Annotated in this window: 203 protein-coding genes, 2 tRNA genes and 2 pseudogenes (2 of these 207 running past the window's edge); 69 read left to right on the plus strand and 138 right to left on the minus strand. The window is 52.2% G+C overall.

Features of this window, described 5'->3' with window-relative positions:
• The 6 genes from cheA to GZ59_RS14055 form a co-directional block, all read right to left on the minus strand.
• A protein-coding gene (gene cheA, locus GZ59_RS14030) for a chemotaxis protein CheA (RefSeq protein WP_173361604.1) crosses the window boundary here: on the minus strand, positions 1-1873 show its 5' portion. The gene continues 116 nt to the left of window position 1, outside the view; 1873 of the gene's 1989 nt are visible here — the first part of the coding sequence; its start codon is at positions 1871-1873; its stop codon lies beyond the left edge, outside the window.
• Positions 1874-1912: 39 nt separating this feature from the next.
• Positions 1913-2968, minus strand: a complete 1056-nt coding sequence (motB, locus tag GZ59_RS14035) for a flagellar motor protein MotB (RefSeq protein ID WP_011093267.1) — start codon at positions 2966-2968, stop codon at positions 1913-1915.
• Positions 2965-3852 (minus strand): flagellar motor stator protein MotA, encoded by an 888-nt coding sequence (motA, locus tag GZ59_RS14040; protein ID WP_011093266.1) that lies wholly within the window; start codon positions 3850-3852, stop codon positions 2965-2967. Before motA ends, motB begins: the two co-directional genes overlap by 4 nt.
• 134 nt (positions 3853-3986) lie before the next feature.
• Positions 3987-4565 (minus strand): flagellar transcriptional regulator FlhC, encoded by a 579-nt coding sequence (gene flhC / locus GZ59_RS14045; protein WP_011093265.1) that lies wholly within the window; start codon positions 4563-4565, stop codon positions 3987-3989.
• A 3-nt stretch (positions 4566-4568) separates the two neighbouring features.
• Positions 4569-4919: a flagellar transcriptional regulator FlhD gene (gene flhD / locus GZ59_RS14050; RefSeq protein ID WP_039292575.1), complete on the minus strand. Its 351-nt coding sequence runs from the start codon at positions 4917-4919 to the stop codon at positions 4569-4571.
• Positions 4920-5748: 829 nt separating this feature from the next.
• Entirely contained in the window at positions 5749-6717 is a 969-nt protein-coding gene (locus tag GZ59_RS14055) for a DMT family transporter (protein WP_181023436.1), read from the minus strand.
• Positions 6718-6997: 280 nt separating this feature from the next.
• Here GZ59_RS14055 and GZ59_RS14060 point away from each other — a divergent pair, with 280 nt between their 5' ends.
• Complete coding sequence (locus GZ59_RS14060) at positions 6998-8719, plus strand: methyl-accepting chemotaxis protein (protein ID WP_011093262.1); 1722 nt, start codon at positions 6998-7000, stop codon at positions 8717-8719.
• A 68-nt stretch (positions 8720-8787) separates the two neighbouring features.
• Here the strand turns inward: GZ59_RS14060 and dsrB are convergent, their stop codons facing one another.
• Positions 8788-8991, minus strand: coding sequence for a protein DsrB (gene dsrB / locus GZ59_RS14065; protein ID WP_011093261.1), 204 nt, complete (start codon positions 8989-8991; stop codon positions 8788-8790).
• A gap of 209 nt (positions 8992-9200) precedes the next feature.
• Here dsrB and GZ59_RS14070 point away from each other — a divergent pair, with 209 nt between their 5' ends.
• From GZ59_RS14070 to GZ59_RS14085, 3 genes are all read left to right on the plus strand, one after another.
• Entirely contained in the window at positions 9201-10613 is a 1413-nt protein-coding gene (locus GZ59_RS14070; protein WP_039292578.1) for a diguanylate cyclase, read from the plus strand.
• Between the two features lie 556 nt (positions 10614-11169).
• Positions 11170-11967, plus strand: a complete 798-nt coding sequence (gene mtfA / locus GZ59_RS14080; protein ID WP_011093259.1) for a DgsA anti-repressor MtfA — start codon at positions 11170-11172, stop codon at positions 11965-11967.
• 110 nt (positions 11968-12077) lie between these two features.
• Positions 12078-12153, plus strand: a tRNA-Asn gene (locus tag GZ59_RS14085).
• A 511-nt stretch (positions 12154-12664) separates the two neighbouring features.
• Here GZ59_RS14085 and GZ59_RS14090 read toward each other — a convergent pair.
• Positions 12665-13558, minus strand: coding sequence for a LysR family transcriptional regulator (locus GZ59_RS14090; protein WP_011094453.1), 894 nt, complete (start codon positions 13556-13558; stop codon positions 12665-12667).
• Between the two features lie 155 nt (positions 13559-13713).
• Between GZ59_RS14090 and GZ59_RS14095 the strand changes: the two genes are divergently transcribed.
• The 4 genes from GZ59_RS14095 to GZ59_RS23575 all read left to right on the plus strand — a co-directional run bounded on the left by GZ59_RS14095 (position 13714) and on the right by GZ59_RS23575 (position 17043).
• A complete protein-coding gene (locus GZ59_RS14095) occupies positions 13714-14865 on the plus strand; it encodes an NADH-dependent flavin oxidoreductase (RefSeq protein ID WP_011094454.1) in 1152 nt (383 codons plus the stop codon).
• 199 nt (positions 14866-15064) lie between these two features.
• A complete protein-coding gene (locus GZ59_RS14100; RefSeq protein WP_011094455.1) occupies positions 15065-15718 on the plus strand; it encodes a hypothetical protein in 654 nt (217 codons plus the stop codon).
• Between the two features lie 393 nt (positions 15719-16111).
• Positions 16112-16870, plus strand: coding sequence for an SDR family NAD(P)-dependent oxidoreductase (locus tag GZ59_RS14105; RefSeq protein WP_039292581.1), 759 nt, complete (start codon positions 16112-16114; stop codon positions 16868-16870).
• A 47-nt stretch (positions 16871-16917) separates the two neighbouring features.
• Positions 16918-17043, plus strand: coding sequence for a glutathione S-transferase N-terminal domain-containing protein (locus tag GZ59_RS23575; RefSeq protein ID WP_011094457.1), 126 nt, complete (start codon positions 16918-16920; stop codon positions 17041-17043).
• A 51-nt stretch (positions 17044-17094) separates the two neighbouring features.
• Here the strand turns inward: GZ59_RS23575 and GZ59_RS14110 are convergent, their stop codons facing one another.
• From GZ59_RS14110 to GZ59_RS14130, 5 genes are all read right to left on the minus strand, one after another.
• On the minus strand, positions 17095-18318 hold the full coding sequence (locus tag GZ59_RS14110; RefSeq protein ID WP_051623301.1) for a multidrug effflux MFS transporter: 1224 nt from the start codon (positions 18316-18318) through the stop codon (positions 17095-17097).
• A gap of 124 nt (positions 18319-18442) precedes the next feature.
• Positions 18443-19732, minus strand: coding sequence for a beta-ketoacyl-ACP synthase II (fabF, locus tag GZ59_RS14115; protein ID WP_039292584.1), 1290 nt, complete (start codon positions 19730-19732; stop codon positions 18443-18445).
• A 76-nt stretch (positions 19733-19808) separates the two neighbouring features.
• Positions 19809-22898, minus strand: a complete 3090-nt coding sequence (locus GZ59_RS14120; protein ID WP_039292588.1) for an efflux RND transporter permease subunit — start codon at positions 22896-22898, stop codon at positions 19809-19811.
• Complete coding sequence (locus GZ59_RS14125; protein WP_039292591.1) at positions 22895-24004, minus strand: efflux RND transporter periplasmic adaptor subunit; 1110 nt, start codon at positions 24002-24004, stop codon at positions 22895-22897. Before GZ59_RS14125 ends, GZ59_RS14120 begins: the two co-directional genes overlap by 4 nt.
• Positions 24005-24080: 76 nt before the next feature.
• Positions 24081-24695 carry a TetR/AcrR family transcriptional regulator gene (locus GZ59_RS14130; RefSeq protein WP_039292594.1) on the minus strand — a complete coding sequence of 205 codons (615 nt, stop codon included), beginning with the start codon at positions 24693-24695 and terminating at the stop codon, positions 24081-24083.
• 86 nt (positions 24696-24781) lie between these two features.
• Between GZ59_RS14130 and GZ59_RS14135 the strand changes: the two genes are divergently transcribed.
• On the plus strand, positions 24782-26254 hold the full coding sequence (locus tag GZ59_RS14135) for an efflux transporter outer membrane subunit (protein ID WP_039292598.1): 1473 nt from the start codon (positions 24782-24784) through the stop codon (positions 26252-26254).
• Between the two features lie 78 nt (positions 26255-26332).
• Positions 26333-27118 (plus strand): SDR family NAD(P)-dependent oxidoreductase, encoded by a 786-nt coding sequence (locus tag GZ59_RS14140; protein WP_039292602.1) that lies wholly within the window; start codon positions 26333-26335, stop codon positions 27116-27118.
• Positions 27119-27227: 109 nt separating this feature from the next.
• Here GZ59_RS14140 and GZ59_RS14145 read toward each other — a convergent pair whose 3' ends face one another.
• The gene (locus GZ59_RS14145) at positions 27228-27608 is read right to left on the minus strand and encodes a winged helix-turn-helix transcriptional regulator (RefSeq protein WP_011094465.1); all 381 of its coding nucleotides are present in this window, start codon (positions 27606-27608) and stop codon (positions 27228-27230) included.
• A gap of 111 nt (positions 27609-27719) precedes the next feature.
• Here GZ59_RS14145 and GZ59_RS14150 point away from each other — a divergent pair, with 111 nt between their 5' ends.
• On the plus strand, positions 27720-28460 hold the full coding sequence (locus GZ59_RS14150; RefSeq protein ID WP_039292606.1) for an NADPH-dependent F420 reductase: 741 nt from the start codon (positions 27720-27722) through the stop codon (positions 28458-28460).
• 18 nt (positions 28461-28478) lie between these two features.
• On the opposite strand, the gene GZ59_RS14155 is transcribed toward GZ59_RS14150, so the two are convergent.
• From GZ59_RS14155 to nifL, 4 genes are all read right to left on the minus strand, one after another.
• Positions 28479-28994 (minus strand): nitrogen fixation protein NifQ, encoded by a 516-nt coding sequence (locus tag GZ59_RS14155; protein WP_039292611.1) that lies wholly within the window; start codon positions 28992-28994, stop codon positions 28479-28481.
• Positions 28994-30400, minus strand: a complete 1407-nt coding sequence (gene nifB / locus GZ59_RS14160) for a nitrogenase cofactor biosynthesis protein NifB (protein WP_039292614.1) — start codon at positions 30398-30400, stop codon at positions 28994-28996. The genes GZ59_RS14155 and nifB overlap by 1 nt, the downstream gene beginning before the upstream one ends.
• Positions 30401-30577: 177 nt before the next feature.
• Complete coding sequence (nifA, locus tag GZ59_RS14165; RefSeq protein WP_039292617.1) at positions 30578-32152, minus strand: nif-specific transcriptional activator NifA; 1575 nt, start codon at positions 32150-32152, stop codon at positions 30578-30580.
• Entirely contained in the window at positions 32149-33636 is a 1488-nt protein-coding gene (nifL, locus tag GZ59_RS14170) for a nitrogen fixation negative regulator NifL (RefSeq protein ID WP_039292620.1), read from the minus strand. The genes nifA and nifL overlap by 4 nt, the downstream gene beginning before the upstream one ends.
• Positions 33637-34019: 383 nt before the next feature.
• Here nifL and GZ59_RS14175 point away from each other — a divergent pair, with 383 nt between their 5' ends.
• Complete coding sequence (locus tag GZ59_RS14175) at positions 34020-34550, plus strand: flavodoxin (protein WP_039292623.1); 531 nt, start codon at positions 34020-34022, stop codon at positions 34548-34550.
• A gap of 50 nt (positions 34551-34600) precedes the next feature.
• Here the strand turns inward: GZ59_RS14175 and nifM are convergent, their stop codons facing one another.
• The 10 genes from nifM to GZ59_RS14225 all read right to left on the minus strand — a co-directional run bounded on the left by nifM (position 34601) and on the right by GZ59_RS14225 (position 43678).
• Positions 34601-35398: a nitrogen fixation protein NifM gene (gene nifM / locus GZ59_RS14180; RefSeq protein ID WP_039292626.1), complete on the minus strand. Its 798-nt coding sequence runs from the start codon at positions 35396-35398 to the stop codon at positions 34601-34603.
• Positions 35398-35841, minus strand: a complete 444-nt coding sequence (locus tag GZ59_RS14185) for a nitrogen fixation protein NifZ (RefSeq protein ID WP_039292630.1) — start codon at positions 35839-35841, stop codon at positions 35398-35400. Before GZ59_RS14185 ends, nifM begins: the two co-directional genes overlap by 1 nt.
• Positions 35838-36095 carry a nitrogenase-stabilizing/protective protein NifW gene (locus tag GZ59_RS14190; protein WP_011094474.1) on the minus strand — a complete coding sequence of 86 codons (258 nt, stop codon included), beginning with the start codon at positions 36093-36095 and terminating at the stop codon, positions 35838-35840. The genes GZ59_RS14185 and GZ59_RS14190 overlap by 4 nt, the downstream gene beginning before the upstream one ends.
• A complete protein-coding gene (gene nifV / locus GZ59_RS14195; RefSeq protein ID WP_011094475.1) occupies positions 36064-37239 on the minus strand; it encodes a homocitrate synthase in 1176 nt (391 codons plus the stop codon). The genes GZ59_RS14190 and nifV overlap by 32 nt, the downstream gene beginning before the upstream one ends.
• A gap of 13 nt (positions 37240-37252) precedes the next feature.
• On the minus strand, positions 37253-38461 hold the full coding sequence (nifS, locus tag GZ59_RS14200) for a cysteine desulfurase NifS (RefSeq protein ID WP_039292633.1): 1209 nt from the start codon (positions 38459-38461) through the stop codon (positions 37253-37255).
• Between the two features lie 30 nt (positions 38462-38491).
• A complete protein-coding gene (nifU, locus tag GZ59_RS14205) occupies positions 38492-39331 on the minus strand; it encodes a Fe-S cluster assembly protein NifU (protein ID WP_039292635.1) in 840 nt (279 codons plus the stop codon).
• A gap of 226 nt (positions 39332-39557) precedes the next feature.
• Positions 39558-40025: a NifB/NifX family molybdenum-iron cluster-binding protein gene (locus GZ59_RS14210; RefSeq protein WP_039292637.1), complete on the minus strand. Its 468-nt coding sequence runs from the start codon at positions 40023-40025 to the stop codon at positions 39558-39560.
• On the minus strand, positions 40012-41397 hold the full coding sequence (gene nifN / locus GZ59_RS14215) for a nitrogenase iron-molybdenum cofactor biosynthesis protein NifN (protein WP_039292640.1): 1386 nt from the start codon (positions 41395-41397) through the stop codon (positions 40012-40014). Before nifN ends, GZ59_RS14210 begins: the two co-directional genes overlap by 14 nt.
• A 9-nt stretch (positions 41398-41406) precedes the next feature.
• Positions 41407-42780 carry a nitrogenase iron-molybdenum cofactor biosynthesis protein NifE gene (gene nifE / locus GZ59_RS14220; protein WP_039292641.1) on the minus strand — a complete coding sequence of 458 codons (1374 nt, stop codon included), beginning with the start codon at positions 42778-42780 and terminating at the stop codon, positions 41407-41409.
• Positions 42781-43069: 289 nt separating this feature from the next.
• The gene (locus GZ59_RS14225; RefSeq protein WP_051623303.1) at positions 43070-43678 is read right to left on the minus strand and encodes a TetR/AcrR family transcriptional regulator; all 609 of its coding nucleotides are present in this window, start codon (positions 43676-43678) and stop codon (positions 43070-43072) included.
• Between the two features lie 159 nt (positions 43679-43837).
• Between GZ59_RS14225 and GZ59_RS14230 the strand changes: the two genes are divergently transcribed.
• The gene (locus GZ59_RS14230; RefSeq protein ID WP_039295116.1) at positions 43838-45028 is read left to right on the plus strand and encodes an MFS transporter; all 1191 of its coding nucleotides are present in this window, start codon (positions 43838-43840) and stop codon (positions 45026-45028) included.
• Between the two features lie 302 nt (positions 45029-45330).
• Here the strand turns inward: GZ59_RS14230 and GZ59_RS14235 are convergent, their stop codons facing one another.
• From GZ59_RS14235 to nifH, 5 genes are all read right to left on the minus strand, one after another.
• Positions 45331-45993: a NifB/NifX family molybdenum-iron cluster-binding protein gene (locus GZ59_RS14235; RefSeq protein WP_039292647.1), complete on the minus strand. Its 663-nt coding sequence runs from the start codon at positions 45991-45993 to the stop codon at positions 45331-45333.
• 13 nt (positions 45994-46006) lie between these two features.
• Positions 46007-46225: a putative nitrogen fixation protein NifT gene (gene nifT, locus GZ59_RS14240; RefSeq protein WP_039292650.1), complete on the minus strand. Its 219-nt coding sequence runs from the start codon at positions 46223-46225 to the stop codon at positions 46007-46009.
• A 72-nt stretch (positions 46226-46297) separates the two neighbouring features.
• Entirely contained in the window at positions 46298-47866 is a 1569-nt protein-coding gene (nifK, locus tag GZ59_RS14245; protein WP_039292652.1) for a nitrogenase molybdenum-iron protein subunit beta, read from the minus strand.
• Positions 47867-47924: 58 nt separating this feature from the next.
• Positions 47925-49373, minus strand: coding sequence for a nitrogenase molybdenum-iron protein alpha chain (gene nifD, locus GZ59_RS14250; protein WP_039292655.1), 1449 nt, complete (start codon positions 49371-49373; stop codon positions 47925-47927).
• Positions 49374-49432: 59 nt separating this feature from the next.
• Complete coding sequence (gene nifH, locus GZ59_RS14255; RefSeq protein ID WP_011094487.1) at positions 49433-50314, minus strand: nitrogenase iron protein; 882 nt, start codon at positions 50312-50314, stop codon at positions 49433-49435.
• Between the two features lie 489 nt (positions 50315-50803).
• Here nifH and nifJ point away from each other — a divergent pair, with 489 nt between their 5' ends.
• Together nifJ and GZ59_RS14265 are read left to right on the plus strand one after the other, a co-directional pair.
• The gene (gene nifJ / locus GZ59_RS14260; protein ID WP_039292659.1) at positions 50804-54316 is read left to right on the plus strand and encodes a pyruvate:ferredoxin (flavodoxin) oxidoreductase; all 3513 of its coding nucleotides are present in this window, start codon (positions 50804-50806) and stop codon (positions 54314-54316) included.
• A gap of 170 nt (positions 54317-54486) precedes the next feature.
• Positions 54487-55986: a SulP family inorganic anion transporter gene (locus GZ59_RS14265; protein ID WP_039292661.1), complete on the plus strand. Its 1500-nt coding sequence runs from the start codon at positions 54487-54489 to the stop codon at positions 55984-55986.
• Here the strand turns inward: GZ59_RS14265 and GZ59_RS14270 are convergent.
• Genes GZ59_RS14270 through GZ59_RS14295 form a run of 6 tightly spaced genes read right to left on the minus strand, consistent with a single transcriptional unit; the run spans position 55972 to position 62585 of the window.
• The gene (locus GZ59_RS14270; RefSeq protein WP_051623305.1) at positions 55972-56922 is read right to left on the minus strand and encodes an ABC transporter ATP-binding protein; all 951 of its coding nucleotides are present in this window, start codon (positions 56920-56922) and stop codon (positions 55972-55974) included. The two genes, GZ59_RS14265 and GZ59_RS14270, sit on opposite strands and share 15 nt — an antisense overlap.
• A complete protein-coding gene (locus GZ59_RS14275; RefSeq protein ID WP_011094491.1) occupies positions 56919-57914 on the minus strand; it encodes an ABC transporter ATP-binding protein in 996 nt (331 codons plus the stop codon). The genes GZ59_RS14270 and GZ59_RS14275 overlap by 4 nt, the downstream gene beginning before the upstream one ends.
• 2 nt (positions 57915-57916) lie before the next feature.
• Positions 57917-58780, minus strand: coding sequence for an ABC transporter permease (locus GZ59_RS14280; protein ID WP_011094492.1), 864 nt, complete (start codon positions 58778-58780; stop codon positions 57917-57919).
• Between the two features lies 1 nt (position 58781).
• Complete coding sequence (locus GZ59_RS14285) at positions 58782-59738, minus strand: ABC transporter permease (protein ID WP_011094493.1); 957 nt, start codon at positions 59736-59738, stop codon at positions 58782-58784.
• Positions 59739-59750: 12 nt separating this feature from the next.
• Positions 59751-61316 (minus strand): ABC transporter substrate-binding protein, encoded by a 1566-nt coding sequence (locus tag GZ59_RS14290; protein ID WP_011094494.1) that lies wholly within the window; start codon positions 61314-61316, stop codon positions 59751-59753.
• A gap of 51 nt (positions 61317-61367) precedes the next feature.
• Positions 61368-62585 (minus strand): M20 family metallopeptidase, encoded by a 1218-nt coding sequence (locus GZ59_RS14295; protein WP_039292665.1) that lies wholly within the window; start codon positions 62583-62585, stop codon positions 61368-61370.
• 570 nt (positions 62586-63155) lie between these two features.
• Between GZ59_RS14295 and GZ59_RS14300 the strand changes: the two genes are divergently transcribed.
• Positions 63156-64337 (plus strand): mandelate racemase/muconate lactonizing enzyme family protein, encoded by a 1182-nt coding sequence (locus GZ59_RS14300; protein WP_039292668.1) that lies wholly within the window; start codon positions 63156-63158, stop codon positions 64335-64337.
• A 58-nt stretch (positions 64338-64395) separates the two neighbouring features.
• Here GZ59_RS14300 and GZ59_RS14305 read toward each other — a convergent pair whose 3' ends face one another.
• Genes GZ59_RS14305 through GZ59_RS14315 form a run of 3 tightly spaced genes read right to left on the minus strand, consistent with a single transcriptional unit; the run spans position 64396 to position 69403 of the window.
• Positions 64396-67479, minus strand: a complete 3084-nt coding sequence (locus tag GZ59_RS14305) for an efflux RND transporter permease subunit (protein WP_039292671.1) — start codon at positions 67477-67479, stop codon at positions 64396-64398.
• Positions 67479-68561 carry an efflux RND transporter periplasmic adaptor subunit gene (locus GZ59_RS14310; protein ID WP_039292673.1) on the minus strand — a complete coding sequence of 361 codons (1083 nt, stop codon included), beginning with the start codon at positions 68559-68561 and terminating at the stop codon, positions 67479-67481. Before GZ59_RS14310 ends, GZ59_RS14305 begins: the two co-directional genes overlap by 1 nt.
• A gap of 26 nt (positions 68562-68587) precedes the next feature.
• Positions 68588-69403 carry a MipA/OmpV family protein gene (locus GZ59_RS14315; protein WP_039292675.1) on the minus strand — a complete coding sequence of 272 codons (816 nt, stop codon included), beginning with the start codon at positions 69401-69403 and terminating at the stop codon, positions 68588-68590.
• A gap of 153 nt (positions 69404-69556) precedes the next feature.
• Between GZ59_RS14315 and GZ59_RS14320 the strand changes: the two genes are divergently transcribed.
• The 3 genes from GZ59_RS14320 to GZ59_RS14330 all read left to right on the plus strand — a co-directional run bounded on the left by GZ59_RS14320 (position 69557) and on the right by GZ59_RS14330 (position 72617).
• Positions 69557-70246, plus strand: coding sequence for a response regulator (locus GZ59_RS14320; protein WP_039292677.1), 690 nt, complete (start codon positions 69557-69559; stop codon positions 70244-70246).
• 5 nt (positions 70247-70251) lie between these two features.
• A complete protein-coding gene (locus tag GZ59_RS14325) occupies positions 70252-71466 on the plus strand; it encodes a sensor histidine kinase (protein ID WP_039292679.1) in 1215 nt (404 codons plus the stop codon).
• Between the two features lie 317 nt (positions 71467-71783).
• Positions 71784-72617 carry a transporter substrate-binding domain-containing protein gene (locus GZ59_RS14330; RefSeq protein ID WP_039292681.1) on the plus strand — a complete coding sequence of 278 codons (834 nt, stop codon included), beginning with the start codon at positions 71784-71786 and terminating at the stop codon, positions 72615-72617.
• A 35-nt stretch (positions 72618-72652) separates the two neighbouring features.
• Here the strand turns inward: GZ59_RS14330 and GZ59_RS14335 are convergent, their stop codons facing one another.
• Complete coding sequence (locus GZ59_RS14335) at positions 72653-74062, minus strand: MmgE/PrpD family protein (protein WP_039292683.1); 1410 nt, start codon at positions 74060-74062, stop codon at positions 72653-72655.
• Between the two features lie 352 nt (positions 74063-74414).
• Between GZ59_RS14335 and GZ59_RS14340 the strand changes: the two genes are divergently transcribed.
• From GZ59_RS14340 to GZ59_RS14355, 4 genes are read left to right on the plus strand one after another with little or no spacing between them, the layout of a single operon-like run.
• Positions 74415-75092: an amino acid ABC transporter permease gene (locus GZ59_RS14340; protein ID WP_011094499.1), complete on the plus strand. Its 678-nt coding sequence runs from the start codon at positions 74415-74417 to the stop codon at positions 75090-75092.
• A gap of 8 nt (positions 75093-75100) precedes the next feature.
• Complete coding sequence (locus tag GZ59_RS14345; RefSeq protein ID WP_011094500.1) at positions 75101-75766, plus strand: amino acid ABC transporter permease; 666 nt, start codon at positions 75101-75103, stop codon at positions 75764-75766.
• A 23-nt stretch (positions 75767-75789) separates the two neighbouring features.
• Entirely contained in the window at positions 75790-76620 is an 831-nt protein-coding gene (locus GZ59_RS14350; RefSeq protein ID WP_011094501.1) for an amino acid ABC transporter ATP-binding protein, read from the plus strand.
• A gap of 28 nt (positions 76621-76648) precedes the next feature.
• A complete protein-coding gene (locus GZ59_RS14355) occupies positions 76649-77566 on the plus strand; it encodes an aminotransferase class IV (protein WP_011094502.1) in 918 nt (305 codons plus the stop codon).
• Between the two features lie 71 nt (positions 77567-77637).
• On the opposite strand, the gene GZ59_RS14360 is transcribed toward GZ59_RS14355, so the two are convergent.
• Positions 77638-78894: an alpha/beta fold hydrolase gene (locus GZ59_RS14360; protein ID WP_039292687.1), complete on the minus strand. Its 1257-nt coding sequence runs from the start codon at positions 78892-78894 to the stop codon at positions 77638-77640.
• 136 nt (positions 78895-79030) lie between these two features.
• Here GZ59_RS14360 and GZ59_RS14365 point away from each other — a divergent pair, with 136 nt between their 5' ends.
• Positions 79031-79906: a LysR family transcriptional regulator gene (locus GZ59_RS14365; protein WP_051623315.1), complete on the plus strand. Its 876-nt coding sequence runs from the start codon at positions 79031-79033 to the stop codon at positions 79904-79906.
• A 227-nt stretch (positions 79907-80133) separates the two neighbouring features.
• The gene (locus tag GZ59_RS14370; RefSeq protein ID WP_039292693.1) at positions 80134-80583 is read left to right on the plus strand and encodes an NUDIX hydrolase; all 450 of its coding nucleotides are present in this window, start codon (positions 80134-80136) and stop codon (positions 80581-80583) included.
• A 129-nt stretch (positions 80584-80712) separates the two neighbouring features.
• On the opposite strand, the gene GZ59_RS14375 is transcribed toward GZ59_RS14370, so the two are convergent.
• Together GZ59_RS14375 and GZ59_RS14380 are read right to left on the minus strand one after the other, a co-directional pair.
• Entirely contained in the window at positions 80713-81363 is a 651-nt protein-coding gene (locus GZ59_RS14375) for a DUF2268 domain-containing putative Zn-dependent protease (RefSeq protein WP_039292696.1), read from the minus strand.
• Positions 81364-81480: 117 nt separating this feature from the next.
• Positions 81481-82389, minus strand: coding sequence for a LysR substrate-binding domain-containing protein (locus GZ59_RS14380; RefSeq protein ID WP_039292699.1), 909 nt, complete (start codon positions 82387-82389; stop codon positions 81481-81483).
• 165 nt (positions 82390-82554) lie between these two features.
• On the opposite strand from GZ59_RS14380, the gene GZ59_RS14385 reads away from it, so the two are divergent.
• The 5 genes and pseudogenes from GZ59_RS14385 to GZ59_RS14410 all read left to right on the plus strand — a co-directional run bounded on the left by GZ59_RS14385 (position 82555) and on the right by GZ59_RS14410 (position 87270).
• Entirely contained in the window at positions 82555-83088 is a 534-nt protein-coding gene (locus GZ59_RS14385; protein ID WP_039292701.1) for a hypothetical protein, read from the plus strand.
• Between the two features lie 4 nt (positions 83089-83092).
• Positions 83093-83419 carry a tautomerase family protein gene (locus tag GZ59_RS14390; RefSeq protein WP_039292704.1) on the plus strand — a complete coding sequence of 109 codons (327 nt, stop codon included), beginning with the start codon at positions 83093-83095 and terminating at the stop codon, positions 83417-83419.
• A 13-nt stretch (positions 83420-83432) separates the two neighbouring features.
• Positions 83433-84272 carry an MBL fold metallo-hydrolase gene (locus GZ59_RS14395; protein ID WP_039292706.1) on the plus strand — a complete coding sequence of 280 codons (840 nt, stop codon included), beginning with the start codon at positions 83433-83435 and terminating at the stop codon, positions 84270-84272.
• 590 nt (positions 84273-84862) lie between these two features.
• Positions 84863-86917 (plus strand): toxin-antitoxin system YwqK family antitoxin, encoded by a 2055-nt coding sequence (locus GZ59_RS14405; RefSeq protein WP_039292711.1) that lies wholly within the window; start codon positions 84863-84865, stop codon positions 86915-86917.
• Positions 86918-86936: 19 nt separating this feature from the next.
• A pseudogene (locus tag GZ59_RS14410) lies at positions 86937-87270 on the plus strand (EmrE family multidrug efflux SMR transporter).
• Positions 87271-87468: 198 nt separating this feature from the next.
• Here GZ59_RS14410 and GZ59_RS14415 read toward each other — a convergent pair.
• Complete coding sequence (locus GZ59_RS14415) at positions 87469-88557, minus strand: NADH:flavin oxidoreductase/NADH oxidase (RefSeq protein WP_039292714.1); 1089 nt, start codon at positions 88555-88557, stop codon at positions 87469-87471.
• A gap of 87 nt (positions 88558-88644) precedes the next feature.
• On the opposite strand from GZ59_RS14415, the gene GZ59_RS14420 reads away from it, so the two are divergent.
• The 3 genes from GZ59_RS14420 (at position 88645) to GZ59_RS14430 (ending at position 90100) form a co-directional block, all read left to right on the plus strand.
• On the plus strand, positions 88645-88950 hold the full coding sequence (locus GZ59_RS14420) for an ArsR/SmtB family transcription factor (protein WP_039292717.1): 306 nt from the start codon (positions 88645-88647) through the stop codon (positions 88948-88950).
• Between the two features lie 79 nt (positions 88951-89029).
• Positions 89030-89551, plus strand: a complete 522-nt coding sequence (locus tag GZ59_RS14425) for a 1,2-dihydroxy-3-keto-5-methylthiopentene dioxygenase (protein ID WP_039292720.1) — start codon at positions 89030-89032, stop codon at positions 89549-89551.
• 84 nt (positions 89552-89635) lie between these two features.
• The gene (locus tag GZ59_RS14430) at positions 89636-90100 is read left to right on the plus strand and encodes a YehS family protein (RefSeq protein ID WP_039292723.1); all 465 of its coding nucleotides are present in this window, start codon (positions 89636-89638) and stop codon (positions 90098-90100) included.
• 88 nt (positions 90101-90188) lie between these two features.
• Here the strand turns inward: GZ59_RS14430 and GZ59_RS23290 are convergent, their stop codons facing one another.
• From GZ59_RS23290 to GZ59_RS14465, 8 genes are all read right to left on the minus strand, one after another.
• Positions 90189-90359 (minus strand): hypothetical protein, encoded by a 171-nt coding sequence (locus GZ59_RS23290; RefSeq protein ID WP_235213959.1) that lies wholly within the window; start codon positions 90357-90359, stop codon positions 90189-90191.
• 48 nt (positions 90360-90407) lie between these two features.
• Positions 90408-91241, minus strand: coding sequence for a uroporphyrinogen-III C-methyltransferase (cobA, locus tag GZ59_RS14435; RefSeq protein WP_039292728.1), 834 nt, complete (start codon positions 91239-91241; stop codon positions 90408-90410).
• A 25-nt stretch (positions 91242-91266) separates the two neighbouring features.
• On the minus strand, positions 91267-93975 hold the full coding sequence (locus tag GZ59_RS14440) for a nitrate reductase (RefSeq protein ID WP_039292731.1): 2709 nt from the start codon (positions 93973-93975) through the stop codon (positions 91267-91269).
• Entirely contained in the window at positions 93972-98159 is a 4188-nt protein-coding gene (nirB, locus tag GZ59_RS14445) for a nitrite reductase large subunit NirB (RefSeq protein WP_080708300.1), read from the minus strand. Before nirB ends, GZ59_RS14440 begins: the two co-directional genes overlap by 4 nt.
• A gap of 19 nt (positions 98160-98178) precedes the next feature.
• Complete coding sequence (locus GZ59_RS14450; RefSeq protein ID WP_011094523.1) at positions 98179-98973, minus strand: ABC transporter ATP-binding protein; 795 nt, start codon at positions 98971-98973, stop codon at positions 98179-98181.
• Positions 98974-98983: 10 nt separating this feature from the next.
• Positions 98984-99898, minus strand: coding sequence for a nitrate ABC transporter permease (gene ntrB, locus GZ59_RS14455; RefSeq protein WP_039292736.1), 915 nt, complete (start codon positions 99896-99898; stop codon positions 98984-98986).
• Positions 99899-99910: 12 nt separating this feature from the next.
• Positions 99911-101170 (minus strand): CmpA/NrtA family ABC transporter substrate-binding protein, encoded by a 1260-nt coding sequence (locus tag GZ59_RS14460; protein WP_039292738.1) that lies wholly within the window; start codon positions 101168-101170, stop codon positions 99911-99913.
• A 944-nt stretch (positions 101171-102114) separates the two neighbouring features.
• Positions 102115-103404 carry a nitrate regulatory protein gene (locus GZ59_RS14465; RefSeq protein WP_011094526.1) on the minus strand — a complete coding sequence of 430 codons (1290 nt, stop codon included), beginning with the start codon at positions 103402-103404 and terminating at the stop codon, positions 102115-102117.
• Positions 103405-103705: 301 nt separating this feature from the next.
• Here GZ59_RS14465 and GZ59_RS14470 point away from each other — a divergent pair, with 301 nt between their 5' ends.
• The 7 genes from GZ59_RS14470 to GZ59_RS14495 all read left to right on the plus strand — a co-directional run bounded on the left by GZ59_RS14470 (position 103706) and on the right by GZ59_RS14495 (position 110309).
• Positions 103706-105565, plus strand: coding sequence for a phage tail protein (locus GZ59_RS14470; protein WP_039292741.1), 1860 nt, complete (start codon positions 103706-103708; stop codon positions 105563-105565).
• Positions 105565-106107: a tail fiber assembly protein gene (locus GZ59_RS14475; protein ID WP_011094528.1), complete on the plus strand. Its 543-nt coding sequence runs from the start codon at positions 105565-105567 to the stop codon at positions 106105-106107. The genes GZ59_RS14470 and GZ59_RS14475 overlap by 1 nt, the downstream gene beginning before the upstream one ends.
• A 496-nt stretch (positions 106108-106603) precedes the next feature.
• Positions 106604-108181, plus strand: coding sequence for a cytochrome ubiquinol oxidase subunit I (gene cydA, locus GZ59_RS14480; RefSeq protein ID WP_039292744.1), 1578 nt, complete (start codon positions 106604-106606; stop codon positions 108179-108181).
• A gap of 14 nt (positions 108182-108195) precedes the next feature.
• Complete coding sequence (gene cydB / locus GZ59_RS14485) at positions 108196-109335, plus strand: cytochrome d ubiquinol oxidase subunit II (protein WP_039292747.1); 1140 nt, start codon at positions 108196-108198, stop codon at positions 109333-109335.
• A gap of 21 nt (positions 109336-109356) precedes the next feature.
• Complete coding sequence (cydX, locus tag GZ59_RS23035) at positions 109357-109461, plus strand: cytochrome bd-I oxidase subunit CydX (RefSeq protein ID WP_010278781.1); 105 nt, start codon at positions 109357-109359, stop codon at positions 109459-109461.
• A 152-nt stretch (positions 109462-109613) separates the two neighbouring features.
• Positions 109614-109979: a YidH family protein gene (locus GZ59_RS14490; protein ID WP_039295131.1), complete on the plus strand. Its 366-nt coding sequence runs from the start codon at positions 109614-109616 to the stop codon at positions 109977-109979.
• A 3-nt stretch (positions 109980-109982) separates the two neighbouring features.
• Positions 109983-110309 (plus strand): DUF202 domain-containing protein, encoded by a 327-nt coding sequence (locus GZ59_RS14495; RefSeq protein ID WP_039292751.1) that lies wholly within the window; start codon positions 109983-109985, stop codon positions 110307-110309.
• 53 nt (positions 110310-110362) lie between these two features.
• Here the strand turns inward: GZ59_RS14495 and fdhE are convergent, their stop codons facing one another.
• From fdhE to GZ59_RS14535, 8 genes are all read right to left on the minus strand, one after another.
• A complete protein-coding gene (gene fdhE, locus GZ59_RS14500) occupies positions 110363-111292 on the minus strand; it encodes a formate dehydrogenase accessory protein FdhE (protein WP_011094533.1) in 930 nt (309 codons plus the stop codon).
• Positions 111293-111564: 272 nt separating this feature from the next.
• The gene (locus GZ59_RS14505; protein ID WP_011094534.1) at positions 111565-113004 is read right to left on the minus strand and encodes an aminotransferase-like domain-containing protein; all 1440 of its coding nucleotides are present in this window, start codon (positions 113002-113004) and stop codon (positions 111565-111567) included.
• Positions 113005-113112: 108 nt separating this feature from the next.
• Positions 113113-113835 (minus strand): glutamine amidotransferase, encoded by a 723-nt coding sequence (locus GZ59_RS14510; protein ID WP_039292755.1) that lies wholly within the window; start codon positions 113833-113835, stop codon positions 113113-113115.
• Positions 113836-114073: 238 nt separating this feature from the next.
• On the minus strand, positions 114074-114550 hold the full coding sequence (locus GZ59_RS14515) for a YlaC family protein (protein WP_226302317.1): 477 nt from the start codon (positions 114548-114550) through the stop codon (positions 114074-114076).
• Positions 114551-114730: 180 nt separating this feature from the next.
• Positions 114731-115360 (minus strand): NAD(P)H-binding protein, encoded by a 630-nt coding sequence (locus GZ59_RS14520; protein WP_011094537.1) that lies wholly within the window; start codon positions 115358-115360, stop codon positions 114731-114733.
• A complete protein-coding gene (gene hutX / locus GZ59_RS14525; RefSeq protein ID WP_011094538.1) occupies positions 115357-115857 on the minus strand; it encodes a heme utilization cystosolic carrier protein HutX in 501 nt (166 codons plus the stop codon). Before hutX ends, GZ59_RS14520 begins: the two co-directional genes overlap by 4 nt.
• Before the next feature lie 14 nt (positions 115858-115871).
• A complete protein-coding gene (gene hutW / locus GZ59_RS14530; protein ID WP_011094539.1) occupies positions 115872-117185 on the minus strand; it encodes a heme anaerobic degradation radical SAM methyltransferase ChuW/HutW in 1314 nt (437 codons plus the stop codon).
• A 396-nt stretch (positions 117186-117581) separates the two neighbouring features.
• Entirely contained in the window at positions 117582-119174 is a 1593-nt protein-coding gene (locus tag GZ59_RS14535; RefSeq protein ID WP_011094540.1) for an ABC-F family ATPase, read from the minus strand.
• A gap of 117 nt (positions 119175-119291) precedes the next feature.
• Between GZ59_RS14535 and GZ59_RS14540 the strand changes: the two genes are divergently transcribed.
• The 4 genes and pseudogenes from GZ59_RS14540 (at position 119292) to treC (ending at position 124541) form a co-directional block, all read left to right on the plus strand.
• Positions 119292-120188: a PhzF family phenazine biosynthesis protein gene (locus GZ59_RS14540; RefSeq protein WP_039292766.1), complete on the plus strand. Its 897-nt coding sequence runs from the start codon at positions 119292-119294 to the stop codon at positions 120186-120188.
• Positions 120189-120201: 13 nt separating this feature from the next.
• Positions 120202-120790: pseudogene (locus GZ59_RS14545) on the plus strand (GNAT family N-acetyltransferase).
• A gap of 575 nt (positions 120791-121365) precedes the next feature.
• On the plus strand, positions 121366-122784 hold the full coding sequence (treB, locus tag GZ59_RS14550; RefSeq protein ID WP_039292769.1) for a PTS trehalose transporter subunit IIBC: 1419 nt from the start codon (positions 121366-121368) through the stop codon (positions 122782-122784).
• 65 nt (positions 122785-122849) lie between these two features.
• Positions 122850-124541: an alpha,alpha-phosphotrehalase gene (gene treC, locus GZ59_RS14555; protein ID WP_011094544.1), complete on the plus strand. Its 1692-nt coding sequence runs from the start codon at positions 122850-122852 to the stop codon at positions 124539-124541.
• Between the two features lie 157 nt (positions 124542-124698).
• On the opposite strand, the gene elaB is transcribed toward treC, so the two are convergent.
• The 15 genes from elaB to lrhA all read right to left on the minus strand — a co-directional run bounded on the left by elaB (position 124699) and on the right by lrhA (position 142014).
• Positions 124699-125010 carry a stress response protein ElaB gene (gene elaB, locus GZ59_RS14560; protein WP_011094545.1) on the minus strand — a complete coding sequence of 104 codons (312 nt, stop codon included), beginning with the start codon at positions 125008-125010 and terminating at the stop codon, positions 124699-124701.
• Positions 125011-125198: 188 nt separating this feature from the next.
• A complete protein-coding gene (gene nuoN / locus GZ59_RS14565; protein WP_039292772.1) occupies positions 125199-126656 on the minus strand; it encodes an NADH-quinone oxidoreductase subunit NuoN in 1458 nt (485 codons plus the stop codon).
• Between the two features lie 6 nt (positions 126657-126662).
• A complete protein-coding gene (gene nuoM / locus GZ59_RS14570; protein ID WP_011094547.1) occupies positions 126663-128198 on the minus strand; it encodes an NADH-quinone oxidoreductase subunit M in 1536 nt (511 codons plus the stop codon).
• Between the two features lie 100 nt (positions 128199-128298).
• Positions 128299-130149, minus strand: coding sequence for an NADH-quinone oxidoreductase subunit L (gene nuoL, locus GZ59_RS14575; RefSeq protein ID WP_011094548.1), 1851 nt, complete (start codon positions 130147-130149; stop codon positions 128299-128301).
• Positions 130146-130448 (minus strand): NADH-quinone oxidoreductase subunit NuoK, encoded by a 303-nt coding sequence (gene nuoK, locus GZ59_RS14580; RefSeq protein WP_005969835.1) that lies wholly within the window; start codon positions 130446-130448, stop codon positions 130146-130148. Before nuoK ends, nuoL begins: the two co-directional genes overlap by 4 nt.
• Entirely contained in the window at positions 130445-131008 is a 564-nt protein-coding gene (gene nuoJ, locus GZ59_RS14585; protein ID WP_011094549.1) for an NADH-quinone oxidoreductase subunit J, read from the minus strand. Before nuoJ ends, nuoK begins: the two co-directional genes overlap by 4 nt.
• Positions 131009-131017: 9 nt before the next feature.
• Entirely contained in the window at positions 131018-131560 is a 543-nt protein-coding gene (nuoI, locus tag GZ59_RS14590) for an NADH-quinone oxidoreductase subunit NuoI (RefSeq protein ID WP_005969838.1), read from the minus strand.
• A 17-nt stretch (positions 131561-131577) separates the two neighbouring features.
• On the minus strand, positions 131578-132552 hold the full coding sequence (gene nuoH, locus GZ59_RS14595) for an NADH-quinone oxidoreductase subunit NuoH (protein WP_011094550.1): 975 nt from the start codon (positions 132550-132552) through the stop codon (positions 131578-131580).
• Positions 132549-135275: an NADH-quinone oxidoreductase subunit NuoG gene (gene nuoG, locus GZ59_RS14600; protein ID WP_039292775.1), complete on the minus strand. Its 2727-nt coding sequence runs from the start codon at positions 135273-135275 to the stop codon at positions 132549-132551. Before nuoG ends, nuoH begins: the two co-directional genes overlap by 4 nt.
• A 187-nt stretch (positions 135276-135462) precedes the next feature.
• Positions 135463-136812 (minus strand): NADH-quinone oxidoreductase subunit NuoF, encoded by a 1350-nt coding sequence (nuoF, locus tag GZ59_RS14605; protein ID WP_011094552.1) that lies wholly within the window; start codon positions 136810-136812, stop codon positions 135463-135465.
• Positions 136809-137354, minus strand: a complete 546-nt coding sequence (gene nuoE / locus GZ59_RS14610; RefSeq protein ID WP_039292778.1) for an NADH-quinone oxidoreductase subunit NuoE — start codon at positions 137352-137354, stop codon at positions 136809-136811. Before nuoE ends, nuoF begins: the two co-directional genes overlap by 4 nt.
• Positions 137355-137356: 2 nt before the next feature.
• Positions 137357-139156, minus strand: coding sequence for an NADH-quinone oxidoreductase subunit C/D (gene nuoC, locus GZ59_RS14615; protein WP_011094554.1), 1800 nt, complete (start codon positions 139154-139156; stop codon positions 137357-137359).
• Positions 139157-139254: 98 nt separating this feature from the next.
• Positions 139255-139929: a NuoB/complex I 20 kDa subunit family protein gene (locus tag GZ59_RS14620; RefSeq protein ID WP_005969846.1), complete on the minus strand. Its 675-nt coding sequence runs from the start codon at positions 139927-139929 to the stop codon at positions 139255-139257.
• Positions 139930-139946: 17 nt separating this feature from the next.
• Positions 139947-140387 carry an NADH-quinone oxidoreductase subunit A gene (locus tag GZ59_RS14625; RefSeq protein WP_011094555.1) on the minus strand — a complete coding sequence of 147 codons (441 nt, stop codon included), beginning with the start codon at positions 140385-140387 and terminating at the stop codon, positions 139947-139949.
• Positions 140388-141063: 676 nt separating this feature from the next.
• A complete protein-coding gene (gene lrhA, locus GZ59_RS14630) occupies positions 141064-142014 on the minus strand; it encodes a transcriptional regulator LrhA (RefSeq protein ID WP_011094557.1) in 951 nt (316 codons plus the stop codon).
• A 502-nt stretch (positions 142015-142516) separates the two neighbouring features.
• Here lrhA and GZ59_RS14635 point away from each other — a divergent pair.
• A complete protein-coding gene (locus GZ59_RS14635) occupies positions 142517-143731 on the plus strand; it encodes a pyridoxal phosphate-dependent aminotransferase (RefSeq protein ID WP_011094558.1) in 1215 nt (404 codons plus the stop codon).
• 142 nt (positions 143732-143873) lie between these two features.
• Positions 143874-144473, plus strand: a complete 600-nt coding sequence (yfbR, locus tag GZ59_RS14640; protein WP_039292783.1) for a 5'-deoxynucleotidase — start codon at positions 143874-143876, stop codon at positions 144471-144473.
• 29 nt (positions 144474-144502) lie between these two features.
• On the opposite strand, the gene GZ59_RS14645 is transcribed toward yfbR, so the two are convergent.
• The 4 genes from GZ59_RS14645 to yfbV form a co-directional block, all read right to left on the minus strand.
• The gene (locus GZ59_RS14645) at positions 144503-146335 is read right to left on the minus strand and encodes an SLC13 family permease (protein WP_039292786.1); all 1833 of its coding nucleotides are present in this window, start codon (positions 146333-146335) and stop codon (positions 144503-144505) included.
• Positions 146336-146513: 178 nt separating this feature from the next.
• The gene (locus tag GZ59_RS14650) at positions 146514-147170 is read right to left on the minus strand and encodes a sugar phosphatase (protein ID WP_039292790.1); all 657 of its coding nucleotides are present in this window, start codon (positions 147168-147170) and stop codon (positions 146514-146516) included.
• Between the two features lie 20 nt (positions 147171-147190).
• Entirely contained in the window at positions 147191-147685 is a 495-nt protein-coding gene (locus GZ59_RS14655; RefSeq protein WP_005969861.1) for a YfbU family protein, read from the minus strand.
• Between the two features lie 165 nt (positions 147686-147850).
• Positions 147851-148306, minus strand: coding sequence for a terminus macrodomain insulation protein YfbV (gene yfbV / locus GZ59_RS14660; protein WP_011094563.1), 456 nt, complete (start codon positions 148304-148306; stop codon positions 147851-147853).
• A 429-nt stretch (positions 148307-148735) separates the two neighbouring features.
• On the opposite strand from yfbV, the gene ackA reads away from it, so the two are divergent.
• The 3 genes from ackA to GZ59_RS14675 all read left to right on the plus strand — a co-directional run bounded on the left by ackA (position 148736) and on the right by GZ59_RS14675 (position 153261).
• Positions 148736-149938: an acetate kinase gene (gene ackA / locus GZ59_RS14665; protein ID WP_011094564.1), complete on the plus strand. Its 1203-nt coding sequence runs from the start codon at positions 148736-148738 to the stop codon at positions 149936-149938.
• A gap of 78 nt (positions 149939-150016) precedes the next feature.
• A complete protein-coding gene (pta, locus tag GZ59_RS14670) occupies positions 150017-152155 on the plus strand; it encodes a phosphate acetyltransferase (RefSeq protein WP_039292793.1) in 2139 nt (712 codons plus the stop codon).
• A gap of 245 nt (positions 152156-152400) precedes the next feature.
• Complete coding sequence (locus GZ59_RS14675) at positions 152401-153261, plus strand: DUF817 domain-containing protein (protein WP_011094566.1); 861 nt, start codon at positions 152401-152403, stop codon at positions 153259-153261.
• Positions 153262-153341: 80 nt separating this feature from the next.
• Here GZ59_RS14675 and yfcD read toward each other — a convergent pair whose 3' ends face one another.
• On the minus strand, positions 153342-154022 hold the full coding sequence (yfcD, locus tag GZ59_RS14680) for an NUDIX hydrolase YfcD (RefSeq protein WP_080641339.1): 681 nt from the start codon (positions 154020-154022) through the stop codon (positions 153342-153344).
• Between the two features lie 123 nt (positions 154023-154145).
• Positions 154146-154697, minus strand: a complete 552-nt coding sequence (gene yfcE, locus GZ59_RS14685) for a phosphodiesterase (RefSeq protein WP_039292797.1) — start codon at positions 154695-154697, stop codon at positions 154146-154148.
• A 264-nt stretch (positions 154698-154961) separates the two neighbouring features.
• Here yfcE and yfcG point away from each other — a divergent pair, with 264 nt between their 5' ends.
• The 3 genes from yfcG (at position 154962) to GZ59_RS14700 (ending at position 157168) form a co-directional block, all read left to right on the plus strand.
• Positions 154962-155588 (plus strand): GSH-dependent disulfide bond oxidoreductase, encoded by a 627-nt coding sequence (gene yfcG, locus GZ59_RS14690; protein ID WP_039292800.1) that lies wholly within the window; start codon positions 154962-154964, stop codon positions 155586-155588.
• A gap of 157 nt (positions 155589-155745) precedes the next feature.
• Positions 155746-156117, plus strand: a complete 372-nt coding sequence (gene folX, locus GZ59_RS14695; RefSeq protein WP_039292803.1) for a dihydroneopterin triphosphate 2'-epimerase — start codon at positions 155746-155748, stop codon at positions 156115-156117.
• A gap of 145 nt (positions 156118-156262) precedes the next feature.
• The gene (locus GZ59_RS14700; protein ID WP_039292806.1) at positions 156263-157168 is read left to right on the plus strand and encodes a TIGR01777 family oxidoreductase; all 906 of its coding nucleotides are present in this window, start codon (positions 156263-156265) and stop codon (positions 157166-157168) included.
• Between the two features lie 168 nt (positions 157169-157336).
• Here GZ59_RS14700 and hisP read toward each other — a convergent pair whose 3' ends face one another.
• The 14 genes from hisP to pdxB form a co-directional block, all read right to left on the minus strand.
• Positions 157337-158110, minus strand: coding sequence for a histidine ABC transporter ATP-binding protein HisP (hisP, locus tag GZ59_RS14705; RefSeq protein WP_015840979.1), 774 nt, complete (start codon positions 158108-158110; stop codon positions 157337-157339).
• 16 nt (positions 158111-158126) lie between these two features.
• Entirely contained in the window at positions 158127-158843 is a 717-nt protein-coding gene (locus GZ59_RS14710; RefSeq protein WP_039292809.1) for an ABC transporter permease, read from the minus strand.
• Positions 158836-159525, minus strand: coding sequence for a histidine ABC transporter permease HisQ (locus GZ59_RS14715; RefSeq protein ID WP_011094574.1), 690 nt, complete (start codon positions 159523-159525; stop codon positions 158836-158838). Before GZ59_RS14715 ends, GZ59_RS14710 begins: the two co-directional genes overlap by 8 nt.
• Before the next feature lie 166 nt (positions 159526-159691).
• On the minus strand, positions 159692-160471 hold the full coding sequence (locus GZ59_RS14720) for a lysine/arginine/ornithine ABC transporter substrate-binding protein (protein ID WP_039292812.1): 780 nt from the start codon (positions 160469-160471) through the stop codon (positions 159692-159694).
• Positions 160472-160885: 414 nt separating this feature from the next.
• Positions 160886-161458 carry a UbiX family flavin prenyltransferase gene (locus GZ59_RS14725; RefSeq protein WP_011094576.1) on the minus strand — a complete coding sequence of 191 codons (573 nt, stop codon included), beginning with the start codon at positions 161456-161458 and terminating at the stop codon, positions 160886-160888.
• A 215-nt stretch (positions 161459-161673) separates the two neighbouring features.
• Positions 161674-163191: an amidophosphoribosyltransferase gene (gene purF, locus GZ59_RS14730; RefSeq protein ID WP_011094577.1), complete on the minus strand. Its 1518-nt coding sequence runs from the start codon at positions 163189-163191 to the stop codon at positions 161674-161676.
• A 21-nt stretch (positions 163192-163212) separates the two neighbouring features.
• Positions 163213-163713 carry a colicin V production protein gene (gene cvpA, locus GZ59_RS14735; protein ID WP_010298532.1) on the minus strand — a complete coding sequence of 167 codons (501 nt, stop codon included), beginning with the start codon at positions 163711-163713 and terminating at the stop codon, positions 163213-163215.
• Positions 163714-163890: 177 nt separating this feature from the next.
• Positions 163891-164631 carry a cell division protein DedD gene (gene dedD, locus GZ59_RS14740; protein WP_039292817.1) on the minus strand — a complete coding sequence of 247 codons (741 nt, stop codon included), beginning with the start codon at positions 164629-164631 and terminating at the stop codon, positions 163891-163893.
• The gene (gene folC / locus GZ59_RS14745) at positions 164621-165889 is read right to left on the minus strand and encodes a bifunctional tetrahydrofolate synthase/dihydrofolate synthase (RefSeq protein ID WP_039292820.1); all 1269 of its coding nucleotides are present in this window, start codon (positions 165887-165889) and stop codon (positions 164621-164623) included. Before folC ends, dedD begins: the two co-directional genes overlap by 11 nt.
• Positions 165890-165994: 105 nt before the next feature.
• Positions 165995-166912 carry an acetyl-CoA carboxylase, carboxyltransferase subunit beta gene (gene accD, locus GZ59_RS14750; RefSeq protein WP_011094580.1) on the minus strand — a complete coding sequence of 306 codons (918 nt, stop codon included), beginning with the start codon at positions 166910-166912 and terminating at the stop codon, positions 165995-165997.
• Between the two features lie 224 nt (positions 166913-167136).
• Positions 167137-167799, minus strand: a complete 663-nt coding sequence (locus tag GZ59_RS14760; RefSeq protein WP_039292826.1) for a DedA family protein — start codon at positions 167797-167799, stop codon at positions 167137-167139.
• Positions 167800-167993: 194 nt separating this feature from the next.
• Positions 167994-168845 (minus strand): tRNA pseudouridine(38-40) synthase TruA, encoded by an 852-nt coding sequence (gene truA / locus GZ59_RS14765; protein ID WP_181023437.1) that lies wholly within the window; start codon positions 168843-168845, stop codon positions 167994-167996.
• Entirely contained in the window at positions 168845-169855 is a 1011-nt protein-coding gene (locus tag GZ59_RS14770; RefSeq protein WP_039292829.1) for an aspartate-semialdehyde dehydrogenase, read from the minus strand. Before GZ59_RS14770 ends, truA begins: the two co-directional genes overlap by 1 nt.
• A gap of 115 nt (positions 169856-169970) precedes the next feature.
• Positions 169971-171107, minus strand: coding sequence for a 4-phosphoerythronate dehydrogenase PdxB (pdxB, locus tag GZ59_RS14775; protein WP_039292831.1), 1137 nt, complete (start codon positions 171105-171107; stop codon positions 169971-169973).
• A gap of 321 nt (positions 171108-171428) precedes the next feature.
• Here pdxB and GZ59_RS14780 point away from each other — a divergent pair, with 321 nt between their 5' ends.
• Positions 171429-172307, plus strand: coding sequence for a DMT family transporter (locus GZ59_RS14780; RefSeq protein WP_039292834.1), 879 nt, complete (start codon positions 171429-171431; stop codon positions 172305-172307).
• Positions 172308-172400: 93 nt separating this feature from the next.
• Positions 172401-173654, plus strand: coding sequence for a flagella biosynthesis regulator Flk (gene flk, locus GZ59_RS14785; protein WP_011094586.1), 1254 nt, complete (start codon positions 172401-172403; stop codon positions 173652-173654).
• Between the two features lie 126 nt (positions 173655-173780).
• On the opposite strand, the gene fabB is transcribed toward flk, so the two are convergent.
• The gene (gene fabB / locus GZ59_RS14790) at positions 173781-174998 is read right to left on the minus strand and encodes a beta-ketoacyl-ACP synthase I (protein ID WP_011094587.1); all 1218 of its coding nucleotides are present in this window, start codon (positions 174996-174998) and stop codon (positions 173781-173783) included.
• A 172-nt stretch (positions 174999-175170) separates the two neighbouring features.
• Here fabB and mnmC point away from each other — a divergent pair, with 172 nt between their 5' ends.
• A complete protein-coding gene (gene mnmC / locus GZ59_RS14795) occupies positions 175171-177198 on the plus strand; it encodes a bifunctional tRNA (5-methylaminomethyl-2-thiouridine)(34)-methyltransferase MnmC2/FAD-dependent 5-carboxymethylaminomethyl-2-thiouridine(34) oxidoreductase MnmC1 (RefSeq protein ID WP_039292837.1) in 2028 nt (675 codons plus the stop codon).
• Between the two features lie 66 nt (positions 177199-177264).
• On the opposite strand, the gene GZ59_RS14800 is transcribed toward mnmC, so the two are convergent.
• From GZ59_RS14800 to prmB, 6 genes are all read right to left on the minus strand, one after another.
• A complete protein-coding gene (locus GZ59_RS14800) occupies positions 177265-177549 on the minus strand; it encodes a YfcL family protein (RefSeq protein ID WP_011094589.1) in 285 nt (94 codons plus the stop codon).
• A 34-nt stretch (positions 177550-177583) separates the two neighbouring features.
• The gene (locus tag GZ59_RS14805) at positions 177584-178129 is read right to left on the minus strand and encodes an elongation factor P hydroxylase (protein ID WP_011094590.1); all 546 of its coding nucleotides are present in this window, start codon (positions 178127-178129) and stop codon (positions 177584-177586) included.
• A 28-nt stretch (positions 178130-178157) separates the two neighbouring features.
• The gene (locus tag GZ59_RS14810) at positions 178158-178958 is read right to left on the minus strand and encodes a sulfite exporter TauE/SafE family protein (protein ID WP_011094591.1); all 801 of its coding nucleotides are present in this window, start codon (positions 178956-178958) and stop codon (positions 178158-178160) included.
• Between the two features lie 9 nt (positions 178959-178967).
• Positions 178968-179813 carry a penicillin-insensitive murein endopeptidase gene (mepA, locus tag GZ59_RS14815; RefSeq protein ID WP_011094592.1) on the minus strand — a complete coding sequence of 282 codons (846 nt, stop codon included), beginning with the start codon at positions 179811-179813 and terminating at the stop codon, positions 178968-178970.
• Between the two features lie 5 nt (positions 179814-179818).
• Entirely contained in the window at positions 179819-180904 is a 1086-nt protein-coding gene (gene aroC / locus GZ59_RS14820) for a chorismate synthase (RefSeq protein WP_039292840.1), read from the minus strand.
• 87 nt (positions 180905-180991) lie between these two features.
• The gene (gene prmB, locus GZ59_RS14825) at positions 180992-181924 is read right to left on the minus strand and encodes a 50S ribosomal protein L3 N(5)-glutamine methyltransferase (RefSeq protein WP_039292843.1); all 933 of its coding nucleotides are present in this window, start codon (positions 181922-181924) and stop codon (positions 180992-180994) included.
• A 172-nt stretch (positions 181925-182096) separates the two neighbouring features.
• Here prmB and smrB point away from each other — a divergent pair, with 172 nt between their 5' ends.
• Positions 182097-182639, plus strand: coding sequence for an endonuclease SmrB (gene smrB / locus GZ59_RS14830; RefSeq protein WP_039292845.1), 543 nt, complete (start codon positions 182097-182099; stop codon positions 182637-182639).
• 84 nt (positions 182640-182723) lie between these two features.
• Here smrB and sixA read toward each other — a convergent pair whose 3' ends face one another.
• Positions 182724-183206, minus strand: coding sequence for a phosphohistidine phosphatase SixA (sixA, locus tag GZ59_RS14835; RefSeq protein WP_011094596.1), 483 nt, complete (start codon positions 183204-183206; stop codon positions 182724-182726).
• Between the two features lie 1219 nt (positions 183207-184425).
• On the opposite strand from sixA, the gene GZ59_RS14840 reads away from it, so the two are divergent.
• From GZ59_RS14840 to GZ59_RS14860, 5 genes are all read left to right on the plus strand, one after another.
• Positions 184426-184974 (plus strand): Csu type fimbrial protein, encoded by a 549-nt coding sequence (locus GZ59_RS14840; protein WP_011094597.1) that lies wholly within the window; start codon positions 184426-184428, stop codon positions 184972-184974.
• Between the two features lie 176 nt (positions 184975-185150).
• Positions 185151-185687 (plus strand): Csu type fimbrial protein, encoded by a 537-nt coding sequence (locus tag GZ59_RS14845; RefSeq protein ID WP_039292848.1) that lies wholly within the window; start codon positions 185151-185153, stop codon positions 185685-185687.
• Positions 185688-185722: 35 nt separating this feature from the next.
• Positions 185723-186496, plus strand: a complete 774-nt coding sequence (locus GZ59_RS14850; protein WP_039292849.1) for a fimbrial biogenesis chaperone — start codon at positions 185723-185725, stop codon at positions 186494-186496.
• Positions 186497-186554: 58 nt separating this feature from the next.
• Complete coding sequence (locus GZ59_RS14855) at positions 186555-188921, plus strand: fimbria/pilus outer membrane usher protein (RefSeq protein WP_039292852.1); 2367 nt, start codon at positions 186555-186557, stop codon at positions 188919-188921.
• Between the two features lie 4 nt (positions 188922-188925).
• Positions 188926-189936 carry a Csu type fimbrial protein gene (locus tag GZ59_RS14860; RefSeq protein ID WP_039292855.1) on the plus strand — a complete coding sequence of 337 codons (1011 nt, stop codon included), beginning with the start codon at positions 188926-188928 and terminating at the stop codon, positions 189934-189936.
• Here the strand turns inward: GZ59_RS14860 and fadJ are convergent.
• The 3 genes from fadJ to GZ59_RS14875 form a co-directional block, all read right to left on the minus strand.
• The gene (gene fadJ, locus GZ59_RS14865) at positions 189929-192124 is read right to left on the minus strand and encodes a fatty acid oxidation complex subunit alpha FadJ (protein WP_039292859.1); all 2196 of its coding nucleotides are present in this window, start codon (positions 192122-192124) and stop codon (positions 189929-189931) included. The two genes, GZ59_RS14860 and fadJ, sit on opposite strands and share 8 nt — an antisense overlap.
• Positions 192121-193434 (minus strand): acetyl-CoA C-acyltransferase FadI, encoded by a 1314-nt coding sequence (gene fadI / locus GZ59_RS14870; RefSeq protein WP_039292862.1) that lies wholly within the window; start codon positions 193432-193434, stop codon positions 192121-192123. Before fadI ends, fadJ begins: the two co-directional genes overlap by 4 nt.
• Positions 193435-193672: 238 nt before the next feature.
• Positions 193673-193969 carry a YfcZ/YiiS family protein gene (locus GZ59_RS14875; protein ID WP_011094604.1) on the minus strand — a complete coding sequence of 99 codons (297 nt, stop codon included), beginning with the start codon at positions 193967-193969 and terminating at the stop codon, positions 193673-193675.
• Between the two features lie 388 nt (positions 193970-194357).
• Here GZ59_RS14875 and fadL point away from each other — a divergent pair, with 388 nt between their 5' ends.
• Positions 194358-195638 (plus strand): long-chain fatty acid transporter FadL, encoded by a 1281-nt coding sequence (gene fadL, locus GZ59_RS14880; protein ID WP_039292865.1) that lies wholly within the window; start codon positions 194358-194360, stop codon positions 195636-195638.
• A 133-nt stretch (positions 195639-195771) separates the two neighbouring features.
• Here the strand turns inward: fadL and mqo are convergent, their stop codons facing one another.
• Positions 195772-197355: a malate dehydrogenase (quinone) gene (gene mqo / locus GZ59_RS14885; protein ID WP_011094606.1), complete on the minus strand. Its 1584-nt coding sequence runs from the start codon at positions 197353-197355 to the stop codon at positions 195772-195774.
• 362 nt (positions 197356-197717) lie between these two features.
• Positions 197718-198479 (minus strand): phospholipid-binding lipoprotein MlaA, encoded by a 762-nt coding sequence (mlaA, locus tag GZ59_RS14890; protein ID WP_011094607.1) that lies wholly within the window; start codon positions 198477-198479, stop codon positions 197718-197720.
• A 617-nt stretch (positions 198480-199096) separates the two neighbouring features.
• Between mlaA and GZ59_RS14895 the strand changes: the two genes are divergently transcribed.
• Positions 199097-200035 (plus strand): formate/nitrite transporter family protein, encoded by a 939-nt coding sequence (locus GZ59_RS14895; RefSeq protein ID WP_011094608.1) that lies wholly within the window; start codon positions 199097-199099, stop codon positions 200033-200035.
• Between the two features lie 76 nt (positions 200036-200111).
• Positions 200112-200186, plus strand: a tRNA-Arg gene (locus GZ59_RS14900).
• Positions 200187-200306: 120 nt separating this feature from the next.
• Here the strand turns inward: GZ59_RS14900 and GZ59_RS14905 are convergent.
• Positions 200307-200609 (minus strand): 7(1) septoil knot domain-containing protein, encoded by a 303-nt coding sequence (locus tag GZ59_RS14905; protein ID WP_011094609.1) that lies wholly within the window; start codon positions 200607-200609, stop codon positions 200307-200309.
• A gap of 112 nt (positions 200610-200721) precedes the next feature.
• Here GZ59_RS14905 and GZ59_RS14910 point away from each other — a divergent pair, with 112 nt between their 5' ends.
• A complete protein-coding gene (locus tag GZ59_RS14910; RefSeq protein ID WP_039292868.1) occupies positions 200722-201171 on the plus strand; it encodes a GNAT family N-acetyltransferase in 450 nt (149 codons plus the stop codon).
• 196 nt (positions 201172-201367) lie between these two features.
• On the opposite strand, the gene GZ59_RS14915 is transcribed toward GZ59_RS14910, so the two are convergent.
• From GZ59_RS14915 to GZ59_RS14925, 3 genes are all read right to left on the minus strand, one after another.
• Positions 201368-202159, minus strand: a complete 792-nt coding sequence (locus GZ59_RS14915) for an NPP1 family protein (protein WP_039292871.1) — start codon at positions 202157-202159, stop codon at positions 201368-201370.
• 220 nt (positions 202160-202379) lie between these two features.
• Positions 202380-203141: a hypothetical protein gene (locus GZ59_RS14920; protein ID WP_039292874.1), complete on the minus strand. Its 762-nt coding sequence runs from the start codon at positions 203139-203141 to the stop codon at positions 202380-202382.
• A gap of 128 nt (positions 203142-203269) precedes the next feature.
• Positions 203270-203536, minus strand: a complete 267-nt coding sequence (locus tag GZ59_RS14925; RefSeq protein ID WP_039292877.1) for a hypothetical protein — start codon at positions 203534-203536, stop codon at positions 203270-203272.
• 524 nt (positions 203537-204060) lie between these two features.
• Here GZ59_RS14925 and GZ59_RS14930 point away from each other — a divergent pair.
• Positions 204061-204600: a hypothetical protein gene (locus GZ59_RS14930; protein ID WP_011094614.1), complete on the plus strand. Its 540-nt coding sequence runs from the start codon at positions 204061-204063 to the stop codon at positions 204598-204600.
• Between the two features lie 104 nt (positions 204601-204704).
• Here the strand turns inward: GZ59_RS14930 and GZ59_RS14935 are convergent, their stop codons facing one another.
• The 6 genes from GZ59_RS14935 to GZ59_RS14960 form a co-directional block, all read right to left on the minus strand.
• Positions 204705-205277 (minus strand): alpha/beta hydrolase, encoded by a 573-nt coding sequence (locus GZ59_RS14935; protein ID WP_011094615.1) that lies wholly within the window; start codon positions 205275-205277, stop codon positions 204705-204707.
• Between the two features lie 69 nt (positions 205278-205346).
• Positions 205347-206729, minus strand: a complete 1383-nt coding sequence (gene dbpA, locus GZ59_RS14940; protein WP_011094616.1) for an ATP-dependent RNA helicase DbpA — start codon at positions 206727-206729, stop codon at positions 205347-205349.
• A gap of 120 nt (positions 206730-206849) precedes the next feature.
• Positions 206850-207584 carry a molybdate ABC transporter substrate-binding protein gene (locus GZ59_RS14945; RefSeq protein ID WP_011094617.1) on the minus strand — a complete coding sequence of 245 codons (735 nt, stop codon included), beginning with the start codon at positions 207582-207584 and terminating at the stop codon, positions 206850-206852.
• Positions 207581-208351 carry an ABC transporter ATP-binding protein gene (locus tag GZ59_RS14950; protein ID WP_011094618.1) on the minus strand — a complete coding sequence of 257 codons (771 nt, stop codon included), beginning with the start codon at positions 208349-208351 and terminating at the stop codon, positions 207581-207583. The genes GZ59_RS14945 and GZ59_RS14950 overlap by 4 nt, the downstream gene beginning before the upstream one ends.
• A 1-nt stretch (position 208352) precedes the next feature.
• Positions 208353-209372, minus strand: a complete 1020-nt coding sequence (locus GZ59_RS14955; protein ID WP_011094619.1) for a FecCD family ABC transporter permease — start codon at positions 209370-209372, stop codon at positions 208353-208355.
• Complete coding sequence (locus GZ59_RS14960) at positions 209369-210433, minus strand: ABC transporter substrate-binding protein (protein WP_039292885.1); 1065 nt, start codon at positions 210431-210433, stop codon at positions 209369-209371. The genes GZ59_RS14955 and GZ59_RS14960 overlap by 4 nt, the downstream gene beginning before the upstream one ends.
• Positions 210434-210783: 350 nt before the next feature.
• Here GZ59_RS14960 and GZ59_RS14965 point away from each other — a divergent pair, with 350 nt between their 5' ends.
• Complete coding sequence (locus GZ59_RS14965; protein WP_011094621.1) at positions 210784-211809, plus strand: LLM class flavin-dependent oxidoreductase; 1026 nt, start codon at positions 210784-210786, stop codon at positions 211807-211809.
• 389 nt (positions 211810-212198) lie between these two features.
• Entirely contained in the window at positions 212199-212273 is a 75-nt protein-coding gene (ypdK, locus tag GZ59_RS23585) for a membrane protein YpdK (protein ID WP_099606229.1), read from the plus strand.
• A gap of 144 nt (positions 212274-212417) precedes the next feature.
• Here ypdK and GZ59_RS14970 read toward each other — a convergent pair whose 3' ends face one another.
• The 15 genes from GZ59_RS14970 to GZ59_RS15040 form a co-directional block, all read right to left on the minus strand.
• A complete protein-coding gene (locus GZ59_RS14970) occupies positions 212418-213266 on the minus strand; it encodes a prepilin peptidase (protein ID WP_011094622.1) in 849 nt (282 codons plus the stop codon).
• Between the two features lie 123 nt (positions 213267-213389).
• Complete coding sequence (locus GZ59_RS14975) at positions 213390-214136, minus strand: type II secretion system protein N (protein WP_011094623.1); 747 nt, start codon at positions 214134-214136, stop codon at positions 213390-213392.
• Positions 214126-214620: a type II secretion system protein GspM gene (gene gspM, locus GZ59_RS14980; RefSeq protein ID WP_011094624.1), complete on the minus strand. Its 495-nt coding sequence runs from the start codon at positions 214618-214620 to the stop codon at positions 214126-214128. The genes GZ59_RS14975 and gspM overlap by 11 nt, the downstream gene beginning before the upstream one ends.
• The gene (gspL, locus tag GZ59_RS14985; RefSeq protein ID WP_011094625.1) at positions 214617-215894 is read right to left on the minus strand and encodes a type II secretion system protein GspL; all 1278 of its coding nucleotides are present in this window, start codon (positions 215892-215894) and stop codon (positions 214617-214619) included. Before gspL ends, gspM begins: the two co-directional genes overlap by 4 nt.
• Entirely contained in the window at positions 215891-216877 is a 987-nt protein-coding gene (gene gspK / locus GZ59_RS14990; RefSeq protein WP_011094626.1) for a type II secretion system minor pseudopilin GspK, read from the minus strand. The genes gspL and gspK overlap by 4 nt, the downstream gene beginning before the upstream one ends.
• A complete protein-coding gene (gene gspJ, locus GZ59_RS14995) occupies positions 216874-217473 on the minus strand; it encodes a type II secretion system minor pseudopilin GspJ (protein WP_071598495.1) in 600 nt (199 codons plus the stop codon). Before gspJ ends, gspK begins: the two co-directional genes overlap by 4 nt.
• 50 nt (positions 217474-217523) lie before the next feature.
• Complete coding sequence (gene gspI / locus GZ59_RS15000) at positions 217524-217889, minus strand: type II secretion system minor pseudopilin GspI (RefSeq protein WP_011094628.1); 366 nt, start codon at positions 217887-217889, stop codon at positions 217524-217526.
• Positions 217886-218452 carry a type II secretion system minor pseudopilin GspH gene (gene gspH / locus GZ59_RS15005; protein WP_011094629.1) on the minus strand — a complete coding sequence of 189 codons (567 nt, stop codon included), beginning with the start codon at positions 218450-218452 and terminating at the stop codon, positions 217886-217888. Before gspH ends, gspI begins: the two co-directional genes overlap by 4 nt.
• A 74-nt stretch (positions 218453-218526) precedes the next feature.
• Entirely contained in the window at positions 218527-218967 is a 441-nt protein-coding gene (gene gspG, locus GZ59_RS15010; protein WP_011094630.1) for a type II secretion system major pseudopilin GspG, read from the minus strand.
• A 67-nt stretch (positions 218968-219034) separates the two neighbouring features.
• The gene (gspF, locus tag GZ59_RS15015) at positions 219035-220261 is read right to left on the minus strand and encodes a type II secretion system inner membrane protein GspF (RefSeq protein WP_011094631.1); all 1227 of its coding nucleotides are present in this window, start codon (positions 220259-220261) and stop codon (positions 219035-219037) included.
• Position 220262: 1 nt separating this feature from the next.
• Positions 220263-221759, minus strand: coding sequence for a type II secretion system ATPase GspE (gene gspE, locus GZ59_RS15020; protein ID WP_011094632.1), 1497 nt, complete (start codon positions 221757-221759; stop codon positions 220263-220265).
• Complete coding sequence (gspD, locus tag GZ59_RS15025; RefSeq protein WP_011094633.1) at positions 221756-223708, minus strand: type II secretion system secretin GspD; 1953 nt, start codon at positions 223706-223708, stop codon at positions 221756-221758. The genes gspE and gspD overlap by 4 nt, the downstream gene beginning before the upstream one ends.
• An 88-nt stretch (positions 223709-223796) precedes the next feature.
• Complete coding sequence (gene gspC / locus GZ59_RS15030) at positions 223797-224660, minus strand: type II secretion system protein GspC (protein WP_039292891.1); 864 nt, start codon at positions 224658-224660, stop codon at positions 223797-223799.
• 50 nt (positions 224661-224710) lie between these two features.
• Positions 224711-226690, minus strand: a complete 1980-nt coding sequence (locus tag GZ59_RS15035) for a glycosyl hydrolase family 28 protein (protein ID WP_039292894.1) — start codon at positions 226688-226690, stop codon at positions 224711-224713.
• A gap of 155 nt (positions 226691-226845) precedes the next feature.
• Positions 226846-228414, minus strand: a complete 1569-nt coding sequence (locus tag GZ59_RS15040) for a pectate lyase family protein (protein WP_039292897.1) — start codon at positions 228412-228414, stop codon at positions 226846-226848.
• Positions 228415-229132: 718 nt separating this feature from the next.
• Between GZ59_RS15040 and gspB the strand changes: the two genes are divergently transcribed.
• Positions 229133-229708, plus strand: a complete 576-nt coding sequence (gspB, locus tag GZ59_RS15045; protein WP_039292899.1) for a type II secretion system assembly factor GspB — start codon at positions 229133-229135, stop codon at positions 229706-229708.
• Here the strand turns inward: gspB and gspS are convergent.
• Together gspS and alaC are read right to left on the minus strand one after the other, a co-directional pair.
• On the minus strand, positions 229705-230118 hold the full coding sequence (gspS, locus tag GZ59_RS15050) for a type II secretion system pilot lipoprotein GspS (protein ID WP_011094638.1): 414 nt from the start codon (positions 230116-230118) through the stop codon (positions 229705-229707). The genes gspB and gspS overlap by 4 nt on opposite strands.
• Positions 230119-230226: 108 nt before the next feature.
• Positions 230227-230686, minus strand: the 3' portion of a protein-coding gene (gene alaC, locus GZ59_RS15055) for an alanine transaminase (RefSeq protein WP_039292901.1). The gene runs 782 nt beyond the window's last position; the window shows 460 of its 1242 coding nt (coding positions 783-1242); its start codon lies off the right edge, out of view; it ends in the stop codon at positions 230227-230229.

Here is a 230686-nt window from a genome sequence, read left to right on the forward strand (position 1 = left end):
CCTTGCGATAATTACTTTCCAGGTTTTTGACGACGACCTGATGCTGCCCAATCAACTGATCGACCAACAAGGCATAACGTCTACCTGCACTTTGCAGAATAACGACAATACCCTGGGTAGCATCCGTTTTAGCGCCATCCACATCAAAGATATGGAACAATTCAACGAGAGGTAAATATTCACCACGAACCTGCAATACGCGCTCTCCGCCAGCTAACGGATACAGGTCTTCCGACTGCGGCTGCAAAGATTCCATCACGGCGTTAAGCGGTAGAATAAAGACTTCTTTGTTAACTTTAACGGACATGCCATCAAGAATGGCTAACGTTAATGGCAACAGAATTCTGATAGTCGTGCCTTTTCCAGCCTGGAAGTGAATTTCGACATGACCACCCATTTCCTGAATATTCCGCTTCACTACGTCCATGCCTACGCCACGGCCAGAAACATCCGTGACTTTCTCAGCTGTGGAGAAGCCTGGAGCAAAGATCAACATGCCCACGTCTTCATCAGACATCGAATCGCTCACTGCCAACCCTTGAGACAACGCTTTAGCCAGAATTCTCTCGCGGTTGAGCCCGGCCCCATCGTCGATAACTTCAATGCAGATGTTACCACCTTGATGTTCCGCAGAAAGCGTCAGGTTACCTACAGCAGCCTTACCGGCCGCAACGCGCTTATCTGGAGATTCGATACCGTGATCGAGGCTGTTACGCACTAAGTGTGTCAGAGGATCAATAATACGTTCGATCAAACTCTTATCTAATTCAGTCGAACTCCCCATCAGCGTTAGCTCGACCTGCTTATCCAATTTGGCAGCCAAGTCACGAACCAAACGAGGGAAGCGGCTGAATACATATTCCATCGGCATCATACGGATGGACATAACGGACTCTTGCAGATCGCGAGCGTTACGTTCCAACTGGCCCATACTGTTGAGTAGGTCACCATGCGCCACAGGATCGAGTTCACTTGAGCGCTGTGCCAACATTGATTGCGTAATGACTAACTCACCAACGAGGTTGATAAGCTGATCGACCTTCTCTACCGCTACGCGAATGCTGGTATCACCGGTTTTTGCTTTATTTTTTCCATTTTCCGGTGCAGATTGCGGTTTTGCAGCAACTGGCGCGGGCGGTGCCACTGGCACTACAGGCGTTTCAACCGCGGCCAATGCCTCCACGACTTCAGCGACAACAGGTTGACTGGCTACGGCAGGCTTAAAGCTTATTTGTTCAGGTTCGAGAACAAAACACAGCACAGCACTAATATCGTCTTCGCTTTCAGACGTGACCAATGTCACTTCTACGCTAGTGTCAGTCTGGTGAGGATCTTTAACGGTTCCCAGATTGCCGAGTTCTTCCAGCATCTGAGGTATTTCCTGAGATTTCAGACCGGTTAATGCGATACGCATTTCACCTTTACCTGCACCGTTAGATGCCTGACTAGCAGAATGCTGTGTGGTGTCATGCTGGGTTGCGTCATCATCAGCTTTAGATTCCAGAGCAAGCTGGCGCAGAGCCTGACAGATGTACTCAAAGCTTTCAGCATTGGGTTCCTGTGCGGTTTTATAAGCGTCCAACTGATCCTGCATAATGTCTTTTGTTTCCAGAAACAGATTGATGATATCAGTGCTAAGACGCATTTCGCCACGTCTTGCCCCATCGAGTAAATTTTCTAAAAGGTGCGTAGTTTCCTGCAATGCTTTAAAGCCGAATGTGCCAGCGCCTCCTTTTATGGAGTGAGCCGCACGGAAAATCGCATTCAATTGCTCGGTATCGGGCTCCGATGGATCCAACAATAATAAGTGTTGTTCCATATCTGCCAGTAATTCATCTGCTTCATCAAAGAATGTTTGATAGAAAGCACTCATGTCCATGCTCACGTGGTCACCTCTGCTGTGAATCGCGGCTTATTGAGAAGGCGTCGCCTGGCTATCGGGCGCAGCAGGCAACGCAGTCGTTGGCTGTTGGCGCTCTGGAGCAGGAACTCCATTAGTTGGTTGTGGCGATGATCCACCACTTCCACTCGTATTGTTGTTATCACTATTTTCGGCAGCCGGAGTGGTAGGTTTAGGCTTATCCAACCCTATATTTTGTAAATTTTCCGCCTTGTCTATATTTACAGCAGAGCTTTCTGCATTTTCTTCTTCAATGTCTTTTTGCGCTTGTCTGCTCAATACCAACAAACTGATGCGTCGGTTAATCGCATCATTTCCACTTGCCGCCTGTTTGAGGCTCATTGTCGCAGCCATACCAACAACGCGCAAAACTTTTCCATCAGACAAACCACCCCAAATAAGCTCTCGGCGTGATGCATTGGCACGATCTGCGGACAATTCCCAGTTACTATAACCACGTTCCCCTGTCGTATACTGAACATCATCAGTATGACCTGATATACTCAGCTTATTAGGGAAATCATTCATAATAGGGGCTATCGCACGCAGGATATCTCGCATATAAGGCTCAACCTGTGCGCTCCCAGTTTTAAACATTGGACGGTTTTGACTATCAATGATTTGGATGCGTAATCCTTCCTCAATCATTTCAATTAACAGATGTGGGCGGAGTGCACGTAATCGAGGATCAGCCTCAATTAACTGATCCAAGCGTTCACGCAGTCTATTGAGTCGAACCTCATCCAACTTCTTTTCCACGTTATCCGTTTTGATGGCCTTTCTCACTTCACCATCTTGCTGAGTGGGATCATTCCCCCCACCGGGTATTGGGCTAGAACTGTCGCTTGATTTAGAGCCTGAAGTTAACGCAACCTTTAGCGGAGTACGAAAATACTCTGCGATTTGCGCCAGTTGCATTGGCGTAGAAATTGCGATAAGCCACATTACCAGAAACAATGCCATCATTGCTGTCATAAAGTCAGCGTAGGCAATCTTCCAGGAGCCACCATGGTGGCCCCCATGTCCAGACTTACGCTTTTTGCGAATAATGGGATGCTGATGTTTCATGCGTTACTGTCCGACGCTTGCTGAGTCGGTGATTTCACTCGACGAATGTGCTCTTCTAATTCGGTAAAGGAAGGACGCTCCGTTGAGTAGAGCGTTTTACGTCCAAATTCAACGGCAATTTGCGGAGCATAGCCATTAAGGCTCGACAGTAAAGTGACTTTAATGCACTGCAATACTTTGATTTTTTCTGCATTTTTCTGACGCAACAGCGCTGCCAGTGGAGAGACAAAACCGTAAGCCAGTAGAATACCAAGGAAGGTTCCCACCATAGCGTGGGCGATCATCATCCCCAACTCAGCGGCAGGCCGGTCAACATAGGCCAATGAGTGAACAACGCCCATAACTGCGGCGACGATACCAAACGCAGGGAGACCGTCCCCCATCATCGTCAAACTGGACGCAGGCACTTCACTCTCGTGTTCAACCGTTTCGATCTCTTCATCCATCAGCGTTTCAATCTCAAATGCATTCATGTTACCGCTGACCATCAAACGCAAATAATCGGTGATAAACTCAACAATATTGTTGTCGGAAAGGATATTCGGATAGCTTGAGAAAATTTCACTTTCACGAGGATTATCAATATCAAACTCCAAGGAAAGCATGCCTTGCTGGCGGGATTTGGCCATCACACGAAAGAGCAAGGCCATGAGGTCCATATACAACGCTTTATTGTACTTGGAGCTTTTGATCAAAAGAGGTAACGCACGTATTGTTGCTTTTATCGCCTTTCCGTTGTTCCCAACGATGAAAGCGCCTATCGCTGCACCGCCGATAATAAGCAGCTCCGAAGGTTGATAAAGCGCCCCCAAGGCCCCACCGACCATGAGATAACCGCCGAGTATCGAGGCCACAATTACGATATAACCCAATATAACCAGCACAAGAAATCCTTATAATAAAAAAGGTGGGCGGGAAGCGAGATAAAACTGCGGAGCCGTAGCCAGGACGTTCTTGAGGAAGAAATCTATCACCGCCGTCACAACCAACAGTGATAGATTCACAAATCGCTACAGGCTCAGACTGCGTGTTTTACCTGTTCATCCAGCAGTTGAGGTATTATATCGGCAAGATTTTGCGAAAGTTTACGCCTTTTTACCGCTCGGGAAGGGGGTTGGCATAAACTACAAACAAAACTGTTTTTAGGTTGATGAGCGTGGGTAATGAACATCCCTTTACAGCAATTACATGACGATAGTTGCAGCATACCGCTGTCAACAAACCGGACTAGTGTCCAAGCCCGTGTCAATGCTAACAGTGGAGAATCGCTCTGCGGCGGACACTGTTCCAAGTAAAGTCGATAAGATTTAATAACTGCTTCAACGCCGCTGCACTGCCCATTTTTGATCAAAAAGCTGTAGGCGTTGTAGAACATTGATGAATGAATATTCTGTTCCCAGGTCATAAACCAATCCGTTGAAAAAGGTAACATTCCTTTTGGCGGCGGACTTCCTCTAAGTTCTTTGTACAGTTTAATCAAACGTCCGCGACTTAACTGAGTTTCACTTTCCAGCATCTGTAAACGAGCACCGAGCGAAATGAGCTCCATCGCCAATTGGATGTCTTTCGCTTCCTGAACAATACTTTTCTCCGCCATTACTTATGCCCTTTTCTTAGGCAGGTTTTCTTCTTTCGAAGCTAACTGTTGTAATAAGCTGCTCGACAACAAAATCCCCGTATGAATTTGCTGTAAATCATCCACACGTGATTCCTGGGTCAACACTTTGATTGTATTGTGATCGTTAAAGCGGAAATGGCATATCAGTTGGTTAGTTTCTGCCAATTTAACCATCTGCGGTAAAGTCAGTTGCATCAAGATATTTGCCATCTCGTCATTGATTCCCAGACGAAACATCGCAGAAGCTTTTTCATCATTTATTAAGCGTTGCGCCAGTAACAAATAAGACAGATTAATGTCATAAATGTGTTTGAGTAATTCAGAGGTACCCATATTTCCCATCCCGACAGGCTATGTTTAAAACATAAGTTAGGTGATAGACCATATCGCCCAGTTCGAAAATCACTCTCCATTGATGGCATAAAAAACTATCGGTGCCAGATACTGCGAGCTACTACTTTATCATTTATTATTCGGGCAATCGTTACTTGCCAACTTTACGCATCACGCTGAGAATCCGTCCATCCGTTGCTTTCTAGTCCTACCCTGAAGACCCTCTCCAGCTAAAGCATAGGATTAATCCTAAAACAGCGCAACTGTACCGCCTAATCCATAGCACATACAACGCGACTGAAGAATGATTTTGGTCATTATGTGACACGGATCACATAAATGAAAGCGTTATGAACCTAGCCCTGTCTGGTCAGATCACTTTTATGCTTATTTTTACGTCAGAAATGCGTACAAAGCGTTACAAAAAAGAGCATTCAAAATAATCAAAAAGAAACAATTTGGTTGCTATATAAATGATAGATATACAAAAAATCTGCAACACCCCAAACACATACCGTTATGTAAGTTTATACCTTTCACAAAAAACTTACACTTTTTACCCAAAAAACTCTTAATTGCATATTCTGAAGCAAAATTTATCTATCTCTTGCCAACCCGCAGTTGCAACAATAACAAAGTATATAGGCATAGCAGCGAAAGAGCAGAAAAACAATTAACTTATTGATATTAAAATAGATAACCTGCCCATGATAATGAATTGTAGTCGCTAGCAGTACGAAGCCATACGAAACAAACGTATGGCTTCAACGACCTCAGTGTCACGCTACAGGATGCGTCTGCAGCACTGGAGGGTGGATTGTCTATAGAGTCATTTTCCCGATCGTGTCTTCACGACCCGGTTAACCAGCCAAATGCCTGAGCATACCAGAATGAGTGCAAAGAAATATTTCCACTCCAAGATACTCTCATTAAGAAACAGCGCTGACAGCAGTGTGCCAGACACCGGGATGAGAAAATTGAATGGAGCAACCATACCGACTCGATTATATTTCAGCAATTGACTCCATAATGAAAAAGCGGCTGAAGACAGCAAAATAAGATAGCCTAGCATCAATACAGCCCTCCAATCAGGTATGATGAGTGACCCACCTGTACAATACCCCGATATTGTTAAAATGATCCCACCAATAGCGAGTTGATAACCGGTCATGACGGTTGGGTCCATCGTTTGTGATATCCGCTTACCATATATAGTCGATGCAGACAAAATAAATGAGGCAATAACGACGAACCCATCACCTAATAGTGTAAAACCAATATTCATTCCATTACTGTTTATATTAACTGCCATCACACCAGCGAAACCTAATATACAACCAATTATCTTATTGATATTTAATTTATCATTTTGGTATAAATAATGAGCAAGAAGGACGCTGAAAAACGTACTGGTTGCATTCATGATCGAACCTTTAACACCGGTGGTATAAGCCAAACCGATATAGAAAAAAACATACTGCAATGATGTCTGAAATGTTCCCAATATTGTCAGTTGGGCTAACTGCCCACGCTGGAAACGCCCGATAGACCGCCCGCTTAACACGGCTAGCGCCAGCAGCAGCAGTCCGGCAAACGCGAATCGATAACCCGCGAAGACGAGTTTTCCAGGAATATCATCATCCGCAATGTGAAACAGCTCATAGCCATTTTTAATGGCCGGATAAGCACTCCCCCACAGTAGACAGCATAATGTGGCGATAAAAAAAACAACTTTTTTATCAGAAAAAAAATGCGTGCACTTTTCCAAGAAAAATCCCTCCGAAGATAGAGCCGACATAATAGCGTTGAATCCCCGACAAATAAAGTTCGAGTGCCAGACCCTTTATTTTTTATTATCAATCTGTATGATTTCGCATCACGTAATTTTATTTTCTTTTTAAAGAGTTAAAAACGTGATCGGGATCGCATCGAATTTGGTTAAGGTTTCTCAATATATGCCGATTATCTTTTACATTGGTTGTTTAGCTAATAGATTGTCATTAATGTAGACACTAAAACCTAAACGCCAATGCCGCCGCTAGTGGCATGGTAAATCATAATTTCCTGAGAATGAGCGAATGGATATGAAAATAACTTCAAGGTCTGAGCAGCACGCCGAGGTTGGCATGCTGAGCAATTTACGGCTAGTTCCCTTATTCATCATTATTCTGGGTGGTATCATGCTGTTATTTGCAGCATCTATAGGCACATCCAGCTACTTTTTACAGAGCAGTAATCAGTCATTAGATGACGTCACACAAGAAATCGATACCCGGATGGGGATTTCAAACAGTTCCAACCACCTTCGCACCGCACGTTTATTGTTAATACAGGCAGCAGCAGCTGCACGTATTGGCGACTCTCAGGTCTTCAATGACAACCTGAAGCAAGCTGAGCAACGTCTGGATCAATCAAAAAAAGCTTTCCTTGTCTATGAAGAACGTCCAGTTAAAACACCTCAGGATATGGCGTTGGACGGCGATTTACGCAAATCCTATGATGCTTATGTTAATCAAGGTCTTATGCTGATGCTTACTGCAGCTAAGCAAGGACTGTTTGAAGAGGTCATTACCCTCGAATCTGAAGAAACCCGTATTTTAGATTTAGCCTATAACAAATTTTTGCTAGAGGCAGTCTCTTACCGCACGCAAAGAGCGAAAGAATTAAACGAAACGGCGCATAAAAATGCGTTACTCGGATATTCGTTAATGGGAGGCAGCTTTGCTCTGGCCACCATTTTAACGCTTCTGACATTCTTCCTTCTGAGAGGGACCCTCATCAAACCAATTAATCAGTTGGTTATGAGAATTCAGCGCATTGCGCAAGGAGATCTGACTCAAATGTCGGATCGTTATGGCAAGAATGAAATTGGTACACTCGCCAGCAATGTTCAGCAAATGCAATCTTCTCTGGTTACTACCGTTACTACCGTTCGGGAAAGCGCGGATTCTATTTATCAAGGTTCAACGGAAATCTCATCCGGTAACACAGACCTTTCTTCACGAACCGAACAGCAAGCCGCAGCGCTTGAACAAACAGCGGCAAGCATGGAGCAATTAACCGCAACCGTGAAGCAAAACTCAGAAAATGCGCACCACGCAAGCCAACTCGCGGCGAATGCTTCAGGAAAAGCCAAACAGGGTGGAGAAATCGTTGCAAACGTTGTCAATACGATGAACAGCATTTCGGGTAGCTCAAAGAAAATATCTGAGATTACCAGCGTCATTAACAGTATTGCTTTCCAAACTAATATTCTCGCGCTCAATGCCGCAGTTGAAGCAGCCAGAGCGGGAGAACAAGGTCGCGGTTTTGCCGTTGTCGCGAGCGAGGTTCGCAGTCTCGCACAGCGTAGTGCGCAGGCTGCAAAAGAGATCGAAACGCTGATTTCCGAATCAGTCAACCTGGTCAACAGTGGCTCTGTTCTGGTTGATAACGCTGGTCAAACAATGCGAGAGATTGTCGATGCCGTCACTAACGTCACTGACATCATGGGTGAAATAGCCTCTGCTTCTGACGAACAAAGCCGAGGCATTACTCAGGTCGGTCAGGCAATATCTGAAATGGACAGCGTGACACAGCAGAATGCTTCGCTCGTTCAGGAAGCCAGTGCCGCTGCGGCATCGCTGGAAGAGCAAGCGGCATTGCTTACCCGTGCAGTTGCGACATTTAAATTATCCAGCCATTTATCAAGTGGTCATTCAGCACCTGCCCGACCGAACGCGCTGGCTGCCAAGGGCCGTTCATCACTCGCCCTTCCCCGTCAGGCCAATACGGAAAACGGTAACTGGGAAACGTTCTAATACTGGATACCAACATCACTGCGAGCATTATTCACTCGGACAATGCTCGCATATTGATGTGTTCCTCTTCACTCTTTTTCCGATAGCGTTTTCAACTCAACAAACGTGCCATCCTTACTATCAACTTCATTGAAAAACCAGATGCCAGCCGGGTAATCTTCTAATGCGACTAAATACATTATTCCTTCCTGAAACGTTTCCACAGCCAGAATCGTCCCTTCTCTACGCGTCTTCCCATCGGTTTTAACAGTAACCAAATCATTAACTTTCATAAATTTATCTCAAAATAGCTTCTAACATCAAAAAAACAGCATTATCATTTACCGCTACGGCAATAAAAGTACCTGTATGAAATGATTAATTTTATTTATTTTTAACAACGCCATGTTGACCCTCTCTATCATTAAATATCGATTATTCAGGCAAAAATTGATCGTTTCTATCCTAGTACATCCGACATACCCGCAAAAGAGATTAAAAGTTGAACGAACTACTGAACGTTAATGAACAGAGAGATAACGGTGAGTCGGGCTACAATCAAGTTATAACATCCGAATGGACGCAATTGATAGCCACAACCTCACAACAATCTTTTAATCTACTGCGTACCCTCGCCGTTCAAAAAGCATCCGATTTTGCTGACGAGTTCTACATCTACATGCTCAAAGATCAAGAAGCTTCGCTTTTTCTTTCCAGTCAGCAGGTCCATGATCGACTCCATGGCTCTATGAGCAAATGGATAGCAGACATTTTAACGAATACCGGCGACAGTCTGGCAGACCTGATTAACCATCAAAAGAAAATTGGTCAGATTCATGCGCGTATTGGTATTCCCGTCGATCTGGTTGAACGCGGCGCTCGACGTCTCAAATGGCACCTTTATGAACACATCGCACAGGTGGCAGATGATAAAGCACTATGCTTTGATGCCATGCGTTTCGCTTCGATTTCCATGGATATCGCCATAGAGATAATGAGTAAAACGTATTCGCAATCGCACGATCTGGCAGCCAAAAATGAAGAATCCTATCGGCTATTTTCTATTCTGGAAAATGCCAGTATGGAGAGAGAACGGCAAAATGCATCGCTGCTAAATTGGGAAAATGCCTTTATTTTTAGCGTTGCTACCGGTACGCCACTTTCCAGCATCCAGGATTTAAGCGATTCGGATTTTGGCCTGTGGTTTAACCATAAGGGGAAATCCAGCTTCAGTAACATTCAGGGAATACGTACCATCGCGACAATCATGACTGAAACCGATGAGTACATCCGCAACTATAGTCACACAGCACTACTGACGCAGCAGGATTACGCACCGCTACTTAAAGCGGTCAGAAGTAAAATCTATAAAATAAATATGCTGTTGGGATCGCTATTTGACGAAGTTCAAAAACTGGAGAGTGGCAAAGATACATTGACCCTTCTGCTAAACCGCCGCTTCCTGCCAACGATTCTTCGACACGAAATATCGCTGACAATGCATTCAAATACGCCGCTCAGCATCGCTATGATTGATATTGACCACTTTAAATCCGTCAATGACACCTATGGTCATGCCGCTGGCGACAACATCCTGAAAAGGATTGCAGAAATTCTGTATGAGAGCACGCGAAACAGCGACTATGTGTTCCGTTATGGCGGGGAAGAATTCCTGATCGTACTCATTGAGACACCCAAAGTTGCCGCTCACACCATCATCGAACGGCTGAGAAAGAAAATCGAGAATCACTTTATCCATCTTCAAAACGGCGAAAGCGTCAAGATGACCATCAGCGCAGGCATCGCCGTGTATAGTGGCCATCCAGATTATGAGTGCCTGATAAAGGCTGCGGACGATGCACTCTATCAGGCCAAGGCCAACGGCAGAAACCGGATCGAATACGCGCCGGAATAGCTATTCCCTCTTATTGCAAACCTGCATTTCAACCCACATCGAAAAAAGAATAGTGCCCTATTCATCATCGCAGGTTTGCATCATGTCCATAACTAAACGGATAAATTCCCCTCATTGGACAAATTCACTTTTCTCACACAGATATCTCAACCCGCTAGCGAGAGCGATTTTCTTACGCCAGCAAGGACATAGAGATAATTTGTTTTGAGAGTGTGAGCTAGAGGAGGTAAAAGTGAATGCTCGGCAAAATACAACATGATAAAAATAGGTGAATTAGAAAAGAGCTATTTTCAACACGTGGCTTTCATGTGAAAATTTCATGTAGGAAAAAATCAAAAACAACCATTAACTTACTTATTTTATTACATAATTGGCGGAAAGAGTGGGATTTTAATCCCAGTGGAGTTACCCCCCCACTCCAGTTTTCGAGACTGGTTCGCTCAGCCGCTCCGGCATTTCTCCGTTTAAGCTGTTGCCATGATCCCCGTTTTTGCGGCATGTTAACAGAACCCAACCTCGCCTTTAAATTCAAGTGACGACTTAACGAGCAATAACAATGATTAAATGGCCGTGGAACAACTCTCAACCACAGGTGCAGACGCTTGAACATTGGCAAGCTGCAATTTCGATCCCGCTTCTCGCTCCCTTAAGCGACGAAGAACACCAGAAACTGGCCGCCCTTGCCGATCAGTTTCTGAAGCAAAAGCGCCTGATTCCGTTACAGGAACTGCTGTTGACAGATATCATGCAACGGCGCATCGCCTTGTTGTTTTCCCTACCAGTGTTGTCGCTGGGAATAGGTGCACTCGATGGCTTCCACGAGGTTCTGGTTTACCCCGGCCCGTTTATTGTCGAGGAAGAGTGGCAAGACGACATCGGACTCGTACATACAGGGAAAATGGTACAGTCCGGGCAAAGTTGGGATCAGGGACCGATTGTCCTCAATTGGCAGGAAGTGCAGGACTCCTTCGACCTCTCCGGTTTCAACCTCATCATTCATGAAGTTGCCCACAAGCTGGATATTCGCAGCAGCGGTGAAGCAACGGGCGTTCCCCTGATTCCACTGCGCGATATTGCTGTCTGGGAGCAGCATCTTCACAGCGCAATGGATGCCTTACAGGAAGAAATCGATCTAGTGGGAGAAGATGCCGCCAGCATGGATCCCTACGCCGTCCACGATCCAGCAGAGTGCTTTGCGGTGCTGTCGGAATATTTCTTCAGCGCCCCCGAACTTCTCGAAGAGCGCTTCCCCGACCTGTACCGCTGCTTTCAAAAATTCTATCGACAAGATCCACTCGCCCGACTAAAAAGCTGGCAAAACAACATCAACTACCGCGCACCATCCATTTATTAACTCATAAAAAAACAATAAATTGTACATAGCCTAAACAGTCAGACGAGAAAGCTGATTTTGCCGTTGACAGTACCGCAGGTGCCGGATATCATCCGCCCCGTTCACACGATTCCTCTGTAGTTCAGTCGGTAGAACGGCGGACTGTTAATCCGTATGTCACTGGTTCGAGTCCAGTCAGAGGAGCCAAATTCTTGTTTTCATGCCTCTTTACGAATCCCTATGTGATTCAGATTCAATAAGTTAGCGTGAAAAGTCTTCCCGATGCATTTTTAGTTTACCCTCCGTATCGGGAGAATTTGGTGGTCAGATTTGGGGTCAGGTTAGTTCGATAACGGAGTGCCCCCCAAATGCCCCTTAACGACCGGGAATTTTGACCCGCATTGAGGGCTACCAGCAAGGACGATAATTAACTCGCTTGGCAAGCATCACTCACCCTGCACCTGTTCATCCGTTCAAGCGAACTGTTCGGGATAGGGTTTGGTCGCCCAAGACTAAATCTACACTCTGATTCATTGACAGAAGCGAACGATTCATCCGCCCCTACGCATGAACCTTCCTGCTTTTGAGGAGTATCCGATCGAAAAAGGGATCATTGGAATATCCTGCAATTCGATTTTGATTTTGAGGTGGTGCTTGACACTGAAGGCGAACAGCTCGGGCCTATGGAGGAACCGTCCCATCACAGAACATCAAGCCGCTATGTTCGATACCGAAGGGTTTCGACAAGCAAAGAGAACGCGGAAGAGTGGTGCCTGCGGTTAGGGTAGTAGAGATGGTAGCCAGGCATGTCCGGTGTAAACTGACTGAGAACCTGAATAAGGCTTCCGTTGTCAACAAATCTCTGAATTTGGTCCAGATGGATACATGCCAAGCCATGCCCATCAAGTACCGCGTCGACCAGAAGGTCAACCGTATTCACGACCAGTTGTCCCTGGCCGCGAACTGTTATTTCTCGTCCGCCACTCATTAGGCGCCATCCAATTAACGTGCCGGATGTTGGCAGGCGGAAGTTGATGATGCTATGGTCGATCAGCTCTGCGGGCGTTGTCGGCGCAGGGCGCATTGCAAGATAGGCTGGGCTGGCAACGATAGCCATCGGGATGTCGGGACCAATCCGCATCGCAATCATATCCTTGTCGATCTCTCCGCCCAAGCGGATGCCAGCATCAAATTGATTGGCAACGACGTCTACCAGCGCATGATCAACGCTGACCTCAATATGGATATCAGGATTGTCTGCCAGCAACCGTTTCATGGCCGGCATGAGTATGGTTTTTGCCGCATGCTCCACCGTTGTGATCCGGAGCGTTCCAGAAGGCCGGTCGCGCAGTTCACCGAGGGAGCCGATCACCGTGTCGAGGTCATGCAGCATTGGTCCAAGCTTCGCAAGCAGGCGCTCTCCAGCCTCTGTAGGCGCGACACTGCGTGTCGTGCGCGCGAGCAACCGAAGACCCAAGCGTTCCTCGACACGGCGGACGATCTGACTAAGGGCTGACTGTGCCATCCCCAGACGGAGGGCAGCCTTCGTGAAGCTGCGTTCCTCAGCAACCACCACGAAGGCGGTCAGATCGGCAATCTCGTCGCGACGCAAGGCTTTCTCTCCTCACCATTAATCACTGAAATGATAAGGCTAAGTGTTTTTATACATCTAGTCCACCTAATCGATAACTCTTATCTTAGTCGGCGACACCGTGGCTCGGTCCTACCGGATCAAAATTGTGCCGCACCCATTCCAAGGAAAATTTCATGCCCCATTCAGACCTCCTTTTCGACCATTTTCGATTTGAAAATGGCATGACACTTCGAAATCGCGTGGTAATGACGCCGATGACAACCTGGTCCGCCAATCCAGACGGAACTATCTCCGACCAAGAGGCCGCTTACGTTCAGGCGCGCGCCAAGGATGTAGGCATGGTCATCACTGGGTGTACGCACGTCACACCGGAAGGGATCGGCTTCACGGACGAGTTCGCCGCCTATGACGATCGCTTCATCCCCAGTCTGCGCAAGCTGGCGCAAGCCGCAAAGAGTGGCGGCGCTTCTGCCATCCTGCAGATTTTTCATGCGGGTAGCAAGGCGGTGCCAGAACTCGTACCGAACGGTCGGGTCGTTGGACCCAGCACGATGGAAGTACCCGCCGGTCTGTTCAACAACGGTGGGAACACTGCCACTGCTCTGAGACACAGCGAGATTGAGAGCATCATCAAAGCATTCGGTGACGCGACGCGACGCGCGATCGAAGCTGGCTTCGACGGCGTTGAGTTGCATGGCGCACACGGGTTCCTCCTTCAGGACTTTTTCTCGCCATTGGCAAATAATCGCGATGACGAATGGGGCGGCTCTCTGGACAAAAGACTTCGCTTCCCGTTGTCTGTTGTGCAGACCGTCAGGCAGGTCATCAGTGCACACACTGATCGGCCCTTTCTCTTGGGATACCGGATCTCGCCTGAAGAACAGGCGGACGGCGGGTTGCGGATCGCTGATACGAAGATACTGCTCGACAGGCTGATCGATACGGGTGTTGATTATATCCATGCGTCTCTACACGACGTGCTCAATGGAAAGCCGATTGTGGATGACGGCGGCAAAACGACGGCACGATTGCTCATTGAGCATGTGGCCGACCGTGTTCCATTGATCGCGGCAGGCGGGTTCAAGACGCCGACGCAGGCACAAGCGGCATTAGACGCAGGTCTCTCATTAGCCGCGATCGGTCAGGCCCTGATCATGAATCCGAATTGGGTTGCGCTGGCCAAGGCAGGTCGCGAGGAGGAAATCGTGAACGTCCTCAACCCCGCATCAGTGCAGGATCTGAACATTCCGGAAAAGCTTTGGACTGTCATCCAGCAGGCAAAGGGCTGGTTCCCGTTGGTTGAGACCGAGCAGGCTGTCGAGTGACATTCTCCAACGGTCATGAAGGATATAACCATTACTGCTACCGGTGTTTAATTCACATTGAACAAGCAAATGAAAGACAAAGTCCAGGCAGGGTGAAATTTTTATTTCAGTGAGAATTAAAACCTGAACAATGTTGTCGCAGAGGGGTAATACGGGCAGTATGGATGCTACCTGACACAATAATAAATAAGGGACGTTAATGTTCCGAAAATCGACTCTGGTGACTTTACCTCTGCTGATAGCGTCGGTATTCCTGCTAACAGGGTGCCCACCACCACCGGATATAACGCAGTGGCAACGCCCTAATACGGATATCGGCGGCGTGCGCGTCGCGATGGGTAAATGCGGCGTGCAACTCCCCGGCCCTGACATCCCCAAAACGGATAATGAGTCAGTTCTGTATTACCAATGCATGGAGAGTATGGGGTTTACCCGTAAAGACGGATTCAAAATTTGCAGCCTTCGTGTCTACCATGACACCCCATCCTGCCTCCAGCAAGAGCAGGGGTATCCTTTGAGCCAGCGCCAGCTAGAGGCGCTGCCTTTTGTCGCAGACAGAGGGTTTATTCCGATTAAGCCGGATTCCGGCGTGAGCACGTTTTCGTTGATTAGCTGGCGTAAAGCGGGGGCCTCGCTGCATTTTTCTCATCAAGTTGAAAACGACAAACAAGCACTGGCGGTGATGTATCAATGCGGTTATCCGCAGCCTTTGGGTTCGGTGCCTTACGTGCCGACGCTGCGCAAAGCCGCTGATGTGCAGCGATGCATGCTGGATAAAGGCTTCGAGCCGAAGAATAAACTCAATCTAGTCTGCCGCAATTACCCGCAAGTCACGGGCTGCCCAAAAACATAACGCCCGACTGAACTTCCCCCGAAGCAACTGTATAGTCTGTTTGTAGTGGTCAACAAGGCACTCCACCTGATGGGCTATACACGAAAGATGAAATCTGCGGCCATGGATTCCACGCAATAGTATGCAGTGCTTTGATGCCGATCCCCTTTTGTTCGCTACCGTAGCTCAGAAGGTTGTCGTTAATCGCAACGCGCTTCGAGCCCTGTAGGATGAAAACGATACTGGCATAGCACGATTATAGCGATGCTCCAGCACTGCGTAAGATGACTGATACAATCAGGCAAGAAACTGAGCTTATCAGGCGTAGGTTACAAATCGTTCATTACCTATCATGGGTAGGTCAAGCACGCACCGCACCGAAACGTGCGTCTAATAACCTAAGAGAGACAGCCCATGACCCATAAGATTGCACTCATCACTGGCACCAGCCGTGGCCTCGGCCGCAACATGGCTCTTCACCTCGCCAAGCGCGGCGTCCACATCATCGGCACCTATCGCAGCGGCGCTGTAGAAGCTCAAGCGGTGAAACAGGAGATCGAAGCGTTGGGTGGTAAATCTACGATGCTGCCACTCGACATCACCGATACCGCCAGTTATCAGACTTTCTCAAACGCCGTGACTGAAACGTTGATGACCGATTTCGGACGCGAGCGCTTCGATTTTCTCATTAACAATGCCGGTAACGGCCTCTTTGCAAATTTCGTTGACGCGACTGAGGAGCAATTTTCTTCGCTGGTAGCCACGCATCTTCAGGGGCCGATTTTTCTGACTCAGAAACTGTTGCCGCTTGTTGAAGACGGCGGGCGTATCCTGAACGTGTCGTCTGGCTTCGTGCGTTTTACGTTGCCGGGGTACAGCATTTATGCGGCGGTGAAGGCCGCAGTAGAGGTGCTGACCCGTTATATGGCCGTCGAGCTGGGTTCACGTCAAATCCGGGTCAATGCCATTGCCCCAGGTGCCATCGCAACCGATTTTGGCGGTGGTGCAGTGCGCGACAATAAAGATGTCAACGCCTATGTGGCTCAGGGCATTGCTCTGGGGCGCGTCGGTCTGCCGGACGATGTAGGTAGTGCAGTAGCCGCCATCCTGTCCGATGACATGGCTTGGGCTAACGGCACGACCTTTGACATTTCGGGCGGGCAACTGCTGTAGTAACTGCACGTTATTCCGTCACTTCGCCACCTTATTAGGGGATTCATATGCTTAACGCTCAGTCGACGCTTATCAGCTATCCCCCGTTCGTTCAGCGAGCAGCGATTGTGCTGCTGGAAAAGAATGTGCCCTTTGAGGGGATCAAGGTAGTCACCGATGGTGAAACGAAGTAAAAACCCGCCATGAATACAATTGACCGCATCGTTCTCACAAAGACGACGCGGTTAATTTTTGCAACGTAGTAAGAACAGTAACAGTGCGATCAGACAGACCGTCGCCTGTATGCCTCCCAGTGCTGTGACTGCAGGGAATGTCAGCACAGAACCGAGCCAGGTTGTGATTGCAGCCGCTCCCATCGTAAGAAATCCAAGCAAAGCGGATGCCAGCCCGGCCTGTTTCCCAAAGGGACCCATTGTGATTGCCGTTCCCAATGGATTGGCTAACCCCATGCCCCAGAGGAACATAATCATAGACAGGGTATACCAACCCAGACCGGGATCTTCCGGCCCAATCAACAATAGGCTACCGCCGAGTAACGCGATGAAGATGCCTCCCGAGGTAATGACTTGCACGCCATAGCGGTGCGCCAGTCGCGGTGCAGCCATACCCGCGGCAAAAACGACAAATACAGTGGAGGCAAAGTACAGCCCGGCTTGTAATGATGACAACCCTATCCCACTCATCAAGATGGCAGGCGCGGCGCCGAATGACGCAAACAAACCGCTCATCAACAGGCTCATAGATAGTGCCGGAAGGATAAATTTTCTATCCACAGCCAGCTTGACGTACGCGACTATTACGCTCGGAATTGAATGTGGCGCACGCCGTTCGGCAGGGTGCGTTTCTCCCAATGTATTGACATAGAATACAGCGACAGCAAAAGCGGCAAGGCCCACAAGGATGAAAATCGCCCGCCACCCCAGCATGGTTGTCAGCACGCTGCCAACCAACGGTGAGAAGCCCGGGGCCGCCGCTGTGGCGATCATGGTCAAGGAGAGTGCACGCGCTAATGTTTCACCGTCAAACAAATCACGCGCAATGGCACGAGCCAAAACGGCAGCGGCACACACACCCAACGCTTGGATGACGCGTCCGGCAATGAGCGTTTCAAGTGAGTCGGCAAGCCCTCCCACTACCGTACCCACAATGAATATTGAGAGTCCCCCTAACACAAGTTTCTTGCGTCCATAGCGATCGGCCAACGGGCCGACCACCAACTGTCCCAGTGCGAAGGTGATAAAAAAGCTGGAAAGGGTAAGTCCAAGCTCGCGAGCCGATACCCCTAACTGCTCACCGATATCCGGGAATGCGGGAAGAATAATGTTAGTAGACAGTATGCTGATGGCCGAAAGCCCTGCCAGTAACGCGATAATTTTCCCTGTCAGCAGCTGCCCCCCTGACAAGTGGGCTTCAGGGGTGATTACAGTGGGAGAATGTTCTGGATTCATGATAAACGCTCATGAAAAGAAACTGACGATCTGAATAAGAAAGACATGTCATTTAGTGGCTTTTGAATCGCCACCACATCTTTTGCTGCATAAATAAAATCCGGGATTAGACGATGAAACCCACTCATGGCGTCGTCTCCCATCGGCGAAAAAGCACACTTGCATTAACGCCGCCGAAACCGAAACCGTTGGATAAGGCATACGTTATCGTAGCGTAACGTGCCTTTAACGCGACAAGATCCAGGCCGCGTCCTGCCTCGTCCGGGTAACGCAGGTTTAGCGTGGGCGGAATAACCTGGTCACGCAGGGCAAGCACAGTAAATATCGCTTCAATGCCACCTGCCGCGCCCAGCAGGTGGCCGGTAGCTGATTTGGTCGAACTGACTGCCACCCCTGACTCACTACCAAACACTGACCGAATCGCCGCCAGTTCTCCTCTGTCACCTACCTGAGTCGATGTCGCATGGGCATTGATGTGTTGTATCTCATCCGCATTGATCCCAGCCTGGCCTAAAGCCAATTCCATCGCCCGTCGGGCACCGCTACCGTCTTCTGGCCCAGCGGTCAGATGCCATGCATCGGCACTGGTGCCATATCCCACTAATTCTGCCAGTGGCGTAGCACCACGAGCCAATGCATGCTCAAGGGATTCAATCACTAATAATCCAGCACCTTCCGCCATAACAAACCCGTTTCGATCACGATCAAAAGGCCGCGATGCTTCTTCTGGCTTATCTGCAAACCCGGTAGAAAGCGCACGTGCAGCAGCAAAGCAGCCTAGCGTGACACGATCAATGGCGGCTTCTGTGCCACCACAAATGGCAATGTCCGCTTCTCCGTTTCTGATAAGGCGGGCCGCATCACCAATCGCCTGCACACCAGCCGCACATGCTGTAATGGGCGCGCCCAATGGCCCCCTGAAACCCTGCTGGATCGAGACTTGACCTGCTGCCATATTGGCGAGAAATGAGGGCGCGGTGAATGGTGACAACCGTCGGGGACCGCGCGTATCGGTAGTGCGAACTGCTTCAGCAATGGCACCAAATCCCCCCACTCCCGATGCGATAATTGTCGCCGTCCGCTGCCGCTCGTGTTCATTAGCTGGGTGCCAGCCTGCCTGCGTCACAGCCTCCTGAGCGGCGATAAGGGCAAATTCTATGAAGCGATCCATTTTCTTACGCTCTTTGGCCGGTATAAAACGCTCTGGTTCATAACCTGCTTCAGGGTCATCCGAAAGCTCAGGGACCTGCCCTGCTACGGAAATACCCGTGCCGTCGCTGATATCAGCAGGAAGTGTTCTTATGCCCGATCGCCCTTCCAGCAGCCTGCGCCAGACTATATCTGTACCGCACCCCAGAGGACTGATAATGCCGCAGCCGGTTACCACTATTCGCTTATGACTTGTTAGCGTCATCGTTAAATCCTCATCATTTCAGTCGATGTATTTAGGGCCGCCGAGTCGTAGTACGGCGACCACATCCGCGTCAGTGTCACGCAGTAGCCTGTTGTTCTACACGCTTCTGGTCATCGGGACGTATCTTGAACCAGATGGCATACATTGCAGGCAGGAATACCAACGTGATGATGGTGCCGCCAAACGTACCGCCAATCAGGGTATAAGCCAGCGTTCCCCAGAAGACAGAATGCGTCAGCGGGATAAACGCCAGTATGGCGGCCATCGCCGTGAGCAACACGGGCCGAGCTCGCTGCACTGTCGCTTCCACCACCGCGTGGAACGGCGCCAGCCCTTCCTGCTCGTTGTGATGGATCTGCCCTATCAGGATCAAGGTGTTACGCATTAGGATGCCCGACAGCGCAATCAGTCCCACAAGCGCATTGATACCAAACGGCTGGTTGAAGATCAGCAGCGTTGGCACCACCCCAATTAGCCCCAGTGGCGCGGTGAGGAAGACCATCACCATCGCCGACATCGAGCGTACCTGCAGGATGATTATCAACAGCGTCATGGCAATCATGATGGGGAACAGCGGAGCCATCGCCCCGGTGGCTTTTGCCGACTCTTCAATTGGCCCCGCCTGCTCAATACGATAGCCGGCCGGTAGTGTATCGATGACGGGCTGTAACTGTTTCAGGATCGCCGTCGAGACATCCGGCGGTTGCAGATTTTCAGCGATATCACCGCGCACGGTGAACGTCGGGGTACGATCGCGACGGCGCAGAATAGGGTCTTCCATCTGCACACCGACATCCCCTATCTGTGACAAAGGAATACGCTGACCGGCAGAACCCACCAGAGTAAAACCTGCTATTTTTTCAGGATCGAGTCGGATATTCCCCGCCGCGCGTGCCATAACTTGCACCGAACGGATATCTTCACGCACAGACGTGATCGGAACGCCCGAGAGCAGGAATTGAAGCTGCTGAGCAACGGCATTCGATGTCAATCCCACCGCCTGCAGGCGGTCCTGATTGAGCGTAAAATGCAGCGTTGGCACCTGCGGGCCCCAGTCGGTGTTGACGGTTCTCATCATCGGACTACCCAGCATCACCTTTTCTACCTTGCCTGCAATCTCGCGTAGCTGAGCGGGATCCGGCCCCATGACACGGTAGGCCACCGGATAAGGTGAATTCGGGCCAAACACCAGTTGCGTCACACGCACCAGCGCCTCGGGTGCCAGGCCCTCAGCAGCGACTTCACGAAGCCGGAACTTCAGCGCCTCACGCTCTTCTGGGTTATCCGTCAGCACAACAATTTTCGCAAAAGACGGATCGGGCAGCTCTGGTGCCATGGCCAGGAAGAAACGGGGTGAGCCCTGCCCGATATAGGACGTCACGATTTTTGCCTCTTTCTGATTCTTCAGCCAGGCTTCAACTTTTGCGGCGGCGGCGCTGGTCTGCTCAATCGACGTACCATACGGCATCTGGATTTCTACCAGCACCTCTGGGCGATCGGAGGTCGGGAAAAATTGTTTTTTCACCAGCCCCATGCCAAGAATAGCGACAGTGAAAACGGCAATAACGGTACCTGCCACTACCCATTTGTGCGCGATGACGTGCGTCAGCAATCGGCGAAAGCGGTTGTAATGTCGAGTGTCGTAGATGGCCGCGTGCCCACCCTCAACCGTTTTGATGTTCGGCAGCATTTTCACGCCCAGATAAGGCGTAAATACCACCGCGACCACCCACGAAGCAATCAGGGCAATCCCCACAATCCAGAACATGTTGCTGGTGTACTCACCGGCGGTGGATTGGGCGAAACCGTTAGGCATAAAACCGACGGCCGTCACCAGCGTGCCGGCCAGCATCGGTGCCGCCGTGTGACTCCAGGCATAGGCCGAGGCTTTAACTCGGTCATAGCCCTCTTCCATTTTCACCACCATCATTTCGATGGCGATGATGGCATCATCGACCAACAACCCCAGCGCCAGAATCAATGAACCCAGCGTAATACGGTCGAAGTTTTTGCCGGAAGCCTCCATCACCACGAAGACGATAGCCAGCGTCAACGGCACGGCAGCAGCGACAACCACTCCCACGCGCCAGCCCATACTGACAAAGCAGACCACCATCACGACGAGCAGCGCGACGAAAAATTTGATCATGAACTCGTCGACGGACGAACTGATATTCACGGACTGATCGGTAACTTTCGTGAACGTCATGCCGAGCGGCATGCCTTCATTGATTTTTGCCGTCTCGACATCCAGTGACTTACCCAAATCCAGACCGTTCCAGCCCTCACGCATAATGATACCCAGCAACAGTGCGGGTTCACTCTGGTTGCGGACCAGGAAGGTCGCCGGATCTTCGTAGCCACGTTCAACCGTCGCCACATCTGAGAGTTTCAGTGTCCTGCCCTGTACGACGATTGGCGTTTCGCGGATCTTTTCTAGTTTGTCGAAGGCGCCATCTAGGCGGATAAAGACCTGCGGCCCGTTGGTGTCAATCGAACCGGCAGGCGTCAATACGTTCTGGCTGTTGAGAACGGAAAAAATATCCTGCGGAGCAATGCCCAGCGTTGCCAGCCGGTCATGAGAGAACGAGACAAAGATGCGCTCAGCCTGCTCGCCGATAATATTGACTTTCTTCACTCCCGGCACATGAAGCAGACGCTGGCGCAACGATTCCGCATCACGGACCAGCAGCCGCTGTGGCTCCCCTTTCGCCTTCAACGCAAAGAGCGAAAAAGTAACATCGGAGAATTCGTCGTTAACCATCGGTCCGATCACGCCTGCCGGCAGATTCTTCGCTTCATCGCCGAGCTTCTTGCGCGCCTGATAAAATTCTTCCTGCACCTGTGAAGGCGGTGTACCGTCCTGCAATGACAGCATGGTAAAAGCCAGTCCAGGCCGCGTGTAAGTCTCACTACGGTCATACCACTTGAGCTCTTGCATACGCTTTTCAAGCGGTTCGGCTACCTGATCCTGCATTTCCTGCGCGGTAGCACCCGGCCAGGCAGAAACAATCGTCATCTGCTTGACCGTAAACGGTGGGTCTTCCGCTCGGCCCAGTTCGAAGAACGACAGAATGCCGGCCACGGTAATCAGGATGATAAGAAATAAGGTGATTGAGCGCTCGCGGACGGCGAGTGCCGAAAGATTGAATCGCCCCTCGCTCATGGTTGGCCCCCGGCGACACTGACATCACTTTGTGCAACCGTGCGGACGGCCTCACCGTCATGCAACAGATGTGCGCCTAAAGCCACAATCTGTTCACCGGGCTGTAGGCCGCTAGTCACTCTCGCCGTGTCATCCCCCAACCCAATCACCTGAACAGGATGCCACGACACTTTGGCAGGTTTGTCTGAAATACCCCAGACACCCGGCCCTTTCCCCGCATCATAAATCGCGGCGATAGGCACCTGAAGAACCTGCGCAGGTAACTTGCCTTCAGCAATATTGAGTGTGACGGTGGAGCCAAGCGGTGCGCTCGCCAACGCGCCCTCAAGGACATACCTCGCCTCGAAGGTGCGCGTCACAGGGTCTGCCGCATCGGAGAGGAGGCGCAGTTTCGCTGGAACTGACTGTTTATCGATACCGTACAGCGTGGCCTGAGCCTCGCTCCCAACAGCTGGACGTAGTGTCTCTGGCAATTGCACGATAGCCTCCCGCTGCCCCGCTCGCGCCAGTCGGACAACAGGCTGCCCTGCACTGACCACCTGCCCAGGTTCAGCCAGCGTGTCTACCACCACGCCGTCGGCATCGGCCAGCAGTACGGCATACCCCGTAGCATTACGCGCCACATCGGCCTGAGCCTGCGCGGCGCTCAGATCCGCTTTCGCCGTCTCAGCAGCAGCCTTTATCTGATCGTAGGCTGAAGCGGATATAGCACCTGCAGTGACCAGGCCACGATAACGAGCTTCGTCATCGATCGCCTGTTTGGCTCGGGCACGGGCCGCGGTAACAGCCTGCTGCTGGGCTTGTGCCTGCAAACTGAGATCGATGGGGTCCAAACGCATCAAAGGCTGACTGCGTTTCACGGTCTGCCCGGTATCCACCAGACGTTCAAGGATTTTGCCCTGCACTCTAAAGCCAAGGTCGCTTTGAACTCGGGCGACAACAACGCCAGTGAATGCACGGGAAGCATCAACGGCGCTCACCACGGTAGCCGCTCTCACCAGAGGAGGCAGATTGCGGGGATCGTCGACGTCAGAAGCGTCGCCACACGCCACCAGGGCGAGAGGCAACAGGCAAACAGCAATAGTGGCAGATTTGAGCCGAAGCATGGGTTCCCTTATCAAATTAGCAGGACAGTAACCGCATTCTCCAACCAGTGACCAAATTTGTCAATGGTCACAATCTTTAAGGTGCCAGACTCCGTAATATCAATGACGGTAGTAATACAGCAGCTGACGCTGACGTATCCAAATTGTATTGCAGTTGAACAGGACAAACATAAGGGCGCATGACCAGATAGATGGCTTGTGCCGCCTCATCCAGCGGCGTCTTGCGTTCGAATTCCCCGGACTGTCGTCCCTCAAGAAGAATTTGTTGAACAAGCTGGCGTAGATTTTCTTCATATCTCGCTGCTGAAGGCCACCGGTCGCGAGAGGATACAGCGGCGATGTCATACAGCTTGCGATCGTGAAAAAATAAGTCGCCGCCCGCGTCTATCAAGGCTTTGAACAGGCGTCTCAGTTTTTCTGAAGCCGTTGGCACATCCGCGATCGCTGAATTGACAATATCCATAATCATTGCCAATCGATTAGCGCAGATCATCTCACCGATCGCCTGCTTGGAATCAAAAAATTTGTAGATGTATGCCTTAGAAAACCCAATCGCCTTGGCTAGATCGGACACCGTTGTCTTCTCATAGCCAAAGTGTCCGAAGTGCTCAGTGGCAGCTTCCACAACCTGATCTCGGACGCTATGGTCCGACGGCCCACGTGGGGGATGTGTATTCGTATGTTTAGTCATTTTTCAAGCTTATCTCACCGAGCCCTGATTGACAACAAGTGACCAATTGATAATATAGTCACAATCGTTAAACTCAAGGAATTACTATGTTACCCCTCCGTACCCTTGCCTTGGTTGTGACTACTAGCGTAATGGCGGGTTGCGCGGTTGGACCGGATTATCATCGTCCGGACGCGCCACTCGCGGATCGTTATCAGGCGCAATCCGCTTCACAGCAATCCATCGCAAAACAAGGAAACGCAAACCAGACTGCCAACATAGCCGTCTGGTGGGAAAGCTTTAATGATCCCTTACTGAGTGAGTTAGTTTCAAGGGCTCTCGCACAGAATCTTGATTTAGCCCAAGCGTCCGCACGGATGACTCAGGCACGTGCTGGGCTTGGCGCGGCAACAGCGGCTCTGCTGCCATCAGGTAACGTCAGCGGACAGGCCACTCGCGCGTATCAGTCGGTTGAAACCGCACAAGGCCGGTTGCTCAACTCGGTTCCTGGCTACAATCGCTACGGCAATGCCTATGAAACCGACCTCAACGCAAGCTGGGAGATTGACGTTTTCGGTGGTCTGCGACGCGATCGTCAGGCGGCACTGGCTGACTATCAGGCTTCAGAGGCTGGCGTAACAGCCACGCGGCTGGCCGTCGCCGCGCAGACTGCCGATATTTATATCGCCCTGCGCGGGTTACAAACTCGTTTGGAGATAGCCAATCGGCAGGTTAATACACAGCAAGAATTGCTAGAAAAAGTGCAGCTACTCCACAGCAAAGGGCTCGCCGCAGAGTATCAAGTCCGCCAGACCGAAGGCTCACTTTCACAGGTTCAGGCAACCGTGCCCGTTCTCCAAACGGGTATCGATGCTGCGATGAACGCGTTGGACGTCATGCTCGGCACGCCTCCTGGAACCTATCGTAATCAGTTGGCTTCTTCGGGTCCTATTCCACAGCCCCCACAGCTCATATCAACAGGGACACCTGCCGATCTGCTGCGTCGTAGACCCGATATTATCGTAGCCGAACGCCATCTCGCGGCGTCCAACGCGCGCATCGGGGTCGCCATCAGCGAGTATTATCCTAAATTTTCACTCAACGCATTACTCGGTAGCGCAACATCGGTGTCGAGCGGCAACCTGTTCTCCAACGGTGCCAGCCAATCGGCGGGTGTATTGGGGCTGCGCTGGCGACTCTTCGATTTCGGCCGTATTAACGCTCAGATCGATCAGGCTAAGGGGCAGGAAGCCGAAGCATTGGCAGCTTACCGTCTGTCAGTATTAAGCGCGACCGAAGACGTTGAGAACGCACTCTCGGCGCTGCTCAATCGTGAGACGCAGACAACAACATTAACCGCAGGCGAAACGGCGTTGGCTAGCGCACGCCAATCATCTTTCATCGCTTACCAGAAAGGGACCGCCAGCCTGATTGACGTCCTGCATAACGATGAAACCCTGTTGCAGACTTCCGACGCCAGAGCGCAGGCCCAGACGGAATCTGCACGCGCAGCGGTCGCTACGTTTAGGGCGCTCGGCGGTGGCTGGCAGCCTCCAGAAACCGCTGCGAAGATGCTCTAATATATCCATGTACCGGTGCGCAAACATGCCATCGACTAACACCTGCACAGCTCACAATAAATAACCGGAGTGATTAACATGACAGCAAAAAACAATGCGTGGGTGCTCATCACAGGGGCTTCAGGCGGATTTGGCGAAGAGTTCGCGCGTCAATATGCCGCGCAGGGAAAATCACTCATTCTGGTGGCTCGGCGGCTCAATAAGCTTGAATTGCTGGCAGCAGAATTGCGGGAGCGTTTTAACATTGATGTGATGGTTGAACAGGCCGATCTTTCTGTGATGACCGCAATTAGCGATCTGCACAGTCGACTGCGGGAACAAAATATTGTGGTTGATATATTAATTAACAATGCTGGCCATGGTTTGCAGGGCAGCTTTTTGGATCAACCACTGGATGACGCGCTGGACATGATCAATCTGGATATCGCAAGTTTGACAGCAATGACTCGGCTCTTTGCAGAAGATATGCGCGTCAGGCGTAAAGGACATATTTTGATGGTCGCCAGCCTGTTGTCTTATCAGGGCGTAAAGAATTTTGCCGTTTACTCAGCAGCGAAAGCGTATGTGCTCCGGTTCTCCGATGCTCTGCATCGTGAGCTTAAAGACGACGGCATCATTGTCACCGCGCTTTGTCCGGGCATGTCTGACACCGGCTTTGCTACCGTCGCCAACCAGAAAATAACCCCTCTATTAAAAGGGGCAATGATGCAACCTAAACCGGTTGTACAAGCCGGCATCCGAGCGCTTCAGGCTGGGCGAATGAGCATTGTTCCGGGGATGGGAAATAAGGCAATTACATTTCTGACCTGGGCCACGCCACGCTGGTTACATCAGGCCATCATGGCCCGTGTAATGGGCGTATAAAACGCGGCCTGAACGCGTGTATGGAGCAAAGAAGAATGAAATCAAAAGGTCAAGATCGGGTATGGAAACCCGCATGTAAAGTCATCGTAAGGCAACATATCCTCATGAATTATCTTGCCTCAGATTTTATATCCCTAATACGGCGCCTTTCTTCAGCCCAGTCGATCAATGCTTCCATCGCGGGCCCCAAAGCAATGCCCATGTCGCTCAGCGTATATTCAACTCTGGGTGGCACTTGCGGATAAATTGTACGTATGACTATGCCATCGCTCTCCAGTTGCCGAAGCTGCTGAATCAGCATCTTCTGGTTAACCCCTTCAACCAAGCGCTCCAGGTCAGAAAAGCGTATCGGGCCCTTGGCCGCAAAGAGTTGACAGATGATGATGATTTTCCACTTTCCCTCCAGTACCCGAAGCGCCTCGGTGGTCGCCGCCGCCCATACCAACCGCTGCTGGGGGTCCTCACAATTCCAGACACGTTCTTTCTTCATACTTACCTTTTAGGGTGTTACCCACTTACTGGTGTGTTCTTGTTACATTAACCTGTACATCCTAATATAACCAGAACAACCAGCTTACCTTAATAACACGAGGCAAAAAACATGGAAATAGGCATTATCGGGACAGGCAACATTGGCGGAACCCTTGCCCGCAAGCTTATAGCCGCGGGCCATCAGGTACGCGTTGCGAATTCCAAAGGCATTCATGGCGTTCAGAGCTTCGCCGATGAAATCGGGGCTACGGCAGTGGACGTCTATGGTGCAGTTAAGGGAGCCGACGCTATCATTTTATCAATCCCACTACCGGCACTGGCATCGCTGCCAAACGGTTTTTTTGATGACCTTCCCGAAACGGTACCGCTAATCGATACCAGCAACTATTACCCAGGCTTACGCGATCCACTTATTCCCGAAATTGATGACGGTATGACTGAGAGCGTATGGGTGTCGCAACAACTCTCACATCCCGTGATCAAAGCCTTCAATAACATTCTCGCCTGGTCGCTTGCAGAGCTTGGGACGCCAAAAGGTTCGGCATCACGTTTGGCTATTTCCGTAGCGGGCGATAACGCCACGTTAAAACAAATTGTCATGAATTTGGTGGATGACACGGGCTTCGATGCTATCGATGCAGGCTCCCTGGAAGAATCATGGAGGCAGCAACCGTCAACACCAGCCTACTGCTGCGATTACGATGCGGAAACGATGAAGAAAGGCATGGCAGCAGCCGTGAGGGGTGAGGCGGCATCGAAGCGCGATCGCCTACCAGAGTTGTTTGGCAAATTGGGTGCAAATCCTACTCATGAAGATATCGTGGCGATGAATCGCTCGCTCAACCCCTAACGGCTGCTGCCAGCCCGTTCACACCTCGGGTGCAAAGCAGTGCGCCCACTCACAGCAGTCATCACAGCTTGGGGAACGGCAGATCAGTTCCCCCTCACTGTGCAGACAACGTTGGCGGTAAAAGAATTTCTTCCAACGCATGTTAGTGGCGTTCATCTCCACTAAAGAGGGAAAACAGTCTGTCATCAATTCGCGCAGTTCATTGCGTGAATCTAACCCTAAATCCTGCCACAGATGATTAAATCCTAACGAAGCGCTGGCAATAATGCGGTGCATCGGTGCCGCATCACGGGACATATGCTCGTACAGCCAGTCCGCCAGTTGTTCACGTTCCTCGGTGCGAGGCGACTGCAATTCGTTCAGCAGCGCATAGCGCTGCTCACGTTCAGGGCAATTTACCGACGGCACGGCGTCCATACGTTCAAGGAGACGCTGCCACTCCGACAACGACAACCCCATGTGTTGCGCAAAACAACCAGAACCTCTCTCATATTGCGCCCATAAGCGCCGTAGCCAGCATTGAGCGTGTAACATCACGCCGCTCCCTTATCCTTTTGCTCATTCAGCCGTTCTCCCTGTCGCTGTTGCCACCAGGCTGTCAGCACTTCAGTAACATTTTGCCAGGCGCCCTCAATGCAGGGTTGGATTCCCTGTTGTTCCAACTTATTCCATGGTTCAAAGCCAATACGGGCACAAAACACCGCATCAACATCCGCCAAAAGCGCCAGCAGTACGCCCAAGCGCTCAGTATTTTCCTCTGGCGGGCACGCCCCTTCTCCGTGGCAGTATTTAGGGGTAAAACGCTCGTTCACCAGTACCACACCAGCGGGTGACAGGCTGTAGATCTGGAAACGTTCGGCGTGGCCAAAGTGCAGGTCAATCACCTCGCCATGCGAGGACGCTACGGCGACCAGACAGGCTTCCGGCTCTTCAGATTCTCCCTGTGATGCGATGCTGGCGTGCAATTGAGCACGCTGATGGAGCAGGGGCAAATACGGCTGTGGTTTTTCTGGCAGTGCCGATAAAGGAAATTGCTGGCTGCGATCCTCACCCAACATGCCGATAGCATCCGCACGACATTGTTGGCAATGCGACATTTGCGGCATCACCTGACCGCACTCTGCCCGCACGCGCGTCATGCATTCGGCATCCGGTTCCCTTTGCCCTTCAAGGCCGAATACCGTGCCGTGTTCTGGTCGGGCGATCAGCGGCATAATATTGTGCAAAAAAGCGCCCCAGCTGTGTGCTTTTTCACTCACTGTCCGCATCGATGCCTCGTTAATGTCCGGGATCAACACGGAATTGATCTTGACCAGCACGCCATGTTCCGTCAGGCGGCGAATGCCCTCTTCTTGCTTCGCAAGCAGGATTCTGCCCGCCTCCAACCCGGTATAACGTTCTCCCTCCAGCCACAGCCAGGCATAAATACGAGCAGCTACCGCAGGGTCTAACGTATTCAGCGTCACCGTCACGTGATCCACACCGATATCCAGCAATGGCACCACGGCCTCAGGCAACATCAGTCCATTGGTGGAAAGACATAGCTTCACATCCGGCATTTGCTCACGCAGCAACCGTAATGTGCTAAAAGTCCGTTTCATATTTGCCAGCGGATCGCCCGGCCCAGCAATCCCCACGACGGAAAGTTGAGGAATAGCGGCAGCAACCTGCCGTGCTTGCGCCACGGCCTGTTCTGGCGTTAGCAACGTCGATACCACGCCGGGACGGGATTCATTGCTGCAATCATATTTACGGTTGCAGTAATTACATTGCACATTACATGCAGGCGCGACTGCGAGATGCATACGGGCAAAACGGTGATGACCGCTCACCGAATAGCAGGGATGGTGTGCAGCTTTGCTGGCCTGCAACGGGGTAATTCCATCAGCCAGCGTTGATCGGCAGCCTACCGTGCCGGATGCGGAGGAACAAGATGCCATAATAGTGCCTACGGTTGCGGAGTCATAGGCAGAGAGGTGCAAAGGCCGTACCGTTTAGCGCATCTATTAAAATCAATGTAAAACATGAAGATACAGAATTTCTACGCCATGGGATTTGTCAGGATTGCAGCAGTAGGCCGACAATGTGGCATATGCCACAATCCTGTCTCATCGGAATCACAGGCGATGCATATTGATATCCATTGTCTGAATGCGATAAGCCACCTGGCGCGGTGTCATACCTAACAAGCGCGCTGCTTTGGCCTGTACCCAACCGGTTTTCTCCAGTGCCGCAATCACCCGCTGCCGTTCATCAAGAGACGGATCGCACCAGCCTTCATCCGGCGCAGGTAAAATGTTGGTCGCTTTGGGCGCGACCTCACGATGGTTAAACATAATCACATCGCGATCAATCAATCCGCTTTCTGACATCACGGCGGAACGTTCCAGACAATTCTCCAACTCACGCACATTGCCCGGCCAGCTATAGCCCATGAGTAATCGGATGGCTCCATCGCTTATCCGCAAGGGGCGTCCCTGATGTTGGCCGATTTTCTGCACCAGAAAATCGGCCAGTTCGGCAATGTCCTCTTGCCGTTCACGCAGAGGAGGCAGCGCAAGCGGCATAACATTCAGACGATAATAGAGATCCTCACGGAAATGGCCGGCCCTCACCTCTTCTTCCAGATTACGGTTAGTCGCCGCAATGATACGGACATCCACCCGAATGGTTTCATCGCCGCCAACGCGTTCCATCTCCCCTTCTTGCAAAATCCTCAGTAACTTGGCCTGAAACGAGGCGCTGCTTTCACCGATCTCATCAAGAAATAACGTGCCACCATCGGCTAACTCGAAGCGTCCTTTACGTTGCCGCACGGCACCGGTAAAGGCCCCTTTCTCATGACCGAACAATTCGCTTTCTAACAGATTATCCGGCAGCGCAGCGCAGTTGAATTTGACGAATGGGGCGGCTGCGCGCGGTGAATGATAATGGATAGCATTGGCTACCAGCTCCTTACCGGTGCCGCTTTCCCCCTGAACCAGCACCGTGGTATCCCAGCGTGAAACCTGACGGATAATCTCCATGGTTTGCCGCATTGCCTGACTCTTTCCCACCATATTGTCGAAACGGTAGGAACGCGGCGGCGTGACGCAGGTTCTCGCGCGTACGGTGGTCACCGCCGATTCTGGCACTGACCTCGGGCGGGCGGGCTGCATCAGACGCACCGTTTGCGCCACCAGATTGGCCACGGTTTCCAGAAAGCGCGTACACGCGGGCAAGCGCTCTTCGTAGCGAGCCATCGGCTGTGCAGCCAGCACGCCAATTGGCTGAGATTCAATGCCAAACAGCGGCACCGCGATAAACGGCAGGTTGTAGTCGTACAGGCCCAGTTTATCGAGAAAGCGTTGATCGTCAGCCACCCGAGGCAGAACCAGCGGTTGATGCTGTGCTAATACCGTCCCTACCAATCCTTCACCGGGGCGGTAGCGAACATGAGTCCCGCTGGCGATCAGTTTTTCATCAGCTTCATGCAGTGCCTCCACCGCCATCACCCCATTCTGTTTGTCATACAGACAAACCATACCGTGTTGCATGAATGCATCATCGTGCAGCACGCGTAACACCGCCTGCAGTGCTTCGCGAACCTCTGTCGCTCGGCTCAATGCCGCGCTAATACGCTGTATGGCGGTAAACTGCTGAGAAAGATCGAACCGCCAAGTCAGGTTGCTTGTTTCAGGAGCCTGCGTCATTTTGCACCTCCAGCCAGAGAGGGTGAGAGAGGAAAGCGCAGGATAAGGCAGGTACCGCCTTGTGCATGCGCCGACAGATCAATGGCACCCTGATGATCGGCCACCAGCGTTTGAATCAGGCGAAGTTCCATCCCTTTGCCCGGCGAACTCAACGTTGCGGGGGCGGGGGCAAAACGGACCTGCGTCATCGGTACGTTGTCTTCCAGATAGAGCGACAGCCAACCGCGCTCTTCGCGAGCATAAATCTGGATTGATAGTTGAAAAGGTGCAATTTCTGCCGCCAGCGCCAGCGTGCGGTCCAGCCATAGACTAAGACACGCTAGCACCTGCGTTCGTTGGCCGAAAACAGTCAACTGCGGCGACTGCAATTCATATTGCAAGCGATCGTCACGATTCAGGCGCGACTGGTATAACGACGTCAGATCGTCCAGCAGGGATTTTATCGACCACTCATCCTCGGGTTCAAATGCCAGAGAAGGTCGGCACGCCTGTAACCGCGCCATGGCTTCTTCCCCCTCACGCCATGCCGATTCCAGAGCAACATTACTATGATCTTCACCGTTTAAACGCCGTGCAGCGGCCAGCATGTTGAGCGGACAGTTCAGCTGCACCATGGCAGCACCCAGCGATTCACGGATTGCCGCCAGCAGTATGCCATTAGCAATTTGCTGCTTCAGACGATCGAGTCGCCCTTGCTGTTGCTGCTGTTGTTGCTCCGTACAATCGGTAATCACAACGACGGTGCGCGGCAACGCACTGTCCGTGAAGTAACGGCTGGCTTCTTCATTGACGCCGGGTAATGCCCACATTCCCAGCATCAGCCAACGAACCGAGCCGCGAACCATCACGGGCAACGGTTTTTCCTCTCGCAACACGTTCTTATTTTTGCCATATTCCAGTACTGACAAAAGTTCCTTGCCACCGCAGTCAGCGCACAGCGTTTTATAGGCCAGGTTATCCATAATGACGCGGTCGTTATCATCAACCACCACCACCGCCGCAGGAATGTTATTCAGCACAGCGGTCATAAGCGTCATATGGTTACGCAACCTCTGTTCAAGAGCATAACTGGCGCTAATATCTTTATGCATCGCCAGATAATGTTCCAGTTCCCCCTGCGCATTAACGATCGGCGTGATATCAATATCAGCCAGATAGAGGGAGCCATCCCGTCGGCGATTAATCAACTGTCCTCGCCAGGCCACACCCTGTAATAAGGTCTGCCACATATCGCTGTAGACCTCTCCGGGCGTTTGCTGACTGGCGAGAATACGGTGATTTTGGCCGAGTAATTGAGACAGAGGAAAACCCGTCAGACGGCAAAATGCCGGATTGGTGTACACAATACGCGCCTGTGGATCGGTCACAGAGATCGCCACTGACGATTGCTCCACCACGGTAGAGAACAACGCCGGATGCTGGCGCGATAAATGACTGACAATCTCTCCCTGCGGAAGAGACTCCATTATCAGGTTTATGGTCATGGCCTACCCTTACAACATCAGATGCCGTCATGTCAGGTTCGCAACAATTTGTGCCACGAACCGACACCCTTCTCCGGTCGACTACCGGTACCAATAACCATGCAAACACTACGCCCTTTATTCATTAACCAGCCTAAACATTGATCGCGCACCCTGTTTTAACGTTAAACCACGTAAAATCCTTACTGCATCAGGTAAACACCTTATCTTCTGGCCTGGCCAGCCTCCTCAATAAGTGCATCAATAGTGCAGCCTTGCGCTAAAAACGTGCAAAATATCGCCAACACACTGAATGCCAAATTTGGCATGATATTCGCATCTCACTGTACAGATACCTGCTGCCTCCGGCGGCGATCCTTCTCAATATCAGTCAGGAGTGAACTATGGCGAACATTGGTATTTTCTTTGGCACCGATACGGGAAAAACCCGCAAGATCGCCAAAATGATCCATCAAAAATTGGGCGATACGGCGGATTCGCCGGTCAATATCAACCGCACGTCTCTGGACAGTTTTCTCTCTTATTCGGTTCTGTTGCTCGGCACGCCGACGCTGGGTGAAGGCCAGTTACCAGGGATGCATGCGGGATGTGAGAACGAGTCATGGCAAGAATTTATCGCTGAATTGCCTGATGAAGCGCTGGCTGACAAGACGGTCGCCTTGTTCGGATTAGGCGATCAGCAAGGCTATCCTGATAATTTTGTCAGCGGGATGAAAACCTTATATGACGTGGTTACCGCCTGCGGTGCCAAGGTCATCGGTGCCTGGCCGAATGCCGGTTATGATTTCAACACCTCCGCCGCCTTGGTGGACGACCAGTTTGTCGGATTGGTACTGGATCAGGATAACCAGTACGATCTCACGGATGAGCGCCTCGATAGCTGGTTGGAAACACTCAAGCCCGCTATCGGCTGATCCGCTAAAAGGTGGAGGCCTCAGGCACTCCACCTTTTTATTTCCACGTTCTACCCACGGCCCGGCACCAGTTGGGCTAACCATTGGCGTTGCTGTTCTTTCTGACGTTGCAGCAACAGGTGATCGTAGGCTTTTGCCAACGCGTCTTCCTGCGCCATCGGCGTTTCTGGGCGGATCGCTTCACATAACAGCAGGTGCCATCCTATATCGGTCTCGATGACGGCACTTAACTCCCCTTCGTGTAGCGTAAATAGCGACTGATCCAGTGACGTAAACAACAGCCCGCGACTCACCCATCCCAGCAATCCACCTTCCAACGCCGTCGGACACTGGGAATGACGTTCGGCCAACGTCGCAAACGCGGCGGTGTCCGATTGTAGCTGGCGCCGCAGCGCAAGAAGCTGCCTGCTGATGACTTCAGAATCGTCTTCCCCCGTGGTCAGCAGAAGATGCCGGGTCAAACGCTGTTCTGGGCGACAAAAACGAGCAGCATGACGCCGGTACCACTGTTCAACCTCTGCTGGGGTCGGCAACGGCACCGCCTCGGAAATACTCGCTAGCTGTCCCGCCATCAGCACATGGTGCTGGATCACCGCCGTACGATCGGCGGCAGAGAATCCAGACTGCCGTAAATCAGGTTCCAGTTCCTGTGTTACTGCCTGCACGAGGTCTGGCGTCACTGTCGATACGCTATTTTGTGCCGCTTCCACCACAGCTTGTTCCAGCAGCAACTGGCGAGCCAATTGCTGCTGGAGAAGCCGCTGGCGATCTACCGGCAATTGCGTCGGTGTGGTGTTCCACATTTTTTGCGTCAGGCGCCATTCACTAAAGCGCTGCCAAGCCAACATCAGCGATCCTCCTCCGCCAGTTCCAAAACACTGGCAGGGACCTGAAACCAGCGTTCTCCGAACATCACCGTATAGCAATCCCCCTGATCTCCTTGACCAGTAGCGAAAATTTGCCCGCGCTGACCAACGTCCACCACCTGTTCGCCGTTGATGGAAAGCGTTTGCCTGCAGTGAACGCCATCACCGTACTGAAAGATGCCCGCGTTCCACGGTATTTCCGCCGCGATCAGCTCCTGTTCGCGGCACCCCACAACGCGATCGCTATCAAGGAAATGCACCTGATAGATCAGTTGGTCCTGAAGAAAAACGCCCCATTCACGCACATATCCTACTGTGCCGCGCCGTACCAGCAGTTCACCTCGTTTCATGCCTGCCATGGTGCCGTCGTTACGCAACGAACGCACGACGCGCACCGCATCGCCAAATGCAAAGCGCGGTATCATGGTGTGATCTCCGGTTGGTAGCAGCGATAACTTTCTGCCAATAGCCGACGCGCCAACTGCCAGTCAGCATCTTGCACTGCCTCCAGCGCGTTACGCAGTGGCACCGCCGCACGCAAACGACGGTGAAAATCACTCAACACCGATAAACTACAAATTTGCAGGGCGTGGGGGTCGTATGGCACAGCAAAAAAATCAAAAAAGGCCTCGGCACTCTCCAGCTCATCAACGCCGGGTAACTGGTAGAACCATTCCATCGTTTGCCCTCCCCATCACCGCATCACTGCCACACAGTTCGCGATACATCTCCAGCAATTCATAATCCAGAGGATTACGCTTCCAGTTTTCCGCAAAAGCGCGGACGCTGCGCAACAGCGCTTCCGTCTCACTCGCCTGCGGCTGAAAACCTAAACGGGCGAAAATCCCCGCCACCGCTTGCCGTCCCGAATGCTTACCTAGAACCAAACAGAACTCACGCCCCATGAGCGCCGGGTCGATGCCCTGATAACTGCGGCTGTCGTTTAGCAAAGCTGCGACATGCACGCCGGATTCGTGAGTAAATACCTGCTCCCCCACCAGCGGCTGCTGCTTGTCGATGGTGCGCTGTGCCGCGCTTGCCACCAGTTGGCACAGCGCGGGCAAACGAGCGAAGTGGATGCCACTGTCACGATCGAGACAGCGTTCCAGCGCTAACGCCACGGTTTCCAATGCAGCATTACCTGCCCGTTCCCCCAGACCCAACACCGTGGTATTAACATGGGAAACGCCAGCCTCTATCGCTGCCAGCGTATTGGCCGTAGCCAGCCCAAGATCGTTATGCGCATGCATTTCAATCTCACCGCCCCAGTTTTGCCGCAAGGTACTGATACGGGCGAAGGTGGAGAACGGGTCAAGCACGCCCAGCGTATCCGCAAAGCGCAGCCGTTCAGCCCCTGCTGCATCGGCAGCAATCGCTATCTGACGCAAGGTGTCATCGCTAGCGCGCGATGCATCTTCACAGCCGACACACACACGTAACCCTTGCTGACGAGCCTGAGCAATCAGCGAGGAAAGCTGTGCCAATAAGACGTTAAGCGGCTGACGCAGCTTCTGTTCGCGCAATCGATCCGATGCAGGAACCGAGATATCCACCCAATTCATGCCCAGATCGGCACTTTGCCGGATTTCCAGCGCATTCATCCGGCACCAGGTCATCAGCACCGTGTCCGGCAGGCGGCGGCGAATAACCGCAATACGCGCCCGTTCATCGTCTCCCATCGCCGGGGTGCCCACTTCCAACGCGGTCACCCCAGCATCAACTAATGCCTCGGCAATCGCCAGTTTTTCGCTGGCGCGAAACGCTACGCCGGGGCTCTGCTCACCATCACGCAGCGTAGTGTCATTGATAATGATATCCGCCATGCCGTTCCCCTTATCAGCCATAGGTCGGCATAAACTCGCCGCCGGATACCGTCTGAGGCTTACCTTGCTGCCAATAAGGTGACAGGGTGCGCAGCCGTTCAATAATCGGCGGTAGTGCCGTAATCACCTGATCGATCTCTTTCTCGCGGGTGTAGCGCGATAGCGAAAAACGAATGCTGCCGTGAGCGGCCGTATAGGGAATATTCATGGCGCGCATCACGTGGGAGGGTTCGAGCGAGCCAGATGTGCAGGCGCTGCCGCTGGAGGCGGCAATACCGACATGATTGAGCAGCAGCAGAATGGCTTCTCCTTCAATAAACTCGAAGGCAATATTGAGCGTATTGGGCGTGCGCGGTTGCCCCTCGCCCATCACGATTACGCTGGGAATCACCTGCGCCAGCCCCTTTTGTAAACGGTCACGCAGGGGTTCCACCGCCGCACTCATCATCGGTAGATGCACGTCCGCCAATTCACAGGCACTGCCCATGCCGACAATACCCGCAATATTCTCAGTGCCGGCACGGCGTCCACGCTCTTGATGCCCCCCGCGCAGCAGCGGGCGAAACCGAGTAGAGCGGCGTAGGTAGAGGCATCCGACCCCTTTCGGGCCATGAATTTTGTGCGCAGAGCAAGACAACATGTCGATGTCACAGCTCGATAATACAATGGGGATTTTCCCGACCGCCTGTACCGCGTCACAGTGAAACAACGCCCCCTGTTCATGAGCCAGTGATGCCATTTCACGCACCGGAAACAACACGCCGGTTTCGTTATTCGCCCACATCATCGTCACCAGCGCGACACGGTCACTCAGCAGGGCGCGGTATTGCGCCATATCCAGTTCGCCCTGCGCAGAAACACCAACCTGATGAATGGTATAGCCTTGTCTGGCAAGGTGTTCACAGACTTCCAGCGTGGCGGGATGTTCCACCGCGCTAGTGATGATCTCACGCCGTTCCGGTGCCAACGCTACGGCAGAATGAATGGCGGTAGACGTCGCTTCAGTAGCACATGATGTGAAGATGATTTCGCTGTCATGGCGCGCACCAAGCAGGGTAGCAACCTGCTGGCGCGCTTTCTCCAGCGCCCCGCGACAGGGTGTGCCGAAATCGTGAATCGACGACGGATTACCGTAATAATCGGTCAGGAATGGCATCATGGCCTCCAGCACCATCGGATCGAGACGGGTGGTGGCATTGTTATCGAGATAAATGTTTTTCATGTGCGCTGCCTCACTGAACAGTCAATAAGCTCACGCGGCCTGTGCCGCAACCACTTCCATATAGCGCCCCGTGCGCTCAACCAGCTTTTGTTGCAGCCAAGCGAGCGTCATGTCGGTCATCATGCATCCCTGGCAACTGCCCGACAGGCTGACCGTCACCTGATGGTCGCTGACGTTGAGTAGCGCCATGTCACCGCCATCGGCCTGAATATACGGGCGCAGTTCCGCCACCACGTCAGCGACCAGCCGCCACGCGGAAGTCTCCGCCTCCGGCACCTTGACTTTTTCAGGCAGCGCTGCCTGTTCTTCGATAATTGCCGCTAATGCCAGTTCGATCTTTTCATGGCACGCCGTGCAACCTCCGCCCGCTTTGGTGTAGTTGATTACCTCTTCCAAGGTGGTCAAGCCATTGGCCACCACCGCACGACGAATCTGACCTTCATCCACAGCGAAGCATTTGCAAATCAGCGCCCCTTCCTCATGCTCATCCTCCAGCGTCTCACCACGGTAATTGGCGATAGCCGCACGTAGCGCTTCCTGCCCCATCACAGAACAGTGCATTTTTTCTGGCGGCAGCCCATCGAGATAATCTGCGATTTGCTGATTGGTGACCTGCTCCGCCTCATGCAGAGTGCGGCCAATAATCAACTCAGTCAGCGCCGAGGAGGAAGCAATCGCGCTCCCACAGCCGAAGGTTTGAAAACCGGCCTCCTGAATCGTTTCCGTGCCCGGATCCACACGCAGCATCAACCGTAAGGCATCGCCGCAACTGAGCGAACCGACATCACCCACGGCATTCGCCTGCTCTACCACGCGGGCGTTACGCGGGTTAAAAAAATGGTCTTTCACTTTCTCGGAATAGTTCCACATGCTCTCAGCTCCCTACGATGCAGATAAGCAGAACCCTAAGGCTCCGGCCCCCGCATAGGCGTTATGGACGGGTTAGCTCAAAACAAGCAAATGTGATGCCATTCACAAAAACACATTGCAATCAATGTGATGGGGGAATTCGCCATAAAAAAAACCGCGATGAATGTCGCGGTTTATGTCGGTTTTGTCGTACAGACGACATTGTGGCGGTTGATGCCGTAATGATTCAGGAGGCGTCATCTTCCTCACGCCATTCGGTTTCCACCATCAAGTGTTGGAAGCGATCCGGATCCCGTTGGCGACGTCGGGTAGCCTGTTCACTATCCACCCAACATTGTTGGATTTGCTGCAATAGCTGTGCAATGGAGGTCGCCTCTGGTACGCGGATGGCGCGAACGCCCACCTGCAACAATTGACGGAATACCGTCTCGCCAATCGCCACACAATAAAGGGTGACACACTCTTCCAATGCGCTGATACGGCTGGCGAGTTTGTCTTCGCCATGCCCGTATTCCACGTTAAAATCCACCACCTTCAGCAGCCTGACCTCATGTTGTTTGACGCCATAAACCACCAGGCGTGGCGTCGCGCCAAAATGCTGGTCCACATGGTGGTAATCTGAACTGGCGAAAGCGACTTGCATCGACCATACCGCCGAACTGATGGTGCTGAGATTGCGGTTAACATGCTGCATGTTCCACCCCCTGACGCCTCACTGCCGGAAATTGCTGACGCAGTGGCGAATGATAAGCGGGCACCGGATGATGTTCATTCAGCAACCGATTCGCCAATTCGAACAGCGTATCGCGCATGCCTGCATATCCTTGGCGCACACGACGAAATTCGCCAAGGCGGTCATATATGGGAAACCCGGCACGAATCAGCGGAATACCACATTGCTCAGCCAACCCTGCAGCATGAGAATTGGCGACCAGTAGATGCGCGGGGGTTTTAATCAGCAGATCCTGCATATCCTCAAGATCGCCGATCAGAACCTGCTCAACCGGCAGGTTCAGTAACCCGGGTTGGCTCACGGGCGCGACCACCGGTCCCGGCACCATGCCTTGGCTAAGGGCGAAGTCGCTCCAGGCAGCCAGCACATCACCCTCTGCAGCCAACGCGATGGCTTTATCCTGTAATGCCATATGACAATCGATCATCGCATCCTGCAACTGACCTCGCTGACGGTCAATCCAAGCAGGTACGTCACGCCCAGAGAGCTGTTGCAGGTGGTGGATAAAGGCATCCATGGTTGTAAGCGTCATCAGGTGCGGTAAATTTAATGCCACGCCACGACTACGCTGCGCCAGTAAGCCCGCCGCACGCTGGAGCGACACACCCAGAGTGATGGTGCTCAGGCTTTGCCCCATCTGCTCAATATTGCGTAACACCGCCCCGCCTTGGGTAACAGATTGATAATCGCCACTCGCGAGATGACCATCCAACGACTGTGACAGATCCGGTAGCAGTATCGGTTGCAGGCCAAACGCCTCGACATAGCTGCGGATAAGCTCCACATCCCCCGGCGTAAACACATGGCTGAGCAGCAAATTAACGCGGCGGTTGCGCATACCTGCAGGCGGCTTTTCTGGGATCCATTGTGTAATCACCCCTTCCAGCACCGCGCTGTAGCCATTTTCTAGCGACCCATAGAAATCTGGCGTATTGACCGTGAGCAACGCCGTCGATTTAAAACGCGGATTATCAGCGCGGAATTCGCTTACCGCACGCGTCATATCGCTCCCTTGTGCTTCCGACAAGCCGGTACTGATGATGACAATCGCTTTAGGTGCATTGCGCTGACACAACGTGCTCAAGGCCGTCAAAATATTGCTGTCTGACCCCATTACCGTCGTGGTGGGATCCATGGCGGTGGACTGGAGCGGAATGGGATCGTGAAAATGCTGAATAAAAAACACCTTGGCAAAGGCACTACAACCCTGAGCGCCATGAACCAGAGGAATGCAGTGTTCAATACCCTGACTGGCCAGAATCGCCCCCAGAGGCTGCCCACTTTTAATTGGACTGGTCGCCAGCGGCTTTTTGTTACGAATAACCTGAGCCATAATTTGCTCCTAATGCCAAGGGGCACGTTGATGAGTCTGCGCCCAAATCGGGCTTTCCAGCGTCAGGCATAGCTGTTCCGCCAGCGTCACAATACCGCGATACCCTGCGTAAGCGTGCTCGCGCTCCTGATTGATATCGAGGAACGGCAACCGGGCCTTATAGGCGGTGTACATGTTGCGCCCCCCGGCGATCATCAGGTCAGCGCCATAGCGATACGCCACATCCAGCAAGGTGCGCGCATTCCCCTCATCCAGCATGATGGCATCATCCCCCATCAGTTCGCGGATACGCTGTTTGTCTTCCTCGGTAGATTTACGTGTCCCAGTCGCCACCACGGTCATACCGAGATCCTGCAAAGCCGAGACCACCGACCAGGATTTTACGCCTCCGGTATAGAGCAGTACCTTGCGCCCTTGCAGGCGTGCACGATACGGAGCCAAAGCCTGTTGCGCCGTCGCTTCTTCTCGCGCAATCACGGTTTCCGTGCGCTGCATCAGGTCGGGATCGTCTAGCATGGCCGCGAGCTGGCGCAGCGCATCGGACATGGCACGCACACCATAGAAGCTGCCTTCAAACCACGGTGTGCCATAACGTTGTTCCAGCGTGCGCGCCACGTTGATCAACGCACGCGAGCACACCAGCATGTTGACCTGAGCACGATGCATCGTCTGGATTTCGGCAAAGCGCCCATCGCCGGATAAATTGCCCAACACGCGGATACCCAGCTCATCCAGCAGCGGCTGCACATGCCAAAATTCACCAGCAATGTTGAACTCACCAATCAAGCCAATATCGTGACGCTGTGCGGGGGAAAACGCGGTGCCATCCCGCCACGGTGCGGGTTCACGCGTCCCAATCACCTGTTTTACCATCACTTCCCCTGCCAGACGGTTACCCAGATTCTTGCTACCGTAGAATCCGGCAGCATCCACCGCAATCACCGGAACCCCTACCGCGACTGACGCTGCCCGACACACCGCCTCAATATCATCGCCCTCCATCGCCGGGACACAGGTGTTGTAGATAAAAACGGCGGCAGGATCGTATCGCTCCACGATATGGCGTACGGCATGAAACAGCCGCCGCTCACCACGCCCCATGATCACATCCTGTTCGTTGAGGTCGGTGGTAAATCCCAAACGATTGATCGCTGGCCCGGAACTTTGGCTACCACGGTTATCCCATGAACTGCCCGCGCAACCGATAGGGCCATGCACCAGATGGGCGACATCCGCCAGCGGCAGCAGCGTAATTTGCGCCCCGTCAAACGCACAGCCGCCTGCCGTCGCGCCAGGCTTAGGCGCACTGCATCCCGATTTTTGTTTGTGGTTATGTTCGCAGGCGGGCTCATCGAGCAACGCCAAAATTTCATTTCCCTTCATCTTGCCCTCGTCGAGTCGGTTGACCTTACTCAACTCTTTTTGTGCAATTCACAGGCCATAAATTAATTTATTAATTTCAATCAGATAGGTTTGTCGCCTTTGTAACAAAGGCGACAATAGCGGAATATTGAGGGGGAGTGGTGTTACTGGGATCCGTTTGGGAAATGGAAAATATTGTACGTTACGGTTGTTTTTTGTACTGATTAACAGCAATTGATCAAGCAGATAGAACAACACGATTAGGGTCAGACACATCGAAAACAGAATCGCATACGGGTTTGATTACACGCTACAAACGTGCGGTGTCCCATAATTTCATTATTTGCGCGATGCCCCGTAGTGTCTCTTTCAGCGGCACATTATCCCGGGCGAGCGTCGATATTCCCACCAGAAAACTGTCAAAACAGACCGCCAGGGAAAGGGTATCCTCACTATTAACAAGCTCACCGCTGTTTATGCCTCTCTGTAAGCAATGCTTTATTCCCTCCCTGGTGTGACGCCTTGACTCAGCAAGGGGCTTCAGGAGATCCCCGTTTTCATCAGAGCATAGGGGCATTACGCTGAGCGCAACCATACATCCCCGAGGATGCCCGGGTTCGTACTGCATTTTTGCCGAATTCGTTAATGCCATCTCCAGCGCCTGTCGTGGAGGCAGGTTGGGCTCCCAGAGCGATGATGTTACCTGTGCATGTGTTTTCAGATAACAATCAACTGCCTCGTTAAAAAGAGAGGCTTTCGAACCAAACGCCGCATAAAAACTGGGCGCACTGATCCCTTTGCCTATCGAGGCCTTCAGATGGGCAAGTGATGTTGCCTCATAACCCTGTTCCCAGAAAAGATGCATTGCCTGTACGACAGCTTCATCTCTGTCAAACTGCCTTGGTCTGCCTGTTTTCATGATCCTGCCCTCCTTAAATATATACTAATCGATACAAAATTCATTGACAACTCTCCCTCCCGACACTCAACATATGTACCGATCGATATATTAATGATCATTTATAGCTGCCTTGTGAAATCCACGCAGGGTGAGAAATCTTCTGGAGAGTTATTTAATATGAAAAAACATACGCAAAATGATGAGGCTGATAGCCTGCCTGTTTTTGCTTTACTGGCACTGGCCATGACGGGTTTCATCTGTATATTGACCGAAACAATCCCAGCGGGTCTTTTGCCTGGCATAAGTTCTGACCTTAATATATCACCATCCGTTGCCGGGCAGATGGTAACCGCTTATGCAGCGGGTTCACTTCTGGCCGCCATTCCCCTGACTATCATGACCCAGGCATGGTCCAGACGTCTGGTTTTGCTTACTACGGTGGGCGGCTTTCTGCTCTTCAACAGCCTGACGGCTTTATCTGATAGCGTTGCTGTCATTATGTGCGCCCGCTTTCTTGCCGGTGCAGCTGCAGGGCTGGCATGGAGTTTAATTGCGGGCTATGCAAGAAGAATGGTTGCTCCTTCACTTCAGGGACGGGCTCTTACGCTGGCAATGATTGGTACCCCTGTCGCACTTTCCCTTGGCGTGCCTGCAGGAACCTGGCTGGGGGATCTCCTGGGGTGGCGTCTGACCTTCGCCGTTATGTCCGGATTATCCGTGGCACTGATGGCCTGGATCATTCTGGCTGTGCCTGATTATCCAGGGCAGGCCACCCGGCAAAAAATGCGTCTCACTTCTGTCCTGTTGATCCCCGGTATCCGTCCTATTCTGGGAGTGGTTTTGACCTGGATGCTTGCGCACAACATTTTGTATACCTATATCGCCCCTTTCCTGTCCCAGGCAGGGCTTTCATCAAGCGTGGATATTGTTCTGCTGGTTTTTGGCCTGGCTGCGATGGTCGGGATTTTCATCACCGGCAAGGTGATAGACTCCGGCCTGCGTATTGCCGTGCTTCTTTCACTTTCAGTATTCGCCCTTGTTTCGGTCATCTTTGGTATTTCAGCCACGTCCCCCGCCGTGATTTATCCCGGAATAGCAGTCTGGGGCCTGACGTTCGGAGGCGCTGCGACATTACTGCAAACAGCCCTGGCAGATACGGCGGGTGAGCATGCTGATATTGCGCTTTCAATGAATGTGGTGACCTGGAATAGCGCTATCGCTCTTGGTGGCCTTACAGGCGGGCTTTTGCTCAGACATGAAGGAGCCAGTTCTTTACCCTGGGCCCTACTTGCTCTGTTAATCGTTGCTCTGATTATTGCCTTTCGTGCCAGGAACCATGGATTCCCTGCGGGGGAGCGCTCATCGTAAACAACTTGATTATATTTTTGTCAGGGCGATTAAGCCTGCCCATGACTTTCTTATAAGAGGTCGTAAAAAAGGTCGAGGGGCATGTGTTGGCAGGGTATGGACACTGGCTACCCGAGGAATGTCCGGCACAGTTGAATCCACTGGTTGTGATATTTATTAACGACCAATAACAGCACCCTCTGTTTTCCACAAAAACTACGCTTTCGCGTAGTTTTTTATCCCTGGATATTTTCAGTTGAAGGTTAGATTTTACCCTTAACGTACAATAAGTTCCGTTTCCCAAACGAACCCTTACTTGCGGGCTAAAATATCCGTTCCTCCAGCGGATTGCCTTTTTCCAACCGTTTCGCCAACCAGGGTGGGAGACGGTCCGCCATCAGCGCTTGCAAGGCATCGCACTGTGACAGAATAGAGGTGCCCGGAGGGACTTTCATCGGGTGCACATTATGGCGAATAATGCGCGCTGCCGCTGGACCGCCAATCGCTTCGCAAAAGAGCAAATGGCACCCTTTCAACAGCTGCGCACGGACTTCATTCCCCTCTTGTTCCCCTGACTCGCTAGGGTAACGGCGTAGCCCATGTAGCCAGTACCCCGCCTCGTCACACGCATAGATAAAAAACAGCCGACACTGACCAAAATGTCCGTTGATGGTCATGCCATCCTGTGACGAAAATGCAGCCAGTAACTGCGGCTGACGTCCCTTCGGCGAGACCACAGCCAGATGCGGTGGCAGCTCGCCCCGCAGGCAAGCCATCACATTCTGCCAACGGCTGCGCGTCAGGATCGCGGGATCGCCAGGAAACGTGGCCAGCAGCTGTGGCTGATTCAGGGACATGAGAAAAGCCACATCCAGAGAGACATCCTCCCCTTGATTGAGCCAGTGTAATAACTGCGGTGGCGAGAGTTCCGGCAGGCATTGAATCAGCGCAAACAACCGCCAGAACAGACGATCATCATCAGACATGCTCCCCTCCTGTTCATACCACATCAGGTCGTGTGGCACGTAAACTGATCGGAAAAGCAGGTTTCTCTGCTTGCGGATTAACGTAGTAACGTTTTCCCCCTTCCAGTTCAACCTCACCGCCCCAACGTTCGTGGCTATCAAACTCAATCCCGGTCACTCTCGCTTCCAGATCCTGTTTGGCGATATAGCAGTACAGCTGTGCATTGCGTTCACGAAAAATCACCATCGGCATCGCGTCCTCCTTTGCTGCATGTGACGGCCCGAACAACGTCGGGCCGATATGGCGGTCAAAATAACCCCATGATTAGCGAACAAGATCAAAGCCGTAGTCCGTTTTTCCCAGTTTCATGGTGTCGCGATCCAGCTTTTCCAATACCGCATTCACCAGAGAGGTGAGGATCGACATTGCCCCTTCATAACCCCAGGTTGTTTGACGGTGCAGATGATGGCGATCAAACAGCGGGAAACCGAGGCGAATCAGCGGTACTTCAAACTGCTCACCCTTCGCCAGCGTGTCACGCTGAATGAATTTTCCGTAGGAGTTACCGATCATAAAATCGGGCTGTTTGGTGAACATCAGCGAGCGGAAATGCCACAGATCGCAATTGATGTACACGTCGCTTTCCTGTCCATAGGGCGACGCTTCCAGAATTTTTTTCATCGCTTTATGCCAACGTTTATTGCCGTTGTGGCACAGGATCACCGTTGGCTCGCATCCGAGTTCTAATAAGAACTGTGTCAGCCCCATGACAAAATCCGGGTCGCCATACAAACCGAAACGTTTACCGTGCAGCCAGGTATGTGAGTCGAGCATCATGTCCACCAGCCGTCCGCGTTCCAGCGTCAATGCTTCACCGATCGGCACGTCGGTCAGCGCACTGATGGTCATCAGCAGTTTATCCGTTGCGCTTAATCCGATGGGGACTGACACCTCGGTGGCAGGCTGATTCCAGACATCCTGAACCATTTTCTTGGTTTTGATCAGGTGCCACGGCTGCAATAACAGCGTATCAATGGCGTTCGGCGCATCACGCATCTCTTGCTGAGTCGTTCCCCCGGCATACATGCGGTAGTGGCCGTCTGCAGGGGTATCCAGCACCTCGGAAGGGTCGGACAGAATGGCACAGGGGACGCCCATGTCAGCCATCATGCGTTTCAATACCCGATAGTTCCCCAGATAGGTTTCAAATCCCGTCACCAGATTAAGGCGCGGCAGGCTACCCGGCTGATAATTTTTATCTTCCCCTACGGTAAAGGTACGGGCGAAGCCCTCAAACATATTGTCCCAGCCGGTGATGTGGCTACCGATAAAGCTGGGCGTATGGGCATAAGGGATCGGCATATCGGCATCGACAAAGCCATCTTTCTTGGCATTGGCGATAAACGCCTGAAGATCGTCACCGATGACTTCCGCCATACAGGTGGTAGAAACCGCAATGACCTCCGGTTTGTAAAGCGCGCTGGCGTTCTCCAGACCCGCGTTCAGGTTGTTATTCCCCCCGAATACGGCGGCATCTTCCGTCATTGAGTCCGAAACGCAGGCGATCGGCTCTTTAAAGTGACGGTTGAAGTAAGTACGAAAATAGGCAACACACCCCTGCGAACCATGAACATAAGGCAAGGTGTTGGCAAAGCCGAGAGAACACAGCACAGAGCCTAAAGGCTGGCAGGCTTTCGCAGGATCAATGGTTAGCGCTTCGCGCTTAAAATTCAGTTCCTGATACGCTTGCGTGGTGGTCCACTCAAAGACCTCGCGTACCCGCTGCTCATCGTGCGCCTCTTCCAATGGGCGTTTATTGTGAAACAGCGTTTGGTATTCCTCCTGCTCGAACAAGGGGTAGCAGGACTGGGCTTTCTCTGCAGTTTGGCTCATGGTGCTCTCCTCCCGCGCCACTCATCTGTGAACTAACGGGATATCAGGATAATAAGAATCAGGCTGATTTCAGCCACGGGGCTGTCAACGCTTGCCAACTCGGGTTATTGAGCGTCATATCCATATCGCGGGCAAAAATGGCGAAACCGTCATAGCCGTGATAAGGGCCGGAGTAATCCCAGGAATGCATCTGGCGGAACGGCACGCCCATTTTCTGAAAGATATACTTCTCCTTGATCCCCGACCCGACCAGATCCGGTTTTAAGGCTTTGACAAAGGCCTCCAACTCATAGCTGCTGGCGTCATCGAACAGCAGCGTGCCCTCTTTCAAATCAGGCAACGTCCGGTCGTAATCGTCGTTATGACCAAACTCATAGCCGGTTCCGATAATCTCCATACCGAGATCTTCGTACGCCCCGATAATGTGGCGTGGACGCAACCCGCCGAGATAGAGCAGGACTTTGCGCCCTTCCAGTCGCGGACGATATTTGGCGATCACCGCATCCGTTTGTGCCTGATAGCGAGCAATTACCGCTTCGGCGTTTTTCTGAATCGTCTCATCAAACTGCAAGGCAATCTTGCGCAGTGATTCAGCAATTTTGGTCGGCCCGAAGAAGTTGTATTCCATCCAGGGAATGCCATGCTTTTCTTCCATATGGCGTGAGATGTAGTTCATAGAGCGGTAGCAGTGAACCAGATTCAGCTTCACATAGGGGGTATTTTCCATCTCCACCAGCGTGCCGTCGCCGGACCATTGCGCCACGACTCTCAGCCCCATTTCTTCCAGCAGAATGCGTGAAGCCCAGGCATCGCCGCCAATGTTGTAGTCACCGATAATCGCGACGTCATAGGCCGTTGATTCAAAAGGTTGGCCTTCACGGTTATCCAGCACCCAATCGCGGATCACATCGTTGGCGATATGGTGACCTAGCGACTGCGACACACCGCGAAAGCCTTCACAGCGCACCGGAACCACAGGTTTGCCGATAGCTTCACGGCTAACATTCGCGACCGCTTCGATATCATCCCCAATCAGCCCCACCGGACATTCCGACTGAATGGAGATGCCTTTGGTCAACGGAAACAGAAGTTCCAGTTCCTCGATCAATTTGGTGAGCTTTTTATCGCCACCAAACACGATGTCCTTTTCCTGAAAATCGGAGGAGAAATTGAGGGTACCGAAGCTGTCAACGCCGCTAACGCCGTTGTAGTAGTTACGACGCCCCGCGCGGGAATATTGACCGCAGCCAATTGGCCCGTGGGAAACATGGGCCATGTCCTTGATCGGCCCAAATACCACACCTTTGGAACCGGCGTAGGCGCAGCCGCGAACCGTCATCACCCCCGGCTGGGATTTACGGTTGGAAACCAGACATTTTCCGACGCCCTCCTGCGCCGGATCGGCCACCATCATGTGTTTCTTACGCTCTTTACGCGTTTTGTCAGGGAAAACCTCCAGCACTTCCTGGATGATCGCCTGATTGCGTTCACTCGTTGCATTTGCCATTCCAATGTTCCTTCTGCGTCAACTGCCCCCTCACGGCGGCCTATGACGGGGTTAAGCGATCAGGCAGCGTTCTCTTCGGCGGCGGTCTTACCGATGATAGTGGTGTCCTCTTCCTCCATGATGCCGAATTCCATCAGCAGCTCTTCCAGCTCATCCATGGTGCAGGGCACCGGTATAACCTTCATGGTGTTAGCGACAATTTTCTGTGCCAGTTGGCGATATTCATTAGCCTGACTACAGTTCGGGTCATACTCGATCACAGTCATACGGCGAATTTCGGCGCGCTGTACGATGTTGTCGCGCGGGACAAAATGGATCATTTGGGTGCCAATTTTTTCTGCCAGAGCGATGATCAGCTCATCTTCACGATCGGTGTTACGTGAGTTACAGATCAGGCCCCCCAGACGCACCTTGCCGGTCTTGGCGTATTTCACGATCCCTTTGCAGATATTGTTGGCGGCGTACATCGCCATCATTTCCCCCGAGCACACGATGTAGATTTCCTGCGCCTTGTTTTCACGGATCGGCATCGCGAAGCCGCCACATACCACGTCCCCCAGCACGTCATAGAACACGAAGTCGAGGTCGTCGACATAGGCACCTTCCTCTTCAAGGAAGTTGATGGCGGTGATAACACCACGCCCAGCACAGCCAACGCCCGGCTCTGGGCCACCTGATTCTGCACAACGTACGTTGCCGTAACCGATTTGCAGCACATCTTCCAATTCGAGGTCTTCGACCGAACCGACCTCTGCTGCCATCTCCATAATGGTGTTCTGCGCTTTGGCGTGCAGAATCAAACGGGTTGAATCCGCCTTCGGATCACAACCGACGATCATGATCTTCTTGCCCATTTCCGCCAGTGCGGCGACCAAATTCTGAGTCGTGGTGGATTTGCCAATCCCCCCTTTGCCATAAATGGCACATTGACGCATAGCCATGGTGTCTTCTCCTGTTTCGGGTTGAATGCGTGATGCACGTCCTAACCATTGCAGGGAACATACCAGCTGGGCCAATATCATTAATACATTGAATTTTATGGTGTTAATAAAAGAAGGGTCATGAAAGGCGAGACAAACACAAGACAATCAGCGAACCAATTGTTGTAAAGAGAACAATTGTGGTCAGGGAGGGGGCTGAGCGTGTCGGCAAGCCTGTTCAGCCCGCATCACCACGACAGTTTGTTGGCAGCCCGACAGGATGTGGCTGTTTCTGTCTTATTCCACGCAATTCCTCACCCTATCCCTGTGACATTCGCAGCAACCACTCAAGTTAACCCATTAAAAAATAGTGTCATTTTTTCTATACCTCGACATGGCACAGGCTGTGCTACTGACTCGCTGAGACGGTGAATCAGGGGCGCTGCCTGTCATTGCCCATTTTCACCTGCGCCCAACGTGTCACCAGCTCCCAACCAAGAGGAATCCCGCATGACCCGAAAAATGAAAACGATGGATGGGAATGCCGCTGCGGCGTATATCTCTTACGCCTTCACCGACGTCGCAGCCATCTATCCCATCACCCCTTCTACCCCCATGGCAGAAAACGTAGATGAATGGAGCGCACAGGGTAAAAAGAACCTGTTTGGTCAACCGGTGCGCCTGATAGAAATGCAGTCCGAAGCCGGAGCGGCTGGCGCGGTGCATGGTGCTCTGCAAGTCGGGGCCTTGACCACCACGTACACCGCCTCGCAGGGATTGCTGTTGATGATCCCCAATTTATACAAAATTGCCGGTGAGCTGCTGCCGGGCGTGTTTCATGTCAGCGCACGCGCGCTGGCTACCAATTCGTTGAACATCTTTGGTGACCATCAGGATGTGATGGCGGTACGTCAAACGGGCTGTGCCATGCTGGCAGAAAGCAGCGTGCAGCAGGTGATGGATCTCTCCGCCGTGGCGCACCTTACCGCCATCAAAGGCCGTGTGCCTTTTATCAATTTCTTCGATGGTTTCCGCACCTCGCACGAAATCCAGAAGATCGAACTGCTGGACTATGAAGAACTAGAGCCGTTATTGGATCGTGAAGCACTGAATGCCTTTCGCCGTCGTGCCCTGAACCCCGATCACCCAGTGATTAGAGGGACGGCACAAAACCCGGATATTTATTTTCAAGAACGCGAAGCCGTTAACCGCTTTTATGACGCGCTGCCTGAGATGGTGGAAGGCTATATGGCGCAAATCACCCAGCTCACCGGGCGTGAATACCATCTGTTTAACTACTACGGCGCGCCGGATGCAGAACGGTTGATCATCGCCATGGGGTCAGTGTGCGAGACAATTCAGGAAACGGTCGATTATCTGAATCAGCAAGGGGAAAAGGTGGGGCTGCTGACGGTACATCTCTACCGCCCGTTTTCGCTGCCGCATTTCTTTGCCCACATACCAGAAACCGTACAACGCATCGCGGTACTCGACCGCACCAAAGAGCCGGGTTCTCAGGCTGAGCCCTTATGCCTTGATGTGAGAAATGCCTATTACCGCCATGCACAATCACCGCTGATTATCGGTGGACGCTACGCGCTGGGAGGAAAAGATGTTCTTCCTGCACACATCGTTGCCGTATTCGATAACCTTAAGCGCCCGTTGCCGCAAGATAGCTTTACCGTAGGGATAATCGATGACGTGACTCACACCTCATTGCCCGTTTCGACTGCGCCAATCAATACCGCAAAAGCGGGGACTACCGCGTGTAAATTCTGGGGGCTAGGTTCCGACGGTACTGTGGGTGCCAACAAAAGCGCCATCAAGATTATTGGCGATCACACCCCGCTCTACGCTCAGGCCTATTTCTCTTACGACTCGAAAAAGTCAGGTGGCATTACCGTCTCCCATTTGCGCTTTGGGCAGAGCCCGATTACCTCGCCTTATCTGATTCACCATGCGGATTTCATTGCCTGTTCGCAACAAAGCTACGTGGAGAAATACGATCTGCTGGTGGGGTTAAAACCGGGCGGCACTTTTTTGCTGAACTGCTCCTGGACGGCTGAAGAGGTAGCAGCGAAATTGCCTAACGCCATGAAACGCTATCTGGCGCAGCACGCCATCCGTTTCTATACCCTCAACGCGGTACACATTGCGCAGCGCCTTGGGTTAGGTGGTCGTTTTAACATGATTATGCAGGCGGCTTTCTTCAAGCTGGCCGCGATCATTGCGCCAGAAACCGCCGCCGACTATCTAAAAGTGGCAGTAGTCAAATCCTATGGCAGTAAAGGCCAAAACGTGGTGGACATGAATAGCGCCGCGATAGACGAGGGAATGCAGGCGCTGGTCGAGGTAACGATTCCTGCTGCCTGGGCGACGCTGCCGGAGGTGGAAGAGAAGGAGACGCGCACCCTACCGGATTTTATCCGCAATATTCTGGAACCGATGAATCGCCAGGAGGGAGACAACTTGCCCGTCAGCGCCTTTATCGGTATGGAGGATGGGACTTTCCCTCTCGGTACTGCCGCCTATGAAAAACGCGGCATTGCGATTCAGGTGCCCGCGTGGCAACCCGAGGGCTGTACTCAGTGCAACCAGTGCGCCTTTATCTGTCCTCATGCAGCCATTCGCCCTGCGCTGCTGAGTCAGGAAGAGCGAAGCAATGCCCCAGTGGCGCTGTTAAGTAAGGTGGCTCAAGGGGCGAAAGCCTATGAATACCATCTGGCAGTATCACCGCTGGATTGCTCAGGCTGCGGTAACTGTGTCGATATTTGCCCATCACGCGGCAAAGCACTGACAATGCAACCGATCGATAGCCAGCGTCACCAGATTCCGCTATGGGAAGAGGTGCTCTCCCTTGCGCCTAAAGGTAATCCCTTTAACAAAATCTCGGTAAAAGGCAGCCAATTTGAAACACCTCTATTGGAATTTTCTGGCGCATGCGCGGGCTGCGGCGAAACACCCTATGCCAAGCTGTTGACTCAATTATTCGGCGATCGCATGTTGGTCGCGAACGCAACCGGATGCTCCTCCATTTGGGGAGCCAGCGCACCGTCCATTCCCTACACCACCAACCATAAAGGACAAGGCCCCGCCTGGGCTAACTCGCTGTTCGAAGACAATGCCGAGTTTGGCCTAGGTATGCTGCTGGGGAGCCGCGCCATCCGCGATCAACTTGCTCAGGATGTACAAGCTGCTCTGGCCTTACCCCTCACCCCAGCGCTGAATACGGCATTCAGCAACTGGCTGGAACTGAAAGATCGCGGAGAAGGCTCGCGGGAACGTGCCGATACAGTGATCGATATGCTGGCAGAAGAGCGCGGTAAAGATCCCTTACTCACTCATCTCTATCAGAACCGTGATTACCTGACCAAGCCTTCGCAGTGGGTCTTCGGTGGCGATGGTTGGGCATACGATATTGGTTACGGTGGGCTGGACCATGTGCTGGCCTCCGGTGAAGACATCAATGTGCTGGTGTTTGATACCGAGGTATATTCCAACACGGGAGGACAATCATCCAAATCCACACCGGTTGCCGCTATCGCCAAATTTGCCGCCGAAGGGAAACGTACGCGCAAAAAAGATCTCGGCATGATGGCCATGAGTTATGGCAACGTGTACGTGGCACAGATCGCCATGGGCGCGGATAAGACGCAAACCCTGCGAGCGATGGCGGAAGCGGAAGCCTGGCCGGGCCCGTCGTTGATCATCGCCTATGCTGCCTGTATCAATCACGGGTTGAAAGCGGGCATGGGATGCAGTCAGCGTGAAACCCAGCGAGCCGTGGATGCCGGTTACTGGCACTTATATCGCTTCGATCCACAGCGTGTGGATAAAGGGAAAAATCCCTTCTCGCTCGACTCAGACGAACCGGAAGAGAGTTTTCAGGATTTCCTGATGGGTGAAGTCCGCTATGCGTCGCTAAAACGTCAACATCCCGCGATCGCCAATAGCCTATTTGAGCAAACAGAACGGGATGCCAGAGAACGATATGAACGTTACCGACGTTTAGCGGGTGGCTGATCGCAGAAGAAAACACCATGGTGGGCGGATATAGCGAAAGCGCTATCCGCCCCTTCGTACCCCCAGTAAACTTTCCCTTGATCACCGATGAAGGACAGTATCTTTTATATTGCCGATAATTTATCCTCTCCCGCCTTTCGTCATTGACTATAAAAATTAAGCCTGCACTTATGATCTCATCACCCGACGCAACGCCGACGCCGGTTCAATCACCTACGTCAACGCTTGCCGCCTTACGCTCGCCCTCGCTGCTTATGCGCGAAATTTTGGCGGGCACTATCACTGCGCTGGCGCTTATTCCAGAGGTGATATCGTTTTCTATCATCGCGGGCGTAGACCCGAAAGTCAGCCTGATCGCCTCTATTGTCTTGTGCTTCACCATGTCTTTTCTCGGTGGCCGACCCGCGATGGTCACGGCCGCCGCCGGTGCCGTGGCGCTGGTTATCGGCCCGATGGTACACGCACACGGCGTGGCCTATATTCTGCCTGCGGTGATTATGGCGGGACTGATCCAGATTCTGTTTGGGCTGGCTGGGTTGGCGAGAATGATGCGCTACATTCCTCGTTCGGTAATGATCGGTTTCGTGAATGCGCTGAGTATCCTGATTTTCGCCGCGCAGGTGCCGCATGTTTACGGGCACTCCTCGCTTGTCTGGCTGCTGTTTGCGTTAACGGTAGCGATCGTTTTGCTGCTGCCCTATGTGATAAAAAGCATTCCCGCACCGCTGGTCGCAATTGTGACCGTGACGGCGATTGCAATGTTTACCGGCATCACGGTGCCTAACGTCGGCGATGCTGGCCCCATGCAGCCCGGGTTGCCGAGTTTCACCCACTGGCTGGTGCCGTTCAATCTTGAAACGCTGCGCATCATCTGGCCAACCGCGCTCAGTATTGCCTTCGTCGGGCTGATGGAATCGCTGTTAACCGCCAAACTGGTAGACGACATCACGGATACACCGTCCAGCAAGCGCCGCGAATGCTGGGGACTGGGCGTTTCCAATCTCTTCGCCGGATTCTACGGCGGCATTGCTGGATGTGCGATGATCGGGCAAACCGTGGTCAATGTGGAGTTAGGGAAAGCGCGTACGCGTATCTCTACCCTCGCCGCCGCACTGGTGCTGTTGCTGCTGGTGACTGGCCTGAGCGAAATCATGGCTAAGATTCCGATGGTAGTGCTGGCAGGGATTATGATGATTGTCGCGCTGAAAACGATGAACTGGCATAGCCTGCACCCCACTACGCTGAAACGGATGCCGCTGTCGGAAACGCTGGTGGTCGTGGTAACGGTGATCGCCACCGTCTCGACGGCAAATCTGGCAATCGGCGTAGCGGGTGGCGTGATCTTTGCCATCCTGCTGTTTGCACGCCGCGTGGCGCACGTCATTCATGCGGAACGTCGCGTTAGCGAAGACGGGAAGTCGGTGCACTACACGGTACGCGGGCCGCTATTCTTCGGCAGCAGCAATGACCTCTTCGAGCACTTCCTCTATGCGCAGGACCCGCAGAACGTCACCATCGATCTGACGCACGCCCAAATCTGGGATGCCTCCAGCGTAGCGGCGCTCGACGCTATCGAAACCCGCTATCACCGTTACGAAGCGAAAGTCTCGATCATCGGGCTGGATAACCACAGCAGCAAAATTCACCAGCGCCTGTCAGGGCATCTCTGATCGCGCGCAGGCGACGCGATGCTCTGCATTAATCCAATATTCTTGCGTTGGATGTATGCGGCATCGCGCCGGTGTGCCGGGTGTTAGTTCGTCAAACTGACACCCGCCCTCTTGTCCTTGCTGCGCACTAACCTGAACAGCCCGCTTTAACCGGGGATGCGCAGGCGGAATCGATGCCAAGAGAAAACGCGTATACGGATGACGCGCCTCTGAAAATAGCGTAGCTGCGGGTGCTTCTTCGACAATGCGCCCGCGATACATCACACCAATACGGTCAGCAATATGGTGTACCACGCTCAGATCGTGCGCGATAAACAAATACGCCAGCCCCTGCTCCCGCTGTAATGCCAAAAGCAGATTCAGAATTTGCGACTGGATAGAGACATCCAGCGCCGAAACCGGTTCGTCACACACTATCAATTTAGGTTCCAGCACCAGCGCGCGAGCAATCCCGATACGCTGGCGCTGCCCGCCGGAAAACTCATGCGGAAACCGTCCGGCATCCGCAGCGGTAAACCCGACTCGCGTCAACATCTTGACTACCTGCTCCTTGCGCCATTGGCTGTCGTGTATACCGTGGATAATCAGCGGTTCTTCAATGCTGTACCCGACGCTACGCTTGGGGTCGAGCGAGGAGAGCGGGTCCTGAAAGATCATCTGCATGTCGCGCCGCAACTGTCGTAACTGCTCAGCATTCTGTTGCCGGAGATCGTGACCGGCAAAGTGCAGTTCACCGGCATTGGCGGGCGTCAGCCCTAAAATACTGCGCCCCGTGGTGCTTTTGCCACTGCCCGACTCCCCAACCAGTGCGTAAGTTTCACCGAGGAAAATATGGAAACTGACATCATCCAGCGCCACTAGCGTTTTTTTGCGCCATCCGTGCCCAACCCGAAAGGTTTTACGCAGGTTTTTCACCTGTAATAACGGCGCGATCATACACCGCTCCCGAGGCTGTCCGCTTTCCAACAGCGTACTCGATGACCCGATCCGTCAGCCACGGAGAGCACGGGTGGAGAATGGTGACAGCGTTCATCCGCCAGCGGGCAGCGCGGAGCAAAACCACAGCCGGTTGGCGGATGGGACAGCGGTGGGACACTGCCAGTTATCTCCGGTAGCTCGCTTTTGCGCGGCGCATCGAGATTAGGCACCGCTCGCAGCAGCGCCTGCGTATAAGGATGACGAGCATGATCAAACAACGTGAACACATCCGCCTGCTCCACCACTTCCCCCAAATACATCACAATCACGCGTTGACACATCTGCGCCACCACCGACAGATCGTGAGTAATCAGCACGATGCCCATGTCGGTTTCGGCTTTTAACCTATCCAACAGCGAAAGAATCTGCGCCTGAATGGTGACGTCGAGCGCCGTTGTCGGTTCATCGGCAATCAGTAATCCCGGCCCACAGGCAATAGCGATAGCAATCATCACACGCTGGCGCATCCCGCCGGATAGTCGATGCGGATAGCTCACGGCACAGGCGGCCGGATCGGGCATCCCCACCTGAGTAAGCAATTCATGTACCCGCGCTTTCCGCGCCTGACGCGATAGCGTGGTGTGCTGCCGCAGGCTTTCCTCTATCTGTTCACCGACGGTATAAACCGGATTAAGGCTGGAAAGCGGGTCCTGAAAAATCATCGCCAGCGCATTGCCACGCAGACGTCGCCGCGCTTCATCTGACAGCGACAGCAGCGGCTGGCCGTTCAGACTAGCCTCGCCGTCGACCCGACTAGCGCGCGCAGGCAACAGCCCCATCAGCGCATCGGCGGTGACACTTTTTCCACAGCCCGATTCACCGATGATGCCCAGCGTCTCACGCGGTTTCACCTCAAAAGAGATCCCTCGAACGGGGTGCAAGAGGCCAGACGGCACGGCAAACGTGACTTTCAGGTCTTTGACAGACAGTAGCGGCGTTTCACTCATCATATTCACTTTGGGGTCGTTACTGCTTTCAGCAGACGGGAAACCCGACGTGAAAGCGGTTTAAGCGTGGGGTCGGAGATATCGCGCAGGCCGTCTCCAATCATATTCAGAGACAGGATCAAGAGCACGATGGCAATACCGGGGAAAAAGGTCATCCACCAAGAGGTAAAAATTACTTTTTTCCCCTCCAACAATAAATTACCCAGGCTGGGCGTTGGGGCGGGGATCCCCGAACCTAAAAAACTCAGCGCGGCCTCGGTGAGGATCGCAACCGAGAAGATCCACGACACTTGAACGATCAGCGGCGATATCACGTTGGGTAGAATGTGCAGCCAGATGATCCGGCGGCTCTTTGCCCCCTGTGCACGCAGCGCCTCAATGTAATTTTTCTCCTTGATCACCAGCGCCGCCGCACGCATCACGCGTGCCACCGACGGCACATACACCAGCGATAGCGCCAGCACAACATTGGCGGAGTTCGGGCCAAGAATACCGACGATGGAAATCGCCAGCAGCAGAGAAGGAAAGGCAAACAACCCGTCACAAATCCGCATGATGATCGCGTCCAGCAGACGATACCAGGTGCATAGCAGGCCAATCAGCGTGCCAATCGTTCCCGAAATCAGCGCCACAGCGCCACCAACGGACAGCGAAATCTGTACGGCAATCGCCACCCGCACAAACACATCGCGACCAAAATTATCGGTGCCAAACCAGTGCTGAAACGTAGGCGCAGACAGCCGCGCGAGGGGATTCAGCGCATAGGGATCGTAAGGGCTGAGGAACGCGCCCCCTACCGCAACGACAAGAATAAGTAGCAGGATAGCGACGCCCGCTGTCAGGAGTTGATTGGAAAACAGCGCTTTCATGTCACTCCTTCTCCCCAGACAGAGAGATTCGCGGGTCAACGGCATGCCCCAGAATATCCACCGCCAGATTAATCAGAACATAGCTGATGGTAATCAGCAGCACCGCGCCCTGAATCACAGAGAAATCGCGCCGTTCGATGGAATCCACCACCAGCGAGCCCACGCCGGGAATGCCGAACACGCTTTCAATCACAATCGTTCCCGTCACTAGCGAACCGAAAGATTCACCGCAGATAGTTAAAATAGGCAGGAGCGCATTTTTCAAACCGTGGCGCAGTAAAACCCGGTATTCAGATACGCCTTTGGCACGTGCTGTTTTAATGTAGTTTTCACTTAACACGTCGAGCATTACCGCTCGCGTCATGCGGGCAATCAGGGCGGCAATGCGCAGCCCTAACGCCAGTGCCGGGAGCGTCATATACCAGAGATTGACCAGCACATCGCCGCGCGTCGAGCTGTATCCCACGACCGGAAACCAGCGTAACTGCACGGCAAAAAAGAAAATCAGAAACAGCCCGAGTAAAAAGCCGGGAATCGACATTCCCACCGCCGCCAGTCCCATAATCAGGCGATCGAGCAGCCGTCCCTGCTGCGCCGCACTGATCACGCCGGCAGCCAGACCCAGCAGCAGCGCTAACCCTTGCGCATAGAGCGCTAGCGCCAGCGTGGGTTGCAGGTGCTGCAAGAAAAGCGACATCACGCTGGCGTTCATGAAGAGCGAATGGCCGAGATCGCCACGCAACGCCGCACCAAACCACACGACAAACTGTGCCAGCAGGGGCTTATCCAGCCCCATTTGTTGACGCAGTGCGGCGACATCCCCGGGACTGGCATCATTGCCCAGTATCACCAGCACCGGATCGCCCGGCGCCAGATGTACCAGACAAAACACCACAATGGAGACCACCAGCAGCACCGGTATCAGCGCCAACAGCCGATGGAAAATAAACCATCCCATTCGCTTCTCCGCTTACGGTTTTGTGATGCTGACGTTCCACAGAACGGGGCCGATTAAATCCCGATAGCCGTGAACATGATGCTTGATCGCGACCGCATCAGGCGTGGTGCGCCCCAGCACAATCACGGGCAGATAGGTCCAGGTTTGAACGTGAAGTTGATCCACCAATCCTCTTGCCGCCTGTAGCGACGGTGCCTGTTTGATATCATCCAGCAGCGCGTCGATTTCCGGGCTATTGCTCAGACCGGGGAATTTGGCGCGAGAATCAAGGAAAGGGTACTGATGCAGTACCTGACGCATGGAAAACTCCAGCGCGCACAGGTCGAAGTTTTTAGGATCCTGACGCCGCTGTAACACCGTGGCCCAGTCATAGACATCAAGGCGAGATTTCACGCCAATTTGTTTGAGCACCTGCTGTGCAACAATCGCCAGATTGTACAATTCGGCGTATTCCTTGGTGGCGATGATCACCACTTCTTCGCCGTTATAACCGGACTCTTTCACCAGCTTTCTTGCCTCTTCCAGCTTGTGCTGATTCCAGTAAGGCTTACCGGCTTCACTGTGCCAATCCACCTGCTCAGGAAAACCCAATGACGAATCCTCCCTGAAAAAGCGTGGATCGCTGTATCCCGCCAACAGCACCTGATGTACATCGAGCGCCAGATTGAACGCCTGACGCAGTTTCACATCGGCAAACGGTCCACGATTCTTATTGAACAGGTAGGTGATGAGCGATCCCCCTGCTTCGGGGCGATACAGCTTCACATCGCGAGCACGATTCAGTGCCTCAATGTTGTCTTTCGGCAAATCAAAAACGACGTCATATTCACCGGTCAATGCCCCTGCCAGCCGGGTGGACTCATCCGTGATGTAGCGAAACCAGATATCTTTCACCTCTGCCGTCTTCTGGCCCGACAGACCGTTCGCCGGTTCGCTGCGCGAGACATAGCCGTCATAGCGCGTCAGATGCAGATAATCTCCCTGTTTGAATTCCGCCAGCTTGTAAGGACCGGTGCCAATCAGTTCACTCACCGGTTTTTTGCTGGTATTGGCTTCGTCAATCAGGCGCTTAGGCATAATGGAAGGCAGGTTTTTCAAGTCGGCCAGCACATTCAGGGTAATCAGAGACGGCGTCTGTACCGTCAGTTGCACGGTACGCTCGTCAATCCGGCTAAACTGCGCCCCCGGCAGGTTGGCTTTACCCTGCGTGGAAACGGCCAGCCAACGGTTCATCGATGCCACCACATCATCGGCTGTTAGCGGCTGACCATCATGAAAGCGGATGCCGTCGCGCAGTACGAACGTGTAGACCTTGCGGTCATCACTCAGCGAATAGCGTTCAACCAGTTCCGGCACCGGTTCAAACCGATCGTTAATCGTAAAAAGCTGTTCAAAAATGTGGCGCACCACATCCGTGGTCGCACTATTGGTTGTCAGGTAAGGATCGAGCGTACCCGGTCGTTTGCCATAAGCGATATTCAGCGTTGCATCGCGATTGACGGTCTCCGCCAGCGCGATTCCCCAGGGTAAGCTAGCCGCCAGCAAGAGTGCGGCGGCAGGAAAGTTAAACCATTTCATTGATGGGAAACTCCACTATTTTTATGATATTCAGCCGGTTCAAACGCAACATCAGGCGGCGTCGGTAACCGAGTGACGACCCGCAAACTCGTCTTTGGCATCCTGTAACGCGCGAGCATCCGTCAACAATCGCAGACCGGTTCGAGCCAGCACCTGCGCGCCCGTCAGCAGCGCGGCGTAACCGAGTGGAGAATTTGCCGCTTCACGGAATGGCACGGTATGACCGATCAGATCGTCAGGGCCGATTTTAATAGTAGGGTGTGCCGTCGGCACCGCGTGGCTGATATCTCCCGCGTCCGTCGAACCGATACCCTCTTTCGCGTTTTGATCGACCACTTCCCCTGCGGCGGTGAACTCCTCAAGCAGGATCGCATTCAGTGCGTGGTTGATCAGGAAATCGCGCGGGCCTACCTGATGTTCAATTTTCACCGTAGTGCCCGTCGCCAGCGCGACGCCATCCGCAATCGCGCGAATACGCGGTTCCAACGCCAGCACTTCTTCACGCGTTTTGGCACGGATGTAATAGTGGGCGGAGGCGTATTCTGGAATCACATTCGGTGCCTGTCCGCCGTTGGTGATAATGCCGTGAACCCGAACGCCGTCCGGCAGTTGCTGGCGCAGCACGCTGATCCCGTTGTAAAGCAGCACCAGCGCATCCAGCGCGTTCACGCCTTTATGTGGTGAACTTCCGGCATGGGAGGGTTTACCGTAAAAATGGAAATAGAGGTGATTATTTGCCAGTGACGGTCCAGTGAGCCGCGTTTTTCCTGACGGATGAACCATCAGCGCGACATCGACCTTATCGAGGAAGCCGTGTTCGACAAAACGCGCCTTCACGTTGCCATTAATTCCGCCTTTCCCGCGCAGGCCGCCTTCTTCAGCAGGCGTCCCCAGCACCACAACCTTGCCGCCGGTCTGATCGATAACCTCTGCCAGCGCAATCGCCGCAGCCAGACTGGTTACTCCGATAATGTTGTGACCGCAGGCGTGGCCGATATCGATCAACGCATCGTATTCAGCCAGGTAAGCAATGGTCGGCCCCGGTTTGCCGCTGTCTTTTTCCGCATAAAAGGCCGTTTCATGTCCGGCAACATTCAGCGTTACCGTGAAGTGATGTTTCTTTAATAAATCCGTTAATAGTCCGCTAGCGTAATACTCATTATTTCCAGTCTCAGGATGCGCATGAATATCCTGGGAAATCGCAATATATTCTTCGCGATGCTGCTCAATACTGCTAGTAATACGCTGCTGTAATGCGGTAGTTCCCATCTTGCTCACCTTTCTATTTGTTATGGATATATGTGTTATGGATATATACCCGTAATACTTCAAGCTGCATGTGCGTTGGCTGCGCTCACTCACCCGAATCACTTACCTGAGTAAGCTCATCGGGATTCCTTCCCTTGCCGCCTTCCTGCAACTCGAATTATTTGGGGTATATCACGCAATAATCCTGCCTTTATTCCACAGGTTTTAGGGATGAAAACGCCTGCCCGCCGATAACGGCAGGAAATAAAAGTCAATGCGGTGTTGTTTACGACGAATACCTGCGACGCCGAGCATTTATCAAACGACGGTAAAAATAATAAGCGTGCTTCTAATTACTTATTTCACCATCACTATAACGGCAACCTGCCATTTCTTTTATAGAGATTCAGGATAAGGATATCTAATAAATGGTATTGCACGCGTTAGCCGTGCCGATCTCGCTCAGCCAGATGCGCCATTCGGCCCCGACTGCGTCCGCGTATTGGATGCCGCGCTGACGTCAGCGTTGACAACCCGCACGCCTCTGTGATTAGACTCAATGCTAAGCAGGCTAACTTAAGGAAAGCGTTGATGAAAATTACCGATGTGCGCGTAATTTTAGCGAACCGATATATGTTTGTTGAGGTCACCACCGACGAGGGGCTGACGGGCATTGGCGAATCCGGTGCCTGGGGCTTTCTGGATGCGTCCAAAGGCGCGGTGGAGGCATTACGCACTTATCTGATCGGGCAAGATCCGCTGCGCATTGAGCACCACTGGCAGTATATGTACCGCTGCTGGCATTTTCGTGGCGCCGCCATCATGGGTGCTATCAGCGCCATTGATATCGCTCTGTGGGACATCGCGGGCAAGTATTACGATACGCCGGTTTATAACCTGCTAGGCGGCCGCTGCCGCGACAAGGCGCGCGTTTATGCCCACGCGGGAGGTCGCACTACCGAAGAAACCATCGCCAATCTGGAAAAAGCCAAAGCTGATGGTTTTACCGCGATTGGTCATCTCACGCCTTTTCTGGATGAATCGCGTGATACGCCCTATTTCATCACTCATGCCAAAGAGATCGGCGAAGCCATCGAACGTATCGGCCTCTATCGGGAAGCAGTCGGTAACGATGTCGATCTGTGCATTGAAGTCCATCGTCGCCTGAAGCCCGCCGATGCCGTGGTATTCGCTCGCGGCATTGAGCCGTTTTATCCGTATTTTATTGAAGACCCTATCGGTGCGGATAACTTCGATTCCATGGCGGAGGTGGCCGACAAAATCAATATTCCTATCGCTACCGGTGAACGCCTGAATAACCCGCAGGAATTCGCGATGCTGATTCGCCGTAATGCGGTCGCCTATGTGCGTCCTGACGTCTGCATGTGCGGCGGGATTACTGGTGCGAAAAAAGTGGCAGCATTGGCAGAGGCCAATGATTTGATGGTGGTGCCGCATAACCCACTTAGCCCCGTCTCTACCGCCGCCTGTTTACAGATCGCCGTCAGCATCCCGAACTTTGCGCTGCTGGAGTATCCGGGGGATGACCAGCCCGCACTGTCGGAAAAATTTGGTGCGACGGGCGTAGAGAATGGCGTGCGGAAAAAAGACATGGTGAAGAACACGTTCAAATGCGTAGAGGGATTTATGGAGATACCGACACAGTCCGGCATCGGCATTGAGCTGGCAGACGATCTGGAGAGCCGCTTCCCCTACCGCCGTCGCGGCCTGAAAACCCGACTGCACGTCGACGGTTCCGTCGTCGATCAATAAAACGCATCAACAGGTCGTGACGCATCAATAATAGTGCCACGACCTGTCGTATTTTCCCCTACGCCGTAGGATTTTCCACCTTCCGCCCTTCCCACTGCATCAATAGACTCAGCGCCGCAGGCAGGGCAAGCAACGTCAGCAGCGTCGCCACCATCAATCCGCCGATAATCGCGTAGGCCATCGGCCCCCAAAACACCTGATGCGCAATCGGGATCATGCCAAGAATCGCCGCCAGCGCGGTCAGCACTATCGGGCGTGAACGATGGCTGGCCGCATTCACGATTGCCTCCGTGGCGGGTTGTCCATTTTTCACATTCAGATCGACTTCGCCAATCAGAATGACGGCATTACGAATAATCATCCCCGCCAGCGCAATTGCTCCCAGCAGCGCCACAAATCCCATCGGCGTTCCGGTCGGCAACATGGCCGCAACGATGCCGATCAGGCCAAACGGTGCGGTCAGGAATGCCAGCACCATGCGGGAAATACGCTGTAGCTGAATCATTAACAGCACCAGCATCACCAACAGCGTAACTGGCAACACCGCATACACCGAACCATTGCCCTTGTCGGATTCCGCCGCAACGCCGCCTTCCGTGATGTGATAGCCCGTCGGTAACGAGGCACGGTAGCGTTCAATTTCCGGTGCCAATTTTTCAGACAGCGCCGGTGCCCGCACGCCCGGCGCGACATCCATCTGCACCGTGATGAACGGCTCGCGCTGACGCCGCCAGATAATCGGATCGTCAACGCCGTACGAAACCGTGGCAATCTGTCTCAGCGGTACCGAGCGCCCCTCCGCAATCGGAATTTGTAGATTCGCGATCGTGGCGACGTCTCTGCGTTCCTGCGGCGTACCGCGAATCACGACGTCCACCAATCGGTTTTCATCGCGCACCGAGGTCAGCGTTGAACCGGAGAATATCGCCGCCAGCATGCTGGCCACATCCTGTGAACTGATACCAACCGCGCGGGCTTCAGTCTGATTCAGCACCACGTTCACCGAGCGTTCAGGTTCACCTGCCGTCAGATTCACCTCGCGGACATCGGCTCGGTTTCCCACCAGGCCGGCAAGCCCCTGCGCAAGATCACGAACCCGATTAATATCCGGCCCCGCGACCCGATATTTAAGCGGCCAGCCCACTGGCGGCCCTAATTCCAATGCCGAGACGCGCGCCACAATGCTACTAAAATCGCGCTCAAGCACCTGATTCAACCGTGCCGCCAGCGCGTCCCGCGCATCCAGATTTTTTGCTACCACCACCAGTTGAGCGATATTTTCGTGACTCAGTAGCACATCCATTGGGAGATAAAAACGTACCGCCCCCGCCCCAACATAAGTGGAGAAATGGTCAACGTCAGGATCGTCCTTCAGAAGTGCTTCCAGCCGTTTCGCCTGCACTTCCGTCGCAGCCTGTGATGCATTCGAGGGCAACGTCAGGCTAACCAGCAGTTCTGGCCTGTCCGACGCGGGAAAGAATTCTCCCTCCAATCGGGTTGCGCCGAACAAGGCGACAACCAGTAGGAGCACCGCAATGATTAACGTCATTCCCCGGTTTGCCAACGCCCGTTGCAGCCATTGGCGATAAATGCGTCCCACTCGTCCCGGTTCGTTGTGATGGTGACAAAACGTTTTTGGCAACAGCCAGACACCGAGCAGCGGGGAAAAAAGAATCGCGACGATCCAGGAACTGAGCAAGGCGATGAGGACGACGACGAAAAGCGAAAAACAGTATTCACCCGCGCTGGATGAGGCAAACCCGACGGGAATAAATCCGGCAATCATCACCAGCGTCCCCGTCAGCATGGGAAAAGCTGTACTTTCATACGCCCAGGCCGCCGCCCGTTTACGATCCCACCCCTCTTCCAGCCGCGACACCATGGCTTCTACCGTAATCATGGCGTCATCCACCAGCAGTCCCAGCGAAATAATCAGCGCCCCGAGCGAGATACGCTGCAAACCAATACCGGTTATCTCCATGCCAATAAACGTCATCGCCAGCACAATAGGGATGGATGCAGCAACGACCAGTCCCGCACGGCTGCCGAGAGAAACGAACGACACCGCCAACACGATGGCAACGGCCTCCAGCAGCACTTTGATAAAGCCGCCGACCGCGCCTTTCACCACCTCAGCCTGATCGGCCACACGCGTCATTTCTATCCCATGCGGTAACTGGGCAGAAAGCGTGTTCATTTTTTCGCGAATAGCCTGACCGAAATTGAGCATGTTGCCGGTAGGTGCCATAGAAATAGCCAGTCCAATGGCTTTCTCGCCATTTACTCGAAACGTCGGCGACGGCGGTTCCGCTATTTCACGGCTAATGGTGGCGATATCAGTAAGCGGAACAAATTTCCCGCCAATACGTAAGGTAATCTGGCGCAGACTCTCCTCAGAGGTAAACGCGCCGCTGACGCGCACGGCGATCTTCTCATCCCCAGTACGGATAATACCGGCAGGCGTAACCGCATTCTGTGCTTTAAGTGAATCAATCACCTGCTGCGAATCGATCCCTAATCCAGCCAGCCGTCGGGGAGAAAACGTTACGACGATCTGTTCTTCTTCCACCCCCAGCATGTCGACCTTGCCGACATCCGGCACGCTCAGTAACGCAGAGCGAATATCCTCGACGCGATCGCGCAGTTCACGTGGTGAGAACCCATCCGCGGTGAAGCCATAAATCGTACCAAACGTGTCATCAAACTCGTCATTGACGTCTGGCGGGCTGACACCATCGGGGAGCGAACTGGCGATATCCGTCATCTTCTTACGCACCGTATACCAGATATTCGGCACGGCAGAAGGCGGTGTATCATCACGCAGGTTAACGAAAACCACCGCTTCCCCAGCACGGGTGTAGCTCTCGACATAATCGAGATACGGCGTTTCCTGTAACTTCTTCTCCAGCTTATCGGTGACGAAATTGACGGTATCGCTCACCGTCGCCCCCGGCCAGGCGGCAGATACCACGGCAGATTTGATGGTAAACGCCGGATCTTCGTTGCGTGGCAAGCGCTGGTAGCTCATCACGCCTGCCGCCATAATCACCAGCATCATAAAAGCGACCAACTGCTGATGCGCTAGTGCCCAAGCGGAGAGATTGAAGCGCGTAGAGGTAGAAGATTGAGATTCACGAGACATTAGCGACGCCCCTCTTCATCCAGCCGAATTTTCTCATCCGGCCGTAGCTTACTGACGCCAGCCGTTACCACGCGGTCACCCTGTTTCAGCCCATCGGTGATGTAGATCGCCGTGTCGCTGTAGCGTGCAACGGTAATCGGCTGCAAGCGCACCGTCTGGGTTTCCGTGTTCACGACGTAAACCGCCGGGTTTTCTTCCTGACGGGTGAGTGCAGAAGCAGGTAACTCAATGACAGCTGTGTCGGACTGCTGTATTGCGCCATTCACGCTGGCACCCAGTACCATCGCTACCGGTGGCGAGGTTAACGTCACCCGAACCCGAAACGTTCGCGTGACTGCATCGGCCTGCGGACTGATATCACGCACGCGTCCTTGTACCTGAATCGCCGGATCGGATAGCAGCAACACGAGAATCGTGCGCGAAGGAAGCGACTGATTGACCAAACGTTCTGGTACATCAAACACCGCATCGCGCCCATCGAGCGAAGCTAGCTTGACGACTTCCTGCCCGGCACTGACCACCTGACCGGGATTCGCACTGACCGTTGTTATCACACCATCCTGTGCGGACGTGAGTTGCGTATAGCTGAGGCGTTCCTGCGCCCCTTTGACGGTCGTCTGTGCGCTTTCGCGCCGGGAAACAGCGGCATCCCAATTTGCCTGCGCTTCATCAAGCTGTACCCGCGCAATGGCCCCGCCCGGCGCCAGCGCCTTCATGCGGGAGAAATTACTTTTCGCCAGCCGTTCTGCCGAGGTTGCGCTGGCTAAATCAGCCTGTGCGCTGCGCAGCTGATTTTCACTGTCGCGAGCATCGAGCGTCGCAATCACATCACCGCGCTTCACGGATGCCCCCACATCCACCAAACGATTCAGGATGCGGCCATCCAGCCGGAAACCTAACGCCGTTTCTTCATGCGGGCGAATCTCTCCCGTCAGCGTCACAGGCTCACGACTCATTGCTGGCATGACGACCAGCGTTTTTACCGGCCTCACGGGCGGCGGCGCAGGCGAACCATCGGTACTGTCACAGCCGCTAAGCAACACGGCTGACAGCAGACAAAAGGCAAAACGGCTGACCATCATCACATCCTCTCACTCATCAAACGCCATCAGAACGAATACAGAACAGCCAACGTGGCGCCAGTATCATTCCGTCGTTCCACAACCTGACTATCCGCGACTTTGTCAGTCAGCCACGTTGAGGTAACCCCGACGTTGGTTGACCAGGCAGGGCTAAATTGATGCGTCCAGTTCGCGCCCAGTGCATAACCGTAGACACCTTTGCCAGCATGATAGGCGGCCAACCCAGAACGGCTGCTCTGCTGCTGTGTCACACCGTAATAGGTTTGATTAAAGCGGGCATCGCCCATCAGCACGTCTGCCGACAGCGCCAGCACGTCGTCTTTTGTCGTGGACTGCCACACCGTGCTCTTTGCCCCGACGCGATACTGATTTCCTCTTTTTGTCTCGCTCAGTGCAAATTCACCGCTCGCTTCCAGCGCCAGCCAGGGTGCAAACTGATACCCCGCCGTTACGGTGGTAATTACCGATCCTTTGATTTTCCCCATCCCTTTCAATCGGTTAGAACCCGCACGCCAATTGCTGTTTTTGTCATCCCTTCCCATGTCGTAGCCAATCGCGTGATCGAGATAAAAACCGGAAGGAGACTGGTATTGCCAGCCAATGCCGTGCGAAGAATCGAAATAGAGTGCACCGCGCTGAACCGTCAGCACAGGCAGTGCCATGGTTTGACGATTTTTACTCCCCTTGTAACGCGGTGCATTCTGGGCTGCAACGCCAACGGTAACATCCGTGTGGTCACCCAAAAGCGAGGGCGCTGATGCCTCCGACTCCGCAGCGAATGCGGTGCCAGATAACACGATAGCGGACAGACTGGTGGATAAAATCATTGTTGTTATGTTCATACATCCCCTCTTTAACGCGGTAATCTTGCACCGTGGTGTTTCCACGGCGGGTGCAATGTAATTGGTGTTGGCTTTTCAGCACCGTGACGAATTATGCTGACGCTTAATCAAGAAACGCTTTGTGGTTTTTTAAGATTTCATCAAGAGGTTGTGATGGCAGAAAAACGGGTGTTGGTTATTGAAGACGATATGGATGCCGCCAGCGTGCTTGAGGCTTATCTGCGGCGCGATGGCTATCAGGTTTCTATCGCGTCTGATGGGCAAAAAGGTCTGCACATGGCGCTGACCAGTAAACCCGATTTGATTTTGCTGGATGTGATGCTGCCGAAAATGAATGGTTCTGAGGTGCTGTCCGCCCTGCGGCAGCGCAGTAATATTCCGGTAATTATGGTCACCGCCATCGGCGATGAACCGGAACGGATCGGCGCGCTGCGTTACGGCGCGGATGACTATGTCGTCAAGCCCTATAATCCGCAGGAAGTGGTAGCGCGAGTGCAGGCCGTGCTACGGCGAACCGGCTACGCCATCCGGGAAGATGCGATCCTGACATTCGAGAATTTATCGGTTGATCCAACCTCCGTGACGGCAAGCATTGCGCTCTCACCGTCTGAATCTGTCGTTCTCGATCTTACGCCCACCGAATTCAACATTCTGGTGACGCTGCTCAAAGCGCCAAACCGCGCCTTCACTCGCGGTGAGCTACTGGAAGCCTGCTTGCCGGAAAGCGATGCGCTGGAACGCGTGGTGGATACTCACGTCCACAACCTCAGGAAGAAACTCAACCAGTACGACATCATCAACGTGCTCGTCACCGTCCGTTCTGTTGGCTATCGATTCCGGTGAACCTGATGAAAAAATCGATCTTCCTGTCAGAAAAAATGTCGCTGTGGCGCTGGCTGTGCTTTCGTATTATTTCTCTGCTGCTCGCCACCCTGCTCATCATCGCCACCCTGATGTGGCTACGCTTCGCCATCAACAATGTCTACGTCGAACAGCAGATGCCGGACGAGGTACGGGCTGAATTTCAGCAGTTAAGCAAACAGGAAGATTACGGTAATCCCCGCTACCAACAGATTATCAATCAGTATTACGGCCCGGATTTCTTTGTGCCAAATATTGCCAGCACTGACTGGCTGGTGCTGGCGATTATGGTTCTGATCGCCTTACCGACCGTCGTCGTCATCGTGCTGTGGCGGGCGCGACCGCTGTCACAACAATTTTCCAATATCGCCAGCGCCGCACGCGACGTTGCTCAGGGAAATTTCGATGCTCGCACACAGCTTGTCGAGCAGGCACCGATGGAGTTGATTACGCTGGCGAACGACTTTAATAATATGACCGCACAGTTGGAGCGCTACGAGCGGGAACTCCGCGAATCCAGCGCGGCGTTGGCTCACGAACTGCGTACGCCGTTAAACGCGGCGATGGGGCGCGTTCAGGGCATGCTTGATGACGTCTTTCCGCGCGATAAATCACAGCTGACGATGGTCATCAAACAGCTCGAACAGCTCAATCACGTGATTCAGGATCTGCACTTTCTTTCACTCGCCAGAGCCGGACAACTGCAACTGGTCAAAACGCCGCTGTATTTCGACGAGATCGTCACTGAGCGGCTTACCTGGTATCGGCCTCAGCTAGAGCAGGCTGGGTTTCAGACCCATATTCATATCGAACAACATGACTTTTGTGTTGCCGACCGCGAACGATTGGGACAGGTGTTCTCTATTCTGATCGAGAATGCCTTAAGCTACGCCAGCGAGGGGCGCTATCTGGCAATTGAGGTACGTGAAATGACCGTTCGTGAAATGGCAGTACGTGAAAACGTGCCGTGCTGGCAGATTACAGTTTCTGACCACGGACCGGGGATTGAAGCAGAATCGCTGCCCCTGCTTTTCGACCGCTTCTGGCGGGCAGAACATTCACGCGGAAGACACTCCGGCGGCAGTGGACTTGGGCTGTCTATTGCCTCAGCCATTATCACTGCACATGGTGGTGCTATTTATGCAGAACGCGGCAATAACGGCGGACTTGCCATCGTGATGACGCTGCCACACACCGCCTGACGTAGCTGCATGCCGTTGGTCATTGACCAATAATGAGAAAGCATAGCGAAATTATTGCTATGCCCTTTCTCTGGTAAAAAAACCGGGAAATACTGCAATACTCACCCGCTCAACGATGAGACAAACGCCACCACCTCAGACTCCACGCCCTACGGCGAGGCACACCGCTGTCTAACACGTTTTTTGTCCTGACCAATACTTATATTTATCTGGAATGAGATAAGGCGAAAAAGACTAATTTCGCTATAAGTATTTCGCTACTCTGCATGAGCGAAATATATCGCCTCGATTAAAACTCAATCATCAGGGTAACTATTATGAAACGTTCTCTTCACCAGGTATTCATGGCGATGACGCTAGTTAGCGCCTCCTTTTTCAGTCAGGCTGCGGAAACACAGCCATCAACGTGGCAACACATCAAACAAACCGGTGAATTACGCATCGGCGTGGCACAGGGTGAGCCGTGGTATTTTAAAAATCCATCGACCGGAGAATGGGATGGCATCGGCTATAACATCGGCAAGGAGTTAGCCAACGATCTTGGCGTGAAGCTGGTGACGGTAGAAACCACCTGGGGTAACGCCATTGCCGCCTTACAAACGGGTCAGATCGATACCATGCTGGTACTCGATCCAACGGAAGAGCGGAAAAAAGCGGTCGATTTCCCTGAGCAGCCTTTCTTTTGGTATGCGCAAGGCGTGTTGATTCGCGACGGCATTACCGTTACCAACTGGGACGATCTCAATCGTGAGGATGTCAAAATCGGCGTCACGCTGGGTTCCAGCCCAGATCTGATTCTGACCAAACGTCTGCCAAAAGCACAGCTAGTGCGCTTCCCGAATATGGATGAGGGCGTAGCCGCATTCTATGCTGGCCGTGTCGATGCACTGTCGTATTTCCATCCGGCTCTGGCGCTGCAACAGGCTAAAGTCGGCAAAGGCAATTTGATTCTGCCGAAGCCGATTATTGAAGTCAGCACCAGCGGCGCAATCCGCAAAGAAGCCGACCAGACCTTCCACAACTTCCTGAATGACGAATTTGCCAAGCTGTATAAGTCTGGTAAAACCCAGCACTACTATGAACAGGCGCTCAAACTGCGCGGCGTGGACGCAAGCAAAGTGCCGTCAGTCATTAAAGAAGACTGGAAATAAGCGGGATTTGGATAACAGAACGGTCCTGAACGGATTCAGGACATCTGCATCAGCGGCGTAACCAGTGCAGCTACATCCTTGCATTGTTCAATCTCAGAGAGCGCCGCTACTGCCTGTGCAATATCAGCAGGGGCAAGCCGTGACGATAGATTCTCCGCAAATTTCTCCATGATGTTGCTTTCCGTTAGCGGGTGTTCCACACAGCCCAGCGGAAATGCAATGCGTTCACCTGCCACAACGTTTCCCCGCGTGACAACATCAACCTGCAATACCGGGCGACGCGCTTGCGCCATAAGCTGGTCAAGTTCGGGAGACACCTCAACGTGAACCTTATCGGCTAGCGCCAGAAGCATAGGATTGATTAACGTATCGCCCGCACTCCAGCGGTGGCGCGGAATACGGTAGGCAAGACAGGCCAGCGCAAACGGCAGGCTGAACTGCGCATCCGTTTCATTTTTCGGTCGCCTATCCATAAAGTCAGCGGCCAATCTCTGGCTGCCTTTAACCCGAATAAGGTCAATATCCTGCGGCACCAGCGCCAACTCGTCCTGTACACGTTCGAAGGATTCCAGCGCGGTATGGATCCAGCGGCAGGCAGGATACGCTTTGAAACTGGCGTGCTGGAGCGCCCACTGTTCTCCCAAACCACTCGACAAAATCGTCTCATCAAAATGGTCTGACCCCATCATGCGCCAGAACCCCTGATCGCCGGACAGCACATCTCTTGGGCCGATCATTCCTCCGTGGTGTAACTCGACACCACGGACGCCCGCTTCCGCGGCTGGCGCGTTGTAATCCTTAAAGGAAACCAACGGTCGCTGCTGCCAGTTGTATTTGTGCAAGCTGGGCAACGGCGTCAACGAGGCCGCCAACCCGATAGCGTTCTCTAATCCTTCGGCATCACACCCCGTCAGTAATCCGTAGGCCACCGCTGCACCTACCGACTCATGCTGGCACACGCCATAAACCTGCTGAAAACGCGCCGGACTCGGTTGCTGAGATTGAATGATCCGGCCATTGATTTCATACGCAGCGGCCAGCACACAGATCAGCGTTTCACCGTCGATCGGACGCTGTCCCAGCGCCGCCAGCGCGGCGGCAACCAGCGAAGCACCGGGATGCCCCATGCCGCGTCCGGCCACTTCATATCCGTCATCGTAATCCAACGCATTGATCGCCGCCGCATTCAAAAACGCCGCGCCAATAGCCGCCAGCGGCGTTCCACCATCCAATACTGGGCTGTTGCCCGCAGCATAGTGCAGACGAGTGACCCGTGCGCAATCCTGAACCGCCTGACTCTTTGCGCCTGCAATGCCGCAGCCCAGGCTGTCGATAAAATGCAGCGCAATCTTTCTTCTTAATACGACAGGGATGTCCTGAATCGTCAGTCGACAGGCAAAGGTCGCCAGACGCAACGTCAGAGGTAATTCAGTTGAGTGGGGCATCGGCATATCGTCATTTGTTTATAAACAAAAGGAATATTAACACCACGTTTTATTATTTATTTATCATTTTTTCGACCTGCTAAGATGCATAGGTTCTAACAAAATAAGAAACGTTTTTCCTAATATACCCTAAATAATTCGAGTTTCAGGCAGGCGGCAAGCGAGGGAGTCCCGATGAGCTTACTCAGGTAAGTGATTCGGGTGAGTGACAAATCTGTTAAAAGCAGATTTGAACGCTGCTTGCAGCGACCCCTACGGGGCGAGGCTCACGTCAGTGTGCCGAGTATCGTAGCCAACGCACATGCAACTTGAAGTATGACGGGTATACGCCATTTCCAGGGGTTCTGTATCTATGTCATATCAGTGGGATTTTTCTGCCATCTGGCCTTACCACCAACTGCTGTTGGAGGGGCTATGGGGAACGATAAAGATCGGTGCCACCAGCATCCTGATCGGAATGCTGGCAGGCATGGTGCTCGCCGCGATGAAAATGTCGCCTCGGTTGTTATTGCGCTTGCCCGCCGTGATGTTGATTGGCTTCTATCGTAATACGCCCGCGATTGTGCATTTTTTCTGGATTTACTACGCCCTGCCCGTTATTACGCCCTTAACGTTTTCACCTTTCACCGCCGCCGTCATCGCGCTGTCGGCACAGTCCGGTGCCTTCTATGCTGAGGTCTATCGTGGAGCGATTTCTTCGATTCACCCAGGGCAATGGGAAGGAGCAAAAGCGCTGGGCATGCCGCAATCGACGGCATTGCGACGGGTCATTCTCCCGCAGGCCTTGCGCAGAATGATCCCGCCTTTTATTGAGCGTTCGTTTGAACTCATCAAATCCACCTCGCTGGCTTCCTCACTGGCCTATAGCGAACTGCTTTATCAGGCGATGCAGCTAAACAGCCAAACTTACCGACCGCTCGAAGTCTACAGTCTAGTGGCCGTGATGTATTTCACTCTGCTGCTGCTGATTAGCCTGTTCAGTCAACATATTGAGAAACGGCTGTCGCTGGCAGACCGTCGGCTCGCCTAAGGAACATCATGCACTATCAATGGGATTTCTCGCTGGTCTGGGACAACATTCCGGTGTTGCTGAAAGGCCTTGGCGTCACGCTCGAACTGTGGCTGATAGCAGGCGTGCTGGGAACTGCGCTGGGGCTGGTTTTGGGTATTTTTCGCGTGTTTGGAAAGCGCTGGCTGTCATTGCCCGCCAGATTCTTTGTCGAGATATTCCGCAATACGCCCGTCCTGATCCAGCTGATCTGGTTTTATTACGCCTTCCCGGTTCTGGTCGGTGTGCAGTTTAGTACCTTTGCCGCCGCCGTGCTGGCTCTGACGCTGTATAGCGCCGCGTACTGCACCGAAATTTTCCGTGCCGGACTACAATCCATCGACCACGGACAATGGGAAGGCGCAAAAGCGTTGGGCATGCGGCACACGGTGATCCTACGGCGCGTGGTTCTGCCACAAGTATTGCGCAACATGCTACCTGCCTTGACCAACCGGATGATCGAGTTGGCTAAAGTCACCTCGCTGGCCTCCATATTGGCCGTCAACGAACTGATGTACCAAGGGCGGCTGCTGAGCAGCACCTATTATCGTCCGCTGGAAATCCTGACGGTGGTGGCACTGCTCTATTTCGTTTTGATCTGGCCGGGGAGCTACCTTGCCGCACGACTTGAACGTCGTTTCCGTTCAACCCCCTAGCCCGACAGTGACACAGGATTACTATGCGTGAAGATATTGCTTTAAGTGAAGAACGTGTTCTAAGCGAAAATCGTGATCTGAGTGAAGATACCGTTCTGCGTATTCGCGGACTCCAGAAACGCTTCGGTGCCGTTGAGGTGTTGAAAGGTATCGATCTGGATGTACGACGCGGTGAAAAAATTGCCATCATCGGCGGCAGCGGATCGGGGAAAAGTACGCTATTGCGCTGCCTGAATTTCATGGAAATCCCCAGCGCTGGCACCATCGAACTGGATGGCGTAGTGCTGGGAAAAACAGACGCTAAAGGTCAGCACGACTACCCAGAGAAACAACTTTGCGCCGTGCGGGAACGCGTGGGAATGGTGTTTCAGCAATTCAACCTGTTTCCCCATCTCACCGTGCTGGAAAATGTGCGTGAAGCGCTGGTATCGGTGAAGAAAATGCCGCGACATGAGGCGGATATCATAGCCAAAGCCCAGTTGGAAAAGGTTGGGCTGAGCAATAAGCAAGACGCTCGCCCCAGCAGCCTGTCCGGCGGTCAGCAGCAGCGGGTAGCGATAGCCCGTGCGCTGGCGATGTCGCCTGAAGTCATGCTGTTCGATGAGCCAACATCGTCACTGGACCCAGAACTGGTCGGCGAAGTGCTGCACACCATTCGGGCGTTAGCGGACGAAGGTCGCACTCTTCTGTTAGTTACTCATGAGCTGGGGTTTGCCTATCACTTCGCCGACCGCGTCGTGTTTATCGAAAATGGCGTGATCCATGAAATGGGCAGCGCCGAGCAGGTGCTCAAAAATCCGCAACAGCCCCGTACACAGGCTTTTCTTGCCCGCTTTGCCGAGCGAGCCTTTTAATCCATCATTCACATTCAGGCGCACCACAATGCAACCGACATTATCCAACCAAAGCAGTCAGGCCTATTTGCAAGATCCGCGTAACAACGACGTACAGGTGTATGTGAATGGGGAATTTGTTCATCGCGACAACGCGGTGGTGTCGATCTTTGATTCCGGCTACGTGTGCGGTGACGGCGTATGGGAAGGATTGCGCTTGGTTAACGGCCGCCTGATTGCGCTGGACGCCCATCTGGATCGCCTGTTCGAGGGTGCTGCATCAATCCAACTGGATATCGGCCATAGCCGGGAGGCGCTGACCGCTATTCTCTATAACACGCTAGCCATCAACGGGATGACCGATGGCGCACATATTCGCCTGATGATTACCCGTGGGAAAAAGCATACGCCGAATCAGGATCCTCGCTTCATCATCGGCGGTGCAACCATCGTGTGCGTGGCGGAATACAAGGTCGTCGATACAGCGGCGAAAAAGCGCGGGCTGACGTTGTTTACGTCCACTTATCGCACCAGCACACCGGACGTCTTCGATCTGCGACTCAATTCGCACAGCCGACTTAATCTTATTCAAGCGCTACTACAGGCGTTGCAGGCTGGTGCAGACGAAGCGTTGATGCTGGATCCGCACGGTTTTGTCGCCAGTTGCAACTCCACCAACTTTTTTATCGTCCGCCGCGGTGAACTGTGGACGTCATCGGGGCGCTACTGCTTCAACGGCATTACTCGCCAGACCCTTATCGATCTCGCTCACGCCAACGGACTCACGGTCAAGACTCAGGACTTTACGCTGGCAGAAGCGCTCACCGCCGATGAAGCCTTTGTCACCGGCACGCTGGCGGGTATCACCCCAGTAAAAGCATTGGATGGCCACCCATTTAGCGCCGAACATCGCCCAGTTACAGAGCAGCTTAGCCAGTGGTATGAGGCATATCTAAACGCACAGTGATAGAGACGCATCGTCTTGATAACAATGACGATGCCACATAAGGAATGGATAGACACTGACAAGTGAGGATATTAGTGATGATTAGAACATTCCAATTTCAGGAACTCTGCAATCGCAGCCGTGACTGCCTGCGCAGCTTCAGTCGGAGGATGATGACCTGTTTTAGCCAAAATGAGTATACTCGCGTCAGCGATCAGGGTAGCTATTTCCTGACTCAGTTCAACAGGTGTTGCAGTGTCCTGTTCCCCACAGATGATCAGTGTCGGAGCACTGATGTCAGCCAGTAGTTCCGTTATATCACCCCGCTCAAAAACCGCTGCATCCAATGCAAGCGCTAATCCTGTGCGATTGTGAGACAGCATAATACGACGCTCTCGGGCAGCCTCTCCCTGATTATTCTGCAACCACGCCTCATTATTGATATGACTCTGAATTTTTTTGAATAAATCTTCACGCGCATGTTCTGAACCGGTGAGCAGAATGTCACGCTGCCTGTGCCAGTTTTGCAGACGTTCGGGAAATTCCGCTCTGGCACTGGTGCCGATCAGAACCAACCCGGACACCAGTTGCGGATAATGGGCTGCAAGCCTGATGGCGACCATTCCGCCCTGACTCTGTCCAATAAATGTCACTTTGCCGAGTGACAGTTCCTGAATCATTAACGCTAAATCCCTGCTCAGATCGTCAAGTTTCCAACCCGCGGGATCGTATTCGCTCAGGCCATGTCCCGGCATGTCCAAGACAATACAACGATACGACTTACTCAGTATCTGAAATTGTGCAGAGAAAATTTCATGATTTGCGAACAGTCCGTGAGCAAAAATAAGCGTCGGTCCTTCGCCAATATCGCGATAACGATACAGAGTGCCATTAATTCTAACCTGCTGAAGCTGCCATTCATCACTGGCATCAAAAGCCCTGCTAAGTAGAGCTGAATCTTCAAACATTTGATAACGGGTGATTTTCGACCCTGATACCTTAAAGTGAATGATCATATCGCTGCCAACCGCATTTCCCGTACTCAGTACGGTATGACGAAAACGCCCCAGTACCAGAACGCTGTCATTATGGGCAATGATGTCACTGATGGAAAAATCCAATGGCCTGAAGTTCTGCGGGAAATTTTGCAGCCAGCGCCTGACTCGCCCCGGCCCCTGTAACAGCCCAACGGTAGATACCCCAGGCTCACCATCGATATGCCACACGACGTTGTCATCAAGCAGGCTGACGATATCATCCAACTTTCCTTCAGCAAATGCCGCCAGATAAGCCTCGACCGTCTTTCTTGCACTCAGCCCCTGTATATCATGCGTATTTGTTGCTTCCATTTTATTGTTCCTATTTAAGAAATATTGAGTTGGCAAATGCCATGAGGAAGAGTTTATTTGTTCCATATTTTGAAAACTATAGATAAAATCGATCAATCATCTTCCAAAAATAGAAAACTTTATGCGTGAAATAAGCATGGACTGGAACGACTTACGCTTCTTTTTGGAAGTCGCGCGAACAAGCAGCCTCACCAAAACTGCCATTAAGCTGAAGGTCAGCCAGTCAACAGTATCAAGAAGGATTGGCGCACTTGAAAGCAGTTTAAAGACCCGCCTGTTCCTCCATCATCAGACCGGATATTTTCTTACTGATGTTGGCAAAGAAGTTCTCAAATATGCTGAAGATGTGGAAGGTAAAGTAGGAACACTGGAGAAAAAAATCTCTGGACGGGATCTGGCTCCTGCCGGAATAGTCCGCCTAGCTACAGCAGTGACGCTAGCAAACCACCTGATTATTCCTCAGCTACCCCGCTTCATGGCCTGTTATCCTGAAATCATTCTGGAGCTCGTCACGGGTGTAAATACCGTATCAGTAGTACGAAATGATGCCGATATTGCGCTGCGGCTTGTCCGTCCTGAACAGAATTCCTTAAAGATACGAAAGGTAGGTGTTGTGGCTTCTGCGGTGTACGGTTCAGAAACCTATGTCCGCGAGCATCCTGCGCCCGAAGATAACCCGATAATAGGCCGAAGTTTTATCACATGGGACAAATCGTTCAGTCATCTCCCCTCTGCCAGATGGCTCAATGAACACTTCCCTGACATGACGTCGACATTAGCCTTGACCAGCCTTGTAACACAGATTGCTGCAGTAAACGCTGGCTTAGGGCTCGCAGTTTTACCCTGCTTCATTGCCGCGCAGAACAGCGACCTGGTGGAAGTCATCCATACCCAACGTGTGTTTTCTGAAGACCTCTGGTTGGTCAGTCATACCGACCTAATAGCATCTTCACGGATCAGGGTAGTGGCTGACTTTTTAATGGAAATTATCGCTGAAGCTCATCTGACATGACCTTTCTGAGTTACTGCTATCAAGCTCAAAATATCTGCTTCTGCCACACAGGGGACAAGCACGTGACGCTGAAGGTCTGCTGAGAGCGAAAAGCAGACATTTTGCATAAATTGGTTTTATGAAGAGCCACACTCATTAGCCATTCATTTTCAAAATTAACAGATATCAAAACGCATTAAAGTAATGTATATATAGACAGTATTCTTAGTAATGGGAGCAATCGCTGCATGAGCCGTGACAGATATAATCTATCCATAGCAGTATTCGTCTTGCTTCTAAAAGGGGATGAACTCTGCATGCTCCGAAGGTCTAATACGGGCTGGATGGATGGTTGCTTTAGCTTACCGGCCGGTGGGCTAGAAAAAGGCGAGACACTCTCCACTGCTGCCGCCAGGGAGCTAAAAGAAGAGACCGGGGTGGACGCAATTCCTTCAGAGTTGGCCCTTGCGCATACCATGCATGTGTGGACGGAAAACCGTTCATGGATAGGACATTATTTTATCTGCCGAGAATGGAATGGTGTACCTTTCCTTGCAGAACCTGACAAGCATGCCGAAGTAAGCTGGAAGAACATGTCGGATCTGCCAGAAGAAACAATACCCTATGTAAGGCAGGCTATTGAAGCCATTAATGCTGATGAGAGTTACTCAGAATACGGATGGGACACTGGTCGGTAACCTCTGCTACATAGCAATATTTCCGCTCCTCGTCAGGATGCATATGCAAAAGGGATGCTAGGAGCGAAAAGCAGACATCAGTATTTTTTGTTCTTCATTACAAAAACACCCCCGTGATAGCTACCCAAATTACGGCTCTTCAGTCCGAAATAATGTCTTGAATGCTTCTGCATTCACGTTCGTAAGCGTTGAAGCGCGTAAATGCGGATTTGCTAAAAGGAATCTGGTAACCAGATTAAATCCTAGAGTATATCCAAGCCATCTTGGCAAGTTACTGGTTCCATAAAACCATGCATTGTGGTCGTAATCTGTGCAATCCCAATCTTTTCGCGTCAGTAGGATATGCGATTGGACTTCTACTTCATCAAGGCACTCCCAAGGTTCAGGCTCCCCACCGAATAGCTCAAGGGTGAAATGTCCCGCAAGCCCCTCAGATACAATAGCTTCACCCAGACTGAAGCCGTACCCCGGCCCGGCCCATCTTGCTGCATGATGAAGTTCATGAGCTAGCATGCGCTCTAGAGAATTATTGGGATTAGAACAAAATGACGGTTTTTCAGGATCAACCGTTATATACACAATGCCTGGTTCAGGGCTGTATCCGAGATGCCCTTTCTCAGGAATAACCTGCGTCCCAGCTTTCACAATAATATCCAGAGAGGGAAGATTCATTAGTATGCTTGCTTTAGTATATGTTTCTGTCAGACAGTTATTAAGCCATTCACTCTGGGCTGTCAGTTTATCCTGCGCATTTAAGATATGAAGTTTCATGTAAGACATGATTGCCCCTTAAAATTCTGACTGTTCTTAGTATTGCTTCACCCCTTTAGATAGGTCCAGCAGTACGCACGTCCTGACCCTTATAATGGCCCATGTCGGCTATGAGCGGACGTAACGTCATTGTTCGGCATTAAGGCTGGTGAACGTATTCATTTCAGCAAGTAACCAGCGTTCAAAACTTTCTAGCGCAGCCTCATTGATTCCCGTTTCCGTCGGTTTTACTAAACAGAATTTTTTGCTCAGGCAGTCTGAGGCTGGCCAGGGCGAAACAAGCATGCCGCAACTCAATTCATTCTCGACATACATACGCGGAACCAATGCTACGCCGTGTCCCGCGATGACGGCAGCGATGGCCATTTCATGAAGATCGTACCGCACACCCTGAGCCGGATTATCGAGGCGTATTCCACGTTCCTGGGCATAGTGATGCCATGCATCAGGATTCTGTCGACGGTGAATGCGCGGAAGTTCGTTTAACTGTCGATTGACGTCATTATTTGTTAATAGTGAGGGATTGCAAACAGGCAGCAGATTTTCCTGAAACAGAAATTGCATACGCATGCCTGCCCATGCGGAATGTTCAAAATGAATGACCGCGTCAAAGCCACTTCCAGGCAAAATGAACGGATCCGTTCTCGCCGCAATATTTAACGTTATGTCCGGGAACAAAGAGTTAAAGCCGCTCAGGCGGGGAATAAGCCAACGGCTGGAAAAGGTCGGCAGGACGGCGATATCCAGACTCTTACTGCCCTCAGGCATTCCCATTATGTACTGCGTATCTCTTTCGAGCCGATCGAGCGTTTCACGCACGTGATGCGCATAGCGCGCGCCGACAGGGTTAAGCTTTACCCGGCTTCCCATACGGTCAAACAGTTTACAGTTCAGCAACGCTTCAAGACGCGCAATCTGACGGCTAATCGCCCCTTCCGTTAACGATAACTCCTCTGCGGCCCGGGCAAAACTATCGTGCCTTGCGGCGGCATCAAAAGCCTGCAGGGACGCACTACTGGGTATTTTTCTACGCATAAAACCTGTTCCTTGCTCAATGCTTACAACGTGCTTTCATTGACTTAATATCACTGCCCCGTGACATATTATCGTTTTTAAGCGGCATAACCAGCCTGTAGCATGATGAAAAATCATTGAGCAAATGTATTTGCTTGCGTTTATAACTCATGTAGAGATGGGCTGATGTTCTATATCGTGGAATGCTCGTATAACGCTCCTGAAAGCGAGGCAGAATGGAATGCCTTTTACAGCCAGCAAAAACTACCCACATTGATATCTGTTGCTGGCTTCACTACCTCTCAACGCTTTCGCGCCGTCAAATCCGGCTGCCCTGTTTACCTTGCCATTCATACAATTAATGATGCGAATATTCTCAGCAGTGAGGATTACCGTTTAAAAGGAGGCGGTAATTTCTCTCGTTGGCAGGTCTGGATTACTGACTGGCATCGTAACCTCTATGAAGGTGAAGGCCTTGCTCCAGCCATCTCTTCCGATGAAATTCTGCTATTGAGCGCAAAGCCAATAGACTTTTTAGAGACAGAACTGGGATATCGGGGTCTGGAAATGCATGCGGTGGGGCTGGATAAATCCCCTAACTATCGCGTTGCATATGTCCTGCCTGTTGAGATGGCCTCGCTGTTTACAGATATGTCTGGTGTGTATCTCTACGAGCCTCTGACACCGCAGTTGCAGAGTGCTGAAAAAGGGAAGCCATGACATCATGCCTAATCTGACTTTTTATATTTCTGAAAATCACTCTGACAAGTTTAAAAACCTCGGTGATTTTACCCATAAATGCAGCACCCTCTGCTGTGACATCCTCGGTGCAGAACCTAAAAACGTTCATATCATTTTTGTCGATGTAAAGCCGGGATGCGGGCAACCGGTCTATGCCGAACTCTTTTATCGTCTGACAACATTGCGGACCCATGAAGTGATGGAGAACTTTATGCGTGAACTGGATTTTGCCACTCAACAGGCCTCTGGTCTGATAACCCGTATTCGCTGTTTTGGCTCCCCAGCAGAACACCTGTTCGCCCGCAACTAACCTCGAGGTAGTGATGAGCCATACCCTTCCGTTTCGTCAGATCGGCGATTTTCAGATAACCGCGCTAAGTGACGGCAATATGTCAGCGAGTCTGGATTTGCTGTCAGGCATTGAAAAAGCTGATGCGAACATTCTTCAATGCCGTGCCGGAATCGGTGAGCCCGGCGATATCCATATAAACTGTTACCTTATCCGCGGTCTGGGTCGGATCATTTTGGTTGACGCTGGCACAGGCCCGGTGAACAACATGGCGGGACAACTCAACGCAAACCTTGCCACAGCGGGTGTCAGCCCTGACGACGTCGATACCGTTTTATTGACGCACTGCCATCCGGATCATATTGGAGGCCTGCTGGATTCTGAGAAACAGCCGGTTTTTAAACACGCTGAAATTATTCTTCATCCTCTCGAAGCGCAACACTGGCAGGATGATGAAAAACTCAACATAGCGAATGAGCGCGGGCAACGTAATTTTTGGCTGGTCCGCCAAACCTTAGACACTTACGCCCGGAAGGTGCGTTTTTTTAACGGCGATAAAATAGCAGAAGGCATTCTGCCGGTATGGCTACCGGGTCATACGCCTGGGCATACCGGTTTTCGCATCGATGCGGATGATAAATGCTTATTAATATGGGGAGACATTGTCCATTATCCTCATATTCAGTCAGCGCAACCGGCTGTTTCTATTTTATTCGACACCGATCCCGCTCAGGCTGAGGAAACAAGAAAGAAAATTATGGAAAAAGCTGTCAGCGAAAAACTGATCATTGCCGGCATGCACTTAAGTCAGGCTGGATTTGCCAGCGTTCTCAGGGAGGGTAGTGGATACCGCATTTCCTACTCTGAAAAATGAATGGGTAGGCCTGACAGGGTTGTTATTGATTAGCACCGTTCAAGGTCATCAGTGTCCGTTTCTGGCACTCTACAGCCCTTCGAAAGACCTCCGACAGCTTTGAGCAAGGTTCGAACATTCGCTTTCACACGATTACGATATGCCCGTTGAGTGACTCTGTTGTTTTGCCATCACAGCGCTGTGGCACAAGACTGTAATGATAGAAGTGCCACTATGCAAAGTTCTCCAGTATCTGTTTTGCATGAAGGTATTCGTAAGACGTAACTTCAATCTTGTTGTTGCTGAGATCGCAGAAGTACACGGACATAGATACATCGTGGTCACTGATGGTGAAAGAGATTTTTTTGTCCTTGAGGGTTGGGATCAGCTCAATAAATGCGGATCCCCCTACGCCGAAAGCCATCGTATGGCCGGGATGCTGAGATGTTCTGAGGAAAAGGGAAAGTGACGCTCCGTTATTGCTTATAACCAACGGTCCTCCCTGAATCGTCTTTGATAAACAGCCGGCAAAGAATTGATTCAACCAAATATTAACCGTTAGAAACATTTCATGTAACCTATCGCTCTTTTTCAAAGGAGCAGGTCAGGGAATGAAAGCCGTAAAGTTACTATTTGGCATCTTACTATTGAATATGGCCATAGGGATTAGCACGGCTCTCGCAGAACCGGACGACACCCCACACTCTTTTTACGCGGGTAAAACGCTGGCGCATCCGATCATTTCAGGCGCACGCGACAGCAACGCCCTTCTGGTTTTCATTCAGGAAAACCAGGTGGTCAACGGCTATTACTGCTTCTGTAGCGAAGAGGATCACAGTGTCGATCACCTTCCCCACCTGCTCGGTACTTTCCCCGATTCCACCATCGAATCCGTGTTTTATGCCGATGTGGACAAGTCTGGTCAAATCACGCTGGTGTTGAGTAAAAGTCACGGCAAGTTCGCCCTGCGCAGTTGGCGTTATATTGAAGACGGCAGCTATATTCCGGTACTGAGTTTACAACCGGTTCTGGATAAGTTGGTGCGCGAGAATAAAGATCTCAATTCAACGCTGATAAAACGTGCCCTCGGCCAGCTTCCGCCTTATGACTACAGCGCGCAGTACCCTACGTTCGATAATCAGGATTTCGATAACATCGACTTTACTCAGGGCAAGTTTGTCGGCTGGTATTTTGAGGATGGCATACCTTCCCATGCCGCGAAACAGCCAGCAGAAAATGTCTACGCCTATAAAAAAACGTTTGCGGAAAAAGACGGTTTATTTCTCACCGCGACGTTCAGCCGTGAGTCAGACAGCGCCACAGCCGAATTTCGTGTAACTGCCATCAGTTGGCAAGCTGATCCGGCTAAATTCAGCGGCAGCGAAAATGGGCCCTATGTCTATTATTCGAAGCAATATGGCTTAGTAAAAGGGTTTTTCCTCCATGGCATCCCTGACGAAAAATGGACCACCGTTGGTGAGAACTTCGACAGTTCAGGTAGCTATATAGCGGGACAACAGCAAGGCCAGTGGACCATCAGCGATGAGCAAGAAACGGCCACTGGCATGATGAAAAACGATAAGCGAGAAGGCCGCTGGGAGATAACCGACGGCGCGAATAGCAATACACCCGAGCTAAGTGGCTTCGATACTTACCTCAATGGCCAGCGCCATGGCCCAAGTGAGCGCCGTCTGGCGGGCGTGCTGCGCACGAAAGGCGATTATATTGATGACCAGCCTGAAGGCATGTGGATCACCGAAAACGGCGAAGGCCCGTTTGTGAAAGGCGTGGCTAACGGGATGTGGCAGCTAAACACGGCTGACGGCGAGATCCAGCAGGTCGAACTGATCGCTGGCGTAAAGCAGGGAGAACTGCGCTGGAGTGATAAGAAAGGCCATCTGACACAAATCATTAATTATAAAGATAATCTTCCCCACGGGGTGTACCAGAAGTTCAACTCTACCGGGAAACTGGTTTATCAAGCTGGCTATGTGATGGGGACGCTGAACGGCCGCGAAATCGAATATTACGACGATGGCACCACTTTGCGCGCCGATCGCGGCTACCGCAATGGCGAGCTCGACGGCCGGAATATCTATAATTTCTCCGACGGAAAACCGCAGTCCATATCAACCTATGACCACGGTGATGAAGTCGGACTGGCGCAAGAATTTACCGCCGCTGGTGTCAAAATTATCGAGCGTAATTACTGCCCTCCGTCGATGAGTGGTCGCGGCTACTGCGGCAAACAGCAAACCTTTAACCCTGACGGCACGCCCCTCACCGAGGCCGATTATCTGTTCAACCGTCAGCAAACCAATAATACCTGGTATGCCAACGGCCAGCGTCAGGATGAAACGCGTATCGGCACCGATGACAGCTACACCCAAATCAGCTATTACCCTAACGGTCAGATGCAATGCATTAGCCGCGCACAGGGTTTCAAATCGTTAGTGGTCGATGGCAAAGAGTACAAAGATTATCAGGGTGCCCTGCGCCAGGGAGAAAGCGCCTGTTATTACCCCGATGGCAAAGTCAAAAGCAGCGGAGTCTGGAAAGACGGCAGGCTGACCACAAAATGTAAAACACGTTTCGATGAGAACGGAAAACAGACCGCACCCGGCCCTAACGGCTGCATATTCCCGAAATGGGAATATGCACGCTGATCTCTACAGATAGACTGCTATGACCACCTATATTCTTCTTGGCCTAGCCATCGTTACAGAAGTGATTGGTACAACGATGATGAAATACTCTGAAGGGTTTTAGCGGCTTATGGCCCTCTGTGGGGACAATTTCCTGCTACGCCGCCGCGTTCTACCTGCTTGCGCAGACATTGGCATACATCCCTACCGGGATAGCGTATGCCATCTGGTCTGGCGCGGGGATTATGCTGATCAGTTTACTAGGCTGGTTGGTCAGCGGACAAAAGCTGGATCTGCCAGCCATACTGGAAATGGGGCTGATTTGCGCGGGTGTGCTGGTGATTAATATCTTTTCGAAAGTGGCACCGCATTGAGTGAGGTTATATGGAGGCGAGTGCTTTGCTTTCCATTACGCACTGGCCAGGATCATGCTGACGATGACGTCTGCAAAGGGTATAAAAAGGAACGCCTTAAGGACAGCATGACCGCCAGAACCTAGGTTATTAGGGCGCCGGTGATTGGGCACCCTAAGTCGGACGTAACATCAATGCCACAGAGATATTGATCAGTAATTAATAACGTTCCAGCCAGTGGGCGTACGGCGTTGGCAGCGTCCACGAGGCGCGATCGATGCCCAGTTCGCGTGCCGCCTGATAGCTCCAGTGCGGATTCGCCAAATGTGCTTTTCCTACCATTACCAGATCCAACTGACCCGATGCCACAGCCTGCTCAGCCAATTCTGGCGTCCCGAAGCCCCAGGCGGAGGACACAGGAAGATCGGCCTGTTCACGCACCTGTTGAGCAATTGGTCCCATAAAGGCAGGTGCCCACGGAATATTGGCTTCCGGCGTAGAGAAACCGATGCTGACGCTCAGCATATCCAACCCTGCGGCTTTGAAACGGCGCGTCAGTTCGATGGATTCTTGCAGCGTTTCTTCATCGCGGCCGTCAAATTCAATCACGCCGAAACGAGCAGTCAGCGGCAAATGTTGTGGCCAGACGTCACGAACGGCAGCCAGCGTTTCCAGCAGGAAACGGCTACGGTTTTCAAAACTGCCGCCGTACTGATCGTTACGCTTGTTGGAGTGAACAGAGAAGAAACTCTGTGCCAGGTAGCCGTGAGCAAAATGCAGCTCCAGCCATTCAAACCCAGCTTCCAGCGCACGGCGAGCGGCAGCGACAAAGTCATCACGAACGCGGGCGATATCTTCCAGCGTCATTTCCTGCGGCTGCTTGGATAAATTTGCACCGAAAGCCGCTGCGGAAGGGGCAATCGTCTGCCAACCGCGTGAGTCACCCGCGGGGATATGGTCATCACCTTCCCAAGGAATATTGGCACTGGCTTTACGTCCGGCGTGCGCAATCTGAATACCCGGCACGGAGCCTGCATCCTTAATGGATTTGGCGACCTTGGCAAACGCCTGCGCCTGCTCATCGTTCCAAATTCCGGTACAGCGCGGAGAAATGCGGCCTTCGGGCGCAACAGCCGTCGCTTCAACGATAACTAACCCTGCTCCACCGCGCGCCAGCGACGCATAATGCACTTCATGCCATTCGTTGATCAGGCCATCATTCGCGGAATAAGTACACATTGGTGGAACGGCAATGCGGTTACGTAACGTAATATCTTTCAGTTTGAAGGGCTGGAACAGTGCGGACATAACATTTCCTATTTCATCTGTTAATTTCGATAATTCGATATTAATCGAACAATGGATTTTAGACAACCCTATCGCTATAATTCATCTATGAGACCTTTTAAGCACCCGTCCCCTGAAGAATTTACTCTTGAGCGTGTTCTGTACGCCTTGAGCGATCCGTTGCGCTTAGCCATTGTGCGTTGCCTATCCGTACAAGAAGAAGCGACATGTAGCGAACTCGACGGCGGTCGCCCTAAATCCAGCGTGTCACACCATTTTCGCGTGTTGCGCGATTCGGGCCTGCTGCATACCACCAACAGCGGCACCACGCACATCAACCGGCTGCGCCGCAGCGAAATGCAACAGCGTTTCCCCGGCTTACTTGACGCAATCCTGTCTCAATCGGCGGAATAAGTTATAAAAAAAGCATCTTGTTTTTTATCCCTATAAAGTGAATGGTTAAGGTTCTTCCATACCTGAGGGAAAAGCAGACATGACAACGCTATCGATTTACCACCGCCCGCACATCACACAGCCCGTCCAGCAGCTCACCGTGTTTAATGATATTGCGTCGCTGCTTGCCAGCGCCGGTATTCAGCTAGAGCACTGGCAGGCCGAAGCGCCTCCGCTCAACGCTAGCAGCGAAACCATTTTGACGCAGTATCATGCCGATATTGAGCGCCTCAAACAGCAAGAAGGCTACACTTCCGCCGACGTGATTAGCCTGACGCCAGATCACACAGAGAGAAAGGCATTACGGGAGAAGTTTCTTCAGGAGCACACGCACAGTGAAGATGAGGTTCGCTTCTTCGTACGCGGTAGCGGCGCGTTCTTTGTGCCGATTGGCGAACAGGTTTTTCAGCTTACCTGCGAAGCAGGCGATCTCTTGCGCGTCCCCGCCAACACGCCGCACTGGTTTGACTGCGGTGAATTTCCTAATTTTGTCGCTATCCGTGTTTTTACCAATCCAGAAGGCTGGGTTGGGCACTTTACCGGACGGGAAACGTTTCACTAATTCCACGATCGTTTCTGCATTTCTCCGCCGTTCCCTTTATACTGTGCGCTTTGTACCAAGACGAACGGCGAGACCCCCTCAGTAATGATGAATAACGATGTCCTGCGCAGCGTGCGCTATATGCTGAATTTCAATAATGACCACCTGCTGAAGATCCTGGCGCGGGTGGAGATGACCGTCCCTCCCCAGCAGTTGGCGAGTTATGTCAAAAAAGAGGGAGAGGAAGGCTATCAGCCTTGCCCGGATATCGTGATGAGTTATTTCCTGAATGGGCTGATTCTGCAAAAGCGCGGTCAAGATGAAAACCAGCCTGCGCCGCAGTTTGAGCGCAAGGTGACGAATAACATTATCCTGAAAAAACTGCGTGTCGCCTTTTCATTAAAAACGGATGATATTCAGGCTATCCTGCTGGCACAAAACTTTCGAGTTTCACTACCGGAAGTGACTGCGATGATGCGCGCACCTGACCATAAAAACTACCGTACCTGCGGCGATCAGGTGATCCGCTACTTTCTGAAAGGGCTGACCGCGCGGGTACGCAAAGGCTAAAAACATCCCGTTAACGAAAAGACGTGAGCGTTGCCCGACAGGCCTTTCCCCGTAAAGGCACTGACAACGCTCCGTTTCTAGTACGGTATCAATGCTGAGTTTCATGCAGGACAGCCGTTACCAGTTGCTCCAGTTCTTCGTCATCAATCTGAGTGACCTGTTGCACACTGCTCTTATCCATCCCCGTTAACAATAAATTACGCGCAATCTGTCTGGCGCTATCTTTCATACCCTGCTGAATTCCCTCATCGAATCCCATTTTTTCACATTCAAAATGAGGCGCTAACCGTAAAGGAATCTGTTGCCGTCAGGCGGCTTCATGTTTTTCCATCGTCAGCAGCGCGGGAGTCGCTTCAACACTCAGCGCAGGATGGCGGCAGAAGCGGACGACATCACCGACCACTAGCAGGCTGGGCGACTGTGGTTGATAGCGTGCCAGCAATGCCGGTAAGGTCGCCAGTGTAGCAATCAGTAATCGCTGATCCGGTTGCGTGCCGCGTTCAATAATCGCGACGGGCGTCTGCGCTGACAACCCGTGTTCGATCAGGCGCTGGCACAGCCGACTGCTGTGGCTCAGCCCCATATAAAACACCAGCGTTTGCTGGCTGTCCGCCAGCGTTGGCCAGTCCAGCTGCGGTTCGCCATCGCGCGAATGGCCGGTCACGAAACGCACCGACTGCGCACAAGCTCGATGTGTCAGCGGTAACCCCACTGCCGCCGCACAGCCTGTCGCAGCAGTAATACCGGGCACCACATGGCAGACGATCCCGGCTTGCTGGGCATAGTCCATCTCTTCACCACCGCGTCCAAAAATAAACGGGTCGCCGCCCTTGAGGCGAATTACTCTCTGCCCAGCCTGTGCCAACTCGACCAACAGCTGATTGATTTTTTCCTGTGACAGGCGGTGACAACCGCGCGTTTTACCGACGTCGATACACAGCGCCAACTCCGGCACCAGATCCATAATCTCCGCCGATACCAGCCGATCGTAGACCACTACATCCGCCTGCTGGATTGCCCGCAACGCCTTCAACGTCAACAGTTCCGCATCACCTGGCCCTGCCCCCACCAGCCAGATTTCACCGCCGAGTACGGGCTGACGCCGCTGGCCCTTCGCCAATATTGATTGTGTTGTCATCATGTCACACCTCATTACGCCGTGGCGCTTAACCTACTTTTTTCAATTCATTGACCGTTATCGGTACATGCTGGCTCAATAACGCCTTCAGTTCAGGGATACAGGAACCGCAGTTGGTGCCGCATTTCAGTGCGCCGCCTAATGCCGCCACGCTGTGGCACCCTTTACGAATGGCGCCGACAATGATCGCTTCACCGACGCTATAGCAACTGCAAATCGTGGCTCCCTGTTTCACCTGCCCTTGCGGTGCCTGACCTGCCAGCAGAGCATGGCGCTCGTGTGGCAACAGTGGTGGCGTGATAAACGCCTGACGTACCGCATCGCTATCAATACGAAGCGCCTGCGCACTGACATAGCAGGCCAAGGCCACGCGGCCCTCGCGCCAGCCAATCAGATGAAATATGCCTTTGCCCTGCGCAATCTGACATTGCATATTTTCCAACCCATAGTGTTCAGCCAGCCATGCCTGCCAGTCGTCTACTGACGTTCGGTCGGCAAACAGATACTGCGTCACGCCCTCATGAGGGATCTTGCTCCAATAGGTCGCAGGCGGAGGCAGAACATCATGCTCTGCGGGTAACGCTAATGGTGATGACATCGGTTCGTCGGCAAAGAATAGCGTGGCCTGCCAGGCGGTATGCCACGGCTGGATACGCACCCGACTATGCTTGCTTTCCGGCTGGCCGGAATAAGAATCGGTAATTGGGGCAACTAAACTGTCGACCCGCGCCTGAGCGCTGAACTGCTGATTCCAGTGCATCGGTACAAACACGCTACCGCGCGCTTGCCCAGCATCGAGTCGCGCCCGCGCCAGCATCCAACCGTGTACTGACGACAGGCGCACCAGATCGCCCGCCTGAATATCATGCGTCTGTGCATCCTGTGGGTGCAGCTCGCAGTAAGGTTCACTGATATGACGCATCAAACGGGCCGCTTTACCGGTACGCGTCATGGTGTGCCACTGATCGCGAATGCGTCCAGTATTCAGCACCATCGGATATGCCACGCTCCACGGGCTTTGCGGCAGCGACGGAGTTACTGCCACCAGATGCGCTTTACCATCGGTATGCCAGAATCGTCCATCGTCACCCAGTCGGGCCCGTCCGTTTGGGAATGCCGCATTCACCGGCCACTGTATCGGTTCCAACTGCTGCCACTGCTCGTTGCTGAGCGTTGCCAGCCCGCTGATATCGAACGCACGGCTGCCGTTATTCTCAAACCCAGACAGCGCAGCGTGTTCACGGAAAATCTCTGCGGGATGCTGATAAGCAAACGCTTCAGCAAATCCCATGCGCTGCGCGACCTGACTCAACATCCACCAGTCGGCTTTGGCTTCCCCCGGCGCAGGCAGAAAGGCACGCTGGCGAGACAATCGGCGTTCGGAATTGGTTACCGTGCCGTCTTTTTCCCCCCAGCCTAATGCGGGGAGTAAAATATCGGCGGTTTCTGCGGTATCGGTATGCCGCATCACCTCGGCGACAATCACCAGCGGGCAGCGCTCCAGCGCCTGTTTCACCCGGTCAGCATCCGGCATCGATACCACCGGATTGGTACCCATAATCCACACGGCTTTAATATCGCCACGTTCAACCGCACGGAACAGATCCACCGCATTCAGGCCGGGCTCTGTCGCCACATTATCGCTTTGCCAGAAACGCCCCACGCGCTCGATATCCTGCGGCGTAAAGCCCATGTGGCTGGCAAGCTGATTGGCTAAACCGCCGACTTCCCGACCGCCCATGGCATTTGGCTGTCCGGTTATCGAAAAAGGGCCTGAACCCGGCACGCCAATTTTGCCGCTCAGCAGATGCGCATTGATGATCGCATTGCACTTATCACTGCCCGAAGACGACTGATTAACGCCCTGCGAATAAAGGGTGACCACCTTTTCGCTGGTGCTGAACAGGTGGTAGAAGCACTCAATATCGGCTTTATCTAACTGACAGAAATCCGCCACCTGCGCCACCGACCATTCTTTCGCTGACTGTAGTGCCGCCTCCACACCGGAAAAACGCTCGGCCAGTTCAGAGAGATCGATGCGTGGGTCTTGTGCAATCCACTGCAACAGGCCGTTAAACAGCCCTGCATCGCTGCCGGGTTGCAGCGGTAAATGCAGATCGGCGATATCGCAGGTTGCGGTACGTCGCGGGTCGATCACCACCACCTGCATCTGCGGCCGCTGCTGTTTCGCCTGCGCCAGTCGCTGATACACCACCGGATGCGCCCAGGCGGTATTAGAACCCACCAGTACCACCACATCCGCTTGTTCAATATCTTCATAATTACAGGGAACGGCATCCGCGCCCAATGCGCGCTTGTAGCCAATCACCGCCGATGCCATGCACAGGCGTGAGTTGGTATCCATATTGGCGACGCCAATAAAGCCCTTCATCAGCTTATTGGCGACGTAATAATCTTCCGTCAACAGCTGGCCTGAACCATAAAACGCCACCGACTGCGGGCCGTGCTGCTGCATAGTCGCCATCAACCGTTCGGCCACCGTATCGAGCGCCTGATCCCAACTGACGCGACGCCCTTCCACCAGCGGCCACAGCAGGCGGCCTTTCAGGTCCAGCGTCTCTCCCAGCGCGGAACCTTTTACGCACAGGCGACCAAAGTTAGCCGGATGCGCCGGATCGCCACTGATCTTTACCTCGCCTTGCTCATCGTGTTCTGCCAGCACGCCACAGCCGACGCCACAATACGGGCAGGTTGTCCGACAGACGTGCGCGTTCATGATGCTTTCGCCATGTCGTTGTCTGCCAGACCGACGCTTTCCGGCACGGCCAGCGGTTGACGGCATACCCAGATTTCGTCGTCTTCCACACGCACCGGCCAGGCGCGAACATACAGCGCACGGTCATCCGGGCTGACGCCATCCCGCAGCTTGAAGCGCTTTTTGTACAGCGGAGAAATCACCACGGCTTCACCCGCGACATCACCAATTAACCCACGTGACAGCACATTCGCTCCACTGCCCGGTTCGTGGTTTTCTAACGCGTACACCTGCTGCTCGCTGCCCGGCAGGTGGAACAGTGCGATCTGCTGCTGTCCGAGGCGGGCCGCCATTCCGGCATGACGCGGAATGTCACCCAGCGTTGCTACCTGTACCCATTCCGCTTCATGCGTGGCAGGTTTCAGGACTACCGGCTCTGTCGATACTGATTTTTCATGTTCCTGCGCTGGACGAATCTGCCCACGCTCCGGCACCATCACCACCGCCTCATCCGGGCTATCGCTGTTCAGGAAACCACGGAACAGCGCCAAACGTTCTGGGCTTTCCAGCGTGGTTTGCCATTCGCATTGGTAAGCCTCCACCACGAGCTGCATCTCTTTATCTAACTCTTCGCCGATATTCAGGCTGTCTTCCAGAATCACCTGGCGCAGATACTCGATACCGCCTTCCAGATTATCCATCCAGGTGCTGGTACGCTGGAGGCGATCGCAGGTGCGGATATAGAACATCAAGACCCGATCGATGGTGCGCAGTAGGGTTTCGGTATCCAGATCGCTGGCAAAAAGATCCGCATGGCGCGGTTTCATACCGCCGTTGCCGCACACGTACAGATTCCAACCTTTGTCCGTGGCAATCACACCAATATCTTTGCTTTGTGCCTCCGCACATTCGCGGGTACAGCCGGAAACCGCCATTTTGACTTTATGCGGCGAGCGCAGCCCCTTATAACGGTGCTCCAGTTGGATCGCCAACCCGGTGGAATCCTGCACGCCATAGCGACACCAGGTCGATCCCACGCAGGACTTCACCGTACGTAGTGATTTTCCGTAGGCATGACCAGTTTCAAACCCAGCGTCGATCAGCTCACGCCAGATTTCCGGAAGCTGTTCCAATCGCGCCCCGAATAAATCCACCCGCTGGCCGCCGGTAATCTTGGTGTACAGGTTATAGCGCTGCGCGACCTGACCGATGGCGATCAGCCCTGCCGGGGTGATCTCTCCTGCCGGAACGCGTGGCACGACGGAATAGGTGCCATCTTTCTGGATATTGGCAAAGAAACGATCGTTGGTATCCTGCAACGGCAGGTGCTGCGGTTGCAGCAGATAGTCATTCCAGCAAGACGCCAGCATCGACCCCACCAGCGGCTTACAGACTTCACAACCTAAACCATGCCCGTAACGCTCAAGAAGACCGTCGAACGAGCGAATCTCATGCACGCGGATCAGGTGATACAGTTCCTGACGCGAATAGGCGAAGTGCTCGCAAATGTCCTTCTTCACTTCGACGCCCAGCTGCGTCAGTTCGTACTCCATCACCTGTTTAAGCAGCGGCACACAGCCGCCGCAGCCCGTCCCCGCCTTGGTGCAGGTTTTCAGCGCACCCAGTTCACCGCAACCACCCGCCACTGCAGCGGAGATGTCGCCTTTGCTGACGTTATGGCAGGAACAGATCTGTGCGCTAGCCGGCAAGGCCGCCACGCCCAGCCCTTTCGGTGCATCGCCAGAACGCGCCGGTAAAATCAGCCCTTCCGGCTGTTTAGGCAACGGCATGTCGTTGAGCATCATTTGCAGCAGCGTGCTGTAATCACTGCTGTCGCCAATCAGTACCGCACCCAGCAAATGCTTGCCGTCGGCGGAAACGACGATTTTCTTGTAGACCTCGTTCGGGCCATCCGTCCACTGGTAGCTTTGACTTCCTGCCGTGCGCCCGTGCGCATCGCCAATCGACGCAACGTCCACACCCAGCAGCTTCAATTTGGTACTCATATCTGCGCCAGTAAACGGCGTATCGCGCTGCGCTAACGTATCTGCCACGCTACGTGCCATCTGGTAGCCTGGAGCTACCAGCCCAAAAATCTGGCCTTTCCACAGCGCACATTCGCCGATAGCGAAAATCGCGTCGTCGGAAGTTTGGCAACGGTCATCAATCACGATACCGCCACGCGGGCCTTTCTCTAAATCGCAGCTATCCACCAGTTTGTCACGCGGGCGAATGCCAGCGGAAAATAACACTAAGTCGGTTTCCAACACGCTGCCGTCAGCAAAGCAGAGACGATGCAACGCCTGCTCGCCGTCGGTGATTTCACGCGTTTCTTTGCTGACATGAATCTGTACGCCCAGAGCCTCGATCTTGCGACGCAGCATCGAGGCACCGCCGTCATCCAACTGCACCGCCATCAGGCGCGGCGCAAACTCCACGACATGGGTATCCAGCCCCAGTTGACGCAAGGCATTGGCAGCTTCCAGCCCCAGTAAACCACCGCCAATCACCACGCCGGATGTGGCTTTTTTCGCCTGTGCCGCAATCGCATCCAGATCGTCTAATGTGCGATAAACCAGACAGCCAGGGCGCGTATTGCCGGGAATCGGCGGAACAAATGCATAGGACCCCGTCGCCAGCACCAGTTTGTCGTAGGCGGTTTCTCTACCCTGCGCGTCACACACGCACTGACGTTCACGATCGATCGCTACGATCTCGCTGGCGCTACGCAGTTCAATGCCGCTCTCGGCAAAAAAGCCTTCTTTTACCAGTGACAGCGAGGCAGCGCTGCGCCCGGAAAAATACTCAGAAAGATGAACACGGTCGTAGGCTTCATAGCGTTCTTCGCCAAATACCACGATGTGGTAATGCTGGTGCAGGTCACGCTCAACCAACTGTTCAAGAAAATAGTGGCCGACCATACCGTGGCCTACGACCACCAAAATAGGTTTGCTCATGACAGGAATCCTTACAGCCGCAGGCTGTGAGTCAGAATCAGGGGAATAAAGGCCGAAAAGCAGCGCGGCAGGCGGTATCATCTCGCCTTCAGCGGGGCTATCCATCGCGGCTAGCAAGCGCGGGCTGTCGTCAGTGTCGCCATACAACAGGACACCGCTCAGTCGACCGTCACGCAGCAGCAGACGGCGATAGTGCTGCGTCTGCGGATCAAACGTGGTGTACACCTCATCATTCGGAGCAACGTTAATATCGCCGCCGCTGACCACGCCAATTCCCGTGACTTTCAGCCGCGTCGTCGCCTGCTCACGCTGATAGTCTTGCGGTGCATGTCCAGCAAGGCGCTGTGCCACCAACGTGGCATGGGCGAAACATGGGGCCACCAGCCCGAACGTTTCGCCATTGAGTTCGCAGCATTCACCGATCGCGCTGATATGCAGATCGGCGGTTTGCAACTGTCCGTCCACCAGTACGCCACGGTTGCAAGGCAAGCCACACTCGCGAGCCAGTTGGCTGGCAGGCATCACGCCAGCGGTCACCACCACCAGTCCGGCGGGGATCGTGCGACCATCAGCCAGTTCGACTGCCGTTACGCCGTGTGCGTCGCCATGCAACGCAGCAACCTGCACATCCGTCTCGCAGGCAATGCCGCGCGCGCGCAGACTGTCACACAGCAGGTCGCTCGCAGTGGCATCCAGTTGACGTTCCATGAGAATCGGAACGCGATGCAGCAACGTAACGTCAGCACCACGCAGCCTTAGCGCCGCTGCAGCCTCAATACCGAGCAGACCCCCGCCAATCACCACCGCAGGAACGGACTGGCTAATCGTCGCCAACATCAGTTCAACATCATCCAGCGTGCGGAAACCACACACGCCAGCTAGATCGATACCCGGCATCGGCGGCATAAACGGCGTTGAACCCGTCGCCAGCACCAGATGGTCGTAATGCAGTTGCCGTTGTGTCGTCGTCACCTCACGCGCTTGGCGATCGATATGGGTTACCCGCTCGCCCAGCAGATAATTCACTGGCAGTGCCGTATCGTCGTCGATAGCCGCAGGCGTCAGTAAGGTATCCGCAAACGCTTTTTCGCCGCTCAACACGGGCGACAGCAGGATGCGGTTATAGCTGGCGCGCGGTTCATCACCAATCACGGTGATTCGGTAGCACGTCGCGGCCAGTTGCCGCAGCGTATCGACGAATCGCGCGCTCGCCATCCCGTTACCAATCACTATCAGATGCGGTTTCATCATCGTTCCGGCCTCGCTGTCAGGCTGCTTTAGGCTGTTTTTCATATAAGAAATGCAGTACCTGCTGACGGTAATGGTGGTAGCGCGGATCGTCGGCCAGCGCGACGCGTGAACGCGGGCGTTCCAGCTCAACCGTCATGATTTCACCGACCGTCGCCGCCGGGCCGTTGGTCATCATCAGCACGCGATCCGACAGCAGCACTGCTTCGTCTACGTCGTGGGTAATCAGCACAATCGTGGTTTGCAAACGCTGCTGAATTTCCATCACCGCATCCTGAAGGTGCGCGCGGGTCAGCGCATCCAGTGCGCCAAACGGTTCATCCATCAGCAGCACTTTCGGCTTCATTGCCAATGCACGGGCGATGCCTACACGCTGCTTCATCCCGCCGGAAATCTCATTCGGTCGCTTGTTCAGCGCGTGCCCCATGTGCACCAGTTCCAGATTGTGGACAATCCATTCGTGCATCTCGTGCTTGTTCATCTGCCCGCGAAACACCTGCCGTACCGCCAGCGCCACGTTTTCATAGGTAGTCAGCCACGGCAGCAGCGAATGGTTCTGAAAGACCACGCCGCGCTCCGGTCCCGGCCCGTCAATTTCACGGTTGTCGCACAGCAGGCCGCCGCTGCTCGGCAGCGTCAGACCGGCAATCAGATTCAATAACGTGGATTTCCCGCAGCCGGAATGACCGATCAGGCTGACCGTTTCACCGGTATGAATATCAAAACTCACCTGATCCAGCGCCAAAAACTCACCGCTGGCAGTATTGAAACGCTGGCTCACCTTTTGCACTTGAATAATCGGGGTTGTACGCATCGTCGACTCCTTAGTGGTTGTCATAGCTGAAACGGTTAGCAATCCACACCAGCCCCTGCTCAAGCAGCAGACCAATAACGCCAATCACCACGATGGCGATGATGATGTTTTCCACATTCAGGTTGTTCCACTCATTCCAAATCCAGAAACCAATCCCCACACCACCGGTCAGCATCTCTGCCGCCACAATCACCAGCCAGGCGATACCAATCGACAGGCGCACGCCGGTCAACACGTTAGGCAACACCGCAGGCAGCAGAATTTTGCGCATGATGGTGAATTCGGAGAGTTTCAGTACCCGCGCCACATTCAGGTAATCCTGCGGGATACGGCGCACGCCTTCGGCGGTATTGAGGATCATCGGCCAAATGGAACAGATGAAAATAGTCCAACTGGATGCCGGTTCCGCACGCTGGAACAGCAGCAGGCCGATAGGCAACCATGCCAACGGGCTAACCGGGCGCAGCAGTGAAATAATCGGGTTGAGCATGTTGGCCAGAAAGGTAAAACGACCAATCAGGAAGCCAGCGGGTATGCCAACCAGCGCCGCCAGCCCGAAACCGATACCCACGCGTTGCAGCGAGGCCAATACGTTCCAGCCGATGCCCTGATCGTTCGGCCCTGCGATGTAAAACGGATCGGCAAAGAGGCTGAGCGCCGCGAGCCAGGTCGTCCACGGCGTTGGGAAGTTTTCGCTGTTAAGCGCAGCAATTTGCCAGACGGCAATCAGCAGCCCCAGCCCCAGTACCGCGGGGAAAAGTTGCTGAAACAGCTTACGCAGCAGCGGGCGGTAGGCGAACGCGGGAGCCGCCGGCGCTTTCTCAGGCGTCGCTGGTTTGGTTGGCAGCGGCATAATGTCGGCACTGTGTACAGTTTCCGGGGCGTTATCTGCGGTAATTGGAATGACCTGGGCCTGGTTTTTCATCATCAACCTCACTTATTTCTTCACGCTAAAACTGTTGGCATAACCCGCCGGATCGCTACCGTCCCAGCGACGACCGTCGATGAGCACGCTGCTGCGCATATCGCCGCTGGGCAAGGGCACATTCCCTACGGCATCGGCTGCCTGCTTGTAGATATCAATACGGTTAACCTGCTTCGCGACGGCCAGATAGTCCGGATCTTCGGTGAGCAAGCCCCAGCGTTTATGTTGGGTGAGGAACCACATTCCGTCGGACAGGTACGGGTAGTTCACGGAACCGTCGTGGTAGAAACGCATTGCGTGTTCGTCTTTCCAGCTTTTCCCCAGTCCGTTTTCGTACTGGCCCAGCATGCGTCCGACGATGGTTTCTTCTTTGGCATTGATGTACGCCCGTCCTGCAACGACGCCGGCCGTTTCGCGGCGGTTGTCGTCCGAGGCATCAATCCAGCGCGAGGCATCGAGAATCGCGGCGGTCAGCGCGCGGGCGCTATGCGGGTTGGCATTTACCCAGTCAGCGCGGGTACCCAGCACTTTTTCCGGGTGATCCGGCCAAATGTCTTGCGAGGTAGCAGCGGTAAAACCGATTTTTTCGCTGATGGCACGCTGGTTCCACGGCTCACCGACGCAGTAGCCGACCATATTGCCAATCTTCATGTTCATCACCATCTGCGGCGGCGGCACCACCACGGTGCGCACGTCGTTCAGCGGGTGAATTCCGGCGGAAGCCAGCCAGTAATAGAGCCACATGGCGTGCGTACCAGTTGGGAAGGTTTGCGCGAAGGTATAAGTGCCAGCCGGACTGGCGGCGATATATTTTTGCAGCGCGGCGAGATCCGTGACGTTGGCTTCACGCAGCTGGTTTGCCAACGTGATCCCTTGTCCGTTCTGGTTGAGCGTCATCAGCGCTGCCATATTACTCTGCGCCCCGGACAGCCCCATTTGCAGACCGTACAACTGCCCATAAAGAATGTGGGCCGCATCCAGTTCTCCCGACACCAGCTTGTCGCGCACCGCAGCCCAACTGGCTTCTTTGCTGGGAACGAGGGTGATGCCGTATTTCTTATCGAAGCCTTTCACTGCGGCCATCACGACCGAGGCGCAGTCCGTCAACGGGATGAACCCAACCCGGATTTCCTTTTTCTCCGGCGCGTCGGAACCCGCAGCCCAGGCGCTATTCATCAACCCCGGCAGCATCAGGCTGCTTCCCAGTGCGGCGCTCCCCAACAGAAATTGGCGGCGAGAGACGGTTATGCTCTTGGTTTTGGAATCACTCATCAACGACACCCTTGCGCAAAATGCCTTTTCAGGCGGTAAAAACAAAAACGGCGTCCACAAGCCCATGCAGAATCTGCACGCTTATGGACGCCGTTGTCCGATTAACACCTTCCGCACCGCCATTGGCCCGAAACGCATTATGAATGTTTGGTTGTTGCTAATGAGTTAAAGCAAGGTTTGTGCCAGCTATCACAGTTTTGCGTACCGTCCCTTCGCAGGGGGCGGTTTATTAATCACATATCTATACAGGTTCAGAGACAGTTTCGTGCGCCATACAGCACCCTTTATCTGCGATACCGTGCACGCGCCCGACGCAGGGCGCTCAAGCGCCGCAGCCCTGCGAACCCTGGCTTCCGGCTAAATTATGCCGCTACGCGGTGCCATCGGTGTTCATGATCGCTAGTCGAGCCGCCAGTGACGCGTTCCCTACGCGGCACTGACTTTCGCGGCATCCATGCCGCTCACTCGGCGGACATGCCCACCGCTGCATAATTTTTACGCCACTTGAAAGTAAGGCACTAATAAATATTGAAATTTATGATTTACGACCACAAAAGAACAGGGGAAGATCGCGGTTTGTCTTTTCTGCCGCGTAAATTACGCTGAGGACAAATCAGTATCCAGGATGAGCAGCATGGACGCTGCGAAAGTGGCTGCCGCGCCGGGAGCGCGTCAGCCACGGTCCGTCAGGTGACTGATTTTCCGAAGGAACCGCGCAGCGGCGTAATTTCCCGCGAAAAAGCCTCGGGTCACGGGGCAGCGGCGACTGAGCGCCCCGTGTCGTGCGTGTGCTACGACGTAGCATAGAAATGGCGATCTTTGTACGCACGAAACCACTTCACACCGTCAATTACTCCGCCATTGACTCCGCGATTTCCTCTTCACAAGACGGAGTCTTGCACCGCCAATAAGCAGAACACGCACAGTTCATGTGCATATACCTCTTAAGGGGTATCTCCAAAAACATCTGCCACCGCGAGCATCGCCATCGCGATTTCAATCAGCTTTTTATTCTGGCTCATCGCCATGCGGCGCAGGGTTTTGTAGGCTTCTTCTTCGCTCAATCCACGGTGCTGCATCAGCAAGCCCTTCGCCCGATCGATCTGTTTTCTTTCATTCAACGTGGCCCGTAATGCTGTCAGTTCATGGTCCAGCGCCTGTAAGCGCCGTGACTGTTGTTGCACCAGCGATAGCAGCGACCGCCCCAGTTGTGGGCTGACGCCGTCGCTATGTAGCCAACCGGGCTGCGCGTTTTGCCCTTCCATGTCGTGACCAGCAATAAATATCGAATAGCCTGGATCGTCATTTTCCTGCTGCGCCATCAGCTCTTCGAGATCCGCCCGCTGATCGCTGCACGCCTTCTCCGCTGCCGCAATACGGGTACGGCAGCGCTGCATCAGCGTCTGCTCCAGTTCATCTTCCATCTGTTTCATTTCGTCAATGCGCCGTGTGGCAACCGAAAACCAGTGCAGGCTATCGGCTTCAGATAGTTTTTCTATCGGGCTTCGGGTACACACAATGCGGCGCAGACGTTCAAACTCGCTGTCTGCCTCGATAGCACGCCAGCGCTGCTGGCTTTCTTCATCGCTAAAATTCAAGAAGGTATCGAAGCAGCGCTCTTGCCGCTCGATCAAATCCAGCAGTTTTTGCCGAGTGTCCTCATCGACACTGCCTGCCGCATAAGCCGCCGCGCCGACAGCACGCTCCTGCCCTGCCAGCTCTTTGCCCTGCATAAAACTGAACATGGCAATCAACGCGCGGGAAATTCCCGGATCGGCCGCCGTGTCCGACACTTCAAAAACCAGAGCCAGCAGGTTACGGATAATGTCGTTAAAGAATGTCATCGCCTGAGGCTGAGGCAGCAAACGCTGGCGAATCTGCTGGCGCAATGCGGGCAGCAGACTCAGCGCATAGACCACGCTGGCGACGCGACTGAATAAGCGGCTCGCCTGTGGCAATTCCGCCGTCATTTTTTCTAATCCGGCCAGATGCGTCATCAAATGCGTCTGCGCTGCCTGTACGTCTTTTTCACGTAGCGCCAGTTCGTCGGCGAAAAATCGGCCATCGGAACAAAGAAACAGGTTGGCGGTTCCCCGTTCACGCTGCAATAGATGCACAAGCTGGCTGATCTTTCCCACCAGTTCACCACTTTGCAGCAGGTAGCGCAGGCTGTTTAGCTCACACTGGCGCGAGGCGAGTAAAAATCGAATTGTTGTTGAAGGCTCCGCCACCATCGCTATCTCTCCTGAAAAAAACCACTGTCAGAAAGATGCAATTAATGCGCCATTTGCACTAATTCGCATTTGGTAGGAAGCAAGAGCATGTTGTCCGCACAGCCACCGCCGCTTCTATGTGCTTTTCACTTTAATTTTTAAACTCCGTTGCTAAACCCCCGCCATCCCAAACGGTACTCTCTTCATCGTTACTAAAACGGTTTTATAGCCATAGCACGATACTGGCACTCGCGCGGAAACAGAAAGAACCGCAGCAAAAGTCGCATCGCAGCTATGCCACAGTCCACAGGAGCGTATGAACATGGCGAATTTATCTGAACAAGAAAACTGGATTGATGGGATTTATCAGCTTGAAACATCGGATCCGGTTGTCGCGGGCCCAGGGGGAATATCCAATCGTCAGGCGGAACAGTTGGCCAACCGCACGGCTTACCTGAAAAAAGTGCAGGAAACGACTGGCGATAGTTTGCAAAAACATCTCTCAGCCAGCGATCCGCATTCGCAATATGCCCCCAAAATCAGCCCAGCGCTGATGGGAACGCCTACCGCACCAACGACAGCCCAGACGGCAAACAATACGCAAATTGCCACCACGGCATTTGTGAAATCAGCCATTGCCGCACTGATCAATGGTTCTCCGGCGGCGTTGGATACGCTGCAAGAGTTAGCGAATGCATTAGGCAACGATCCGCACTTCAGCACAACTCTATTGAATGCGATTGCTGATGTGAAAACTGACTCGACCAATAAGCTAAATGCCCATGCTTCCATTCTTGATGCGCATCCCCAGTATGCCCCTAAAGCTAGCCCTGCACTCACGGGAACACCCACAGCACCAACGGCTGCCTCAGGTTCTAACGACATGCAACTGGCTACAACAGCCTTTGTGAAAACCGCCGTGGCAGCATTGGTAAATGGCTCGCCTGCTGCACTCGATACGTTGCAAGAGTTGGCGAACGCTTTGGGGAATGATCCGAACTTCAGCACAACGGTGTTGAATGCACTGGCAGGGAAGCTGGCAAAAAATCAGAACGGCGCGGATATTCCTGATAAATCGCAGTTTCGACAAAACATCGGGCTTAATGCATTGTTTGGGGCGTCGCTAAACACTGGAATTATTAATGATTGCAATCTCATTGATGCAGGTGAAACAGCATTGTGTTCTGCTAATGCTGAAAACGGTCCAGGTTTTTATGCAATCGTGTTCAGCGCATACGGACATACTAATCAGTACATTATTCAAATTGCTTGCGCGTATGGCGGTAGCCAGTTTGCATACAGAGCGCGAAATGGAGATGTGAATCAGTGGACAGCATGGTCGCGCTCATGGAATTCATCAAATCTAAATCCCATGACCACAGATACAGCACAAACAATAACCGCGGCAAAAACATTTAAACAAAATTGGGAGTCGTTAGCTGTAATAAACGAAGGGTTAGGTGAACCAGGGTATTTGATTGGTAAGGATTTCGACGGTTCGGCGCGATGGACATTTGGCTATCAAGATATTGCAACGGATCGGCTGACAATCAGAAATAATAAAAAAAACAGCGCGATTGATCTGGATGAAAACGGCTCCGTTCGTGTTTTTACGCCAGATAATCAACCGTTCACAATAAATGGCATGGTGGCATATCATCGCGGAAACCTAACCTCGGCGACCATTGGCGCACTGCCAACCTCTGAACTAGCGGGTATCCCACTGCCGTTCCCCGGCGCTGTCGCACCCGCTGGCTATCTGAAATGCAACGGCCAGCAGTTCGATACAGCACAATTCCCTGTTTTAGCGTCCCGTTACCCTAGCGGTTTCCTGCCTGATTTGCGCGGCGAGTTCGTGCGCGGCTGGGATGACGGGCGTGGGATTGATACTGTGCGTGCATTGATGTCGGCGCAGGGTGATGCGATCAGGAATATTGTTGGTTCATTATTTTATGGTTATGACGCAGATGTACCTGTACTGAACACAAACTCGTCGTCAGGCGCGTTGTATTACGAAATGAGCACTGCATTACGTGATACAGAAAGTTTGCTTTCATTAGTCACGGATTCAGTAGCGAACAACTGGTATCCGGCAAAATTAGACGCATCACGCGTCGTCCCAACAGCAACCGAAAACCGTCCACGCAATATCGCCTTTAACTACATCGTGAGAGCAGCATAATGAGCAACTATTCAACACAAATTAAAAACGCAGAACTGAACGAACGCGGCTTGGCAATCAACACAGGCTGGATTACGGTTTATCACGTCAATCCCGCAACGCGGGAATATCAGAGCGCCAGCTATGAGTATGTTATGCAAGGTGTCGGTCTTCCTGCCGATAGCTATGCCGACGAGCCTGACCTGCCGCCAGTTGGACAAGCCCTGCGCCGTTCCGCTGATGGCAAATCGTGGGAACAGGTACCAGATTACCGCGGCCAGGCAGTTTACAGCACAGAAACACGCCAGCCGCAGACAGTTATGCAATTCGGCGTTCTGCCTGAAAACATGACGTTTCTGGCTCCGGTAACCGAGTTTGATGAGTGGGATGGAACGACGTGGGTGACAAACCAGAAGGCACAACAACTCGCCGCGACCAAAAGCCTACAGCAGGAACTGGCGGCACGGCGCGCGACGGCAAATACCCGAATTACCGAGCTGAGCTACGCGGTGGATTTAGCCATTGCCACGAATGAAGAGCAACAGCCATTCATTATAAAATAAAATGTGCCGTATTTAACGTACGGCCATTTCAGTCTCAATAGACAAGATGCTCTGATAGTTCCCCATTATTATTTATCAAAAAATGTAAAATTAAATAAAAAATGAAACTGTTATATTTATCAATTACAAATCTGTACTAATTAAATTAACACTTCACTTTAACACCAACCAAAATAAAGAATAAAAAACCAATAAGTTAAAAAAATAAGAATTAAGATCCTAAAATTTAAATAAATAAAAACATAAAACCAAAATGACAGCATTAAAGATAAAAACGCCAAATCAACAAACTGTACTATTTATCCTCTCGTTTTTGCACGGTATAATCCCCGCACGTTTCATTCACTATTCATTCTTATCTCACTTCAATCAGTGAAGTTAATTTCCGACGGATGAAAATACCGTCGACGTTAATTTATTCGCATTTATTCATCACTATTTATTCCGGCAAGTATCGGAATAACAGCATTTTCCTGCCTGAAGCTAGGAGCGTAACATGTTTGATGTCGTTGACCTGTCGCGGCTGCAATTTGCCCTGACTGCCATGTACCACTTTCTTTTCGTCCCTCTGACGCTGGGATTGTCTTTCCTGCTGGCCATTATGAACACCACGTATGTGTTAACCGGCAAGCAAATCTACAAGGATATGACCAAATTCTGGGGCAAGCTGTTCGCCATCAATTTTGCACTGGGTGTGGCAACCGGACTGACGCTGGAATTTCAGTTCGGCACCAACTGGTCTTACTATTCTCACTACGTGGGCGACATTTTTGGTGCACCGCTGGCGATGGAAGGGCTGATGGCGTTCTTCCTGGAATCCACGCTGGTCGGCCTGTTCTTTTTCGGCTGGGATCGCCTGACCAAAGTCCAGCATATGATGGTGACCTGGTTCGTCGCACTAGGCTCCAACTTCTCCGCCTTGTGGATTTTGGTCGCCAACGGCTGGATGCAAAACCCGATTGCCGCCGAATTCAATTACGAAACCATGCGCATGGAAATGCTGAGCTTCGCCGAACTGGTGCTGAACCCCGTCGCACAGGTGAAATTCGTACACACCGTGGCAGCAGGCTACACCGCGGGTGCGATGTTCGTGTTGGGGATCAGTTCTTACTATCTGTTGAGAGGCCGCGATATCGCGTTTGCCAAGCGCTCGTTCGCCATTGCCGCCAGTTTCGGTCTGGCCTCAGTGCTGTCCGTCATCGTGTTAGGTGATGAATCCGGCTATGTGATGGGCGATGTGCAGAAAACCAAGCTGGCAGCGATTGAAGCCGAATGGGAAACGCAGCCCGCCCCCGCCTCTTTCACGCTGTTCTCCATTCCTAATCAGGAGACGATGCAAAACGATTACGCCATCCATGTTCCTTACCTGCTGGGATTAATTGCTACCCGTTCGCTCGACAAACCCGTCGTCGGCATTAAAGACCTGATGGCGCAACATCAGATACGTATTCGTAACGGTATGACGGCCTACGGTCTGTTGGAGGAGCTGCGCTCAGGCAACACCGATCCCACCGTTCGCGCACAATTTGAGGCTGCCAAGCACGATCTTGGCTACGGCATGCTGCTTAAGCGCTATACCGATGACGTCGCCAACGCCAGTGAAAATCAGATTCAGCAGGCAACAAAAGACTCGATTCCTCGCGTCGCACCACTGTATATCGCATTTCGCCTGATGGTGGGCTGTGGCGTGCTGATGCTCGCTATTTTTGCCCTGTCGTTCTGGAGCGTCATACGCGGCCGCATGGGACAGCGTAAATGGCTGCACCGCGTGGCGCTGTACGGTATTCCCCTGCCCTGGATCGCAATTGAATCCGGCTGGTTTATCGCTGAATACGGTCGTCAACCGTGGGCGGTCGCCGAGGTCCTGCCTACCGCCGTTGCCAACTCGTCTCTGGAAGCACACGATATTCTGCTGTCGATGGGGCTGATTTGCGGGCTGTATACGCTGTTTCTGGTCGCAGAACTGTATCTGATGTTCAAGTTTTCCCGGCTGGGGCCAAGCAGCCTGAAAACCGGCCGCTACCATTTTGAACAGCCGACAACACCGCCACTCGCCACATCTGCAAAACCTTAACGGGAGCCACAATAATGCTGGATTATGAAACATTACGTCTGATTTGGTGGGGATTGATTGGCCTGCTGTTCATCGGCTTCGCCATCACTGATGGTTTTGATATGGGCGTCGGCATTCTGCTGCGCCTACTGGGAAAAAGCGATACCGAACGGCGGGTGATGATTAACGTAATTGCCCCACACTGGGACGGCAATCAGGTCTGGCTGATCACCGCTGCGGGCGCGCTGTTTGCCGCCTGGCCGATGGTCTATGCAGCTGCCTTTTCCGGTTTCTATTTCGCTATGATTTTAGTCTTGGCCGCCCTGTTTTTCCGCCCGGTTGGCTTTGATTACCGCTCAAAACTGGAAAATCGCCGCTGGCGTAATATGTGGGACTGGGGCATTTTTATCGGCAGCTTCGTCCCCACGCTGGTGTTTGGTATAGCACTCGGGAACCTGTTGCAGGGCGTGCCATTGAGCGTGGATATGTATTTGCGCCCCACCTACCACGGTGGATTCTTTGGCCTGCTGAATCCGTTCGGGTTGCTGGCGGGATTAGTGAGTGTCGCCATGATCGTTTCCCACGGCGCGATTTACCTGCAAATGCGCACCACCGATGCACTTCAGCGTCGCGCGCAAAAAACCGTACTGATCGCCAGCGTACTGATGAGCATCACCTTCTTACTGGCTGGCCTCTGGGTACTAACCGGAATCGACGGCTATGTGATTACCTCCGCGCTGGATAAAGCAGCACCGTCCAACCCATTGAAAAAAGAAGTGGTCCAACAGGCTGGAGCCTGGTTAACCAACTTTACGGCGTATCCCGTGTTATGGACGATCCCAGCTCTGGGTGTAGTCCTGCCGTGGTTCACGAGTCTCTTCTCACGCGTGAACCGCTGCGGCTGGGGCTTTCTGACATCGTCACTGACGATTGTCTGCGTGATTCTGACCGCGGGGATTACGCTATTCCCCTTCGTGATGCCTTCCAGTTTTGATCCCAATGTTAGCCTGACCATCTGGGATGCCACCTCTAGCCAGCTTACGCTTCAGGTGATGACGATTTTGGCCTGCATTTTTGTCCCCATCATCCTGATCTATACCAGCTGGTGTTATTACAAAATGTTTGGCCGAATCGACGCACGTTACATCGAAGAAAATAAGCATTCCGTTTACTAACGATTTTTGAGGAGAAAGAAGATGTGGTATTTCGCCTGGATACTCGGCACGCTACTGGCCTGTGCATTCGCACTGGTCACCGCATTGGCCGTAGAGAATCATGAAGCGGGGAAAGACGCGTCCTAATAAAACGGCGCGCCGCCATCGCGGTGCTTCATCATGCCGTTCTGATGCAATCATCGCTGATACAATCGGGCAGACGAAATCCGCCGAGGGCGCTAGAATGCAAACGCGGCGCCCAAGCGGATACCTTTTTCAACCTGAAATCAGATGATAACATGACAACACCCAGACAGGACAAAACTCCGTGGTGGAGCCAGGGGAAAACCCCGGACTACCGTTTTTCATTAGCGAATGAACGCACCTTTCTGGCGTGGATCCGCACCGCGCTGGCGTTTCTCGCGGGTGCAGTGGGTATCGATCAATTTACCGTGCATATCGATCCGTTGCTGCGTCAAGGGCTGTCGTTGTTACTGGTCGTCAGTGCGGCGCTGCTGGGCGGCTTGGCCTATCGTCGCTGGGTCAGCAATGAAAAAGCCATGCGGCAGGAAAATGATATGCCGTACACGCCGATGCTGCTGATCGTGACGCTGTTTATCACCCTCATTGCCATTGCTCTCGCCGCCATGATTCTGTTCGGGTAGCGTATGGAGACGACCCGCGATCCGGGGTTACAGTCACAGCGAACCGGCATGGCGTGGTCCCGTACCCTGTTTGTGATGCTGATCAATAGCCTTCTGTGTTTTCGCCTCAGTATGGCAGACGATAGCCGCGCGGTGTTTGCCTGCGCCATGCTGCTCTTATGCGTTTCCGCTCTGATGTCGGTGCTGGCGATTGTGCGTTATCGTTTTAATGCCAGTTGTCAGTTGGTGTTATCGCGCATTAACCACGGACTGATCGTGCTGACATCTGCGTCAATTGTGATCACTGCGTTGGTATTGCTGCTACATTTCAGCGGTGTGTGGCAGAGGTAGGTTTTCTAGACGAAAGGCGGTGAAGCCCAAACGCGCTTCACCGATTAGGTGGACTATTCGATCGAACTTTCAGGGAACAGGAACGGGTTGATACTACTTCGAGAAAAACCTTCTTCCTCCATTTTCACATCCAGTACCAGCGACGCCAGATCGTCGGCGACGGCTTCCACACGGTGATCTTTTTCCTGATATAACAGCTTCACATACGTGCCGCAGTGACCACAGCTTTCCGCTTTAATCGCGGAGTTTTCGCTATCCAGAGACCAGTAATTGAGTTCACTGGACTCTTCACAGTTGCTGCATTTCACCCGCACCATGTGCCATTCGCTTTCGCACAGATTACAGTGCAGATAACGCAGCCCGCTAGATGTGCCTAACTGCACCACGCCAGAGACGGGAATACTGCCACACACGGGGCAGAACTGGCGATGCTCGCCAGGTACGGCGCGCGCTTTACCGGGCAACAGACCTGCCATCTGCGCCCAGAACAGCGACAGTGCCGCCCAGATGAACGGGGCTTTATCGTTGTTTTCGGCACGAAACTCGTGTTGCAGCAGCGCCGTTGCCTGTTCTTCCAGCTCCTGCTCTGACGCTTTTTCCAGATTTTCCAGCGTGGATAACACCTGTCCGCTGGCATCCGGTTTCAATTCTTCGATCAACGCACGCAGTAGCGTATGCCAGTGCGCATCACGCGGGAACACCGCAATATCGAGCGGCGGGCGTTCGCCGGACTGTTTCAGCACATCACTCAAATCAAGGTGCAGCGGATGATCGTGCAACACTTTCTGCTGAGCTTCCACCACACCTGCGGCGAAGGTGAGATAATCCCCCAGCGGGTGGTCTTCAGCTAACTGACGCAGACGCTCCGCGCGACTGCTGTACAGGCTCTTCAGATTAGCAAAAAGCAGCGGAGGGATATGCCCTTCCCGCGTTGATTGTTCATTCTGTTCTAACTGTTCCTGAGGAACAATGCGAATACTCATCAGGGGGATTTTTCCTGTTGTTTACGTTGTCTATCCGATAGATTTCGGGGTGCGGGAAGGCTGCCTGCGCGGTCCGAAAGATAGCGGGTATAGCTCACCTTTGATAGGGATTATACCCATCACGCCGATCGACTTCCTGATTTCTGGCAAGGTTATGACTATTTTTCGCCATCAATACCTTTCAGCCATCAATGCGCGGCCTTCCCACTTTCCGCCATAACGGGAACAGTAGCAGAAAAATGGCAAACCTCTCCACACCCATAAAGGAGTGATCAGGTCATACGAGAGGATAGCTGCGCTCGAATCAGCGAGGCTAATGCGATCACGCTTTGTTCGCAGCGATCGTCCCAGTCGTAGGACGCGTTGAAGCGGAAGTAGCGATCGTATTTGTCGCCAGTCGTGAACATTTTGCCCGGAGCAATGCTGACACCCCGTTCCAGCGCACGCCGGTAGAGTTCAGTGCTGCTGACGCCTTCAGGTAATTCCAGCCAGAGAAAATAGCCGCCTTGTGAATGATTAATACGAACTTCGCCCGGAAAGTGTCGCCGTAGAGACTGTAGCGCAGCGTGTTTTCGTTGCTCCAGCGCCCGTCGCAGGCGGCGCAGGTGGCTGTCATAGCTGCTGGTCGCCAGATAATCCGCAATCGCCAACTGCATCGGTGCGCTGGTTGATAATGTACTCATCAGTTGCAAACGCTGAATGCTTCCCGCATAGCTCCCTGCTGCCACCCAGCCGATGCGGAACCCGGCTACCAAGTTTTTAGAAAAGGAGGAACAGTGCAAAATCGTACCTTTTTTATCCAATGCCTTGGCTGGCAACGGACGTTGCAGACCGGTATAAAGCTCGCTGTAGACGTCATCCTCAACCAGGCCAACACCGTGGTTTTCCAGCATCGCCACCAGCCGCTGTTTCTTCTCCCAAGACAGCGTGCAGCCAAGCGGATTATGGAAATTAGTCATCAGCCAGCAGGCTTTGATCGGGTAGTCATGCAATGCCTGCTGTAGCGCGTCAAGATCTATGCCCTGCTGCGGATCGGTAGCAATCGCAATGGCTTTGAGTTTAAGACGTTCAATCGCCTGTAGCGCACCGTAAAAAGCGGGAGATTCGATCACCACGTAGTCACCCGGTTCCGTCAGCACCTGAAGGCTGAGATTGAGGGACTCCATCGCCCCTGCCGTAATAACAATCTCATCGGGCGAAACGGCAATGCCCTGCAACGCATAGCGCTGGGCGATATTCTTCCTCAGGCTTTCATTACCCGGCGGCAAATTATCCAGCGCGCTTTGCGGCTGCATATGACGCGCCACCGAGGCCAGCGAGCGCGTCAGTTGGCGCTGTGGAAAAAGCTGCGGATCGGGGAATGCCGATCCGAAGGGCATCACCGCCGGATCTTTGCTGGCCTGAAGTACATCAAAAATGAACGCATTGACGTCCACGTCTTCGGTAAGCTGGACGCGATCCTGCCCAACGGGCGAATACAGATTGTCTGCTGGCGTTGCGGCCAACTGAGGTGCCGCGTAGTAACCCGATTGTGGGCGCGACACAATCAACCCCTGACTTTCCAGCAGTTGATACGCATGCAGCACCGTCATCAGGCTCATGCCTGCATGCAGTGATTTTTCCCGCAGCGAGGGTAATTTATCGCCCGGCTGCCAGATACCTTCCTGAAGCTGTTCACGGATTTGGTGAGCGAGCTGTTCAAACTTTGCCATAGCGCTACGGTTTCGCTGGGTGAGCCTGTCATTATTTTGGATTCGATCATCACCGATAGATGACGAGCGAGCAGGATTTTTTATTGAGAACAACGCATTGAACGCACGCTATTTCGCCGCATAACGCTGTACAAAATCCAGCAAAATCTTACGCGCCCAGACAGGCTCTTGTTGAATATCCATCATCCGATCGACATCCCAACCGCCCTGTCTCAGCGCCGTTTCAGTATGACGCAGGCACGTCAGCATGATGTCCGCATTGAATTCTGGGTGGAACTGCACGGTCAGGACTTTCTCGCTGTAGCGGATAATCTGACAACCGTCCATCGCTGAACTCGCCAGCACCTGAGCACCTGCTGGCGCTTCCAGCACCGACTGTTGGTGGGTCAGGTAAGCGCCGAACTGCGATGGATAGTCACGCAGTAAGGGGTCTTGTGCTGCGGCGTCATGAGTTGTCACAACCTGAACGCCGACTTCCTTGCCGTTCGGGTTGTCGCCTACTTTGCCGCCCAGCGCATCGGCCAGCAGTTGATGCCCATAACACACGCCCAGCAGCGGCACATCTGCGTAATACGCCTCGCGCAGCCAGCCTGCGGTGTATTCGCTCCACTCCAGTCGATCCGTGACCATCGACCACGAGCCAGAGATAATCACCGCTGCCAGCGTATCAAACGGTGGCAGCGGTTCCCCAAGATCGGGACGAACCACCTGTACTGGCTGAGAGTTATCCTGTACCGCATCGCTAAACCATTTCCCCTGCTGCCCAACCTGAGAGGCAATACCTTCCGGCGGTTGGCCCAACTGAATCACCAGCAATACCTTTTCGCTCATCGTCCTGTTCTACCCGTATTTGAGAAACCATCAACCAGGAAAACTATCGGTCTGAAAAATCAAAAGAAATACGACATCCGTCGCTTACAATGAACGTAGCACTCTGTTTTTATGAAAACCAGTCTTTATGAAAACGAATCCCTGAGCAATCCAGACACCATACAAACTTCAGCATGGTGAAAACGACGGGATTATCTGGTCATTAGGAAAGTGGATAGTCGGAGGGCGAGAGCGCTGGCTATGCCGAAGGCTGTTGCCGATAGGCCAGCGAGAAGACGTCATAGAAATCAACATCACCTTTGGTACGCTGAATTTTCTCTATCCCTGCTTTCACAGCGGGCGGCACCTGCTCGTTGCGTAACAGCTTATCCAGCGTGTCCTGCGATACGTGGCGGATCGTAAACCACTCACCGTTGTAGCAAACACGTAAATCCAGCGTATCAATGTCTTCAAAGCGATAGGTCGGATTGATATCCATCGAGAGTGCCAGCGTCATCACCAGCAGGAAGACGGTAAAGCCGATCAAGTACGGCAAACCAAAATAAGAGGCATAAAAGAGGATAATCGCAACCGGCACATAGCTCGCCAGCATCGCGGCAAACAGATAAGGGTGTGACTGCATGAATTTTCGGCTAAAACGTATTTTATTGTCGCGTTTCTCTTCCCGATTAATACGTTCGATCTCTTCGGTCAGAAGGCGTTTTACTTCATCCATCGTCATCACCATCATGCATATAAAAACTGTCATGCTTTAACAAAAACACAACACGGCTGGCGTCGATTAGACCATAGCCACCTGAGAGATAACAGATACAGTTTTCGACAGATTGGCTATAACAGTTTATCTGTTGCCGGGATAACGATCCCAGCAACATTGATGACAGAATGGCGGGGATTACGGAATAGCGGGCATGGTGAGATCGGGATCGATCAGATTGTAGATGTGATTGCCAAACACGGGCTGTTGCAGCAGTTGATCAACCGCCAGCGCCACATCCGAGCGTGACACCAATCCCAACGTAGCAGCACCTTGCGTCAGTTTCGCATTGTGTGTCGCCACTACGTCCAGCAGACCGCCAGGGCGAACGATACAGTGATCCAACGTACTGCTTTGCAGCCAGCTTTCTGCCAGCGATTTCTCCCGTACCGCAAAGCCAAACGCAGCTCTAGCGCGTGGCGACAGCAGCGGCCAGCTATCACCGCAGCCCAGTGAGGTCACCAGCAGCATACGCTTGATGCCAGCCTGCTCTGCTCCGTCAATCACCGTTCGGTGACCCTGATAATTTACCGTGCCGCCACCCATCGTCGATACTACAATGGCAGAGGGACCCGCAACACGGCAGGCTTCCGCCACCGTTTCTGGGTCGCAGGCATCACCTTCTACCACTGTCACACCCTGTTCACGCCAGTGTTTGGCCTGTTCAGGATTGCGTAATACCAGTACTACTGCCTGCTCGCACTCGATGGCGCGCTGTAATAAGCACCCACCCACCCCATTACCTGCGCCGAAAAGTAACCACGTCATACCTGCTCCGGTTGTAATTCACTCGCCAGCGCGCGGAACGCATCGACCTGAGCGCTCAGCAACTGGCGGTGGCTGTCTCGTCCAAGGAAGATTTTAAACATCGCCGCACCATTGGCATTAAAGAACACCACGGACGCCGTGTCCATCCCCATGAACTTACGCTCAATAAACGCAATGTGCTGACAGCTCGTCGCACGGATGTGTCCACTCAGGCCATTTTTGCCACGCAAGTTAAAGTAACCGTGGCGGTGCGTACCGGTTGGCAGCTCGCTCTTGAATTCCAGAATCGCATCCGCCGTGTGGCTAATGAGCGTCACTTCACCCCAGGTCGCAATCGTGTCCCACACCTGATCGAAACGATCGCCCGTCGCCAGCGTGCACTGAGCCGTAGGCAACGCCTCAACGACGGCAAACAGCGACGTATTGTATTTTCCGGCAATATCTTCCAATGTGCCATCAGGGTTGGTTGCCAGTAATTCATTCAGTGTCATGGTCATGATTGCGTCTCCGGTTAGTGGGCATGCTCTTCGGCATTAAGCTGAGGGATAATTTGTTGTAATGCCTGCATCAGGTTATTCGCCCAGAAGCGGCCATCGTTGGTCAAACGCAGGCAGGTGGAATCGTCACAGGTTAAACCGGCCTGATGCCACTGGCTCAGCAATGGCTGAAGTTCACGGGCATGCTGGGTCAGTTGAGGCAGTTTGATGCGACCGACCTCAATACCCGCCTGAAGCTGATGCTGCCACGGCCCGGTTGAGCTGGCTGGCGTCATCATCATGATCGGTTTTTGCCCCTGATCGATCTGCTGATAATAGCGCTCCAGACTGCGTTCCATCATGTAAGCCTGTCCGTTTATATTGCCGCCCGCACCGCTCCCCATTGCCAGGCAATCCGCGCCTTGTTTAATCAACAGATTGTACAGATTGCGCTCACGCGTGGTGCGCGCCCAGTGGCTGTTACTAAGCTGGTGCCAGCCAGAGTCAGCCAGAAATGCCGCGCCAGTCCGGTAAAAGTCACGCCGAGCGACCACATCAGGCAACGCAACACGCTGGTTTTCGGCCGCTTTCGCCAGCGGCGTTGTCGGTAACAGATTAAGTGCATACAGATCGACGCCGTCTAACGGTAAATCGCTGACGATCGCCAGATCTTCGCGCCAGATTTCCGGCGTTTGTCCCGGCAAACCGAACATCAGATCGCATACCACAGCGGCCCTGTCCCGCCCGCACAGGCGTTCAAGGAAGCGGATTGACTGCTGTTTATCCGAGGTACGCGCCATACGCTGACGAATACGGGTATCAAACGTCTGAATCCCAATGGAGAAGCGGTTCGCTCCTGCATCCAAACAAGCATCAATACGCTCATCGTCAAAATCCATCGCCCGCCCTTCTACCGTGATTTCACAGTCCGGTGCTAAGGGCAGCGAAGTGCGAATCGCACGAATGATTTGCGACAGCTCATCAGCCGCCAGCGCCGTTGGCGTACCGCCGCCAAAGTAAACCGCATGAATGGGCGCAGACTGGTGTAGCGGGCTGTCCGCTTCCATTGCTAATTCCTGCAACAGATAGCGGGTATAGGTCGCCGTACTGTCATCGCGCAGTTTGTTTTGGTAAAAACCGCAGAACGTGCAGTGCGTGGCACAAAAAGGAATGTGCAGATAGAGCAGACGCTTACGCGCAGGCACACTCTGCTGCTTCAGCGTCTGCCAACCGGCTGGAATTTGTTCTGGTGAAAGTGGCACATGGTTGCGCCAAGGCATCGCCATACGTCGGGCGCTAAAAGGCTGCTCACCGGGCTCGGCATAATACGGCGTCAAATCGATGTTCATTAACGGCCCCCAAATAATCAATAAAATAAATTAAATGATAATTATTTTTATTTGGCAATGTGGCGACAGCATAAATGAACGTGCAAAATTTCAGTGGGGTAAAATAACGCAATGGATTAACAATTTTTTTTCTTTTATGCAAACTGAAAATCATACAAGAAAAAGTTATTACCATTTTATTTCATGCAGTTACGATGAGTATTTCTTTTCTTTTTTAACAATTCCGAAAAAAACACCGCGTTTATTAAAGTTCGTTAATTTGGGTGATAAACAGACAGGATAAGTGAATATTTTCGCCCAATGACGACATCGGCAAGAAGAGATAAAAAGGAGAGAGAAACTGAGAATATCCGTTCCCCGTCCTAAACAGTGGTTAGGACGGGGACGGTTTATGGCTTACTGAATACCCTGACTGCGCAGGTAATCTTCGTAGTTACCGGTGAAATCGTTCACTTTGTTTGGCGTCATTTCCAGAATACGGGTTGCCAACGAGCTAACAAACTCACGGTCATGAGACACGAACAGCAGCGTCCCTTCATACATTTCCAGCGCCATGTTCAGCGATTCAATGGATTCCATATCAAGGTGGTTGGTCGGTTCATCCATTACCAGAATATTCGGACGCTGCATCATCAGCTTACCGAACAGCATACGACCCTTTTCACCACCGGATAAGACCTTCACTTTCTTCTTGATATCATCCTGACTGAACAGCAAACGACCGAGCACGCTACGCACCGCCTGTTCGTCATCTTTTTCCTGTTTCCACTGGCTCATCCAGTCAAACACCGTCAGCGTCTCATCGAATTCGTATTCGTGATCCTGTGCGTAGTAGCCAATTTGAGTATTTTCCGACCACTTAACAGTGCCGCTATCTGGTGCGAAATCACCGACCAGCGTTTTCAGCAATGTCGATTTACCCACGCCGTTGGCACCCAGAATGGCGACTTTTTCACCCACTTCGATCATGAGACCCAGCTTGCTGAACAGTGGGCCATTATCAAAACCTTTGGTCAACGCTTCAACTTCCAGCGCATTACGGAACAGTTTCTTATCCTGATCAAAACGGATAAACGGGTTTTGCCGGCTCGACGCTTTCACTTCATCCAACTGAATTTTATCGATCTGGCGCGCGCGCGATGTCGCCTGTTTGGATTTAGAGGCATTGGCGCTAAAGCGGCTAACGAACGATTGCAGTTCGGAAATCTGCGCTTTCTTCTTGGCGTTATCGGACAGTAAACGCTCGCGAGCCTGCGTCGCAGCCGTCATGTATTCATCATAGTTGCCCGGATAAACACGCAGCTCGCCGTAGTCCAGATCCGCCATATGCGTACAGACCATATTCAGGAAGTGACGGTCATGCGAGATAATGATCATGGTGCTGTTACGCTCGTTCAGCACCTGCTCCAACCAGCGGATAGTATCGATATCCAGGTTGTTGGTCGGTTCGTCGAGCAGCAGGATTTCAGGATCGGAAAACAGTGCCTGTGCCAACAAGACACGCAGTTTCCAACCGGGAGCAATTTCGCTCATCAAGCCATAGTGCTGATCAACAGGAATCCCCACACCCAGCAACAGTTCGCCCGCGCGTGATTCTGCGCTGTAGCCATCCATCTCACCGTATTCCACTTCCAGATCGGCCACTTTATAGCCGTCAGCTTCGCTCATTTCAGCCAATGAGTAGATACGGTCGCGCTCTTCTTTTACCGCCCACAGCTCACCGTGACCCATGATAACGGTATCCAGCACGCTGTATTTTTCAAACGCGAACTGATCCTGACGCAGTTTACCCAGACGTTCATTAGGATCGAGGAAGACGTTACCGCCGCTCGGCACCAGATCGCCGCCGAGAATCTTCATAAAGGTGGATTTGCCGCAGCCATTCGCGCCAATCAAACCGTAACGGTTGCCGCCGCCAAATTTAACGGAGATGTTTTCAAACAACGGCTTGCTGCCGAACTGCATGGTGATATTGTTGGTACTTAACACAGCACTTATACTCGAGTCGGAATGTGATTTGGCGCGCATTATGCCACAAGCGCGCGATAGGATCGCGGTTAGTTTTGAGTGATATTTAAACGATGCCGCATACAGGAGAGAAATGCGATGCCTATAGTACGTCGTTTCAAACAGGTCGACGTTTTCACCCAGCAGCCTTTCAAAGGCAATCCGCTTGCCGTCATTATGGAGGCGAATGGATTAACCGATGAGCAAATGCAAGACATCGCCCGCTGGACAAACCTGTCGGAAACCACGTTTGTTCTGCCAGCCACCAATCCTTTAGCGGATTATCATGTCCGCATTTTTACGCCAGAATCAGAGATTCCGTTTGCCGGGCATCCCACACTAGGCACCGCACACGCTTTACTGGAAGAAGGATTACGTCCTAAATCCTCGGGGCAGTTGATACAACAGTGCGGTATTGGTTTGGTTCCAATCAACATCGGTGATGATGAGAGCCTCGCTTTTCACGCGCCGCAGGCCACCATCGTTCCGTTTGGCGATGAGCACATGCCGCTGCTGGAAAAAACGCTGGGCATTACCAACCTTGGTGCTAACCGTATCGATAAACGCTATCCGCCTGCCGCCGTACACATGGGAATTCGCTGGCTCGTGGTTCGTGTAGACAGTGCCGACACCTGTCTGAACATCACACCGGATGCAGAAGCACTCGCCGCCGTGGAAAATCTCAGCCAGACCAACGGTATCGCCATCTATGGACCACACGAGGGTGCAACGCCCGCTGATTATGAAGTTCGCACGTTCTATATTGAACGCGGCCATCTTAAAGAAGATCCCGTGACTGGCAGCGCCAATGCCTGTCTGGCAGCGCTGCTTCGTCAGCATCACTCCATGAATAACATCGACGCACCGCTCAGTTATCTTGTGCGACAAGGCACGATGCTGCAACGTGACGGCCGAATTACCGTGACTTATCTGAACGATGAACCTTGGATCGGCGGGCATAGTGTCACGATCGTTGATGGAACGTTGCAGCGTTAAAGGGAGGATCTTTATGGAACAGTTATCTACAGATACGTTATTTGCAGACAACTTATTTGGAGACAAGCTGTATGAGCTACGCCATCAGCCCCATCTGCGCCTAGCGATACAGGAAGAGAGCGACGCTGAGGCGCTCTTTACCTTGATTCAGCAGGAAAAACCACGTCTACGGCGAACGTTGCCTTGGCCAGATTCCGTCAAAAGCGTCGATGACACGCGGGAAACCATTCGCGGCAACAGAAAGGAATTCTTCGACAAAACGGCCGCCGTATACGTCATCCGCTGGGACGATGCGCTGGCAGGCATCGTTTCCTTCAACACGATCCAGAATAAAGAAGGCGTCATCGGCTACTGGCTCGCCGAAGAATTTGAAGGTAAAGGCATCATTTCTCAGGCCGTCAGTACGCTGATAGCAGCCTATATCGATGCGAACCTCGTTGAGCGCTGCGTCATCAAAGCCTCAACCGCCAACACGCGTAGTAACGCCGTCGCCCAACGCCGTCGCCCAACGGCTCGGCTTCCTTTTTCATCACACAGAGAAAGATGCGGAGCAGATTGACGAGCAGTGGTTCGATCACAATATTTACCACTATTCCGCCTGACACGGACTCGTAGTGTATCCCCTCACCTGATTCGCGGCGCTATCGGGCGCGCATCAGGTTCTCTTCACTCCTCCGTGTATTTCATTGACTCACTCGTTATATTTTTGTGACTAACATCACAAAAATGTTGAAATCCAATTTCATCTCCGCTAACATTAAAAACGTGATGAACATCACACTTAATTAACCCGTTAGAGGAGTCTGATAATGACTATGCTTCGTAAAATCAGCAAATTCTTTAAAAGAATGGGAGACGTTTATGTCAGCTACTGTGAACGTATTGGTTCAATCATCAGCCCGTTCTGATTGTGATATAAACAATCTCTAAAGCCGCCTCCTACAGGCGGCTTTTGTTTTTCTCCTGTTCCCACATTCCATTCATTCCTCTTTCTTTTTTTGTCTACCCACACATCACAGATTTGTGCATCACACCGCATGCCTGAACATTCTCTTTTAAAAACAGCCCAATGCATTTTTCTCTCGCAGCAAAATCATCATTAACAGACTATGCTTTTCTGTAGCTGTACTTGCTTCGCGTCCCCGACGTCTGCGTTAAAAGATATAAGGACATGACTATGAGTAAAGTTAAACAACAGGATATTGACCGTCTGATCGAGCTGGTTGGCGGGCGTGAGAACATCGCGGCGGTCACGCACTGCATCACCCGTCTTCGCTTTGTCTTGCACGATGCTTCCAAGGCGCACCCCAAAAACATTGAAGAAATGCGTATGGTAAAAGGCTGCTTCACGAATGCCGGACAATTTCAGGTCGTGATCGGCACTGACGTAGACGAGTATTACAAAGCGCTGCTCGCCACCACGGGAAAAGGAGAGATTAATAAGGAAGAAGCCAAAATCGCCGCCCGCCAGAATATGAGCTGGTTTGAGCGCAGCATTTCACATTTTGCCGAGATCTTTTTCCCTCTGCTTCCCGCACTCATCAGCGGGGGCTTGATCCTCGGGGCGCGTAACGTTATCGGCGACATCCCGATGCGTGACGGGCAAACGCTGGTACAGCTCTACCCGACCTGGCAAACCGTCTATGATTTCCTCTGGCTACTCGGCGAAGCCATCTTCTTCTACCTCCCTGTAGCCGTCTGCTGGTCAACCGTACGTAAAATGGGCGGGACACCGATTCTCGGTATCGTGCTAGGCATCACGCTGGTATCACCACAGTTAATGAATGCCTATCTCATCGGCCAACAAACGCCTGAAGTGTGGAATTTTGGCTGGTTCACCATTGAAAAAATAGGTTATCAGGCACAGGTCATTCCTTCCGTATTAGCCGGAATGGCGCTGGCTTTGATCGAAATACGACTGAAAAAAATCGTGCCGGATTACCTCTATCTGGTAGTCGTGCCCGTAACATCACTCATTCTGGCCGTTTTCCTGGCACACACGTTGATTGGTCCGTTTGGTCGTATGATTGGCGATGGCGTCGCCTGGGCCGTTAAGGCGGTGATGACAGGCAGCTTCGCCCCAGTTGGTGCCGCGCTGTTTGGGTTCCTGTACGCGCCGCTGGTCATCACGGGCGTACACCAAACGACATTAGCGATTGATATGCAGATGATTCAGAGTATGGGCGGCACCCCAGTTTGGCCACTCATCGCGCTGTCCAACATTGCACAGGCAGCTGCCGTCGTCGGGGTGATTATCGTCAGTCGGAAAGCCAACGAGCGCGAAATATCTGTTCCCGCTGCGATTTCCGCCTTTCTTGGCGTGACCGAGCCGGCCATGTACGGTATCAACCTGAAATACCGCTTCCCGATGCTGTGCGCCATGATCGGCTCCGCCGCTGCTGCGCTCATTTGCGGCCTATATGGCGTAACAGCAAATGGCATCGGCGTCGGTGGATTGCCGGGTATTCTCTCCATCAAACCTCAGTTTTGGGGAGTCTTTGCTCTGGCGATGCTGGTTGCCGCCGTCATCTCGATAGTGCTGACCGTGCTGGTCTATAAGCGCAAAAGTCGCAATGGCACGCTAGATCCCGCATAACCGTCCTAATATCTATTCAGCCGCGCCTGTTAAGCCGCGGCGATAACGCTGCAGGAGGATTTTTCATGAGTACATCACTCCCCTGGTGGCAAAACGGCGTGATTTATCAAATCTATCCGAAGAGCTTTCAGGACAGTACCGGAAATGGCATTGGCGACATCGCTGGTGTCACCGCCCGACTCGATTACCTACAACAGTTGGGCATCGATGCTATTTGGCTGACTCCGGTTTACCTTTCTCCTCAGGTTGACAACGGCTATGACGTGGCCGACTACTGCGCTATCGACCCAGCCTACGGCACGATGGCCGATATGGAAACGTTGATCGCCGAAGCACATCGACGTCGTATTCGTATTGTCATGGATATGGTGTTCAACCATACCTCTACTCAGCACCACTGGTTCCAGAACGCTCAGGATCGCCGCAGCCCCTATCGTCATTTTTATATCTGGCGTGATGGTAATGACGGTGCACCGCCCAATAACTGGCGTTCAAAATTTGGCGGCCCAGCTTGGCTGTGGCACGCGGAAAGCAAACAATACTATCTGCACCTTTTCGCTACCGAACAGGCCGATCTGAACTGGGAGCACCCGCGCGTACGGGATGAATTAAAACAGGTCTGTGGATTTTGGGCGGATAAAGGCGTAGACGGGCTGCGGCTGGATGTAATCAATCTAGTCTCCAAGCAGCAGGATTTCCCGTCAGACACACAGGGCGATGGACGCCGTTTTTATACCGATGGGCCACTTATTCACGATTACTTACAGGAGTTCAGTCAGGATGTATTTCAGCCCCGCGGGTTGATGACTGTCGGTGAGATGTCATCGACCTCACTGGAACATTGCCGCCGCTACGCCGCACTGGACGGCAGCGAACTCTCCATGACGTTCAATTTTCATCATCTGAAAGTTGATTACCCTAATGGGGAAAAATGGACGCTGGCGGAACCTGATTTTATCCAACTCAAGCTGATTTTTAACCACTGGCAGCAGGGTATGCATAACCACGCCTGGAATGCGCTGTTCTGGTGTAATCACGATCAGCCACGCATCGTGTCGCGTTTTGGCGATGAAGGGGAATTCCGTGTGCAATCCGCCAAAATGCTGGCGATGGTGCTACACGGTATGCAGGGCACGCCCTATATCTATCAGGGCGAAGAGCTGGGCATGACCAATCCCGGCTATACACAGATTGAACAATACCGCGATATTGAAAGCCTGAATCAATTTGCCGAACAGCGCGATCGGGGTCAGGTAGATGAGCAAATCTTAGCGATCCTCGCCAGCAAATCACGCGATAACGGCCGTACGCCAATGCAGTGGGATGAGAGCGATCATGCTGGATTTACGACCGGCACACCGTGGATAACCCCCAGCCAGAACTTTCCTCACATCAACGCAGAGCAGTCGCTGGCGGATAAAGAGTCCGTCTTTTATACCTACCAGCAGCTTATTGCTATGCGTAAAGCCCTTCCGCTGCTAACGCACGGCGACTATAAGGATCTGCTGCCAGACCACCCTAACGTCTGGTGCTATCAGCGCACTTGGGAGGGGCAACGGCTTCTGGTTCTGGCAAACCTCAGCAAACAGCCCCTGCGCTGGCAACCTCCGATGGAGACCCACGACCGCCGCTGGCGACTGTTATTTAGCAATTATTCTGATGCACAGCCGCAACCGGCAATACTGGAGTTGCGACCATTTGAAGCCATCTATTGGATACAGGGAATGCAGGAGAAAGAGGATAAGATCCAAGAATAGAGAGTATAAGAAGATGTAGCGGGTAACCCCCGCTACATTGATTGTCAAACATCTTACATGATTCTTCAGAAACTCGCCCCCTGCCTTGCTCATCGTTACCAAGCGACGGTTACAGAGCTATGTACCGCAGAGCGACGTTGACTCAGTGTGGCAGAAACTAGCGCTTAGCCAGCAGTAATCCCAGCACCAGACCGACCGTGGCGCCAATACCGATGCCGTGCCACGGTTTGTCGTGCACATAAACATCGGCTTTATCGGCTACCTGCTTCGCGCGCGCATAATAGCCGTCAGTCACGCCAATGCGGGCTTTAACTTCCAGCAGCGCTTTTTCCGCTCCCTTCTTCAAATCAAGATAGGTTTGGTCTGCCTGATCGCCCGTATAGCGTAGTACTTCGTCTAGCGTTTCAGACAGAAGTTTTAAATCATCATCGACACGAATTTCTTCAGGCTGTTTTTTTGTCGCCGCCATAAAGTGCTTCCTTCTGTTATGAAAAGTCATTAGTTATAAATCGTGGCCTTCTTAACTATAGACAATTTTGCGCGACTTTTACGGCTTCAATAGACCAGATCATTCCTAAAACGAACGTTACTGATATAAAAAACGCCGTTGACTCTCATCAACGGCGCTTCATAACTCAACCTAACTCTCGTCAGTGGTTACATCATTGGCTGCGCCAATTGAACCAGAGAGATAAGCGGCTGCGGGTACAAACCAAAGAACAGTACCACGATGGAAGAGATCAACACGACCACACCACCCGCGGTTAATGCCCAGTTGTTTGGCGTATCACGCTGCAACACCTGAGGCGCATTCAGGAACAAGCTAACCATGACACGCAGGTAGTAGTACAGACCAATGGCGCTACCCAGAACGACCGCGCCGGTCAACCACCACAGTTCAGCATTAACACCGACAGCCAACACGTAGAATTTCCCGAAGAAGCCCAGCGTCATCGGGATACCCGCCAGCGACAGCATCATTACCGTCATAACCGCAGACAGAATCGGTTTATGCCAGAACAAACCACGGTAAGAGAACAGCGAATCGGCATCCGGGCCACGGTACGGGCTGGACATCAGACTAACTACACCGAACGCCCCGAGGCTGCTGAACAAGTAACCGACCAGATAAACACCGACAGTTTCCAACGCCAGTTGATGACTCTGAACCGCGATCAGGGCAACCAACAAGTAGCCCAGATGCGCGATAGAGGAGTAACCGAGAAGACGTTTGATATTAGTCTGCGATACCGCCATCACGTTACCGAACATTATCGATGCAAACGCAATAATACTCAGCACGATTCTGACGGATTCGCTGTCAGCCACCGGCGCGTACAGGAACAAACGCATTACCGCACCGAAAACCGCAATCTTACCGGCCGTCGCCAGAAACGTAGATACTGGCGCAGGCGCCCCCTGATACACATCAGGTGTCCACAGCTGGAACGGAACCAGAGACAGTTTGAAGCCCAGACCGACAATCATCATCCCCAAGCCAGCCAGCAGCAGCGGTTCATGGATTTGGTGATCGCTCAGGCTCTTACCTAGGCTGGCAAAGCTCATATCGCCCGATTCAGCATAGATCAGCGCCATCCCAAACAGCAGGAAGGAAGACGCCGCCGCCGACAGCAGCATGTATTTAATACTGGCTTCCAGCGAACGCTTCAGGCGGAAGGCATAACCGACCAGACCAAACAGCGGGAGGGAAAGCAGTTCAATCCCGATGAACAGCGAAGCCAGATGGTTGGCGCTCGACAGCAGGATCCCACCTAACGCAGCAATGAGAACCAGCAGGTAGAACTCATCACGGTTGTCTGGGTAGCCTTGCAGCCACGGATAGGCAAACGTGCTGGTTGCCAGACTGGCAAGCAGAACCAGTCCGGTATAGAACATCGAGAAGCCATCAACACGCAGCAGCGGCGTCACATCCGTTGGGCCAACCTGGCCGACAAAGTACAGTGACAGCAACGCAATATTCAGGCCGATAACCGTCATGGTTGCGTTGACAAAATGGTTGCGTCGCCACGCAATGCACAGCATCACAACCACTACCGTCAATCCGACGATCAACAGCGGCGATAGCGCAATTAGTTGTTGAAGAGTTATTGTCATGGCGAATTACGGCCTTGTTGTTGAAATAATTGAATCTGGAGCAGACGACATAAACCACTGCTGGATATTTGACATCGCGGCACTGGAGGTATCCAGAATCGGTTGCGGGTAAACCCCTAACAACACCAGTAATACCACCAACAGCAGCACGATAGACAATTCGCGGATCGACATACTCTTCAATGGTTCATCAGATTTAGGCGTACCGTAATAAGCACGCTGGATCATGATCAGTGAGTAGACCGACGCAAATACCAGACCGAAGGTTGAGATCACCGTAATCACCGGCACAACCTGATAGCTGCCGAACAGAATCATGAATTCGCCAACAAAGTTGCCCGTACCCGGCATCCCCAAGGTCGCCACAGCAAAGAACAGAGACAGCGCTGGCAGGAATTTCAGACGCGACCACAGGCCACCCATTTCACGCATGTCACGGGTATGCAGACGTTCGTACAGCTGGCCGCACAGAATAAACAGACCGGCAGCAGACAAACCGTGCGCAATCATCTGAATCACTGCGCCCTGATAAGCGAGTTGATTACCGGAATAGATGGCAATCATCACGAAGCCCATGTGCGACACCGAGGTGTAAGCAATCAGGCGTTTGATATCCGTCTGTTTGAACGCCAGCCATGCGCCGTAGAAGATACCAATCACACCCAGCCACATAGCAATCGGTGCAAAGGCATGGGAGGCATTCGGGAACAGCGGCAGACTGAAACGCAGCAGACCATAGGCCGCCGTTTTCAGCAGGATACCCGCCAGGTCAACAGAACCTGCTGTCGGAGCCTGACTGTGCGCATCCGGCAACCAACCGTGCAATGGAACGACCGGCATTTTTACAGCAAACGCGATGAAGAAGCCCAGCATCAGCAGATATTCAACGCCATATGACATTGGGGTCTTCAGCAGGTCTTCATAGTTGAACGTCCAAACGCCGGTAGCATTGTGATGCACAAAGACCAGCGCCAGAATCGCGATCAACATGATCAGGCCGCTCGACTGGGTATAGATGAAGAACTTGGTCGCCGCCGTAATTCTGGTTTTACCATCGGAGCCTTTATGCCCCCATAGCGCAATCAGGAAGTACATCGGCACCAACATCATTTCCCAGAAGAAGAAGAACAGGAACATGTCGATGGCAAGGAACACACCGATAACACCGCCCAGAATCCACAGCAGGTTCAGGTGGAAGAAGCCCTGATAGCGCTGAATTTCATTCCAGGAACAGAGAATTGCCAACACGCCCAGCAAACTAGTCAGCACCACCATCAGCAGCGACAGGCCGTCTAGCGCAAGATGAATACCGATGCCGAAGCGCGGGATCCACGGCACATAAAACTCGGATTGCCATTGTGGTACGCCTGTCGGCGCTGTCAGTGAGTAACCGCCTTGCAACCACAGTTGCAGAGACAGTGCGAGTGTCAGCCCCATTGCAATCAACGCTATCCAGCGCGGCACTTTCGTACCAAAACGCTCTAACTGCCAACACAGCAGACCGCCGATAAAGGGGAGAAGAATTAGCCAAGGTAGTAGCATGGCGTTTTGTGTCCCTAAATTAAAGAAATCTGAAAACTTGCCGTGGCGGGCATTCCTGTCTGCGGAATGCCCTACCTTTTATACGTTACCGGATACTGCCTTACACCAGCAGTAACAAGCCCAGCACCAGTACGGCACCAAAGCCCATAGAAGCAACGTACCAGCGCAACTGCCCATTCGCACTGAGCGCCAGCCCACTATTACCCCAGCGGATAACAGTAGCCGGAAGGGTCATCAATGCATTCAACGGATCACGCTGCAACAGCTTCGCGATAGCCAGATACGGTTTAACAAAGACATGGTCGTACAACCAGTCGAAGCCCCACGCGTGGAACCACCAGGTCGAGAAGAAACGGCCCGGGGCACTCTTCGCGATGCTATTCACCACCTGACGTTTACCCAGCCACAGCAGAGCGGCAAGCAGAATACCGGCAATCGCCACCACGCCAGAGGTAATTTCCAGCGTCATCAACTGGCCGTGTTCAAGCTCAGTCGTCGCCGGTAATACACCGTGCAACGGCGGAACAATCATCGCACCAATAAAGGTGGACAGAATCATCAGCACAACCAGCGGTAAGTGGTGGGAAATGCCTTTTCCTGCATGCGCCTTAATTTTCTCTTCACCGTGGAACACGATGAAAATCATACGGAACGTATACAGCGAGGTCATGAAGGCACCAGCCAATCCAGCCACCATCAGATTGATGTGACCATTTGCCCATGCGCCAGCCAGAATCTCGTCTTTACTGAAGAAACCAGCGGTAACCAGCGGCAATGCAGATAGCGCAGCGCCCCCGACCAGGAAGCAGACATAAACCAGTGGAATGGTTTTACGCAGGCCGCCCATCTTGAAGATGTTCTGCTCGTGGTGGCAGGCCAAAATCACCGAACCAGAAGAGAGGAACAGCAGCGCTTTAAAGAATGCGTGCGTCATCAGGTGGAAAATCGCGGCATCCCATGCCTGAACGCCCAGCGCCAGGAACATGTAACCAATCTGGCTCATCGTGGAATAGGCCAGCACGCGTTTGATGTCGGTTTGCACCAGAGCGGCAAAACCCGCCAGTACCAGCGTCACCGCACCCACAATACCCACCAGATGCAGGACATCCGGTGCCATCAGGAACAGGCCGTTGGTACGCGCAATAAGGTAAACACCCGCAGTAACCATCGTGGCGGCGTGGATCAATGCAGATACCGGTGTTGGACCGGCCATCGCATCTGCCAGCCAGGTTTGCAACGGCAGCTGTGCTGATTTACCAACCGCACCACCTAGCAACATCAGCGTAGCCCAGGTGATTTCCGGTGAACCTTCAGCCAGTTTCTGCGGTGCCAATACCATCAGCTCGCGGAAGTTAAGCGTGCCCAACTCTTTGTAAAGAATGAACAGTGCAAAGGCCAGAAAGACGTCACCCACGCGCGTAACGATGAAGGCCTTCATTGCAGCCGCGCCGTTTTTCGGATTGGTGTAGTAGAAACCGATCAGCAGATAACTGCACAGCCCTACCCCTTCCCAACCGAGGTACATCAGCAACAGGTTATCAGCCAGTACCAGAACGACCATACTGGCGATAAACAGGTTGGTGTAAGCGAAGAAGCGAGAATATCCCTCTTCCCCACGCATATACCAAGAGGCAAACAGGTGAATAAAGAAACCGACACCAATCACCACGGACAGCATCGTCACAGAGAGACCGTCGAGCATCAGCGTTACGCTAATGTCGAAATTGCCAACGGTCATCCATGTCCACAAATGCTGATTAAAGAAGGTGACACCACCGGTGTGCTGCTGGCCCATAAAATCGACCACAACCCAAGCGGCAACTAGCGCGGCCAGACCAATCGAGCCAACACCGACGGTCGCGGACGTATTTTCCGACCAGCGACCGCGGGAAAATGCCAGCAACAGAAAGCCGAGCAGCGGGAAGAGTATTGTTAAATAGAGTAAGTTCATCCGCGCATCTCACTGACTGTATCAATATTCAGGGTTTGACGACGGCGATACATCTGTAACAACAAGGCCAGACCAATACTGGCCTCGGCTGCTGCCAGCGTAATCGCCAGAATGTACATCACCTGACCATCTGGCTGCTGCCAATAGCTACCCGCGACGACAAAAGCCAGTGCGGCAGCGTTGATCATGATTTCCAGACTGATCAACATAAACAGCAGGTTACGACGAATCAACAGACCCGTCAGCCCCAGAACAAACAGAATAGCGGCTAAAATCAACCCATGTTGTAACGGAATCATGCGCGTTCCCCCGTTATTTTTTTCTCAACGTCCTGGTTCGCGCCGCCTTCTTTATTGACAACGTCACCACGTTTATCTTCACGACCAATATGGAAAGCGACAACCAATCCCGCCAGCAGCAACATTGACGCTAACTCAACTGCCAGAACATAAGGCCCAAACAGGCTGATGCCCACCGCTTTCGCCTCAACGGGCGTGCCAGTGATACCCTGATCTTTCAGGCTAAGGATCGCGTTGACCACAATCACCAGTAACGCCAGTGAGAGAATACTTGGACCAATCCAGACGCTGGGTTTCAGCCAATTCCGCTCTTGTTCTTCTACAGAAGAACCGAGGTTGAGCATCATGACGACGAACACAAACAGCACCATGATGGCACCCGCATACACGATGATGCTCAACGCGCCGGCAAAATTAGCCCCCAGCGAGAAAAAGACGCCCGCAATCGCCATGAGCGAGGTGACCATATACAACAATGCATGCACAGGATTGGTATGCGTAATGACGCGCAGTGTCGCCAATATCGCAATCAAACCTGTGGTATAAAAAGCGAATTCCATGCTAGCTCCTTAGGGCAACAGGCCTTTGACATCAATAGGTTTGGCTTCGTTTTCAGCTTCGCCTTTATCTTTCCCATCGATTGCCATACCAGCCATCCGGTAGAAATTGTATTCCGGATATTTACCCGGCCCCGATATCAGCAGATCTTCTTTCTCGTACACCAGATCCTGACGTTTGTACTCGCCCATCTCGAAATCCGGTGTCAGCTGGATAGCCGTTGTCGGACACGCTTCTTCACAGAAGCCACAGAAAATGCAGCGCGAGAAGTTGACGCGGAAGAACTCGGGATACCAGCGACCATCTTTGGTTTCCGCTTTCTGCAATGAGATACAGCCGACCGGACACGCCACCGCGCACAGGTTGCAAGCAACACAGCGCTCTTCACCATCGGGATCGCGCGTCAGCACGATACGACCACGGTAACGTGGCGGCGGATTCACAGGCTCTTCTGGGTACATCCTGGTTTCGCGCTTCTTGAAAGCATTCGATCCCACCATACAGATACTGCGTATCTGGGTGCCGAAACCAACCACTAACTCTTTCAATGTCATGGTTTATTCACCCCTTCTTAAGCGTTGTACAAAATGACGGCGGCTGTCGCCAGCAGATTCAAAAGCGTTATCGGCAGACAGACTTTCCAACCGAAAGCCATCACCTGGTCATAACGTGGACGGGGTAACGAAGCACGAATCAGGATGAACATCATCATGAAAAAGCCTGTTTTCAGCGCAAACCAGACAAACGGTGGCAAGAACGGACCATGCCAGCCACCGAAGAATAAGGTCACCATCAGCGCAGAAACGGTAACGATCCCGATATATTCGCCCACAAAGAACAGACCGAACTTCATACCGGAATATTCAATGTGGTAACCATCGGCCAGTTCCTGTTCAGCTTCAGGCTGGTCAAACGGGTGACGGTGACACACCGCCACGCCTGCGATGGCAAACGTGATAAAGCCGAAGAACTGCGGAATAACGTTCCACAAATGTTCCTGAGAATCGACGATGTCACGCATGTTGAACGAGCCCGCCTGCGCGACCACTCCCATCAGCGATAGGCCGATGAAGACTTCGTAGCTCACGGTCTGAGCGGAAGCACGTACCGCTCCCAGCAACGAGTATTTGTTGTTACTCGCCCAACCAGCGAACAGAACCGCGTAAACCGCCAAACCTGCCATCATCAGGAAGAACAGGATACCGATGTTCAGATCGGCGACACCCCAGGTTGGTGTGATCGGTACAATCGCAAAGGCAATGAGCATTGACGTAAACGCGATCATCGGTGCCAGTGTGAAGATTACTTTATCGGTGAAGTTCGGCACCCAGTCTTCTTTGAAGAACATTTTGATCATGTCAGCGACAAGCTGTAATGAACCGCCCCAACCAACCCGGTTCGGTCCATAACGTCCCTGGAAGAGGCCGAGCAGTCGACGTTCACCCATACTCATGAATGCGCCACAGGTCACCACAACCAGCAGAATCACGACCGCTTTTCCGACGGTGATCAGAATCTCGATTAATTCCGGCGTTAACCAACTCATTGTGCGGCCTCCCGCAGATTTTCAACGGTTGCACCCGCCAGCACCGGTGCAATACCCGGCAAGCCCAGCGGTAAACCAACCTGTCCCTGACTCAATGCCGCACTTAAGCGCAATGGCAGACGTAGCGTTTGCCCTGCACAGGTCAACTCCAGCAACGTACCAGCGTTTACGCCCAGCGTCGCCGCATCAGCCGGGTTCACCATCACGTAAGGCTCTGGCATACGCTGCTGAATCACATCAGAACGCTGTGACATTTCATCACTGCCAAACAGGTGATAATACGGCGCAACGCGCCATTGACCCACTTGTGGGACGAAAGCCGCAGGAATGTTGTCGAAGTACGCCAGCGAACCTTCTCCGGCTTCGATCATACGCACACCCGGATCGCCATGACGCAAATGTCCACCCACTTCATTCTGGAATTTGTTCCAGGCTTGCGGTGAGTTCCAACCTGGCGCCCAGGCAAACGGAATCTGCTGACGATTGGCTGTCGGACTGTTGTTCCCTTCCATTGAGAAGGCAAACATAGTGTCTTTATCGACTGGCTGACGCGGTTCATGCACGCTGATATTGGCACGCATCGCAGTACGTCCACTGGAGCGAATTGGTGAACGCGACAGTTTCTGACCACGAATACGGAACGAGGCGTCTGGTGCGGCATCTTTAATCGCAGCCAACTGCGGCAGCGCAGCGACACACGCGTCAATCACGTTATCCAACTGCGTCCAGTCAACCTGACGGCTGTTATAGGTGATATAGAGTGAGTGCAGCCAGCGCCAGCTTTCCAACATCACAATCTTGTCGTTGTAGTACGTTGGGTCATAAACCTGGAAGAAACGCTGAGCGCGGCCTTCCTGATTCACCAACGTACCGTCGCTTTCAGCAAAGCTGGCGGCAGACAGAATGATGCTGGCCTTGTCCATGATGCGAGTACGCTGATGATCGACCACAATCAGGTTCTCAGCTTTTTCCAGTGCCGCATCAACGCGAGCGACCGGTGCATGACGGTAGAGATCATTCTCCAGAACCACCACGCTGTCGGCTTCGCCGTTTTCCAACTGCACCAGCGCGTCATCCAGCGAACCGCCGCCCATGATTGACAACCCAATGCTGTTTGCAGCAGGTGCAACAAAGGTAATACCGACGTCAGAGCCGCGACTCTTCAGCGCCTTGGCAACGTTTGCCGCAGCAGAGATCACATCTTCGCTGCCCGCGTTAGTGCCGGAAATGATGAGTGGTTTTCTCGCACCAGCCAGTGCCTGTACGATGATATCGACTTTCTGGTCGAGACCTGCAGCCAGATCGGTGACTGCTGGAGCACTGCTATCTAACCCGTGTGCAATCGCAAAACCAAGACGTGCCTGATCGGCAACGGGTGCACGGTAGTTCCATGCAGCAATATCGTCCAGACGGGTATTGTCGACGTTGGTGACAAACAGCGGGTGCTTGGCATGCTGACCAATGTTCATGATCGCCGCAATCTGCCAGTCAGCCACTTTCTGCGCTGCTGCCATTTCGCGAGCTTTGCCTTTAACGGCTTGACGAACGGCCAGCGCGATACGCGCACCGGTCTGTGTTAAATCTTCACCCAGAATCAGAACTGCATCGTAGCCTTCGATCTCACGCAGCGCCGGCGTTCTTACACCGCTTTCGCGCAGCACTTTCAAGATCAGTTGCAGACGATTTTGTTCTTCCTGCGCAATACCGGTATAGAAGTTCTCTGCACCCACCAGCTCACGCAACGCGAAGTTGCTTTCAATGCTGGCACGCGGTGAACCGATACCGATGGTTTTCTTCGCCTGACGCAGAACATCCGCAGCACCTTGCAGTGCCTGATCGGCATTCAGCGCGATCCAATCATCACCACGGCGTTGCAGTGGTTGGTTCGGACGGTCTTTCTGGTTGACATAGCCGTAACCAAAACGGCCGCGATCACACAGGAAATAGTGGTTTACGCTACCGTTGAAGCGGTTTTCGATACGACGAAGTTCGCCATAGCGTTCACCGGGGCTGGTATTACAGCCGATGCTGCACTGTTGGCAGACGCTCGGTGCAAACTGCATATCCCATTTACGGTTATAGCGCTCGGAGTGCGTTTTATCGGTGAATACACCAGTAGGGCACACTTCAACCAGGTTACCGGAGAACTCGCTTTCCAGCGTGCCATCTTCCGGGCGACCGAAGTAGACGTTGTCGTGTGCACCGTAAACACCGAGATCTTTACCATCCGCATAGTCTTTGTAGTAACGCACGCAGCGATAGCACGCGATACAGCGGTTCATCTCATGAGAAATGAACGGCCCGAGATCCTGATTGCGGTGAGTACGCTTGGTGAAGCGATAGCGACGGAAGTTCTGCCCCGTCATAACCGTCATATCCTGCAAATGACAGTTACCGCCTTCCTCACACACCGGACAATCGTGCGGGTGGTTGGTCATCAGAAACTCAACTATCGTCTTACGGAATAGTTTCGCTTCTTCATCTTCAATCGCGATGAACGTTCCTTCGGTTGCCGGTGTCATACAAGACATCACCAGACGACCGCGAGTATCTTCCGCGTTTTGATACTGTTTTACCGCACAGAGGCGGCAGGATCCTACGCTCCCGAGCGCGGGGTGCCAGCAAAAGTAAGGAATATCAAGTCCCAGAGTCAGGCAAGCTTCGAGAAGGTTGTTCGCTCCGTTTACTTCATACTCTTTGCCGTCTACATGAATAGTAGCCATAGTCAGCATGCTTCCATAATGGCCCGTGTTACCACAGGCGCTAATCAAAAATTCTGTATACCCTTATCTTTCAAACCGCAAATGCGTTGGCTACCTGCGCCTTGAAATCTATTGGGTTTATGAGGGTGGCTTATTTGCGCCACCCTGCGGATACATTCACTGCATCTCGCACGTGTTAGGCGCTGGTTTACCAGCGCTCTTTCAACAGGTTAGGCTGAATACCGCCAATCGCTTTAAGGTTGCCTAAATACTGTTTAGAGATACCCGCTTCGAATTCTTCCCGGAAATACTTGATGGCACTTTGCAGCGGCTCGACCGCACCCGGCGCATGCGCACAGAAGGTGTTACCCGGTCCGAGGAAACGGCAAAGCTGCTCCAGCGTTTCGATATCGCCAGGCTGACCTTCACCATTTTCCAGCGCACGCAGAATCTTCACACTCCACGGCAGACCATCACGGCACGGTGTACACCAGCCACAGGATTCACGGGAGAAGAACTCTTCCAAATTGCGCGTCAACGAGACCATATTGATTTCGTGATCGACAGCCATCGCCAGCGCGGTACCCATACGGCTACCTGCTTTTGCAATGTGCTCAAAGTCCATCGGCAGATCGAGATGGCTTTCCGTTAGGAAATCTGTACCTGCACCGCCCGGCTGCCAAGCTTTAAGTTTCAGACCATCGCGCATGCCGCCCGCGTAATCTTCCAGAATCTCACGCGCCGTGGTGCCAAAAGGCAGTTCCCAGAGGCCCGGATTCTTGACGCGGCCAGAAAAGCCCATCAGTTTCGTGCCGGCATCTTTACTTTTACCCGCAGACAATCCCTGATACCACGCCGCACCGTGCTCGATAATCGCGGGCACGTTACACAGCGTTTCGACGTTATTGACGCAAGTCGGTTTGCCCCAAGCACCCGCAGACGCAGGGAACGGCGGCTTGGAGCGAGGGTTAGCACGACGGCCTTCCAGCGAGTTAATCAGTGCAGTTTCTTCGCCGCAGATGTAACGCCCTGCGCCCGTATGCACGAACAGCTCGAAATCAAATCCGCTGCCCAGAATATTCTTACCTAGCAAGCCAGCGGCTTTTGCTTCTTCAATTGCGCGACGCAAGTGAACAGCAGCTTCGATGTATTCACCACGCAGGAAGATGTAGCCGCGGTAGGCTTTCAGCGCAAAGGCGCTGATTAGCATGCCTTCAACCAGCAGATGAGGCTCTTGCTCCATCAACAGGCGGTCTTTATAAGTACCTGGCTCCATCTCATCTGCGTTACATAGCAGATAGCGGATGTTCATGCTTTCGTCTTTCGGCATCAAGCTCCACTTCAAGCCTGTTGAAAAGCCCGCGCCGCCACGCCCTTTCAGACCAGCGTCTTTAACCAGTGAGACCACTTCATCCTGCGCCATACCCGTTAACGCTTTTTGCGCGGCAACATAACCATTTTTACTGCGATACTCATCCAGCCATACCGGCTGTTTGTCTGCGCGTAAACGCCAGGTCAGAGGATGCTGCTCAGCCGTCAGAACAATGTCTTTACTCATTGATACTGCTCCAATAACGATTCAATACCTTCTGGCGTCACATGGCTGTGGGTATCGTCATCAATCATCATTGACGGCCCCTTGTCACAGTTACCCAGGCAGCAGGTCGGCAGCAGCGTGAAACGTCCATCGAACGTTGTCTGTCCCGGTTTGATGCTGAGCTTACGCTCAAGCGCAGCCTGCACGCCCTGATAGCCATTGATGTGGCACACGACGCTGTCGCAATAGCGAATAATATGACGCCCGACCGGCTGGCGATAAATCTGGCTGTAGAACGTTGCCACGCCTTCCACGTCACTCGCAGGGATCCCCAGCAGATCGGCAATCGCGTTGATAGCACCATCAGGTACCCAGCCGCGTGCTTTTTGCACAATTTTCAGTGCTTCGATTGATGCGGCGCGTGCATCTTCGTAGTGATGTTTTTCGTGCTCAATAGCGTCACGTTCAGCGTCACTCAATACAAAAGCATTGTCTTTTGTCAGCGAATCAGCAGCAGGTTGTCCCTGAGCGTCGATATGATCGTGATTGTTGTGATCATGCATAATTAGCGGTCCACATCTGACATTACGAAATCAATACTGCCGAGGTAAACGATCAGGTCGGATACCAGACACCCGCGAATTACAGAAGGAATCTGTTGCAGATGCGCATAGCTCGGCGTGCGAATACGAGTACGGTAGCTCATCGTGCCGCCGTCACTGGTCAGGTAATAGCTGTTAATGCCTTTTGTTGCCTCAACCATCTGGAATGATTCATTGGCAGGCATAACCGGTCCCCAGGAAACCTGAAGGAAGTGGTTGATCAGCGTATCAATATGCTGCAACGTGCGCTCTTTTGGCGGCGGCGTCGTCAGCGGGTGATCCGCTTTGAACGGCCCTTCCGGCATGTTCTTGAGGCACTGATCCAGAATCCGCAGGCTCTGACGCAGCTCTTCAACTTTCAGCATAACGCGGCTATAGCAATCGCTGATGCCGTCGCCTACTGGCACTTCAAAGTCAAAGTTTTCATAGCCGGAATACGGACGCCATTTACGCACGTCGAAACCGATGCCTGTGGCACGCAGACCTGCACCCGTTACGCCCCATTCCAATGCTTCTTTCGCATTGTAGGCGGCAACGCCCTGAGTACGGCCTTTCAGAATGGTATTCTGCAACGCGGATTTGACATACGTGTCCAGACGAGCTGGCATCCAGTCGAGGAATTCACGCAGCAGTCGCTCCCAGCCGCGTGGCAAATCGTGCGCCACACCACCGATACGGAACCAGGCTGGGTGCATACGGAAACCGGTAATCGCTTCAACCAAATCGTAAATTTTCTGGCGGTCAGTAAACGCAAAGAACACCGGAGTCATTGCCCCGACGTCCTGAATATAAGTACTGATATACAGCAGGTGACTATTAATACGGAACAGCTCAGACAGCATCACGCGAATCGTTTTAACGCGATCTGGCACCTCAATACCTGCCAGTTTTTCTACTGCCAGCACGTACGGCATTTCGTTAACGCAGCCGCCAAGGTATTCAATACGGTCGGTATAAGGGATGTAGCTGTGCCAGGACTGACGCTCGCCCATTTTCTCCGCGCCGCGATGGTGGTAACCCACATCAGGCACGCAGTCGACGATCTCTTCGCCATCCAACTGTAGGATAATACGGAAGGCACCGTGTGAAGACGGGTGGTTCGGACCGAGGTTGAGGAACATGAAGTCCTCATTTTCAGTGCCACGCTTCATTCCCCACTCTTCCGGTTTGAACGTCAGCGATTCCATTTCCAGATCTTCTTTCTGCTTAGTCAGCTCGAAAGGATCGAATTCAGTCGCACGCGCCGGATAATCTTTACGCAACGGGTGCCCTTCCCACGTCTTCGGCATCATAATGCGCGTCAGATTTGGATGACCATCGAAGGCCATGCCGAACATCTCCCACGTTTCCCGCTCATACCAGTTGGCATTCGGAAACAGTTTGGTCACGGTCGGCAAATGCATATCATTCTCGGCCAACGCGACTTTTAGCATGATGTCGCGGTTACGCTCGATAGAAATTAAATGATAAAAAACGGAGTAGTCGGCAGCAGGTAAACCTTCACGATGGGTACGCAGACGCTCATCCATACCGTGCAGGTCAAACAGCATGACATAAGGCTTCGGCTGTTTTTTCAGGAATGTGACAACATCGAGTAATTGCTCACGTTTAACCCACACAACAGGAATACCTGTGCGGGTTGCCTGTACAGTAAATGCATCTGGTCCAAAACGGTTACACAGTTCGCCAACGACCGGATCATTAAGGTGATCGCGGGTTTGCCAGCCTGGCTGAGCGAGATCGTGTGTCGTTAAATCTGTCATAAATATGTCACCACATTAAATGTGCTATTTCTGTATCTGATAATGACCGCACACTATTATCGGGGTATTACACGGCCACCGGATTTATCATCTACAGGTCAAATCTCATCAGGCGAACGCAGGTTGGTCACCGCGATTCGCTCGCCGCGTTTGCGCTCACGCTCAGATTGCATGTTGGCGCGGTAAACGCCCTGTTCACCAACCACCCATGACAGAGGACGGCGTTCTTTACCGATAGATTCTTTCAGCAGCAGCAGCGCTTGCATGTAAGCTTCTGGGCGCGGAGGACAGCCCGGAATATACACATCAACAGGCAGGAATTTATCTACACCCTGAACGACGGAATAGATATCGTACATACCGCCGGAATTGGCGCACGCGCCCATGGAAATAACCCATTTAGGTTCAAGCATTTGCTCGTACAGACGCTGAATAACGGGAGCCATTTTGGTAAAGCAGGTACCAGCAACCACCATAAAGTCAGCTTGACGTGGCGACGCACGCAAAACCTCAGCACCAAAACGCGCAACGTCATGGACAGCGGTAAATGATGTCACCATTTCTACGTAGCAACAGGAAAGACCGAAGTTGTACGGCCACAGGGAATTCTGACGACCCCAGTTCACCGTATCGTGTAATGCATGTTCCAGTTTGCCCATATAGACACTGCGGTGAACATGTTGCTCCAGAGGGTCGGAAACGATCTCCTGACGTTGCAGGGGATAACGGTCATTCTCACCGTCCGGCTCTATGCGGGTGAGCGTATAGTCCATCTTAAAATGCCTCGCTGTTACTGCGGATGAGTGTTGGTAGTGTTGATGATGTCTGATTTAACGACTTGTCTCTTGGAACGTACCGGGGTCCAGTCAAGTGCCCCAACGCGTACCAGATAAATCAAACCAGCCAACAGCACCAAAATGAAAATGGTTGCTTCGATGAAGCCAATCCAGCCGCTTTCTTTGATAGACACAGCCCAAGCGTAGAGATAGAGGGCCTCAACGTCGAAGATAACGAAGAACATAGCGACAAGATAAAATTTAGCAGACAGACGTAGCCGCGCTGAACCCACTGAGTCGATCCCGGATTCATAAGGTACGTTCTTGGCTCTGCCTTTTGCTCTCCCGCCCAGCAAGAATCCACCGGTCAGCATGAAGACGCAAAGGCCTATGGCGATGATTAGGAATAGCGCAAACGCCCAATGATGGGCGAGGATTTCAGTAGTTGTTGACATTCTCTTTGCTTACTCATCAAAAGTGGCGGGTAACATCTCTGCTCTATTATCGGCAGTTAATGGGCCACATCGATTAAAAGGAAGGATTAATAACCACAAAAAAGCATGGAAACGTATCAGGTAAGCCTTGCTTGGTATGGTTGAGCCCCTAAATTTGTAACCTTTTTTCAACCTTACTAAAAATAACAGTACATTCCTTTACATGCACGCTGTTTTGTTAACATTTTGTGTTATCACCCGTAGCTAAATCGAGTCAGTACTTTCGTCGGTTAACCAGAGTACAGCGACACAGAAAGCAAGTTTGCTGCGTCACTATACCAGTTTCACAGAAAATGCCTGTTCCCCCATGGGGTTATTAGGGGTATTTTTTGATCCAGCACACATTTTTACCAATTTAGTTAGTAAAAAAATCGAGATGATGGTGGACAAGGGGAGATGCTATTTTTCATAACATAATTTTAAAAAAATAGAACCAGCGTTTTATAAATTACAGGAAACCAATAATCCCGCTACGCATAGTCTATTGATGTGAAATGAAAAACACAAAGTGGGATCAGATTGAGGAAATTGGGTCACTAAGACTCTGTCGACGCTGGTTTAACACGTTAGCCATAAACCATCATCATTCGGGGTGCATCCCTACCCTCCCCGAATGATAGTTAACTACCCATTACGATTAGATCACGTCCTTCAGCGACGGATCGGAAGACAGCTTTCCATTCGCGCTATTTGCGAACATGCCGACAGGCGTAATGTGAGAAGGCTTCCCTGATTCAATCACATTAAAAATTGCCGTCGCCAGTTCACTCTCCTGGTTAGGATTCTGGCAGAGGAAATAACGTGTTTCAGGCAATCTCGGCAACCCTTCCTCCTCGCCTAACACTCGCAGTTCTGGGCTCATCATTTCTACTGAACGCACGGTGACACCCATGCCAGCCTTCACCGCAGCTCGCACAGCAGATAGCGTTGAAGCTACATACGCGATTCTCCAGGGGATCCCTGCGGCCGTCAGTTGCTGCGTAGCCAGCGTACGGAAAGGGCTCGGCTCATCCAGTACAACCAGAGGCACGGGCTCTTGTGCTCGGAATTGATAATCCGCGGCGCAATACCATAACGTCGGAGAGCTACGCAATAACACATGAGGAAACACCACACCGTTCATTGTAGTAATAACCAGATCTATTTTCCCCTGACTCAGCATTTCCATCATTTCAGCGCTGCGTTTTACACTAACGTTGACGGAGAGCTTAGGAAATACGGATGTCACCCGATGTAAAATATAAGGAAGGATAGTGTCTGCAGTATCGTCAGACGCCCCAATGGTCAGCGTACCCTGAATATCGCTGTACATTAATGAAATACAAGCTTCATCATTGAATTGTAGTATTTTTCTGGCATAACCCAGAAACTGGATACCATGTTCGGTCAGTAATTTATTACGCCCGTGCCGAGCAAAAAGCTCCTTTCCGATGAGTTGCTCCAGCCGCTGCATCTGCTGACTGACAGCCGATTGAGTTCGATTGACTGCGGCCGCCGCGGCTGCAAACGTATTTAAATCTGCAACGGCAACAAACGTCCTCAGTAAATCAAGATCGAGATTAAGTACTGGTCGATTTGCACTGGTCATACGATTTTTCACTTATCTATTTTAATTTTAACAAAATATTCCTGGTGTTTTATTACATGTAAAGGTAATGACCGATACATTTAAAGACACTATCGCAGACGCACGATAAGGGCAAAAAAATACTTATATTTCGTTACCCCTATCGCCTTTCCATTGGTAAGACATCATGTAATTAAATGGCTCACCAGCCTTAATCCTTAATTCAATAACAACGACACTTTCTCTTTATTTCATACTACGAAATAAATATGCCCCATACGTAAATAAACGAGCTTTCCCTGTCACCTTATTCTGGCGCTAAAAAAGTGCGGTATGAACCGTCGTCCGCACCCCTACCATATCGCACCATCCAACGAGTACACAACCATATAGTGCAGATGCGCAATCATTTGCAGCGAAAGCGATAATCATTCTTCAAAAGGTATTATAGGAGGAGTACATTAAGCAGGTTATGCTATTCCGTATGGGAATATGCGCTCTCTGCAGAAGGTTCGTACTATTTATGTCTCCGATTGAAAAATCCAAGAAACTGGAGAACGTATGCTATGACATCCGTGGCCCAGTCTTAAAGGAAGCCAAGCGGCTTGAAGAAGAAGGTAATAAAGTCCTTAAACTGAATATTGGCAACCCTGCCCCTTTCGGCTTCGAGGCACCGGACGAAATTCTGGTCGATGTCATCCGTAACCTGCCTACTGCACAGGGCTACTGTGATTCCAAGGGGCTCTATTCCGCCCGTAAGGCTATCGTTCAGCACTATCAGGCGCGCGATATGCGCGATATGACGGTTGAAGACGTCTATATTGGTAACGGTGTTTCTGAACTCATCGTGCAGTCCATGCAGGCGCTACTCAATCCGGGTGATGAAATGCTGGTTCCCGCACCGGATTATCCACTCTGGACTGCGGCGGTTTCCCTGTCTAACGGCAATGCCGTTCACTATCTCTGCGATGAGTCCTCCGATTGGTTCCCCGATCTGGATGATATCCGCAAAAAAATCACGTCTAATACTCGCGGTATTGTCATCATCAACCCGAATAATCCGACGGGTGCGGTCTACAGCAAAGAGTTGCTGCTGGATATCGTGGCTATCGCGCGTGAACACAGCCTGATCATTTTCGCCGACGAAATTTACGACAAAATTCTGTATGACGATGCGCAGCACCACTCTATTGCTGCGTTAGCGCCGGATCTGCTGACAGTCACGTTCAACGGGCTGTCCAAGACATATCGTGTGGCGGGGTTCCGTCAAGGCTGGATGGTACTGAACGGCCCGAAAAAACACGCAAAAGGGTACATTGAAGGGCTGGAAATGCTGGCGTCCATGCGTTTGTGTGCCAACGTGCCAATGCAGCATGCGATTCAGACCGCCTTGGGTGGCTACCAAAGCATCAGCGAATTTATTCAACCCGGTGGGCGTCTGTATGAACAGCGCAATCGCTCATGGGAATTGATCAACCAGATCCCCGGTGTATCGTGCGTAAAACCACGCGGCGCGCTCTATATGTTCCCGCGCATTGATGCCAAACGATTTAATATCCATGACGACCAAAAACTGGTGCTGGATCTCCTGTTACAGGAAAAAGTGTTACTGGTTCAGGGAACCGCATTTAACTGGCCTTACCCGGATCATGTACGTATCGTCACGCTGCCGCGTATTGATGAGTTGGACATGGCAATCCACAAATTAGGACGCTTCCTGGGGCACTATCACCAGTAACCCAGCAGTAATCGAACCACTCATCGCCGGGCCGTCGTCGCCCGGCGAAAACCTGACCTTCGTTTGCATAATCTTCGGCAAATGCTCACAATAGACGCCCACGATATCGATATTTCACCGTGCTGTTGTCTGAGAGATCGCCATGAATCAGAGCCACTTTTTCGCCCACTTATCCCGTCTAAAACTTATCAGCCGTTGGCCATTGATGCGCAACGTGCGCACGGAAAACGTCTCCGAGCACAGTCTTCAGGTCGCCTTTGTCGCTCACGCGCTGGCGGTAATCAAAAATCGTAAATTTGAGGGTAATCTGAACGCAGAACGCATCGCGCTATTGGCGATGTATCATGACGCCAGTGAGGTGCTGACTGGTGATATGCCGACACCAATCAAGTACTACAACGCGCAGATCGCGCACGAGTACAAGAAGATAGAGAAGATTGCGCAGCAGAAACTGATCGAGATGCTGCCTGAAGAGTTGCAGCAGGATTATCGGATGCTGCTGGATGACAGCTACACCAGCGAAGAAGAACGCGCCATCGTTAAGCAGGCAGACGCACTTTGCGCCTACCTGAAGTGCCTGGAAGAATTATCCGCAGGAAACGCGGAATTCACGCTTGCCAAAGCGCGGTTGGAAAAGACACTACAGCTGCGCCATAGCTCGGAAATGGACTACTTCATGACGGTGTTCGTTCCCAGCTTCAGTCTGTCGCTCGACGAAATCAGTCAAGACTCTCCGTTATAACGAACATCCGCTATAACGGTCTGGAAACATCAGAACGGATACAGCCACGGCACCATCACTACGCTGACAAGCATCACCAGTACGGTAAAGGGGACTCCCATACGCACAAAGTCCCCGAATTTATAGCCGCCCGGCCCCATCACCAATGTATTCACCGGTGACGATACGGGCGTCATAAAGGCGGCAGATGCCGCAACGGCGATGATCATCGCAAAAGGGTAAGGTGACACGCCCATTTGCTTCGCCGCGGCAATCGCAATGGGCGCCATCAACACCGCCGTCGCCGTGTTGGAAATAAACAGGCCAATCACGGCACACAGCACGAATAAGCACACCAGCATCACATGCGGCCCGGCATTCCCGGCAACATCCATTAGCCCTTTAACAATCAGCGCAACACCGCCAGTTTGCTGTAACGCCAGCGCAAACGGCATCATCCCGACGATAAGAATAATGCTCGGCCAGTGAATCGCTCGATAGGCGCTTTCCATGTCGATACAGCGGAATTTGCCCATCAGTAAACAAGCGATCAGCGCGGCAACTGCATTCGGTATTTCGTCCGTCAGCATCATCGCTACCATCAACGCCAGGCAAAACAGCGCGTGTGGAGCCTGACTTACCGCGGGGGCAACGTCATCAACTTCGGCAGGAAGATTAAGCAACAGGAAGTCATTTTTCTGCGCATGCAACTGCCGAATCATGCGCCAGTCGCCCATCACCAGCAGAATATCGCCGAGTTGGAGCGGTTCATCGGCGAGGATACCTTCCATCGATTCACCTGCCCGGCGAATCCCCACGACGCTAAGGCCATAACGGCTACGAAATCCAACATCGTAAAGCGTTTTCCCTAAGAGTTCGGAATCGGGTATGAGAGAGACTTCCGCCATCCCCACATCACGCGCCTGCTCAGAGAAATACTCACCGCGCAGCACCATCGGTTCAAGCCGCTGCGAAGTGAAAAATTCGCGTAAATCCACCTCAGATGCCGACATATCAATCAGTAAGACATCATTCAGGCGAAGTTCGGTATTGCCTGCCACGCTGATCATTACGCGGCGAAATTTACGCCAGCGCTCAATCCCGACTACATTCGCCCCAAAACGCTGGCGCAGACGTAGATCATCCAGACGGTGGCCGATAAAAGGTGACCCTGGTCGAATTGCCAACCGACGCGCCCGGCCCGTCAGTCGGTAATCACGAATCAGATCGCGAAACGTTCTTCTCTTCCACATCTCTTTTGCGGTTGCCGTCTCAGCGTCGCCAAGCCAGTAGCGCGCCACCATCATATACGCCACGCCCAGCAGCAGCACGACCATCCCTATCGGCGTCACGCTGAAGAACCCGAAGCCCGCAACGCCCTCGCGCATCAGTTCGCTGCTCACCACCATATTCGGCGGCGTCGCCACCAGCGTCATCATGCCGCTAATCAACCCAGCAAAGCTCAGCGGCATCATCAGCCTTCCGGGAGAAATTTTCATCCGTGCAGAAACACTCAGTACCACGGGAATAAAAATCGCGACAACGCCGGTGGAACTCATGAAAGCACCCAGCAGCGCAACGGTGACCATCAGTAAGATCAGCATCTTTATTTCACTGCTGCCCGCAACGCGAACCAGCCACTCACCGACCTGATAAGCGACACCGGTACGAACCAATCCTTCACCAATCACAAACAGGGCAGCAATCAATATCACATTAGGATCGCTGAACCCTACCAGCGCTTCAGATAGCGCTAGCGTACCGCTCAATACAAACGCGATAATGACCAACAGCGCTACGACATCCATGCGTAATTTATTAGTGGTAAACAACACAATGGCGATCAGCAACAGGGATAAAACCCAGAGAAGTTCGCTATTCAAAACGGTTCCCCTGACAGAAAGGTACATGTTGGGAGGTGTCGGTTTCAGCACGCTACAAAAGGGAAGCCAACGCCCATTCAGCTTGAAGTATGACGGGTATAGTCTGCCATAAAAAAACCTCGCGGATGCGAGGTTTGATCATATTTAGTCACAGTTTTGTCATTATGTTACAGACAGCCTACTGGCACAGAAGCACCTTAGCACCGTTCGGTAATTGTTCTATTTCTATCTGCTCCAGCGAATCAAGAATCAGATCGACCTGATCCAGTTTCGGCGTATCCGCTGGCGCTTTCACCGCGATGACTTTGCAGCCAGCCGCCAGACCCGATAGCACGCCCGCTGGCGCATCTTCAACGACCACACACTCTTCCGGTTTAAGCCCTAGTTGCTGTGCGCCAAGTAAATAGGCATCAGGGTTAGGTTTACCTTTGGCAACCTGCTCCGCCGTAATAAAGGCGCGAGGTGCAGGTAGTTCTCCGCGTTGATGACGTGCGCTGGCAATCGGCACCGTGCCAGATGTCACAATTGCCCAGGGGATATCCAGCGCATCTAAACGTTCCAACAGCGCCTTCGCTCCAGGCATGGCAACAATACCTTGCGTATCAGAAGCCTCTGTTTTCTCCAGCGCATCAAACTCCTGTTGAATCGTTTCTTCGCTCTGCCCCTGAAGAAAGTGACGCAAGGACGTAATTGCCTGCTTACCATGAATAAAGTCGAGCACTTCCTGTGGTTCAATATCGTGATCTTTTGCCCAGTTAATCCACGCGCGTTCTACAGCAGGCAGTGAATCAACTAGCGTACCATCGAGGTCGAACAGAAAACCTTTACACTCCACAGAAAGCCCCTTTTTCATTATCAGGCGTTGATGATCTGTGCGATCTCAACCGCACTCAAGTGATACTGGCGCGGGCAGGACTGCCAGACAGCCAGCATTCTGTTGTACTTTTCCCACATTTTCGTCTGGGCGTTAAAACCATGCGTGCCCGCATCAAAGTGAGGATAGCGACCTTCTACATGCACCATAAAGCGCACAAAACCGAGGTAACGCGCTTCCGTTGCGGCATCAAAGCCCAGGAAGGTCAGGCGTCGTTCATCCAAATCCTGCTTATCTTTCAGATTGGTCCACGACACCTGCAAAGCATGATGCATTTCCATGACGTTAATAATGGTGCGGCAAACCTCTTCAGTCAGCTCACCAAACTCACGGTCCAGTTCACGCATCTGCAAGCCGTAACCACGCTCGATGATCGTTTGTAGCCGACGATAGCGCTCAGCATTATCTGGATCGAGCATCGTCATCATTTTGTATTGGTTTGAAAGGATCAATCTCTGGGCATTCGTCATTTCCATGTTGCTCTCCTGAACCCTCTTTGGTGTAAGCCAATGTCACTAAATAGGTATGAACCGCAGAATCGCATACTGAATCGTGTCACGATAGCGGTAGCCGCCGCTTCTTTGATTTGAAACAGGGGAAAGAACAAAATAGCCATCAACCCGCACACAGCCTGACGCCGATCACAAATCATCAAGGAAGGTTTTATCAAGCTGGTTAAATGCACGTTTCAGCACATCAGCCAACGTTTGGTAAGTGGGTGCTTCTTCCAGAGGGGCTAATGCCTGACCCGACTCCAATAGCTTATGGCGAATTTCATGAAACCACTGCGCCAACGTCGGAGGTAGAGGAGTAACAGAGCGGCGACCAAGCCACCAGAGGCCCTGCAACGGCAGGCTACAGGCAAAAAGCGCGGTGGCGATGGCCGGGCCGAGCTGGCCACCGAGCGCAATCTGCCACGTTAAGGTAAACACCGCCAGTGGCGGCATGATGCGAATACCGAACCGCGTCGCTCGCGCCACACGATTTTCAGGAAATAGGGGTGCCAACTGCTTTTCTGCTGGCCACGTCTTCATGTAATGCTGCCCACGTTGGAGTAACTGTAGCCAACTGATTCTACTGTCTGGTTTCGTCGCCATAGCCACACCTCAACTTTACAGATAAAAAATAAAACTTTTGAACAAATCAACAACTCAAGTTGATAAGGTTAAAATATATTTTGTGTTTAGCCTACGCTATCGGTATCCTAAACCGGCCTTTTGGCCGCTGTATACCTAAAGTAGTATGACTACACGCAAGGAGTATAATTCCCTTCGCGATACAAACGCAGCCAACGGCCATAACGCGGTTATCCATCGCTTTAAAAGCTGCGGTTTACATTAGGTCGCTGTCGCATTGTTGTAGCGATAACTCGATATAACATACGTCATAGTATCGACCCTATTTCACCATTGTGTCTGGTGTATCACACCAAGGTATGATGTTAATCATAAATGCCAGTGGCGGCATGCGATACGCTATGCCCTGTATGACATTTTTTTAACCATGTATAACAAGTAGGTACTTCCATGTCGAGTAAGTTAGTACTGGTTCTTAACTGCGGTAGTTCATCCCTGAAATTCGCGATCATCGATGCGATTAACGGAGAAGAGTACCTGTCTGGTTTAGCCGAGTGTTTCAACCTGCCTGAAGCCCGCATCAAATGGAAAATGGACGGCGGTAAACAAGACGCCGAACTGGGTGCCGGTGCAGCTCACAGCGAAGCGCTGAACTTCATCGTTAATACCATTCTGTCTCAGAAGCCAGAGCTGTCTGCTCAGTTGGTTGCTATCGGTCACCGTATCGTTCACGGCGGTGAGAAGTTCACCAAATCCGCGATCATCACTGATGATGTTCTTCAGGGTATCAAAGATTCCGTACCTTTTGCACCTCTGCACAACCCGGCGCACCTGATCGGTATCGACGAAGCACTGAAATCTTTCCCGCACCTGACTGATAAAAACGTCGCTGTTTTCGACACCGCGTTCCACCAGACCATGCCGGAAGAATCCTACCTTTATGCACTGCCGTACAAACTGTATAAAGAAAACCACATCCGTCGTTATGGCGCTCACGGCACCAGTCACTACTTCGTTTCCCGCGAAGCCGCAAAAGTGCTGAACAAGCCGGTAGAAGAGCTGAACGTCATCACTTGCCATCTGGGCAATGGTGGTTCCGTTACTGCAATCCGTAACGGTGAATGCGTTGACACCTCTATGGGTCTGACCCCGCTGGAAGGTCTGGTGATGGGAACGCGTTCCGGCGATATCGATCCCGCCATCATTTTCCATCTGCACGACGCACTGGGTATGGATGTTGCGAGCATCAACACTCTGCTGACCAAAGAATCTGGTCTGCTGGGTCTGACTGAAGTAACCAGCGACTGCCGCTACGTTGAAGATAACTACGAGACGAAAGCAGATGCTAAACGTGCAATGGACGTTTACTGCCACCGCCTGGCTAAATACATCGGTTCTTACGCTGCACTGATGGAAGGCCGTCTGGATGCCGTAATCTTCACCGGTGGTATCGGTGAAAACGCAGCAATGGTTCGCGAACTGTCGCTGAAAAAACTCGGTCTGCTGGGCTTTGACGTCGATCACGAACGCAACCTGGCTGCACGCTTCGGTAAAGGTGGCAACATCGCTAAAGATGGCACCCGTCCGGCGCTGGTTATCCCGACCAATGAAGAATTGGTCATCGCCGAAGACGCTTACCGTCTGACCGCGTAAAACACGTAACTCCCAACACCGTCAGCCAAGGCTGACGGTGTTGTTTTGACTAACGAGCAACCGTAAAGAGGTTCGGCCGTGTCCCGTATAATCATGTTGATCCCCACTGGCACCAGCGTTGGTCTGACAAGCGTCAGCCTGGGTGTCATCCGCTCCATGGAACAAAAAGGCGTTCGCCTGAGCGTGTTCAAACCTATCGCCCAGCCACGCAGTGGCGACAATACGCCAGATCAAACCACCACCATTATTCGTGCTAATTCCGCCATCAACGCCGCCGAGCCGCTGGCAATGAGTCGCGTTGAAGCTTTGCTGAGCTCCAACCAGCAAGACGTGCTGATGGAAGAAATCATCGCGCGCTACCACGAAAATACCAAAGATGCTGAAGTCGTTCTGGTTGAAGGTCTGGTTCCTACGCGTAAGCACCAGTTTGCTAACGCGCTGAACTATGAAATCGCCAAAACGCTGAACGCAGAAATCGTCTTCGTACTGGCGCTGGGTAACGATTCCCCGGCACAGCTGAAAGACCGCATCGAACTGGCACGTTCCAGCTTCGGCGGCAGCAAAAACAAAAACATCACTGGCGTGATCATCAACAAACTGAATGCGCCAGTAGACGATCAAGGCCGTACTCGCCCTGACCTGTCTGAAATCTTTGATGACTCCACGAAAGCCAGCGTTGCCAACATCGATCCTAAGCAGCTGTTTGCTAACAGCCCGCTGCCAGTTCTGGGCTGCATTCCGTGGAGCTTCGACCTGATTGCCACGCGCGCCATCGATATGGCGAAGCACCTGAATGCCCGCATCGTCAATGAAGGTGATATTCAGACGCGTCGCGTTAAGTCTGTAACCTTCTGCGCACGCAGCATTCCTCATATGCTGGAGCATTTCCGTCCGGGTTCACTGCTGGTGACTTCCGCTGACCGCCCTGACGTTCTGGTTGCTGCTTGTCTGGCTGCCATGAACGGCGTGGAAATCGGTGCCCTGCTGCTGACTGGCGGCTACGAAATGGACCCAAGCATTGCCAAGCTGTGCGAACGCGCCTTCCAGACTGGCCTGCCAGTATTCATGGTTGACACCAACACCTGGCAGACCTCACTCAGCCTGCAAAGCTTCAACCTTGAAGTACCGGCTGATGACCGTCAGCGTGTCGAGAAAGTGCAGGAATATGTCGCACGCCACATCGACACCCAGTGGATCGATTCCCTGAGCGCTGAGTCTGAGCGTTCACGTCGTCTGTCTCCGCCAGCGTTCCGCTACCAGTTGACCGAATTGGCACGCAAAGCGGGCAAACGTATCGTTCTGCCAGAAGGCGATGAACCACGTACCGTTAAAGCCGCATCTATCTGTGCTGAACGCGGTATTGCACACTGTGTACTGATCGGTAACCCAGAAGAGATTCAACGTGTTGCCGCGGCTCAGGGCGTAGAACTGGGCAAAGGCATCGAAATCGTCGACCCGATTGTCGTACGTGAGCGCTATGTTGCACGTCTGGTTGAACTGCGTAAGAGCAAAGGCATGACCGAAGTGGTTGCGCGCGAACAGCTCGAAGACAACGTGGTTCTGGGCACACTGATGTTGGAACAGGGTGAAGTTGACGGTCTGGTTTCTGGTGCCGTTCATACCACCGCTAACACCATCCGTCCGCCGTTGCAGCTGATCAAAACCTCACCAGGCAGCTCGCTGGTGTCTTCCGTGTTCTTCATGCTGCTGCCTGAGCAGGTTCTGGTCTACGGCGACTGCGCCATCAACCCAGATCCAACCGCAGAGCAATTGGCTGAAATCGCTATCCAGTCTGCTGACTCCGCTATCGCATTCGGTATCGACCCACGTGTTGCAATGATCTCCTACTCTACCGGTAACTCCGGCGCGGGTAGCGATGTTGAGAAAGTGCGTGAAGCGACCCGTCTGGCGCAGGAAAAACGTCCTGATCTGGTCATCGATGGTCCGCTGCAATACGACGCCGCTATCATGGCAGACGTTGCACAGTCCAAAGCACCGAACTCACCTGTTGCGGGTAAAGCTACCGTGTTCATCTTCCCTGATCTGAACACTGGTAACACCACGTACAAAGCGGTACAGCGTTCTGCCGACCTGATCTCCATCGGGCCAATGCTGCAAGGCATGCGCAAACCGGTTAACGACCTGTCTCGTGGCGCACTGGTAGACGATATCGTTTACACCGTCGCTCTGACCGCAATTCAGGCTACACAGCTCTAATCTATATCCTAAATAATTCGAGTTGCTTGAAGGCGGCAACTGCGCGAATCCCCAGGAGCTTACTCAAGTAAGTGACTGGGGTGAGTAAAGGCAGCCAACGCACAATCAGCTTGAAGTATGACGGATATATTCAGATTAATTCTGTTATCTTCTATGCCAGCCTCAGGGCTGGCATTTTTTATTGTTATCCGCACGAAAAATCACACCACGCAGACACAAAAACAACCATAAAACAGGGTCGATGGATGACTGTAATACAACGAGTAGATCAACACTTTCAGCAGCAATTGGAAAAAGGGATCACACCTTCATCGCCAAAAGGGTTAGCCCGTTTTTTTATTGAATTTCTCTATTTCGGCGTCAAAGAAGCTCGCGCCTGTCTCTTCGTTGGTCTGTTCTTTCTTGCGGTTTTCAGCGTGCCGAAAGCGGGATGGTTTTCTATCCCGCGTTATGATTTGCTACTGATATTCGCCATTCTGATTCAGGGATGGATGGTTGCCAGCAAATTGGAAACCTGGGACGAGTTAAAAGCCGTTACGTTGTTTCATCTCGTGGGTTTTGCGCTGGAGGTCTTTAAAACCTCATCGGGTATTCGTTCCTGGTCTTATCCTGATTTCGCCTATACCAAGGTATTCGGTGTGCCACTGTTCGCCGGATTCATGTACGCCTCTGTAGGTAGCTACATCATTCAGTCATGGCGATTGTTTGATCTTAAAATTCGCCATCACCCGCCCTACTGGCTAGCGACGCTGGTTGCGCTACTTATTTATGCTAATTTCTTCACCCACCACTACATCGGCGACTATCGCTGGTACATCGCCGCACTAGCCGTCGGGCTCTATGCGCGGACCACCGTCATTTTCACGCCTTACGATCGAGAACGACGAATGCCGCTGTCATTGGCTTTTATTCTGATCGGATTTTTCATCTGGCTGGCTGAAAACATCAGTACGTTTTTCAGTATCTGGCGCTATCCAGAACAGCTCGGTGCCTGGTCGATGGTTCACGTAGGAAAATGGAGTTCGTGGGCTTTGCTGGTGATCATGACGTTCACCATCGTAATTTACCTGAAGGACATCAAAAAGAGTATTCATGTTCCTGAGTGATGCACTGCGCGCCATCATCTGGAAATATACGCCGCTGCGGGGAAAAGCAGCGGCGAGGTAGGGATTTAACTGATGTTAGATTATTTCTGCGAATCAGCTTCCGATGACTCAACGTTATTGTCGTTTTCATCATGAATATCTTCACCATGAATGCTTTCATCATGAGTACTTTCATCATAAACAACAGACGTCGCAGAAGCTTCTACCGCTTCGTTCAGCTTACGTGAAATCGGCTTACCATATTCCTGATCGCTATAGCGCGTCAGCCACAGCGACAGGGCTTTCAGGGAATCCGGCGTAAATTCATCGCAGCGTGCCGTGATTTCTTGCGGCGTCAGCCAGCTGACTTCATCAACTTCTTCTTCCTGTAGCGCGAACGGCCCGTGGGTGACGCAGCTAAATAACCCGCCCCACACTCGGCAATTTTCGCCTTCGTAATAGAACAAACCGTGTTCCGCGAACGGCACGCCAGCAATGCCAAGCTCCTCTTCGGCTTCACGACGCGCGGACTCCAGCATCTGTTCACCGCTTTGCACCACACCGCCTGCTGTTGCATCTAGCCAGCCTGGATAGAAGTCTTTGATTTTCGTTCGACGCTGCACCAGAATCTTACCCATGCCATCATGCACAACAATGTAAGTAGCGCGATGACGAAGACTCTGAGCACGCATCTGCTGACGACTTGACTGAGCAATTACCTCGTTGTTTTCATTGACGATATCAACCCACTCTGTGCCTGCTGCTTGACTTTGTTCCGCCATCCTCTGAAACCCTTTAGTATTGGCACGTTGCTACGCGCGTCTGTTTTAAATGATCGATCTTTGCTGCGAATATTCTCTGCTACCTTGCCATGATTCAAGGTCAAAAACAGGATATACGCTAAATTAGTGCCTAATCACGACCTGTGCAATAGGCTCACCACTGTGTAGCGGCAGAACCCGCAGCTTGTCTTGTTCAAGTAAACCGTAGCTCGCGGGGTATCCCCCTTTCGGCAAACTCACTGAACCGGGATTAAAAAAATAATATTCACCGCGTTGCTCAGCAACCGGAATATGGGTGTGGCCATATACCAGCACATCCCCCGCGTGTAACGGCGGTAGATTATCTGGATGATAAAGATGACCGTGCGTCAGGAAAAGGCGATTCTGCGGCAATAGCACATGTTGCCACGGTGCCGTTATCGGAAAGCTCAAGAGCATCTGATCAACCTCGCTGTCGCAGTTCCCCCGCACGGCAATGATGCGTGACGCATAATCGTTCAATCGAGCAGCCACTTCCGCAGGCTGATACTTTTCCGGCAGCGGGTTGCGCGGGCCATGATTGAGAAAATCGCCCAGTAAAATAAGCCAGTCAGCATGACTCTGCTCAAAGATCGCCAGCACCCGCTCCGTCGCACTGAGAGAACCGTGTATATCGGACGCAAACATCAATTTCATCGCTTATCCTCGCAACGTTTATATCAACCATGTTGTATCCACAACACCCTCATCCGTCATCGCGAGTAGTCTATCAAAGTTGGCAGAGTGCTTCCGGTAAAGATCGTGCAACGACGTGCGGCATTGCTTATTTTTCACCCGTAGAAGTGGTAGGGTAAGAGCCCGTTCCCCAATACGCTATTCTGACAGCATATCGCTCTCTGAGGCGATCAACTGCCATACAGTTCCATGATGTTTTTCTGAATTAAAACGGAGACTTGATTCATGATTGACCTGTATTACGCACCAACCCCTAACGGGCACAAGATCACCCTATTTCTGGAAGAAGCTAATCTCCCCTACCAACTCCACCGCGTAAACATCAGTAAAGGCGAACAGTTCAAGTCGGAATTTTTGGCTATCTCGCCTAACAACAAAATTCCCGCGATTGTCGACACGCAGCCAGCGGAAGGGGACACACCGATTAGCCTGTTTGAATCTGGGGCGATCCTACTCTATCTGGCGGAAAAACATGGCGTGCTGCTGAGTTCGTCGCTACGTGAGCGTACAGCCACGCTACAGTGGCTGTTCTGGCAGGTCGCTGGTTTCGGACCGATGCTGGGGCAGAATCATCATTTTAACCACTATGCACCTCAGCCAGTGCCTTATGCCATTGAGCGCTATCAGCAGGAGACACAGCGTCTGTATCGCGTGCTGGATAAACATCTGCAAGACAGCCCTTGGCTAGCCGGTGAAAATTACAGTATTGCCGATATTGCGACCTACCCGTGGGTCGTGCCTTATGCCCGCCAGCGCGTCGACCTTGATGATTACCCGGCGGTAAAAGCGTGGTATACGCGCATTAGCGATCGCCCGGCAACGCAGAGGGCTTACCAGCTAGCCGAGCTGTAAAATTCTGGCGCATCTCATTCGGCCTTTGGGTATCTTCTGTTATGGTAATCAACATATTGTTGTTAATGATACTGTTACCAACAAGCAGCTTACCTGTTAACGATATCCATGACGCTGCGATTTATTCGCAGTAACAGAAGCAACCGAGGGCCGAGCAATGCCATATCATCATTCTGACGCCATTATTCGTATAAAGAATCTGCGGCTGCGCACCTTCATCGGTATCAAAGATGAGGAAATCACGAATAAGCAGGATGTGATCATCAACGTTGTGATTCACTACCCAGCAGAACAAGCGCGTAACAGCGAGAATATCGCTGATGCGTTGAACTACCGCACCATCACCAAAAATATCATTCGCCACGTGGAAGATAACCGCTTCGCTTTGCTGGAAAAATTAACGCAAGATGTGCTCAACATCGCCAGCGATCACGACTGGATAACCTATGCTGAAGTAGAAATAGATAAACCGTTTGCCCTGCGATACGCCGACTCGGTTTCTATGACCCTGCGTTATCACAAGGCATAAAGTTCATATACTCTAAATAATTCAAGTTTCAGGAAGGCGGCAAGGGAAGGAATCCCGATGAGCTTACTCAAGTAAGTGATTCGGGTGAGTGAACGTAGCCAACACACATGCAACTTGAAGTATGACGAGTATAAAGGGGAGAGCGATGCAACTACTTATAACAGGCGGAACTGGCCTTATTGGCCGCCATCTTATCCAACGATTACAGCTGCTTTCCCATCACATCACGGTACTGACACGCGATCCTGAGCGCGCACGAGGTGTTCTCGGCAATCAGGTGGAATATTGGTCAACGCTGAGTAATATCACCTCACTGAACGACTTTGATGGCGTCATCAATCTAGCGGGCGAACCTATCGCCGATAAACGGTGGACGCCACAACAAAAGCAGCGTCTGGCACAGAGCCGCTGGAGCATCACCGAGCAGCTTGCCACGCTGATTAAAGCCAGCAGCGAACCACCCGCCGTTTTCATCTCAGGATCTGCTGTCGGATACTATGGCGACCAAGGCGAAGCGCTGGTCACGGAAGGTGAATCCCCTGTCGATGAATTCACACACCACCTGTGCGCCCGCTGGGAAGCGCTGGCGCAGTCTGCCGAAAGCGATAAAACTCGGGTCTGCTTGCTGCGCACCGGTATTGTTCTTTCGGCACAGGGCGGTGCGCTGGCAAAAATGCTGCCGATTTTCCGCCTAGGTCTCGGCGGGCCGATGGGTTCCGGCAAGCAATATATGCCATGGATTCATATTGATGACATGGTTAACGGCATTATCTATCTGCTGGACCAGCCAATATTGCGCGGTCCCTTCAATATGGTTGCGCCCTATCCGGTTCACAATGAACAATTTTCCGCCATGCTGGCACACGTATTGGATCGCCCCGGCTTTCTACGAGCGCCCGCTTTCGCGATCAAACTACTGATGGGAGAAGCCTCGACGCTGGTGCTAGGTGGACAGCGCGCCATCCCACAGAGATTAGAGGCCGCAGGCTTTGGTTTCCGTTTCTTTGAACTGGAAGAAGCCCTGCAAGACGCCACCAAAAAACTGGGCTGACCCAGTGCTGAGAGCAGTGATAATGGATAGATCGTAAAGACGCTGCAAGTACGTCCCTTGTAAGCTCGAGCCGCGCCATCCTTGGCGCGGACGCTTTACTCTTCTATTCCATTATCACCGTTTTATTTGAGAGAAACGTCTGAGGCTGATAATCATCATCCCCAAAACCTACTTCAACGCGCCTGACAAAAATTGCTGCAAACGCGCACTTTTCGGGCTACCGAAAAGTTGATCCGGCGGCCCCTCCTCTTCGATCACACCCTGGTGTAGGAAAATAACGTGGCTGGAGACATGGCGGGCAAACTCCATCTCATGCGTTACCACCACCATCGTTTTCCCTTCCTCCGCAAGCTGCTGCATGATGCGCAACACCTCGCCGACCAGTTCGGGATCGAGCGCCGACGTCGGCTCATCAAATAGCAGTACTTCTGGCTCCATCGCTAACGCCCGTGCAATAGATACGCGCTGCTGCTGACCACCGGAAAGATCCGACGGGTACTTCTGTTGGGCAGAATCCGTAATCCCGACCTTGTTCAGATAAAATACCGCCCGCTCACGCGCTTCCGCTTTACTGAGCCCTAATACCTGAATCGGCGCTTCCATCACGTTCTCCAACGCGGTCATGAAGCTCCACAGGTTGAAGTGCTGAAATACCATCGTTAGACGCGTCCGCAGCATCTGAAGCTGCTTTTTATCAAACACCTTCAACTGTCCGTCAGTGTCGCGCACCATGCGGATTTCCTGATCGCTGACGTAAATCGCCCCTTCACAGGGCTTTTCCAGAAAATTAATACAGCGCAGTAAGGTGCTTTTTCCCGAACCAGACGATCCAATAATCGAAATAACGTCACCCGCTTTCGCCTGTAATGAGATCCCTTTGAGCACCTCATGCTGGCCATAACGTTTACGCAGTTCCGTCACCATTAATTTGTTATTCGACATGCTCTTTTTCCTGCGTTTAATGAGATGAACGGGTATAAAGATGACGTAGCCAGTGCCGTTCTGCCTTTCTGAACAGCCCAATTAACACAAACGAGATCGCCAAATAGATGACAGCAGCAATACCGAACGCATAAAACGGCTGGTAGGTTGCTGCGTTTATATCACGGGCAATCTTCAGAATATCCGGTACGGTTACAGTAAAAGCCAGCGCCGTCGAATGCAGCATCAGAATCACTTCATTACTGTAGGCTGGCAGCGCAATACGCAGCGCACTGGGCAAAATAATGCAGCGATACTGCTTAAAACGGGAGAAACCGTATGCTCTGGCAGCTTCAATTTCCCCATGGGGTACAGAACGGATTGCCCCCGCGAAAATCTCTGTGGTGTATGCACAGGTATTGAGCGCCAGCGCTAAAATAGCGCAGTTCAGCCCGCTGCGAAAAAAGGCGTTCAGCAGATCGGTGCCACGAACGATTTCTAAGCTATATACGCCAGAATAGAACACCAGAAGCTGCACATAGAGCGGTGTGCCGCGGAACACGTAGGTAAATAACCAAACCGGCAGACTGAATCGGCGTCGCGGTGACACACGAGCAATCGCCAGCGGCAGCGCCATCAGCCCGCCGATGACCACCGAGGAAATGAGCAGCCAGAGCGTCATCGCCAGCCCTGTCAGACGGTAACCATCGCTCCACAGTAGCGGTTGCCAATATTGTTGCAGGATCTCATTCATAGTTTACTTTCTTGACTCCCTGCGAATAGTGCCTTTCCAGCCACCACAACACGCCGTTAGAAACGGTGGTAAAAATCAAGTACATCGCCCCAGCAACCAGTGCGAAATAAAACGGTTCGTGGGTCCCCTTGCCAGCTAACTGCGTCGCCTTAATCACATCATTCAGGCCAAGCAATGACACCAACGCTGTCGCTTTCAGGATCACCTGCCAGTTATTGCCGATGCCCGGTAGTGCGAAGCGCATCATGGAAGGAAATAGAATACGACGGAACACCTTGATAGGAGAGAAACCGAATGCGACGGCAGCTTCGATTTGTCCACGCGGCACAGCGAGATACGCGCCACGAAAGGTTTCCGTGAAATACGCGCCGTAAATAAAGCCCAGCGTAATAACCCCAGCGGTCAAAGGGTCGATGTCAATCTGCTCCAGACCGATCGACTCCGTCACGCCGTTTAAGACAATTTGCAGGCCATAGAAAATCAGCAGCATCAGCACCAAATCGGGGATGCCGCGAATTAACGTGGTATAGCAGGAGAAGCACCCTGCCAGCAGGCGATTAGAAGACAGCTTCGCCGACGCGCCAATCAGGCCAATAGCCAACGCCAGCAGTAGCGAACTCACCGCCAACTCCAGCGTCATGATGGCACCATCCAGAATCAGCTGGGAATAGCCATAGAGCATCGATTATATCCGTTGAAAATAGCGGTTGATGGCACGGTGCGTTATCAATCAGGAACACGACACGGGAGGAACGTTCCCATGTCGTATTGTCCTGCGGATCCGCTACACAATTTACCGTGATAACGAAATTTTACCGTGATAACGAAAATGAATAGTGGTGACGAAATTAGCCGCCGTAGACGTCAAAATCGAAGTATTTTTTCGCGAAGGTGTCGTAAGTACCGTCTTTACGCATAGCGTCAAAAGCTTTATCCAGCGCAGCTTTCAGCTCGGTATCGGCTTTACGCAGCCCCATCCCCGTACCGACACCGAAGAACTTGTCATCTTTTACTGCCGGACCAGCAAACGCATAGTCTTTGCCCATATCGAGTTTCAGGAAGCCTTCACTTCCTGCTACTTCATCCTGAAATGCCGCATCGATACGACCTGCGCTCAGATCGGCGTAAATCAGATCCTGATTTTGATAAGCGACAACTTCAACACCTTTTGGCTGCCAGTTCGCGTTGGCAAAAGCCTCCTGCGTTGATGCCTGCAGTACGCCGACACGCTTACCACCCAGAGAAGCCAGCGTTGGCTCGATGCTCGCGCCTTTCTTCGCAATCAGGCGTGCATTGGCAGCATACAGCTTCTCGGTGAAGGCGATTTCCTGCTGACGTTTTTCGGTAATGGACAGAGAAGAGATGATGGCATCAATTTTTTTAGCTTTAAGAGAAGGAATTAACGCATCAAAGTCGCTTTCTACAAACGTACAATTAGCCTGAATACGCTTGCACAGCTCTTTCGCCAGATCGATATCAAACCCAACCAGTTCACCGCTGGCATTTTTAGATTCAAAGGGAGCATAGGTGGGATCGGTGCCGATTTTAATATTTTTAGGAATTTCCGCCATGGCGCTGCCTGCAACCAGAATAAGTGCCAACGGCAAAACTTTGATCAGTTTCTTCATATTGCTACCCTTATCATGAGTGATTGATGTCGTGTGTCGTCAATGTCGGAAGACATACCGATTTATTGCTTTAAATATGAACGATATGAGTGCTATTTGTTTTCTACGCCGACTATTCTAGTTTTCATAAGCAGTATTCATGCCACAATGAACGTAAGGTCGTTATAAAGAGTCCATGAGAAAAACACGCAGAAAATAATGATTAACCATTTGATTATAAAATCTTTTTCGAGTTATTTTTTGGCGTATAACAATAAGAATAGATAACATTGGCGCGAATACAAAAACCCAAGCGCACTATTTAAGTGCTTCCGTGCGCAAAATTGGTGCAATGTGATAAAAAGGCACAAAAAAAGGGCAGTACAAGTTTACTGCCCTGGGAGAAAAAAATAGCGCACCTTGGCATCTATCCTGCTATGACGCACCCTGCCAGCGAGTAAAGAGATCTTTCGGCAGGTCGATATCAAACTGATCCAGAATACGATTCACCGTCTGATCGACAATGTCCTGCACACTTTCTGGGCGATGATAAAACGCAGGCACTGGCGGCATGATTATCGCGCCCAGTTCAACGGCAGTGGTCATCAGCCGTAAATGCCCTAAATGCAGCGGCGTTTCACGCACTCCCAACACCAGAGGACGACGTTCCTTCAGCACCACATCGGCTGCCCGAGTCAATAGATTGTCGCTGTAGCTGTGCACAATCCCGGAAAGGGTTTTTATCGAACAGGGCAAAATCACCATCCCCGCCGTTTTAAACGACCCCGAAGAAACGCTGGCAGCGATATTACGCGTGTCATGTACCACATCGGCCAGCACCTGTACGTCACGCAGGCTAAAATCCGTTTCCAGCGCCAGCGTATGCCGGGCAGCTTGGCTCATAATCAGATGGGTTTCGATGCCTTCCAGTGTCTGTAAAACCTGTAGTAGTCGGATACCGTAAATAACACCGCTGGCACCGGAGATCCCTACAATGAGTCGCTTCATTCATACTGCCTCTGGCTGGCCGCGTACGCAGAAACGCGGAAAAATCATCTGCGCAGACTTTGCCGCATTGATTAGCGATAAGCAAGGATAAGCACTGAAACCCTATTTTCTATAGACAAAATGTTTTCTACATACAACCTGTTTTCTATATACAAGAAGGGGGAAGACACTTTCGCGCCCTCCCCCTTCAATAAAGCCTTACGTACGGCTAGCCGTTAACCTTCGTTGTGCAGTTCCAGATCTTCGACTTCATTCTGGCTACGCAACGCTTTGGCATCATCGTTACGCAGTACTTCCAGATAATCCAGATAGCCTTGATCGACGTCTTTTGTCACGTAAATCCCATTGAACACTGAACATTCAAACTGAACAATATCCGGGTTATCTTCACGCGCTGCGTCGATCAGATCGTCGAGATCCTGGAATATCAGCTCATCGGCACCGATAATCTTACAGATCTCATCCACTTCGCGACCGTGGGCAATCAGTTCATTAACGCTCGGCATGTCGATGCCGTACACGTTAGGGAAGCGAATTTCCGGTGCCGCAGAGGCCAGATAAACACGCCTGGCTCCTGCTTCACGCGCCATCTCCACAATCTGCTCCGACGTTGTGCCACGTACGATAGAGTCATCGACCAGCAGTACATTTTTATCACGGAACTCGGCACGGTTCGCGTTCAGCTTGCGACGCACAGATTTCTTACGCGCCTGCTGTCCCGGCATGATAAAGGTGCGACCAACATAGCGGTTTTTCACGAATCCCTGACGATACGGTTTGTTGATAATGCGCGCGATTTCCAACGCGATATCACAAGAGGTTTCAGGAATCGGGATCACGACATCAATATCGAGATCTTCCCACTGACGCGCAATCTTTTCACCCAGCTTCTGACCCATGCGAACGCGTGCGCTATAGACCGAAATTTTATCGATGAAAGAGTCAGGGCGAGCGAAGTAGACATATTCGAACAGGCACGGGTTGCTCTTTGGATTCTCTGCGCACTGGCGAGTAAACAGTTGCCCTTTTTCCGTAATGTAGATCGCTTCTCCCGGCGCAACATCACGTAAGAACTCAAAGCCCAGCGTATCCAGCGCGACACTTTCAGACGCTACCATATATTCGCTGCGACCATCTTCCAGGTCACGTTTACCAATCACCAGAGGACGAATACCGTTAGGATCGCGGAACGCCACCATGCCATGACCGATAATCATGCCAACACAGGCATAGGCACCACGAATTTGCTGGTGCGTCGCGGCAACGGCCGCAAAAATATTATCGGCTTCCAACGGATAATGTTGGAAACGGTCCAGTTCTCTGGCAAAGATATTCAACAGGATTTCAGAATCGGACGTGGTGTTAACGTGACGGCGCTCCTGCTCGAATAGCTTTTTACGCAGTTCGTGGGCGTTCGTCAGGTTACCGTTGTGAGCCATCGTGATGCCGAACGGAGAGTTGACATAAAAAGGCTGTGCTTCCGAGGCGCTGGAACTGCCTGCGGTCGGATAACGTACATGGCCAAGCCCCATGTTTCCCTGTAAGCGCTGCATGTGCCGCGCTTCAAACACATCTTTCACCAGGCCATTGGCCTTACGCAGGCGAAAACAATTAAAGGCATCGATGGTCACAATACCCGCGGCATCCTGCCCACGGTGTTGCAACACCGTTAACGCGTCATAAATCGATTGGTTGACCGGTGTAAAACCGGCGATACCGACAATACCGCACATGGTGTCTTTTCCTCATCAGCGCTACCGCAGCGGCAAATGCTGCGGCAAGAAACTTGACGTGCTTTGCAGGTAGTCAAAAAACCACCTGATAATATAACTGAACTGCGGGATTAACTGGGACTGCTTCCAATCATCACTTTGTGAAAAACCGGTGAACGTATCCAGAAAAAATAGCAGTGCGGAAACAATCAGCACCCCGCGCAGCGCACCAAAACAAATGCCCAGAACGCGATCGGTGCCGGATAATCCGGTACGTTCAACCAGTGAACTAATCACATAGTTGACGATAGCTCCCACAATCAACGTAGCAATAAACAGAATGGCAATCGCAATGCCGTTACGCACCAGCTCATCATCAAAACGGGTGAAGTAGACCGCGAGGTAGGCGTAGTAATGGCTGGCAACAAAAAAAGCACATCCCCAGGTTACTAACGACAGCGCTTCACGAACAAACCCCCGGATCAGGCTAACCAGCGCCGAAAACCCGATGATGCCAATAATGACGTAATCAACCCAAACCATGAACTATCCTAATAATGAACGATGCTACCGATAAGCCGCTACGTCATCCTGTTCGCGGCGCATTCTAACAGAAAAAGAAAACGTTTGCGTAGCGTATTTCCGCCGATTTCATCGATAGATAATCAGCGGAAAAAACCGACAATACGCCATACCTGATTCTATTATCTAATCGGTATCTCAACGAACCGAATGCGCTCGTACCTGCCCACTGAGTCCACTGAGCTGTTGCAGCTCGCCCAACGAAGACTCCAGCTTCTGCTTCGAGGCATCTGGCCCTATATAAATACGGGTGATCTGTCCTGAAACCGGCGTTGACGGCACGGTATACGCTCGATAGCCAGAGAGACGAAGCTTCGCGACAATTTCGTTCACCTTATCCGCATTTTTCAGCGCACCAAGCTGCACAATATAGGCCTGTCCGACAGGTGCTTGCTGCGTCGGCTGCGTTTCAGGCTTCACTTCCGGTTTGGGTTCCGGTTTAGGCTCTGGCTTTGGTTTCACTTCTGGCTTCACCTCAGGTTTTGGCTGAGGCTTCGGCGTCGCTGGCACAGGTGTCTGAACCGGCGGACGCTCAACCACCACTGGCGGTGCCGTCATGGCAGGCGTATTCGTAGCTGAACGGGATGATGGTGGTGTTTGCGTAGGGGTTTCAGGCACTTTATTTTCAGGCGGTTCGGCTTCCGCACTGTTCTGCATCGCCGCTTCCGCCCCTTCCGGTGGCTGACTCGGTAACGACGGGTTCAACGCAGGCAGCGATTCCATCTCATTGCTGTCTCCCGGCTTAGGGATCAGCGGAATCGACGCAAATTCGTCTTCGTAGTGCTTCTTCTTACCATCCAACAGGCCAGGCAAGACGATCACGCCCAGCGCGACCAAAATAACCGTGCCGACCAGGCGGTTCTGAAATTTACTCGCCATTCACCGTCTCCTCATCCAGCGCTTCCATCACATGCGCTACCGTATGAAAAGATCCACACACAATGACAATATCCTGCTCCGTCGCGTCGGACATCGCCTGCTGCCAGGCAGTAACGACATCGGGGAATGATTGACTGCGCGTCAGATGCTCGGCAATCTGCTGCGCTGTTGCGCCACGCGGGCCTTCTAGCTGTGCACAATACCACTCATCAATCAACGGCATTAAATGAGCCAGCGTGCCAGCGATATCTTTATCCGACAGCATGCCGACAACAGCCCGTATTTTTCCTGTTTTCAGCAACCCAGCCAAACGGTTTGCCAGATACGCCGCCGCATGAGGGTTATGTGCAACATCAAGAATCAACCGTGGTGATTCCTGCACTATCTGAAAACGCCCCGGTAATGCCGCGCGCTGTAAGCCTTGTCGAATCGCCTCTTCACTCACATTCAGTGAAGAATAGTGCAGCGCAGCCAATGCCGTAGCAGCGTTCGGCAGCGGAACATTAGGGAGTGGCAAACGCGACAATTCACGCTGCTTATCCTGCCAGCTCCATGTTTCTCGCTGAACTGAAAACTCCCAGTCGCGACCACGGCGGCGCAGCAATGCGCCTTTCTCAGCGGCAACATCAGCAATCGTTCCCGGCATATCTGGCTCACCTACAACGGCAGGTCTACCCTGTCGGAATATACCGGCTTTCTCGCGGCCAATGCTTTCCCGATCGTTACCTAACCAGTCGGTGTGGTCGATCGCAATGCTGGTGACCACAGAGACATCCGCATCCACAATATTGGTGGCATCCAGACGCCCGCCTAATCCTACTTCCAGAATGACGACATCCAGATTCGCTTGCTTGAAGAGTTGCAATGCCGACAGCGTACCGAATTCAAAATAGGTGAGCGATATCGCTCCTCTTCCTGCTTCGATATCCGCAAATGCCTGCGTGTGCTGCGCGTCGGACAATTCGTGGCCCTGAATACGCACCCGCTCGGTATAGCGAACGAGATGGGGAGAACTGTACACACCAACCCGTAATCCGGCGGCCAACAGAATAGACTCCAGCGTACAGCAGGTGGTTCCTTTGCCGTTCGTCCCCGCAACGGTGAAAATCGTGGCGGCAGGCTGTAGCAGTTGAAGATGTTCAGCAACCTGCTTAACGCGCTCCAGGCCTAAATCAATGGCCTGAGCGTGCAGGTGCTCAAGATAATGAAGCCACGTGACCAAAGGTGACGTGGCTTGAGGTATTTGAAGAGTATCCATGAGTCCCGTTCACTAGCTTACGGTTCATTGCGGGCAGAGCGTGTGCCTTGCTATTCGGTCGAGAACGACTTGGTCGAGTGCCACACGCCCAGCCCATCATGTCAATTATGCGTCATCCTGTGATGATTCAGACGGCGCATCGCTGCGGATTTCCACGTCATCATTGCCTGGTTCTGGATGATTCGTCAGTTTGGCAAGAAGAGTGGCTACCTTGTAGCGCATTTCTGGGCGACGTACGATCATATCAATCGCCCCTTTCTCAATCAGGAATTCACTGCGCTGGAAACCCGGCGGCAGTTTCTCACGCACGGTTTGTTCGATAACACGTGGGCCAGCAAAACCAATCAACGCTTTCGGCTCAGCAATGTTCAGGTCGCCCAGCATCGCCAGACTCGCGGAAACACCGCCCATGGTTGGGTCAGTCAGCACAGAGATGTAAGGCAAGCCGCGCTCGCGCATTTTCGCCAATGCAGCACTGGTTTTCGCCATTTGCATCAGCGACATCAGCGCTTCCTGCATACGTGCACCGCCACTGGCGGAGAAGCACACCAGTGGGCAACCATCTTCCAATGCCTGCTCAACGGCACGCACAAAACGCGCACCCACGACGGAAGCCATTGAACCGCCCATGAAAGCGAACTCAAATGACGCGACCACAATCGGCATGCCGTAAAGCGTGCCTTTCATGACGACCATCGCGTCTTTTTCATCGGACTGCTTCTGCGCAGAAACCAGACGATCTTTATATTTTTTGGAATCCCGGAATTTCAGGACATCCTTCGGCTCCAGTTCACTTCCCAGCTCGACAGTGTTTTCTTTATCCAGAAAAGCCTGTAGACGGGCCCGTGCAGACAGGCGCATATGGTGATCGCACTTTGGGCAGACCCCCAAATTACGTTCCAACTCAGCACGATAAAGAACCTGACCGCAGCTATCACATTTTGTCCAGACCCCTTCAGGGATATTCGCTTTACGGGTCGGTGTGATATTGCTTTTGTTAAGAATTCGTTCAATCCAGCTCATTGATAACCTTTCTGCTTGAACCTGGCAAATGCCAGTCCGCTGTTCATGTTATTCCCTGACAACATTGCCAATGAAAAAATGCCTGAGACGCACCACAATCGCGGTACAAAGGCATCGGCATCAAGGATGTTCCCAAGAACAGACCATAAATGCTGCCCATTAAACCATAACGCTCCGGGACTGTGGATAAAAAACTGGTCAAACCGGATGTTAAAATACGTCACTTATTTCACATTGCCGCGCGTGGCTGCTCTACGGTGACGGGCAATTTCAATAATACCCGGCAGGATAGAGAGAAAAATAATCGCGACAATCAGTAATTTCAGATTTTCCTGCACCACCGGCAAATCGCCAAACAGGTAGCCCGCATAGGTGAACGACAGCACCCACAGCAGCGCACCAATGACATTATAGGCTGCAAAATGCCGATAGCTCATGTGCCCCATCCCAGCAACAAACGGTGCAAATGTTCTCACAATCGGGACAAAGCGCGCCAGAATTATCGTCTTGCCACCGTGACGTGCGTAAAACGCATGCGTTTTATCCAGATAGCTGCGGCGGAAAATCTTTGAGTTCGGGTTGCTAAACAGCCTCTCACCGAACAATCGCCCAATTGTGTAGTTCACTGCATCGCCCGTAACCGCGGCAATAATCATCAGGAACACCATCGTATGCACATTCAGGTCGTTCGACGGCAACGCCGCCAGCGTCCCTGCGACAAACAGCAGCGAATCTCCCGGTAAAAACGGCGTCACCACCAGTCCAGTCTCACAGAACAAAATCAGGAACAAAATGGCATAAACCCAGACGCCATATTGCGCCACCAGTTCCGCCAGATGAACGTCAATGTGCAGAATAAAATCAATAATAAACTGTATAAATTCCATCACAACGTCTTCTCTCCAAAATGTATAGCGATCGCACGCGGTCGATATACGCAAGGCAGCCGCACTATCCGGGTTTCCTTGCGTATAGCATGCTAAATAGCATCATCCTTAATACGCGTTACACACTACTTTTGGCCCACAGCCATCCGGCAGCATGTAACACACAAAAGGAGTACGCGTTACAGCAAAAAACGTCAATCTGCTAAAAAGAGCGGCCCCATCGTGAGCTGTGGCAAAGCAAAACGCGCAGGGTAATCAACCGCCACTAAATACAGCCCTTCGGCTCGGGCCGTTGCACCTGCCAACGTACGATCTTTGGCCGCCAACAATTCCGCAATCCACGACTCGGGACGATTGCCACACCCAACTTCCATTAGGCTACCAACAATGTTGCGCACCATATGGTGAACGAACGCATTGGCCTTAATATCTACCACGATATAGTTACCGTGACGTGTAACCTTTAAATGATTTACATTGCGCCACGGCGTGCGCGACTGGCACTGCACCGCACGAAAAGAGGTGAAATCATTTTCCCCCAGCAAACACTGTCCGCCGCGTTCCATCCGTTCAACATCCAGCGGGTGATAAAAGTGCGTCATGCCATGCGAGAGCACAGCGGGGCGATAGCGGTGATTATAGATAATATAACGGTAGCGACGTGCCGTTGCGCTGAAGCGCGCATGGAAATCCTCATCCACAGCTTTCACCCAGCGTACCGCGATATCTGGCGGTAAATTCGCATTTACGCCCATCGTCCAGGCGGCATCCTTTCTGATCGCCTGCGTGGTGAAGTGCACAACCTGCCCGGTGCCATGAACTCCAGCATCGGTTCGTCCGGCGCACAACACTTCTATAGGTTCATCCGCGACTTTGCTCAGCGCCTTTTCAAGACAGGCCTGCACGCTAGCGACATCAATCTGACGCTGCCAGCCATAATACTGGCTGCCGTCGTACTCAATGCCTAGTGCAATTTTCAGCGGGGCGCGTTCGTTCTCCGCAACGGCGGCGGCTTGAATAGCCGCCGCCTGAGTGGTTTCCGACATTACCCAAGATACTCCTGCACCAGACATTCTGCCGTTTCTATCGCCATCAGCGCGCCGCCAAAGCGCGCGTTATCGGCAACCGACCAGAATTGCAGCAACTCAGGAATACCATAATCATTACGCAGACAGCCGACGCTCAGTTGCCCATTGCCGGAAGCATCACCCACCTGCGTCGGATAATCCTGCTCCTCACTCACCTGAATATTTCCGGCATTGAGCAGTTCATCACGCGCTTCTTCCGCAGACAGCGGACGCAGCGATTCAAGATGAACAATCTGTGCGTGACCATAAAACACAGGGGATTGAATGCAGGTCACTGAAACGGGTAATCCTTCATCCTGCAAGACTTTACGCACCTGATCTACCAGGCTACGCTCTTCACGCACGCTGCCCACATCATCGGGCAGTAAAGGCAACAGATTGAACGCCAGCTGTTTCGGGAAAAGCCCTTCTTCAGGCGGAATGCCATTCAGCAGACGGGCACTTTGCCCAGCCAGATCGTCTATCGCCGCTTTGCCGTGTGCGGAAACTGACAGCATATTGACAACATGTAGGCGCGAAAGCCCTGCCGCATCAGTCAACGGTTTAATCGCCGTCAGAAGTTGGCTGGTCAGGCTGTCTGCCACCGCGACAATATTACGGTTACGATAATCCGCCAGCGTATGCGTATTCACGCCGGGCACGACCAGCGGCACATCAGGCTCCAGTGCAAATAGGCCGCTGCTGTCGATGACCAGGCAACCTGCATCTCCCGCGGCTTCTGCGTAGCGAGCGCTAGCATCCTGACCGGCAACAAAAAACGCCAGTTGCGCCTGTGACCAGTCAAAATCAGCCGCATCGGTGACCAGACAGGATTTGCCGTTAAAACGTATGGTTTCACCCGCGCTACGTTCGCTGGCCAGTGGATACAGTTCACCCACTGGGAATTCGCGTTCCTGCAATAATTCCAGTAACGCCGAGCCTACTGCGCCCGTGGCGCCCAGCAGAGCAATATTCCAGCCGTCAGACATTTGGTTCTCTCCCAAATTTTGAATGAAACACAAATCATGAATGTAACCGACAGACGATAGCGACACCCTCTGTCAGTTCATGGATAAAAAAGAGTCATGCTCGCGCGGAACGCCGTTAGCGTGCGCCCCGCACTGACGCGGTGAATCCCAGCGCGTTCAGACAATCTGCGCTCTCAACATCGGCGCAGATGACATGGAGTGACGACCATTCGCGTCGTTCCTGATAATGTTTGCGTAGGCGATCAAACTCGCCTTCCTGATGCGCAACATGACGCAACAGCGCATCGTCTCGGCGCACATCATACACCAGATGCACGAGACGTTTTAGCAGCGCCTCATCCACCGGTGCGGTTAATGTCACTTCGGCATAGTCCGGCTCAGGTAACAGCGACGAAAGCGCAATCTGCTGCGGTGTTCCGATAAACTCGCTCCAGGCTTCAAAAACCTGTGTGGTGCCGCGTGCTTTTCCTTCCAGCGTATAACCGGCGATATGCGCAGTGCCGATGTCCACCCGCGCCAGCAGATCGGTCGATAATCCAGGTTCAGGTTCCCACACATCAAGAATCACACTGAGTTTTTTGCCCTGTTGCAGCGCTTCAAGCAAGGCAGCATTATCCACCACTGGGCCACGGCAGGCGTTAATCAGAATACGTCCGTCCGCAAACGCGTTCAGTACGGTGGCATCAACCAAATGATGCGTTCGGTACGGCCCGTCGAGATACAGCGGCGTATGCAATGTCAAAATGTCAGCATCACGCACCAGCGTTTCCAGCGACAGGAAGTCGCCCGCATCGCCGCGATCGGCACGCGGCGGATCGCACAACAGCGTTTTTACGCCCCAGGCTTTCAGTCGTGCATCAAGGCGTCTGCCAACATTCCCCACGCCGACAATGCCGACAGTTTTATCACGCAGTTGGAAGCCATCACGTTCGGCCAGCATCAGTAAAGAAGAAAACACATACTCCACCACCGCAATAGCATTGCAGCCGGGCGCAGCAGAAAACGCGATGCCGTTGGCGTTAAGCCAAGTGTCATCGACATGGTCGGTGCCAGCCGTCGCGCTGCCGACAAATTTTACCGACGAGCCAAACAGCAGATTAGCGTTCACTTTTGTAACCGATCGCACCATTAGTGCATCAGCGCCTGCCAGCAGTTCGCGCGGCAAAGGGCGTCCCGGTACCGCCTGAACCTCACCCAAACGGCTGAAAAGCTCGCGAGCATACGGCATATTTTCATCAACCAGAATCTTCATTGTTTTCTCCGGTACCTGTAGCCAGCCAAAAAAAGCAGGGAGATATTTTGCCACCGAATGGTGTAGAAACCCAAGGCAATTACGATGCGATATCTTTCCTCCATCGGTTCATATCGATACTACACCGCTATCGATCCCACGATAGGTGGCAATTTACCGCGGCAGATCCATATCTAGACTGCGTTAAGAGGCGGCCCTACAAGGTTGATAGTCATCACATGGCTCTGTTATGTTGTTTGCCATTGCCGCACTTGCCCCATTTTTATCTACCAGACTGGCAACCGGTGCATTTTCCGTCTGGTTCGCTATGAGAAACCCACGTTGAACGCCCTATTTCCCATCATCGCCGTCCTGATTTGGTCAGTTAATGTCATTGTCAACAAGCTCTCCGCTACCGTCATCGACCCAGCCGCCATTTCATTTTACCGCTGGTTACTGGCGTTTATCGTCATGACGCCGTTCATGCTGCCAGGCCTTCGCCACCATGCTGCGGCCATTCGCCAACATGCATGGAAGCTGCTGGTGCTGGGTCTGCTCGGCATGGTGTTGTATCAAAGTCTGGCCTACTACGCCGCACACACGATCAGCGCCGTGATGATGGGGATCATGGGGTCGCTCGTGCCGTTACTCACCGTCTTGCTCAGCATTCCTCTGCTGCGCGTAGCGCCCACGCTGGGCGTGTTGCTCGGTAGTCTGCTGTCGCTGGCAGGGATTGTCTGGCTGATCAGCGGCGGGCACCCCGAACAGATTCTGGCACAGGGCATCGGCCCCGGTGAATTCATGATGTTTTGTGCCGCGTTGTCCTATGCAATATATGGTGTGCTGACCAAACGCTGGAGCATCCCGCTGCCTAACTGGGTATCGCTCTACGTGCAAATTGCCTTTGGCGTGATAGTACTGATTCCAAATTTCTTGCTGACGGACAATGTGCAGCTCAACGGCGAAAACCTGCCGCTGGTGGTTTTCGCTGGCATCATGGCCTCAATCATTGCACCTTTTTTGTGGATTCAGGGAGTGATGCGTCTGGGGGCCAGCAAGGCCGCCATCTTTATGAACCTGACGCCGATCTTTACGGCGATGATTGCGATTGGCCTTTTGCACGAGCCTTTGCACCATTATCATCTGGTTGGCGGTGGCATCACGTTACTCGGCGTTATCCTCGCCCAACGTTTGCGTATCCCGCTAGGGCGTGCCTCATGAGATTCGTGTCGTTTTAGGCGACGCATGACTATCGGCCGTCACGGGAGATTGCTATGATTCATCTCAATCATGACGGCAGTGAGGATAACCAATATGCAACCTGTAAGTGGCCCAGGTGCCCCGCTGCCCGGCGAACGCTCGGTTATGCCGACAACCACATCGTCGACCTCAACATCATCCTCTAATGCCGCAGGTTCCACCAACGGCGATCGACCATTAACGCTGGCGCAGCGCACGACGCTGGAAAATCTGGTGCTTAAAGTTGCCGCGCTAACAACGTCAAAGGCAGCAGAAGTCTGGACGACGGTAAAACAGGGGTTAGGGCTGGCAGAAAATAATGAGCTGCTGTCCCGCCACTACCAACCAGCCGAGCAGATACTTCAGACGCGTCTAACACAGGCGCAAGATAACAGCGGCCGCCAGCCGTTGCTCCAACGTCTGACAGATATGCTGTCTCAGGGCAATAATCGTCAGGCAGTCAGTGATTTCATCCGGCAGCAGTTCGGCAGCACCACGCTAAGCGCGCTGAATAAAACACAGCTACAGCAGGTTGTTACGCTACTGCAAAATGGGCAAATTCCGCAGTCAACGGCATCAGCCACAGCGCCGCAAGCGGCTCAGGCTGCCAATTCGCCCGAACGTCCGCTCTCTCCAGTGGAACAACGCGGCTTGAATCAGTTAGTCACCCGGTTAGCAACTATGACTGGGGAACAGCCAGCGAGAGTGTTGAGCAATCTGATGATGATGCAGAATCTTAACGTAGGCGACGCGATCCCGTTAAAGCATCTGCCGCTGCTCACGCAATTCCTGCAAGCACAAGTTGAGCTGCAACAGACGCAGACGCTGCTTCGCACCACCTTGACGCCACAAGGAACGCAGACCCATGCAGGAACGGCTGGCGCGTCGCCGGAACCGCTGACAGCCAATACCGCTAGCACGGCAAACGCAAATCAAGCATCAACAACGAATCTATCATCACAGCCGCTGCCGACACAGAACGTGCTGCTTTCCCCGAACCTTGCTCCGTTGCAGGCTCTGTTACAGCAGCCAATGACCACGCAGGAACAGCAATTATTGATGGATTACACACAGAATCGCTTCAATATCGGCTTACAAACCCCGTTGACGCCGATGCAGGTCAGCGATCTGCTGACGTTCCTGTTTACACAACGTATTCAGCGCTCACAGGAAACGGACTGGACGGCAACCTCACAGTTGCTGCATCCGCTGTTTAACCCGTTGATTGCCTCGCTGCCGCTCAGTTGGCAATCCCTGTTCCATAAGCCGATGTTTCTGGTGATTGTCAGTACCTGCATAGCTGCGTTTCTGCTCTGGGTGCTGATCTAAGCGCCATACCGGTTCGGCTACGATTGCAGTTCATCATCACTGCCACCATCCAAAAAACAAAAACCCCGCGGCTTGTGCCTGCGGGGTTTTATTTATTTGAATGATAATCTCTGTGTGAAAAGCCGATTATTTATCGAGTTTTCTCATCACCAACGTCGCGTTCGTACCACCGAAACCGAAGCTGTTAGACATCACCGTGGTCAGTTTACGCTCCATCGGTTCAGTCACAATATTCAGGCCAGCGGCCTGCTCGTCCAGATTTTCTATGTTAATGCTCGGTGCAACGAAGCTGTGTTCCAACATCAGCAGGGAGTAAATGGCTTCTTGAACGCCTGCAGCACCGAGAGAATGACCGGTCATCGCTTTCGTCGCAGAGATAGCAGGCGAGTTATCACCAAACACTTCACGAATCGCACCCAGCTCCTTCACATCGCCAACCGGCGTAGAAGTACCGTGAGAGTTCAGGTAATCGATCGGCGTATCAACACCGTTCATCGCCATCCGCATACAGCGCACCGCACCTTCGCCTGATGGCGCAACCATATCCGCACCGTCAGACGTCGCGCCGTAGCCGACCACCTCTGCGTAGATATGCGCACCACGCGCCAGCGCGTGTTCCAATTCTTCTACCACGACCATACCGCCGCCGCCTGCGATCACGAAACCATCGCGACCGGTATCATAGGTACGGGAGGCTTTTTCTGGCGTCTCATTATATTTGGTAGACAGTGCGCCCATGGCATCAAATTCACAGGAGAGTTCCCAGCACAGTTCTTCAGCGCCACCGGCGAACACGATATCCTGTTTACCCATCTGAATTTGCTCAACCGCGTTACCGATGCAGTGTGCAGAAGTCGCACAGGCAGAGCTGATGGAGTAGTTCACGCCGTGAATTTTGAACGGTGTTGCCAGACAGGCAGATACTGCAGAACCCATCGATTTGGTCACCACATAAGGGCCAACGGCCTTCAGGCCACGCGGGCTGCGCATCGCGTCAGCACCAAATACCTGATAACGCGCAGAGCCACCGGAACCGGCAATCAGGCCTACGCGCGGGTTATTCTGATACACCTCATCAGACAGCCCAGAATCTTTAATCGCCTGCTCCATGGATAAGTAGGCATAAATCGATGCATCACTCATAAAACGCACAACTTTGCGGTCGATGAGGCCAGTGGTGTCCAGTTTGACATTCCCCCAGACGTGACTACGCATGCCGGAATCTTTCAGCTCTTGAGAGAAAGTAATACCCGAGCGGCCTTCCCGCAATGATGCCAGAACTTCCTGCTGGTTATTACCAATGCTTGATACGATCCCCAGGCCAGTAATCACTGCACGTTTCATTTAATACCTCTTCTTCCACTTATAGAGTTTGGGATTTCGCTTCGCACTTTAGCGTACAGTTGTAAGCTGAACAAGTCCGATCAGCCGAACTATCGCGAAATTATTGCTAAATTTGCACCACGATATTCAGCTCGTTAAAATCTCGCCATCACTTGAATAATGAGCTTTTGCCGTGGCTAACCTTCCCATCCAACACGCATCGTTAAGTTGGAACGCTCAGGGTACACCTGTATCGCAACAGTTTGATGACGTCTATTTTTCGAATCAGGATGGGTTGGCCGAAACCCGTTATGTGTTTTTACAGGGCAATCAATTTCCTGAACGATTCGGCACGCACCCGCGCACAGCCTGCGTGATAGCGGAAACCGGCTTTGGCACCGGCCTGAATTTTCTTACGTTGTGGCAAGCCTTTGCTCACTTTCGTCAACAGCAGCCGCAGGCAACACTGCGACATCTGCATTTCATCAGCTTCGAGAAATTCCCCCTGCGTCAGCACGATCTGGCTGCCGCACACGCGCAGTGGCCGGAGCTGGCAGAATTTGCGGATGAGTTGCGCCAGCAGTGGCCGTTGGCGCTGCCGGGTTGTCACCGTCTGATTCTGGCGCAAGGCAGCATCACGCTCGATTTATGGTTCGGTGACGTCAACGTCATATTGCCTGAGTTGGATGACACCCAGAACCATCAGGTTGACGCCTGGTTTCTGGACGGCTTCGCACCCTCCAAAAACCCAGATATGTGGACGGATAATTTGTTTCAGGCGATGGCTCGTCTGTGTCGTAAAGAAGGGACATTCGCCACCTTTACCGCCGCAGGCTTTGTGCGACGCGGTCTACAACAGGCGGGCTTTCACGTCAGTAAAGTCAAAGGCTTCGGGCAGAAGCGGGAAATGCTGAGTGGCATGCTTCCCGATGCACTTCCCATTACCTCGCCGACACCGTGGTATTCACGTCCCGCTGCCAGCACGACTGACGATATTGCGATTATTGGCGGCGGCATCGCCAGCGTGCTTACTGCACTGGCTCTGCAACGGCGCGGCGCAAACGTCACGCTCTACTGCGCGGAGTCACAGCCTGCCACCGGCGCATCAGGCAATCGTCAGGGCGCGCTGTATCCTCTGCTGAATAACCGACACGATGCGGTGTCCCGCTTTTTCTCGCTCGCCTTTGACTTTGCCCACCGCAGCTACTCGGCGCTGGCGCAACAGGGGCTTGAATTTGAACACCAGTGGTGCGGCGTCAGCCAGCTCGCCTGGGATGAAAAAAGCGCGCGTAAAATCGAACAGATTTTGCAAGGGGAATGGCCGGAAGAGCTAGTCGTTAGCGTGGATGCACAGCAACTGGAAAAACAGAGTGGCCTGAATCCCGGGGTAAATGGCATCACCTATCCCGACGGCGGTTGGCTGTGTCCGGCAGAACTAACAGCCGCTGCGCTGAAGCTGGCACAGCAGAACGGCCTGTCGGTACAAATGAGTACCACCGTTTCCGCGCTGGAAAAAACGGGCAGCGGCTGGGCGCTCACCTTAAGTGCGGGTCAACAGGTCAACCATGCCGTTGTGGTGCTGGCGAATGGCCACCACATTACCGACTGGCCACAAACCCGCCATTTGCCCGGCTACGCCGTGCGTGGGCAAGTTAGCCACATCCCGACGAACCCTGTCCTAGGGCAATTAAAGCAGGTGTTGTGCTACGACGGTTACCTGACGCCGGTGAGTCCGCAACATCAAACGCACTGTATCGGGGCGAGCTACCTACGCGGCCAAGCGCACGGTGATTATCGGGAGGAAGAACAACAGGAGAACCGTCAACGGTTGCTGAATTGTTTGCCTAATGCAGACTGGGCCAAAACCGTCGATGTCAGCGATGCGCAGGCTCGTCAAGGCGTTCGCTGCGCGCTGCGTGACCATCTGCCGCTAATTGGGGCCGTTCCGAACTATGAGCAAACGCTGAAAGGGTATGAAAATCGGCTGCATCCACAGCACCGCGCCGACACAGTGTCAAGCGCACCTTATTGGCAGGATCTGTTTATTATCGGTGCGCTAGGCTCACGCGGGCTATGTTCTGCCCCACTCGCAGCGGAAATTTTGGCTTCGCAGATGTATGCCGAACCACTACCGCTGGATCGTGACACGCTCGCTGCGCTAAACCCGAATAGATTCTGGATAAGGAAACTGCTGAAAGGCAAACCCGTAACACACGATTAATGGGGAAGAGGATGTGCTGGCTCTACTGAGCCAGCACTGACAAATTGGCGGTTAGCACAGATGAAATCAGTGCGTACTAGTTTGCGCCTGCTGGAACAGACGTTCCCACATTCCGTTAACCAGCACCTGATCCGGCGGTGACAGTTCACCGTTTTTGATCGCGTTATTAATGCTGTTACTAACGCGCATATGCAGAGCTTCAAGCGTGTGTTCACCGTGCTCTTCCACTTCTGCAACCGACACCGTCAGATGACCACGCAAATAGCCACCGGCAAAAAGCTCATCGTCGCTGGCATGCTCTACCATGTCATCAATCAGCGCCAGAATGCGCGTTTCAAATTCTGCGATCATTTCTTATCCTCAATTTTTTTGCAGTTCCCGCTCATCACAGATCGGCTGGATACGGGAAGCTCGCCGCCGTCAGCGGTGGCGTATTGTAAAACGATTGTAACGCGCGAATAAAGCTTGCTGGGCGCGCAGGAATCCCTTCGTCCAGATACTGCATCACTTGCGCATGCACACGTCGTTGGAAATCAATACGATCTGGCTCACCGTCGCCGTTCAGATTGTCGCAGCTGACGTTAAACGGAAAGCCCGCTGCGACGCAGAATAGCCAGTCGAAGGCCTGAGGTTTAATCTCCACCACTTCAAATTGGCTTTGCGTCGTGGCATCGCGGCCATCGGGGCAGTACCAGTAGCCGAAGTCGACCTGCAAACGCCGCTGTGCGCCGGCAATGCACCAGTGGGAAATCTCGTGCAGCGCACTGGCATAAAAACCATGGGCAAACACAATCCGGTGATACGGAATGTCATTATCTGCTGGCAGATAAATCGGTTCATCGTCGCCTTTTATCAGACGGGTATTGTATTCATCGCCAAAACAATCATTAAAAATATCAACCAGTTGTTGATAATGGTGCGTTGTTGTCATGTTATCTGTTGTTATCATAAAATTATTGTCATAAAAATTGTCCCAGCCAGGCAGCAATCGCATGCCCATGACTGTCATAAATCAGCTTGCTGCTCATAATGGCGGAAACCAGCACCAGCATAGGACGAATCAGCTTTTGCCCTTTCGTCATCACCATTTTGGCACCAAGCCGCGCACCGAGGATCTGTCCGATCAGCATCACACCCCCGACCACCCAGACCACTTTTCCGCTGAGCATAAAAAACAATAGCCCGCCGAAGTTGGAGGTAAAGTTCAGGATTTTGGCATTCGCCGTCGCTTTTGCCAGATTGAAGCCATATAGGGTGACAAAGGCCAGGGCGTAAAACGACCCGGCACCGGGGCCAAAGAAACCGTCATAAAAGCCGACGCAGCCGCCTGCTACAATCGCAAACGGAAGCGGCGACAGGCGACGCTGCCGATCTTCATCGCCGATTTTGGGCGTGAGTAAAAAGTAGAGGCCGATGCCAATAATGAGAAACGGCAACAGCTGACGTAGAAAATCGGCGTGGATTTGCTGAATCAGCCAGGCACCAAAGGTGGAACCGATAAATGTCAGCGCAATAGCCAGTTTCTGCTCACCCAGATTCACCGCGCGACGACGAATGAAATACAGGCTGGCGGAAAAGGATCCGCCGACGGCCTGAAGCTTATTCGTTGCCAGCACCTGCGCCGGAGACAAGCCCGCCGCCAGCAAGGCAGGGATCGTCAATAACCCACCGCCACCTGCAATCGAATCAATAAACCCGGCCAACGCCCCGACAAAAAACAGCACGACCAGCATATCTGGCCCAAGCACTAACCAATCCATCGTTATTCGTTATCTCGCGGCAAAATGTCTGTCGAGTAATGCCTGACAAGAAGGCGGCAACGGTGGCGGTGTCGTTTTCTCTGGCGCTTCGCTACTCGGCTGCTTCGGCTGGAACCAACTGGTTAACTCAGCACCGCATCCGTCACCGATGGGTGGTTCGCTCTGTTCCTGACACTCCAGGCTGTCTGCCGGGCAGCGCAAACGCACGTGCATGTGCGCACGATGCGCAAACCAAGGACGTACTTTACGCAACCAGTCACGATCGTGACCTGCTTCGGCACACAGCTGTTTTTTAATCGCCGGATTGACGAAGATGCGCGTCACGTCGCTATCCAGAGCGGCAGTCTTGATCAACGTAGTAACTTCCGGTCGCCAAACACGCGGGTTGACGTTAAGTCCGCTGGCGTTAACCAAATCGATAGGCTGCGGTTTCAGCAACTGTTGCTCACTCCAGCGCTGTCGGGGTAATTGCAGCCAGATATCCACATCCAGCCCGGATTGGTGACTGGCGTGGCCGCTGCTGAAACGTCCACCGACAGGCATTCCCATATCCCCCACCAGCACATTCCCTGAAGTCGTGCGCTTCACCTCGGTGCTCAGGCGGTGAATAAACGCCAGAAGATCGGGGTGACCGAAATAGCGGCGCTGATCGACGCGCATCACCTGATAATCCAGAGACTGCAACGGCAATGGCTGGGCACCGATAATACAGCCATTGGAAAAACTACCAATTGACTGCGGCGTACCCGCGACCGGATGCGCGATCTCCTGCCAGGGCGTTTTCGCCCATACCGCACTCGACAACAGCGTCGCACCCAGCGCCAGCGCGAGAACCCCGATTAACCCTTGTTTCATTATTTTTACCAGCGAGGAACCTGACTGTTCACATCCCCACACTGTGCGCGTTGGCGCAACAGGTGATCCATTAACACAATCGCCATCATCGCTTCGGCAATCGGCACTGCACGAATACCCACACACGGATCGTGACGCCCGCGCGTGACCATTTCAGTCGCTTCACCCTGACGATTGATCGTTTTCCCCGGCACCATAATGCTGGAGGTCGGTTTCAACGCCAGATGCGCGACAATGTTCTGACCGCTGCTGATCCCGCCCAAAATGCCGCCAGCATGATTGCTCTGGAAGCCTTCCGGTGTGATTTCGTCACGGTTCTCGCTGCCACGTTTAGTGACAACCGCAAAACCATCGCCAATTTCAACGCCTTTCACTGCGTTGATGCTCATCAGCGCGTGAGCCAAGTCGGCATCCAGACGGTCAAAGACCGGTTCGCCTAACCCAACAGGCACCAATTCCGCCACGACGCTGACCTTCGCACCAATGGAGTCGCCCTCTTTTTTCAGCGCTCGCATCAGTTCATCCAATGCGTCCAGCTTATCGATATCTGGGCAAAAGAACGGATTTTGCTCAACCTGTTCCCAATCTTTCAGCTCGCAGGTGACATCGCCAATCTGTGACAGATAGCCACGAACCTTCACACCGTGTTGCTGTTGCAGGTATTTCTTCGCAATAGCACCGGCGGCAACGCGCATCGCGGTTTCGCGCGCAGAAGACCTACCACCACCACGGTAATCACGCTGGCCGTATTTTTGCTCGTAGGTGTAATCGGCATGACCGGGGCGAAAGACGTCTTTAATCGCACCGTAATCCTGAGAACGCTGATCGGTGTTTTCAATCAACAGACCAATGCTAGTCCCTGTTGTCACGCCTTCAAAAACGCCGGACAGAATCTTGACCTGATCGGGCTCGCGGCGCTGCGTCGTATAGCGGGATGTCCCCGGACGGCGGCGATCCAAATCGTGTTGCAAATCCGCTTCCGTCAGCGGAATACCCGGCGGTACGCCATCAACAATACATCCCAGAGCAATACCGTGGGATTCACCAAATGTAGTGACGCGGAAAAATTGCCCAATACTGTTGCCTGCCATCACAACTCCTTCGCATGTGTTCTGTTTCTGCCTTACCGTCTGAGCTGATGCACAAACAGTAAGGCTGATGAATATCGTTATGACCGTTTAATCACGGTAAGCGCTAAAATGCTCTTTGCAATCAATCAGCTGAGATTGGGTTAGCATAAACACTCCGTCACCGCCGTTATCAAACTCCAGCCAGGTGAACGGAATCTCTGGATATTGATCGATCAGGTGCACCATGCTGTTACCCACTTCGCAAATCAGCACGCCGTCATCGCTCAGATAGTCTGGCGCACAGGCCAAAATACGACGAACCAGATCCAGACCGTCGTTGCCCGCCGCCAGTCCCAGTTCAGGCTCGAAACGGAACTCCTGCGGCAGATCGGACATATCTTCTTCATCCACATACGGTGGATTGGTCACAATCAGATCATAGCGAATCGCCGGTAAATCGCGGAACAGGTCAGAGCGAATAGGCGTTACTCGGTATTCTAGCTCATGCTGCTGAATATTTTGCTCGGTCACCGCCAGCGCATCGCTGGAGATATCCACCGCATCGACTTCCGCTTCTGGGAACGCCTGAGCGCAGGCAATAGCAATACAGCCGCTGCCAGTACACAGATCCAGAATAAGGTTTGGCGCTTTTGGCAGTTGCTCATCAAAGTAGTTATTGATCAACTCACCGATAGGAGAGCGCGGGACCAGTACGCGTTCGTCAACGTAAAACTCCAGGCCGCAGAACCAAGCCTTGTTGGTCAGATAGGCGACTGGGATACGTTCATTGACGCGACGGATCACGCGTTCAACAATGCGCTGCCGTTCGCTAGTGATCAAACGAGACGTGTACATATCTTCAGGAATATCGAGCGGCAGATACAAGCTAGGTAATACTAGCTGTATAGCTTCATCCCAGGGATTATCCGTCCCGTGACCGTAATAGACGTTGGCTGCGTTAAACCGGCTAACAGCCCAGCGCAACATATCCTGAATGGTATGAAGTTCACTGACGGCCTCATCGACGAAAATTTTGTCCAAGGGTGTCCTCCGCAGACAGTTCTGAATTAGGAAATTGGCGCTTAGTTTGCCATGAAGCCCGCGACAAATCAGCAGATATAACCGACTGAACGCGCCCCGATACAGACTTTTATTTAGCGACAGCGGACAGACAAGGTAAACTGCTCGAATGTTGACGCAAGATGAATGAAACATGAGTAATAAATATTCGCTGAATGACGACGAATTGCAGCTTTTTCGCACGTCAATCACTGGCACAAAAAAGTTGCGTCAGGATACCTATACCCATAAACCGCTGCGCAGGAAAATAGGCGAATTACCGGCCAAGCGGGCATTACAAGAACAGGTTGATGCCAGTTTTTATTTTTCGGATGAATTTCAGCCGCAGTTGGACACGGAAGGCCCGACGCGCTATGTCCGCCCTGGCGCCAGTCATTATGAATTGAAGAAACTCCGGCGTGGGGATTATTCGCCAGAGCTGTTTCTGGATTTACATGGCCTGACGCAGCTTCAGGCAAAACAAGAATTGGGTGCGCTGCTGGCAGCCTGTCGCCGGGAGCACGTTTACTGCACCTGCGTGATGCACGGGCACGGCAAACATATCCTCAAGCAACAAACGCCGCTCTGGCTGGCACAGCACCCTGATGTGCTGGCTTTTCATCAGGCGCCAAAAGAATTTGGGGGGAATGCGGCGCTGCTAGTGCTGGTTGCGCTGGAAGCGCCTTCGCTTGAATAACCCTCGTCATACCTCAAGCATGCCGAGGCGTGTAACACGCTACACGCCTCATACCGTATGAATTCCGAGTGTCTCGATTAGCAATCAGGGTTTCGCAGTCAGTTGTGCTGGGCTAACTTGCCAGTGCAGAACGCCATTGCCAGATTCAGTGTCTACCTTCACGCAGGCAATAGCAGACGTGGCGAACATCGGAGCCGATTCATTCTGGCATAACTCTGCGACCAAATAGCCCACCAGCGGCAAATGCGAAACCACCAGAACCGCACCGACGCCTTCTCTCGCCAGCGTTTGCAGATAATCGCTGACAAGCTGGGCATCACCGCCGGGCGTCAGTTCATTTAGGCAATCCGCTTCTTCCGGCAAAGGTAGGGATTTTTTCACCACGTCGAGCGTTTGCTGGGCGCGTAAATAAGGGCTCACCAGAACGCGCTCAATATCGATATCTTGCTCGTTCAACCAACACGCCATCTGACAAGATTCATCACGACCACCGTCGCTCAATGGCCGCACAGCATCACTCGCTGCATCAAGTACCGCATCACCATGACGCATTATCAACACTTGCATATCACACCGCTATGTTAATGAAATATATGATGTATACCCGCCATACTTCAAGCTGCTTGTGCATTGTTCAAAACGTCAACGTTTTGTCCTGCAACTCGAATTATTTAGGGTATATTCTCTATAAGCCAAGCTACATATGCATGAATTATCCTGCACCTGAGACTCGAATTATGTAAGGTCTATCCTGCTTTATCTCTGTAGGTTACCTGAGTTTCTCGCCCTGATAAACTCGCCTGACATCATGTTTCGGTCTGGATCGTGACCTGTTCCCATTTACCTGCAGTAATCACATGATAAATAAAAGGTTTAAAGACACTTAGCCGAGTACATTGTCTTGGGAAGATATATCCACAAAATCAAGATGGACATTATAATCAATTACAAACAAATCAATTTATTTTACTAAAAATCAGATTAAAAATAAAAAATCAGCACAAAACACTACTAAAAACACCAAAATAGATGGTTTGCACTTTTTTAACGCATATCAATTTTGCAATATTGTTAAACAACCACTCTACTTCTATCTTTATCTTATATAGCGTTTTTTTGTCCTTCATTTTATATATACCCTAAATAATTCGAGTTTCAGGAAGGCGGCAAGAGAATGAATCCCGATGAGCTTACTCAGGTAAGTGATTCGGGTGACAAATCTGCTGGGAGCAGATTTGAACGCTGCTTGCAGCGGCCCTTTAGGGCGAGGCCCACGACGGGCCGAGTATTTGAACGTAGCCAACGTACATGCAACTTGAAGTATTACGGGTATAAACAAGGTAATTATACGGAATATAAGGTCATATAATAAAAATAGATTACTCTTCTACTTATGGACCATCGTGCAATTTTCGATAAAGCCCAAAGAGTCTTTCTGTTTCTTATATGCTTCCCATTATTCATCACCATGGAAGAGAAAATTAGCAATACATTTCCTTTATAAATTTATTTTCACCATGCGGAAAGTACTGAAAGTAATAGCGATATATATTTCAGCAGTGTGACATCTTTGTGTCAGTGGTTCAGACTATCAGGAAAGAGAATATATTCTCTGCATTTTCCCGAGCGGCGAACCCATGCCATATAAATATCCGCACTGATTAAAACGACTCGTTATGATTTCTTTTGTAATAGTCACCGTAGCGAGCAGTTTTCACGAAAATCAAGACTCTTTCGTGAAGACACTTTCGATGAAAATATGTGAGAGGCATATAAAGGAATCGTTATGAATTCTAAGCGTATAACATTACCTATTCTGGCGACACTATTCACCACATTCGGCCTTTCTCCCACCGCCAGCAGCGTGACGATTAATGGTCAGATCCCCGTATCACTGACCATTACGGCTGCCTGCACGATCAACAATGGTGGAGGCGCAGGAACCACATGGGGAACAATTAGCTTTGGATCCCATTCCGATCTGACGGCCAATATTGACAGTCAGGTTACCAGCGTCAGTGGCAACGGGATTACGGTCAGTTGCTCTGTCGGCACACCAGCAACATTGAGCATTGGCCCAGGGGCGAACGACAACACATCGTTACGCAGGCTCGCGCCAGGGACAGGGACTTATAACGTACCTTATCGTCTATACAGCGACTCAACTCGCACCACTGAGATACCAATCGGTACTGCAACCGGTATTGCCATTGTCGCAACGGGCAACCCACAGTTGGTTCCGGTCTACGCACGTATTCTACCCGCAGATCAAACCGTTCTCTCACCAACAGCGGGTACTTATACCGACACCGTCACTGCAACGATCGAATGGTAATTTTTACAGGCCGGCATGCACGCATGCTGGCCTTTTTAGGGTCTCTGACCAACAAAGTAAGGAGCCGTTATGTCACCACATCTCATGCGCGATTCCGCGTTTACAGCCTACGCCCCACAGTCGGCTCCAGGCATATCTCGTATCGCTATTCAGGCTAAGTAGCCATCGGTATCGCGATGCGTTTTCCATCGGTATTGACTTCGTCACTTCTGCTGTTTGGCACCCTTGTACCCACGGTGACGATGGCGCTCACTGTTAGCAGCACCTTTGACGTCGAAGCCACCATACAAAAGGGCTGTGTGTTTGGCACCAGTACAGCAAGCAGTCAACCCAATATGGGCACGCTTAGCTTCGGGATTCGCGGTGCCACAGCGACAAACGTTGATGTTGCCAGCACGAGCGGAAGCGGATCGATTATCGCCACCTGTACGCCGGGCATTAACGCCATCATTGAACTGGACTACGGCACCAACGGCGGCGGCAGCACGCAACGTTATCTGAAAAATGCGGCAGGAACGCGGCTACTGGCCTACCAGCTTTATCGCGATGCCGCCCGCACACTGGTATGGGGAACGGGGGGGCTGGCACTCAGTATCGTCTCTTTTCCAGCGACGCCCCAGACTTACACCGTCTATGCCCGCTATTTTGGCGGCACGCCTCTGCCTCCCGCGGGGATTTACACCGATAACGTGACCGTCAGCCTGACTTATTAAAAATAAAACAGGATAAATACAGGATGAAAAGGAAAATGACGTTTTTTATTCGGGCAATGGTCTTTTTGTTGAGCAGTATCAGCCTATCTTGCTTTGCCGCCAGTTCTATCCTCGTTTGGCCGATTTATCAGGTCATTGAGTCAGATGAAAATAGCTCGGCGCTGTGGCTGGAAAACAAAGGCGATGCCCCCGTCGGTCTACAAATCCGCATCATGTCCTGGAAGCAAATAGATTTTCAGGATCGTTATGCCGACCAAAGTAACGTGATTGCCACACCGCCGTTCATGACGCTGGAGCCGGGTAAGCGCAATATGATACGCCTGATTCGCGTCAACCCGCCTCCCGCCAATACTGAACAGGCTTACCGCATCATCATTGATGAGATTTCCGCGCCCTATCAACAAAATTCCCCGCAGATGGGGCTGCAATTTCAGATGCGCTATCTGTTGCCTTTGTTTCTCGATGGTCAAGGCATCTGGACACATGCTCGCCCAGATAAACGGCGTGCCGACACCCAACCTACGCTACCCGTGCTCAGCTGGCGAATCAGCGCAGTGGGTGGGAAAAACTACCTTTATGTCCGTAACCGAGGTGTGGTACATGCCCGCCTGAGCAACGTCTATTGGTCCGCCGACCAAAGCGGGAAAGGAAGCCGGACTACGTTAACCGACGGCTTTTTAGGCTATGTGCTACCGGGGCAAGAGATGCGCTGGCCGCTGCCCGCAGGCATATCGCCCCCGGGTGCAGCGATGCAACTCTTTACCCATCTGATCGATATCACCGACCCCATATTGATTAAACGCGAATGATAGAGCGATTAACGGCAGAGGCAGATTTATTGACCATGCGGCCATGGTGAGGTCAGGCATGATGATCAAAACAGGTGTCTTGCCCCTGCTCATGTATGCCTCGTTTGCGCTGTTGTATTCTGCGACGATTCTCGCGGAAGACTATACCGATCTTCCCGCCCCTCCCCGCGCCATGCCCTCAGTCAGTGAGTCCGTTTATTATTTAACGCTTTCTGTTAATGGACAGGGTGATGACGAGGTTGTCCCTGTCACCTATCGCGCAGGGAACTATTATGTGGATGCAGCAACGCTGCGTTCGAATTACGTCCGCCTACCCGATCAAAGCACGGGGCTCGTCAATGTCAGCACACTGCCAGAGGTCACTGCCGATTACGATCAGGCTATACAGCAGCTAAAGCTCACCGTGCCCACATATTGGCTACCAGAGCAATCCGTTGAAGGCGGAGGGCAAAACATGGAGCATTACCCAGCCCGCAGCAGCCCCGGTTTGTTATTCAACTATAACCTGTATTACACCGCCCCCAGCAGCAATTCCGATTCGCTCAGCAGTTGGATGGAGCAGCGCTTTTTCAGCCCCTACGGAACCTTATCCAATACGGGAATCTACTATTTCACATCAGGCAGCAGTAACACACAGCAAGATGGCTATCAGCGTTTCGATACCTATTGGCGCTACAACGATAACGAACGCATGATCACCTATCAGGTTGGCGACCTGATTAGCAACTCTCTAACGTGGAGCAACTCGGTGCGTATGGGCGGCCTGCGTATCGCTCGCAATTTTGGTCTTCGCCCGGATATCGTGACCTATCCCATGCTGCAATATACTGGTACGGCCGCCGTGCCCAGCACGCTGGACCTATTTATCAATGGCTATAAAGCGAATAGCACCAGCCTGAATGCCGGTCCTTTCACCCTAACGAATACGCCTTATCTGAACGGCGCAGGGGAAGCGACCGTCATTACTACAGACGCCCAAGGACGGCAGGTTTCCACCACGATCCCTTTTTACGTCTCCAACGCATTGCTGAGAGAGGGGTTAAGCGATTTCGATCTGTCCGTTGGCGTTTTACGTCAGGATTATGGCGTACAGAATAATTCCTATACTGACGATCCGACCGTCAGCGGCATCTATCGGTATGGCTTGACCAATAAACTCACGGTGTCGGCACATGGCGAAGCAGTGAAGGATCTATCTCTGCTTGGTGCAGGGGCGGATTTTACCCTCGGACGCTGGGGGACACTGAGTTCGTCCTACAGTCAGAGTGAACAGGAAGCCACCGGACACCAATACACAACGGGCTATTCCTACTACACCTCCTCATTTGGCCTGAACGTTCAGCATGCCACGCGCAGCGAAGAATACCGTGATTTAACGGCCATACTCACGGGAGGTCGTCTAAGCCGAGAAAGCAATCAGGCAACGATCAGCAGCCAAATATTCGGTGACGGCAATGGCTCGTTCGGCGTGGGTTATTTCGATATACGCGCCTACGATTCAACCCGGACTCGCCTGCTGAATTTCTCTTTCAGCCGACAGCTGTGGCAAGGCAGTTCCATCTATCTCGCCTTTAACAAAGCGCTGGGAGAAAACGGCTACAGCGCCCAACTCCAGTTCGTGATGCCTTTTGGCAACAATGGCAGCGTCAATGCTGGGGTTCAGCGCGACAACAATGGCGATTATTCCCCGCGAGTCGGGGTGAACCGTACCACGCCGACAGAAGGCGGGTTCGGCTGGAACGCCGCGTATGGTGCAGGAAGGACTCCCTATCATCAAGGTTCGCTGAACTGGCGCGGCCCTTATGCGATGGTAGCTGGCGGAACCTATGGCAATGCAGGAAATACCACTCAGTGGGGAGAGCTGAGCGGTTCGCTGATCTACATGAACGGGGGGCTTTTCCCTAGCAATCGTATTAACGACGCTTTTATTGTTGTCGATACCGAGGGATATCCTGACGTCCCGGTAAGGTACGAAAACCAACTGGTAGGGAAAACCAATAAACGCGGCCATTTACTCGTCCCCTGGGTCGCGTCCAATTACCCCGCGAAAGTGGAAATCGATACGTTACAACTGCCAGCCAACGTCACTACCCCACAGGTGGAATCCCGTGTGTCGGTAAAAGAAGGCAGCGGCACTGTCGTGACATTTCCCGTTCATGTCGTGCGCTCCGCCAACATTATGCTGCGCAATACGGACGGTAATCCTCTCACCATCGGCACCTGGATAACTGACGAAGCCAGCGGCAACACCACGATCAGCGGCTACGATGGCCTGGCCTACTTCACCAATCTGGGGACGTCTAACCGCTTACGCTTTAAACAAGAAGACGGACGGCTTTGCCGCGTGGCGTTCTCACTGCCGGAATCACAGGCCATGATGGCGACCATCGGCCCGCTTACCTGCCAGACTGACTCAAAAGGATAAAACGATGCTGACCCCGATACCGCAGATCCAGCACCTCTTCGCCACCGACCGGCGGTCCGCCCGTTGGTTACAGCTGGCTTTCCTGCTTATGGCACTGTATTACGCACCATTTAGCCACGCTGCCTGTACCACGCCGCCCAGCAACACCGTGCTGGGGCCTTATGGTTCTTCCGTTGTCGGCGTTAACGGTACGCCACAGGTCGTGGCATCGGGAAGTGGATTTCGCTGTACGGGGAGTGTGTTGAGTTTAGCAAGTACCAATACCATCACCGCTACGATACAGAGTGACAGCAACCCCAGCGGCACCACCATGCGGATGCGTAGAGGGACAACCACAGACTATGTTCCTTACAGCCTGTGTATGGATTCGGGCTGCGGTACGCTCTATAACATCAACTCGACCTACACCTGGAGTCGGACGACCTTTCTGGACATACTCGGTCTGTTCAACTCCACTGACGGCACGATGCCGATCTATATCCGCACCAGTATAGGCAGCAACGTTTCCGCCGGGACCTATACCGACACGGTGACGATCAAATGGGATTACCGACTTTGTGCACTGGGCATATTGGGCCTCTGCTCTTACGATGAGGGATCAACGACCTCAACGCTCAATATCACCATGAACATCACCAATGATTGCCAGATCACCAGCGCGCCAAATATCAGCTTTGGTACGGCAGCATTTCCCGCCAATTTCGCAGCGGTCAACAATAATCTCGGCGTTCGCTGTACGCTGCTGGGCGCGTATACCGTCAAGCTCGTCAGTACCCATCCCGACGATGCCAACTGGCGCAGAATGACGGCCACTGTCGGTAGTACGCCTTACTACTTGCAATATCAGCTCTATCGTACCGGGAACATCGCCTGGACCGAGACTAACGATTATAGCGGCGCGGGAACGGGGATTACGCAGAATATCCCGTACACCGCCCGCATTAACGCCAGTCAAGCCAGCAAGCCTGAAGGGACGTATAAAGACACCGTCACAATCAACGTCACGATCAACTAGTCCTACCGTCTTCACCGGCTGGCGGATAGAACGTCCGCTGGCCTTCCCGCATCGTGAGTAAACACTCGCAGGGTGCGAACCGATCGCCATACTGTTGTTGCAGTACCAATAGCGTTTTCACTACCGTTTCCATCCCCAGACGATCCATATAATGGAACGGACCGCCGAGGAAAGACGGGAAACCAATGCCAAATACTGCACCGATATCACCGTCACGAGCACATTGAATCACGCCTTCATCCAGACAACGCGCCGCCTCATTCAACATCATCATCACGGCACGCTGGCTGATTAATGCAGGATCGATATGCGCCTTCGGTGTCACATCCAACAACGGATAAACCGAGCTGTCGACTTCTTTCCCCGAGTGCCAGAAACGGCGCGTTTTATTGTACCGATAGAACCCTTTGCCATTCTTGCGCCCTTTGCGCCCATCTTTCAGGATCGCATCAAACGCTGGCGGGGAGGTAAAACGATCGCCGAGTTCTTCACTCAGTACCGGTACAATTTTGGTCGCGACATCAATACCGACTTCATCCAGCAGCGCTAGCGGGCCGACGGGGAAACCAAAACGCACCAGCGCATAGTCAATCGATTCAATCGGCTCCCCTTCCAACAGGCAGTAAGCCGCTTCGTTGATGTAAGGTGCCAATATGCGATTCACATAGAAACCAGCGCTGTCTCCCACGACGATCGCGGTTTTTCCCTGCTTTCTCGCCAGGGCAACCGTCGTCGCAACCGTCTCCGCGCTGGTGTGCGCGTGGGGAATGACTTCAACCAGCGGCATTTTATCTACCGGGCTAAAATAGTGCAGGCCAACAACCAGTTGTGGACGACGCGCGCCCTCCGCGATTTGATGGATCGGCAACGAGGAGGTATTGGATGCGAAAATGGTATGCGGCGCGGCATGATCTTCAATCTCCGTAATCATTTGCCGCTTCAGTGCCAGATCTTCGAAGACCGCTTCAATGACGATATCTGCATGTTCAAAACCACGATAGTCCGTACTGCCGGAAATCAACGTCATCAAACGCTGGCGCTCCGTCGGCTTCATCCGTTTACTCTGAACGCGCTTGGTCAATAATTGCCAGTTGTACTTCAACGCATGGTTAATACCCTGCTCATTGATATCTTTAATACGCACAGGCAACTGCCCGCGCGTTGCCGTCACGCTGGCGATCCCTCCGCCCATTAACCCGCCACCCAGAATGCCGACACGATGGATCGGCTTCGCCTCAGAGGCCGCACCGGAGGTTTTCTTTAATGCGTTAGTGGCAAAAAACAAGTGGCGTAGTGCGGCAGACTCCGGCGTCATCACCAGTTTTCCAAACGCTCGCGCCTCATGCCGATACCCTTCTTCCCGGCCTTTTTCTATTCCCCGGCGTACCACCTGAATGATCTTTTCAGTAGCGGGATAGTTGCCATGTGTTTTCGCGCGAGTCTTGCGTTTCACCATTTTGAAAAGCAAATGACGAATACCCGGACTGTTCAGCAGACGCGAACGCCAGCCCAGCGGCACCGCTTTGCGTTTTCCTTTTTTGAGAATCTCGACTGCCGTATCCAGCAGAATATCGTGCGGAACCGCCTCATCCACCAGCCCCTGCCGTAGCGCCTGACCCGCCCGGAGATGGCGACCCGTCAGAATAAGATCCAGTGCGCTATCCAGACCAATCAAACGTGGCAAACGCTGCGTTCCGCCCGATCCGGGAAGGAGGCCAAGCTGTACTTCCGGTAGCCCAAGCACCGTTTTTTCATCCAGCGAGCAAACGCGATAGTCGCAGGCTAATGCCAATTCCAGCCCACCACCTAAACAAGCACCATGAATCGCAGCCACCACGGGGAAAGGTAACGCTGCAATCTGCTCAAACGTTTCCTGCCCTTGCTTGGCTAGATTTTCGGCCTGCTCGGCGCTGCTGCACTTATTCAACATGGTGATATCCGCACCAGCAATAAACGAATCAGGCTTGGCGGAAATAAAAATCAGTCCCCTGAGCGTCGCATGCTGCCGCGCCAACTCAAAGACCGAGAGGATCTGTTCTGCAAATTCGCTCTTTAGCGTGTTCACCCTCTCGCCGGGGACATCAATGCTGATCACACCGATATTGTCCGGCCGAATGGTGAGGGAAAATGCAGATGTTTTTTCCGTTGTAGGCGATGCTGTAACGGAGAAAGGCTGTTGATCGTTCATGGCGTCACCTCCAGTACCATTGCAGCGCCCAGCCCGCCCGCCGCGCAGGCGGTGGTTAATCCCAGCCCGCCACCGCGACGACGCAGTTCATTCAGCGTTTGGGTAATCATCCTCGCGCCAGTGGCAGCAAAAGGATGCCCATAGGCAATAGAGCCACCCAGTACGTTGAACTTAGCGCGATCCACCTCACCCAGCGCGGCATTTCTGCCCAATTGATTCCGAGCAAATTCATCGCTGGCAAACAGCTTCAGATTTGCCAGCGTCTGGGCAGCAAAGGCTTCGTGCATATCAATGAGCGTTAGATCGGCCAACGCCACACCCGCTCTTGCCAGCGCAAGCGGGGAAGCATAGGCAGGCCCCAACAACATATCACGCTGCACGCCGATGGCGCTGAAGGCATAACTGCGCAGATAGCCTAGCGGCGTAAGCCCCAGACTTTTGGCCTTGGATTCACTCATCATCAAGACTGCCGCTGCGCCATCCGTTAGCGGCGTGCTGTTTGCCGCCGTCACCGTACCGTGTCGGCGATCGAACGCCGGACGTAAACGCGAATACTGCTCTATGGCGGAGTCATGCCGCACGTTGTTATCTTCACTCAACGCCTTCTCGTAAGGGGGGACGTAAGCCGTCATCACTTCATCCCGCAGCACGCCAGATTCCCAGGCCTGTGCTGCCAGCCTGTGTGAGCGATGTGCCAGTTCATCCTGTTCTTCACGCGTGATGCCGTAGGTTTTTGCCATCTGTTCCGCGGTATCGCCCATACGCAGCTCGGTGGAATACTCCGCCACGGCGGGCGCAACCGGGAGCAAATCTTTCGGACGCAGGCCGCTCAACAACGTCAACTTCTGGCCCAGCGTTCGGGCCTTGTTCATATCCACCAGCGTTCTGGCCAGCGCTTTACTGACGCCAATGGGCAGCACAGAAGAGGAATCCGCGCCCCCGGCAATACCGACTTCCACCGTACCCGCCATAATGCTTTCTGCCACATTAGCGACAGCCTGAAAGCTGGTGGCACAAGCGCGGGAAACACTATACGCATCGGTATGCACGCTCATGCCCGTACCAAGCACGATCTCTCTGGCGATATTCGGCGCTTCAGGCATTTGGACCACCTGCCCGAACACCAATAGCTCGATCAGCTCAGGATCGATACCGGTTCGAACCAGTAACTCACTGGTGACGAGCTTCCCTAACTCAATGGCAGGTACGCCATGATAGGCCGTTGCCTGCCGGGCAAATGGGGTGCGTAATCCGCTCACGAACACAATGCGATCGCCACGGCGGGTTATCAGAGGTAATACCTCACTCATAAACGCTCCTGTTAACCGAAAATAAAGTACGCGCACAACAGGTCAGACCTGATTTCATTGTTAACCAGATAGTTACATTACGCAAAGCCGCGCAACATAAAAGTGTGAAGAGCATGCAAGTAGCGACGAACAAAAAAGATGAAGAAACGGCAAGAAGAGAAGAAACAGAGGTCAGGCGATAAGTTAGGGAAAGGAAGCAATAACAGGAGCCGCGGAAGGGCTCCTGCCAACACAAAAGTTAACGCAGGCCGAGCTGGAAAATCATCGTTTCAACCTGACAGCTGAACGTAAAATCAATGTCCAGCTTAACGCCGCCGTCTACGTCTTCCAGCGTGCTAGCGATTTCGCAAGGTTCAGACTCTACCGCACGCGCTTTTTCCGTCAGGGCCGCTAATGTCGCTTCCGCGTCAGAACGATCGCCGAACACGTTGCTGTAAGATGCCGTGCAATCTGTGTTATCCATGATTGTGCCGACATCGACACAGCAGCAGGCTGCGGTTTCTTCAGCACTGCATTTGTTGATTACGTTCGTCATGATGCTTTCCTCTTAAGACTTAAGACGCAGGAGATTTGATCCAGTTCAAAAATTTTTATCTTCCTTATATTTTACTCCCTCATCCCAAATCAGTGCCAGCACTTCATGCTAGCCAGCAATTTTAGTGATATCAGTCACATTAATGTGTTATTGAGCAGTGAAGGCTGAGTAATATTTCCTCACACAAATTAACCAAACCGTTAAGCAGATCTAAATTTTGCATCATTTTAGAAATATTTCGGATACACAAGCGCAACATTATTGTATTCCCAACTTATACTTTGCCAACTGGTCTGATTTGTCAGGCTGAGTGCGCCCCCTACAATGCGCGTCCCTTGTTACTTTGTGTAACAACGTTAAATAACAAGCATATAAAGAGGTTTTGGTCATGAGCCAGAAAAACCTGTTCAAACAATCCACAATTGCTGTTGCGGTGGCCCTGTTTTCAGCAAATGTGTCCGCGGCTGGTTTCCAGCTTAATGAATACTCATCATCGGGTCTGGGACGCGCGTTTTCTGGTGAAGGTGCCGTAGCCGACAATGCGACCTCCGGTAGCCGTAACCCGGCGACCATGACCATGTTTGACCGCCCATCGTTCTCTGGTGGTGTCACCTATATCAACCCAGATATTGATATCAGTGGTTCAAGTTCATCTGGGCAAAATGCTGATGCGAAAAATATCGCACCACATGCCTGGGTGCCGAACCTGCATTTTATTATGCCGCTTAACGAACAGTGGGCGATTGGTGCTTCTGCGGTAACCAACTATGGTCTGGCGACTGAGTTTAATGACAACTATGTAGCTGGCTCTATCGGCGGTCAAACCGATCTGCTGACCTCGAACCTGAACCTGAGCGCCGCCTATCGCCTGAACCAGCATTTCAGCTTTGGTTTAGGTGTTAACGCCGTCTATGCCGATGCCAAGTTTGTGCGTCATGCAGGGGAGCTGTCCGCTGCATTTCCTCCTGCTCTAGGTGTGACTCCCCGTACAGAAATATCACGTATGGAAGGTAAAGAGTGGGGCTACGGCTGGAACGCCGGCATCCTGTACGAAGTAGATGAAAACAATCGCATCGGCCTAACCTACCGCTCTAAAGTCGATATCGACTTTAATGGTGACTACAGTAACCAACTGCCCGCAGGAGCAGGAGCGCTTAATGGCGCAACAGTGCCTGGTAAACTGACGCTAAATCTGCCGGAAATGTGGGAAGCATCGGCCTATCATCGCGTAGCGCCGAAATGGGCGGTACACTACAGCCTGACCTACACCAGTTGGAGCCAGTTCCAAGAATTGAAAGCAACGGGTAGCAATGGACAAACCTTGTTCCAGAAAGAAGAAAACTTCCGTGATGCTTATCGTATCGCACTCGGCACCACCTACTATCACGACGATAACTGGACGTTCCGTAGTGGTATTGCGTTTGATGACAGCCCGGTACCGGCCGACAGACGTTCTATCTCCATCCCCGATCAGGACCGTTTCTGGTTGAGCGCAGGTACTACCTATGCGTTTAACAAAGATGCCTCTGTTGATGTTGGCGTGTCCTACATGCATGGTAAAAAAGTTACCATCACCGAAAAAGGCCCAACTGCAACGTCTCCAACGTACAACTTCAGCTCTGAGGGTAAAGCCTGGCTGTACGGCGTGAACTTCAACTATGCGTTCTAAATAACCTACGAATTTCTAAATAAAAGCAGGTAAGGCAACTTACCTGCTTTTTTATTTGTCCGTATGTACCTAGGCGAAGACACAAAAAAGGCCGCTTTCGCGGCCTTAGATAGTGTGATCCGGTTAATACCGATTACTCAGGCTTAACCTCAATATAATCCAGACCCAGCGTACTGCTGGTGTAGCTGCGAATTTTATTGGTCATCTCAATATTACCGTCCAGCTTCTGACCATAAGACGGTACAATCTCTTTCAGCTTGCTCTGCCATTCCGGCGTCGCTACTTTATCTTTAAACACTTTTTCCAGCAGGCTCAGCATAATCGGCGCTGCGGTAGAAGCGCCCGGAGAGGCGCCCAGCAGAGCGGCAATCGAGCCATCCTGCGAACTGACAATCTCAGTACCCAGCTTCAGCACGCCGCCTTTATCATCATCTTTCTTGATAACCTGAACACGCTGACCTGCAACCGTCAGTCTCCAGTCTTCTTTCTTCGCGTTCGGGAAGTATTCCTGCAACGAAGCGAAACGATCGTCGTCATCCATCATGACCTGACTGACCAGATATTTCACCAGATCGAAGTTATCCAGACCGACGTGCGTCATTGGCATCACGTTGGAGAAGGTCACGGAACCGATCAGATCCCACAGTGAACCGTTTTTCAGGAACTTGCTGGAGAAAGTGGCAAACGGCCCGAACAGCAGGACTGGCTTGCCGTCAAAAATACGGGTGTCCAGATGCGGAACAGACATCGGTGGCGCACCTACAGAAGCTTTACCGTACACTTTTGCCATGTGGCGTTTCACGATTTCCGGATTTTCTGTCACCAGGAATTCGCCGCCAACCGGGAAGCCACCGTATAGATCGGCCTCAGGAATTCCGGATTTCTGCAACAGTTTCAGTGCCGCGCCACCCGCACCGATAAAGACGAATTTCGCCTTAATCACGCTCTCTTTTTCACCGTTCTTCAGATCGGCGTAAGTTACGCTCCAGGTGTTGTCCGCGTTACGTTTGATATCACGGACTTCTGAATTCAGGTGCAGCGCAAAGTTGGACTTGGTTTTCATCGCGCTAACCAGCTGACGCGTGATTTCACCGTAGTTCACATCGGTACCGATAGGCATACGGGTTGCAGCAATCTTCTGAGCCGGATCGCGACCTTCCATCACCAACGGAACCCACTCTTTGATCGTATTGGGATCGTCAGAGAACTCCATGCCACGATACAGCGTGCTGTGCTGCATCGCATCATAACGGTGTTTCAGGAAGGCCGTGTTCTCGTCACCCCAGACAAAGCTGATGTGCGGCACACTGTTGATGAAAGCATGCGGATTATTCAGCACGCCGTTTTTCACCTGATAGGACCAAAACTGGCGCGAAATCTCAAACGCTTCGGTAATTTCCAGCGCTTTGCTGATATTGATAGGGCCGTCGGGATTATCCGGCGTGTAGTTGAGTTCCATGAAGGCCGAGTGACCCGTACCGGCATTATTCCAGCCGTTAGAGCTCTCTTCCGCCACGTTATCCATACGCTCAACCATGTCGATAGACCAGTCTGGTTGCAGCTCCTGTAAATACACGCCTAGCGTAGAGCTCATAATGCCCCCGCCGATCAGTACCACGTCCGTTGTCTTCTCTGTCGTTTTAGCATCTTCAGCCATAGCCAGTGGGGCGCTGACCACCACGCTCAGGCAGAAGAACATAGCAAGTAGTTTTTTCATGCTTATATCTCTATTTTTATCAGTGCAGGTAAATAGAATTCCAGGCATTCATTAACACATGAGTGCACCACTATGAGTAAAAAGCATCGTTCTTATGACCTTTTTGTTAATCACCTTGCTAACAAAAAAATCAGCACGCTGACGCATTTCAGCCACGATGAGCATCCGTACTGGTTAATGACGTTACATTATTGTTATCTGACGGGAAGAAATAAATTTTAGTAAGTAAATAAATGAACAACAAAGTAATAACTTTTAAGAAACAAACCACAGAATCATCATGGTAAAAATAAGTTTAGCCGTATTTTATAAAAACAAAAGGCACCCGCAGGTGCCTTTGAGATGAGTGATAATGCGCAACGCTACTTCGCTGAATCGATCTCGTCGAGCGAGTCTTCAATCGCGGCGGCATTCGGGTTCTGCTGCGGGGCGATTTGCCCATCGCTGGCGAGGAAATCGTGCCGCTGGAAATAGGCTTCGCGTATCATCAGGTAAGGATCGGAAGAATTACGCAGTAAACCATCAGAATCCAACAGCTGTGCTCGCGTTTCCAGTCCCTCGATAGCCCACTTGCCAGCAGACATCCAGAACGTCAGATAACTCAGCATCGGATATAGTGTATCCGCTACGCCACCGCCGTCTTCACGTGGTGTTACGCTACCGTAGCCGGGCAACACCACATAAGGCCCGTATCCCACACCATAATTACCCAGCGTACTACCAAAGCGGCGAGACTCTTCTTTCGCCAGTTTAGGATTAGCCATCGATGCCACGTCAATCAGACCGCCCATCCCGAGCAAGGTATTCAGGAAAAAGCGGTTAAAGTGAATCATCGCTTTATACGGCTTGCCTTCAACGAAGTAGTTCACCATCGTTGCAGGCTCTTCCAGGTTGTTGAAGAAGTTCCCCAGTCCGTTGCGCGCAGGCGTCGGCACATAATCGCGCCAGGCAACAGCCGCTGGACGTACCACATACGGATCCAGCACGTCGTAGTTGAAGTTGAACATGGTACGGTTAAAGCCTTCAAGCGGATCAGAACGTCCTTCTTGAGCGCGATCCCCGGAACTGGCGCAGCCGATGAGTAACACGCTGGCAAACACCACCCCACTCAGGCGGTAATTCATATCTGTTCTCCCTGATTTATAGTGCGCTATACCCGTCATACTTCACATTGCGTGTGTGTTGGTTACGTTACTCGGCACACTTACGTGCACCTCGCCCCGTTGGGGCCGCTGCACGCAGCGTTCAAATCTACCTCTGGCAGATTTGTCACTCACCCGAATCACTTACTTGAGTAAGCTCATCGGGATTCCTTCACTTACCGCCGGCCCGCAACGCGAATTATTTAGGGTATATACCCGTGACCGAAAATGGGTATTCCCAGTATCAGCACTAGCCTATAAGGCTGAGTGACAAGGACGGGATATCGGCCAACAGTGTAACATTTTATTGATCTATCGCTACGTTGGCTTACGCATTACTACATTTCAGAGGCTTGCCATTTTTTCTTATGGGGACAACACGCGCTATCGTTACGACACGCGTTCCAGCGTGGACAACAGCACAGCATTTCATTATTCCTCTCACAGCATAGCACTGCCCACCTAAATCAGTGAATCACGCGCGGCGTCCCAAGTTGTAAAAACTGACTACGCTTATCATCGGGGTTGTCGGTGCTCACACCCGCAACTTCAGCGCCATTACCCAAGCACCAATCAGCACGATCGTCGAGAGGACCGCTATGAACCCGCCTTCAGAATCCAAGCAGACCCGGCAAGAGAAAGAAAACGACGTTGCGGTAGAGAGTGAGGAAAGCACGCAAGGAAAAGCGATCGATGTTGACGAAGAACATTTACCTTCCCCTGCTGCCGCGATCCATGAGGAGATTCGTCAGGAAGGACAAAAGGAGCTGGAACGCGATGCGATGGCGTTATTGTGGTCGGCGATTGCGGCGGGAATCTCCATGGGAACATCATTCATGGCCGTCGGCATGCTCCACAACCATCTGGTTGGCGTACCCGGCAGCTTTCTGCTGGAGTGTTTCGGTTATACCATCGGCTTTGTAATTGTCATTATGGCGCGCCAGCAGCTGTTTACCGAAAACACGGTTACGGCGGTGCTTCCCATCATGCATAAGCCAACACGCAGCAATTTCCACCTGCTTGGTCGGCTATGGTCCGTCGTGCTGACAGGTAACCTGATCGGGACAGCTTTGGCCGCCCTCGCCTTTACCTATATGCCCGTTTTTGATGGTGAAACGCGGGAGGCGTTAGTCGAGATCGCCATGAAGGTCATGAAAAACTCTCCAACGGAGATGTTCGCCAACGCCGTTGTCTCTGGCTGGATTATTGCCACTATGGTCTGGATGCTGCCTCACGCCTACTCCGCCAAACTGTGGATTATCATCATCATGACCTGGATGATTGCTTTCAGCGATCTCACACACATCGTGGCCGGTGCCTCAGAGATTTTTTATCTTGTGTTCATTGGCCACATCCCCTGGCAGGCGTTCATCTGGCCGTTTGCCTTGCCCACACTGGCGGGGAATATTATCGGCGGTACCTTTATTTTCGCACTCATCAGCCATGCGCAAATTCGTAATGACATGAACAGTTCATCCCACGCCAAACGGCAAAAGGCGCATGAGAATGATGGAAAAGAACACCGACAGAAACGCTGATTGCCGACACTTTGAGCAAACGCGCCGTTAAGTGCTTATTCTCAGAGCAAAAATGCGTATAATGGTCGCGCTTCACGTCTCCATAGTTAAACGGATATAACAAGCCCCTCCTAAGGGCTAGTTGCAGGTTCGATTCCTGCTGGGGACACCATTCACACGTCTAAAAGCCCTTAATAAACTCTATTTTTCCCTATAAAATCATAAAATTAAATCATATACGTTGTCGGCTAAAAACTACGATGTTGTACCAACATAGGTATAAGAATGCCGCTTATCGTCGGCTTGGACCGGGGAAATTATCGACGAGTCTAATTTTGAAGTCAGGGTGAGCGTCAACAATCTGAATTTTAAAATCAGGAAAGTTATCAACAATTTTCCATTGCCCTGCTCGGTTAGCAAACGCGGTAACTTCTTCTACTCTAAGGTGTTCGTGCGCGTTGACAATCTGCACCCTATAGTCTGGAAACGAATCAACAATTTGAATTCTTCCATACACTTTAGATACATCGACAGCAAGGGAGAATGGCGAGAAAAGAACAGCGCAACAGAGCAATGCTAAACCTAAAGGCCTCATATTTATTTCCTTGATTTATATATATTCCTGAAGATTATTTCATGGTAACTATCTGATTTTGTCAATATAGATAGATGCTTACACGACGTTAATCTAACAATACGGAGGTTATATGGAATGGCGCGATATCTCGCTTCGTCTGGCTACGCCGGAGGACGAGCGGTTCCTGTTTGAGCTTCGCCGTGCGGCGATGGATGAACATCTTCAAAGAGCTGGCGTTATTGCTGATGATTTGGCGCACTGGCAGCGAATAAAATATCATTATAATGACGCCTATATTGTGCTGATGGGGTCTCAACGCATTGGATTATTCAAACGACATAAAGGCGACAATGCGTGGATTATTATACAAATCCAGATTTTACCGGCCTACCAGGGACAGGGCATCGCGGCGTGGTTATTAAAAACATTTTTACAGCAAGCGGATGAAGCCAATGTCCCCGTTACGCTGAGTGTTTTGAAAGGCAACAGGGCAATAACGCTCTACCAACGTTTAGGTTTTAAGATCGTTGATAGCTCTGCTAGTGCATTAAAGATGAAGCGCAGCCAACGTTTACTATAATTTTAGAGTGTCATCCCCTTCGTAGGGTAAATATCTTTCCTGTCCGCTATTTCTCCGATGCTATTTCTCATGCATTACGTCCCCAATCAGTAATGAGAAGCCAACATTAAAAGGTTTCAATACATTGAGAAGCGCAAAACAGGAAAATACCCCACAATAGAAAGAGGTATGTTTGAGCATACCTCTCTTATCATGATTATTTCGATACTGTTATACTGGCATCTGTAAATTCTGGGTAACCGGCCGGGCGGCCATTATTCAGGTTAGTCAGGAAATTCCCGTCTTTAAGAGGAATCGAAGCTGAACCATAATCAAACGCATTTAATAGGTTACGCAACTCTTGATTATTAATACCATCGCCAAGCATTGAGTACCAGCTGATAAGATCTGGCGTGACAAATTTTCTATACGGATTTTCCGCTTGTTCATTCGTTTTAGAAAAGCGGAAAGCATGGGTTAATGGTCCATCTTTGTGATAAGAAAATTTCAGATGACCATCCTGCTTGTCGATACTCGACGCCTCTTTGGTCGTTAACTTACCATGTGCACTGTAGCTACCGTGCGTCACCACACCATTTTTAGTCCAAATAGCCACATGTTCCCAATCATGGCGGTGGCCTGAATTTACACCATTCAGTATCTGGTCTTTTAAAAAGTAGAGCGCATAGAAGCTACCGCAATAACGAGATCCAGCAGAATTAACACAGGCGTATCGATGCAATGTATTTGACGAGTCGAGAAAGTTACTCCATCGGCACCCACCCGTTATATTTCCTGATGGTTTCAACCCTCCATTCTGTACGCCGCTACGACTTACTCCAGCGCTAGGAAGGCAACCATCTGTATCAAAATCAAATACAGGCGCAATGGCTCGTGCATCAATTCCGGATGGCAACGCTTGGTTCAATTTAGGGAAATTATCTGCATGTGAAGAAAAAGTGGCGAACAACATTGAGAATACTAGAATCGTTTTCTTTCCTGAAAGCATATTAACTCCTTTGGCAACGGATAGTCCTTTTAAAATCAACACTATCAATAGTAAAAAATGTAACCATAATGAAAGTGTAGGAAGGAATACTTTTAACAAGAAAGAGGGGGAAGTAAAAATCATTTATTTACAACAATAAATCATTGTATATTTAGCCTGCAAAATAATGCATGTGATTTATATATAATAAATCAGTAAAGATCCTAACCCGTTAGGATCTTTACTCGCTAACCACGTCATAATGCTGGTTGCCTGCATCAAAACGGTATTCCAATAGAATATCGCCTCCACCATGGGAATAGCAGTTCAGCGTAATGCTATGGTTATCTACACCGTTCTCAATATTCATATAAATTGGTGTCATGAAAAAACCAAACTGGCATTGCTGAAAATCAGGTTTGAGAAGTTGATCGACATTGCCGCTCTTCTTATTGATCGCCTTGATTCCCTCAACAACCATCCCTGTATCGCTGTTTTGATACACCCCAACGAAGCTATGCGTCGCCGTTTGTCCCCAGAAAGGAATATCAACCTGCCCTTCTAGCTTTGCGGGTTGCTCGCTATCGTCAAAGGATGCCACACGCCGTAAACTAACATCATAACGTGCCTTTCCGTTTGACCACTCGCCACGGAGTTCTTCCCCTATTTCCGTCAATTTAAACGGGCAGTGGGTTGTATCGATACCGGACTTAACGCCCTCAATGATATATTTATCATAATCCTGCGGGGAGTGGATTTCGCAGATCTCAAGCGACGTTTCCGTGAGTCGTCCATACAGAGGAATCGGCGCTCGGTATTTATCGTAAAAATAGCTCCCGAGAAGATTTTTATCTTGGTCTGAGCTGTATTTCTGCAATGAAAAATGTACTGGATAAGGCCCAATGTGGCCTTCGTAATTGCTTACGACATACCAGCCAGCATGCGCTTCCCATGTTGCCGTCAACAGTCCACAGGCTATTAAGGTTGATACTGCTAATCTCATACATTCACCTTGTCTACCCGTCATACTTCAAGCCGCATGTGCGTTGGTTTTCTGCAACTCGCGTTGTTTAGTGTATCGATCATGAAAGTGAATCGCTCAAAAGCAGCGCACAACTTCAGCATATTAAACTAATCATGGTGACAGCAGGGGCAGATTTCCACCGTAGAAACCGTCATCACGGTTGTGCCCTGACAATCCCATTCAACACGGACAGGCCGATTTTCAGGCCCTGAGTAGTGCAAATACTTATCGACTGGGCTTTCCGTCATACCGGTAATCACCTCAGTAGCAATGAGATCATCACCCGCAAATACGCGGGCTGTCGCCTGTGACGCTTCTCGCGTTTCACCTGATTGCCGATACAAATAGTTAACCGTCAGTTTAATACTGGGCATAGCACTTCTTAACAGAGCAAAGATAAGGAAAACAGTGTATCGCGTTCCCCCGCACTTGTAGAGCACATACATGGCATGAGGCACTACCGATCCCTGCTAATACCATGATAGTTATCTATTTTTTAAAAACTGATATGTTTGGTCACAAAAAATCACACGGTTAGTAATCAAAAAGTTAAATCTTATGCCTTTTGGATATTAATGAAGCAAAAAAAATAGCCGATACCTTTTTTGATAGGGTGTTTTTAATGCAACTGCATTTTGCATAGATCGTGTTTGGCATAAATACTGTTTTACATTAACCGTGTTCTGACTGAACCATTTATTTAACGTCATGGTGTTGAATAATAGGAAATTATACTCAGCAGATTGATGCCTCTTCCAAGGAAGGTAATTAACCTGCTTGCGTCAGTGACCTACATTTCAGCAATTTTGGCATTAACGTATGTGGTTTTAACACACTGAAGTAACTCACTGGTAAAAACCATTACCAGCATTAAATAGATATAAGAAGGAGTTATACTGTGGTAATTCCAGATATTCAACTCGTGAGTGCGACGACCCCGGCTACCATGCCCCCTATTGGCGCGGCTGCAAATCCGACTGTCGTTGCAGCCATCAGCCCAAGTAATAAAACCGACACATCAGCAAACTCAGACTCTCAAAATATGCCGGACTCGAACGAGAGTACGAAGGTCACGCTGTCTTCTCAAAAGAAGCGCGCTACTGAAGAGAAAGATGCCCAGCCACCTGAACAGATCAAGGCGCAGCAAAAAGCCGCAGCCGAATATTCTCTGGCAACGACGGGTATTCCTTTGTACAACGGCAAGCTGGTTTCTGTGATTAAATACCCAGATGGTAATTCTGAAATGTTTGATGCCTATACAGGACAGCGCATCACACAGGAAGATTTGGCACTCATGAGCGCTCTTCATAGTTCTGGTGGTGAACAGGTATTACATTTTGAGAGTAAAACGTCATATAGCAATTTGTCTGCCGCCGAAGTTTATCAGCAGATTCAAGAAATGCTGCATGGTTCAGGCGATCAAGAAGAGCTGTCTTAATAATAAATAGATGCCAAGACAGATAATCGCATTGCCCTGGCATTAAATAAAAATATAACGTTATCTTAATAGTTTAAGATATCGACTTGATGGAAACCGGCCGATTAACGATTAGGAATGAGTATTTCCGAAAACTCAGCTAATCTTTTCAGGCCATATTCCCAGGGACCAAATCCCGCTTCTGCATTAATATGTCCAGCTTCCCCCACATCAACCAGTTCGCTATCCCACGCCTGCGCCCAGTATTGGGCGCGAGTAAAACTCATCAGCGGATCGTTATGGCTGGCAAATGTCAGTGTTGGAACCGACAGCGGTGAGGCCTGAATACGATCGTCAATCTCAAAGCGCATGGGCTCGGCTGGTGCCACCAGCATAACACCCGCGATCCCTTCCTGCCCTTGTTGCACAACATGGCAGGCGGCCAGCGCACCGAAACTGTGGCCGATTAGAATCACAGGCTGTGTACAGACACTGAGCTCACGGCGGATCGCCAACACCCAGCGATCCAGATCGGCCTGATACCATTCCCGCTGGCGTATACGCTGCCAGTGAGGAAAACGCCGTTCCCAATGGCTTTGCCAGTGCTCGTCATCGCTGTCCCGCAATCCCGGCACCAGCACCATCGTTAGCTGCTGGCTCACTTCCGTCAGCCGCAGATCGATTTCTGTTGTCTGCATCCGCCCTTAACACTCCTGTCTGTTACCCAGTGACTCTCATCCTACCCTGTCTGGTATATCAGCCACCGGTTACTTTAACAATCTGGCCTTACAGCTTTTTCCTTTGATTTTGCCTTTCTGGAGCTGTTGCAGCGCACGTTTAGCACTGTCTTTACGGATTGCGACATAAGCATGTAGAGGGAACATATCAATTTTCCCGACTTCCGCTGCCGTTAATCCTACATCGCCAGTTAACGCGCCAAGAATATCGCCGGGACGGATTTTGGCCTTTCTGCCACCATCAATGCACAGCGTCATCATCTCAGGTTCGAGCGCAACATCACCACTGCGGCTAATCTCATCCGCCGATGTCCATTTAATTCGCATACCGATATAGTCTTCAATCAGGTTAGCGCGGTTCATTTCCTGTGGCGTACACAGGCTCACAGCCAGACCCTGCGTCCCCGCGCGGCCTGTTCTGCCAATGCGATGAACGTGAACTTCAGGATCGAAAGCCAGCTCAAAATTCACCACCAGCGCCAACTCTTTGATATCAAGACCGCGAGCCGCAACATCCGTTGCTACCAACACGCGACAGCTACGGTTAGAGAAACGCACCAGAACCTGATCGCGGTCGCGCTGTTCCAAATCGCCATGCAATGCCGATACGCTAATCCCGCGCATCTCCAGTGCCTCAAATACGCTCTGGCAATCACGTTTCGTGTTGCAAAACACCACGCAGGATGCTGGCTGATAATGGCTCAGAATGGCAATCAACAGCGGCAGGCGCTGATCTTTCGTTGTCTCATAGAAACGTTGTTCAATGGCCGACTCTTCCACGTCATCTGCTATTTCGAAACGTTGCGGCTGACGCTGAACCCGTGCGCTGATCTGTTCGATCTCTTGCGGGTACGTAGCGGAAAACAGCAGTGTTTGACGATCGGACGGCGTATAGGAAATCACATCATCAATGGCGTCAGTAAAGCCCATGTCCAGCATGCGATCCGCTTCATCCAGCACCAACACTTTCAGGCTATCTAAAGCCAGAGACTGCTTGCGTAAATGATCCTGAATACGCCCCGGCGTACCGACAACAATGTGCGGTGCGTGGACCAGTGAATCGAGCTGCTGCCCCATCGGCTGACCGCCGCACAGTGTCAAAATCTTAATGTTTTGCGCAAAACGCGCCAGACGGCGCAGTTCTTTGCTGACCTGATCGGCCAGTTCACGCGTCGGACATAGCACCAGCGCCTGCGTGGTAAAATCGCTGACGACAATACGATCTAGCAACCCAATCCCAAATGCCGCCGTTTTGCCACTACCGGTTTTCGCCTTGGCCCGCACGTCTGCGCCGCTCAGAACGGCTGGCAGCGTCGCCGCCTGGACTGGCGTCATTTCGGTATAGCCCAGTTCATTAAGATTGGATAACTGCTCTGCCGGCAGCGCGAGGGAAGAAAAAGAGGTTGTACTCACAGTGATTACTCTACCAAGGACGAAATAACGAAAGGTGACGCCGAGCCAAAGAACGGCGCAGATATGTCGCAATCATAGCAGAGTTCGCCATCGTTGACCGATTTACCTCCCGCAGCCCCACTAAAACAGCGAGACGAATCCTTTACTCACCAAAAAACCTTGTCCTTCAGGGGATAAAAGATAGTTCGCCAGCAGTCGGGCTTCACGCCGGGCTGGCTTCATGATGGCCAACATGTACTCGGCATCAATGCGATAAGGATCGGGTAAGTGAACCACATGCAAATCTGGCTGATTGAGCAGCAATGGCAGATAGCTGGCATAGCCAATGTGCATATCGCTCTGCCCGGTCCGAATCAGGCAACTCCCTGCCGTCATACCCGCCGGAATCGCATGGTCTAGTCCCCCACCCACCAGCGGTTTCGCCTTGTTGCGCAGCTGATTTCCCCATCCGCGATGCAGGCGTTCAATGCGATCAAAGAGCTGAAAAGCATAATCCCCACCGGGGTCACTGCCCGGCGTTGAGGTTGACAGCACAAAGCGAGGGTCAAGCAGCGCCATCAACCAAGACTGCGAGGTCAGTTCCGGTACATTGCGCATGACGATGCAAAGATGGTTGCGCGTAAACACGGCGGTTTCCTCCGCCAGTCCCCGCGTTTTCAAGCGCAAAGGGTGCGCGCAATTTGCCGATGCGAAAATATCCACCGCGTCACCGCGCATCATTTTTTCACTCAGCAGCCCCGCGGGGCCGAAAGTCGGTATCACTTCCACCGCATAACGTTCACTGAATGTCGCCAGCAAAGGAGCAAATGCGAGGCGTAGGCTGCCAGCAGCATACAGGCGAAGGGGATCGGTCATTGTGGCTCCGTCATGGTTAATATCGGTATCAGCGCACGATACGGCTGCGGCGCCATTTCCACGTAAACCTGACGCACCGGAATGCCGTACAGACGAGATAGGTTATCTTCCGTCAACACGTCATCACAGCGGCCATAAAGATAGCGCTGATTATCCATAAGAAGCAGCGCCTGCTCTGCAATGATCACGGCGTGAGCTGGGTCGTGTGTGGTCAACAGGATACTCAGACGTTGCGTTTTAGCCAGATGCTGTAATAACCGCAGCACCTGCGCCTGATTTTGCACATCAAGCGCCGCCATCGGCTCATCCAGAATCAGCGTCTGACACTCCGATGCCAATGCCCGCGCGATTAATACGAGCTGCCGTTGCCCGCCGGACAACGCGCTAAATTCACACTCGGCAAGCGAGGCGATTCCCAGCAGAGTCAGCGCATTCTGAGCCACGCGGATATCATGGGCAGAGGGCATAGCAAACAGCCGAACACGCGCCGCCCGCCCCATCAGCACCATATCCAAGACGCTATAGGAAAACGGTGGGGTAAATATTTGTGGCACAAAACCGATGTGCCCATCGCGCTGAATCGTCCCGGAAAGCGGCGATAAGTTTCCCAATAACGTATTCAGCAGTGTGGTTTTCCCTCTGCCGTTCGCACCCAGAATCGCCGTAATTTCGCCTTCCCGACAGCACAGATTTAACGGTGAAAAAAAGCCCTGCCCCTGCGGGTAGCCATACACCAGTGCTTCTGTCGATAGCCTGATTCTCGGCATGCTAGTGTCCTCTACCCTGTCGCTGTGTTTTATACAACAGCACGGCAAAAAGTGGTGCGCCGAGCAGCGCCGTCAGAATGCCCAACGGGATCTCGGCTTCACTGAGGTTACGTGCCAGATCGTCTACCAACACCATAAAGCCGCCACCCAGCCACAGCGACACCGGCAGCAATCGGCGGTGATCGGCCCCCACCAGCCTACGTGCAACGTGGGGAATAACCAGCCCAATCCAGCCAATACTGCCGCTAACCGCTACCTGAGCAGCCACTATCGCGGCACATAAACTTAATATGAGCCAGCGCAACGGCTGCACGGCCACACCCAGCGCGCGAGCGTCTTGCTCGCCCATCGACAACACGTTCACATGCCAACGCAATCGCAGCAGCAATCCCCCCGCAAGCGCTAACGGCACCGCCATCGTAATCAGCGAATTCCAGTGCGCGGTCGCAAAGCTACCCAGCAGCCAGAACACGATGCTCGGCAGCTTTTCTTCGGTATCCGCCAGATATTGCATCAGGCTAACCAGCGCACCGAAGAAGCCGCTGAGGATGACGCCAGCAAGAATCAGGATCAGTACGTTCTGCTTACCGAAGGCGGCAGCCATCATGAAAATCAACAAGAGCGCCAACATGCCGAACGTAAACGCCGACAGCAGCAAAAGCAGCGGCGTCCAGCTTAATAGAATCGCCAGCGTACCGCCGAAGGCCGCACCGGCAGACACGCCAATAATATGCGGATCGACTAGCGGATTACGGAAAACACCCTGCAGCGTGGCTCCGCTCAGTGCCAGCGCCGCACCTGCACACCAGGCTAATAACACGCGCGGTAAACGTACATTCCATACCACTTGCCGCTCGATATCCCCAAGTAAAGGGTTATCGCCAGATAGCGGCTCGACAAGGATCTGGACGATGCGCCACGGGGATAAGCTAAAACGACCTATCCCCAGTGAGCACACGGCAATCAACAGCGTCAACATCACCACCGTGAGCAGTGTGATCCGGTAGGTGCGATAACTCATTGTGCCGCGGAAGCTTCCGCACGGTAGTCCATACGGTAGAAGCGCTGGTAATACTCATTAGCGGCTTTTTGCATATCGATATCGGCAAAGCGCTCTGGATACAGCTTTTTCGCCATCCACAATTCACCAATCGCTAACGCTTCCGGCATCGGATAACCCCAAGCTTTAGCATATTCCGGCATCAGATAGACTCGATGCTGTTTCACCGCATCAATCGCCTGCCAGGCCGGATCGTTGACAATCTGCTTCACGACATCCGGGTAGCGATCCTGCACAAAAATTACCTGTGGGTTCCAAACCAATACATTTTCAATCGATACTTGCTTGAAGCCTTTTATCGATGCTGCCGCCACATTCAACGCTCCTGCATGCGACATCATCAGGCCGGTATATTTTCCTGAACCGTAGGTTGTCAGGTCTGGGTTAGCCATGTACACGCGGATTCGCTTTTCTTCTGGAATGGAATCCAGACGCGCGCTAACGTTTTGCCGTTGCGTAAAGGTATAGTCAATCAGCGCTTCGGCCTGTTTCTGGCGCTCAACCACCTCACCAATCAGCCGAATTCCAGCTTTGAGCCCCTCGTTATACGCGGTGTTTTCATCACTCATCGTAGGATTGATTTTGTCGGCCTCGCCCGGCTGATCCTGACGCAGCGAGATCGCCACAACCGGAATTCCCGTCCGTTCAATCTGTGCAATCATTTCCGGCGGCGCATAATTAGCGACAAAGACCACCTGCGGCGATAGCTTCAGCAGGCTTTCAATATTGACCTGCGTGAGATCGCCCGGCATCGTTAAATCCGCCAGATGTGGTGCCAATCGTAAATAATGCTCTCCCAGCTGTTTCTTCCAACTGGACAACACACCAACGACGCTGTCCTGTGCATCCAATTGCACCAACAGGTTTAAGGTTTGATGCTGCAACACCACTACGCGATTAACGTGGTCAGGAATAGTCACATCGCGCCCCAGTTGGTCGGTCACCTGACGCGCTGCCCAGGCGTTAGAAAACACCAAAAATAGCCCGGTAAACCACAGCGTGTAGCCAAATTTCTTTATCATGTTGGTATCCTAATTTTCGTTATATATAAAATAATACAGCGATAAAGAAAAAGAAAATACTGATCTCGCTCATAATAATATTCAGATACCAATTTTGGAGTAGATAAACCGAGGAGCGTTTTCCCTAAATAACCAGGTCGCTATTGACACGAACAACGTCAGAAATTATCTGCCAAAAAGATTGTTTATCCTGCTAACGCTTGGTCAGATAAACTGAATTATTACGTTAAAAAAATGATATTTATTCTCACTATTAATCGCGTAGAGTGTTCCCATTACTGAATTTGTAGCACCTTGCTGTGCAGGGCGAACGTGCTAAATATTTGTCTGAATATAAGGATAAATACCCTATGAAGAAGATTGGATTTTTATCATTTGGTCACTGGACGCCGTCGCAGCAGTCCGGCACACGCTCAGCGGCAGATGCATTACTGCAATCCATCGATCTTGCTGTCGCCGCTGAAGAACTGGGCGCTGACGGTGCCTATTTCAGGGTCCACCATTTTGCCCGCCAGTTGGGTTCACCTTTTCCACTGCTCGCGGCCATTGGCGCGAAAACCCGCAGCATTGAAATTGGCACCGGCGTCATCGACATGCGCTACGAAAACCCGCTGTATATGGCTGAAAATGCCAGCGCCGCCGACCTGATATCAGGGGGTCGTTTGCAGCTTGGCATCAGCCGTGGTTCCCCTGAACAAGTAGTCGATGGCTGGCGCTACTTTGGTTATCAGCCCGCAGAAGGTCAGTCTGAGGCGGATATGGCACGGCATCATACCGAGGCACTGCTGGATGTGCTGCGCGGAGAAGGGTTTGCGAAACCGAATCCACAGCCAATGTTCCCAAATCCACCGGGCCTGTTGCGTCTGGAACCTTATTCGGATGGGTTACGCGAACGAATTTGGTGGGGTGCAGGATCGAATGCCACGGCAGTATGGGCAGCGAAGCTGGGAATGAATCTGCAAAGCTCCACGCTAAAGGATGATGAAACTGGCGAACCTTTTCATATCCAACAGGCGCAGCAAATTCGTGCCTATCGGACCGCATGGGCTGAAGCTGGGCATACGCGCTCACCGCGCGTGTCTGTCAGCCGAAGTATTTTTGCACTGATGGATCAGCGCGATCGCGCCTATTTCGGCGGAAGCAGTAACGATAGCGACAAGGTCGGATTCCTCGATGAGAAAACACGCGCGATTTTCGGACGCAGCTATGCCGCCGAACCAGAAGCGCTCATCCAACAGTTAAAGCAGGATGAAGCTATTGCCGAAGCGGATACGCTATTGCTAACCGTACCGAACCAACTGGGCGTTGATTATAATGCGCATGTTATCGAAGCAATTCTGAAACATATCGCGCCGGCGATGGGATGGAGAGATTAGGCCAACCATCTAAATAATTAGCCTATTTATGAGCAGGTAACAATACTATCACTCGGCTATTAATGAGGCGTTACCCCCGAAGATAACGCCGTCAGGAATTGGGGGAATAAGGTACGATTTTCATCGGCATTCCCCCGGTTTTTCCAGCCTGTGAAACGGTTCAACGCTTTTTAATGCTATTTTGAAAATATAGTCTCTGGACCTATTGAATTCCCCCCCTCACTCGGCGTAAATTTAGCGCCGATCCCGTCATAACTGGTGTGACTCTAGTGATGACAGCGGGAAAGATTACCCTTCGGTGATATAACCAACAGCGTAATTATTTCCTTCCATAATAAAACGCACAATCGGGATCGTTGCTGGCGTGGTTTCTGCTGGAGAATAAATCGGTGAAGTATTTTTTTATGGGTATCTCATTCTGTTTAGTCGTTTGGGTGAGTACCTTTATGCTGATGGTAGAATAACCTGTCATTTGCCCGACAAAGATTTATTCGCTGAAGGGCACACACACAGAGATACAAAAGGCTGATGGTATTTATACCCTCAGCCTATTTTTATGCCCGTCACTCACCGTTCAGTTAATGATTCAGCATTATCTTTGCCATGTTCTACAGACTTAGCCCGTTCATTATCACACCGAACACGCCGCCGATTGCCAGCCACGGGCCAAAGGCCAGCGGTTTAGCCGTATCTTCTTTACGCAACCCGCGCCAGACAAGAGTAACGACCAATCCACTCAGCGCTGCAACCAAAACCAAATTCGGTAACGCCTGCCAGCCCAGCCAGGCACCTAGCGCGGCCAGCAACTTAAAATCACCATACCCCAGCGCCTCTTTACCGGTCGCGTATTTGAATACCCAATAGAGTAGCCACAGAGATAAATAACCCGCCATCGCGCCCACCACGGCATCCCCCACTGGGACAAACGTCTCAGAGAGATTAAACAGCAGCCCTACCCACAGAAGCGACAGCGTAAGCACATCCGGCAGCAACAGCGTTTTGATATCAATGACGGTCAGTACCAACAGGAAAGACAGTAGAATCAACGCCCCACACAACGCCATACTGGGCTGCCATAGCAAACCCGCCGTCAGGAAAGCCAGCATGGTGATAACTTCCACCAGCGGATATTGCACAGACACTGACTGATGACAGCAGCGGGAGCGACCGCGTAGCCACAACCAGCTGAACAGCGGGATGTTATCTTTCACCGCAATAACCTGCTGGCAGTGCGGGCAAGACGACGGCGGCCACCACAGGTTGTAGCGTGTACTGTCAGGGCTGGAATCGGTCATTCCGGCCTGAAGATCGAGGTCCTGCTGCCAGCTTCGTTCCAGCATAATCGGCAGACGGTAAATCACGACGTTTAGAAAACTACCAACAATCAGCCCCAACACGCCCAGCGCACCCAACCACCATGCCGGAAACACTTGTGCGAATTCCCTTAAATCGTCCACGTTAGTCCCTGATTATTGATAAAGAAGTGGTATAGATGAGCGTTTCATACTTTGCGGCTAGCACCAACCCTAACAATGGAGTGCTGCTAATTCTTACGATCGACTACGCAACGATGATCCCTGTTACAACAAACGCCCCTGAAAATTCAGCGTTCTGGCTCCCTGCTCGTCCACTTTACCGGTAGTCGCCAGCAGTTTTTTCATGGTCGCCGGTAAATCATTCCCGCTGCTAAGCCGCCCCGTAAAACGATATTCACCTTTCGGCGTAACGCTACCTTTGCCAGACAGCTGTAGATGAGAGGAAACCTGCCGCAGGCTCGCTTCTAGCGCCCCTTGCTCGCAACGCAACGTGGCCTGAGGCGTCGCCAACACCAGCCCACCCAGTGGGGTTTTCACTCGTGCATCTGGCCAAATGACGTTAGCATCCAGCGACTGACAGCCTGAACGATCGACCGTCGCCTCTTGCAGATTTAGCTGCACATTTCCTTCCGCCCCAATGGGCACAATAAAACGCAACTGGCTGAATAAATAGCCAGCCGGAACAGAAAGCCGCCATTGATAAAACTGCGGCTGCTGCCAGCCGCGAATAATGCCTTTACCTTCAATGCCTTCCGGGTTTTTAAACGCAATCTCGAGCGCGGGCATAAAACCTGAAAAGGTGATTTTCCAGTGCACATCGTCCAACGTTAACGTGCGCCAGCTAAACCGTTGCAGGTTCCCCTGCCATAGCGTTCCAGTGGCCTGCGCGATCGCCATTCCGGCGGGCAGCGGCATCGCAGTGAGCAAACGGGCAGGTGCATAACACGTCAGGAACAGCCCATAGGCCAGAACCAGAGCGACACCTGCGCCGATGCCGGATTTAAGCTTCATCCGCCCGTTCCAACATAAGCCGAGTGACATCCACCATTCCCGGGCTTTGCTCGACGGCATTCACATCCAGCGACACGACACGCACGCCGTTTTGCCGTTCCAGTTCGCTCAGCCAGCGAAGCAGACTATTAAAATCACTCTTGGCTAGCGTTACCGATGCCTGATTGCCCTGCGGCTGCAAACGTACGACGGTCAGCCCATAACGCTTGGTGCTTTGCGAGATCAAAATCGGCAGACTGGTTTCTCTCTGACTGTTTTCCCCCTGCGCCTGATTTCCCTGCGGAATCGAGGAGGCCTGCTTCTGCATCCAACTGACAGTCTGTTGCTCGCGGGAAATCGTACGCTCCCACTGATCTTCCCGCAGTTGCCACGGCTGAAAAATAGCGTAATACACCAGACAGAGCAGAAGCACCGCCGCGCACATCACCATAAGCTGACGTTCACGCTGACTCATTGTCTGCCAGCGTTGCCGTAATTCATTCATTGCTGGCTCCTTAATGTTAAGCGACCTTCAACCCGATCGTTTTCCTGCCGCATCTCCCCCGCCTGAACTTGATAATAGGCGGCAGCCTGCTGCTGAAATTGCTCTAGCTCCTGATACGACGTGCCCTGCAACGCCAGCCGGAATTCACCAGCAGCACCGTCGTAAGACAGCGACTGAATTTTGATAGCGCTATTCTGCGTCATCAGTTGCTGCAAGGGATTTAATTGCTCCAGCAGCCCTTTCCCTGAGCCCCCAGCAGCCGTACGTTGCAGGTGCTGCTGCATCTGCGCACGCGGGTTAACGACATTGCTCTCGGAAGGGAAAATTTGCCGATAGACACGCACGCTTTCCTGTCGCCAATGCTCAGCCTGTTGATAAAGCTGATAGTGCGCCCAACCCGCATCCGCCACGACCAACAGAAGGTAACAGGCAAAAGCTATCCCAACGCCACGCCATGGCAGCAGAGTGTTTTGCCAAGCTTTCTCCGGCGCATAATCGCCTTGCCGTAGATCGACAGAGGCGGGTAACTGCGCCGTTGCAGCCAGTGTGAAAAGATCCGTTTCCGGCTGTGCTTTCCACTCGCCCTCCTCCTGCCATTCGTACTGCGACAGCTCACCGCCAACCGATACGCCGCTGTAGCTGTATATCGCAGGCAACGGCATAGACGCCTTCAGCAGATCGCCACACCAGGACGATTCCGCCGCCATGGCATGGCCGGTCGGCTGGCGAAACAGCCACATATCGTCATGCTGTAACGCGCTCCAGCCATCCTGATGTTTCGGCAATACGCAGGCGTCAGGCAATAAAGCATCAACGCTGAGCCCCAGCGCATCACACTGCGCCAGCCAGCGCTGCATCCGTTTTTTTTCCACCACTGCGACCGTGCCATCATCGCCGTGAATGTCCAACACGGCAAAATGCAGTTTTTCAATTTCTGTAGCCAACTGATCTTCCAGCATAAACGGCACGATTTGAGTCAACTGACGCCGCGCCTGTCGGGGCAACGTCAGGGCATAAAACGTCACGTCAGTTGCCGGTACTAGTACGCGGGTAAACGTCACGGACGGATAGGCCGCCAACACCGGACGAACCAGTTCTACGCTACCACGCCCCTGACTCAGTAAATTCTCCCCATTGGATGAACGAACCTGCCATTCGATCTCTCCCTGCTCTTCTACCGGAAGACGAACAATGAGGCACGGATGTCGAACAACCGTTCCTCGATTTAATGGGGTTTTTGCGGTTTTTCGCTTCCATTTTCCCGCTATTTTCATGGATTCACCGTCCTATATCCTCCATATTGCCGCTGTACAACCTGTATCTTTTGTCCACTCAGATGAAGCAAGCTGCGTTGATGAAAATCACTGTCACCGACGCGCACCTGGAGTTTTACAAAGAACCATTCACTTTTTACTGCCAGCACCCGCTGCGCCGTATTTTTACTATTCGGGGGCAATGCCCCTGTTTGTTGCAGAACCTCAATACTTGCCCATCCCATACGTGGGCGTTGCTGCACCAGCGCTTTTGCCTGCGACATCGTCATTTCATTCAGGAACACGGCGGATAACAACGGAGCATCAAATTCGGTCAACGTATTGATATTAATGGACATCGCATCCACTGGTAGCGCACAGACATAGGGTAATAATCGGCGATAGAGATCGCTGTCCATGCCATAAACGGCTCGTAATTCGCTGATTTCACTCATTCTTTGATTGGCAGTACGATAAGGCACTGGCAACGTGGCATAGACCTCGTCTTCTGCACCGTTCGCCGATGGATAGTTATCTGCGTCAATCCAGTCTCGCACCGCCGCAGTAATTTTTTCTGCACGATCCGCATCCTCACCCAGGTTTTTCAATAGCAAACGGAAAACCTGTGCCGGATAAGGCGTTTTCACCAGCGTGCTTTCGTTATCCACGCCTTGATTGATCGCATTCAGATTAAAGCAGGTGCGCGCATCGCTAATCTGGCCGATGATTTCCCCGCCGTCCACGGGGAAACGGTGCCCCGGCTGCGACCAGTTCTGTCCGGCAAACGTGCGCCCCGGCATATTCCGCGCATCGCGCAGTAATATCTGACCACTCAGCGTCTCCGCCCCTAATGCATACCATTTCGCCTGCTGGCGGCTCAGGTGATTCTCGGTGCGCATAAACGCTTTACCCGTGCGCTCTGTAATCACCGCAGCAATGGTCACCATTAATGCCAGAATCAAGAGCACCACCAGCAGCGCAACACCGCGCTGACGCGACCTCATTTAACCGGTCCGGTGGTAATCAAGAACATACGCGACATTTCTCCGTAATCCCTTAAGGTCAGCACCACTTCAATCCCTTGTGGCAATTGCGTCGTGTTATCCCAGCGATCGCGCCAGGTTTTATTGCTGAAAAAGCGCAGGCGGAAACCGTCAACCTGTGTGAGAAGCGGTTTTACGCCAGGATCGAGTCCCTCAATCGGGTCAGGCACCGAGTGGGTTAACCGTTCCAGAGTGTGTTCCCGCAGCCGATAGGCCACAGGCTGAAGTTCAGAACGCGGCAATATGCCAAACGGATTCTGCCAGCCATTACGCATAAAGCTGACGCCCCAGTCATCACTTTTTACCTGATCGCGACCGGCGTAAAATATCGAGGTGCTTCCTCTACTGCCGCGTGCAATCATCTGAGAAAAATCGCTGTCCATTTGTGAGAAAGCGCGCTGTATTTCAGCAAGACGATCTGCTTTGCGCTGTGAGATTTCATCATTACGCATCACGCCGTTCAGCACTTGAAACGCGCTGAGGCTCAGCGCCGCAAAAATAGCGATCGCCAGAATCATTTCCAGCAGCGTAAAACCCTGCTGACGTTTCTGTCGCATGGTCTCTCGCCCCTGTCTTGTTTGGCTACACATCCTTGTTTTACTGCGCATTATTGTTTCACCACATAGGTGCGTAACGAGGCATCGGCAGCAAGGGCATCCTTATTACGTCGCACTTCCACATCCAGCGCTTTAGTCTGAGGATCACCGGTCTCTACGCCCTGCCAGCGCCAATTCCAGCGCACGCCAGCAAATTTCGTTTCGCCTTTCACCCACGATGCTTCAGGCCAGCGCTGCTCAAGCCGCAGTTGAACCTGCTGATTTTCCGCCACCCAGCCTGCGAACGTCTTCTCTTCCAGCCGGCTCAAGCTGCTTGCTTGTCTGGCTGTCGTTTGCAAAACGGCAATGCCAGCCAGTGCAAAAACGCTCAGCGCAGCCAGTACTTCCACCAGCGTCATCCCTTTCTGTCGCTTCATCGTTTCTTACCCTGACTCATCGACGTCACAAACCGTCCGTTGGCATCGACCTGAAGCCAATTCGAAAGCGCTTTGTTTTCAGACTTAAAGGCCAGACGGAAAGGCGTGATTTCACCACCGGGCAAAATTAGGATATCGGGATCGTCGCCGCTCTGCGTTTTATCCACTTTTTTCCCATCGGCCTGCAATAGTTCAAGCCGCAATGCATCGGGCAGCGTCGCCGATGCGCTCACCCGATACGGTTGCCACGGCTGCCACTTGTAACCCTGCCAGCGGTCGTTGTCTGGGATCGGTGTCCCTTCCGTTGTAGCAGGTCGCTGGAGTTGATAAAACTGCCAGCGATCGGGATAAATGCGCACACCCAGCATATATTCGTTAACCTGACTGTTTTCAGCAGCAAATTCCAACTGCGCCTGAAAACGTGCCAACTGCCAGGCGCTGTCATTCTGACGTTGGGGAGGAAACGCCATGACCACCATGCTAGCCGCGATGCCAGCCAGTAACACAACCAGCATCATTTCCAGCAGGGTGAATCCCTGCTGCTTCCTCGTTGACCGCTTCATTGCGCTTCTGCCGTCCTTTTCCCACCGCCATCGATGACATTCATCTATAAAAACAGACGTGCTGCCGCATGCTTTTATTTTTTATCAAGATTCCAGTTGCCGATGTCATCTTCTGTTCCCGGCATCCCGTCTGGCCCAAGGGAGAAGATATCCAATTTACCGTGCTGGCCCGGGTTCAGCAGTTGGTAGTCAGTGCCCCACGGATCCTGCGGCAGGCGGCGAATATAGCCATCGGCTGGATAGTTACGCGGTTCTGGCTGTACCGTCGGCTTCGTGACCAGCGCTTTCAGCCCCTGTTCGGTGGACGGATATCGGTTGTTATCCAGCTTGTACATATCGAGTGCGCTTTCCAGAGACACAATATCGCTGACGGCTTTTTGCTTATCCGCCTTTTCCTTATTCCCCATCAGATTGGGCACCACCAGGCTCGCCAATACGCCGAGAATGACGATCACCACCATAATTTCCAACAGAGTAAAACCACGCTGACTATAACCACGTTGACGTTGCTGCATCCTTACTTTTCCTCGTTCAATTGTTGGTTCTCTTACCGAACTCATTGTTGCTACAAGCTCATTGACCTTATGAACTCATTAACGTATTCAGTTGTAGAATCGGTTGTAAAATCGCCAATACGATAAACAGGACGACTGCCGCCATGCTGACAACTAGCAGCGGTTCAAATAACCCCAGCGCCAGCGTCATGTGCGAACTGAATTCACGATCCTGATTATCTGCCGCCCGTTCCAACATGCTGTCCAGCTCGCCGCTGCGTTCACCGCTGGCGATCATATGGCGCATCATCGGGGGAAAGAGCGCCGTCTGTTCCAGCGCTTTGTGTAGGCTAACGCCCTCTCGTACCGCATCCGTTGCCATCGCGAGACGATAGCGGGCATAGTCATTGCTCATCACATCACCGCTAATGCGCATCGCCTGCAACAACGGCACCGCACTGGCATTGAGAATACTGAGTGTTCGCGCGTAGCGTGCCGTATTCAGACCACGAGCTATACGGCCGATCAGCGGTAAATGCAGTATGCGTCGATGAAAACTGACGCGCCGCTTCTCCTGCCGCAGCATCACCCTGAGCGCCATAAATCCGGCCAGCAATGCCAACAGGAACCATGGCCCAAACGTGCGCACTGCATCACTCATCCCCATCAAAACCCGGGTAGAGAGCGGCAGCGCCTGCTTCATATGAATAAATTGCTCGACAACTTTCGGCACCACGACAGACAGCAAAATGCTGACCACAGCAATCGCGACCACGGTTAGCACGCACGGGTAGATCATCGCCTGCTGTATGCGGCTACGCATCTGTTGGCGCTGCTCAGTGTAGTCTGCCAGCCGATTCAACACGGCATCAAGATGACCTGATGTCTCACCTGCGGCGACCATTGCGCAGTACAGCCGTTCAAAGCTGCTGGGAAAGCATTTCATGGCATCAGCCAGCGAATGACCTTCCATGACCTTGCTGCGCACCGCCGCCATCAACTGACTCAGATGCGGTTTTTCGCTCTGTTTTGCAACCGCATCCAGTGCTTCTTCCAACGGCAACGATGCCGCTACCAGCGTCGCTAACTGGCGAGTCAATAGCGCCAAATCTGAGGTACTGATACGAATTTTACGCCGTAGAGAAAATCCTGTAGAACCCGACTTCTGCTGATCGCCTCGGCTTTCATCAACCGACAGCGGCACCAGTCCGCGCTCCCGCAATAACTGACGCGCCTGTCTGGCAGAGTCTGCCTCCTGACTGCCACGGCATTTTTTCCCCTGCGCATCCAGCGCCTGATACTGGTACTGTGCCATGTCATTCCTCTTTGGTTACGCGGATCACTTCTTCCCAGGTCGTAAGCCCTGCCAGTACTTTCTCCAAGCCGTCCTGACGGATGGTGGCGCGTTTCTCTCCTAAAATCCGCGCTATCGCCATTTCACCGTCACTGCGGTGAATTGCGGCACGGACATCGTCATTGATCAGCACCAGCTCATGAATACCGATACGCCCCCGGTAGCCGGTAAAGCTACACTGCGGACAGCCAACGGGGTTATGCAACAGCGTATCAGGCACAATCCCCATCTGTTTCGCCTGAACCGGATCGACCGGCTGTGGCTGGCTACAGTCAGAGCATAGCGTCCTGACCAGACGCTGCGCGAGTACACCCAACAGGGAAGTTGACAGTAGGAAAGGCTCTACGCCCATATCCTGTAAACGAGACAGCGCGCCCAGCGCACTATTGGTGTGCAGTGTGGATAACACGAGGTGGCCAGTCAGCGATGCCTGAACGGCAATCTGCGCCGTTTCACCATCACGAACTTCCCCCACCAGCACGACGTCCGGGTCCTGACGCAGAATGGCACGTAGCCCACGGGCAAACGTCATATCCACCTTGGTATTCACCTGCGTTTGTCCGATGCCTTCCAGTTCATACTCGATGGGATCTTCCACCGTCATGATGTTACGTTCCGAGGCATTCAGGCGACTGAGTGCTGCGTAAAGCGTGGTACTTTTCCCCGACCCTGTCGGGCCAGTGACCAGAATAATCCCGTGCGGACGGTGGATCAGGCTGTCCAACAGTTGTCGATTACGTTCCGACATGCCTAACAGTTCAAGATCAAGCTTAACGCTGTTTTTATCCAACAAACGCAGCACGACGCGCTCACCGTAGTTCGACGGCAATGTGGACACGCGCACGTCAATCGCCCGTCCCCCCACCCGCAGCGCCATGCGCCCATCTTGCGGGATACGCTTTTCCGCAATATCCAGCTTAGCCATGACTTTGATACGCGATACCAGCAGCGAAGCCAGCTTACGCTGTGGACGCAAGATCTCACGTAATACACCGTCAACCCGGAAGCGGATCAGCAAATAGCGCTCATAGGTTTCGATATGAATATCCGACGCCTTATTCTTAATCGCCTCGGTCAACATGGCGTTGATGAGGCGGATAATCGGTGCGTCGTCATCGGCATCGAGCAGATCATCGCTGTCTGGCAGTTCTTCCACCAGCGTATAGAAGTCCATCTCGTTGCCGATGTCCTCCATCATACGGCGCGCCTCTTCCGAGTCGCGCTGATAGCTAATGACCAATTGCCGCTCAAACTCTTCTTCCGTGACTCGCTCAACCCTGAGCGAACAGCCCGCAACCCGACGCGCTTCCAGCAAAGCGGCTGACGGCGTCTGCGCGACACAAATCGTCCGAAGGCTCGCGTCATTTTCCCCCTGCAACAGCAGAATTTGCTGCGATCGTGCATAGGCGAAAGGCAATATGGGGCGTAATTCTATAATCTGAGAGGCAACGTCACTCATTTCCCGCCCGCCGGATAGAACGCCACAATAGAGGACTGGACCTGACGGAACGTATAAGCGTTCCCACCCTCTGGCAGGCGCAGCAAATCGTTATCCAGAAGCCCGCCATCACCGCTATTTACGTTTCTCTGTTTCTGTTCTTCATTGCTGAATGAGTGATATTTACTGGCAGAGGCACTCTGATATTGGCTACGATCGCGGATAATAGAAGGACGGATAAACAACATCAGGTTACGCTTTTTCGTTTCCTGACTGTTTGAACGGAACAAATGCCCCAGAATCGGAATATCGCCCAAGAAAGGCACTTTACTGGCGGACTCATTCGTACTTTTATCCAGCAAGCCCCCCACTACGACGGTTTCGCCGCTGCTGACCAGCACCGCGTTATTGACGGTACGTGTGTTGAATGTTGCCCCAAGATTGGTGCTGCTGCTGGAGGCAGCATCAGCCACGCTGGAGACTTCCTGCTCGATTTCCAGCAGAACGGAGTCGCCTTCGTTGATTTGCGGTTTCACCTTCAGTTTGATACCGACCGTTTTACGTTCAACCGTTTGGAAAACGTTGTCACCGGATGTCGTCTGTGAACCCGCTAATACAGGCACTTCCTGACCAACGTTAAACGTCGCTTCCATATTGTCCAGCGTCACAATACTCGGCGTTGCCAGAATATCGTTCTTGCTGTTGCTGGAGAGTGCCGTCATCAGCATGCTCCAGTTGCCCTGATAGAAACCGGCGGCAATCCCGTTGAAGCTGCCCAGTGCACTCGTCGCAGCCGTGCCAAGCGTTCCATCACGCCGAAACTGGTCCGCTCCCGCCATCATTGTCGTGATCGGTAACCCCGTATTCGTGAACTGTGTCACCCCAGCATTTTTATTCGCCCATTGAACGCCCAGGTTCATCCCATCGGCATCTTGCACTTCCGCGATGATCGCTTCGACCAATACCTGCGGACGACGGATATCCAGCTGTGCAATCACCTGTTCCAGATCGCGCATGATGTCAGGTGCCGCATTCACAATCAGCGAGTTGGTTTGTTCGTGTGCCTTAATCGAAATGTCTTTGCGCAGCGCGGGCAACGCATTTTGTTGGTCGGTTTGGATACTGTCGCCTACTCCCGTGAGCACTTCAACCAGATCGGTGGCCTTGGCGTATTTGAGATAGATGACTTTGGTATTGCCCTGTACCGCCTGCTGGCGATCGAGCTGCTTGATCATATCGATAACGCGCTGGCGTGAATTCGGCTCTCCGCGCACCAGCACCGAGTTGGTTCTTTCGTCGGCCACCACATTGGCGGTCAACATACCCGGCAAGGCAGATTTCTCATCCATCTTGTTCAGTTCATTCACCATCTTCACCACTTCCAGCGAAGAGGCATAAGACAGCGGAATGCTCGTCACATTCCGATCGCCGGTCTTATCAACCCGTTCCACAATCGTCATCAGCCGCTTGATCACACCCGCGCGGCCGGTCATCAACAGCACGTTCGAGGGTTCGTAATGCACCACGCTCCCAGCCCCCGCGTTGTCGTTCAACTGGCGCAGCAGAGGTGCCAAATCGCGAGCCGCCACGTTGTTGACTGGCACGACGCGCGTGACGACTTCATCACCGATACCCGGCTGCTCATCACTCGCCAACGGCATGGATGTCGATTTCGCATCCTTCGAGCGAATAATTTTCAGGACATTGTTATCCATCGGAATAACCGTGAATCCATAGACATCCAACACGCTCAGGAAGAACTGGTAATACTGATCTTCGTTCATCATGTCATAGCTGCGTACGGTAATTGTTCCGCTGACCGATGGATCGATAATCACCGTCTTATTCAGATTCTTACTGACGGTATTGATAAACTCCTGAATATCCGTGCCCTTAAAACTGGCTGAGAATTCGGCACTCCACGCCAATGATGACGCCATCAACAAAATACTACCACCGAGCAACAACATGCTCTTGCGGCGTGTATTACCAAGCCATTGGTTTTTATATTTCGAAAAAACCTGACGCTTAAAAAATCCCTGTCCCTTGCTAAACAAATTAGTGGTCTCCATCCAATGCCAGATATATATCCTGCTGTTGACCATCACGCTCGACGGTCAAATTAAATTTGCTCATCCCTGCCAGTTGCGCCATCGCCTGCTGAGCCTGATCCGCATCGCGTAAATCCATGCCGTTTAATGAAACGGCGAGATCGTTGTCCTGCAAGCCTGCGCGGTAGAAAAGATCGGGATTTTTGCCGGGGTTTAACTGATATCCTTTCAGTACTTCTTCTTCCGTGACGGGAGAAATGGTGAGGTAGTCCTGCGCCGTGAAGGGATCTTTTTGTATCTTCTCTTTCGCCTGACTAAAGGCACCAGAAGACGGCGGTGCGTCGGCAGTGCTTTCCTCCTGATACAAATGCAGCGCCTCATAGCGCCCTTGATACTGGAGCACGACACGATCGGCAGAGATAGTCACAATTTTAGCTTCATAGCCCGGCACAGCATCGCCGACGTTGCGGCTATATTGCTGACTATCTTTAGCGATAATGGCAATCGAACGTTTGGCGTCTTCACTCGCTAGCACGCCAGTCAGACTGATATTTAACGATGACAGAGGAATATCCCCGGATAATGCGGCGTCGTTAACAGCGGACGCATCCGCATCGGGAGCATGACCGAACAAGGTAAAAACACCCGACGTTGTGGGCTTTTCTTTCGCCTGGGCAGGCGTGACCGACACGCCAATAATGCGTGAGTCTTCAGGTAGGAGAAAGCGCCAGGTCAGCACGGCCAACTGCTGACAAATCAGCAGCAAAATCAGCCCCAATACAATACGTCGAATCAGAGGAGCTGGCAGTGACCGAAAAGTAGCGACCAGCGAATTAAAAGACGGTTCTTTGAAAGCTTGCAATCGTGCCATAGGTAATCATCCATAATACTCCCCACGCCCAGCGGCGTGGGGAAAATGCCTTATTCCGTTGCGGCTTCCCGGGTGATGGTTTCATCACCGCTGGTCGTCAGCGCGGCATCATTATTTACACGGTCTTCGAGCCTGATATTTTCAATATGACCGAAATTCCAGGCTCCCGGTACATTCTCAAAAATGACATTTTTAAATTCACTGCTCTTCAGGAACGTGATGTCCGTGGCTTTTACATTTTTGAATTTTACATTCTCAAAATGCAAGCCTTGGTGATAAGCATCACGTTCAAAGGAGAACTTATACGCATCAGCCATTTCAGCCACGGTCATCCCGTCGACCATGATGCTGTTTTTCTTCGGTGAACCATCAACCGTGACGTTAGAAACGGTCACATCACGGAACTGCGCGGGTTCTGCCGCTGGCTGGGTATCGTTCACGTCCGCTTTATATTTGATAGTGAACACGAACGGCTCGTTGACAATATCACGCATCGCGTTATTACGGAATACCACGTCACGCGAGCCGCCACCATAATAAGGTCGGCTCTTCATGCGTAAGCCAACATCCGTCTTATTCATTACGTTATCTTCAGCAACGATTTTTTCAATCCAGGCACCGGTGTGGCTACCCGTTACCACCGCACCATGACCACGGCGGAAGTAGTTATTGAAGATCCAGGCACCGCTCTGTGCTTTTTGCCCCAGCGTCGCCACCTCGGCACCGTATCCCGCGGCAAAGTTTACGCTGTCATCACCCGTATCAAAAAAGTTATTAAATACCATGACGTTCTGGCTGTTTCCGAATTCAATGCCATCCGCGTTGTTTGCATCATATGTCGTGTGAACCAACGCATTCATCGCCACATTTTCAGATTCTAGCACCATCACGCCGTGGTATGCCGGGTTCAGAATTGTCAGCCCTTCCAGATACATATTGCTTACACCGCGCAACGTCATCAGGCTGGAGCGGCGGTTTTTGTACGCTTCATCCAGTAATATTCCTTCAGCAACGGCTTTTGCCGTTTGGTCTTTTGCCAGAATACCGTCACTGCTGACATTGGTGGCTTTGCTCGCACGATAGAGAGGTAAGGTATTATTTAATTCATCAATTTCAGTAATGTTTGCATCACCGGCTTTAATGCCTCGCGTCCAGCCATTACCATCAATCGTGCCCTGCCCGACGATACGAATATTTTTAAAGGTGCCAGCATGGCTGCTACCCTGATCGTCCGCTTCCAGTACGTTAATCAGCGACGGTGGGCGCTTAGGCAATTTAGGTGCACTGTACGGGTAGAGATAGTAGCCACGGGCAAGTGGGTAATCGTCACCGTTTGCTGACCCCAGCAACGTAGTGCCTTTCGCGACTTCAAACGTCATATCGCTATGCAGGAACAGCGCACCAGTTTTAAACGTCCCACCTTCAACTACAACTTTACAGCCTTTCGGATACGCGGCTGGCGTACAGTCATCAATCGCCTTCTGAATCGCCACCGTATCGTTTGCTACCCCATCCCCTTTAGCACCGTAGTTAGTCACGTTCAATGAGGCTGGCGTGGCCGTTGTTTTCTGCACAACCGCGTCACTATCAACGGATTCTTTACCGTCTTCATAAAGCGCGCGCACCGTGAAACGGTACTCTGTTTCCGGCGACAGGTTAGCCACCTTGAAATTATGGAAGCTGACGCGGACGTGCCAGTTGGTGGTATCAATCGCGTTGTAGAAGTTATCGATATAAGGCTTCGCTGGCGAGTGGGTGTTCTGGTTATCAATGGTTCCGCCCAACAAGGTTCCATTCATATAGACACGATAATCTTTAATGCCTGCGGCAGGTTTAGTCGGTTTCTCCCAGGCAAGTACCACGCTATTGTCATCATAGGCGAGCGTCGGCACTTTAAGATTCTGCGGCGCGGCGGAACGATCGACACCAACATCCGGCGCTGAGTCGCTATCGCTGCATCCGGCAATCAGGCTGCTCAGAACGACTGTCGCACAGAGCGTAAGACGAGTACGGGGTAAAAAGTAAGTCATAGTATTTCCTGTATTTTTACTATTATTTTTCCCGATATCTCTCACTCGGCGGCAGATTCATTACCGCAAAATGATTGGTATTGGGCAGAGGGGTTACAGATAACTATTTCAATAAAAATAATGTGTTAATGACGATAATGTATTAATGACGATAACTAGGGGAGAGAAATATCCAGCTTTCCAGAGCCAGCATTTTCCAGGACATATTTCTCAACGGCGGCGATGGATTTCCCAACGCTATACACATAAGGCGGGCTCCATTCCAATTCATTGGTGCAAGTCTCCAGCGCCCATCCCGGCACCGCTTTCCCAGAGCTTGTCGCAGCGGCTTTCTCGGTTTCTTGCAGTGCGCTGCACTTATCCAATGCGATTTGATTCAAATTGCTTGCCGGATTGCCATTGAACCAGGAACCGTTGTCTTTAAACTTACTTCCCTTATAAGCACCAATAATCAGTTTTTCGTCTGCATTGCCGCCCTCGAAGTTAAAAACGTTACTCTCAGAAAGAATCGATGAATCGAAGCCCATCCCAATGGCATACAGAATGGGATAGTTTGTATCCGTTGCGCCACGATGATAGTTATTCAGCAAATGCACCTGACCAAAACGCACACGCGGTGAACGCTGCACGCTGTTGTCCCATAAATTGCCTTCAAAGGTGATCCGATATTCCCCTTTATCGCCGTCACCAGAGCCGATTAATACTGTTTTGTCATGCTGAGCAAAAATGTTGTAGGAAATCGTCAGGTAATCAGCACCATCTTCTATATCCAGCAGGCCATCGTGGCGTTGGATATGTTTACCGAACAGCACCGGCTCTAAATGATCAGGATATTCACCATCCGTAAAGGTGCAGTGGTCGACCCAGACATTTTTGCTGGCATTAATTGATACAGAATCATAACGCGCATTCCAGTTGCCTTTCTCACCGTCGCCCGCATCCCAAGCTGGGGCAAAGTCACGCGGTGCCTGAAACGTAATATTGCGGATAATGATGTTGCTGTTATCCGTTTTGCCGAACGTGTGGCTTAACGTATTGAGGGATAAATAGCCTTCCACCAGTTTGGCGTCGCTACCTACACCTAAAATCGTGGTATTCGGCGGAACCTGAAATTGAATCTGCGCTTTCTGATTGTTAGCATACTGTGAACGCTGACCATTCTGTTTTTTCAACAGGCTAAGCTCTGCACTGGCTGCTGCCGCATCAGCTCCACCCGCATCTGCCGTGGCTTTCAGCTGCGCCATATAATTCTGATCGAAGGCTTTGACATATAAATCGAAATCGAACGTAGTTTTATTCGGTTTGGTTTTATAATCCTCCGCATTCGCATTACGTCCATTCCCTAAATCATCACCACGGACAGTACCTTGCCAATAGATAATCTTAGGTTCTAATTTTGCCTGTAACTCCGCATCGGAATCGCCTGCGATATAACGTGCGCTGCGGATATTATTTAACGCGTCTTTCAATTCCTGACGATTGGTGACGATATAAATGCTATTTTCATGTGCGCCCTCACCTCCCGTCGTTGCGTAAAACTTACCATCCGTGTTCTGATATTGTGCAGCCCAACCAAACGGGGTGGTTTTCACCTGCAAATCTGGCGGCGCCGTTTCTGCCACTGGCTGCTGACTATTGTCACACCCAGAAAGTATTATCCCTGAAAGGGCAATAGCTACCGCACAGGTGCGTAAGCGACCAGTCCCAATAACCGTTCTAAACATTTTATCCCTCAGTATTTTTTAATTATTAAAATAGAAAAATAAATCCGCACAAAATCCTGCGATATTAATCGCATTCTTTAAAATTGCTTTTATTCGTAATTTAGCGGCAGATTGACACATCCCTTATAGATAAAAAAGTAGCGTAATACCTGTAGTAAAAACCACATAATAATGCTACCGATTTAACACTCAAGATGCTTAATTAAATTCTTATGATTCGCCCCTCGTTTATTGACTACCAAATCACCAAAAAGAAACGTTATACCTACAATGGTAAAACGTGGTTTCATTAAAGCAAATTCGCACATTTTTTTTGCGACCCGCATCAAGATTCCATCCGTGATTATTATGATTACAATAGTTTTTAATCAAATTGGAGGAACTGTCACATAACCGAGAGATTCAGTTTTCTGCCGCTTCCTATTTTTTGCAAAATAAGGCATGTAGCACCATCCTACTCACCCGACTTTCGTTTATGATGTGATGCTACACGACCTAAGTACCCCCTAAATAATTCGAGTTGCAGGAAGGCGGCGACGCAGTGAATCCCCAGGAGCTTACATCAGTAAGTGACTGGGGTGAGCGAGGACAAATCGGCATAGCCGATTTGAACGCCGTAAGCGGCGGCCCTTCAGGGTGAGGCTCATAGATGAGCCGAGTATTGCCAACACACATGCAGCTTGAAGTATGACGGGGATAAATAATTAAGGATTAGCGCGTGGATAACGCACCGGACGCACCGACACACTCACAGCCAGCGCTACTTGCCAGATATCCGATGCCCGGTTATCTGATGGTTGTTTATGCTTTGCTTTTTATCGCGCTAGGCTGGTTCAGCCACCAGCGCTGGGGTAGCCCCACCGAGTCTCCGACGACCACGTTGGCCGTTCAAGCCGCCACCTTACCTGCGGCTGAGGGACAAGCGCAGACAGCACTCACGGCTACGCCTCACCAAGGAGAGGCTCATGTCGATGCGCCTGCTGCATCCCTTGAGAAAAAGACCACGCTGTCGTTACCTCCCGTCAGCAATGGCGAGATTCCACCATTGACCTACAGCGCACATGTTTATACGTCGGACGAAGCCAAGCGCAGCATCACGCTCAACGGCCTGCAATTCCGTGAAGGCGACTCGCCGATGGAAGGGCTAACCATAGAACAAATCCAGCAGGATATGACCATTTTCAGCGTAGAGGGCGAGGTGTTTATTCTGGAAGCACTGGAGGATTGGCCGGGCGGAAAATTCAACGAGAATGAACGTTCCGCCGACAACGAAAGTGGAAGCGCGACGCCTTAGCCGTGGCTGCGCATAGCATCAATAAACGGCGTCAGCGTACGGTTAAATTCCGAACACTGCGCCTCTTTTGGCGTGCTGTCTTTTAATAACCCTTGATACAGGCTTTCGCTGCGCTGCGGTAAAGCCTGATAGTTCGCAACATTCCAGCCTCTTTGCTTCGCCACAGTCAACGCAACATTGGCAATCGTCGCATCATCGGGGAGATCGCTACGGTTACACTTCGATTTGAGATATCGGGTAGCCGCAACCAGCGACGACAGCTGGTTCAGTTGATCGTTAGAAGAGACCGTTACCGCAGAAGACTGACCTGCCACCGTTCCTTTGTGGGCAGACGTTCCTGTTTGTTGGCACCCGGCCAGCGTGACGCAAAGCAGCGTTAACGCAGAAAATTTAGACAGAGATAACGACATGACAAACTCATCCTGATTGAGATTAACGGTAGGCATTCTAGCAAATGATAAGCCGCTGTCACGGCATGTTTATGTTGCTCCCAGTCAGGCGACTGGGAGCCGAGGATATCAGGCAGCAGGGCCCTTTCCTGCTAAGGGTTTCGTGGTCGGTAAGATACCGTCAGCGCGGAACATCGTTTTAATGCCGCGCACCGCCTGCCGAATACGATCCTGATTTTCGATTAAGGCAAACCGAACATGGGTGTCGCCATAATCCCCAAACCCAATACCGGGCGAGACGCAAACCTTCGCTTCAGACAGCAACCGCTTGGCGAACTCCAGCGACCCCAGATGCGCATAGGCGTCAGGGATTTTCGCCCAGACGTACATTGAGGCTTTCGGTTCATCAACCATCCAATCCGCTTCATGCAGACCACGTACCAAAACGTTACGGCGCTGGCGATATTGCTCGGCAATATCCCGCACACATTGCTGATCGCCTTCCAACGCAGCAATCGCAGCAACCTGCAACGGCGTAAACGTGCCGTAATCGTGGTAGCTCTTAATTCGCGCCAGCGCGTTTACCAGC

Origin of the sequence: Pectobacterium atrosepticum, assembly GCF_000740965.1 — a bacterium.
In the GTDB taxonomy this organism is placed as follows: Bacteria; Pseudomonadota; Gammaproteobacteria; order Enterobacterales; family Enterobacteriaceae; genus Pectobacterium; species Pectobacterium atrosepticum.

What these genes read in the sequence shown, in the direction of transcription:
- motB (WP_011093267.1), bottom strand. Translation starts at nt 2,968, where the DNA reads ATGAAACATCAGCATCCCATTATTCGCAAAAAGCGTAAGTCTGGACAT.
- flhC (WP_011093265.1), bottom strand. Translation starts at nt 4,565, where the DNA reads ATGGCGGAGAAAAGTATTGTTCAGGAAGCGAAAGACATCCAATTGGCG.
- flhD (WP_039292575.1), bottom strand. Translation starts at nt 4,919, where the DNA reads ATGGGTACCTCTGAATTACTCAAACACATTTATGACATTAATCTGTCT.
- GZ59_RS14055 (WP_181023436.1), bottom strand. Translation starts at nt 6,717, where the DNA reads ATGTCGGCTCTATCTTCGGAGGGATTTTTCTTGGAAAAGTGCACGCAT.
- GZ59_RS14060 (WP_011093262.1), top strand. Translation starts at nt 6,998, where the DNA reads ATGGATATGAAAATAACTTCAAGGTCTGAGCAGCACGCCGAGGTTGGC.
- dsrB (WP_011093261.1), bottom strand. Translation starts at nt 8,991, where the DNA reads ATGAAAGTTAATGATTTGGTTACTGTTAAAACCGATGGGAAGACGCGT.
- mtfA (WP_011093259.1), top strand. Translation starts at nt 11,170, where the DNA reads ATGATTAAATGGCCGTGGAACAACTCTCAACCACAGGTGCAGACGCTT.
- GZ59_RS14095 (WP_011094454.1), top strand. Translation starts at nt 13,714, where the DNA reads ATGCCCCATTCAGACCTCCTTTTCGACCATTTTCGATTTGAAAATGGC.
- GZ59_RS14100 (WP_011094455.1), top strand. Translation starts at nt 15,065, where the DNA reads ATGTTCCGAAAATCGACTCTGGTGACTTTACCTCTGCTGATAGCGTCG.
- GZ59_RS14105 (WP_039292581.1), top strand. Translation starts at nt 16,112, where the DNA reads ATGACCCATAAGATTGCACTCATCACTGGCACCAGCCGTGGCCTCGGC.
- GZ59_RS23575 (WP_011094457.1), top strand. Translation starts at nt 16,918, where the DNA reads ATGCTTAACGCTCAGTCGACGCTTATCAGCTATCCCCCGTTCGTTCAG.
- GZ59_RS14110 (WP_051623301.1), bottom strand. Translation starts at nt 18,318, where the DNA reads ATGAATCCAGAACATTCTCCCACTGTAATCACCCCTGAAGCCCACTTG.
- fabF (WP_039292584.1), bottom strand. Translation starts at nt 19,732, where the DNA reads ATGACGCTAACAAGTCATAAGCGAATAGTGGTAACCGGCTGCGGCATT.
- GZ59_RS14120 (WP_039292588.1), bottom strand. Translation starts at nt 22,898, where the DNA reads ATGAGCGAGGGGCGATTCAATCTTTCGGCACTCGCCGTCCGCGAGCGC.
- GZ59_RS14125 (WP_039292591.1), bottom strand. Translation starts at nt 24,004, where the DNA reads ATGCTTCGGCTCAAATCTGCCACTATTGCTGTTTGCCTGTTGCCTCTC.
- GZ59_RS14130 (WP_039292594.1), bottom strand. Translation starts at nt 24,695, where the DNA reads ATGACTAAACATACGAATACACATCCCCCACGTGGGCCGTCGGACCAT.
- GZ59_RS14135 (WP_039292598.1), top strand. Translation starts at nt 24,782, where the DNA reads ATGTTACCCCTCCGTACCCTTGCCTTGGTTGTGACTACTAGCGTAATG.
- GZ59_RS14140 (WP_039292602.1), top strand. Translation starts at nt 26,333, where the DNA reads ATGACAGCAAAAAACAATGCGTGGGTGCTCATCACAGGGGCTTCAGGC.
- GZ59_RS14145 (WP_011094465.1), bottom strand. Translation starts at nt 27,608, where the DNA reads ATGAAGAAAGAACGTGTCTGGAATTGTGAGGACCCCCAGCAGCGGTTG.
- GZ59_RS14150 (WP_039292606.1), top strand. Translation starts at nt 27,720, where the DNA reads ATGGAAATAGGCATTATCGGGACAGGCAACATTGGCGGAACCCTTGCC.
- GZ59_RS14155 (WP_039292611.1), bottom strand. Translation starts at nt 28,994, where the DNA reads ATGTTACACGCTCAATGCTGGCTACGGCGCTTATGGGCGCAATATGAG.
- nifB (WP_039292614.1), bottom strand. Translation starts at nt 30,400, where the DNA reads ATGGCATCTTGTTCCTCCGCATCCGGCACGGTAGGCTGCCGATCAACG.
- nifA (WP_039292617.1), bottom strand. Translation starts at nt 32,152, where the DNA reads ATGACGCAGGCTCCTGAAACAAGCAACCTGACTTGGCGGTTCGATCTT.
- nifL (WP_039292620.1), bottom strand. Translation starts at nt 33,636, where the DNA reads ATGACCATAAACCTGATAATGGAGTCTCTTCCGCAGGGAGAGATTGTC.
- GZ59_RS14175 (WP_039292623.1), top strand. Translation starts at nt 34,020, where the DNA reads ATGGCGAACATTGGTATTTTCTTTGGCACCGATACGGGAAAAACCCGC.
- nifM (WP_039292626.1), bottom strand. Translation starts at nt 35,398, where the DNA reads ATGTTGGCTTGGCAGCGCTTTAGTGAATGGCGCCTGACGCAAAAAATG.
- GZ59_RS14185 (WP_039292630.1), bottom strand. Translation starts at nt 35,841, where the DNA reads ATGATACCGCGCTTTGCATTTGGCGATGCGGTGCGCGTCGTGCGTTCG.
- GZ59_RS14190 (WP_011094474.1), bottom strand. Translation starts at nt 36,095, where the DNA reads ATGGAATGGTTCTACCAGTTACCCGGCGTTGATGAGCTGGAGAGTGCC.
- nifV (WP_011094475.1), bottom strand. Translation starts at nt 37,239, where the DNA reads ATGGCGGATATCATTATCAATGACACTACGCTGCGTGATGGTGAGCAG.
- nifS (WP_039292633.1), bottom strand. Translation starts at nt 38,461, where the DNA reads ATGAAAAACATTTATCTCGATAACAATGCCACCACCCGTCTCGATCCG.
- nifU (WP_039292635.1), bottom strand. Translation starts at nt 39,331, where the DNA reads ATGTGGAACTATTCCGAGAAAGTGAAAGACCATTTTTTTAACCCGCGT.
- GZ59_RS14210 (WP_039292637.1), bottom strand. Translation starts at nt 40,025, where the DNA reads ATGCAGCATGTTAACCGCAATCTCAGCACCATCAGTTCGGCGGTATGG.
- nifN (WP_039292640.1), bottom strand. Translation starts at nt 41,397, where the DNA reads ATGGCTCAGGTTATTCGTAACAAAAAGCCGCTGGCGACCAGTCCAATT.
- nifE (WP_039292641.1), bottom strand. Translation starts at nt 42,780, where the DNA reads ATGAAGGGAAATGAAATTTTGGCGTTGCTCGATGAGCCCGCCTGCGAA.
- GZ59_RS14225 (WP_051623303.1), bottom strand. Translation starts at nt 43,678, where the DNA reads ATGAAAACAGGCAGACCAAGGCAGTTTGACAGAGATGAAGCTGTCGTA.
- GZ59_RS14230 (WP_039295116.1), top strand. Translation starts at nt 43,838, where the DNA reads ATGAAAAAACATACGCAAAATGATGAGGCTGATAGCCTGCCTGTTTTT.
- GZ59_RS14235 (WP_039292647.1), bottom strand. Translation starts at nt 45,993, where the DNA reads ATGTCTGATGATGATCGTCTGTTCTGGCGGTTGTTTGCGCTGATTCAA.
- nifT (WP_039292650.1), bottom strand. Translation starts at nt 46,225, where the DNA reads ATGCCGATGGTGATTTTTCGTGAACGCAATGCACAGCTGTACTGCTAT.
- nifK (WP_039292652.1), bottom strand. Translation starts at nt 47,866, where the DNA reads ATGAGCCAAACTGCAGAGAAAGCCCAGTCCTGCTACCCCTTGTTCGAG.
- nifD (WP_039292655.1), bottom strand. Translation starts at nt 49,373, where the DNA reads ATGGCAAATGCAACGAGTGAACGCAATCAGGCGATCATCCAGGAAGTG.
- nifH (WP_011094487.1), bottom strand. Translation starts at nt 50,314, where the DNA reads ATGGCTATGCGTCAATGTGCCATTTATGGCAAAGGGGGGATTGGCAAA.
- nifJ (WP_039292659.1), top strand. Translation starts at nt 50,804, where the DNA reads ATGACCCGAAAAATGAAAACGATGGATGGGAATGCCGCTGCGGCGTAT.
- GZ59_RS14265 (WP_039292661.1), top strand. Translation starts at nt 54,487, where the DNA reads ATGATCTCATCACCCGACGCAACGCCGACGCCGGTTCAATCACCTACG.
- GZ59_RS14270 (WP_051623305.1), bottom strand. Translation starts at nt 56,922, where the DNA reads ATGATCGCGCCGTTATTACAGGTGAAAAACCTGCGTAAAACCTTTCGG.
- GZ59_RS14275 (WP_011094491.1), bottom strand. Translation starts at nt 57,914, where the DNA reads ATGATGAGTGAAACGCCGCTACTGTCTGTCAAAGACCTGAAAGTCACG.
- GZ59_RS14280 (WP_011094492.1), bottom strand. Translation starts at nt 58,780, where the DNA reads ATGAAAGCGCTGTTTTCCAATCAACTCCTGACAGCGGGCGTCGCTATC.
- GZ59_RS14285 (WP_011094493.1), bottom strand. Translation starts at nt 59,738, where the DNA reads ATGGGATGGTTTATTTTCCATCGGCTGTTGGCGCTGATACCGGTGCTG.
- GZ59_RS14290 (WP_011094494.1), bottom strand. Translation starts at nt 61,316, where the DNA reads ATGAAATGGTTTAACTTTCCTGCCGCCGCACTCTTGCTGGCGGCTAGC.
- GZ59_RS14295 (WP_039292665.1), bottom strand. Translation starts at nt 62,585, where the DNA reads ATGGGAACTACCGCATTACAGCAGCGTATTACTAGCAGTATTGAGCAG.
- GZ59_RS14300 (WP_039292668.1), top strand. Translation starts at nt 63,156, where the DNA reads ATGAAAATTACCGATGTGCGCGTAATTTTAGCGAACCGATATATGTTT.
- GZ59_RS14305 (WP_039292671.1), bottom strand. Translation starts at nt 67,479, where the DNA reads ATGTCTCGTGAATCTCAATCTTCTACCTCTACGCGCTTCAATCTCTCC.
- GZ59_RS14310 (WP_039292673.1), bottom strand. Translation starts at nt 68,561, where the DNA reads ATGATGGTCAGCCGTTTTGCCTTTTGTCTGCTGTCAGCCGTGTTGCTT.
- GZ59_RS14315 (WP_039292675.1), bottom strand. Translation starts at nt 69,403, where the DNA reads ATGAACATAACAACAATGATTTTATCCACCAGTCTGTCCGCTATCGTG.
- GZ59_RS14320 (WP_039292677.1), top strand. Translation starts at nt 69,557, where the DNA reads ATGGCAGAAAAACGGGTGTTGGTTATTGAAGACGATATGGATGCCGCC.
- GZ59_RS14325 (WP_039292679.1), top strand. Translation starts at nt 70,252, where the DNA reads ATGAAAAAATCGATCTTCCTGTCAGAAAAAATGTCGCTGTGGCGCTGG.
- GZ59_RS14330 (WP_039292681.1), top strand. Translation starts at nt 71,784, where the DNA reads ATGAAACGTTCTCTTCACCAGGTATTCATGGCGATGACGCTAGTTAGC.
- GZ59_RS14335 (WP_039292683.1), bottom strand. Translation starts at nt 74,062, where the DNA reads ATGCCCCACTCAACTGAATTACCTCTGACGTTGCGTCTGGCGACCTTT.
- GZ59_RS14340 (WP_011094499.1), top strand. Translation starts at nt 74,415, where the DNA reads ATGTCATATCAGTGGGATTTTTCTGCCATCTGGCCTTACCACCAACTG.
- GZ59_RS14345 (WP_011094500.1), top strand. Translation starts at nt 75,101, where the DNA reads ATGCACTATCAATGGGATTTCTCGCTGGTCTGGGACAACATTCCGGTG.
- GZ59_RS14350 (WP_011094501.1), top strand. Translation starts at nt 75,790, where the DNA reads ATGCGTGAAGATATTGCTTTAAGTGAAGAACGTGTTCTAAGCGAAAAT.
- GZ59_RS14355 (WP_011094502.1), top strand. Translation starts at nt 76,649, where the DNA reads ATGCAACCGACATTATCCAACCAAAGCAGTCAGGCCTATTTGCAAGAT.
- GZ59_RS14360 (WP_039292687.1), bottom strand. Translation starts at nt 78,894, where the DNA reads ATGGAAGCAACAAATACGCATGATATACAGGGGCTGAGTGCAAGAAAG.
- GZ59_RS14365 (WP_051623315.1), top strand. Translation starts at nt 79,031, where the DNA reads ATGGACTGGAACGACTTACGCTTCTTTTTGGAAGTCGCGCGAACAAGC.
- GZ59_RS14370 (WP_039292693.1), top strand. Translation starts at nt 80,134, where the DNA reads ATGAGCCGTGACAGATATAATCTATCCATAGCAGTATTCGTCTTGCTT.
- GZ59_RS14375 (WP_039292696.1), bottom strand. Translation starts at nt 81,363, where the DNA reads ATGTCTTACATGAAACTTCATATCTTAAATGCGCAGGATAAACTGACA.
- GZ59_RS14380 (WP_039292699.1), bottom strand. Translation starts at nt 82,389, where the DNA reads ATGCGTAGAAAAATACCCAGTAGTGCGTCCCTGCAGGCTTTTGATGCC.
- GZ59_RS14385 (WP_039292701.1), top strand. Translation starts at nt 82,555, where the DNA reads ATGTTCTATATCGTGGAATGCTCGTATAACGCTCCTGAAAGCGAGGCA.
- GZ59_RS14390 (WP_039292704.1), top strand. Translation starts at nt 83,093, where the DNA reads ATGCCTAATCTGACTTTTTATATTTCTGAAAATCACTCTGACAAGTTT.
- GZ59_RS14395 (WP_039292706.1), top strand. Translation starts at nt 83,433, where the DNA reads ATGAGCCATACCCTTCCGTTTCGTCAGATCGGCGATTTTCAGATAACC.
- GZ59_RS14405 (WP_039292711.1), top strand. Translation starts at nt 84,863, where the DNA reads ATGAAAGCCGTAAAGTTACTATTTGGCATCTTACTATTGAATATGGCC.
- GZ59_RS14415 (WP_039292714.1), bottom strand. Translation starts at nt 88,557, where the DNA reads ATGTCCGCACTGTTCCAGCCCTTCAAACTGAAAGATATTACGTTACGT.
- GZ59_RS14420 (WP_039292717.1), top strand. Translation starts at nt 88,645, where the DNA reads ATGAGACCTTTTAAGCACCCGTCCCCTGAAGAATTTACTCTTGAGCGT.
- GZ59_RS14425 (WP_039292720.1), top strand. Translation starts at nt 89,030, where the DNA reads ATGACAACGCTATCGATTTACCACCGCCCGCACATCACACAGCCCGTC.
- GZ59_RS14430 (WP_039292723.1), top strand. Translation starts at nt 89,636, where the DNA reads ATGATGAATAACGATGTCCTGCGCAGCGTGCGCTATATGCTGAATTTC.
- GZ59_RS23290 (WP_235213959.1), bottom strand. Translation starts at nt 90,359, where the DNA reads ATGGGATTCGATGAGGGAATTCAGCAGGGTATGAAAGATAGCGCCAGA.
- cobA (WP_039292728.1), bottom strand. Translation starts at nt 91,241, where the DNA reads ATGATGACAACACAATCAATATTGGCGAAGGGCCAGCGGCGTCAGCCC.
- GZ59_RS14440 (WP_039292731.1), bottom strand. Translation starts at nt 93,975, where the DNA reads ATGAACGCGCACGTCTGTCGGACAACCTGCCCGTATTGTGGCGTCGGC.
- nirB (WP_080708300.1), bottom strand. Translation starts at nt 98,159, where the DNA reads ATGAAACCGCATCTGATAGTGATTGGTAACGGGATGGCGAGCGCGCGA.
- GZ59_RS14450 (WP_011094523.1), bottom strand. Translation starts at nt 98,973, where the DNA reads ATGCGTACAACCCCGATTATTCAAGTGCAAAAGGTGAGCCAGCGTTTC.
- ntrB (WP_039292736.1), bottom strand. Translation starts at nt 99,898, where the DNA reads ATGAAAAACCAGGCCCAGGTCATTCCAATTACCGCAGATAACGCCCCG.
- GZ59_RS14460 (WP_039292738.1), bottom strand. Translation starts at nt 101,170, where the DNA reads ATGAGTGATTCCAAAACCAAGAGCATAACCGTCTCTCGCCGCCAATTT.
- GZ59_RS14465 (WP_011094526.1), bottom strand. Translation starts at nt 103,404, where the DNA reads ATGGTGGCGGAGCCTTCAACAACAATTCGATTTTTACTCGCCTCGCGC.
- GZ59_RS14470 (WP_039292741.1), top strand. Translation starts at nt 103,706, where the DNA reads ATGGCGAATTTATCTGAACAAGAAAACTGGATTGATGGGATTTATCAG.
- GZ59_RS14475 (WP_011094528.1), top strand. Translation starts at nt 105,565, where the DNA reads ATGAGCAACTATTCAACACAAATTAAAAACGCAGAACTGAACGAACGC.
- cydA (WP_039292744.1), top strand. Translation starts at nt 106,604, where the DNA reads ATGTTTGATGTCGTTGACCTGTCGCGGCTGCAATTTGCCCTGACTGCC.
- cydB (WP_039292747.1), top strand. Translation starts at nt 108,196, where the DNA reads ATGCTGGATTATGAAACATTACGTCTGATTTGGTGGGGATTGATTGGC.
- cydX (WP_010278781.1), top strand. Translation starts at nt 109,357, where the DNA reads ATGTGGTATTTCGCCTGGATACTCGGCACGCTACTGGCCTGTGCATTC.
- GZ59_RS14490 (WP_039295131.1), top strand. Translation starts at nt 109,614, where the DNA reads ATGACAACACCCAGACAGGACAAAACTCCGTGGTGGAGCCAGGGGAAA.
- GZ59_RS14495 (WP_039292751.1), top strand. Translation starts at nt 109,983, where the DNA reads ATGGAGACGACCCGCGATCCGGGGTTACAGTCACAGCGAACCGGCATG.
- fdhE (WP_011094533.1), bottom strand. Translation starts at nt 111,292, where the DNA reads ATGAGTATTCGCATTGTTCCTCAGGAACAGTTAGAACAGAATGAACAA.
- GZ59_RS14505 (WP_011094534.1), bottom strand. Translation starts at nt 113,004, where the DNA reads ATGGCAAAGTTTGAACAGCTCGCTCACCAAATCCGTGAACAGCTTCAG.
- GZ59_RS14510 (WP_039292755.1), bottom strand. Translation starts at nt 113,835, where the DNA reads ATGAGCGAAAAGGTATTGCTGGTGATTCAGTTGGGCCAACCGCCGGAA.
- GZ59_RS14515 (WP_226302317.1), bottom strand. Translation starts at nt 114,550, where the DNA reads ATGGATGAAGTAAAACGCCTTCTGACCGAAGAGATCGAACGTATTAAT.
- GZ59_RS14520 (WP_011094537.1), bottom strand. Translation starts at nt 115,360, where the DNA reads ATGACGTGGTTACTTTTCGGCGCAGGTAATGGGGTGGGTGGGTGCTTA.
- hutX (WP_011094538.1), bottom strand. Translation starts at nt 115,857, where the DNA reads ATGACCATGACACTGAATGAATTACTGGCAACCAACCCTGATGGCACA.
- hutW (WP_011094539.1), bottom strand. Translation starts at nt 117,185, where the DNA reads ATGAACATCGATTTGACGCCGTATTATGCCGAGCCCGGTGAGCAGCCT.
- GZ59_RS14540 (WP_039292766.1), top strand. Translation starts at nt 119,292, where the DNA reads ATGCCTATAGTACGTCGTTTCAAACAGGTCGACGTTTTCACCCAGCAG.
- treB (WP_039292769.1), top strand. Translation starts at nt 121,366, where the DNA reads ATGAGTAAAGTTAAACAACAGGATATTGACCGTCTGATCGAGCTGGTT.
- treC (WP_011094544.1), top strand. Translation starts at nt 122,850, where the DNA reads ATGAGTACATCACTCCCCTGGTGGCAAAACGGCGTGATTTATCAAATC.
- elaB (WP_011094545.1), bottom strand. Translation starts at nt 125,010, where the DNA reads ATGGCGGCGACAAAAAAACAGCCTGAAGAAATTCGTGTCGATGATGAT.
- nuoN (WP_039292772.1), bottom strand. Translation starts at nt 126,656, where the DNA reads ATGACAATAACTCTTCAACAACTAATTGCGCTATCGCCGCTGTTGATC.
- nuoM (WP_011094547.1), bottom strand. Translation starts at nt 128,198, where the DNA reads ATGCTACTACCTTGGCTAATTCTTCTCCCCTTTATCGGCGGTCTGCTG.
- nuoL (WP_011094548.1), bottom strand. Translation starts at nt 130,149, where the DNA reads ATGAACTTACTCTATTTAACAATACTCTTCCCGCTGCTCGGCTTTCTG.
- nuoK (WP_005969835.1), bottom strand. Translation starts at nt 130,448, where the DNA reads ATGATTCCGTTACAACATGGGTTGATTTTAGCCGCTATTCTGTTTGTT.
- nuoJ (WP_011094549.1), bottom strand. Translation starts at nt 131,008, where the DNA reads ATGGAATTCGCTTTTTATACCACAGGTTTGATTGCGATATTGGCGACA.
- nuoI (WP_005969838.1), bottom strand. Translation starts at nt 131,560, where the DNA reads ATGACATTGAAAGAGTTAGTGGTTGGTTTCGGCACCCAGATACGCAGT.
- nuoH (WP_011094550.1), bottom strand. Translation starts at nt 132,552, where the DNA reads ATGAGTTGGTTAACGCCGGAATTAATCGAGATTCTGATCACCGTCGGA.
- nuoG (WP_039292775.1), bottom strand. Translation starts at nt 135,275, where the DNA reads ATGGCTACTATTCATGTAGACGGCAAAGAGTATGAAGTAAACGGAGCG.
- nuoF (WP_011094552.1), bottom strand. Translation starts at nt 136,812, where the DNA reads ATGAGTAAAGACATTGTTCTGACGGCTGAGCAGCATCCTCTGACCTGG.
- nuoE (WP_039292778.1), bottom strand. Translation starts at nt 137,354, where the DNA reads ATGCATGATCACAACAATCACGATCATATCGACGCTCAGGGACAACCT.
- nuoC (WP_011094554.1), bottom strand. Translation starts at nt 139,156, where the DNA reads ATGACAGATTTAACGACACACGATCTCGCTCAGCCAGGCTGGCAAACC.
- GZ59_RS14620 (WP_005969846.1), bottom strand. Translation starts at nt 139,929, where the DNA reads ATGGACTATACGCTCACCCGCATAGAGCCGGACGGTGAGAATGACCGT.
- GZ59_RS14625 (WP_011094555.1), bottom strand. Translation starts at nt 140,387, where the DNA reads ATGTCAACAACTACTGAAATCCTCGCCCATCATTGGGCGTTTGCGCTA.
- lrhA (WP_011094557.1), bottom strand. Translation starts at nt 142,014, where the DNA reads ATGACCAGTGCAAATCGACCAGTACTTAATCTCGATCTTGATTTACTG.
- GZ59_RS14635 (WP_011094558.1), top strand. Translation starts at nt 142,517, where the DNA reads ATGTCTCCGATTGAAAAATCCAAGAAACTGGAGAACGTATGCTATGAC.
- yfbR (WP_039292783.1), top strand. Translation starts at nt 143,874, where the DNA reads ATGAATCAGAGCCACTTTTTCGCCCACTTATCCCGTCTAAAACTTATC.
- GZ59_RS14655 (WP_005969861.1), bottom strand. Translation starts at nt 147,685, where the DNA reads ATGGAAATGACGAATGCCCAGAGATTGATCCTTTCAAACCAATACAAA.
- yfbV (WP_011094563.1), bottom strand. Translation starts at nt 148,306, where the DNA reads ATGGCGACGAAACCAGACAGTAGAATCAGTTGGCTACAGTTACTCCAA.
- ackA (WP_011094564.1), top strand. Translation starts at nt 148,736, where the DNA reads ATGTCGAGTAAGTTAGTACTGGTTCTTAACTGCGGTAGTTCATCCCTG.
- GZ59_RS14675 (WP_011094566.1), top strand. Translation starts at nt 152,401, where the DNA reads ATGACTGTAATACAACGAGTAGATCAACACTTTCAGCAGCAATTGGAA.
- yfcD (WP_080641339.1), bottom strand. Translation starts at nt 154,022, where the DNA reads ATGGCGGAACAAAGTCAAGCAGCAGGCACAGAGTGGGTTGATATCGTC.
- yfcE (WP_039292797.1), bottom strand. Translation starts at nt 154,697, where the DNA reads ATGAAATTGATGTTTGCGTCCGATATACACGGTTCTCTCAGTGCGACG.
- yfcG (WP_039292800.1), top strand. Translation starts at nt 154,962, where the DNA reads ATGATTGACCTGTATTACGCACCAACCCCTAACGGGCACAAGATCACC.
- folX (WP_039292803.1), top strand. Translation starts at nt 155,746, where the DNA reads ATGCCATATCATCATTCTGACGCCATTATTCGTATAAAGAATCTGCGG.
- GZ59_RS14700 (WP_039292806.1), top strand. Translation starts at nt 156,263, where the DNA reads ATGCAACTACTTATAACAGGCGGAACTGGCCTTATTGGCCGCCATCTT.
- hisP (WP_015840979.1), bottom strand. Translation starts at nt 158,110, where the DNA reads ATGTCGAATAACAAATTAATGGTGACGGAACTGCGTAAACGTTATGGC.
- GZ59_RS14710 (WP_039292809.1), bottom strand. Translation starts at nt 158,843, where the DNA reads ATGAATGAGATCCTGCAACAATATTGGCAACCGCTACTGTGGAGCGAT.
- GZ59_RS14715 (WP_011094574.1), bottom strand. Translation starts at nt 159,525, where the DNA reads ATGCTCTATGGCTATTCCCAGCTGATTCTGGATGGTGCCATCATGACG.
- GZ59_RS14720 (WP_039292812.1), bottom strand. Translation starts at nt 160,471, where the DNA reads ATGAAGAAACTGATCAAAGTTTTGCCGTTGGCACTTATTCTGGTTGCA.
- GZ59_RS14725 (WP_011094576.1), bottom strand. Translation starts at nt 161,458, where the DNA reads ATGAAGCGACTCATTGTAGGGATCTCCGGTGCCAGCGGTGTTATTTAC.
- purF (WP_011094577.1), bottom strand. Translation starts at nt 163,191, where the DNA reads ATGTGCGGTATTGTCGGTATCGCCGGTTTTACACCGGTCAACCAATCG.
- cvpA (WP_010298532.1), bottom strand. Translation starts at nt 163,713, where the DNA reads ATGGTTTGGGTTGATTACGTCATTATTGGCATCATCGGGTTTTCGGCG.
- dedD (WP_039292817.1), bottom strand. Translation starts at nt 164,631, where the DNA reads ATGGCGAGTAAATTTCAGAACCGCCTGGTCGGCACGGTTATTTTGGTC.
- folC (WP_039292820.1), bottom strand. Translation starts at nt 165,889, where the DNA reads ATGGATACTCTTCAAATACCTCAAGCCACGTCACCTTTGGTCACGTGG.
- accD (WP_011094580.1), bottom strand. Translation starts at nt 166,912, where the DNA reads ATGAGCTGGATTGAACGAATTCTTAACAAAAGCAATATCACACCGACC.
- GZ59_RS14760 (WP_039292826.1), bottom strand. Translation starts at nt 167,799, where the DNA reads ATGGAATTTATACAGTTTATTATTGATTTTATTCTGCACATTGACGTT.
- truA (WP_181023437.1), bottom strand. Translation starts at nt 168,845, where the DNA reads ATGTCGGAAACCACTCAGGCGGCGGCTATTCAAGCCGCCGCCGTTGCG.
- GZ59_RS14770 (WP_039292829.1), bottom strand. Translation starts at nt 169,855, where the DNA reads ATGTCTGACGGCTGGAATATTGCTCTGCTGGGCGCCACGGGCGCAGTA.
- pdxB (WP_039292831.1), bottom strand. Translation starts at nt 171,107, where the DNA reads ATGAAGATTCTGGTTGATGAAAATATGCCGTATGCTCGCGAGCTTTTC.
- flk (WP_011094586.1), top strand. Translation starts at nt 172,401, where the DNA reads ATGCAACCTGTAAGTGGCCCAGGTGCCCCGCTGCCCGGCGAACGCTCG.
- fabB (WP_011094587.1), bottom strand. Translation starts at nt 174,998, where the DNA reads ATGAAACGTGCAGTGATTACTGGCCTGGGGATCGTATCAAGCATTGGT.
- GZ59_RS14800 (WP_011094589.1), bottom strand. Translation starts at nt 177,549, where the DNA reads ATGATCGCAGAATTTGAAACGCGCATTCTGGCGCTGATTGATGACATG.
- GZ59_RS14805 (WP_011094590.1), bottom strand. Translation starts at nt 178,129, where the DNA reads ATGACAACAACGCACCATTATCAACAACTGGTTGATATTTTTAATGAT.
- GZ59_RS14810 (WP_011094591.1), bottom strand. Translation starts at nt 178,958, where the DNA reads ATGGATTGGTTAGTGCTTGGGCCAGATATGCTGGTCGTGCTGTTTTTT.
- mepA (WP_011094592.1), bottom strand. Translation starts at nt 179,813, where the DNA reads ATGAAACAAGGGTTAATCGGGGTTCTCGCGCTGGCGCTGGGTGCGACG.
- aroC (WP_039292840.1), bottom strand. Translation starts at nt 180,904, where the DNA reads ATGGCAGGCAACAGTATTGGGCAATTTTTCCGCGTCACTACATTTGGT.
- smrB (WP_039292845.1), top strand. Translation starts at nt 182,097, where the DNA reads ATGAGTAATAAATATTCGCTGAATGACGACGAATTGCAGCTTTTTCGC.
- sixA (WP_011094596.1), bottom strand. Translation starts at nt 183,206, where the DNA reads ATGCAAGTGTTGATAATGCGTCATGGTGATGCGGTACTTGATGCAGCG.
- GZ59_RS14840 (WP_011094597.1), top strand. Translation starts at nt 184,426, where the DNA reads ATGAATTCTAAGCGTATAACATTACCTATTCTGGCGACACTATTCACC.
- GZ59_RS14845 (WP_039292848.1), top strand. Translation starts at nt 185,151, where the DNA reads ATGCGTTTTCCATCGGTATTGACTTCGTCACTTCTGCTGTTTGGCACC.
- GZ59_RS14850 (WP_039292849.1), top strand. Translation starts at nt 185,723, where the DNA reads ATGACGTTTTTTATTCGGGCAATGGTCTTTTTGTTGAGCAGTATCAGC.
- GZ59_RS14855 (WP_039292852.1), top strand. Translation starts at nt 186,555, where the DNA reads ATGATGATCAAAACAGGTGTCTTGCCCCTGCTCATGTATGCCTCGTTT.
- GZ59_RS14860 (WP_039292855.1), top strand. Translation starts at nt 188,926, where the DNA reads ATGCTGACCCCGATACCGCAGATCCAGCACCTCTTCGCCACCGACCGG.
- fadJ (WP_039292859.1), bottom strand. Translation starts at nt 192,124, where the DNA reads ATGAACGATCAACAGCCTTTCTCCGTTACAGCATCGCCTACAACGGAA.
- fadI (WP_039292862.1), bottom strand. Translation starts at nt 193,434, where the DNA reads ATGAGTGAGGTATTACCTCTGATAACCCGCCGTGGCGATCGCATTGTG.
- GZ59_RS14875 (WP_011094604.1), bottom strand. Translation starts at nt 193,969, where the DNA reads ATGACGAACGTAATCAACAAATGCAGTGCTGAAGAAACCGCAGCCTGC.
- fadL (WP_039292865.1), top strand. Translation starts at nt 194,358, where the DNA reads ATGAGCCAGAAAAACCTGTTCAAACAATCCACAATTGCTGTTGCGGTG.
- mqo (WP_011094606.1), bottom strand. Translation starts at nt 197,355, where the DNA reads ATGAAAAAACTACTTGCTATGTTCTTCTGCCTGAGCGTGGTGGTCAGC.
- mlaA (WP_011094607.1), bottom strand. Translation starts at nt 198,479, where the DNA reads ATGAATTACCGCCTGAGTGGGGTGGTGTTTGCCAGCGTGTTACTCATC.
- GZ59_RS14895 (WP_011094608.1), top strand. Translation starts at nt 199,097, where the DNA reads ATGAACCCGCCTTCAGAATCCAAGCAGACCCGGCAAGAGAAAGAAAAC.
- GZ59_RS14905 (WP_011094609.1), bottom strand. Translation starts at nt 200,609, where the DNA reads ATGAGGCCTTTAGGTTTAGCATTGCTCTGTTGCGCTGTTCTTTTCTCG.
- GZ59_RS14910 (WP_039292868.1), top strand. Translation starts at nt 200,722, where the DNA reads ATGGAATGGCGCGATATCTCGCTTCGTCTGGCTACGCCGGAGGACGAG.
- GZ59_RS14915 (WP_039292871.1), bottom strand. Translation starts at nt 202,159, where the DNA reads ATGCTTTCAGGAAAGAAAACGATTCTAGTATTCTCAATGTTGTTCGCC.
- GZ59_RS14920 (WP_039292874.1), bottom strand. Translation starts at nt 203,141, where the DNA reads ATGAGATTAGCAGTATCAACCTTAATAGCCTGTGGACTGTTGACGGCA.
- GZ59_RS14925 (WP_039292877.1), bottom strand. Translation starts at nt 203,536, where the DNA reads ATGCCCAGTATTAAACTGACGGTTAACTATTTGTATCGGCAATCAGGT.
- GZ59_RS14935 (WP_011094615.1), bottom strand. Translation starts at nt 205,277, where the DNA reads ATGCAGACAACAGAAATCGATCTGCGGCTGACGGAAGTGAGCCAGCAG.
- GZ59_RS14945 (WP_011094617.1), bottom strand. Translation starts at nt 207,584, where the DNA reads ATGACCGATCCCCTTCGCCTGTATGCTGCTGGCAGCCTACGCCTCGCA.
- GZ59_RS14950 (WP_011094618.1), bottom strand. Translation starts at nt 208,351, where the DNA reads ATGCCGAGAATCAGGCTATCGACAGAAGCACTGGTGTATGGCTACCCG.
- GZ59_RS14955 (WP_011094619.1), bottom strand. Translation starts at nt 209,372, where the DNA reads ATGAGTTATCGCACCTACCGGATCACACTGCTCACGGTGGTGATGTTG.
- GZ59_RS14960 (WP_039292885.1), bottom strand. Translation starts at nt 210,433, where the DNA reads ATGATAAAGAAATTTGGCTACACGCTGTGGTTTACCGGGCTATTTTTG.
- GZ59_RS14965 (WP_011094621.1), top strand. Translation starts at nt 210,784, where the DNA reads ATGAAGAAGATTGGATTTTTATCATTTGGTCACTGGACGCCGTCGCAG.
- GZ59_RS14975 (WP_011094623.1), bottom strand. Translation starts at nt 214,136, where the DNA reads ATGAAGCTTAAATCCGGCATCGGCGCAGGTGTCGCTCTGGTTCTGGCC.
- gspM (WP_011094624.1), bottom strand. Translation starts at nt 214,620, where the DNA reads ATGAATGAATTACGGCAACGCTGGCAGACAATGAGTCAGCGTGAACGT.
- gspL (WP_011094625.1), bottom strand. Translation starts at nt 215,894, where the DNA reads ATGAAAATAGCGGGAAAATGGAAGCGAAAAACCGCAAAAACCCCATTA.
- gspK (WP_011094626.1), bottom strand. Translation starts at nt 216,877, where the DNA reads ATGAGGTCGCGTCAGCGCGGTGTTGCGCTGCTGGTGGTGCTCTTGATT.
- gspJ (WP_071598495.1), bottom strand. Translation starts at nt 217,473, where the DNA reads ATGCGACAGAAACGTCAGCAGGGTTTTACGCTGCTGGAAATGATTCTG.
- gspI (WP_011094628.1), bottom strand. Translation starts at nt 217,889, where the DNA reads ATGAAGCGACAGAAAGGGATGACGCTGGTGGAAGTACTGGCTGCGCTG.
- gspH (WP_011094629.1), bottom strand. Translation starts at nt 218,452, where the DNA reads ATGAAGCGGTCAACGAGGAAGCAGCAGGGATTCACCCTGCTGGAAATG.
- gspG (WP_011094630.1), bottom strand. Translation starts at nt 218,967, where the DNA reads ATGCAGCAACGTCAACGTGGTTATAGTCAGCGTGGTTTTACTCTGTTG.
- gspF (WP_011094631.1), bottom strand. Translation starts at nt 220,261, where the DNA reads ATGGCACAGTACCAGTATCAGGCGCTGGATGCGCAGGGGAAAAAATGC.
- gspE (WP_011094632.1), bottom strand. Translation starts at nt 221,759, where the DNA reads ATGAGTGACGTTGCCTCTCAGATTATAGAATTACGCCCCATATTGCCT.
- gspD (WP_011094633.1), bottom strand. Translation starts at nt 223,708, where the DNA reads ATGTTGTTGCTCGGTGGTAGTATTTTGTTGATGGCGTCATCATTGGCG.
- gspC (WP_039292891.1), bottom strand. Translation starts at nt 224,660, where the DNA reads ATGGCACGATTGCAAGCTTTCAAAGAACCGTCTTTTAATTCGCTGGTC.
- GZ59_RS15035 (WP_039292894.1), bottom strand. Translation starts at nt 226,690, where the DNA reads ATGACTTACTTTTTACCCCGTACTCGTCTTACGCTCTGTGCGACAGTC.
- GZ59_RS15040 (WP_039292897.1), bottom strand. Translation starts at nt 228,414, where the DNA reads ATGTTTAGAACGGTTATTGGGACTGGTCGCTTACGCACCTGTGCGGTA.
- gspS (WP_011094638.1), bottom strand. Translation starts at nt 230,118, where the DNA reads ATGTCGTTATCTCTGTCTAAATTTTCTGCGTTAACGCTGCTTTGCGTC.